A 230686-nucleotide genomic window follows, 5' to 3' on the forward strand; every position below is an offset into this window, starting at 1 on the left:
ACGTCCGGAGGAATTAAATGGGCACCTATTTTTGACAAAGAAGTCACAGCTTCAGTTGGAGCCGTAGCCATTCAACAATCTAACCCTAGCGTAATTTGGGTAGGAACCGGAGAAGGAAACCCTCGTAACAGTTTAAATGGTGGATATGGTATTTTTAAATCTTTAGACGGAGGAAAAACCTGGAAGTCTATGGGATTAGAAAAAACCAGGCATATCCACAGAATTATTGTAGACCCAACAAATCCTGACGTTGTTTACGTTGGAGCTATTGGTTCTCCTTGGGGAGAGCACAAAGAAAGAGGTGTATACAAAACAACAGATGGAGGAAAGACCTGGAAACAGATCTTATTTAACAATATCAAAACAGGAGCTGCAGATCTAGTTATGGATCCTTCTAACCCTAACAAATTAATTGCAGCAATGTGGGAACACAAACGTGACCCTTGGTTCTTTAAATCAGGAGGAAAAGGTAGTGGTTTATATATCACTCACGATGGTGGTGAGACCTGGAAGAGAATGACTGATAAAGAAGGATTTCCTAAAGGAGATCTAGGAAGAATTGGAGTTGCCATTTCCAGAAGCAATCCTAATGTAATCTACGCTCTGGTAGAATCTAAAAAGAATGCTTTATACAAAAGTGAAGACGGAGGTTTTAAATGGAGAAAGATCAATGATAAAGCCGGAATTGGAAATCGTCCTTTTTACTATTCTGAAATCTACGTAGATCCTCAAAATGAAAACAGGCTTTATACTATTTTCACCTATGTAAATGTATCTAACGACGGAGGTAGAAGCTTCAATCAATTGATGCCTGCCTATGGAGTTTCTAACGGGGTTCACCCAGATCATCACGCTTGGTGGATTCATCCGAAAGATGGTTCTTTTATGATCGATGGAAACGACGGTGGTTTAAACATTTCTAAAGATTACGGAAAAACTTGGCGTTTTATTGGCAATCTGCCAGTTGCTCAATTCTACCACATTAATGTAGATAATGAGTATCCTTATAATGTATACGGAGGAATGCAAGACAATGGTTCTTGGAGAGGCCCTGCTTATGTATGGAAATCTCAAGGAATCAGAAACTCATACTGGCAAGAGATCAGTTTTGGTGATGGTTTTGATGTTGTACCAGACAAAGACGATTCTCGTTATGGTTGGTCTATGAGTCAGCAAGGATTTGTAAGTAGATATGATTACTTAACAGGGAACAACTATACAGTACGTCCTACACATCCTGACCCAAAAGTACAGTTACGTTTTAACTGGAATTCGGCAATTAATATTGATCCGTTCGACAATAGCACTATTTATTTTGGAAGTCAGTTTGTACACAAATCAAAAGACAAAGGGCTTACTTGGGAAGTAATTTCTCCAGATTTAACAACGAACGATAAAGAAAAGCAAAAGCAATCTGAAAGTGGTGGTTTAACCATGGATGCTACAGGAGCTGAAAACCATACTACGATCTTAGTGATCGAGCCATCTCCGGTAGAAGAAAACATGATGTGGGTTGGAACTGATGATGGTCAGATTCACTACACTCAAAATGGCGGAGCTACTTGGAATAATGTAAGTAATAACCTTCCGGGGTTACCTGCTAACAGCTGGATCGCTCAGATCAAAGCTTCTAACAAGAACAAAGGAGAGGCTTTATTAATTGCTAACGATTACAGAAGATTTAATTATACCCCTTACGCATACAGAACCAAAGATTACGGAAAAACATGGACTCGTATTGTTGATGAAAATGATGTAAAAAGCTATACACTTAGTATTGTAGAAGATCCTATCAATCCTAATTTATTATTCTTAGGAACTGATGACGGATTATACGTTTCATTAGATGCCGGAAACAAGTGGACAAAATGGACTTCCGGTTTCCCAACAGTTTCTACAAAAGACTTAGTAATTCAGCCAAGAGAGCACGATCTAGTTATTGGTACTTTCGGAAGAGCTGCATGGGTATTGGATGATATCAGACCACTAAGAGCTATGGCTAATGGTAATGTACTAAGCAAAAAACTTCAATTGTTCGATCAAGCTACAGCTTACCAAGCGGCTTATCAACAACCTACCGGAAGTAGATTTGGAGGTGATGCAATGTACAATGGAGAAAACAAGCGTTTTGGTGCAGCTATCTCTTATTATATCAACAGGCCTTCTGCAAAGAAAAAAGAAGAGGCTCCGAAAGGAAAGAAGAAAAAACGTAGAGGTAAAAAGAAGAAGAAAGAAGAAGCCAAGCCTAAAAAAGAGGAAAAGCCTCAAGTTAAATACGATTCTATCAAATTAGAGATCTACGATGGAACTCGTTTGATCCGTACTTTAAAAAGAAGAGCTCCAAAAGAGAATGGTGTACATAAGCTATACTGGTTTATGGATGAAAAAGGTGTAGACAGACCTTCAAGAACCGTTAGAAGAAGAAGAGGCGGTGAACCAGGAGGAGTTGGTGTAAAGCCCGGCAATTACCGTTTAAAGATGACTTTTGGAGATCAGGTTTCTGAAAGCTCTATCAAAGTTATGTACGACCCTAGATTAAAGATGTCTACAAGTGCGATCAATGAGATCTACAACACGAGTAAAGACATGGAAAAAGATCAACAATTGATGGCTGATGTGATGAAGCAGTTGGCAGAAAGTAAAACCATTGCCAATGGTTATAAATCTAAACTAGCCAAAGAAGATAAAAAGAAGTACAAAGATCAAATAAAAGCATCAGGAGCTATCGTAAAAGAGATCGATAAACTGGTAGCTTTGTTCTTAGGAAAAGTTGACAGAAGACAAGGGATTACAAGAAATCCTGAAGTAACTGTAAACCAACGCTTCTTTAATGCCAGAAGATATGTTGGAAGTCGTTATGGTAACATTACAGGTACAGAACGTCAGTTGATCAAGCAGTACAAAGATGCAATGAACGATGCCATTAAAAAGGTAAATGCATTCTTTGACAAAGACTGGAAAGAATACAAAACAAAAGTTGAGAGCATTACCATCTCTCCTTTTAAAGAGACTAAAAAATTCTAAATAGAAAAGCGGAGCATTTGCTCCGCTTTTTTTATGGATTGATTTTCTTACATTAGCGAAAATCAAAAAATCATGGATCAACCATTTTTCACCAATGACGCTATTGTCTTCGGAATCTTAATGATCTCTTTAGGGTTCGTTTTCTTCACAGAGTCTAAAAAGTCAGGTTTTTGGCATAAATTTTACAAGATCGTCCCGGCACTTTTGATGTGTTACTTAATTCCTGCGATCTTTAATTCACTAGGAATCATTTCTGCCGAAAAATCTCAAACCTATTATATAGCCAGTAGATATTTACTGCCTGCTGCGCTGGTTCTGATGACATTAAGCATTGATCTAAAAGCCATATTTAACCTAGGTCCTAAAGCGCTTATTATGTTCTTTACAGGGACAATAGGAATTATTATAGGTGGACCTTTAGCCATACTTCTGCTTTCTATGTTCTTCCCTGAAATGTTTGGAGGAGCGGGACCAGATGCTATTTGGAGGGGTCTTTCTACACTGGCCGGTAGTTGGATTGGTGGAGGAGCCAACCAAGCAGCTATGTTAGAGATCTATGAATACAATCCTTCAAAATATGGAGGAATGGTATTGGTAGATATTGTGGTTGCCAATATTTGGATGGCGTTGATATTGATAGGAATTGGAAAGAAAAACAGAATCAACAATTGGTTAAAGTCTGATACAACTGCTATAGAACAATTAAAAGATAAAGTAAGTTCATTTGCAGACAAAGTAAAAAGAAACCCAACATTAACAGATTATATGATCATGTTAGCATTGGTTTTTGGAGCTGTAGGAATCGCACATTGGGGAGCAGAATCTATCTCTGAATTCTTAAAAAACAATGTTGAAGCTGTTGCCGATAAATCCTCTGCCCTATCTTCATTTGCCTCTAAGTTCTTTTGGATGATTACCATTGCAACCATCATAGGAATCGCTTTGTCTTATACCAAAGCAAAGAATTATGAAGGTGCCGGAGCCAGCAAGATTGGAAGTATTTTTATTTACGTTTTAGTGGCTACCATTGGTATGAAAATGGATTTAGGTTCGATTCTAGATGAACCAAAATTGATTTTGATTGGTCTTGTATGGATGGCCATTCATGCAGGTTTATTGATCTTAGTAGCAAAATTGATCAAAGCTCCTTATTTCTTCTTAGCCGTAGGAAGTCAGGCCAATGTTGGAGGTGCAGCTTCTGCGCCGGTAGTTGCCGCAGCTTTCCACCCATCACTAGCTACAGTAGGAGTTTTACTAGCTGTATTTGGGTATGTAGTAGGAACCTACGGAGCCATACTGTGTACTATTTTAATGGAAATAGCCTCAAAAGTTTGATAGAATTGCGCATATTTGCAGCCTAAAGTTTAAAGATGATGAAGAAAGTATTCGTTTTGTGTTTGTTAGTTGCCTTAGCAGCATGTTCTAAGGAAAAAAAACAAGGAAACATGATTGTACAAGGTCAGATCAAAGGTCTGAAAAAAGGAACCTTGTACTTGCAAAAAATGAAAGACACCTTATTGGTTTCTGTTGACTCTATTGCTTTGCTCGGGAAAGATCAGTTCCTATTATCAGACAATGTAGATTCTCCGGTAATGTACTACTTAACCTTCGACGGAAATACAACAGAGAAAAGAATCATGTTCTTTGGAGAACAAGGAACCATCACCATTAATGATAACCTTAAGAATTTTGGATTTTCTCCACTTATAGAAGGATCAAAGAATCAAAAAGTATATGAGGATTACAAAAAGATGACCACTAAGTTTCAAGGAAAACAATTGGATCTTTTTCAAGAAAACTTCAAAGCTCAAAAGGAAAACGACGTCAAAAAATCAGATTCTCTTAGAAAGCTTTCTGAAGAATATGTAAAGAAGAGATATTTGTTTTCTATCAACTTTGCCATGAATCATCCAGACGATGAAGCTTCTGCCTATATAGCTTTAACCGACTTGGTAGATGCTAACGTAAAATACTTAGATACAATTAACAACTCTTTGTCAGATAAGGTAAAAACTTCTCTTTACGGTAAAAAATTAGCTGAGTTTATTGAGAAGATCAAAAAAGAAGAGCCAGCAAATTAAACTGCTCTCCTTAATTGATCTTGCTTAAGGAAATGTTGAGCTAAATTCTTAGGAGGTGTAATAAATTTCCATGTATTGTAGTCAAACCAATGCAGCTCTGTTTCAAGAGTAGCACAAAGCTCCTGGTCTTTGCTATAAAAGTCTATATATACTTTGATCTTCTCTTCACTTTCCAACATTCTATCAAAATGCAAGTGAGCTGAAAAAGGCTCTGTAAACATCAAATGCTTGTGATTGATTAATTGATCATTGCTTTTTTGCCATCCAATTTTCAACGAGTTTAGTTTTAATCTCGGAAAACCTTTTTCAAATAAGTAAACTTCAATAAGTTTAGAAGAATATGACAGGTAGGCAAAGTTCTGCATTACCATAAAATCATTTACATCTTCTCCTTTTACTTTGTAGTTTCTTATAAACATATGCTGACAATTTTAATCTGTTTGGTTAAAACAGTATGCCGTTAAAGGGAAACGGCAATACTGTTTCATCTTCTTTTTTAAACAACCATTTCCAACCAAGAAAAATCAGTATAGATTCATCATGGAATCAAATGACACTGTAAAGAAAATCAGTTCATATAATAATTGAAAATAGAAGTAGTTAAGGCGGAAAAAATACGCTTGAAAGGGAAAAACTTTTGTAAAATATATGTTATTTCACTTTGAGTGTCCACTCAAATTCAAAGTTAGATACAGAGACTCCTTCGGTATTATAACCTACAGATTTCATGATAATCACTTGCCCTTCTCCGGTAGCAGCAGACTTTTCTATGGCTTCCTTTACAAGTCCTCCATCGTGACATTCGAAACGAACTCTCCCTGTTGCTTTTTTAGTAAAAACTCCTTTTTGCTGTAGCACCAACATAGAAACTTTTTTTCCTGATTCTGAAATAGCTTTGGTTACCAAGGCACCAGTAGACATTTCTGCAGCCATTCCTTGAGCGGCCCAAAACATGGATCTAAATGGGTTTTGGTTTATCCAACGATGTTTGATTTTTACAATACAAGATGTTTCAGTTATACTTTTTACTCTTACTCCTCCCCACCAAGCCAGCGGAAGTTTAAAGAACATAAAGGTGTTAATTTTTTTGGAAGTTATTTTCATTTTGCTACATCTTGAGATGTAAATATATGCTATTTGTTTTGCATTGGTATAGCCCTTTTTAAAAATATAAACTAAAGCTCCCCCCTGTTTTTAGGGATAAAAATTTCACCCATTCTGGGGATTGACAGCCTTTGTATTTCTCGGTAAATTGAGACCTCATTAACTTAAAAAATAACTTATTATGAAGAAAAAGGTTTCTACCCTCGGTACTGTATTGAGTAAAAATGAACAAAAAAACATCAATGGAGGAGACTTTCCTTTTAACGATTGTTGCTCATGTGTGTACGTTCCAGCCGGAAGTCCTTTCCCTATTTTTATTACACAATCTTGTTCAGATCCGTGTCCTGTAAATGGAGATCCAGAACAATGGGGCAATGGATGTTAAAAAAAATTAAAACGGACTTCGGTTCGTTTTTTTTTGCTCTACCCCTTATAAACACTAGCCAAATATAATCGGCAAATCGAAATGCACCGAAAGTCAAAACGAAATGTACCTCTAAAACACAGCTTTGTTTATAGGGCTTAAATTCATACATTTACATCTAATTGGGGCATGGCAGGGAAGCCGTCTAGTTGGAAATGCCTGAAAGCAGTAATGCAAAGTCGAGTACGAATGACGGACTATGTACGAGGTAATGGCGTAACGGAGAGTTCGAATCCTCCGCCCCAATTAATCCCAATTTAAACGCTGTTTAAAAGAGAATTAAATCATCTTTAGGGTTGCTTAGGTTATAATTGGCTGTAAATACTTCAATCTTCTTCTTATTGGGCTTAGAATTGTTATTAGCCACTGTTACGGTCTGTTCCATATTTTTGGTATTCCATCCATTTTGCTTCGTGTAGGACGTAAGTATATCACTCGGATAGCTCGATAGTAAGAACTTTCCCTCAACCTCAGATAATGTCTTCAAAAGCATTTCAAAGTCTTCTACAGTATATCCGTCATAATGACCACAGTCACTATTGAAGTATGGAGGATCTACGTAATGAAAGGCATCTTTGTAGTCTCTGGATCTTATGATCCTTAGAGCATCTGTACATTCAATTTGAACGTTCTGAATTCTCTCAGCATAGGATATTGTAAAATCATTTCTCTTATTTGTTACTTTTTTGGATGTAGTTCCTTTCTTACGGTCATAACCAAAAGATCCATCTAGCATACTACTAAAGCTTTGTGAAGCTAATACCCAAACAGCCCAAGCTCGTTGTATTCTTGTAAACATATGAGGGTTGTTATACACTACACTTGCATCTCGATGTAAAGATCTACTGTGCAAACTTATTCGTATCATTTTCTCAAGCTCTACGAACTCATTTTGAACGCATTCGTAAAAATTAATCATTTCTCGATTTACATCATTGATCACTTCTACATTACTAGGTTTTTTTGCCCAGAAAATGGCACCACCACCTACAAACGTCTCTGTATAGAGTTCATGAGTAGGAATCAACGGCAGAATAGTGGAGACTAAGTTTTGTTTTCCGCCGTAGTAACTAATCGGTGTTTTCATTTATATTTGTATTTCTCACGTAAAATAGGTGCACACACACCAAACATTGATTAGGACATTTACTGCCCTCGTCGTGGTGTGTGTGCACCTTAGTTGTTAGGCTGAGACGTGAGAAATTGCAGCCTGCAAAGTCGGGGGCTTTTATAACCCTTTAAACATTATAAAAGCAAGTGCATAGTAAGGAGGTCTATTTTCATGTGCTTCCCCATTTCCTTTATTATTTGTTGTAAAATCATGATTGTGATCACCAGCATCATCCATATTTAGTGTGTGCGTATGACTGCCAGCCGCAGTTCCTTGCTGTCTAGCTCTGTCATTTCCTTGGATAGAAAAATGAGTAGATGTACCAGGAAGATTACTTTCGGCTGGAACTGAGTGACTGTGACTACCAGCTGCATAAGTTGTTCCGGTATGTTTGTGAATACCTCCATTTTGGGTAGTACCATCATGATTATGAGGTGGGAGTTGTGCAATGGTGATCGCTACTTCTTTAGATCCTCCCATGTCTCCAATATTGTATTCATCTCCAGAACCTACAATAAATCGATTTGTAAGATTTGGTGTCCCATTAGTTCCATCACATAATGCCCATCCTTGAGGAATATCAACTCCGCTCCACATAGAAATTAGCCCAATTGGCATAGAGATCTCTGTAAGCGGTGTAAAGCTCTTTAAATCGTTAAAAGAAAAGGATTCTAATCCATCAGTACCGCACTTTGCATATCGTTGAACATACGCTCTCTTATTGTCTAAATTACCGTCATTATCTGTATCTTCGTTGTAAGCAACATCCTGAACAGTTTCATAAATTCCTACTGTATCATCATAAGGTCCTGCCTGAAAAGGCAGATATTCTCCATTGTAAACGATTGCTCCCTGTGTAACTAATGCATCAACTTTTTGAACACCCGTTAAAATGAAAGTATTACCTCCAAGCTTAGTCAGAGCACTAATAGCATTTGCATGAGCATTCTGAAGAAAATCAAATGTTGATGTAGTAACTGGAAAACCGCCACTGTAAAACTCTATTCTATCCATTGTATATTGTATGTTTTAGATGCTAATTTGTATTCGTTTGTAAGTGCTTTGATGTCATTTTCCAAACCTTCTAAAGCAATTGCTCCAATTGGTTTTAATTCCGATGGGATTCTTAAAACAAAATCAGAGCTTCCACTGATCAGATCCTCATCGGTATAGATAAACTCAGACCCTAAATAAACAGGTCGCTGTTCTTGATCTGTATAGACATATAAAGCCTGTAGAAAGATTCCATTTCGAATTCTAATTCTTCTTTGCTGAGCATCAAATGTATCGTTTAAAGCTGCTTGTAGGTAGCAAACCTGAGAGTTGTGACTAAGCTTATAGTTTACTCTAGATCGGTATTTTAGAAAACTTTCATAAACCTCTTTGATAGGATTGCATAATGTGTCGAGCCATTCAATATGAATTACACCTCTTAAAAAAGTGGGTAATAGCCAAGTGATAAGAATCCTAAAATCTATTATATAAATCTTATTAAAGTTCACGAGCGATATAGTTTATTGTTGTATTAGCTTCGTCCAATCGCATATATCCAGCTCGAGCAATGTATGTCTCTTCAATATCTGTATAATCAAAACCACCAAATTTGTATGCTGCTGATTTAATTTTAGGGATCTCAACTCCTTCAACACTTTGTAAATGATCTGTAAGTTTTGTTAAAACCAATTCACCATTGAATTCAAGATTATACAGAAATTCGTTAATAGCTTTGGTTACTGGAGTGTTATCAGTTCCATCTTTTCTAGCCCCATCTTGCCATAAAATCAAAGGATTATAATAAACATCTAACTCTAATCTCAAATCATCATGTGGAAGGGAGATGTATTCTATATAGGTTCCAGCATCAGCTACTAAAAACATATAATTTTCAAAAGCTTGCAATTCCGATTGCTCTAGGGGAACAAATTGATCACCAGATTGCTTTGCCAGCTTCAACTCTAAATATCCTTTACCATTGACTATTTTTCGAATTACAGCCACATGCTTGATAATCTTACTTGCTTCAATTTCTGAGATATCTAACCCTTCGTTATCGTACTTATCAGTTTCTGGAATTAGGTCATAGCCATACTGAAACTCTAAAGCTTTCTTTTTGTACCACAAAAAGTTGTGGATTTCATTTTGAGCAATTAACTGATCTACTTCTAACTTATAGATGTCCATTAGTTTTTCCAAGCTCCAAATTGCAAAGGAGATTATAAATACCCAAAGTCTCCAAATTGCTACTTTGGACGAGCTGGTAAGATTGTTCAATGAGCTTTTCTCTACTGTGGTTAATACCTCCAAAGATGAAAGTTCAGAAGTCTGATCCTTCTTATCAAGGATGCTTTGTTGTATATCGTTGAGTGATCGTGCCATTGTTAATATAATTCTATTGCAAATTTTCCTTTGTAAGTACCTTTGATTTTATGTCTTATAATATTGAGAAAGGTAAGTCGAGTAAACAACCATCTGTAGATAAAATGCTTTCTGTTATAGTTCAGTAATCTCATGATTCTAAACATGAGTGAATCCGCTTTATAACTCACAATTCCTTTTGAATTTAAGTAGTCATGAATAAAAGCAGCTACTTCAAAGATTGTCTCTTTACTTCTTTCTGGTACAAATGTGGCTCCATCATAGCTGAATTCGTTAGCTTTAAAAGAAGTAATTGCTTTATCTAAAAGGTCATAGAGCCAATCAGGAGCATCATTATTCAATAACTCATCTCTTAATGATGTTAACCCTTTGTTTAACTCTTGTTTTGAAAAGCCTGTAAAATACTTATCCTTTTTCATCATTTTATATAGTATTTTAAGTAACCAATCACATTGTTGTTAGTTTCCGTAGGTAAATTCAAAAGATCAACTATACTTTTGGGAACTCCTTGATTTGTCCCAAATATTGAGATCACTTTTTGATCATCAGTCGATGGCGCATTGTCTAATTTATCATGCAAGAAGCTTGCATCACCTGTATTGATCCAAGTAGATAAATCTGCTTCTAACCAATTAAACAATAATGTGAATATTGGATGTATCATAGGATTAGCAGCTGTTTCAGCTTCTTTTAAAAGATATTGCTTCACTCTATTTCTTCTGCTAATTTGTAGATCATAGAGCTTATCAGAACTTAATTTTAATGTTTCTTGCTTTATTAGATGATCTCCTATTGTCTTATACCAAAACGTCTTTGTCTTATAGTCAACTAAAGCACCATCATGATCAACAACATCTTCGTAAAATTGCCTGATAACCAAATGAAGTTTTCCAGACTTATCTTCATATAGATAATCTTGGTGAGTTTTTGCACCGGTAACATTGTCATAGAACTTTATGGCAGACTTCATTCCTATAAAAAATCTATAGTCTAAAGACATTATCTCATCATCTGTCTTACCTGATAACCATGGGTTTTTTTCTATAAATACAAACATTTTTAAACAATTTTTAATTCAATTTCTGTCATTTTACCATTGGTATAAGTATAAAAGTATGGGTACCAAGACCCGTTCACATTTATAATTGGAGTAGTGTAAACGAGCTCGAGACCTCTATAGAATTCAACGATACAAGTAGATGCTCCTTGCATGATTCTTTTTGCTGTAATAAGTTGATCAGCAATATCTGTATGAATAGGAGTTGTATTTCCATGCCTTATATAGTAAGTCCCTGCATCTACACCAGCCCTAATAAAAAGAGCTGCATTACTATTTACCGTGAAGTCATTCGGATCTGTTTTAAAACCAAAATACATGTTGGGATCAATAACATTTGAATTGATTCTAAACTTAAATTCAAAATCACTAGCTGTTGGAATCTCTCCAAAACGACCTACATATTTACTTCCAGTTACCTGAGCTTCCCACCCCCCTATAGTGTAAATCAACTGGCTATGGGTGTTTAGCCATTCTGACCCCACTACACCTGGTATCAAAACTTCTCCTTGTGTTACAGCAAAGTCAGAGATCAAACGAGTTCTTTTTCCATTATCAATATCGATCTCAATATCATTTTCTTCTGTAACAGTAGATTGTAATTCTACAAGCATTCTATTTGCGCTTTCATAGATGTAATTCAAAACAGTAATGTTTTTGTTAGGATGTAAGGTAGTTCCGTTTTTAATATTCGAACCATCTATCTGAAACCATTTCTGAGTGTTAGGAGCAATAGACTTTGGGTTGATAGTAGCAAATTCTACAGCAGGAAAAGTAGAGATGACTTCCATCCATTTATCTTGTGAGATTTCAGTTTCAACATCAGTAGTAATGAATTCACCATTAGTAAAATCGCCAATAAACTTCCAAATAGACCCATTCCAAACACGAATTATCATATCCATCTCTGTCTTCAAAACTTCATTTTGAACCCACTCAGATAAATGATTGTTCCATTTGATTCTCTCAGCATTTGAAACTCTCGCAGATGTGTTTAAGGAAAGATCTGCTTTCTCTTGATCAGTATAATCATTTGAAGATAATCCTTTACCATCGACTTTATCAACTTTTAAGGTGATATCCTGCTGGATTTGATTCAATAGATCCTGAAGACCATCAATAAAACTAATTGGTTTTGATACTGGGGGAACATAATTCTCAAGTCCTGCTAATTTATCTTTTTCTACCTGAGAGTAATTTGTATCAGAAAGCCCTTTACCTGCTTCTTTATCTACTTTGTTTGTCAAAGCATTATTAATCGATGTAAGTTGAGCCAGTAATCCATCAATGTATTCAATGGGTTTTGTTGCATCCTCAATGAATTTATCAATAGTTAGATTGCTACCATCACTAAATGTAAAAGTCACATCCCCATTAGGATGTATAGTTTTGTCAGTTACTAAGAACCCATCATCTTTATGATGAAAACTATCCCATGTATCTTCAAATTGCTGTTGAGTAGGTACATCTCCCGTCTCAAAATATGATTTTACTATGTATAAAGCTTTTTTCATTTTATCCGACTTTAAATACGTTTGTTATTCCCTCAATTTCCATAGACCCTATGCCAGCACCCTCTGAAATACGTTCAGTTACAACAGCACCAGTAGCAGGTTTAATTATTCTTTGTTTGTAGTAAGCTGTGATATCCGAGTTCGCATGTTCACTTTGAGCAGCTTCTAATGAAGATCCCACCTCTAACTGATCTGTGATGCTCAGGTCGTTTAATAACGCATGATCAAACACAGCTTCAATGGATCCGGATTCCTGTGTAGATATATCCAAAAGATTTTGACTATGTATTGTTATAATACTCATTGATGATTCTTTTTGTACTGATCAAATTCATTCTTTAACCTATTGTATCTTCCTTGCCACTTTTTCTCTACAGCTGCAATTTTCTTCTTCCAACTTTCATCGATCTCGAGCTGCTTTGCTTTCAAAGCTTTGATCTCTCTATCTTGCTCCTCTAATTTCGCTTCAGTGTCAGCAATCATTTCCCTATAGACTCCTTGAATTTGAGCAGTGAGATCTACATTCTGTTTTTTCTTGCTTACTTTTTCCTTCCCAAACCATCCGAGTAAAAGTGCTACAACACCTGTCAGAAGCTCTCCTAAATGTTCTAATAGCAATTCCTCCATATTACTGTTTTTTGAAATTCATATTGATACGGCTTTTCACAGCATTATAATTTTTGTTATCCCTTTTTAAATGAATCCGAACTCTTTCCACAAAATCCGATTCACTTTCCACTCCATGTTCCAATTGGATCAGGTTAGGACCAAGGATAGGATCACTCTTTAGATCTCCTTGATTGAGTCTTAGGATAATTCCTGTTTCCTGAGTAAGACTCTCTCCAACAAAAAAATCTCCACCGCTGATCATTAAATCATCGGTTTCATCTAGCATTATGTCTTTATGATCACTCATTCTATATTAGTTTTCCATCTGTAAGCGGTCCTCCAGATGAAGGACAAGTACCGACAACATTTCCTGCTTTGACGTAATTATGAATAACATCTGCCAATGCTTGGCATACAGTATTTACATTGCTAATATTTTGCGGGTTACTAAATACTGTTATAAGATCACTCTCTAGCTGGTCTTTATCTAGTCCTTCCATCTTTATCCAATTAAAATGTTATTTAAACGGTCTTTAATTTGCGTTTCAACCTGATTTTTTATTCCTTCAATTACTGGGATGTTCGGTGTCGTTCCAATCGATACAACAACCTTATTTAGCTCATCACACAGTTTACCAAACTGAGACATGAAATCACCCAAGACATTTCTCAAGCTCTCGTCGGATTGCTTAAAAATGAATCCTTCTTCCTGGATAGTCATCGTGCTTTCCCCACTAATCCATATTGCTTCTTCAAATTGGGTAGCATCGATCAAAAAAGTAGATCCTTCTTCTCCAGAAATAATCCCAATAAGGCAGATGCTATCAATTTTCGGTTTGCGGTAAAAACTGCCTTGTCCAAGTTGTACATTGTAAAAAGGAAGTTCATCAGCAATCCCCTCAACATCCATGAGCTTTTCTTCCCAATCAACCTTGAGTACTTTACACCAATGTGTCTGTACCTTAACTTGACTAGCGATCGCCTTATTTAAGAGTATTCCAAATTCTTGTATGTTGCTTCCGTTTTTCATCGTTAACTTACCTTACGGTCTAATTTGATCATTTGACGATATCCTGATCTATCAAAACTTTTGTTGACCCCTTCGACATAGTACATTCCAACACGATCTAAATAGAGAGTACTATCCAGCTCTACTTTTTCACCATGTCTTACTGATGGAGTTCCGAAGGCTACAAAATTCCCTTCCAAACCATCAGACTTTACTCTATTGTAATCTTCACGTGCTTTCTCTTTGAGTTTGTCAAGCTCAGCGTAACTAGGACCTACATAATTAAGCTTGTAAACATCACCTCCTTGCTCACCTATTTTGAATTCCGATTTTTTTCCTCTAACAAAAGATCTCACGATAAACTGTACCTTGACATCTTCAGCTCTTCGGTACTGGAGATTATTGCTCACTGCATTTCTCTCTAGATTGAAATAATGAGATTCTACATTTGAATCATCAGAGTAGATCTTACCACTTACCAAAGTGGATCCTTTAAAATAGCTGTATATATTCTTGTCCTGTTTTAGTTTTTCCAGGACTTGACTTGCCGTTGTTTCAGAAAACCGAACAGATCCTAAAAGCTCACCCTCATTCGCATCAATCTGATAACCTGGTAAAATATCCTTCAGCAGCTCTTTTAAGGTCACGTTGGCTTTGCTGTAGTTTACAGGAACTTGTTTGAGTCTCCACATTTCATCCTCGCATTTTATTTTGATAGGAATGTCGGCTGATACATGTGTGATATATCCCTCGAATTCGGTTTTAAGCCCTTGATTCTTATTATCACTGGAATCATAATACCCAAGCTCGATCGTTACCCTATCTCCACGTCTAAAGACATCTCTTATCTTATCTTTATCAAATACTCGTTTCAAAACTCTTCGGGGCAATGTAATGGTGGCACTATCAGTAAGAAGCTTCCAGCTACTTTCAATACGAACACTCTCAACAAAACGCAAGACGATATCATCTCTGGTCTGATTACCAAAGAATGTGATTCTGCAAGTCATTATATAAGTGCTCATTAGGCTAATAGTTCAATTATTTTATCACTGATTGCATTAATGGTAAAAGGAATAACTCCTGGTTTTCCTTGGACCTGTGGTACTTCGATACTCTTGATAACAATACTTCCAATGTCCTTCTTTGAGAAAAGCTCTCCGCTAATCTGAATACTACCAATCAAGTTTTCCCAAGTCAGGATCTCGGTAATTTGATCAAGAGCTGAACTGCCAGGTTCATCTAAACACAGACCTTTAATTCTGATTTTCCAATCACCAAATCCAAAGATCTCTTTTACCGTTCCATCATCTCCTAATACTGGAGTTTCTGTGATGTTCTTTTCTCTTCTAAAATCTACCAATGTTGCTGCCGGCAAATAGAAATCAGACATGACTACTTCGGTGATCTGTCCATTAGGTAAGTATTCTTGATAAGTACCTCCCTTGAATAAAACTGGAAATAGAATTGGAGTTCCAAGCCAACTCATCCTTTCTGCCTTTTGCTTTGGTTGTACTGTTACTCCTGTAAAGGCAATATTTTTTTTCTGATCACTACTAACTGAATCAGTTGTATAGACTGGATCTGTCTTACCAAAGGCAACACGGAATAATTCTTGTAAGTTGTAATTCGTTTTTGACATTATCCAGCAGCTATAAGACCATCTCGAAGACGATCATTTATTAATCCTACCACTTGATCAGCGATATCCTGTAAATTTGTATTTGATGAAACGTTGAAATAGTTTTTGACTTCCAAGTTTTGTGTGATGGTTTTGTTCCCTTTTCCTGATCCTCCAGAGATCTCTAACTTCTTACCAGACCCTGAAAATCCATTACCTTTAGATCCACCTGAAAGGTTTGCTAAGTTCAACCCTAACCCTGAACCATCATCCTTGATTAAATTATTCAGGTCACCCGTTTCTTCTTTCTTCTTTTTATTCTTGCGATCAGCAACTTCCTGCTGACCCTTTTCCATACCTTCTTTGTAAGCTTCGGTTGCTTCTCCAAAAAAACCTTTTAGCCATTTCCAAGCTTTCTTAATAGCTCCGACAATGGCATCAATAATTCCAAATACTTTTTTATAAATCCGATCAAAGACACCAGCGAAGAAATTGTAAATCCCTCCAAAGACCTTTTTAAATAATCCTGCAATTACACCGAATGCCTTTTTTAGATATTTCCAAACAGATCCTATCACCGTAGTAATCACTTTCCAGATTCCAGTAAATACTTTCTTGATGATATTCCAGGCTCCGACAAAGACTGTTTTCCAAAACTTGTATAGGAAAGAGAAGTAGGTTTTGATTAGATTCCAAATTCCCATAACAATAGGTCTTATGAACTCCCAAATTTTACTAAAGACCAATTTGACAACATTCCATGTTCCATAGATATGACCTCTAAACCAACCGAAATTCTTCCACATATATTGAAACAGAGCTATCAATGCTCCTATGATGGCTAAGATCCAGCCAATTACAGGGATAGATTTAATTGCCAAGCTTACCGATTTAATTGCAGCTGTAAGTCCAAAGGTGGGACCTGTAGCCGCAGCGCTGGCAGTCCCCACAGCAGATGCTGATGCCGCCATAACTACAGAAGAAGCAGCTCCAACTCCATTGGTTGCTGCTAACGCCTGAGTAGCAGCTCTTCCTTTGATTAGTCCACGAATCCATTTTAGATTGAATACGCTTGAAAAGCCTTCAGTTACCGCTTTCCAATTAGCAAAGGTTTGAGCTCCTGTTCCAGCAGCTGTTATAAAAGGTAGTACATTTTGAGTCGCATTAAAAAAAGAGATACCAATATCATTCAGCTGAGCTTTCCATCTTGACATGCGTTCAGAATAAGTTGCCATTTTGACTTCTGCTTGCTCATAAGCTGTGTTGGTTCCTGTGATTTTTTGTTGTAGCTCATCCTGAGCATCAACACTTCGAAGAAGAATATTTGCTGCTGCTGCATTTTCAACTCCGAATACCTGGGCAAGGACAGTTGAATCTGCTTGTGCTTTGCCAAGCTCACGAAGTCGAGCTGTAAACGGTAATGTCGTGTCAGAAACGATATCCATATTCACTCCGTAGCTCTTTAATTTCGCTACAGCTTTTTCTGGAATGATATCCTCTCCAGACATTTTCCCCAGGACATTACGAAGAGCGGTTCCTGCTTCTGCTCCGACTTTCCCCCCTTTGGCTAATTCTTGAATTGCGGCATTGGTTTCAACAAAACTCACATTGGACTTTGAAGCTTCAACCCCTGCGACTTTAATCGCTGCGCTGATATCTGGTACTTCAGCAGCCCCTTCTTTTGCTCCAGCAGCCATGACATTCATCATTTCATTCATCGTTTGTTGCGCTTTGATAGGATCTGAAAGATCTACACGGTATTGTAATAAAGAAGTGGTAAGTGCATCCACAGCTCCTGCTGCATCACCATCCATAGTTTTGGATAGTATTCTCACGTTCTTTTCCATTCCATCCAGAGCTTCTTGGCTACTAGCGATGTCTGGTCCTAATCTTGAAAGGATTGTTTTGTAGGTATTCAAAGAGTCTGAAGCTGATCCTCCATAAATCTTTGCAGATGCCCGGGCTTTCTCTCCTAATTGATCAAGAGCTTCACCAGTTACTCCTGTGATCGCTTCTACATCGGCTAAGTTATCTTGAAAGTCAATACCAGGTTGGGCAATACTTGTAAGCTGATTATTGAGTTCTTGAACACTTTGACTGACCGCATAGTAGTCAATAGCACTCGCTTTCTTAGAAGATTCTTGTAGCTGATCAACCCCTTCTCTAGCTGCTCTGACATCTTTTTGAATGTCCTTCAGCGGAGCAGATGCCTTGTTGATCATCTCTAATATCCATCTTGTGGTTGCATTTGCTGACATCCCTGGAATTATTTATTTAATACTTCAAAAACTTCTTTTACAACTTCTTTTAATGCGGATTTTAAGACCACTTCAAGGTTTTTCAATTCCACCGCTTTTACATAGGAATACTCGTTGAATAACTTTGCCCAAGTGTCATCATCTAATAAAGTTGGGTCAGTACCATAATGCGATCGAATGATAGCATTTATTTTACTGACCCATTGATGATCGTTGTCTTTGTCTTCAGGATCGATCCTAAAGCGGTCTAATGCTTTTTTACTGTTATATTTTTCTTATTCAGAAGTAGAGAAATCTCTTTTATAACAATTAGATAAACATCACCATCTAGATCAATAGCTTCCATATCTCCTCCGAGTACACAATTCTTGAGAAATATATTATTAGCAGCTGCTATATTTTTTTCCCCTTCCTTAGCCACTGCTTCCATGACACTTCTTGATGGTTTTCTAAGAACAAACCCATAACTAATGCCATCAACTTCAAAGGTGATATCTTTGATTCGATGCTTGCCAAATTTAGCTTCCCATTCCTTTCTTTGCTCCTTGGTAATATCTTTGTATGTTTGAGTATTTGCCATTGATCTTAGATTATGTTCCATTCAATATGAGATACCAATAAATCGTATTTGTAAGAAATTGATACGTCATTGTTCTTTACTTCAACTCCATTTCCCATGAATTCACAGTTTCGGATTCGATCCTTTTTAATTGTTCCGTCTGGCATCAAGTACTCAATGGTAATATCAAACATGGTAATGTCCTGAATACGTCTACCTTGAGGAATCGCAGCCAGCAAACCATCTCTTTCCTCTTTATAAAGAGTAATCGAAGCCTTAGCCTCATAGTTTCCTCCTCCTCGTCCTACAGGATATTTACCAGCACCAGGAACGTTTTCTTTTTTCTCCTCATCGGTATAAGAAAGCTCAGTGATGCCTTCAACATCTCTTCCTAAAAGATTGACAGTGATATTGTTCCATCCTGTCATAGTCCCGAACTTATTTATAATTCTTGCTTGTGTCTGTGCCATTGTTATTGTATTTGTTTGGTGTAACCTAAATCAACTTCGAACTCATGGACGATATCATCCTTGACAACTTGTACTTTCACCTTCAGAGCAGTTTCTTGATCAACGTATTGCTTAGGATCAATATAGATATCAAATCCACTGATCTCATCATCGATAATCATCTGCTCCATGGAGCTATTTAAAAGACCTTCCCATCTGCTGATGCTGGTGCTTTTGATAAATCCTGTCTGTGGATCCTTCTTAACTACTCCTTTCACTTCAGGAATCAAAGCCTGCCTTACAACTCTAGCTGCTTTGTTCCAAGTACGATTGTTTTCAATAAATCCATAGTCACTCGATTTCTCGATAGCTGTTGGAGAATTACTGAGGAATATTCCTCCATAACCTTCAAAGGAAGAAGCATAGATATATGCTTTGTTTGTCAAAGTCTTTAAATCTGTTCTCGATAAAGACTGTGCTAAGTTTCCATCAGATAGGTTGGCATCTAGCCAAATATCTAATACGCTATCGGTAAGCGAATAATCTGGAGCGCCACGTTTGATAAATGGCTTGTTCTTAATGTTGACAGATCCAATGTTCTCGTTGACACTTCTCACTGAGATCATTCCTAATACAGATCCTACAGCTGCATAATTGTTGTATGCTGCATCGATCGACGCAATGTTAGGATCCTGGGCGATCACCACTGATACTTGAGGAGCATTCTTTTCTCTGAGATCTGCAATAGTATTTGCAGCGATATTGACTCCACTTCCTTTTCCTTCTAAAAGAGCAAAGTCTACGTATCGGTTTTCTGATAAAAGTACATTAACAAGTCCTGTTTGAACAGCCTCCACTTTGGTTGCCATATCATTCAGAGTGTCATTGAAACCTACAAAACCAAAACCTTTGATGTCTTGATTTGCTCTGATCGTTGGAAGGATATCCGCTAAAATATCACTTACACTAACTCCCGTAGCAGTAGGAATTAAATAAACAGTTGCATCTGGAGACAGTCTAAAGATCTCCGAGATGTGATGATACACCAACACCGTATTATTAGCATCGTATGCTGCATCGATTCCAAGGGTCTCAGCATCCGAGATCTGAAGAAGTTCAGTTGCTTCATTCAGATTTACCCCCAATCCAACCACAGGCATGGCAGCGACAAGTGCCACTACATTATCTGTGGATGGATTTCTTCTTCCTAAGCCGCCGTCAAGCTTGTTAACGCCGACACCTTTTAACTGTGCCATGGATTACTGGTTTAATTCGTTGATTCTTTCTTCAATGGCAGCTTTCACTGTTTTACGGTCATCTCCATCTTGTTCCGATTTCAACCAAGCTTCCAGTGTTTTTGGATCCTCAATGCTCTCAACAGCTTTGATCACATCTTTTGCATTCCCTTCAGGAAGATCTTGACTGGCCGTTCCAGGATTGTCGATTTTAACAACAGATAGATTTTTTCCTTTGGCATACAATTGCGCTCGGTTTTCCATCAAGAAAAACTGACCATTTGAAGTAGCATACAATGCATCAGCCTTCGGATATTGTTTAAATTTTTCTTTTGCTAGCTCTTCTAATTGAGTTTTGCTGTATGTTTTCATCTTTGAATTGTTTTACGTTTTTAATTCTTTCTTGATTTTCCGTACTCTCGGAGTGTGAAATATCCACCAATAGCTGTGACACCCATTGTCATCAATATCGGTATATAGGCTTCCCCTAGGTTTTTACCCGCTATTGAACTAATGATCACAACATCGATAAGAAGTGTGAAATTGGCTACAACCAAGGGTCTGATGTTCTTTGATAACCAGCTGTCACTTTTCGCATCTGCTTCCCAACGTTTGGTGATCTCTTGCTCAAGCTTAACGTCTTTTTGCATTTCAGCTAAGAGCATTTCCTTGTCTTCTTGGCTGAGCTCTTTATCTCCGGAAATAGCCTGTACGATATCTGAAACAGTTCCGCCTGTGACTGCATCTAAAAGTGGAGCTCCAACGCTTTTACCTGTCTTTACAATACCTCTCAATAGATTACCAAAGAAGGTTCCTTTTCCTCCGTTCTTGCGGAGATTTGGGTTACTTCGTTTTGACATAATGGTTGATATTCGATTTAATTAATAGGTCCAAATTACATTTGGGGTCTTGGCGGGATCATTGTCGAGATGAATAAAACTCCCGCTAATACCGATTCGATTGAATCCCACACTAAGTGCGGATTGAACAATCTTGTATCTGTCTTTTGAATTGTTACATTCAACATCAACAGCATAGCCTCTCAAGTGACTAGAATTTTCTGTACCACCCACTTTTTGATTGTGTGATGCTGTTCGGTGTCCTGAAGTAATGATAAAAGGGATTCCTGCAACTTCTCTACACTGATCAAGTAAATCCAATGTAGATGCCTGCATATTCTTTCCGCTTCCAGGTTGATCCGGGCTATCAAATTCATATAATTTAAAGTACTTCATCATTGAAAAGATAATCCCCCGTAAGGGTGCGGTTTGCCTTGTTATGAGGCAATACCGCCATTGTTATTCATTATGCTTGAGGGGGCGTTTTTCCATCTACAACTGCGGCAGACCCTTCAACCCCGTAGGCTACAATAACATGATAGAATTGGTATCCAATTACATGTGCTCTTCCTTCAGGGTTCATACTAGCCGGTAATGCAATACGAACTACAGTTCCATTTGCTTTTCCTGTTGCTTTTTTGTGGAATACCACAGAAGATTTTCTCCCAACATCTACAGATTGATATGGCAATTTCTCTAAGTTGTCATCATACTCAGGAGTCGTTGAATCAACATAGATCTTGAAACCATAAAGCATTGGAGCTGGGGTTCCTTCTTTATGATTCGCCATTTTGTTCTCAAACTTGCTGTCTTCATCATAAAGATCAGTTTCGTGCTCATCACAAAGAACCAAGATTCGACCTTTTTTAGAAATCCCAGCTTTATTCATTTTCTCCTGAAGCGTTCTAAGATCTTTCTTTACAAGTTTCAATGTCCCATCTCCACGATCTGGTCCAGTTGTTTCAATGATAAACAAATTGTTAGCCTCGTCTTTTTCAGTTGGAGGGATTCCATATAGACCGTATTCCATCGTCTCATCTTCCAAGGTCTCTCTATGTTGCATTTGTACATCAGAAACCTTCTCATAAGGAAGTGCATACAACTCATCCAAAGAAACTTCGGTATTCTCGGTGTCAAACTTGTTCAATCCCAAAATGATGTGACTATCATCACGCTTGTTTTTGACAATCGGATATTGAGTGTTGTTAATCAAAACTTTTGGAGCTTCTCCACGTTTTGGGATCTTGATAACATCGTTATTGACCCATTTTTGTTTGGATGGAATTTCAGCCACCCATGTGTGCTCATGTCTCAGTTGCTTCAATAATTCTCTCTCTCCTCTTTGATTTAAAAGAGGCAATGAAACATGCGTTACTTCAGCAGTAATGTGACTGCCAATAATTCCTATACTTCTCATACTAATTTGAGGTTTTAAAATAATCGTTCTCTAGTACTTCCAATCTTTCATCTCCTTCAGCCAACATTTTGTTGTAACCTTTGGGATCCTTTTCGATCCAATCTTCCAATGTCCACTTTTCTTTGTTGGCATCAACATTGTTGTTTTTTGGATCCAACTCATCCGTCAATTTTGGAATCGATTTCATTGCTTCCAATACAGATTTAGTACTATCGTAATCAGCCTCAGCTAACTTCTGATATTGTTCTTTTTGATCAGCCTTGATCTTTTTGTCCTTGATCGCAGCTTCAACAAGTTCTGTAGCCGCTGTTTTCTGCTCAGAAGCTTTCTTCTCTTTGGCTGCTTTTTCAGAATCACGATGCTTTAATGCATCCACTTTGATTTTTTTTGCTGCCTCCATGATATCTGCATCAGTTGCATTAGCTTCAAGCCCATAAAGAGCTATCAATTCTTCTCTATCCATTTGATTTGAGTTTTGTGAATTATTCTTATTTATTTTTTTCTTTTTTGGAATTGTAGGAGCCCCACAAGCTTTTATCGCAAGGATATCCTCTTCAGTGAAGGCTTCGATTTCTCCAGCAACAGCATCAACAAACCCTTCCTTTTTAAGTTCAGTAGCATTCATCCAATAATCACCATCTGCCCAAAGTGCTTTGATGTCATCTTCGCTCTTACCTGTCTTTTTCGAATAGGTTTTTACATAGTCATCAGTGATGTTTTCAAGAAGCTTTAATTCGGATTTAACTTCCTTGATATTTCCTCTAAGTGAAGTCATAGGCATGTGGATCATACCTTGAGTATTTGTCTTAATTGTTGTGTGGAATTTTGACGTTAGGTAGGTGAAAGCAGATGCCATAAGTGCACCAACTTCAATCTTTACATCATCGAACTGATCTAAAAGATTCGCAATCTCAGAAGTAGCAAAAACAGACCCTCCAGGACTGCTCCCATAAACGACGGCTTTTTTTATCCCGTCAGAAAGTGCATTATCGATTTCTCTTCGCAGAATGCTATCGTAATCTGCCGACCATGACCATATACGTCCAATAATCTTAAAGTAAGCCACTCCTTTGTTATTTGTAGCCTCAATACGCCCAACTTCTTCCTTTTTCTTTGGGTCAATAAACGATATAATCTTATTCCAGTTCAATTGCGTGAGTCTTAAATTCTATGCTGCAAATTTGAACTCACCTCATGATTTTAAAAAATCGAGATTCTAAATTGGTAAGGTTTTCGGTACGATTCGTACCGTGATTACTGTCTAATTTAGAATACGCTTTTTTGTTGCAGGCTCCATTCTCTGAAATTTGCCCCATGACTACAGAACAAACAAGAGCTTACAATTGGTATGTCAAAGATCATAAGACCGCTAAGTGGATTGCATCAGAATTAAAGCGTACTGAGAAGACTATCGGGAACTGGATCAAAAAGTTTGGTTGGAAAACTCAACGGGATGCTAGAGTGAACTCAACCAATGCTCAAAAAGAACGAATCAATGAGATCCTTGGAGAGTACGCTGATCAAACCTTGCATTGTATCAAGCAACGAAAAGACATCAAAAAGAAACTTGATAAAGCCATCGAATCCAAAAATGAGAAGCTAATTAAAAAGTATCGAGATCAAATAGGAGGGTTAAATACCGAAATGAGAAGTATTGATGATGGTGCTAGCAAATGGCGTAAGCAACTCACTGAGTTGGATAAAGATAACAAGGTTTCTCTAGCCACTTATCTGGAAGTCATGGATGACCTTTTTGAAAACCTTCGTGAGTTTGATGAGAAACTCTACAGAGATACTATTGACTTTCAAAGCAAGCATTTACAAACGGTCAGCTTAAAATTTGGATAGGTGAAAAAGGAAGATAAAAAAGCACTCGAGAGGTATCAGAAAAAACTAGAACTGATACAACAAGGAGGTCAAGTCAATGCATTTGAAACTGATCATCAAAGGCAAGCTGCTATCGAAAAAGCAAAGAAGGATGTAAGGTTCTGTGTTAAAAGATATTTTCCTCATTACGCAACCTCAGAGTGTGCAGATTTTCAGATTGCCTTTGCTATTATGGTTTTAAAGGATAGCAATTTCACTGGATTTGCCAAATGGGGACGTGGACTTGCAAAATCCGTTTGGTGCAATATTATCATTCCTTTTTGGCTGTGGTTAAATGGAATAGACATGTATTTCGTATTGGTAGGAGTTTCAGAGAAAAAGGCTATTCAATTGCTTTCTGATCTCAAAGCTGAGTTTGAAGTCAATCCTCAAATCATCGCCGACTTTGGAGAACAGAAAAAACCAGGTTCATGGAATGATGAGCTATGGGTGACAAATGGAGGGTTTATCGGTCAAGCTCTGGGGTTCGGTCAAAGTTGTAGAGGATTGCGTGTTGGACCAAAACGTCCAAGCATGTATTCCTGTGACGATCTTGAGACCAAAAAAACGATCAAAAATGAAAAACGCCAGGACGAAATGGTGGAATATGTAGAAGAAGAACTCTTGGCATCCATGGACGGCGAAAACGAACGTCTATTATTTCCAAATAACTGGTTTGCTCCTGTTATGTTCTTAAAGAAGCTTGCTGCAAAACATCCTGATTGGGTGGTCCACGAGGTTAAAGCTTATGACCCGATTACCTACGAGCCTAGATGGAAAGAAAAATATACCAAAGCATACTATCGACGTAAGGAGAAGAAAATGGGAGTCACATCTGCCAAATCAGAGTACAACCATGAAGCCAAACTCAAAGGCGGAAAGATCTTCAAATCAGAATACGTCCAATGGGTAAAACTTCCTCGTATCGATCACTTCAAAGCAATCATTTGTCATTGGGATGTTGCCTATGCTGGAAGAGTTGGAAATCACATCAATGATGGATCTGATTACAATGCAGTTCGAATTTGGGGAGTGTACAAAGAAGAGTTTTATCTGATTCATTGCTTTGTACAGCAAACCAAAATGCTTCCTGCTGTCAAGTACATGATTGAATTCAAAAAAAGTTTGCCCAAAAATGTTGATGTTGATTTTAGAGTAGAATCTCAATTCTGGAATGATGAAGTTAGGCGAACGGTTGAAGATGCAAAAAGAGAATTAAACGCACCTGAATTTAACCTCACAGAAAGCCACAACAAGCGCAACAAATTTAGAAAGATCATTGATGAACTGGAAGCCAGGTACCAGAATGGTCGAATCAAATACAATATCAAATTAAAGCACCACAAAGACACTCAGATTGGGATGCAGCAGCTCTTCGGTATTCATCACGGATACACCACCAAAGATGATGCTCCTGATGCTGATGCTGAAGCAATCCATGAGGGAGCGAAATACATCTACAGCGCACCTGAAGGACAAGACAGCTGGAACAGTGGTAAAATGAAATCTGTAAACCAATGGTAAGATGATATACTTAACAGAAGATGATTTAAAAACGGATAGTCGAAACCGATTTATCCAGGAGAGTACAGGTGATTTCGACAAGGCACTCGAAAATGCTGAAAAAAGAGCCATCGGAAAGGTCAAACCATACCTGAGAGATCTCTATGATGTAGAAGCCATTTTTGATGAAACCGCGCCGATCAAAGATGAAGCTCTGGTAGATATCCTGGTAACACTTACCCTGGCAAAAATCCACAGTAGAAATTCTGCTCGTAAATTCAATATCAGTAAAGATGATATGGAACAGGTGCAAAAGGAACTCGATAAGATTGCAGCTGGCAAAATTACACTGGACCTTCCAAAGCCAACAGATGATGATGGACAGGTAGAAAGCACTTCTATTTGGGGAAATTTAACAAACGACGATTTTTACATTTAAGACGGAACTATGGGATTAAAAGATTCAATCATATACAAATATTTCGAGAAGCAATTTTTAAGCAATGCTGATCAAATGACGATCAACATCGAAGCGGCATCAAGAAAACAAGGCAGTAGTCTTACTGATCAGATGACCATGACTGCCACTACACTTCAAAAGCAAACGCTTAAGGAATGGAAAGCTGCAATTTTGTTAGCTACTGATCCAGAAGATCCGAACCGGTTAAATCTAAAAGAGTTGTATCAGTCCTTGAAGCTCGACAATCATTTGATGGCAACAATTGGAAACCGTATCGATGCCGTAAGAGGATCTGCTTTCAAGCTCGTAGATAAAAGTGGAAAAGAGAATCCTGAAATGACGGATATTCTAAAGAAGCTTTGGTTTATTGAAGAAGAGGGATTCATCCATATTGCATTGATGTCAAAGTACACAGGAACCAAGGTAATCGAGCTGTTTGATCTCAAAGAAAACGGACACTTAAAGCAAGTGACTGAGGTTGATATGGCACACGTGATTCCTCAAAAAGGAATGATCGTCAAAGAAGTGGGTGATGCCAAAGGTTGGAACTATAAAGAAGGAGCTTTCAAAGATTACTATCTTCAGGTAGGTAAAGATAATATGCTCGGGTTATTTGCTATGCTTGCTCCAATCGTACTTGCTAAAAAACTAGGGATAGGCTCCTGGTTAGATTATATTGAAAAATACGGAATTCCACCTATCTTCGTTTTTACCGATCGATTTGACAAAAAGCGCATGACCGAACTATACAACTCCATGCTCAACTTCAAATCAAATCACTTTGTGATTGCACAGGGAAATGAAAAGATTGAGCATGGCACCAATGCCAATGCAGGGAACTCAGCAGTGTTTAAAGATTTAACCAAACTAGCCAATGACGAGATATCAAAACGTATCAATGGTGCTACTGGATCCACAGATGAAAAAGCTCACGTTGGTGCCGCCAATGTTCATGAGAACATACTCAACACCAAAATCAAACTGGATAAGTTCTTCATTGAGATATTGGTCAACGAGGAGTTAATTCCGAGGCTTGTAAAATTGAGCCCTGTTTACAGTGGTCTTGATAACTACAAATTTGAGTGGGATGATGCAGAAACTCTAACACTTCAAGAACTTATTGATGCTGTGGTTTCTTTCAGTTCGTTCTATGAGATCGACGTGGAGTATTTGTCTGAGAAGACGGGAATTCCAATTACAGGATTAAAAAGCATGATGCCTCAGACTAACAACCCAGAGCCTCAAAAAAAAAAGTCTAGTTTGAACCTTGGTCCTTCAGCTGAGCGTTTTGATCAGTTGTATCCACAGAGCATTTTAGAGCTTGACATACAGGCGATCGATCTTTCTAAATACACCAAGCTAGTTGGGACGATCGCAAAAGGTCTTCATGATGGAACCTTCAAACCTGAATCATTAAGCGAGGATCTGATCAATCAGATCTACTCGGATATAGTCGCAGGAGCTCGTGATGGTTGGGGAAATGGGTTCACCAAATTTGGTAAAGATCCTAAAAAGGACAGAACGGTTCTTGCCATGCAAAAGAACATCTTTCGATTCTCGGGAGCAAAGACCTATGCACAGTTATTAGAGTTCAATGACCTTCAGTTCCACCATGGAAACCAAAGATCATTTAAAGACTTTAAAGAACAGGTTCAAAAAGCCAACAAACGTTACAACGAGAACTATCTTCAGGCAGAACATCAAACAGCACGTCAATCAGGAAATCAAGCTCGAAACTGGCAGTCTTATGAAAAGGATAAAGATCTATTCCCGAACTTGGAATATCGTACAGCTGGAGATGAAAGAGTGCGAGAGGATCACTCAGTATTTGATGGGATCGTAAAACCCGTAGATGATCCATTCTGGGATTCGTTCTATCCGCCGAACGGATGGAGATGTCGATGCTATGTGGTTCAAACAACCAATAGTCCAACAAGTAAACCAACACCAAAAAACCAAATCAAGCCTGAATTCAAAATCAATGTTGGTAAAACAGGAAGCGTCTACAGTGAAAAGCATCCTTTCTTTGTTATCTCACGTGCTGCACCAAAGAAAGTGCAAAGTGCTTTTGAACTCTCAAAATTACACGCTCCATATACTAAGATCTATACTGGAAATGGTGGAGCTGATGTGAAGATCAGTCCTTTTGCAGATCCTAAAGATCTCCCGGGCAATTTTGCAGCTGCCAAAAAGCTATCCGATAGTGGAATCTCGGTGAAGATCCGACCACACATCATAGAGAAAGGTTACAAGAATCCTGAGTTTGAAATTGACAAGAAGCTCGCCGATCGCAAAACTCAAAAAGGAAAGAATATCAGTTCTAATCTGAGGTCTGCAAAGAGCCAAGGAGTCAAGGTAATTGTATTTGATATTCACCAGGACTATCCATTTAGTGTAAACCGCTTTAAATCGCAATTAAAAGGGCTTTTAAAGCATTATAAGAAAGATACGTTCGATACGGTCATCCTGATCAGTGGTAAGGCGGTAGAGCGAATAAAAATCAGTGATCTATTGAAATAAAAAAAGCAGCTTAACCTAGCTGCAAAAGGTAGCGTATTAGACAAAGCTGCAACGCACTCCAAAAGTAAAACAAAATGTCGAACAAGCAAAATCCAATTCCAGACTTTGAAAAACTAGGGCGAAAAGTAGTCAGTGATGCCGTTCGCTATTCATCGGTTCATGCGCTGAACTTCTTCAAGGATAGTTTTCAAAAGCAAGGATGGACCGATACTTCATATCAGGCATGGGACAAACGGAAAAATGATACCAGGACAGGAGGAGCTCTTCTTGTTCAAACTGGAAACCTAAGAGACAGTCTCCAGATCCTAAGCAGAAGTAAACTCACTTTGGTTTTTGGTACCAACGCTCCGTACTCTCAGGTTCACAACGAAGGAGGAACTCTTACCATTCCCATCACACCCAAGAGCAGGAAATTCTTTTGGTTTATGTTCAAATCCACAGGACAATCATATTGGAAATGGATGGCGCTGACAAAAAAAGACCGCATGATCATAAAGATGCCCAAAAGACAATACATAGGACATTCAGAAACTCTGATGAGAGAATTGAACACTTGGTGGGTGAGTCACATTGAAAGAGAATTTAAAAAGCATATAAACAACATTTAAAATCGATTTAAAATGCAATTTTGGACAGAACTATACAAAGAACTTGCTACGAAAATAACTGAGAATCTTAATCAGATCGAATGGGTGGACCTTTGGCACAACCAAATAAACTTCTTGGAAGAAGAACATCCGTTTCCGACTCCAGCTGTCTTTTTGAGTTTTAGATCTAGAGATCTTCAGGATACAGGAAATAAAGTACAGCAGGTAACTCTTCAGGTGGATTGCTTTCTCTATTATGAAACACTCCTGGACACTCATGCTGGAGCATACAATCAAGATGGAGCTTTGAACTTTATTGAATCCTTAGATCATTTGTATGCGCTTTTCCATGGATCTTCTGGTAATAACTATAGCAGCATGAGAAGACTTGCCTTTAATCCCGTTGATACTGGAAATGCAGGGAACTTGTACCAGCTATCATTCGAATGTGTTCTGGTTGATTATTCTGCGATGAAGGAGTTTGTGGATGGACAGGTGAAAGGTGTGGAGATCGATACAACAACAATAGAGAGGGAAATTGATGATAATCCTATTTTTAGGATACCTTAAGACTAATTTAGAGGGATGAATTCAATACCTCCACCAATTGAATAATTCCTAATGATTTCACCAACTTCTTCTCCATCAAATAGTAGAATACTTTTGTTGCTGTAATTATAAATTTTGAATCTATCCAAGTCCTTTTTCTCATCAAAAGGTTTACCTAGGCACATTGAAGCTATTTTAACGAAAAAGGCATTCTCTTCAGATATGATTTTATTATTTATAAAATTCATTCTCGCATATATGTCATCAAAGTTGAAGTTGAGATCTTCTTTTGATATGGGCTGGAGTGTGTAGTCAGATAAATTCATTTTATACTCTATGGTAAATGATGTTGTCGATTGTGGAAGTTGATTTATAAAACATCTGAGCGAGTTTGGCGGTAATCCAATCGGGGTGATACTTTTGCACGCCAAACTCAGTTTGATTACTCAATTTGGCGTGCTGGTTTCTGATGTCAGTGTATAATTTTATAGTGGTCTCTTTCGCAGGCATATCACAAAATTATATGATTACCTTTTATTTTCAAAATTGGATTTATCCGCAAATAATTTGAATATTGTTTCCTTGATTATCAGTACCTTCAATCTTATTGACTGTTAACCCGAACTTTGAAACTACTTGTTGAAATTTATTTATCTCTTGGTTCACTTCCTCGGACCACTCATGGAATTCATTTTGATTTTTCATAGCCAATTGATCAGTTTGATTATGTAACCAGGAAAAAGTATCCCGCAAATGCCGATCCAAGCCAAAATAACCATAATAAGCTGCATACCTCGTGGCACTGCATCATGTCGTTTAAATAGAAACAATGTTTCTAAGTAGATTTTAAAATTTTTCATTGACGTGAGATTTGATTCAAAATTTATAATAGTGTGAGTTTATTCCTTACGGGTACCCTTTTTTTCTAGTTATATCAATAGATAATCACTCTTGAATTGTTTCTATGATTGTAAATTTTTTCAATATTCAAGATGTAATTTTTGTAATTGGTTTGCTTATCCATCATCATAGGGTTCTTGCTAATCTTCGTTCTTAGAACATCGAAATCACATAAACCTTTCTTTACAATTCTCTGAAGGGCATTTAGAAGATTGCGATCCGTTGAAAATACATAACGCCCAAATAATGAATTATTAAGTTTGAAGAGTTCTTTGGTTTCCTCCAAGTGATTAACCTTAAACTCACCAGCTTTGAATAAATCATTGACATTTCTCACGGAACTTGAATTTCCCATCAAAAATGACATTGTAGTTGTCAAAGGAATACGAAACTCTTCCAGCACTTTATTAAGTATTTTATAATCCTGGATACCCACTCTAATGTAACATCTCAGAAAATCTTTCTGTGTCCATTTCTCCTGACGTGAATTCAGGCGTGCTATTTGCTGAAGACTCAAATTTTGTCCTTCAACATAGTGAATAGGATGATCACATCTCTTTGATACTTCAAATCGATGTTGACCATCAACAATCATAAGCCGATCATTTTCCTTGTAAACTATGATCGGGCATAATGGTAAAAGATTCAATCCATTATCAATATCGTCTATGATCCTTTGAATTTTCTTTTCATTCAGGTTTCTGTTACCTGTTATCGTAGCAAATTTTGAGTAGTCTGTTGTAGATTCTATTTGTATCATCTTGTTGGTTTTTTAATAAATTACATAAAGTATTAAGGCTATCGAAGCTCCGATAGCTAGAATAATAGCTGCACATCCAAACATCTGTTGAGCATCATTACCCCTATTAGATTGTCCACAATCACAATACTCACCAGTATCGTATTTCGGACATGTAGGACATTTATCGGGTATCATAATATTTACAATTAGTTTTTAATTTGATTTCTATCTACAAACTGCATCGGAACTTTTCTTGTCAAGTAATCCATAAAGGATAAAGGCAAGTATGAGATGAAGTCCGTTTTTTTGTTTCCGTGTGCTTTTGGATTGTATTTTCCTATAAAAACTGCTTTAGAGTTTATCGGCAAACCCAAACCACTACTTAATCTTAGAAGCAAAAATTTATGCTCCTGTGCTGCTTTTCTAATTTTACCAACTGTCAACATACTTACTATTATTCTATAACTTCTATTGAAGCCGTTTTGTTAAACTCCCATTTCTTGCCGTTAGACTTTAATTCTAATTTATCGACAGCATCTGCAATATTTTCTGCTATAACAAATACAGGTGTTAAACCTATTCTTGCATAATATCCGTACTTCATAGATTACTCTTAGTTTATCATTTGTTCGCTTTGTAAAATGCTAATGCAAAGTGTTCGTCCGTCATGCTCCGGCGAGCTTGTTGTGGACGGAATCCATCGGGTAAAGCGTAACCTTCTGGAAGTTGTGGTAAATCGCGGTTGTTGATCGTGCACTTTGCTTTTTCCTCTGGGGTCAACTCACGAACTTTCTTTTTAGGAAAGTTGTAGTAGCCCCATAAATCAGTTCTCTTCGTGTAATTTGCTCCGTAGTCACATGGATGGAATGTTAAAGGTGGTTTCCCTAGAAGTTGTCTTAGGTAGCCAACTGGATTTTCCAAAGCCCAAAATTTAAGTCCTCCATGAATACGACAATGCTCGATGATCTCAAGACCTCTTTTAACAAGTCTCATTCCTCCAGATAAGTTCCTTGGGGTTTTCGCTGTTGTCCGGGCCAGACTAAAATGTGTGCAAGTAGGAGCGAATAATATTCCGTAGACTCTGTCTATCCAATTCCAGTAATCATCCCACGTAAATAGATCGTATTCTGGATGAGTAATGATGCGAACATCATAACCAGCATCCTTGTATGGTTTCGACCATGCTCCGGTTCCACCACATAGATCTAAAATGATTTTATTTGAATTGTCTCTGGTCAAAATCTACAGGTTTACTGATTTATAATTGTCCGAATCTTTTACTGTACGTTCTAAGATTCTCAATGCTTGGTTATATTCATAACATTGGATTAGGACTTTAATATTTGGTGAATCAATAGATTCAAATTCGTATGTCTTAATTGGTGGCATATCTTAAATTTTACTATTTTTAAGCTACTGGAAAATCCCAGTCAGTTATTACATTAATAATTTCATCATCGTGATCGAAGTATTGACAATCTGTCAAACTATATCCATTTGCTTCGTAGCAAGCACATCCATGAGGATTAGTACATCTTGTTGATTTTTTCATTACCTAAAATTTTATTTACGACGGGTTACCCATATCCCGTTTATTGCTCTTGGACTGTGAGGCGTACGTAATAGCTTTTTAAAGCCCAAAAATGAATTCGCCCTTTCACCCGTCGTGATGATTAATCCTAATTTTCTTTGTTCATAAAAACCTAAAATTTGGTTTTATATATTTTGATAAACTTTCTCAAATTTTGTTGTCAATTTGACCTATAATACTTCTCAATTCAGATGTTTCAAATTCTCCTAGATCAATTCCTACAATCGATAGGTTAAAATGGTCCTTTTTCGTGGGTTCTAAATTCACGTGTGGTACAACGTGATAATCTTGTTCGTTCATATTTCCGTTATTTATACTTCTTATTTGTTTGACCTCGCTTAGAGGCTATCTTGGCAATTGACGGTTTAGATACTGTAGATCTGTAATGCTTCAACATTCTCTCTCCTAGTTGTTGATCAAAACCAGAAGGTTGACGATTCATCTCGATTGCGGCTTTAACTCTTTCATCCCAATACTTCTTAATCTCTCGCATAATCTTCGCAGGAGTCAACTTGAAAATGTCACTCTCCTTAATTCGTATGCAGATCACTACGAGATCTTCTAGCTTCAAACTTCTATACTCATACTTGGAGAGGATCTCCGTTGCAATTACTTCAGCATTGGTCTGAGACAATTGACTATCAAAATACATCGAGGTCGCTCTAAAGAGATTTGTGATGCATTTGGTAGCTTTGTCTTCATCATCCTTAGAAATAGCTCCAATACTTCTTGACTTTGAGCTTAAAGCACTTTTCATCGATAGATTACCATAGTGCTTTACAACCTGTCGATTATCATATTCTGATGCTGCCATTAGATCCAGCAGAACTGGAACCGTTGTTGGTGATGATTTCTCTGACGATGACATTCAATCTTGAGTTTATATATTTCAAGTCCTTATTTTCCTTATGAAACTCTTTGAGGGTTTCATATTTGCTCAAAATCAGAATCCAGTTATCTAAAGCTACTTGCTCGTTTCCAGCATTGATACGTTTCAGATAAGCGATGATCTGCTTTAAAGCTTTTCCATCTACTCCAGTAAACTTTGGAGGTAATCCAATTTCTTCTTCATAGTGTTTGAACCACTCATCACTGAATTTTGTAAAGAGTGATTTCTGTTTTTTGATCTCTTGGTAAGTGACTCTTTCATTCCAGGTATTCTGAAAAGATTTAATATCACTTTCCTTTGGAGGAATGATATGACCAAGCTGTTTGATCTGTTGATCTGTAATGGATCCTGTCAATCTTTCTGCTCTGAAGAACTTTCCTCTTCGATAGCTGAGCTTCAAGGTCACTCCATTCAAAAGAATTTGAACTTTATAGTGATTAGTCATTGTAGAATTTTATTGCAAATGAGAAGTTGAAAAAGCAGACTTGAAAATCTCCTTTACACTCGGTGATGCAAAAAATAAAATGCTCTTTATTCTCCGCAATCCTCCAGTAATTTCTCAGAGTTATTACTATAGCTTCTTTGATCACTACTTTAATCTTCCCTTTAGATTTATTTACTTTGATCATTTGGTAATACTATTTTACATTCGTATTTAATTCCGTTGGGATATACAATCGTATAACTTTGTCCCATTCCTCGATACAAAGCTTCTTTCAATCTCATTTCCTTGTAAGAAATCTTACGGAATACTTCATTCTCAGACCATATTTCAAACATTATCTCCTTGACTTTTTCAGTTCGTGTTTCAATACTCCTTCAAGTGCCACAATCGTTTTGCTTGTTTCCTGTGGAGTTTGCTTGACAAGAGGCTTCTTAACTGGAGATTTCTCACTTTGTAGCCATTCCCCGAATCGATTCATGTCTGCAACTGTTCTATTAAACCTATGACTATAGTAAGTCCATCCTGAATGTTGTAAAAGGCTCAGAATGTATCTGTGAGAGTCTTTGGCAACTTTGAATGCTGCCCATTCATTCACCTCTGGATAACCACCGAGATCTACAATCAGATCATTGGCTTGTTCGAAGGTTAGATCTTTCGTGCTAACCTTCGATTGATCTCGAGTGTATTGAATGATCACAGACTCCTTAGCTTCCTTGTCTTTTTTGATCTCAGGAGATAAGAGAGTATGAATCTTCTTGATCTGATTAGTGGTAACGTTCATAAGCTTTTGATATATAAGTTAAGTGATCTGCTCTCCGAAGAAGTGAGTTCCTCTTCAGAAATCCAATTACCATTCATGTCCTGGTTTATTACCTTTCCATTAACGTCAATCTGCCTGTCATTGATGCTCTTTATTACTACCATTACTTTAGATACTTGAAAAGTTTAAATCAATGTTTTCATACTTTCCATCTCGACCTTTCAACCATACTCGGAAGTACGTTTTGCTATCAGGTCTTCTAATACTTTGCTCTAAAAGTTCAATAGCTTGTTTGAAAATTGGAGCATCGATCTTTGACTTATATCTGATCAATTGCATCACTTTCTTTACATCGAGTTTACCTCTGGATGTTTCAAATGCTGTTAGAATCAGATCCTTTACAAACTCGTTTTTACTCTCAACCGAAATAGACAAGAAGTCATCCAATTTTTGCTTAGCGGCTTTAATTCCCATATCATCAAATTCAATTCGTTCGTTTACACTCACTTCGACTTTTATGGTCCTATTGAAATTGTACCAGGTAAAATTGCCTTTATGGTTTATATCTACATTCTTATCTGCCATGAATGCATCGAATGCCTGAGTACAGTAATCATTTACAAGCTCTTTAAAAGCCTTTAAATCTTTATTTAACTTCTGAGCTTTCTTCAGTAGGGATCCACTTAATCGTTCATGAAGACGCTCTACTTTATTGATTCGATTCAAAGGAACTCCAGTTCCTTTTTCGTCATACCAAGTTTTGTCTTTCGACGTTTGAGTAATTTTCATTGTACTGGTTTTAATTATTATTGATTTGTTGAAATACTTTCCAATCTTTAGTGATGGGATCCTGTACTTCTATTTCTCTAGCAGCATTGTATCGATACTCAGGTTTTTGCCATTTATAATAGCTGATCATTCCAATGATGCTTTTTATCTTTTCTTTTAGTCTGGAACTCAATGAGATCTGTTGATAGATATGTTGATGAATTTCGATTCGATCCCATACACTCAAACCAGCATTGTTAAACTTGTCATATGCCAAGACATCAATCAAAGTCTGTTTATCCATTAATCGTCATTTTATCAAGTCCATATTCATCCATATGTACTAGTTTACCTAGCCAATAATTTCGTTGTGCCTCTTTGAGTTTTCTATTGCGATGAACTTCATCAGCATAAGCGAGCCAAGCAATACATTCTTGGGCTTTTACTTCAGCTTCTTGTTTTGTGATAATTTTCATTATTTAGCGGGTTTAAGTTCTTTCTCAATTTCTTTCATTAGATCCAGCATGCTATCGGTAGGATAAATCAGATTTGTACCTATCGAATGGGTCTTGTTGTAATCATGTAAAACCTGAAGCTTCTCTAAGCGAGATAAGTTCGTTTCATTTAATTCATGTCCATTTTTGTATATGCAGGGTTCTGTTCTTCGTTCCCATTGCATAGACCACCAATTCCAAAAAATCTTAGATTGAGACATAATATCTACAGCCTTCTTGTTATGATGCCAGAAATTCTCAATCCACTCAATTCCTGCATCATACAATGTTTGATCGTAGTTAACGATCTCATTTTGTTGCATGAAGGATCTCACCGATATATTATCTCTATTGTCCATGATACAATACTGCTTTTTCCTGATCAATCTTTAAATTCCCTCCTGGTACTCGACCTGATACTATCACCATTAATCCTTGTACTCTCATTATTACTTTTGCTAGCTTGCTAGCCATTTTTGCGGCGGCTGTATAAGGCTTGTTTCTTTCTTCATGTGCCACACAGATGAACAAAATATTTTCAAAATCTTGCATGAGTCTTTTCATTCCACTTGCCTTTAATTCTTCATTGTAGATCGTTAAATTATCAAGCACAACGATCTTAGGTGCTTTCCTTTTTTTGAGTCTTATGTATAGATCTTCAATTGGTTCATATTCTATGAAATGAATATTGTTGTTCTTAGGATCTATCTTGGCACGTCTACAGGATTCTACAAATTCTTTATCAGTACCTTCCTCAGCACTGATATATAAAACCTTTGAGAAAGTGCTTAAATAAGATGCTATGAGCAATGCTGCCCATGTTTTCCCATTCTTCTCCTTTCCATATAGCAGCCATATTCCTGATGTACTTGGTTTACCAAAAATCTGCTCCCAAATCCCTTTGAAGTCAAAGCTTGTAAACTTCTTATCAAATAGGTTCTTTGGTGTTAATGCTCTCTGCATACACTATTCGTTTTGAGTAGTGGTAATGGTTTTCTCTTTTTTGATTTCAAAGAACACCCGCCTGAGACTTCCAAAGGTTTTGGCATACATCTCAAGTGGTGTATATTTCGATTCGTTTGCTTTTAATATCCTTGCGATCTCATGGAGCAGAAACTTCTTTCTTTCTTGTTCTCCAATAGGAGTTATACGTTGATATTTGCTTCCTAATCTGCTGAAGATCTCAGCATACCCTACTTTCTTGTTTGCTTTATTTCGATCGAGCTTAGCCGATAATCCGTCAGCCCCCATCATATACCAAGCGGTTCTATATTCAGTAGCATTCCATAAGCTTTTCACTTCTAAAAATGCAGGATAGTTTAAGTCTCCAAACTCATCACATACTACAATTGGCGTAGTCATAGAGTTCATATATTGAATCAGATCATTTCTTAGTATTCTTAAAGGTATCTGATGATCAATTCCCCATTCTTTAGCCATAGCTCGTAAAAATTGAGTCCTAGATTTATGAAGAGAACAATCAATAAGAATGGCGTTTCGATGCTCTTTCACATAGTCTCGAGCTGTGAAGGTCTTACCGATGTCAGCTATATCACAGAAAATTCCAGAAATACTCATTCTCTGACAAGACTCAAGCTGCTTGTAGATATATTTATATACTGCTGTATTACGTGCTGCTTTCCATACAAATTCATCAGCTGTTGCAGGAACATTGTACTTAGAGGCAATCAACATCCACTTTTTATCACTTAGAACTCCTTCAGTTTCTCCTGCTAATACCCTAGAGTATTGTGCGGGATCTATTCCAATTGAAACAGCGTGAGCTTTGTTCGTTGTGAACTTGAAAGCATTCTCATTAATGCTCTGTACAATTCTTAATTTGTATTCTTTAGTAACTTCGTTCATATTATAGATCGTTTGTAGGGTCTAAATTTTGATAATACTCATCTTCATAATCCACTTCACTCATTGGTAACTCTGCTGGTTCTTCTAAATCAGGAATTTCAAAACTTTCAAAACCTTCAATTGAGAAGCTATCACTAATTGTTTCTGGTCTGTTGTCAATCAGAGTGACAGTATCAATCGAATTCTTTTGAATCTGCATGTAAGAGGTTACGGTTGCTTTGTATCTTGCCATAATCACAGAAGCATCTTTATGATGCTGCTTGGCTTCAATCGGAGCCTTAGCACTTACTGGTTTAGGTATAATTTGACAAACATATCTGCCGTCAACATAGACATAAGCCTTTAGAATTCCTTTAGAATTGTCATCTAACCAGCAAACTTCAAAGCTTTTCCCTTCCACCTTATTTAAAAGAGTGATCAGTTTCTCTCCAGTATATATCGTATCATTGTCACCAAGTAGCCACTTTCGGTTTTGAAGTCTTACAATTCCAGCATTACAACTGGTCTCAGTAGAATATCCTAAGTGTTTGATGATGGCTTTGTAATTGGTTGGTGTGAGATCTGGGTTTTGGTGCTTTTTGAAGTAGTCAAAACGACTCAAGGTTTTATCTTGACTGTTTGCCATGTTGTTCCACTTGATAATGTTTCTAAAGCATTGCTCTACTAATCTATCGTAAGGAACAATTTTGTTCTGAGCATATTGAGGCTGGTTTGATTCTGATAATGCAAAAGGTCTTGCGATCCATCCTTCCTGTTTTTTTTCTACCTGATACCTAAGAGGTTTGAAGTACCCTTCAATTCTTTTAGATCTTGCACTATTAGCATGGATATGAACATTGTTGAACATAACTCCTTCCTTCAAAATTGTTTCTTTAAAGCTGCTATTCAAAGAACTCTCACATTCTAGTGCATCAGGAATATGCATACCCCACTGATGGTAATTTCTGACCATCTGACGATAGAAGTTCAGGATCAGTTCCTCTTTGGTCTTACCATATGCCCAAGCTGTGATACATTCGCTAGCAAGATCTATTCCTAAATACCACCACATACGTTTCCCTTTATCGTACCAGAATGGCGGCTGTCTATCATCTATTGAGATCATAGATCCTGCAAACTTTGGTTGTTCCAACGTGTCATAAGGAACAAATTGCTGTAAGATCTGTTGACGATTGCTACTTCTTTTAGAAAAGGTACCAATCTTACTTTTGTAACTTCGAAGAAAGTTTTTTATAGCACCTTTTTTTACCATTTTATATTCTTTTGGATTATAGAGCTCGCCTGTTTTTTTATTGATAATATCTATATGTCCGTTTATAAATGCAGCATACTCTCTTGCAATTTCAGTAGCAGTTGGTTTATACGGTCTACCAGCGAACATATTGTTTAGAAGGGCAGCTGTTTTATCATTGATAATGAGCGCATTCAGTTTACTTTTTCCTTCAGCATCTCGAATCAGGGTTTTGAAAGCATGATCGGAAGAGATCTCAAATGCATCTTTAAAGCTCTTTAATTGTTGTTTAAATCGCCTGTAATTAGTATTTAAAGTGTGTTTTGTTTGTTCTTTCTCTTGAAGGGTAGTATTGAAGCTGATCGAATCTGAGTGAAGTGTTTGTGTGATTCCTCTAAGACTTCCTCCTTTAGAGATGCGTTCCTGTGATCGAGCAGTTTCTAAATTCATGATTGCCAACAGTACATTGGCATTGATAATCAGCTTCTCAATCGTCGCAGGAACCAAATAAGATCCGTCTGGGTATTGAAATCCATTATAATATTCTACAGCTTCTGGATCTACTTTATAGTACTTCTCTAAAATATGATCTGATTTACGAAGGTCTTTGATTTGGTCCTGAACCCTCTTTGGAAGGCTATCATATTTTATCAATAATTTTCTTCCATTACCTCCTAACGAAGCTCTTTTTATCCCATAGGGTTTTTCTTTGTAACGACGAAGTTCTGTTTTTAAAGAGTTATAACAACTCCAAAATTTAGGAATTAACTCGTCTTTTGATACTACCAATATGTCTCCAAGAAATTCAGGCATCTTAATTAATTTTTTATAATTCCTCTGCCTTATTTTTAACTGCTTCTTCAGCAGCTTTGGTAAGTACTTTGTATTCCTTTTTTATTGTGTCTGGCATCAATCCTTCACGATCACCTCTAATGCATTTTCTTATGTAATCAAGAGAGTATCCGAACCTTTTTTTGAGAATTATAAGGGCGTCCTCATTGAAATTGATTCTATTTTTTGTAGGTTTGCTCATCGTACTATTTGTCTTTTCGTTGAGACAAACATACGAAATTAACACGAAAAATTTCGTATTTGAATTTATTTTTTTCGTGTTTTAACTATTTTTTTCATATGAAGGAAGATCTGAAATCAGATGAAATAAGATTTATACGTAAGAGTTTAGGCATGTCGCAGACTGACTTTGCCAAAGCTTTAAATGTGACTATGCGTACTGTGCAAAATTGGGAATCGTCAGAAAAACCTGTAAACCACATTAAGTCTAAATTAATACGAAGTTTATACGAAAAAGATGGAGAGAGAGAAAAAACAGAAGACCAAGAAAAGTATATATTATTTAGGGGGGAAAAAATTCTGGTTTCAGAATGGGCTACTGTTACAGCAAAAAATGATCACATATTGGAAGGTAATGATATTTATGACCTGTTATGGGAAAATAAAACTTTAAAAGCTTTGCTAAATATAGAAAAAGGTAAGTTAAAAAAATATGCCCCTAGTATAATAGAGGCATTAAAAAAGTATGTTCATAACGCCTAATTTAGATCCAACAATTTGTTGACAATTTGAATTGCTAAATTTCTGTTTTTCTTTTTCAATCTTTCCATCTCTTCCCTAGCAATATCTAAGCTAGATTTCTCATGATTAATATCATGTCCATCAGGTATTAGACCTTTCTCCTGAAGAGATTTCCTTAACTTGAATAAATCTATTTTTTGATCATCACTCACTAATCATCAATTTTTTTCAATGTTTTAATAAAATCTTCGTCATAATCTTCTGAATCTTCCTTGACAGTAGTAACATTCCTCATAGCTTCATCATGTATTTCAGCATATAGAGCTTTAGACGCTGGCTTTTTATAATGTTCATTTCTAACTCGTAATATATGTCCTATAGCTATTTTAAGTTTTTCTTTATCTCTTATTGTGTCTTCTAGTAACCTGGCTTTTTCAGAGATATATACAATAATCAAAACAGCAAGTAATGCTATTGAAAACATTAAGCCGTTATATTCCACTAAAGTATATTCTTTCGTTTTTGGAAAAAAAGCCATAACGATATAAAACATCGAAACGGTCATTACTCCATAACTTAGAAAAACTCTGAATTTTTTATCATGCTTTTCTCTTTTTGAATAATAGAGGAATAAAAGACCTAAGCTTAAACCAGTTAATGGATATCCAATTGCCCAAAGAAAACTGTTTAAATAGGTATATCCTCCAAAACCTTTCTGACCAATTTTTGCATGAAGATAAAGAAACGGTGCATACATTATGAAAAATGTAAGCACCGTTTTAAAGATACTATGTTTTGATTTAAAAAATGATATCAATGAGGATGTCAAAGAAGCTAATCCCCTCTTCATCATCTGGAATACCATTGCAGTTACGGTCGTTCGGTGGAGCGATGCAATCTTCTTGGGTTTGTTCTGTTTTCTCATTTGACTCAATTGTGTTTGAATAAGATTTAGAATATCCTACAGATACTAACATTAAAAATACTGATACAATTGCGATTCTTTTTTTCATAATGGTAAATTTTAAATTAATAATTAACCTAAAGTTACCAAGAAGACGAATCCTTAACTTTTACATGATCAGTATATTATACTTTTTTTATTAACATTAAATTTTTAATCCATAGGTAAAAGCCTATAGAAATATTGCTGAAATGTTGGGAACGGAAAAAGGCAATTTTCTATGTAAGTTCAAAAATCTGATAAAAAAATCAGACAAACTGATATACAAACAAATTCAAATGTAGAAAAAATATATCACTTTCTAGTTCCCTTTATTTGGTGAAATTTCAATTTAACCAATTTTGGTGATGTTTATTAACCTAGGCTTATCATATATTACAAAAACAGGTATTTCTACCTAGCTAAAAATCCAGCAAAAACAATTGATAATAAATCTGAGATGAACTTAATGATATAAATCATAACGGTTTTACGGTTTTCCTCACCGAACAAAATATACACAAAAGTGTACCGAAAAGGACCACAAAACATTACGCACACACATTTTTCAAATTCAACAAACTCATAAATAGGCGGTAAGCCCAGTATTTTCAATCTGTTTCAAGTTATTTAGAATTATCCTAACATGTATTAAAGGGGGGTGAATCGCCCAAAAAACGGCATTTAAGTGCTTTTTTTTGACCTTAAATGGGGTTGAAACCTACTTAAAAATACACGGTAGTGAACCCCCAACTGAACCTCCAACTGAACCCCCAACTCAAAAAAAGATAAAAAATGAAGAACTAGACAACATTTAAAACTACTTTAAATTCTGTTTAAAATCGTTTCTTTTAGGTCCAATTATTATGTGATCAATGGTAATATACATGGGGCTGAGTGCTATTTTTGCACGCTTTAGATTAGAAATGGTAGATAATGAAGGTAGAAATGGCAGTGTAATGGTAGTCAAATGGTAAAAGTGTACAATCCGTTTTGACCTCTACAAAGTAGCATAAGTTCGCTGAGCCTTTTATTCATGGGCTTTTGAGCCATTTTTATGAAAAATCTTTTTTGGCTCTTTTTGTTTTGCCCCTTATACAAATTCACTTTTTCTCACAAAACCCAAATGTTAATGAATTGTTAATTTTTAGTACTATGTTTTGCATAATACCATTTTTTAAACATATATTTGCAATGTAAAGTATTATACAATTCATTAATCATGAAACAAAATAACGAGAATACCAATGCTTTTTTGATACATATTTCTGCTTTTGCAGGTTTCTTATTTCCATTTGGGAGTATCATTACTCCTTTAATTGTTTGGCAAACCTTAAAAGACAGAAGTCAGTTTTTAGATGAACAAGGAAAAGAGGCTGTGAACTTTAATATCAGTTATAGTTTATACATGTTCATAGCAAGTATTATTGCTGTACCGTTTTTCTTACGCTCTATTTTTAACAATGTGAGACATGGATACGGAAACAACTGGCATTACGAATGGGATTTTGATCTAGGCTTTGGAAGCCTTTTTGGACTCATCGGTTTTGGATCACTAGTTGGAATCATAGGACTTATCAAATTAGTATTGATCATATTGGCTGCTGTAAAGGCAAATAAAGGTGAGGATTACAGATATCCTTTTACCATAAAATTTATTAAATAACGAACCACAATAATGTAACCGAAAGGTTCCATGTGATTATCTAAAATAAAGAACAACACATGAAAATAGAAAACACAAAAGCACAAATGCGCAAGGGAGTGCTGGAGTATTGCATCCTCTCCATATTACAGCATGGAGATGCCTATACTTCTGAGATTCTTTCTACGCTAAAGAGTGCGGAGATGATTGTGGTAGAAGGAACCATATATCCATTATTAACACGTTTGAAAAATGCAGGCTTGTTATCTTACAGATGGGAAGAATCTACCTCAGGTCCCCCAAGAAAATATTACGTATTAACAGAAAATGGAGGCATGTTTTTAAAAGAATTAGACAAAACATGGAGTAATTTAATTAATGCTGTAAACCAAGTAACAAGCAAAAAATCACCGAAAAATGAATAAAACTATCAACATAAATTTAGGAGGATACTTTTTCCACATCGATGAAAATGCCTATCAAAAATTAAAGAGGTATTTAGATGCGATCGCTAAATCTTTAAGTGACGATCCGCAGGGGAAAAATGAAATTATTTCTGATATAGAAACTCGTATTAGCGAGCTTTTATCAGAGAAAATTACCGATGCTCGCCAAGTTGTTAATGAACAAGACATTAGCGACATCATAAAAATTATGGGTGAGCCGGAAGATTATGCAGGTAGTGAAGAAGGCTATACAGATTCTAGCTACAAATACACGAAAAGACAGTCTTCTAACTCAAAGAAATTATTCAGAGACGGTGATGATAAGTTCTTAGGGGGTGTTGCTGCTGGAATTGCTCATTATTTTGATGTAGACGTGATCTGGATCAGATTGGCTTTCATCATATTATTATTCAGTGGATTTAGTGTTCTATTATATATCATTTTATGGATCTTACTTCCTGAAGCTAAGACCACCGCTGAAAAATTACAGATGGAAGGTGAGCCGGTGAATATAGATAACATTGAAAAAAAAATTCGTGAAGAATTGGGAACCATGACCGAGAAGATCAAAGATGGAGCCAACGAAGTCACAAAAAAAGTAAATGAAGGTGTAAAAAAAAATGGAAACAAGGCCAAAACGGGTTTTCAAGATTTTTTGGACACGCTAGGTAAGATCATCATGGCATTCTTTAATGTCATTGGAAAATTTATCGGAGTCATAATCATTATTGTATCCGCTTCCGTACTGATCTCATTTGTTCTTGCTATTTTTTCTATAGGTAGTTTTGAAGTTCTCGGCTTTGGAGATGAATTCTTAGATGTTCCTCCATTCATGCACGATTCTATATTACCTCACTGGTTGTTAGCAATTTGCTCGCTAGTTCTTGTTGGATTCCCATTCTTGATCTTATTTGTTTTAGGATTACGAATCTTATCAAGCAACGTAAGAAAGTTCAGCAAAACAACATCATTAACCTTATTAGGTATTTGGATCGTAGCTTTATTGATGGTCATTTTTACAGGAATCGAGTTTGGTACTTCTCAAGCCTATAACGGAAACAAAATAGACACCAAAGACCTGTACTTAGAAAACACAGACACATTGAAGTTAAAAATGGTAAACAACGACGATTTGTACTACCAATCTAGATTGAGAAGAAGTACAAGAAGAATTGAAGTGTACCAAGGAGATAAAAAGAGAACTTATTCTAACTATGTAAAAGTTGATGTAGAAAAAAGTAATACTGATCAAATCTCTGTAAAAGTGAGAAAAGTATCAGAAGGACGAAACAGAAACGTTGCTAAGAAGAATGCAGAAGAATTAGAATACAAATATGATTTGGATGGAAATACCTTATCTCTAGATGCTTATTTCCTATCAAACTCAAGGTACAAGTTCAAAGATGAAGTTATCTATGTAACAGTATACATTCCTGAAAACAGTACCGTATACTTTGATGAAACGATGCAGAGCTTTTTACACGGTATTTATGATGTAGACAATATGTACGATAGCGAAATGATAGAGCATTATTTCTTAATGACAGAGGAAGGATTGGATTGTTCAGATTGTGAAGAAGAGATTGAAGAAGAGCCTGAAACAGAAAATGAAAACTAAAAAAGTAACAGTTCATCTTAAAAATCAAACAATTGGGTAACCTTAATTAAAAAAACAGCGTCTATATATAGACATTTGAATAACAAAACTAAAAACCATGAAAACAGTAAAAAAACTAACCGTTCTTCTCTTCATTTCTGTAGTCTTTGCATCATGTGGAGTAGATATGTTCAACAGAATTGACGGAAACAGAAATGTAATTTCTGAAAAAAGAAAAATCAACGACGACTTTACAAGAGTTAAAGTAAGTAGCGGAATTGACTTGTATATCAAACAAGGAAACAAAGTATCTTTAACTGTTGAGGCTGATGAAAACTTACATGATTACATCATGACAGAAGTTCAGGGAGATATGCTAAAAATCTATGTAGATGGTAATATCTGGAGAGCCAAAGCTCGTAAAGTGTACTTAACTGTAACTAATATTGAAGAGTTAAGAGCTACTAGTGGTAGTGATGTATACTCTCAAGGTGTTATCAAAGCCAGAGACTTAGATGTTAGTACCAGTAGTGGTGCAGATATGAGAATTGAAGTAGATGCTGATAATGTAACAAGTAGTTCTACAAGTGGTTCTGATCTAAGAATTAGTGGAACATCCAATACACACAGTACAAGCGCTACTAGCGGAAGTTCAGTTCACGCCTACGGATTAGAAAGTAAAGATGTTACTGCAAGAGTAAGCAGTGGAGCAGACATTAGTGTTTATGCTTCAGAATCTATCGAAGCTAGAGCAAGTAGCGGTGGAGACATCAGATACAAAGGAAATCCTGAGAAAGTAAACAAGAAATCATCATCTGGAGGAGGAATTCGTTCCAGATCATAATAATCAACTAACATCAATCAACCAAACCCAGCAACTAACCAACTTTAGCTATGAATTATTTTGCGGAATTTTTTAGAGATAGTATCGTGATAAAGATCATAATAGCCATTGCTACATTTCTTTTCTCGATCATGAGTAATGCGCAAGTGAATAAAGATTCGGAATTATTCAAGACATTACAGAAAAATGACAGTATTATTTTTGAATCTTCTTTCAATAATTGTAACATTTCAGATTTAGATCTACTAATAAGTGAAGATCTCGAGTTTTACCACGATACAGGTGGGGTTACAAATGGGAAAGAAGCGTTTGTAAAAACCGTAAAACAGAATATTTGCAGTAACCCAAAGAGCAAGCCTCTTAGAAAGTTAGTAAAAGGATCTCTCCAAGTATTTCCTTTATACAGCAACGGAAAACTATATGGTGCAATCCAGAAAGGAGACCATGAGTTTTATCTAAGAGAAGAGGGAAAAACGATACCAACAGTGGTAGCTAAGTTTACACATCTGTGGGTGCTGAAAAAGAATAAATGGACGTTGAAGAGAGTATTAAGCTACGATCATCAACCGATACAAAATTAGTAATCTATTAGACACGCTAACTCTAATTAACTTACTAATACTTGGTTTTATTAGTTTACTTGGTAAGAGTTCGTTTCGCAAGAAACGGCTCTTACTTTTTTTACAGAGTTAAGTCATGGTCTTTTTGTATCTTTGAGAGTATGAAAAAGCTATTCATTCTCATTTGTTTTACCCTCTCAATCTCTTGTTACTCTCAATTACCAAAAGGGTTTTCATACCTTTCTGATATAGATACAACGATTCAGTCTGAATTGCGTTACATCACAAACAATAATTTCATTGGAAAGCCAATTGATGGCTACGAAAAGAATACGGTAATTATTAGTACTCCGGCAGCAAAAGCATTGCATAAAGTTCAAGCTAAACTGTTAAAGTTTGGGTTTAGTTTAAAAGTATATGATGCGTACAGACCTCAACGTTCTGTTGATCATTTTGTACGATGGGCAAAGGTGTTGAATGACACGTTAATGAAACAGCATTACTATCCGGATGTAGCCAAAAAAGACCTCTTTAAACTAGATTATATTGCTTCAAGATCCGGGCATACAAGAGGTAGCACAGTAGATCTAACTATTGTAGATATAAAAACAGGAAAAGAGCTAGACATGGGAAGTTCTTATGACTTTTTTGGAACTCCTTCTCACCCATTCTACCCAAAACTAACACAGCAACAAAGATCTAACAGAATGCTTTTACGAAATTTAATGTTAGAAGCAGGCTTTAAACCTTATGCTAAAGAATGGTGGCACTTTACGTTGAAAGATGAACCCTACCCGGAAACCTATTTTGACTTTCCTATCAAGTAGTACTTAGTTTCCAATAACCATTTTCTTATCTGCACTAAAATCGTTCACTTCGATCTTGTATACATACACACCCGATTCTAATTTACTAGTATCAAAGTTTACGGTGTAAATACCAAAATCTTTTTGCTCATCAACCAAAACCGTTACAAGCTGACCCAGGAGGTTGTATACAGAAATCTTAACCTTACCTGCCTTTTTTAAACCATATTGAATTACTGTTGTTCCCAAACTAGGGTTTGGTGAGTTTTGCTCTAAAGAATAAACATCTTCAGTATTGGAGCTTGCTCCTATCAATGAGGTCATCCTAAAGAAACTTACGTCACCAGAATTACTCAACCCATTTGTGTCTGCATAAGGAGAACCAATAATTATATTTTCATCATCCGTAGTTACATGAGTTCCGAATTGATCGTAAGCATTCACAAAATTAGCTGATAGCTCAAAACTTTGCGAGCTTGAGTTTCCTTGCCCAAAAAAGGTTTCGTACATAAACACCTGACCGGCATTTAAATTAGAATCTGTATTGGCTCTGCTAGAACCTACAAATAGATTTCCGCTAGAATTACAAGAGATAGAAACCCCAAAATGATCATTATGATTGCTCTTCTCTTCGATTAACTCCATGCTCTTATTCCAACCTGAAGAATCTTCTGTATAGAAGTATACAGATCCCGTTTGTTTGTTATTACGATTTGTTCCCGGAGCTCCGATGAACAAGATTCCCGGAAAACCTGATGCAATTCCGCTGTTGTTTAATCTAGGTCCGGATGTTAAACTAAACCCGAAAAGATCACTGGAAGCTCCTTGCTCATCATAAAGCTTTACATTTTCTGACCAAGTATTATTTGACTTTTGAAAAATATAAACTGCTCCCGATCTTTCAGCTGTTCCATCTGCATTATAGGCGCCAATGGCTACATGACTTTCATCTAATATATGAACCTGATGTCCAAAATAATCGTTGGTTTTTCCTTGAGTTGCTACTATTTTCTGTTGCTCTTGCCATCCGCTATCGGTTCTTTGAAACACGTAAGCTGCTCCTGATTTTGCTTCATTTCCATCAGCATTATAAGATCCTACAAGAATCATATCATTATACAGATCTACAGCATGTCCAAATCGTTTTCCAATCCCCGCATCTGATGCTTTGAGTTTGGCTGTTTGAATCCAACTTGCTTGCAAGTAATCATACTTATATACATAAACTGCTCCTGAGAACAATCCGGATTGATGATCTCCTGCTGCTGAAATTACTGCCGTATTTCCTTCAATTGCCAAGCTAGAACCAAAACTTCCTAATTCACTAATATCTGAAGGCAACACTTCTTGAAAGATCTTCCATTGTCCATCTGTTAATTGAAAAAATGTAACTCCTCCCAAACTCTTTTTTCCACTTACATCTTTTTGAGGTGATGCTACGATAGCCCAACCTCCTGAGACAGCTGAAGAAAATCCTGTTAAACCATTTGCTGAGGGTGAAATGGATTCGTGAGTAATTAAGTCTTGCGAAAATACTGTATGTACTCCTAGAGTTATACAGAAAAGAACAGTGATTATTTTTTGTAATGCTTTCATCTTAATACGTTTCAATTTCAAAGTTTAACTGTAGAGGGGTTCCGTCAAAAACAATGGTTTTCGATGAAAAGTTATCTGTTTCTCCTGTAAAACGGTAGCCTGCCGGTAATACTATTCTCACCGGATATGTTCCAGGTTCTATATCTCTAAATACAAATTCTCCGTTCTCATTAACCAAACTAAAGGGTTCTATTCCTCCGGTAGAAGCTGTATCAAAATTTCCGTCATTATCCAGATCTAAAAAGACTCGAAGTCCTTCTGCCAGTAGGTCATTTAGCGGATCATTTACGGTTACTGTTCCTGAAAAATCATACTCATGATCATACATCGAGCTAATGACAGATCGAAATGGTGGATTTACGCCATCTTCTATAACTGCATAGAAATATAGCTCGCTTGTATTTCCTTCAAAATACTTAGGTGTGTATTCCAATGTTTCTGTTCCGTACCCAAACTCATCATAATTAGCAGCTCTTGCGTGATTGATCAATCTACCTTCTTCGTATGAGTTGACATTGTTCACATAAAAAGACACATAAGTAGAGTCTGGAAGAGCTGTCCAGTAATCAATTGTCAAATCAAACTTATTGTTGGAGTTCTTCGCTACTAAAATATTCGATTCCGGAATCTGCCATTTGGGTTTGAACTGAATGGTATCGATCTCAGTCTCTGCTCCAGGAAAAGAAACAACCAATTGGTATCTACCATCTACTATATTTGAGTGTATGATCTCTTCTTCGCTAAATGCTGAAGGTGTTTTAAAAAGGAAGGTAGTTACTGTATCCCTTGCAATGGTAGTCATGTTCTCTTCATAGATCATGGTAGGTGTTTCATCTATAGCATTTTCTTCTGAGATTACTGCTTTTGTTAATTCATACGTGCCTTCCGGCCCTATTACCGTTACCAAAGCATTGTCTACCTCTCCAACCCAATCAATATCAATTAACATTGAATTAGGCGCTGGTTGTGGCACATCAAATTCAAATACTTTACTACTTCCTTGTAAAGATCTACCTTCATCATGGTGAATGGTTTTTTCGATGCTACTAATACTGCCGCTCCCTATAGAACTAACATGCCTAGAACCAAAGGTATATTTTGCTCCTTCATGATACGTATGCCAAAAGGTTTTGATACGTACCCAAGCTGCTCCAAAACTCCCGTTAAGATCTCCTTTTTTATATCTAACAGCGCCATCTACACTTCCATAATGTTTTCCTCCAATAAAAGGTACCCAGTGAGGCACAATAAACTCTACATCCAGTAAACCGTCAAAGTTTCCATGACTTCCAAAGTACACAGAAAGATCAGCTTCAATTAACGGGTCTCCCGGATACTTTGCTTTTACTCTTGCCTTGATGTAGTGATGAAAATATGCTGTTAGGTCTATACTTCCTTCTCCTAACAAACCATGCCAAGTATTGGTTCCTGATCTATAAGCTCCTACATTAACATCTCCGTTGATCTTGAACTCTTTACTGGAGATAGTAACTCCATCTGTCATTTCTAAAAAAGTCGCAGATTTATGATCTAAGGTAAAGCCTCCACCGTAGATGGTTCCTATTGTCCCTCCAACTTCCAGTTCTGAAGGTCTCGTTAAGTTTTTAACATCACCTTCCAAATAGGTTAACTGCACACCTTCAAATATTTCAATCGCATCTTCAATCTGATCTGCACGATATGCTAATGAAATTTCATCAAGTTCTGCTTTTCCGTGTACATCCCTGAACTTCATTTTAGAATCTATCTCCCATCCTTCCGGAAAAACAACTTTCACATCGGATTCAACAATTCCATCGTTGTTAAATTCTAACTTTACTTGCTTTAGGTCTATTGCTCCTAGATTGGCATGTTCTATATCTATAGTAAAATCTTCTAGTTTAAATTTCGGTTCGCTTCCATTGGTATCAATAAACAAACCTCCTTGGCCGTCATGTCCTAGAGTAACAGCCAATGAAAAAACTTCTTTGACCTCCAATTCTCCTTTGATCACAAAGTATCCGTTCTCACAACAACTTACATCCAAGTCTTTCGCTATGATCTCTAGATTCCCTATTTTAAAATCTGCATTTAAGTCTACATTGAAATAATGCCAATGCCCTTCTTTAAAAACAAATCCAGGGTCATTAAACGTTCCGAAATCTGCTGAAATAGACTGACCGTCTACATGCACAGATGCTGATCCATAAACATGATAATATCCACTACTTGAATCCCAATCCGCTCCTAGACTATCAACTCTAATATCTAATCCGCTCATTTTAAAATCACCTGTGATTGCAATATTTACTTGCTTGATCTTTGAGTTTTCATATAGAAAACCAGGGTGAGAAGAATTACCCAAATTAGCCTCAACATCATTATCAAAATTTCCAACCGATAATTTTAGATCACCATACATTTCAAATTTGTTCTCTGCTTTTTTATAGATAAATGTCAGGTTGGTAGGTTTTAGCTCCAGTTCTTTCAACCTAAAATCTGCGGTTACTCCAAAATCTATAGATTGAACTTCGTTATTCTCATATTTTAATCCAGGTGTTCCACTATCTCCTAAATTTACATCCATTGTTTCTCCATCAAAAGAAATGGACAAGTTTCCATACATTTCAAACAGATCATCACTTTTGTTATACGCAAAGCTTAGATCATCAGGAGAAAATGTAATGTCTTTAAAATCAAAATCAGCTGTTACACTCATATCAATAGAATCAACAACTCCATTGGTAATGATCAATCCCGGATTATCGGAATCTCCTAAAGAAAGGTCTATGGTATTTCCTTCAATCTTACTTTTAATGGTTCCATACATCTCAAATTGATCGTTGGGTTTGTCATAGTCGAATCCAAAATCCTGAGGATTAAACTCAATTCCTTTCATCGTAAAATCAGTCGTAACTCCCATATTTATAGACTCTACAACATTGTTTTTGTACTTAAACCCCGGTGAAGAAGCATCTCCGAAAGTGGCATCTAACGATTCATTATCAAAAGCTACAGATAAAGAGCCGTACATCTCATAGAGTGACTCGCTTTTGTTGTAGATAAATGTTAGATCGTTAGGAGAAAATGTAATACTCTTAAAATCAAAACCTGCAGTTACATCCATATCAATAGAGTCAACAACTCCATTGGTAATAATCAATCCCGGATCATTAGCATCTCCCAAAGACAGGTCTATATTGTTTCCTTCTATCTTACTTTTAATGGTTCCGTACATTTCAAATTGATCGTTGGATTTGTCATAATCAAATCCAAAACTTTGAGGGTTGAACTCGATTCCCTTCATGGTAAAATCTGTCGTAACATTAAAATTCATCTGCTCCACTACTCCATTCTCATACAATACTCCCGGCGAACTATCGGTTCCAAAATCAGCATGGATAGTTTCGTTATCAAATGCAGTAATTAATGTTCCATACATTTTAAATTCATTGTTTGATGTATGAGAAAAAGTTAGATCTAAAGGGGTAATGGTTATGTTTTTAAAAGTAAAATTACCACTAACTGACATTGTAAATAATTGAATAACCCCATTGCTGATAATCAGCCCGGGACTGCTATTAATTCCCAACAAAAGGTTGATATCATTTCCTTCAAACTTCCCTTTTAGTGTTCCAAACATTTTAAATTGATTGTTTGGATTATCCCATTGGAATCCAAAACTTTCAGGACTGATCTCTAAACCTTTCAAAGTAAAATCGGCAGTCACATCAAAGTTGATCTGTTCTATAAGATTACTTTTATATATAAGCCCCGGATTACTACTATTTCCCAAACCTGCATCCAAAGATTCTCCGTCAAAAGAGACAGTAGCGTTTCCATACATTTCAAATTGACTATCGGAACTGTTATATAAAAAAGTCAATCCATCGGATTGAATAGTAATATCTTTTGTGTCAAAACTTCCTTCAACAGACATTTCAAAAGTGGTAATCGCCCCACTAGTTATGATCAGTCCCGGAGTATCACTATCACCAAACGACAGTGTAATACTCTCTCCTTCCAGTGTACCTTCTACTCCTCCATACATTTCATAGTAACTATTTGCTCCATCCCACTGAAACTCCAAACTTTGAGACGTTAATGTTAATCCGTTCAAATTAAAATTTCCGGAAACGTCAAAGGACAACGTTTGCAATACCTGATTTTCAATTGTAAAGGAAATGGTTGCATCGATGGTATTTCCGTCGAACTGACTTTCTACCATCCCAGTAATTTCAAATGATTTGGTTGCGGCCGTATAATCTAATGTCACACTTTGAGGTGAGATCGTCATACCAAAAGCATGAAAATCGTCAGTGATATTTATTGTATAATCTGTTCCAGATTCGTTAAAACTGATTCCTGTAATTCCGTTTATGGTAAAGTTTTGTGAAGAAGCTTTTACGGAGAATAGCAATAAAAAAATCGCTACTACTTTTAAAGGTAGTGACTTCATGATATTGAGGGTTTAGTTGATCAAAAGGTATCAAATAACATATTCTTATTCAGAATATTGAATTTATATTGCAATGATAATTCACTACTAATTTCTTAAAAAATTTTAATGGTAACAAAAAGTGACAAAACAGTATATTCCTGATTTAAAGTAAGTTTTAACAGTTTTACAACGACTTACTGGCATATCGGCATTATATTTGTTGAAAGAAGTTATAGAATTTAACTCATTTTGAAAAGATTATCATACATACTGTTTTTAACATTGTTTGTTTCATCTCTTGGGGCCATGGCTCAGGTTGATGACAAAAGTGGTACAGAGAAAAAAGGAAAAAAGAAAGCTATTCTAGCCATTCCTGCTAAAGAAGTTAAGAAACCTAAAACCTTAAAAAATGGTACTGCAGACGGTTTCAAAAAAGCTTATGATAAAGAGCAGAAGAAATTGGCAAAAAAGAAAAAAGACGATGATCTTAAAAATAAAGGGATCTTAACATCTGCCAAGATCGCAGAAGAGCGTTTTTTAAAGTCTTGGAATAAGATCAACGCACCTTACCCTGTAATCGATCAAGATTTAGGTAGTTTTAGAACTCAATCCAAATCTGTAAAAGTAGTTTGTAGAGACTTTCAATATCCGGATGGAGATCGAGTTACTATTATGATCAATGATATTCCTGTTGTTAAGAACCTTACGCTTAAAAGAGCATTCCAAGGATTTGACATTCCTTTGGAAGTGGGAATCAATAAAATCTCCTTTATTGCATTAAATCAAGGTACTTCCGGTCCTAACACAGCAGCCTTTAAGGTTTATGACGAAAACGGAAACGTAATTTCTTCTAACGAATGGAATTTGGCAACCGGCGCCAAAGCCGTAATTCTTATAGCCAAAGACAAATAATCGGGTCTACGAAAACGTTATCTTTAATTTCATAAATACAGCTTTTTTTATTCTATTGAAAAGGTTTACTTTTGTATTTGCTATCCCAATATTTGGGTGAAATTTTTAAGTAAAAAACAAACAACAGGAAGAATGAAAAAAATCACTAAGCAGACTTACCTAAATTGGTATAAAGACATGCTTTTTTGGAGAAAATTCGAAGATAAATTAGCCTCAGTCTATATTCAACAAAAGGTAAGAGGTTTCTTGCACTTATACAACGGTCAAGAAGCAGTTTTAGCAGGTTCTTTGCATGCAATGGATCTTACAAAAGATAAAATGATCACCGCTTATAGAAATCATGTACAGCCTATTGGGATGGGTGAAGATCCAAAAAGAGTGATGGCTGAGTTATATGGGAAAGCAACCGGAACTTCTCATGGAATGGGTGGTTCTATGCATATCTTTTCTAAAGAACACCGTTTTTATGGAGGTCACGGAATCGTTGGTGGTCAAATTCCATTAGGAGCTGGACTTGCTTTTGCTGATAAATACAAAGGAAACGATGCTGTAACCTTAACGTTCTTTGGAGACGGTGCTGCAAGACAAGGTTCTTTGCATGAAACTTTTAACATGGCAATGAATTGGAAACTTCCGGTAGTATTTATTGTAGAAGACAACGGATATGCCATGGGAACATCAGTAGAAAGAACTGCAAATCACACAGATATTTGGAAGTTAGGTTTAGGGTACGAAATGCCTTGTGGACCTGTTGACGGAATGAATCCTATCAAAGTTGCTGAAGCTGTTGATGAAGCTATTCAAAGAGCAAGACGTGGTGAAGGACCAACATTCTTACAAGTTAAAACGTACCGTTATAGAGGACACTCTATGAGTGATGCTCAACACTACAGAACTAAAGAAGAAGTAGAAGAGTATAAAAAGATAGATCCGATCACTCAAGTATTAAATGTGATCAAAGAAAAGAAATATGCTACTGACAAAGAGATCGAAGCAATGAATCAAGAAGTGAAAGATCTTGTAAAAGAATGTGAGAAGTTTGCTGAAGAATCTCCATATCCAGAGATCAACTTACTTCACGATGTAGTATACGAACAAGAAGATTACCCTTTTATCAAATAAATTATGGCAATAGTAGTAAACATGCCGAGATTAAGTGACACCATGGAAGAAGGTGTTGTGGCAAAGTGGTTAAAACAAGTAGGAGATAAAGTTGAGGAAGGTGATATTTTAGCCGAGATTGAAACTGATAAAGCTACCATGGAATTCGAATCTTTTAATGAAGGAATTCTATTACATATTGGTGTACAAGAAGGAGAAACTTCTCCTGTAGATTCTCTTTTAGCTATTATTGGTGAAGAAGGTGAAGATATTTCCGGATTGTTAAACAGTACTCCTCCTGCAGTTGAAGAAACAAAAACTGAAGAGGCTCCTAAAGAGGAAGCTAAAGCTGAAAGTAGTTCTGCAGTTGTTATTCCTGATGGAGTGCAAGTTGTTTCGATGCCACGATTGAGTGACACCATGGAAGAAGGAACTGTTGCTTCTTGGTTAAAGAAAGTAGGAGACAAAGTAGAAGAAGGTGATATTTTAGCTGAAATCGAAACAGATAAAGCTACAATGGAGTTTGAGTCTTTCTATGAAGGAACTTTATTACATGTAGGAACAGGAGAAGGAGAAACTGCTCCTGTAGATAGCTTGCTAGCTATTATTGGACCAGAAGGAACTGATGTTGCCGGATTGGTTGAAGCTCACAGCTCTGGTAGTTTATCTGCTACTGCAAAAGAGGAAACTCCTAAGCAAGATACTGCTCCTGAAGTTCTACCTCAGGTTGCAGAAGAAAACAAAACAAGTTCAAGCAATGATGGTGGATCTGGAAGTGGAGTAGGCGGAAGAATTTTTGCTTCTCCTCTTGCTAAAAAGATTGCTAAGGATAAAGGAATCAATTTAGCTGATATCAAAGGTTCCGGAGATAATGGTAGAATTGTAAAGAAAGATGTAGAAAACTATACTCCTGCTGCTAAAGTAGCAACTCCTGCAGCTGCTGCACCAGCAACGAGTGCTCCTGCCGCAGTAACTAACTTTGCTATTGCCGGAGAGGAAAATACTAGTGAAATGAAAAATTCTCAAATGCGTAAAGCTATTGCAAAAGCCCTTGGGAATTCTAAATTCTCTGCACCTCACTTCTACTTAAATATTGAAGTAGATATGGAAAATGCAATTGCTTCTCGTAAAATGATCAATGCTATTCCTGATACCAAAGTATCTTTTAATGATATGGTTGTAAAAGCTTGCGCCATGGCATTAAAGAAACACCCGCAGGTAAATACAACCTGGTCTGACAACGCTACATTATACCACAGTCATATCCATGTAGGTGTTGCTGTTGCCGTAGACGAAGGATTGGTTGTTCCTGTAGTAAAACACACAGATGCGTTGAGCTTAACTCAAATAGGAGCAGCTGTGAAAGACTTAGCCGGAAAAGCAAGAAACAAAAAGATTGCTCCTGCAGAAATGCAAGGTAGTACCTTTACTGTATCTAATTTAGGAATGTTTGGAATAGAAAGTTTTACTTCTATTATCAATCAACCAAATTCAGCGATCCTTTCAGTTGGAGCGATCGTAGAGAAGCCTGTTGTAAAAGACGGACAAATTGTTGTAGGAAATACAATGAAGGTTACTTTAGCATGTGACCATAGAACTGTAGATGGTGCTGTAGGTGCACAGTTCTTACAAACTCTAAAGACATATTTAGAGAATCCGGTAACTATGTTAGCATAAGAGTTATCAATAGATCATAAATAAAAAAACCTCTAGAAAATTCTAGAGGTTTTTTTATGGTTTGTTATAAAGCTGTTATTACATTTTTTTCGACTTCATTGCAACATTCATCTTAATCCCCATACCACTGGCAGACATGTTCATTACAAAATTCATGTCAACAACCATACCTGAACTTCTGTCGATCTTTGTTTTTCCTCCTATAGAGACATCAGCTTCAGTTCCAGAAACTCCTTCGATCTCTCCGGTAATATCTGCAAAAACATTTTCTTTGGTAATCTTAGTAACTGTATACTTTACCTTCATGTTTGTGCCGTTCATATTTTGAGAATAATTCCATGAAGAACCAACTTTTACAGGTGTTGTAGGATACTCCATATTCGTAAACTGATTTTGGTTCATCAAAGACATAGCTCCTTTTACATCCGGCACCATCTTTTGCTCTACTACCTTTCCTGTTCTATCTATTGTTTGATAGATAATTGCTTTTAACGCTGGTTCGATCTCAGCCTTCATCTTTTTTTCCTCATCATTCAGATCTTCGTCTTTAGCATCAGAATCAAACTCGATGTTTTGCCCTTGAGCTCCCATCAGCATTTTCATTCTTTTGATCTGGTAGGTGTTCTTCAAGTTGTTTCCGTCTTTACCAATCGATTTCATGACCATACTTAGGTCAATATCCATACTCATGATAGGTGCCATGTCTTGCTTTAAATTCATTTCGATCAAATACTGATCTCCTTTTTTAAAGTTATATTGCAATAACACCGACTCTTGTGCTGCTATAGAAACAGAAGCAACCAATAAGAATACTGTTACAATTTTCTTTATTGTATTTATCATCATTTTTGTCTTTACTATTAGATTTTAGTAGACGTTACTGTAGTTTTAATAGTGATCTTAGATCCCTGAACTTCCGTAGCAATCAATACATCTACTTTATTAGGATTACCGGTAGCAATATCTACCTCTAACGTTCCTTTGATCTCAGATCCAGGTAACGCAGATGCAGATCCTGTAATGTCTGCAAATAATGTAGTCCCTGTGATCTTTGTTACTTTGTAGCTCATTTTAATATTCCCAGAAGTAGCATCTTTCGTTTCTGTTTCCCAAGTAGAACCTACTTTTACAGGTGTTTTAGGATACTCAGATTGTTGCCCGAAGTTATCCATTCCTGGCACTTGAGGTTCAACTTTAGCACTGATCAATTTCCCATATCTATCTGTAACTTGTGTAATTACAGCTTTTAACATCGGGTCAAACTGTTGCTTCATAATTTGTTGCTCGCTACTGTTTTCATCTACATTATCAGAATCAAAGCTCATTCTTGTAGCTCCTTGTAAAACATCTACAGCCATTCTTTTGATTCTAGCTTCAGTGGTAATATTATCAGAAGTGACATTAATAATACTCATGTGCATATCAGCTTCCATATTCATACCTCCCATGATACCAAGGCTTTGATCCATTGCAACTTTTAATAAGTATTTATCTCCTTTCTTGTAGTTCAACTTTAAAGTTACTTCTTGAGATACTGCCGCTAGGGACGAAAACACAAAAAGTACTAATAACATTTTTTTCATCATCTAAATTTTTAATTAAAGGCTAAAGATAAAGATATACTCACAGTATTGTCTCTTTTACCTTCAAAAGTTTTGTTTTTCTGTAATGATGTCAAATCATCTCGACAAAACAGAAAACTATATTTCAAACACAATGAAACCCTTAAAAACTATTTCCTTTCTCTTTTTCACAAGCTTACTCATATTGAGTTGTGTGGAAAATGACTTTATCAACGATCTGATCGATGAACGAATTTCTATCAATAACCCTATAGACGAAATTCAAATAAACGATACATATCAATTGAACGCCACTTTTTTTAATAATGTTGGACAAGAAGAACAGGTAACTCTTAACTGGTCTAGTAGTAATGCTGCTGTAGCTACTATAGATAATCAAGGATTGCTTTCGGCTATTTCTGAAGGAACAGCAAACATTGGTGTCTCGGTTACGCTGGAAGATGGCAGTACAATTTCAGAAACAAAAGAAATTACTGTTACCACAGAAGCTGTAGACAATGGTGGTCCTGTAAGTAAATCCGGAATGATTATTTCTACCAGTTCTTATACGTTGACAGGAGATTTTACTATTTCTGAAATAGAGAATTCTCAAAATCTGGATCTACAGATTGAAGGAAACTACCAAGCATCTACCAGTTTACCAGGTTTATACTTATACCTGTCAAACAACCCAAATTCTATTAGCGGTGCTTTAGAAGTTGGCGCAGTACAAGTATTTAACGGAGCACATTCCTATACCATACCGGAAACTGCAATTAACGATTATAAATACCTTTTGTATTGGTGTAAACCATTCTCGGTAAAAGTTGGACATGGAGAAATTAATGACTAAGATGAAAAGAATTATATTACTAATAGCTGTTAGCTTGATAGCTCAAACAAGCTTCGGACAATGGTCAAAAGGAAAAGGGAAAGGATTTTACAAACTTTCTGCGTGGTACTTAAAAACAGATCAGCACTATACTGATACGGGAGATATCGATCCTAATGTAACAAGATCACAATTCAATGTAAACTTCTACACAGAATACGGAATCTCAAATAAGCTAGATCTTGTTGCTTACGTACCTTTTTTTGCTAGAGCAACACAAAACAATGTGTTTTCAGGAACTACCAATGCACTAATTCAGGAAGGAGAAGCTGTTTCTTCTATTGGAGATATTGATTTAGGAGTAAATTACAATTTCTTCAGAAAAGGAAAATGGTCGGCTTCTGCTAAACTCCTCTTAGGTTTACCTACAGGAGAAGATGCCGGTGGAAGTGATGGAAGTTATCAAACAGGTGACGGGGAGTTCAATCAATATCTGTCAGGTTTGATCGGGTATTCTACCACTCTTAAGAACACACCTCTTTATGCTAAAGCTTATTTAGGGTTTAACAATAGGACTCAAAATTTTTCAGACGAACTTCGTCTTGGGTTAGAATCCGGAATCAATATATTCAACAACAAAGTTTGGGTTATTGGTAGAATTGATATTGTAGAGTCTTTACAGAACGGAAGTTTAAATGCTCAAAATAATACACAAGGAAGCATTTTTGCCAATAATGTAGAATTTATTGGTGTTGGTTTAGAAGCTAGCTATTACATCACAAAAAAATTGGGTGTTTCGCTTACTTATGGCGGAGCGGTATCAGGAAGAATTATCGCGGCCAATCCATCCATTAGTGGTGGGATCTTTTTAGATATCAAATAAAAAGTAATTGAATAAAATTAAAAGCCGTTCCAAAGGAACGGCTTTTTTTATAGGTCAAATCTGTAATTCATTTTAAAAGAAACTCCCCAGTTTTTCCTACTGATGTATTGATTAAAGTTATCTGTTACCACCAAATAGATATACGATAGCGGTTTGTATTCCCATTGCAATCTACTGTTGATATTAAAATTATCTCGCTGTGTGTTATGTTGTACATAAGTAGTCCAATTCAAACGAGTATTAAAAAACACCTCTCCGGTAAATCGAGTTAAGTGAAAAGTTTCTTTTCCTAACTCTTTTAAATCAATATCATTTAGATCGTACGACACTTCTATGTTGGCAAAAGGCAAAAGTTGATAATTCAAATAGGCTCCGGCAACCATTCTATCTCCGCCATAATAACTCCCTTTTTGCACATTGAATCGATATCGAAACTTTTGATTGTTTGCCGAATTATACCCAAGTTTCAATATCCCAAAACGATAGATCTCCGGTACTAAAGAATTTCCGTTTCCTAAAGGATCAAAACCATATTTTAAGTCTACTATATCATATTCAACCACATAATAAACTGCTGAGAGATCTTTGAAAAAGATAGCCGAATTTAGAAAGTGTGATGATTGTATGAGTTCTCCTTGCTCGTCAAAATAATGATCATTTACATAATTAAAATACCGAACCCAGTTGATCGTTTTTGACTTATCGTAGAACTTACGATATTCAATTCTTCCGGAAGTTTGCGTATATCCTTCTCGAATAACTTGATCGTTAATTGCGTCATAATTGTACAATCGTGGCGTAAATCCTGTTTCTGCAATATAATTTCTTTGCACTTGTTTTATTGAAGCATCCCAAGATAACCCCCGAGTAGTATACCAAATTCCTGCATGGTAAAAATGATTCTTGTTTGAAATTCCATCGTTGAAACTCTTTCCCAAGTTTATCAAACCTGTCCACTTGTTATTTTTTGATTTGTAATTCAAGTTTACTCCCGTAACTCGATTGTAATTATCTACAAAACGAAGTTTTTCTGTTTCTTGTTTGTTGATCAAAAATCCGGTTACTGCAAACCTTTCTGACAATTGCTGCTCTGCTACCAATGCCGAAAAGTTTTGAGCTTGTATGCTTCCCTCCTCACCTGTTTGCACATTCATGATTCCAATTCTTGTTTTGGGTGATATGTTTCCGGATAATTTCATACCGAATTGCACATCACTATTGGCTCCTATTCTTCTCGAGTAAAACGGGTTTACATCAAAGGTTCCCAGATTAGAAAACAAATCTGCATTCTCTAAAAAGAAGTTTCTTCTCTCTGGAAAAAATATCGAAAAGCGAGTTAGGTTTGTTACTTGCTGATCAACATCAATCTGTGAAAAATCAGGATTCATCGTGGCATCCAGCTTAAGAGATGATGTCAGGTTATACTGAACGTCTAAACTGGGTTTAAAGTTTGTATCGCTATGATCAGCTTCAACATCTTTCTGGTGATTTACAGTTAGAGACGGCGTAATAGCATATCGGGATGCCGATCTCTCAGGTAAATTTTGGATGTTGAATTTCCGTGTAAACCTTAAATCAAAAGTTGGAAAATTTCGCTTTACATTTTCTAAGATGGTCCATGAGTTGTTTTTGATATCTCGTGTATAGAATTGCACTCCAAATACTGTATTCTCTTTTCTGAAATTCAGTGTCTTTAGAGGAATTGCTATTTCATAGATGTTTTTTGTTCCTTCAACTCGTGCTCTGGCTTTCCATATAGTACTCCAACTAAAGTTTAATCCGTAGCCTGTACTCAATCGTTCAACCAAGGCATCTACTTGAGTTCCGTAAGCATTTACAGCAAATAGGTTTCCATTTTGTTCTTGGTTTTGTGTATCCAATACCATGATAAAAGCATCGCTTATTCCTATAGAAACATCTCTTTTTAAAGAGCTTACCTGCCTTCTTTCCGTAGTGTCATGATAAACAGCCCCTACAAACAAATACTCTCCGTTGTGATAGATCTTTACAACGGTTTGATTTTTGGCCAATCCTTCATCAGTAGGCATATGATTAAAGAAACCGGTAACTTCTTCTAATTGATTCCATACCGATTCATCCAATTTTCCGTCTACAGAGATTTCAGTATTTAAAAACCGAATCTCAGATTTCTGCGCTAGTAAACTGCTTGCAAAAAGGAAAAGTAAAGGACAAAAGGCTCTTTTTAGAATTTTATTCATTGTCAATCCTAGTTGCTGTTTTACTAATGATCTTCCAACCTTCACCTGTCTTCTTCAATAGGAATAGATCGATGAAAATCCACTTTCGTTTTGGAATAGAGATCTCTACTCTTGCTGTGGCAATATCTTTTGTTACTTCTACAGATAAAATTTTTCCATGACGTCCGTTGAACTCTCCTTCTTTTGAGTTTTTAAAAAAACCAACATAATCTTCCGGTGTCAATCGCTTAAATCCATCTCTGGTAGTTAAGTAAAGTGTCGCATTTTTAGAGAAAGCGCTTCTTAGCAATTTGAGCTTATTATAAGAGCTTCCGTCAATGTAATTTTGAAGTGTTTTTTTTACTTGTTCATCACTTGAAGCTTGAGAGAAACTCACATAAGAGCAACATAGAAATACGATGATCAATAGATTTTTCATTTTAAAAAGTTTTAAGTTTCAGCAAACCTCTTAAAATGCTTCCATGAAAAGATGAAGGGTTATAATCTAGGCGTCCTAATTTATAATTATGGACTACTTGTACTGCTTTTGATATTCTGAAGGTGTTTTTCCAACCACCTTTTTAAAGGTTGCATAGAAGCTTGATTTTGAAGAAAATCCAGCCTCAAAACCTATCGCTTCTAAGGTTATTTTTTGTTCTTCCTGTAGTAATCGCTTTGCTTCCGCTATTCGATAGTCATTTACAAACGTAGTGAAGTTTTTTCCTAGATTATCGTTTAATAATTGAGATAATTTATGCCCAGAAACGTGAATTCGTTTCGCTATTTTTTGAAGTTTTATATCGGTGTCTTTATACAAACACTCTTCTTCCATTAGTCGTATTAATGTATTTAAAAGCTCTTTTGCTTCTTGATCATCAATTCGTTTTGTTGCATATTTTTCCGGTATATCTTGAAAAATAGTTTCTCTGTTTTTTCGGAAAATAAAAAAGATCAATAAGCCATAGAAGACAAAAGAAAAGGTAATGGTTCCTATAAGATACATATAAAAATATCCTATGATATACGCTGAAAAAATCAAGATGTTTGCCAATAAAACAGCTATTAACCAATACTCAGATGTTGTACAAGAGTTCTCTTTTCGAAAACACTTTTTAATACTTCCTCTGATCAAAAAAGCGGATGCTAACAAATACACTCCCCACACGCTATAAATAAACCAGACAAAGAATGAATTCCAAAACAAAGGGTCTCTTTGATACGGTTTTAAGAGTCCTACAGTGACAATAACTACAACTAAAGAAACAAAATGTAATACCCACGATTTAGGAATGGTCTTTCTGTTTTCTATCGAAGATTTTAAATAGTAGAACAAAGAAACTCCAATTAAAAAGCAAGCAGACAATCCTATTTGAATGATTAGTAAATCTCTTTCTTCTCTATTGGTAAAAATTACATAGACAGATTTTCCTATTCTTAAACTCAAAAACAGAGTTAACAACCCAAATAAAAAGTTCTGTACACGTTTTTGTTTGTTCAATAACAAGAAGTACAAACTCACCAAAATCCCATTAAATACACCCAGTGCGCATACAAAGAACAGAATTGGGTTTTCAAATTTCATTGAGTTGATTTTTAGTGAACTCGAAAATAATAAAAACGCTCGCTTTATGCGAGCGTTTTGAAATATTTAGGCTTTTTTTAAACTTCTTAGAAATAACCATAATTCCGTTTGACAGAAAGATCTACTCTTTTTCGATCCTTCAACCGAATCTTTTCAAGGTGAATTTTTAGTTGATCTTCTAATGATTCTGTTTCATCTATATATTGCTTTCCTCTTGTATAGATTGCTTTTGATTGAATTTCTTCTTCTTTTTTAAATGCTGCAAAATGAAGTGTCCATTTAGGCTTTGCATAACTATACATCGCTGATTTTACTTTAAAAAAGTAGGTTTCATGGGCTTTACCTTTTATGGTAATATCTCTGCTTCCTATAAACAATATAGAATCTTTGTCTTTAAGTCCTTCATTCTTTAAAATAATAGCCTCGTATATTTTCTCTTTCGTTAAAAACTCTTTCGGTAAAACATCCAATCTACCTATTTCTTTTAATCTGGTAAAGAGATGGTAGCGTCCTTTGATATCTTTTGCCAAATCATAAAGCAGTTTTTTAGGCACATCCTGATTTGATCTAATCAATTCAGCTATATACGTTGTTTTTACTTCAGTGTTTTCCAGTAAGCCAATTTTAGAAAATAACTCTTTGCTATTTTTATCTTGCGCAAAAGGCATTAAAATCTTTATATAAGATTCTAACAAGTTTCCAGTATTTCGATTATAATTTGTAGTTCCTGCAAGTCTATCTTTTCTCTTATTGATCGTATAACTTAATTGTCTTTTTAATTCAATTCTGGCTTCTGTAAGTATCTGACTTTTGTATTTACGATATTCTTTAGGTTTGATCAATTCTTTTTCTACAAGCCCTGCAAGCAGATGATATATAGGCTCTTTATAGTCATCAACAGTTGTATAGTTGAGAAGTTCAGGAAATAATTCTTTGGTAAGAGCTAAGCTATCCCTTAGCTCCAAGAACATCAGTTTGATACTCGATTTTTTGTTCGTAATTGGGATATCTGTTCTTAGCAATTTTAAAAGCTTCTTTAACGACTTTTTGTTCTTCTCTTTTGCCAAAGATTTAAAAATAGCTATTTGACTGTAAGGGTTGTTAAATGATTCTTTATACAAGTCTTCGGTAAATTCTTCTACCTTCTTTGATTTCAATTCTGTTAACTGACCGATCAAATAATCTTTGATCAATTGTTGATTGGAATTCAGAGATTTATCCTGAACCAAGGCAATTAACTGGTTTATATGTTCTTTCTTAAACTTTATCTCAGAATAACTATCAAAAGCAATACTGTCTCCATTTTTAAGAGCTTTTACAAATACTGCTACTTTGTCTTGAAAAAGGTCATCTGTACTGCCTGTTTCTTTTTGGGGTTGAAACGTATTGAAAAACTCTCTTACAAATTCACTGTCTTCGTGGCGTACATCAACTAGAGTTTTAAGAGTATAGAGTTTTCTGTCTACCAGAATTTTCTTCACTTTAATAGCTCTGTCTGAAAGAGTGTCTCTCATTAAATAGGTTATGCTCTCATTTCCGAAGGCATCTTTTCCAGCTGTTTTATTGGTTATTTTAAACTTCTCTTTCCATCTATAGTAATCTCCCCCATTTTCAACTATTTGTTTCAAATGAAATTTTGTCAAATCGACTCTAGCAAACCTGTCAATCTCATAATTCCATAAAGAGTCTATGTTCTTAAAAGATTTCCAATCATGAAACTTCTTTAACTTGACTTCTATATGCTCATTGGTTTTTGCATAATAGTTTGTTGTTTTTACATAGGGTTCATATTTCTTTTTGCTATTACGAATTCCATTATGTTCATAGCTAGGCTTTACTCTTGTTTTTACCGAATAATGTAAACTGGTATCTTTCTTTACTTCCAGATCATCTTTATTTTGCTTCAATGTTGTTAGTTTAAAAGAATCGAAAAAAGCAGTAGGTTCTGTAGAATCTTTACTGATCTTTCCCATCAGATAATAGTAGCCTCCTTTGATAATCGTTTTTAGGTGTGTGTATTTTTCTTTGTCTGTTTTGGTAGATTTTGAAATATAAACCCTCGATTTTCCTTCTCCTTCATATCTTCCTTTATCTAAGGTCAGTTCCATATTTTTATAAAAACGATCATGAATTCTTTTCAATTCAAAATCGTCTTCTTCAATATATTTCAAATCATTCAAAACAACCTCTTTCAGAAAATAATAGTTGCCTTGCGCATCCATACTTTGCACAAAACGATTTCCCATTTCTTTAGAGTTGTTAAACGTATAAAACTTAGGCATTGTAACCTCAAATCCTTTATGCTTTGGAGCTACTGTTATAAGTTCGCCGGAAAGATCTTTAAGTTCAATCGAGTCGAAAAAAAGTTTACTGTTTTTCAAGACGTACTTTCGTTTTCCTGCCATTTTAAAAACAACAACTTCCAACGGTGTTAAGAATATTTGGTATCTCTGATAATCTCCTACTTTAGTTTGATTGACAATATCTAGACCTTTATAGCCATTTTTCTCGATCTCTTTCTTACTAACAATATTACCGGGAATATTCTCGAAAAGGATTTTATCCATATCGGTAAGTGATCGAATTTCACCTCCAAAAGAAGTCATTGTATTAATTCTTGCAATTGTATAATAGGCTCCGTTTTGAATATTTGGACTCAGGCAAATAGTAAATCCTTTGTACCCTAATTCATATAGCTTACTTGGAGAGTTCACAGAAAAGAATTTATCGCTACCCACTCTTCTTTTGTACGTAACCTTTGCTTCTTTTTCTTCAATTTCTTCTTTGATCTTTTTTCCTTTCGAAGTAATCTTTGACCCCAAAGGAGTTACTGTATACCCTCTGTCTCTTAGTTTTTGAATCACTCCTTTTTCTCCTGCCAAATGTGCAGCTCCAATAGCAGAAAAAACACTTCCATGCTTCACTAGAGAGTCAATACTTTTCACCATATCCTCATTTCGGATATAGAGCATATTTTCTAGATATTTATCATTGTATAAAGCCGCATTAATTGAGTCTAACAATGCTATATTTCTGTCTCTGTATAAATCTGACATCAGGTTAGCAACTCCTTTTTCCTTCATCATCTTCTGCAACCATACATCAGGTGATTCTTTAACAAAATTTCCTTTCGTTGCTTCTTTTACCAAATTTGAGGAACGTTCTATATCTTCTAACCCAACTACTTTTTTATTGTATTTACTACCACTTTGAAAAATAAACATATCTAAATATGTTTCTTCCTGAAAGTCTAGCATCATTGGACTGGTTCTGTATAGAATACCGTTAAGTACATAATGTTCGTTCGATAAAAAGCCTGAAATCTCACTTATGTTAGGCGGATCGAATTGAAATTGTTCGTTGTAGAAGTTTTTCCCTGAAGAATTTGTATGATTGTAATTCCCCATAAGCTCGCCGGATTCGAATGAATATTCCAGCCAATTTTCTGGATTCGATTCCAATGCCACATAGTCTGATTTTAGCAAGGATTCGAAAAACACGTCATCTAAATGGAATGCAATACGTTCACTTACATGCATTGTTCCATACAAGTAAGAGTCTTTTTTAAGGTCGTTGCCGGAAATTTTCCATAGCAAACTATTCTGTGCCTCAGTTACATGAGTACACAAAAACGATAGAAATAATAATGTAAATAGCTTTTTCATAATATTTTTTTAGAGGAACAGTCTAAAATAATCAATTTTCAATACTTATCAAAGTAACAATACGCTACTGGGAGAAATTACACTAAAAAACAAACCGTTTGATGAGTAAACAAAAAAGCCGCTCCAACAGGAGCGGCTTTTTCTATTTTATTTTTCCTTTTAGAAGTCTTGATTTACATCCCAAGCTTCTAATGTTTCTTTTAGCGTTTTAATAAACATTCCTCCAAGAGCACCATTTACTACTCTGTGATCGTAAGAATGTGAAACAAACATCTTCTGACGGATTCCAATAAAGTCTCCTTCAGGAGTTTCAATCACAGCAGGAACTTTTCTAATAGCTCCCAAAGCTAAGATCGCTACCTGAGGTTGGTTGATAATTGGAGTTCCCATTACAGAACCAAAACTTCCTACGTTAGTTACGGTATATGTTCCTCCTTGGATCTCATCTGGCTTTAATTGATTTGCTCTCGCTCTGTTTGCTAGATCATTTACTTGTTTGGTCATTCCAACTAAGTTTAACTGATCTGCATTCTTGATTACTGGAACAATCAAGTTTCCATCAGGCAATGCTGCTGCCATTCCTAAGTTGATGTTCTTCTTTTTGATAATAGAATCTCCTTGTACAGAAATATTGATTAGTGGAAATTTCTTGATTGTCGAAGCAACTGCTTGCATTAGTATAGGAGTAAAGGTTAGTTTCTCTCCTTCTCTCTTAAAGAATGCGTCTTTTACTTTACTTCTCCACTTTACAATATTGGTTACATCAATTTCAATAAATGATTGTACATGAGCAGATGTTTGTACTGAGTCTACCATGTGTTTTGAAACCAATTTCCCCATACGGCTCATCTCAATAATTTCATCTTCACCATTCACAGAAATCGGAGTTGCTTTTGCAACTTCTTTTTTCTCTGTTTTTGCCGGAGCGGCTTTTGGAGCCGGAGCAGCTTTCGGTGCTGCACTTCTATTCTCTACATATTCTAAGATATCATTCTTAGTTACTCTACCGTCTTTTCCTGAACCTGCAATGCTTTCCAACTCTTGCATGCTCACTCCTTCTGTTTGAGCAATGTTTCTTACCAATGGCGAGAAGAACTTTCCTGAATCAGATGTTTTTGCAATAGGTTGAGAAGTTGTCTCAATAGCAGCTTCTACTGTTTTTTCAACCTCTGCAACTTCTTTTGGTGCTTCTTCTGTTTTTGGTGCCGGTGTACTTGCTACAACTTCACCTCCTTCAGTTTCTATAATGGCTATAGTTTGCCCTACTTCTACAACAGCGTCTTTTTCAAATAAAATTTCTACTAAGGTTCCTTCAACTTCACTAGGTACTTCTGAGTCTACTTTATCAGTAGCGATCTCTACGATTGCTTCATCCATTTCAATAGTATCCCCAACTTCTTTTAACCAAGTTGTGATCGTTGCTTCTGCAACACTCTCTCCCATTTTAGGTAACTTAACTTCAAATTTTGCCATTGTAGATTTCTTTTTGAGATTGCGAAAGTACGAAAAATGAGTGACTTTTCCTCGATTTTTCTAATTGAATAATTCTTTTGAAAATAATTTTTTATTAAGAAATTCTTAAAAAGAAGCTAATAAATTGATATTTACTTGTAAATAAATCAGTTTTACGGATTTTTGTTGAGAATTTCACAATTTAAGAAATCCAGTCTTTTGGAGTTTTTAAAACAGCGATTAACTTTTCTTCTTTACTCCCTTTTTCCGGGTGGTGATCATATTTCCATTGAACAGTTGGTGGTAAACTCATCAAAATACTTTCAATTCGCCCATTGGTTTTTAAACCAAACAAGGTTCCTCTGTCGTGCACCAAATTGAATTCTACATAGCGTCCTCTTCGCACTTCTTGCCAATCTTTATGAGCTTGTTCGTACGTCAATTCCCTCCTTCTTTGCACAATAGGCACATAACTTTCTAAAAAGCTGTTTCCTACTTCCGTTACAAAATCATAACGGTCTTGCATGCTAAACTCATCCGTTTCTTTTAAGTAATCGAAAAACAAGCCTCCAACTCCACGAGCCTCATTTCTGTGAGCATTCCAAAAATACTCATCACAGGTCTTTTTAAATTTTGGATAAAAATCTGCGTGATGTTTATCACATGCGTTCTTACATACTGTGTGGAAATGAATAGCATCTTCATCAAACAAGTAATAAGGAGTCAGATCTTGCCCGCCTCCAAACCATTGAGTAACAATATTCCCTTCTCCGTCATACATTTCAAAGTAACGCCAGTTGGCATGTACTGTAGGAATCATTGGGTTTTTAGGATGCAATACCAAACTTAACCCACATGCAAAGAAATCTCCTGCTTTTACTCCAAATTGTTTCCTTAAAGGCTCCGGTAATTCTCCATGTACTGCCGAAATGTTTACCCCTCCTTTTTCAAAAATATTTCCATTTTCGATAACTCGGGTTCTACCTCCACCTCCTTCCGGACGTTTCCATAGGTCTTCCTGAAATGTTGCTTTCCCGTCTATCTCTTCTAATTTAGAAGTTATACGGTCTTGTAAATCTTGTATGTATTGATAAAATTGATCTTTCATTTAATCTTGTTGAATTCTTTTGACAGTTATTTCAGTTGCAGCAGTAACAGAAAGAGGAAGTACTAAAATTACTCCAACTACAGGGATTAATAAAAACAGCATAAATATAACTCCATTTCCTGTAGCCAAGCCTCTGTTTCTTTTTACAAATTTGACACTGTCTGTATAATTAAAATGCCTTTCCAGCGTGTAATCCATATTTCCAAAGCCGGCAAAATAGGCTTGCATCAAAAACAATAAAATAGTAGAAAAAATCCCAATCACAGGAATCAACCCTATCAATAGAATAGGAAGCGTTAGTATTAATTCTCTTATCAAGTTTCTCAAACTTATTCGAATCCCTCGTATCAATAATTCAAAGGAGGAAGATTCTGTAGCTTGTGCTTCTTTCCCTATTATATGCTCTTCTATTTTTTTAGAAACGGGTCCCATAAAAGGTGCAGACAAGGCTAAAACAATATGTTTAAATAATAGAAATCCTAGAACTACAATGATTAGTCCTCCAAAAACTGTACTTATGGTAGTAAACGTTTCCTTTCCAAACTCCCAAGACCAAAAGCTAGCAATATAGCCCCCAATATTGTCAGAAAAGGCATAGGATAATCCTCCGATAACAATTGCAGTTATAACACTAATTATCATAGGGACTACGAAAAATCTCCACAGTTTTAATTTTGATATCAACTGGAAGGCTCCAAAATATGCTTGAACTCCTTTGGTGATTCCTTGAATCATTATTGTATTTTTTTTTTGCTAAAGATATAAACTAACTTATTAGCTCTTCTACGATGAGCCAAATACTTTAGTTCTATAGTGCCAATAAAATTTTATATAAATTAGCCTTCAAATTTAGAGGAAAAACTCTAAATATTGTTTTTATTTTTCGTCAATTACCAAGCGCTGTCAGAAAGAATTTATGCTTTTGTCCCTTAAAAAATTCTTCTTTTTTCTGGTTATCTCTTTAAGCATTGTATCTGTCTATGCTCAAAAACCAGTATCTATCCATTTATCGGAAGAAGAAGGTCTGCCTGATATTGAGTTTTATGATATTCTTGAAGACAATGAAGGGTTTATATGGCTGGCAGCAGATAAAGGATTGTATAGATATGACGGGACTTCTTATCGAAATTACACTACAGATCACAAAAGAGGGCTCTCTGTTTTTAATTTAAAACTAGACAAACAAGGTAGAGTTTGGTGCAACAACATCTCAGGTCAGTTCTTTTATGTAGAAAAAGATTCTCTCAAACTGTTTATAGATCTAAAAGACAAGGTAAATCATCTCTTACCAAGATTCATTATTCGCAATGAGGAAGTAGAAGTTGCTACAGATATTGGTATTTACTCCATCAATAAGAAGACAAGAAAGATCACAGAACGAAAAAGACCTGATTTTGACAATCAAAAAACACCGGTATATGATTTGTTTGATCATAACTCATCGTTGTTTTACGCCACCACCAAGGTTTATAAAGTAGATGCTAGTGATACAAAATTACTGATTGCAAACCCTGATAGAAATTCAAGTCGTTTTTTTTCAATTCAAAACCAACTGTTTGTTTATGTTCAAAACAGAAATGTAGGGCAACGAAAGTTTAACAATAAGTTTTTGTGGTACAATGGCGATATGGTTCAGGAAATTTCATTTCCAAAGGAATTGATAGAACAGCGGATCACAAGAATTTCAACGATCAATAATCAGCTTCTAGTTTGTACAGACAATGGAGTCTTTGTTTTTAACTATAAAGATCAACAGTTTCTTTTTCAAAAGAAATTATTAGATGGTGTCTTTGTTACAAATGTTATACGAGATCGAGATGCTAATTATTGGTTTTCTACCATTAATAATGGTTTATACATTGTTCCAAATCTTGAGATCTCTAAATACCAATTTCCGGATGCTTTAAGCGATATAACTTCTATGGTATTGGTTTATGATCACCTTATCTACGGAACCAAAACCGGGAAAGTTGTTGTCAAGAATTTGAAATCAAAGCACTATTTTTCTTTTCCTCTCCTGAGCGATCTTGAAATTAACAATATTGTTTTCTCTCAACAGAGCAACAGCATTTTGATCAGCCAAGCATTTGATTCTTACATATGGAATCTATCCAACGCAACGATCTCTACGAAAAGAGGTTTTTCTTCAGCCAAAGACATTGCTCTCGCAAAAGAGCATAGCTTGGTGTTTTCCGGATCTAAACAATCTTATATTCTCAATGATTTTATCCCTTCACTAAAAACACTGAAAGCGCAGATAAAGAAACCTGTTTTTATTCCTTCGGTTTCTACCTCCAATGATTATTCTATGACTCTGTTAAGAAGTAAACGCTCTTATTCGAACATCTTTACTTCAAAAGGGTATGTATACGTAAGTTATGTAGATGGTGTATTCTTGTCGAAAGAAGATCATAATTCCTCTAAAGAGATCTTGTTTAACAAACGTTCTATTTTTGGTATTGACTTTCAAGAGACTTCTGATGGAATTGTATGGATCTCTACTTTCAAGAGCGGGGTTTTAGGGATTGTTGATGATCATGTGGTTTACAACTACAATACAACAAACGGTCTTCTTTCCAATCAAACATCTTTTTTAAAAGCTGATGGAAACAATCTTTGGGTATCTACAGAAAAAGGCCTTCAATTTATTGACCGTGGTAATGATTCTATTAAGAACTTAAATCTTCTGAGCGAACTTTCTTTAACAAAGATATCTTCTATTATCGCCACAAAAGACAAAGTATATATTGGAGGAAGTAAAGGTATTGTAGAGCTTGATAAGCAAACAGCTTTTAAAAAAGTAACTGCACCAAGGTTATATCTTACTTCTATTTTTATCAATAATGAAGATGTAGACTTAAGCGATAAATATCAATTGGATTACAATGATAATATTGAATTCAATTTTAACAGCAACGGATTCATGTCTAATAATACGATCACGTATTTGTATCGTTTGAAAGGATTAGACAAGCAGTGGAAAACTGCTGAAACAAATAAAATACGCTTCCCTTCTACTCCTCGTAAATCCTTTACTTTGGAGATTAAGGCAGTCAACAAAAAGAACCTAGCTGAGAGCAATCTCATTCCAATCAAGATCAAAGTAACGGCTCCTTTTTGGTTGCAATGGTGGTTTTATCTCATCTTAATATCCTTGATTAGCTTGTTCTATTTCTACCGATTGAAAAGATTGCGCATCAAACAGAAAGAAGCTATTGAAAAAGAGGTAATGAACAAGCAATTGATCCAATATCAATTGGAAAATTTGCGATCTCAAATGAATCCTCATTTTATTTTCAATGCGTTAAACTCTATTCAGGATTATATTCTAACGGATGAGCAGTACAATGCAAGCATGTATCTTTCTGATTTTTCCAAACTCATCAGAAAATACCTAGAGCAAAGTAGAAGGCTGGAAATTACATTGGAAGAAGAAATGGAAACCTTGCAATTGTATTTGGAATTAGAAAAGGCTCGATTTAACAATGCTTTGGATTATCAGGTAACTCTTCTCAAGTCTATGAATACAAGATCTATTCTTGTTCCTACATTATTTATTCAGCCTTATGTAGAGAATGCCATTAAACATGGTCTTTTGCATAAGAAAGGTGACAAACAACTTATCGTTTCTTTCAATGCAAACGAAGATCGAAGTGAGCTTACTTGTACTATTGAAGACAATGGCATAGGACGAAAAGCTTCAGAAGAGATTAATAAAAGAAAAGAAAAATACCATCAGTCATTTTCTACAGATGCTACAGAAAGTAGAATTGATTTATTAAACAAAGGACAGGAACAAAAAATAAAAAGTAGTATTTTAGATTTATACGACTCGTCTAACAATCCTACAGGAACAAAAGTTATTTTAAAAATCCCCATACTAAAATAAAATGAAGGCACTTATTATTGATGACGAAGAAAGAGCAAGGAATTTACTATCTACAGTAATTACAAATCGGTGTGAGCATATCACAGATCTCAAAACAGCTTCTGATCTAGAGGAAGGAATTGAGGTGATTAAAGAGTTCCAACCTCATATTGTCTTTCTAGATATCGAAATGCCTAATTATTCCGGATTGCAAATTTTAGACTTTTTTAAACCTGAGGAAGTTAATTTTCAAATCATTTTCACTACTGCTTACGATCAATATGCCATTCAGGCTTTCAAACTTTCGGCAGTAGATTATTTATTGAAACCCATCAATGTTCAAGAACTTTTATTAGCCATCAACAAAGCTGCTCAGCTTATCCAGCAAAAGAGTATGGCTACTGACATTAAGGATCTTAAGCAGACTTTTCAAAAGCTTTCACTAAACACCATTATTTTAGAAATTCCTAAAGGTGTATTGTTTACTCCTTTTGAAGAGATCAAGTATTTTGAAGCTGATGGAATGTACACAAAAGTATATTTGACAGAGGATCGTGTAGAGCTTATTTGCAAGCCTATCAAATTCTTTTCTAATCAACTTGAAGAGAACCAACTTTTCTTCAAACCTCATCGATCTTATCTGATCAATATAAAGCACGTAAGACAATTAACTCGACAAGATGGTGTTTTCTTAACCATGAGTGATCAAAAGAATATTCCTATCTCTAAAGACAAGAAAGACGAGTTTATAGAGCTTGCCAACAGGTCTTTTAACATTTGATACAAAATCAAGTGTTTTTCTAAAATGCTTTAGAAAAAAATTCAATATTTTAATAAGTAAACTCCCGTATTTCATAAACATCTGCCTTCCACGGGGCATTTATTGGGCACTTTTGTTAGCAACAATAACATGTAAAACTTATAAAAGTAAACAAATCTGGGGGCAGGTACTTTTATACAACTTCTTTCATTAGTTAGATGAACATGGGGACTTTTCACAAAGGCTTTCTTGCCTGAGAAAGCCTTGTGAACACAGTATGATCAAATAGCTGTTTCCAAATTTTACTTTTCGAAGAGACTCATTCACATCTAACACTGTAAATTATGACAAAGAAGTTACTTTTCATCAGCTTAATGCTTACAGCAATGACCAGTATAGCTCAGGTAGGTATAGGAACTACAAATCCTAACACTTCTGCTCAACTGGATATTGTATCGACAGACAAAGGAGTTTTAATTCCTAGGGTAGCCTTACAAAGTACGACAGACGGTTCAACCATTGCCAATGGTAATGTTGTTAGTCTATTAGTCTTTAACACACAAACAGCAAACGATGTTGTGCCGGGCTTTTATTATTGGCACAATCTCAAATGGAATCAAATTCTAAATATCGATGACATTGCTTCTTTAGATTTTTCCAATGATGCTTTTAACAATAACACTACGACCAATGCGGTAGAATTGAACACAAAATCTGATGGAGTTAGCGACAGAGATCCTAATACTCAATTCACAATCCTTGATGCAGGAAATGTAGGAATTGGTACAGCTTCACCTAATATGTCCTCCATATTAGACCTTAACTCTCCCAACAAAGGTATCTTGATACCAAGGGTAGCCTTACAAAGTACGGCAGACAATTTGACCATTTCCAACGGGAATGCACTAAGTTTAATTGTTTTCAACACCACAAACAACACCAATATTACTCCCGGCTTTTATTATTGGGATGGTTTAAAATGGAATCAGTTTGCCAATACAGATATTATTGAGCAGTTACGAATAGATATTCAAACTGTAGAAGACAATGTAGATCTGAGAAAAGTTGGAAGTACTACTCATATGACAAAAGATGCCGGAGTTGGGGGAACAGGTACCTCTGAAGGAAGCGGGTCTCGAAATATATTTATTGGTGCAGAAACAGGGTTTAGCAATACTACCGGAAATGGAAACATCTTTGTAGGAGACAGAGCCGGTAGAGCCAATACTTCCGGAGCCAGCAACCACTTTATAGGGCGTGAAGCCGGGTTGAACAATACAACAGGATACGGAAACTACTTCTTAGGAAGAGGAGCCGGAATTTCTAATACCACAGGGAATACCAACATGTTCTTCGGATTGTTAGCCGGAGGAAACAATACAGAAGGAGGTAGAAACATTTTTATAGGGTCAAGTACAGGGTTAAATAATGGTCCAAATAGTCAGGATAATCTTTTCATAGGAATTGAAGCGGGTAGAGAGAATCAGGGAAGCAATAACTTGTTTTTAGGAACCAATACCGGAAGATTAAACGACACAGGAAATTTAAATGTTTCTGTCGGAAATCAATCAGGATATTCCAATACCGCAGGTAGTGGAAACACAAATTTAGGTTATCAATCTGCGCGAAGAGTTGCAACAGGGGCATACAATACTAATTTAGGTTTTAGAGCTGGATTTGGGGGTGTTGATGCCTCTGGAAGCAACAATGTAAATATTGGAGCAAATACGGGCCTAGAATTAACTACTGGTAGAGATAATGCATTCTTAGGGTCTCTAGCTGGACGAGTTACAACTACAGGATATAGAAATACATTTTTAGGGTATACTGCAGGTTCTTCAAATACAACAGGATATAATAACACACTAGTAGGAGCTAATGCGGCTAGTGGTTTAACAGAAGGGAATGATAATACTTACGTCGGTTATTATGCTGGACCAAGAAGTGAAAGTATAGGAAGTTCAAATACAATATTTGGAGCTCATGCTGGAGGAAAATTATCTACAGGAAGTAATAATACTTTTTTAGGTCACCAATCAGGAATAGAAGTTACTACTGGAGGATTTAATGTAGCAATTGGTAAAGAATCTGATCGATATCTAACAACTGGAGCAGGTAATATTTCTTTAGGATATAGAGCAGGAGGATCTACTACAGGAAATAGAAATATAGTAATTGGATATCGTTCTAATATAGATCCAATAGCGAGTAATCGTTTAAACATAGGAAACTTAATTTATGGTACTGGAGTTAATACAGGAACCGAAACTATGGTAAGTAATGGAAGTATTGGTATTGGTACTGCCAACCCTAAGGCAAACGCTATTTTAGATATGTCTGATGTAAATAACCAAGGAGTTTTAATGCCAAAAGTAGCCTTAACAGGAACTACTGATATGACTACTGTAGATATTACCACTATTGGCACAGAAGATTCTAAGAACCTATTGGTTTACAATACCGCTACAGTGGCCGATGTTACTGAAGGGTATTACTTTTGGAATGGTGATGCAACCAATGGTCAGTGGCAAAAGTTAGCAACAAGATCAGAAGTTGAAAACAATACTGTATTTACTTCAAATTCTACAGCTACATTAATTTCGAATGCTTTTCACAGACCTCTAGCTCCACTCAACTACAGCCAAGCTAGTTTCATGATAGGATCTAGTAGCTTGAACAATCTTCCTAACTCAGATGATGATCGAAAAATGTATTTCAATAGAAATCGAGCTGCTTTTAGAGCCGGTCATGTTGAGTCTACACAATGGGATGAAGCCAACGTTGGAATATACTCGGCTGCTTTTGGAAGTAATACAACTGCCAGCGGCCCCGCTTCATTCGCTGCTGGAACTTCTTCAATTGCCACTAGTTTTGGATCAATCGCAATTGGTAATGGTGCTAGGTCTTCCAATTTTGGATCAATCGCTTTGGGTACTAGTGCTATTTCTAGTGGATTTAATAGTTTTGCCGTAGGTAGCACCTCTAATGCAAGTAACACTCATGCTGTTGCAATAGGAGTAAATACTCAAGCTGTGGGAGCTCAATCATTTGCTTTAGGTTCTTCTGCTACCGCTGAGTCTTTTGGACAATTCTCTTTAGGAATGTACCCTACTGTTACCACCGGGGATATTGCCAACTATGTAGCTACCGATCGTTTATTTGTGGTAGGTAACGGAGAGCATGCAGGTTTGAGAAGCGATGCTTTGAGCATCTTAAAGAATGGAAATACAACCATAAACGGGTCATTAGCTTTAAATAGTACTGATGGAGGATTTTTAATGCCTCGTGTTGCCTTAACAGGAACTTCAGACACCACTACCATTGCTACAGGAAATGTAGAAGGGTTGTTGGTATACAATACAGCAAATTCAGGCGGGGTTACTCCAGGGTTTTATTCTTGGAATGGAACTGCTTGGGAAGCTTTGGGAGGAGGAAGTGCTTCCGCAGCGATTACTACAACAGGAAGTATTACCAGCAATGCTACCGGAAATATTACAACAGATGATTTTGTTTTTGGATCTAGCAGCTTACACAACCAAGTCGGGACAGATGATGATAGACGCTTTTTCTTTGACAAAAGCAAAGGGGCTTTTAGAGCAGGATACGCTTTTGCAAATCAATGGGATGATGCTAACGTAGGAGTCGCCTCCATGGCCTTAGGACATAGTTCTATAGCCTCCGGATTGAATTCCATTGCTATAGGAAGTACTTCAATTGTTTCCGGTTCAAGTGCTGTTTCTTTAGGTAGTAGTAGTACAGTATCTAATCAGTATGGCATATCAGTCGGGACCAGCAATACAGTTTCATCTCCTTTTGGACATTCATTTGGTTCTCACAATACTGTTAGCGGTCAAGAAGCTACTGCTGTAGGTACTCGCGTAAATGTTAGCGGACTTTTTAGCACCGGAATGGGATTCAATATAACTTCTGAATCATACGGACAGGTAACTTTGGGGTATCACAATACAAATGTTGTAGGAGATGCAATCAACGCTGTAGCTACCGATAGATTGTTGGTGGTTGGAAACGGAACTACTTCAGTAAAAAGTGATGCGTTAACCTTATTTAAAGATGGAAACATGACCATTGCCGGAGGTTTAACTACAGCTACAAAATTATATCCTGATTATGTTTTTGAAAACTATGTAAATGGTAGCTCTAAAATGAACAAGACCTACACTTTCAAGTCTATAGAAGAAGTAGAATCGTTTATCAAAGCCAACAAGCATTTACCGGGTGTTACAGGAATCAAAAACTTGAAGAAAACAAAAGACGGATATCAGGTTAATCTTACAGAGTTATCTACTCAAACTTTAGAAAAAGTAGAGGAATTATATCTGCACACGATAGAACAACACAAGAAGATCAACAAACTTGAAGACGAGAACAAACTCCTAAAAGAGAGGTTGCAGAAAATTGAAGCTTTACTAGGCATCAAGAACTAATTATTTCTTCTAATTCAATTCAGGAATCATGAAAAAAATAATATTCATTGCAATCGTCTTGCTGTCATTTGGAGTTGAGAAAACCTTTTCTCAAACTACAAACACAGGAGTGTTCACTATTCTTCCCAATACGGAAGTAACCGTTACAAAAGAGTTTCAAAACAACGCAGGTGCTTATTTGGTAAACAACGGAGCGCTGTATTTAAATCATCATTTTACCAACAATGGTACCTGCACTTTTGATTCACAAATAAATGATGGAACTACTTATTTTGTAGGAACTTCAATGCAAGAAGTAGCAGGAAAAGAGGCTAGTCATTTCCTAAACATTGTCTTTGACAATACCGCTTCCGATATTACATATCAGCTAAAAAACAGTGTTTATGTATATGGTCAGGTTGATTTCTCGATGGGAATCATTTATAATGATCTTTTTGATGGACAATTCATCTTTCAAGAAGATGCAGATTTTATCAACGCATCCAACAGTAGCTATGTAAACGGTACTGTGCAAAAAAATGGAGATACCGAATTTCGTTTTCCCATAGGAAAAGACGGTCTTTTACGAAGTGCCTCCATCTCTGCTCCTGCCGATATTCAGGATGAAATTCAAGCTACTTACTTTTTAGAGAATAGCAACGCAACACATCCTCACGATCTAAAAGCCGGAATCATCGATTATGTAGAGCCTAATGAGTATTGGTCTATTAGTCAACAGAACGGAAGTTCACATGTAGCAATTACACTAACATGGGATGAGAATACAACCTCTTCTCATTTGTTAAACGCTCCTAAGACTTCTTTGCACGTACTTCGATGGGATGGCACTCAAGGTTTTTGGGTTGACGAAGGAGGTTTTGTAGACGAAGGCAATAGATCTGTTACAACAGTTGCAGAAGTTTCCGGATACGGAGTCTTCACATTAGGAACCATTAAAGAAGAGCATTACTTGGAAGGCGGACTGGTTGTTTACAACGGTGTTAGTCCAAATGGAGATGGGAAAAACGATTTCTTCTTTATTGATGGGATTGTCAACTTTCCTACAAACTCTGTAAAGATCTTCAATCGCTGGGGAGTAAAAGTTTTTGAAACCCAAGGATATAACGAATCTGATAATGTTTTTAACGGAACTTCTGAAGGAAGACTAACCGTTAACTCCAATGAAAAACTCCCTACAGGAACTTACTTCTATGTTTTGAACTATGAAGTGAATAATAAAACAGTGAAAAAATCTGGGTACTTGTATTTAAATAACGATTAACACTCAATCTAAAAGCATGAACAACGTTATCAAAAAACTTTTTCTAGGATTACTATTGTTGATCTCTGTTCCCCTGTTTGCTCAGCAAGATTCACAGTACACTCATTATATGTACAATACCATTGCCGTAAACCCTGCCTATGCAGGGAGTAGAAATGTTCTAAGTGTTGTTTTAATGCACAGAACTCAATGGCAAGGTATTCAGGGGGCTCCAAAGACCCAATTGCTTTCAATTAATAGCCCTCTTAATTACAATGTGGGTATAGGAGCCTCTGTTTTAAGAGATGAAATAGGTCCGGCAACCGAAACACAATTTGCGGTTGATTATTCTTACACTTTAACATTAAATAATAAGGACACAAAACTTGCTTTTGGTCTAAAAGGAGGGCTTAACTCGCTAACTGTAGATTTTACCAAACTGTTGATCTACGATCCTACTGATGTTTCTTTTCAAGAGAACATTTCCGGTAGGCTCTCTCCTATTGTTGGAGTTGGAACATACTTGTATAATGAACGATGGTATTTAGGAATTTCTGTTCCTAATTTGTTAAAGACAAAACATTACAACCACACTTCTATTTCTACTGCTAAGGAGAGCGCTCATTTGAACATCATTGGAGGTTATGTTTTTAACCTTAGTGAAAATGTACAGTACAAACCCGCATTTTTAGTAAAGGCTGTAAAGGGCTCTCCTGTAGCTTTGGATTTTTCTTCTTCTTTTTTGATTGGAGAAAAGTTAATTCTGGGAGCTTCTTATAGGTTAGATGCTGCCGTTAGTGCTATGGTAGGTATTCAGGCTTCTCGAAAATTTATGTTTGGATACGCTTACGATTACGATACTACAGACATTGGCAATTACAACTCAGGGTCTCATGAATTCTTGTTACGATTTGAACTTTTTACGAAAGTAAAAGGCAAAGTATCTCCAAGATTCTTCTAATTAAACCATTTTTCACATGAAAAAATCACTAATTAAAATAGTACCGATCATACTCTTTACACTGGGAAGTTTTACCATGACTTCTCAAAACAAGAGAATGCAAAAAGCGGATGAAAAATACAATCAATTTGCCTATGCCGATGCTTCTGAGTTATATCTTTCATTAGTAGAAAAAGGAGTTACTTCCGGTGACATTTATTTAAAACTTGGGAATAGTTTATACTTTAATGCAAAGTACAAGGAAGCTTCCAAATGGTATGCGAAGTTCTACGCGCAAAAAAAAGGACACAATGATTTGCTGTTCTTGTTACGTTATGCTCAATCTTTACAAGCCATAGGCAACAAAACTGAAGGACAAAAAATCTACGCTGATTTTGCAAAGCTTGCCAAAGCTTCAAACTCTTCGGCAAAAACTGTAGAAGATCACATTACCATGATAGAATTGAATTCTAATCGATACCACATGAATTCTTTAACCATCAATTCGTCCTACATAGATTTTGGTTCTTTTTATCGAAATGATACTTTGTACTTTTCATCTTCCAGAAATAGAAGAGCCATTAATAACAGGATTGACGCTTGGAACAATGATCGATTCTTAGACCTCTATAGCAGTTACTACAACGCAACAGAGGATGATTTTACGACTCCTGAAAGAATGAAAGGAGATCTCAATTCTAAATTTCACGAATCATCAGCAATCATTACCAAGGATGGAAGCACCATGTATTTCACCAGATCCAGTAACCAAGCTACCGATGATTCTAAGACACATTTGAAAATCTACAGAGCTTTTAAGATCAATGGTCGTTGGAGTAATTTCGAAGATCTATCAATCAATCAAAATGATTTTTCCAATGCACATCCGGCCTTATCTCCTGATGAGAAAACATTGTTCTTCGTTTCTAATATGCCAGGGTCTCTAGGCGAAACAGATATTTATTCTGTAGAGATTTATGACAATGGTTCTTTAGGAAAACCTAAGAATATGGGAGCTCTTATCAACACAAGCGGAAGGGAGTCATTTCCTTTTGTAAGTGCAGAAAATGAATTGTATTTCTCTTCGGATGGTCATTTTGGGCTAGGTGGTTATGATGTTTTTTATATTGATCTAGAAGCCGATACTAACTTAGTATTGAATGTTGGTACACCTATCAATAGTCCGCAAGACGATTTTGCCTTTTCTGTTTTGAAACCTAAGCAAAAAGGATTTATGAGTTCGAACAGAACCGGTATTGACAATATATATAAGATCAAAGAATTAAAATCGATCAAAGATAATCTCTATATAGAAATTTCAGGAATCGTTAGAGACAAAGACTCCGACTCCCCTATTTCGAATTCTAGTATTACGATTACTGACGAGAGAGGGAAGGTAGTAGCTAATACATTTTCGGATGATCAGGGGAGTTTTCAAACTACGATCAATCAATTTATGAGTCATCATATCAAAGCAAGCAAAAATGAATATCTCAGTGATTCTTTATTGATCCCTATTAGAAAGGAACACACGATCGTACAACTTCGCTTGAAAAAAGAGGAAATTGAAAAGATCCTTCCAATTACATTCAATACTACGATCTATTACGATTTTAACAAAACCAATATTCGTTCGAAAGAAACAGTAACCTTAGATGAGGTTATAACTATTTTGAATGACAATCCTACGGTACGTATTAGAATTTCTTCGCATTCTGATAGTAGAGGAAGTGCCAAATACAATCAGCTACTCTCTGAAAAGAGAACTGAACAAGTTATCCAGTACTTTGTAAAAAGAGGAATTGATGCTTCTAGAATTGTTGGAGAAAGTTTTGGAGAGTCTCAACCTATAAACGATTGTCGTGACGGAAAAAAATGTTCAAAATCACAACATCAGTTAAACAGGCGAACAGAAATATCTGTGCTTAACAACTAAATAAAAAAGCTCATTGTTTAAACAATGAGCTTTTTTATTTCTGTTTATACCATATCCTTTTTACAGTAGGATGCTTTTTCAAAATCTCTGATATTCATTGAGATGATAGGAACATCCGGAAATAGTTCTTTGAGCTTTGCTACGATCTTTCTGGATAGATCTGCTTTTTGTTCATCGGTTCTTCCTTGCATAATGTTTCCAAACACATGAATAAAATCTTCTTCCCCTTCCATTACCAACGAATGCTTCAACGGATAAGGGTTCAATCTAACTTTGATATCACTTCGTACAAAAAGTCCAGTAGAAAAAGCTGTTTCTAACACTTCTTGCATGATCTCTTTAGGCTCTTTTTGCTCTAAAATAGGTTCTGTACAGTCTAAAATAAAATGAGGCATCTCTTAGTTTTTATAACGTTCATAAAGCTCCATATCTAGAGGATCTCTTCCCGGAGGAGTATATTCTTTAGCTAAGGTCTTTATCCATGTAAATTTACATCTTTTTGCAACGTTTACACTGGAGAAATTGGTTTTATGCGCTATAATTTGGAGTGTTTTTAACCCTAAGTCTTTAAAAGCATATTCAGACAATCCATCAACGACTTTAGACGTAATTCCTTTCCCTTCGTAATTGTAATCTATACAGTAGGCAAACTCTCCTTGTTGTATTTCCCAATCCAATTCTTTGATATAGACCAATCCAATAATTTTTTTTGACCCTTCCGGCTTTATTGTATATAAAAACTCTTCTCTATTCTCATACTCTTTGCTCTTTGTTTCCGCAAATGCTTTGGAGAGATCGGGAGTTAGATTTGCTTCTTTGGTCTTAGGAAAATACAAGTCTAATCTATGCTCATTTGCAGCGATAAAATCGCACAAACCCCATCCGTCTTTAGGATGGATTTTATAAACATTTATTTTTTCATTTTCCTTGCTCAGAACCTGAAATACCGGTTCTATAGGCCTGTTTTCTTTCGTTTCCATTCAGTCCTCAAGATACACCAATTGATCTATATAAGAATCAAACTCGGCGGGTTCTTGAACTTTTGCTGCTCTAGGCAATTGTTCCTTCATGAAAGCAATAATCTCTGATGTATTTTTCTTTGACAACTGATCAAAAAGGTCTCTTCCAATACGATTGTTATGCAAATCCATCAACTTAGCCATTTCTTCATTGGGAGAAAAATCCTCATGCCAATCTGTGATACGTTGCGTCCACTGCAAAACGGCTTCTTGATTTTTAGAAAATCGGCTACTCACTTTTGCGATCAAAATATTCCACAGAGCATGCCTAAAAGCATTTGCTTTGTTATGCTGCCCGTGGATATATGGAAATTCTCGTTGTGAGATTCTATAGGTAGAAAATGTAGCAATGATGGTAGAAGTCATAAATAAAGGATGTTTAAGAAACCAGGCAGCTAAACTCTTAACTTGCCTGAATTCTAATCCTCGAATGACTTTCCAAAAAGACATTTACACTTTGTATTCTTTTACTGCATCGATAAATGCTTTCGCATTTTCTACAGGAATATTTGGTAAGATTCCGTGCCCTAAGTTTACAATGTATCTGTCTTTTCCAAATTCATTGATCATTTGGTGCACCATCTTTTTAATTTCTTCAGGTGGCGATAACAATCTAGACGGATCAAAGTTTCCTTGTAATGTAATCTGACCTCCTGACAAGTAACGAGCGTTTCTAGCCGTACATGTCCAATCTACTCCTAATGCAGATGCTCCAGATTTTGCCATTTCGTGTAAGGCAAACCAGCATCCTTTACCAAAAGCAATAACAGGTACTTCGTCTTTTAAAGCATCAATAATTTGCTGAATATATTTCCAAGAGAATTCTTGGTAATCTGTAGGAGATAACATTCCTCCCCAAGAATCAAATACCTGAACAGCATTTACTCCTGCAGCAACTTTGGCTTTTAAATAAGCAATGGTTGTATCTGTGATCTTTTGCAATAACTGATGTGCAGCAACAGGGTTGGTAAAGCAAAAACCTTTGGCTTTATCGAAATTCTTAGATCCTTGTCCTTGTACCACATAACACAAGATAGTCCATGGCGATCCGGCAAAACCGATCAAAGGCACCTCATCATTCAACTTTTCTTTTGTTGCTTTGATAGCGTCCATTACATATCCCAATTCTTCATGAACATCAGGAATAATTACATTGTCTACTCCTTTTTGATCGCGAACAGGGTTTGGTAAATAAGGCCCAAAATTAGGTTTCATTTCAACCTCTATGTTCATCGCTTGTGGAATGACCAAGATATCTGAGAACAAAATGGCTGCATCCATTCCAAATCTACGAATAGGTTGTACTGTAATTTCAGATGCTAATTCCGGAGTACGACAACGTGTGAAAAAATCGTACTTCTCACGAATCTCCATAAACTCCGGCAAATAACGCCCTGCTTGACGCATCATCCATACTGGAGGTCTGTCTACTGTTTCTCCTTTTAAGGCTCTTAAAAATAAATCGTTTTTAATCATATCTTTTGGGGTCATTGCGATGAACTTTGTGGCGTGGCAATCTTTTACAACAGATTCCTTCACTTTGTTCGGAATGACAATTTTATTTAATTCTGTGCTACTTTATTCATTGCTTTATCCACAGCTTTTCTGATCACCTCTATATCTTCTTCTGTAATTGCTGAACTCAAGAACCAAGCTTCAAATTGTGAAGGTGGCAAGAATACTCCGTTTTTGATCATCTCCCAGAAGAATACAGCAAATTTCTTGGTATCTGATGTTTGCGCTTCTTCAAAGTTAGTAACTTGTGTAGAAGTAAAGAATGGGTTTAACATCGAACCAAATCTATTTACGGTAATCTCTACTCCGTGCTTCTTAGCTGCTTCCAACAAAATGGTTTCTATCTGTTGTCCTACTTCATTGAATTGCTCGTAAGGATTTTGGTTCTTTAATTCTGTTAAGGTAGAGATTCCTCCTGCCATGGCTATTGGATTTCCACTTAAAGTTCCTGCTTGGTACATTCCTCCTAAAGGCGCTACCATTTCCATGATCTCATTTCTTGCTCCATAAGCTCCTACCGGAAAACCTCCTCCAATTACCTTTCCTAAACAGGTAATATCTGCTTCTACTCCTAACAATTCTTGAGCTCCTCCAAATTTTGAACGGAAACCTGTCATTACCTCATCAGCAATTAACAAAGCTCCTTTGGAATGTAAATATTCTTTTAACTCTTTTAGGAAATCATTCTGCGGAATTACAACTCCCATGTTTCCTCCTACCGGCTCAATAATAACTCCGGCAATATCATCATCATTTTCAAAATGCTTCTTTACACTCTCTAAATCGTTGTAAGTAGCAATCAATGTGTTTTTAACAGCTCCTTCCGGTACTCCTTTACTTCCCGGTAGGCTCAATGTTGCCAAACCTGAACCTGCAGCTACCAACAAAGCATCTTGGTGCCCGTGGTAACAACCTGAAAACTTAATGATCTTATTTTTTCCTGTAAATGCACGTGCCAAACGAATTCCGCTTAACACAGCTTCTGTTCCAGAATTTACAAAACGGACTTTATCCATTCCCGGAAATGCATTGCAAACAATTTTTGCAAGCTTGATCTCATTCTCTGTAGAGGCACCAAACGAATATCCGTTCTTTAAAGCCTTGTTTACCGCTCTTTGTACTTTTTTATGACGATGTCCTATGATCATAGGTCCGTATGAAAGTACCAAGTCAACATACTTGTTTCCATCTACATCAACAATTCTAGAACCTTTGGCTTTTTTGATGAACAACGGATTTCCTCCTACAGAGGCAAATGCACGTACGGGAGAGTTTACAGCTCCTACCAAATTTTCTAGTCCTTTGTTGTATAGTTTTTGAGATTTTTTGAAGTCCATAATATTATTTATGTCATTACGAATGAAATGAAGCAATCTTATTTTCAGATTCCTTCGCTAAGCTCGGAATGATCGTTATTTTTTATTTAATAGTTTCGCTGCCTCCTTGGCAAAATACGTAATGATGATATCTGCGCCTGCTCTTTTCATTGATAGTAAACTTTCCATCATCACTCTATCTCCATCAATCCACCCTTTTTCCGCAGCTGCTTTTACCATTGCATATTCTCCACTTACATTATAGCACGCAATAGGTCTATCGAAATTATTTTTTAGATCTCGAATAATATCTAAGTAAGATAATGCCGGCTTTACCATTAAGATATCTGCCCCTTCTTGATCGTCAAATGTTGCTTCTCTCAATCCTTCATCACGATTAGCAGGGTCCATTTGGTATGTTCTTCTGTCTCCAAATGTTGGTGCTGAATCTGCTGCATCTCTAAACGGCCCGTAAAATGCTGAAGCATATTTTACAGAATATCCCATAATAGGTAAGTTCACAAATCCATGATTGTCCAATGCTTCTCTAATCACCTGAATGGTACCGTCCATCATTCCTGAAGGGGCTACCATATCTACACCTGCTTTTGCATGTGACACAACTTGCTTGGCAATATTCATTAAAGTAGCATCATTATCTACATCATGATCATGAATAATTCCACAGTGACCGTGCGAAGTGTATTCACAAAAACATACGTCTGTGATTACATATAAGCTAGGATAGTTCTTTTTAATAAATCGAACTGCCTGCTGCATGATTCCGTTGTCATTCCATGTTTCGGTTCCTTCATCATCTTTTTCAGAAGGGATTCCAAATAACAAAACAGCCGGAATATCTAAAGCTACTACTTCATCCAGTTCTTTAGAAATGGTATCTAATGAATAGCGTTTGATTCCAGGCATAGAAGGGATTTCGGATTCGATATTTTCTCCTTCTTCTATAAATAAAGGATAGATAAAATCGTCTACAGACAATTTGGTTTCTCTCACCAAACGTCTGATTCCTTCTGTTTTTCTAAGTCTTCTTGTTCTATTGTACATAATGAAGATTTACCAGTTCTATAACGCTTTCTACTGTAGGCACTTTTGCAACTTCAACTTTCTCAAAATGCTTTTCTGCTTCTTTTGCTGTTGATGTTCCAATACAAAAAGCCACTTTATCCGTGCTGTTCTTCTGAATATAGCTTTCTACAGTAGATGGGCTGTAAAATAATACGCCTTCTACTTTTTCATCTACATCTGCCGGACTATACATTGTTTTGTATGCTTCTATCTCATGTACTTTGATCTCATTTTCAGACAACACTTTTGGAAGTGTATCCAATCGAAGGTCGCTACAGAAATAGGTAACTTCTTGTCCTTTTATATTTTCTGATAGGTATTCTGCTAACTTCTCAGCATTTTTCTCAGAATGTTTTACATCACCAATCTTTTGATTGATCAACTTTTTGGTTCTGCGACCTACGCAGTAAATATTTTTGAAGTTTAATTCTTCTTTGGTAAAATTATTCAGAATAGCTTCTACTCCATTCTTACTGGTAATGATCACATTCTCGATCTCATTTTTTACCAATTTTGGAGCAATTCTATTGAATCGTATCTTAATAAAGTCTGAGCTTTCTGAGGCAATATCGTTGTGAAATAACTTCGTTTGTGCTTCCGACAGTTTCTTTGTAGAAAAGACTGAGACTCTTTTTTCAACTCCCATATCTTCTGCAATCAGCAGCTTTCCTCCTCTGTCTATAATATAATTTGCACAGTCTTTTGCCAAATATCTATGTCTACCTATAGGTACTTTCTTTTGTACTTGAATCTTTTTCTTTCCGTCTCTGGATAACAAAACTCCTTTGAAATTGATTTCTGAATTTACTTCATCCATCATAGCGTAGGCACCTATCGGTGCTGTACATCCTCCTTCTAACAAATTTAAAAACTCACGTTCTATTCCTGTACAGATCTCAGTATCTCTATCATTTAATTGAGCACAGGCTACTTTTACATAATCGTCTTCATCTAATGCTGCAATCATAATAGCTCCTTGAGCCGGAGCCGGAATCATCCAAGAAAGGTTTACTGCTCCTTTTGGACGTAATCCGATACGTTCTAATCCTGCTGCTGCAAAAACAGCTCCGTTCCAATCGTTATCAGATAACTTTTGTAATCGGGTATTTACATTCCCGCGCAAGTCAACAACTGTGTGGGTTGGATAGCGATCTAACCATTGTGCTTTTCTACGCAAGCTTCCGGTTGCAATAACAGCTTCTTTTTGCGCAAAGAACTCTTCGTTGTCTTTTAACACTAAGATGTCGTTATGGTTTGCTCGTTTTAATACAGCTGCTTGTATAATTCCTTCCGGTAAAACAGTAGGCACATCTTTCATAGAGTGTACTGCTATATCAATATCATTATTAAGCAATGCTATATCCAGATTACGTGTAAACACTCCTGTAATTCCCAATTCGTAAATGGGTTTATTAAGTATAATATCTCCAGTGGATTTTACAGGTACAATTTCTGTTTCGTATTCCAATTCGTTCAACATTCGTTGAACTTTCTTTGCCTGCCATAGTGCCAATTGACTATCGCGCGTACCTATTCGAATAACTTTTTGCATAAAAGTAGGTTAGACTTTTCCGAAGACTTTAGACATCACCTGAATACTTTCATTTACAGATGTCTCTTCTTCTTTTAAGTGTTTTACAAACTGAGTTGTAATTTTTTGTATAAATCTATTGGTCAGCATTTCTGCTTGATCCTCGTCGAAGTTTTTGATTTTCTTTTTGTGGAAGTTGATCTCGTCTTTTTGAATGGCTTCTAAAGATTCTTTTAAGGCATTAATAGCCGGCACTAATCTTCTGTGATCTAACCACTCGTTAAACTCTTCCTTGTGAGTTTCTATGATCTTTTCTGCAAACGGAACTTCCTTCTTTCGTAAGGCTAAGGTTTCGTCTGTAATCTTAGATAACTCATCTACATTCACCAATGTTACCGCATCAAATTTAGCTACCTCTTCATCTACATTTTCCGGCATAGACAAATCCAACACCAACAACTCTTTATCTTTTGCTACGTGCTTTGTTGTTACTGTAGGTTTATCTGCTCCCGTAGACACGATCAATACATCAGCATTCGCAATCTCTTCTGATAAGTTCTCGATCTTTGCTTGTCTGATTGACGGATGCTCTTTTACAAAAGCAGCAGCCTTTTCTTCTGTTCTGTTGATCAAACAAACTGAAGTGTTCTTTGTGTATTCGGCTAGATTCTTACAGGTGTGTTTCCCCATTTTACCTAAACCAAAAACCAAAATATTTTTTTGATTGTAGTTTGATACATTTTTGATCATGTACTGAACAGCTGCATAGGAAACGGAAGTAGTTCCGGAACTCAATTGGGTTTGGTTCTTTACCCTTTTACTAGCTTGTAATACTAAATTGATCAATCTTTCCAAGTACGCATTGGTGGTACCAAAAGCTTTGGCTTGTTTAAAAGCAATTTTTAACTGTCCTACGATCTCGTAGTCTCCTAGAATCTGACTTTCTAATCCGGTACCAATTCGAAACAACTGGTTGATTGCTTCTTTCCCTTTATACACATTCGATATTCTCGCAAACTCTTCAACATTTCCTTCTGAATAATCGCATAACAATTTGATCAATTGATATGGATGTTCTGCAAATCCTGTAATCTCTGTTCTGTTGCATGTAGATAATACAAACAAGTCGAATCCCATCGCTTTTGCATCTTCCAGCAATTTGATTTGGCTTTCTTTTGACAAGCTATATTTTCCACGAGTCTGAGCGTCAGCCTTTTTGTAGCTAACTCCGATATTGTATAAGTTTGTTTTTTGGTTCTCCAAAGATGTCATATTCTTAAAGGCTCGTCAAAAGTAAAAAGTTTGAACATAAAAAAATGTCGCTGAAAGTACTTTTTATATCGTTCTATGTTTTTTAGATGCTTTTTGTTTTAAAAACTTGTACAATGTCTTATTTTTGCAGTAAAACCAACAGTTTCGAATGAAGTTATATAGAATCATTCTAAATAAAAAGGATTTTAATTAAATTTTGATATATGTCAAAAAATGTCGCTGGAAGTACTTTTAACGAAATCAACTTAGATAACGGATTTCATCTTTTGGAGTTTCACAATCAAAGTGATAGCGTACAAAAATTTGAACGTGATATTGATAGCACTTTTATTCAATTACACTTCTGTATAAAAGGAAATTCTAAGTTTCTGTTTAACAGTGGTGGATATACTTTTGACGTGCTTGATAAACGTTCTATCATTTTATACAATCCACAGAGAAAATTACCTATCAACCTGGAGATCTATCCCAAAACAACTTTAATTTCTTTATTGATATCGATAGAAAAATTTCATTCATTGTTTTCTAAGGAAGCAAGCTATATTCCTTTTTTAAGTGACGAGAATAAAAACCGAAAGTATTACGATGATGTAGAAATTAAGCCAACGGTTTTGATCGTTCTTCAACAAATGATCAATTCTAGTGTTAACAGCTCAATTCGCGATCTGTATATCAAAGGAAAGATTTACGAGTTGTTAAGCTTGCATTTTCAACAAGACGAATCTAACCTTGCAGAATACTGTCCGTTTTTAGTTGATGAGCAAAACGTTCAAAAGATCCGTAAGGCAAAAGATATAATTATTGCTAACATGGCAGAACCGCCTAGCTTGCAAGAATTAGCCAATGAGATTGGTCTTAACATCAAGAAATTAAAAGAAGGATTTAAACAAATATACGGCGATACTGTCTACAGCTTCTTGTTTGATTATAAGATGGAACATGCGAGAAGATTGCTGGAAAGCAACCAGCATAATGTGAATGAAGTGGGGTTAAAAGTAGGTTACAGCACAGCCAGTCATTTTATAGCAGCCTTCAAAAAGAAGTTTGGGACTACCCCAAAGAAATATGTAATGTCTTTAAACAATTAACAATGATACAGTAACCAATGATCTAATGATCATATAGGTGATACAACTGTTAATATGATATTTTAAAATTAAATCTTTGAAACAACTTAGCCATTACGACATTCAAAATCAGCAGAAAAAATTTCCGATCACAATTGTTTGTGATGCCATACGAACTCCTGAAAATATTGGGATGTGCTTTCGCATTGCTGAAAGCTTTGGCGTCTCAAAGATCTATTTACATGAGAATTCGCCATCTATCGAAAACAGAATCGTTAAAAAAACAGCACGCAATACCATTGATCAAATCGACCATGAGGTGTATGCTGATTTCGAATCTTTGATGGAGCAATTGAAAGCTGAAGGAAATACAGTTGTTGGAATAGAGATCACTGATAAGAGTATCGATATTCAAAATTTTGATTTTAAAAAACACAAAAAAATCGTTTTACTTTTGGGAAGCGAGCGCAATGGAATACAAAATGTTCAGGCATTGGATGCTACCGTAGCCATTCCGATGTACGGAAGAAATTCATCTATGAACGTTGTACATAGTATGACAATTGCTTTGTACGAAACCACCAACCAACTAACAGATATATGAAAGGAGTTTTATTAGTAAACTTAGGATCTCCGGATAGCACAGAGACCAAAGATGTAAAAAGATATTTAGGCGAGTTTTTAATGGACGAAAGGGTTATAGATACGCCTTATCTGTTACGTTTGTTTTTAGTTCGCGGAATCATTTTAAATACACGCCCAAAGAAATCGGCTGCTGCTTATAAAAAGATTTGGTGGGATGAAGGCTCTCCTTTGATTGTTCTTTCTGAAAGGTTACAGAAAAAAGTACAGGCTAAGACTGAGTTTCCCGTTGCTTTGGCTATGCGTTATGGAAATCCGTCCATTAAAGCTGGACTAAAAGAGTTACACGACAAGGGGGTTACCGATGTTTTGATGATTCCTTTGTATCCTCAGTTTGCCATGGCTACAACAGAAACTATTTTGGTATTGGCAGATAAGCTTCAAAAAAAGTTCTTCCCTAAGATGAGACTTACGCATATTCCTGCTTTCTATAATAAGCAAGAGTACATCAAAGTTTTGGGGGATAGTATAAAGGAGTATCTTTCTGATAAGGATTGGGATAAGATTTTGTTCTCATACCATGGAGTTCCTGAACGTCATATTCGCAAATCAGATATAACTCAAGAGCACTGTAAGATTGATGGCAGTTGTTGTAATACTCCGTCTCCCGCTCATGAGTTTTGTTATAGGCATCAGTGTTACGAGACAACCAAACAGGTAGTAAAGTATTTAGATTTGAAAGAGGGTCAGTATTTTACTTCGTTTCAGTCTCGTTTGGGTAGAGATCCTTGGTTGCAGCCTTATACGGATCAAACAATCGAAGATTTTGCTCATGATGGAGTAAAAAAATTAGCAGTAGTTACTCCTGCTTTTGTTTCTGATTGCTTAGAAACTCTAGAAGAAATTGGTATGGAAGGGAGAGATGAGTTTGTAGAAGCTGGTGGAACTGATTTTTATGCTGTACCTTGCATTAATGACAATGACGATTGGGTAGATGTTTTAGCCCAATGGATTAATGAGTAGATTGGAGAAGCTTAAAAATATATTTACGCTACGAAAATAAATTTATGGTATTATACTAACATCTAACACTTGATAAAATATGGATTTTCAATACATCAAAGCTCTACACATTATCTTCGTGATCACTTGGTTTGCGGGATTGTTTTATATCGTTCGATTGTTTATCTACCATATTGAAGCAGAACAAAAGGAAGAACCTGCCAAAGGAATTTTACAGACTCAATATAAGTTAATGAGCAAACGTCTTTGGTATATTATTACCTGGCCTTCGGCAATTTTGGCTAGTATCTTTGCTTTTTGGATGTTGATAAGGGAACCTTCGTATTTGTCTATGGGTTGGATGCATGTAAAACTATCTTTTGTTATTGCTTTGTATTTCTATCATTATGCTTGTCATGTTATCTTTAAACAGCTACAGAATGATGTGATCAAATACACTTCGTTTAAACTTCGAATTTGGAATGAAGTGGCTACAATTTTATTATTTGCTATTGTTTTTATCGTTGTTTTAAAAAGCGCCATGAGTTGGATTTGGGGAGTTGTAGGGATTGTTTTATTTGGTGTCTTACTTATGCTTTCTATCAAGCTTTACAAAAGAATTCGAGAAAAGAAAAACTGGGAAAAATTTGAAGATGAATTCTTAGAAGACAAAGAATCTACTCCTAAAAAAAGCGATGAATAGATCAAATTCTGAAAGGAATTACATTATCTTTTTACTATGAAAAAGATCTTCTTAAGCCTTGTGCTTTGCTTATCCCTATTTTCCTGCTCCTCAAATGATGATGATAATCCTGACCTTATTGTGGGTACTTGGAATCTATTTTCTTTGAATGGAACTACAGCCTCTGATTGCGAAAAACGATCTTTTGTGACTTTCCTTGCTAATAATACTGCCGCAGGAGAAAATTACAATACTGATGTAAACAACAATTGTGTAAGAATAGGTGTAGATGAAACAGTACAATGGGTGAATAGCGGGAACAATACCTATACGATTGGCTCAAATTCTAATCCTCTCATATGGAATGTGGTTTTTAGCGACAACAACAATACCTTTACGATCACAAATCAAGGTGTTGTGTATAAAAGGCAATAGGCTTATTGTTTCAGCGATTGCTCAAACGGAATTCGATTTAGAATACTTCTTCCAAGTGTAACTTCATCGGCATACTCCAGCTCATCTCCTACAGAGATTCCACGTGCAATAGTAGATGTTACAACTTCATACCCTTCAATCTGTTTGTAGATATAGAAGTTGGTGGTATCACCTTCCATAGTTGAGCTTAGCGCAAAGATCAATTCTTTGACTTCACCACTTTTTACTTTCTCTACCAAACTTTCAATTTCTAAATCCTGAGGCCCTACACCTTCTATAGGAGAAATCTTACCTCCCAAAACGTGATACAAACCTTTGAATTGAGCCGTATTTTCGATGGCCATTACATCTCGAATATCTTCTACCACACAAACGATCTCAGCATTTCGATTAGGATTGTTACAAATATCACACAATACTGTATCGGAAATATTGTGGCACTTCTGACAAGATTTTACTTCATTTCTTAACTGAGTCAGAGCCTCGGCTAAATACCCTGTGTTCTCAGCCGGTTGCTTTAATAAGTGTAATACCAAACGAAGTGCTGTTCGCTTTCCAATTCCCGGTAAACGCGATACTTCATTTACCGCATTTTCTAAAAGTTTAGAAGAAAAATCCATCAGGGCAAATGTACAATTTTGAATTGTCACTTCGAGTGATTTTCTGAATTTCAAATGAAGAAAATTGTATATTCGTAATTCATCATCCGTAATTAAATTCGATGCAACCCATTCACATTCTATTACTCATTGTCGCTTACTTTAGTGTTTTGATATTTATCTCTTATCTCACAGGAAAAAAAGCGGACAACAAGACCTTTTTTAAAGCCAATAATTCTTCGCCTTGGTATTTAGTTGCTTTCGGAATGATAGGAGCTTCCCTATCGGGAGTAACTTTTATTTCGGTTCCCGGTTGGGTAGAGGCGCAAAGCATGAGTTATATGCAAATGGTGCTGGGATATGTATTGGGGTACGCCATTATAGGATTGGTCTTACTCCCACTCTATTATAGATTGAATTTAACTTCTATCTATACATATTTAGAGGATCGTTTTGGGCGATACACCTACAAAACAGGTGCTTCCTTTTTCTTATTGTCAAGAACCATTGGAGCTGCTTTTCGTTTGTTTTTAGTGGCCAACGTATTGCAATTATTGTTGTTTGATGAGATGGGTGTTCCTTTTTGGGTAACGGTAACCATTACCATTTTACTTATTTGGCTGTATACCTTTAAAGGAGGAATCAAAACCATTGTATGGACAGATACTTTACAGACTTTATTTATGTTGATTGCCGTTGGAGTTTGTATTTATACGATTACTGATGAAATGCAAATCTCAAACCTCTTCAGTTATGTAGCCGACAGCGAATTATCTAAAACCTTCTTTTTTAACGATTACAAAGCCGGGAATTATTTCTGGAAACAGTTTTTCTCAGGAGCTTTTATTGCTGTTGTGATGACCGGATTGGATCAGGATATGATGCAAAAGAATTTGACTTGTAGAAATCTAAAGGATGCGCAAAAGAATATGTTTTGGTTTACCATTGTTCTGGTAATCGTCAACTTCTTCTTCTTAGCTTTAGGAGTATTGCTGACAGATTATGCACAGAGAAACGGAATTGATGCACACAAAGACAATCTATTTCCGATCATTGCAACCAAAGGAACTTTGGGAATAGCAACAGCTATTTTCTTCCTACTAGGATTGATTGCCGCTGCATACTCAAGTGCCGACTCTGCACTTACTTCTTTAACGACCTCTTTTAGTATTGACATTTTGGAAGTGGAAAAGAAAAAAGACAAAGCTGAGCAAGAAAGAATTCGAAAGAAGATTCACATACTTTTCTCTTTTATTTTGATCGCTACCATTTTAATTTTTAGGTATTGGATCAAAGATTCTAGTGTGATCGCTGATATTTTTAAAGCTGCCGGATATACCTATGGCCCTCTGCTAGGATTGTATGCTTTTGGTTTGTTTACCAAGCTTAATGTAAAAGACAAAGCCGTTCCTTTTATTTGTATTGTTGCGCCAATTCTAACTTTTTTAACCAATCATCTTACCATAGAATCTTTTGGTTTTGATTTTGGGTTCTTTGTGTTGGTTGTGAATGGATTCTATACCTTTATAGGGTTAACTATATTTAAAAAATCTAGCTATGAAAACACTGCTAAAACTTCTGGTTAAAGAACTAGGGTTTCTTTTTAATGATTATCCTTTAGAATCCGGAATAGTCTTAATCCTTATTGCTGCTGTCATATTCTATTTGGTGAAAGGCAAAGTTTTTTACATCAAAGACAGAATTCCTATTCTATATTACTTCATAAACCTAAGGACCATTTCTTACGTTATTGCTGTTGCAGGAGTAAGTCAAGTTTTAAGAGGATTAACTATTTATGATTCTATCATCAAGGACTTCTTAGGTGGAATGGAAGTGTTAGAAAAAGAATATCCTATTGTACTTGGAGGGATCATTGCCGGAATAGGCGCATATTTTATCTATGACAAAATTAGAATTGCAGACACTGAAATTGAAGGATACGAGAGTAATATTAACAAGTATAAATTCTGGGCTTTCACAATCGTCTTGATCTTTATTGGCGTTTCATTGATTCTCAGAAGCATTTGATTTATTTTTTTTTCAAAAAAATGCAATAAAACACAACTGTCTCGTCTTTATACTTGAAGACCTCTAACGAATGGAATTTACATGGCTTCAGAGACAGAAAACGATAAACAGCTAAAAACATTCTTTAATGATGAGTATCATAACCTCAAGGCTTATGTACACTCTAAAATTGAAGATAGTACCGATAGGGATGCTGAAGACATCATTCAAGATGTTGCGTTAAAAATTCTTTCTCGAAACCAACGATCACCTGTCAATAACATTGCCGGTTTCTTCTATCATTCTATAAAAAATAGAATCATCGATCTGATGCGAAAGAAACAACGATATACGCATGCAGAAGACAGTTTTGAGAATCAGTTTACCAATTTCGTAGAGCTCTTTTACAGCAATTCAGACAATGCTTATTCTGAAGAAATGAAGAGTAAACTAAAAGAGGCCATCTTTAGTTTAAAACCTCCTCATAGAGACATTATTCTAGCCGTAGATATAGAAGGCTATAGTTACAGAGAAATATCTGAAGAAACCGGAATTCCTGAAGGCACTTTGCTTTCGAGAAGGCATCGTGCTATCTCACAATTGCATAAAAAATTAGAATCATTAAAAGACAATATCAATTAAAATATATACCATGAAAAATTATTTTAAACACAAACTAAGAAGTAAGAATCCTGCTGTGATTGTAGGAACTATACTGTTTATCATTATCATAGTTTCCTTGTTATTTGTACTGTTCGGATACGTAATCATGTACCTGTGGAATTGGCTAATGCCTGCTATCTTCGGATTAACAACCATTACTTTTTGGCAAGCTATCGGGATTTGTTTACTGTCTAAAATTCTCTTCGGTGGATTTGCCGGTGGAGATAAAGGCAGCAGTAAAGAAGATAGGTGCAAGACAAAGAAATCCGGTAAAAAATCATCTTCAGATTTTTCTAAGTGGAAGCATTACGAATCATTTTGGCAAGAAGAAGGAGAAAAAGCGTACGAAGAATACATCCTCCGACAAAATCAACCGTCTACTGATCAAGAATCACCTACAGAAAATGACAACTTATGAAACTATTGATCTTACGAACCAATATCAAAACACAATCTCATGTTGATCATGTAAAAGTGCTCCTAAACAATCTTCCGGCAGTTAACAGATGGTCTGTAGATACCGAAGACATCGACAATGTATTACGAATAGAAGCCAAGGATCAGGCAAATGAACTCGAATTGATGCACTTGATTCGCACTCAAGGGTATATTTGTGAAGATTTACCCGACTGTTTACCTACAGAGAGAATAACACTTGTTTAGGAATCAATTTCATTGAAAAAGGTTGTATTTTTACATCACTAAACAAGAGCGATGTCTAAAGACCTAAGCAACTACAGAAAGTCCTATGAAAAGCAAGAGCTTATAGAGACTAACTGCCCGGAGAACCCAATGGAATTGTTTCAAAAATGGTTCTTACAAGCAGATGCATCTGATACTGTTGAAGAAACCAATGCCGTTACTGTTAGCACCATTGGAAAAGATAGTTTCCCTAAGAGCAGAGTGGTATTGCTAAAAAAGTACACTTGGGAAGGTTTTATCTTTTACACCAACTACGATTCTGAAAAAGGAAAAGCGATACAGGAAAACAATCATGTATGCTTGTCTTTCTTTTGGCCTGCTTTAGAACAGCAAATTATCATCAAAGGGAAAGCCGAAAAGATTGCTGAGAACTTATCGGATGGTTATTTTGAATCCCGTCCGGATGGAAGTAAACTGGGAGCCTGGGCTTCTAAGCAAAGTGAAGTGGTTGAATCTAGAGATGCCTTAGACAAAAGCCTAAAAACTTATCAACAACAATTTGAGGGAAAAGAGATTCCGAGACCTGATCATTGGGGCGGATTTATTGTAAAGCCCGTCTCTATTGAGTTTTGGCAAGGAAGGCCTAACAGAATGCACGATAGAATTCGTTATACATTGTTAGAAGATTTTTCTTGGAAGCTAGAAAGATTAGCACCGTAATTTTTATATTTACCTCAGTATATAAAGTCCTAAAAGGTGAAGACAATTTACATTGTTAGACATGCTAAATCTTCATGGAAATATGAAGGAGTAGAAGACATTGACAGACCTTTAAAAGAACGTGGTATTAATGATGCCCATCTGATGTCTAAATACTTAGCACAGAAAATAGACAGACCTGATGTTTTTATTTCAAGTGTCGCTAACAGAGCTTTGCATACAGGTGTGATCTTCTGTAGAAATTTCAACTATCCTTTTTCCAATCTTCAAATTAAGAAAGAACTGTACAGCTTTAGCGATGGATATTTGGTAAAAACAGTAAAAGCACTGGATGATAGTTTTAGTTCTGCTATTATTTTTAGCCACGATCACGGTATCAATACATTTGTCAACAAATTCGGAAGCAAGCCTATAGCCCATGTTACTACTTGTGGCGTTATTGGTATTCGCTTTGACGAAAAACATTGGAAAAACATTAAAAAAGGGAGTACTATTTTGGTTGAATTCCCAAAGAACCTCAAATAATATCTATTGATTTCTATTAAAAAATATGCAGCAATCGATATTGGCTCTAATGCCATTCGTTTGTTGGTTTCAAATGTTGTAGAAAAGAACGATAAAGAAGACCCTCAATTTAAAAAATCGGCTTTGGTACGTGTTCCCATTCGTTTGGGTGCTGATTCTTTCGTAGAAGGAAAAGTAAGCGACGATAATATTGCCAGAATGCTGGATGCCATGGAGGCTTTTAAATTGCTCATGAATGTTCATGGTGTAGAAAAATACAAAGCTTGTGCTACTTCTGCAATGCGGGAAGCTTCAAACGGACAAGAAGTTGCGAAAAAGGTCAAAGAGAAAACAGGAATTCAGATAGATATTATTGATGGAAAAGAGGAAGCTGCCATGATCTCCTCTACAGATCTAAACGAACTGATCTCTAGCGAAAAAACATATTTGTATGTTGATGTTGGAGGTGGGAGCACAGAGTTTACTGTATTCTCTGAAGGTGAAATTATTACTTCCAAATCTTTTAAGATCGGAACAGTTCGTCTTCTAAATAACACCAAACAAGAAAACAAAGCTGCCTTTAAAAAAGTAGAAGCCTGGGTTAAAGAAAATACAAAACAATACCGAAAGGTTTCTTTGATCGGATCGGGAGGAAACATCAACAAACTCTTCAAAATGTCCGGAAGAAGTGAAGGTGCTCCTATTTCCTATATCTACCTAAATGCTCAATATCAATTTCTAAAGAAAATGAGTTATGGTGATAGAATTACCGAATTGGGCTTAAATCCGGATCGAGCTGATGTAATTATTCCGGCAACCAAGATTTATTTATCTGCTATGAAATGGAGTGGTGCTAGAAAGATTCATGTTCCAAAGATTGGATTGTCAGATGGTATTATTAAGAGTTTGTACTACAATACTGTTGAATCTGGGAGTTAAAACCTTCTTGATTTCTTAAAAATTTTGACGTAATCTCGATATAATGCAAGCCGTGTATTCTGCCTGATAAACGCATATAATCTTTTTCTGTAGTCAATAAGATCTTCTTTTCCGAAGAAATTCGCTCAAATGCAGCTTGAATCTTCTTAATTTCATGTGAATCAAAATTGTGGTGATCCGGAAATTTCAAATGCTGTATGTTGCATTGTTTTTCTTCTAAGAAATCTAATAATGGAGTTGGGTTTGCAATTCCTGTAATAAGCAACACCTCGTAATTCTTTAGCTCGTCAAGTGCTATTTCTCTAACTCCTTTGGTGTTTTCTTCATAACCTATATAACTAAAAAACACGTGCTGATTAGATTGTGCTCTTAGTTTCTTTTCTATCTTCTCTTGCTCTGATTGAGAAATATTAGGTGGACATTTAGTAACCACTATTACATCAGCTCTCTTTGCTCCTCTCCTACTTTCTCTCAAGTTTCCGGCAGGCAAAATAAAATCGTTAGAATAAAGGTCTCCGTATTTAGTTAATAGTACATAAAACCCCGCTTTTACTTTTCTATGTTGAAAAGCATCATCTAACAAAATGATATCCGGTTGTACTTTCTTTTGTAATTGCTGAATTCCATTTACACGATTCGCATCTACAGCCACAGATATTTTCGGAAACTTTTTAAAGAATTGTAATGGCTCATCACCTACATCTTCTGCATTATGCTCTTCATCGATCAATACAAATCCGTTGGTCTTTCTTTTATAACCTCTACTTAGTACAGCTACTTTTTTATTTTCCTGTAACAAACGAATCAAATATTCTACTTGTGGTGTTTTTCCTGTTCCGCCTACACTTAAGTTTCCTACTGCGATTACAGGAATATCGAATTGTTCGGATTTGAAAATTCCTTTGTCGTAAAATAAATTACGTATGCTTGTTACCACATCATATAAAATGGCAAATGGAAATAATAAAATACGAATCGATCTCATTGGCTACGAAAGTACATCAAAAATAGTAACTTTGATTTCAAATTTTGATTTATGACCATTAGAGACGTCACAAAAGCTATTGAAGAAATTGCTCCTCTGAACTACGCCGAAGATTTTGACAATGTAGGATTGTTAGTAGGCAACTACCAAACAACCGTAAAAGGAGTTTTGGTAACATTAGATACCTTAGAAGAAACTGTAGAAGAAGCTATTGCCAATAATTGCAACTTGATCGTAAGCTTTCATCCCATTATTTTTAGTGGATTGAAAAAATTAAATGGAAACAATTATGTAGAAAGAGCTGTTTTAAAAGCGATTAAAAATGATATTGCGATCTATGCTACTCATACTGCCTTAGACAATAGTAATGTTGGTGTTAGTGCCAGAATGTGTGAGGTTTTGGGGTTACAGAATTTCAAGGTTTTAGTTCCTAAAAAAGGAATCATTAAAAAACTAACAACTTATGTTCCTTCATCTGAGGCCAAAGCACTCAGAGAAAAGCTTTTTGAAGCCGGAGCCGGAAATATTGGAAACTATGATGAGTGTAGTTTTAATTTTGACGGAGTGGGGACTTATAAAGGTAATGAAGCATCCAACCCTACTTTGGGAGAGAAAGGTAGTCAACATCAAGAAAAAGAAACCTGTGTACAGGTAATTTTTGAATCTAAAAATGAAGCTGCTGTTATCTCTGCCTTGTTGGAAAATCACTCATACGAAGAAGTTGCTTACGAAATTATTGCCACAGAAAATATTCATCAGGATATAGGAATGGGAATGATTGGTGAATTTTCGGAAGCTATGGAAGAAAATAAGTTTCTAAATCATGTAAAAACAACCTTTAAAACAGGGTGTGTTAGGCATTCTGCCAAGCTAGAAAAACCTGTTAAGAGAGTGGCTGTTTTAGGCGGATCGGGTAGTTTTGCAATATCTAATGCGTTAAGAAACAAAGCAGATGCCTATATCAGTGCAGATTTTAAGTACCATGATTTTTTTAAAGCTGAAGAGAAAATCTTGTTAGCAGATGTGGGACATTATGAGAGTGAGCAGTTTACAAAAAACCTTTTGGTTGAGCATCTTACGAAAAAATTCACTAGTTTTGCAGTCATTTTATCAGAAAAAAGTACAAATCCAATTTATTATCTATAAACAATGGCAAAGAAGAAAGAAGTTACTGTTGAAGAAAAGTTAAGAGCACTTTATGATTTACAGTTAATTGATTCCAGAATCGATGAAATTAGAAGTGTAAGAGGAGAGTTACCTCTAGAAGTAGAAGATTTAGAAGATGAAGTAGCTGGATTAAACACAAGACTTTCTAACTTGTCTGAAGATGTTGCCAATTTAGAAACTGATATCAATAACAAAAAGTTAGCGATTGAAGAATCTAAGTCTTTAATGAAGAAATATGACGAGCAACAAAAGAAGGTAAGAAACAATAGAGAATTCGATTCTTTATCTAAAGAGATCGAATACCAAGAATTAGAAATTCAATTAGCTGAAAAGCGCATCAAAGAGTTCAAAGTAAAGATTGAGCAAAAGAAAGAAGTAATTGAAGGTACTAAGGGGAAATTAGACCAACAGCAACAACACTTAGATCACAAAAAATCTGAGTTAGATGCTATCTTAAAAGAAACTGAAAAAGAAGAAAAACTATTGATTGAAAAATCAAAAGAGTTCGCAGATTCTATAGACAATCACTTATTAACTGCTTATACCAGAATTAGAAATAAAGTGAAAAACGGATTGGCTGTTGTTTCTATTGAAAGAGGAGCCTCAGGAGGTTCATTCTTTACCATTCCACCACAAGTACAATTAGAAATTGCTACTCGTAAAAAGATTACAATTGACGAGCACAGTGGTAGAATCTTAGTAGATGCAGCTTTAGCGGCAGAAGAGAAAGAAAAGATCGACGGATTATTTGCTTAATCTGTTTCTTTAGATAAAACAAAAAAGCTCAGGATATCCTGAGCTTTTTTGTTTTTATGAATTTATAGATATTTAGTAATCTAAGGTTCTTAAATAGCTTAGCTTTTTCTTCCATACATCTAAGCCTTGCTTAAATTCGTTAATGCTATTACGTACATTTTTAACAAGCGGATTGTCATCAGTAGCATTGGAAATAAAACTCAAATTGTTTTCCAATTGTTGAATTTCTCTTACGCTCTCGTCTATCTTCTTACGAATAAACAATTGTTCTGAATCTAGTTTTCTAATATCATTATTGGCTAAATAACCATCAATAATATTTCTAAACTTTAGCATAGCGATCTCTTCTTTTCCTATAGACAATCCATTCAACATCTTATCTACTGCTTTGTTGAACTTAGCATCTATATTTCTGGCACTCTTAGGCAATCTTCCTAAACCAGACCATTCATTCATTAGCTCACCAATTGCTTCTTTTGTTGTATAATTCTCTTCCTTTAAATCATCTAAGAAAGCAACTTTTGCATCTACAACAGCTTGTTGATCTGCACTTAATGCATTCTTCTGACTGTGGTAACGATCAAAATAATGGTTGCAAGCTGCTTTGAACTTTTTCCAGATATCATCTGAGAATTTTCTAGGCACATGACCTATCTTTTTCCAATCAGATTGAATCTTTTTAAATGTATTCGTAGCAGTATCCCAATCTTCGCTGTCTTTTAACGATTCTGCTAATTCAATTAGCTCTAGTTTCTTCTTTAGATTGTCCTGCTGTACATTCTTTTCTCTCTTATAGAAAGCATTTTTAGCCTGATTGAATTGCTTGGTAGCAGCTTTGAATTTTTGCCAAACAACTTCACTTTTTGAATAAGGTAATTTCCCAGCATCAAAATATTTCTGACGCATAGCTTCTATGGCTTTGATGCTGTTTTGCCAATCGCTATGCGTTGAGTTTTTAGAAAAATCGTAATTATTAATCTCGTCAACTACTGCAAGCTTCTTATCTATAATTACATTGTACTGAGATTTCATTTCTCTGAAATACTCATGCCTTCTGTCGTGTATCTTCTTAGTAGCTTCGCTAAATTTTTGCCAAACCTCATCTCTCATATCTTTGGCAACAGGACCAATATCTTCTTTCCACAACTTATGAAGCTTCTGTAGCTCTTTAAAAGCAATGTTGATGTCTGGTTCTTCTGAAAGTTCTTCGGCTCTTTTAATGAGCTTTAATTTCTCTTCTAGATTATTCTTAAAGTCTAAATCTCTAAGATCATTACTCAAATGAAGTAAATCGTAAAAACGCTCTACATGATGATGGTATGTTCTCCATGTATCGTTGTATTTATTCTTAGGAACAGCACCAATCGATCTCCATATATTCTGTAACTCTCTAAAAGATTTGTACATGGTTTTCGTATCAGCTTCACTAATAAGCCTCTTCAAGTCTTCAATAACTTGTATTCTTTTTTCAAGGTTTTCTTTTAGCTGTTTTTCTAAGTTTGAGTAGTACGAATCTCTTTGCTTTTTATAATCGGAAAGTAACTTGTTATAACGTGTTTTAACCGGACTGGAAAATTGAAAGTCGATAGAATTTCCTCCTTCTGCTAAGAAAGCTTCTTTTTTTTCTGCTAATAGTTTCCCAAATTTAAGATTGAAAGCACTTTTTATAGATTCGGCGTGCGCCTTTATTTGCTGCACCGGATATCCTTTGATGAGTTTTTCCAACTCATCAGCTAATTCTTCCAGTTCCAGTTTATCATAATCTTTCGTTGGAATTGAAGTTTTTTCATCATCTTTTTCTGCCTCTTCTGCTACTTTATCTTCAACTTCTTCTACGGCTTTAACGATCTCTTCGTTGCTTTCTACAACTGTTTTTTCTACTTCGTTAGCTTCAGATTTCGTATCAGAAACTTCTTGTTCTTTAGATTCAGAAGTGCTTTCATTTGATGTTTCATTCACTTCTCCTTCAACTTTTTCTTCTTTGGGGTCTAACATATCTACAATGTTTAAGGTTCCTATTATCAGTCTATAAAGATAACGATGTATTACAAAACCACAAAAAAGATCATCTTAAGATTCTTAAAATCTTACTTGTTCCAAATCTTCCAAGATTCTTCTGCTTGCAGTTCCAGCATTTCTAATCCGTTTTTGATCTGAGCCCCCCTCTCTTTTCCCGACTTTAAAAATGCAGTAACATCGGGGTTGTAAATGAGATCATATAATAAGTGCTGATCGGTAATAAATTGGTATGGAATATCTGGTTTCCTTTCTACCTTAGGGTAGGTTCCTAAAGGTGTACAATTAATAATAACCGTATGTTCTTTGATGATTTGTTCTGTAAGAGCTTTGTAAGCAATCTCTTTTTTTCTTTTTGGATGCCTGGAAACTTTCAAATAGCTTATTCCTAATTGTTTTAGTGCATAAGCAACGGCTTTTGAGGCTCCGCCGGTTCCTAAGATCAATGCTTTTGTATGATGCTCTTTTAACAAAGGCTCAAGAGACCTTTGAAATCCAATTACATCAGTATTGTATCCTTTTAGATTTCCTTTTTTGGTAATTCTGATGGTGTTAACAGCACCAATCTTTTTTGCAACCTTGTGTACTTTATCTAGATGTAAGAACACATCCTGCTTGTATGGAATTGTTACATTCAATCCTCTAAGACAAAACTTGAACTCATGAATGATCTTTGGAAAGTCTTCTATTCTTTCTATATCAAAATTTACATATTGATGATCGGAAAGGTTTAGCTCTTTAAATTTTTCAGCAAAATATCCTTTAGAGAACGAGTAAGAAATGTTCTTCCCAACCAATCCAAAAAGTTGCTTCTCACGATTTTCTTGTCCTTCCATAATAATCTATTCCCACAATTAATAAAATTCCTACTACTGCATAAAAGATTGCATACCAGTTTGTATCTACACTTAAATCCGGAAGAAAGCGCCTGTAATTCTCAATGACCTTATTACCATTTTGATCTAGTAAAAACTCGCCATTGATTTGCCTGTACATTTTCTCTTTCCACGGCCAAACGATTCCCAACGAACCGGTAATAAATCCAATAATTACTGCTGTTACTATCTGATGCCATCTTTTTAATACATATCCTAACACATGAGAAATAGATACCAAACCAAATGCAGATCCTGCTGTAAAAACCCCAATGATCTTTAAATATCGTATTCGCTCCGGGTCATCTACAAAATCAAAGTTCCAAGACAAAACTATATCTGTGATCACTCCAAAAAGAACATTCACCGAATCTACCAAGAGCAGTACATAATTTCCTAGAAGAATTAAAATAAAAGAACCTGACAGTCCCGGAAGTGTCATTCCGGAAACACCTATAATTCCGCAGATAAAAACAAACCACAAATTATCGTTCTCTCCTGCCGGAGTTAAAAAACTGATTCCTATTCCAATGCTAGCTCCAATAATAAGTGAAAGTGTATTCTTTACATTCCATTCGCCAAAATCTTTTCCTATATACCAAATAGAACCGATGATCATACCAAAGAACCAACTCCAAACATATAGCTCGTAATGTTTTAAGAAATAATCAAGTACCAGAGAAACACTAAAATAACTGAAGATGCTTCCTGCTAGAACCAAGCCTAAAAATTGTGCATTGATGTATCTGAAAAAGCTCTTAAAACGTCCGTTGATAAATAGTTTAAATGCAATGCCATTGATCTTTTGAAAGGAATAGATCAATTCTTCATAAAAACCTAATACAAAAGATACTGTTCCTCCTGAGACTCCCGGAACCTTATTTGCAGCTCCCATGGCAAGTCCCTTTAAAAAAAGGAAGGTCTTTTCTATAAGAGATCTGTCTCTGTGCATTAATTCTTTTCTCTTGCTAATCGTTCTAAAAGGAATATTAAAGCAAAACCGGCTACAGCTAATACAACTGCCATCATAATTTGCGGATCTCCTTCATAAGATCCTGGTAAGATGCTTTTTTCAAGTAATGGTTTTACCTCCCCGTGCCTATCTGTGTAAGTAGTTACTGTTTCTTTCCATGGCCATATTTTATTGATAGAACCTATCATGATTCCCATCAAAGCAGCTAACATGATGTTTTTATATTTAGAGAACAGCCATTTTAATACCCTAGAAAAAGACAATAACCCTACGATTACTCCTACTGCTACAACTGCAATCACTACCAAATCTCTATCGGTTACCGCCGTCATTACAGTAGCATAAGCTCCCATCAACAGTAATATATAAGAGCCTGAAATACCCGGCAAGATCATGGCGCAAGAAGCTATAGCTCCTGCAAAAAACAAGAATAAAAGATTGGCTTCTTGACTTGACACAGAAGGTATAACTGTAATTGCATAACCAAAAGCAATTCCTAAAATACTATACAGTATGGTTACTCCATTCCAATTCGTAATCTGTTTGGCAATGTAAATGATACTAGCCAAAACCAATCCGAAAAAGAATGACCACAAAAGAACAGGCTCATTTTCTAAAAGCCACTTGATGGCTTTTGCCAATGAGACAATACTAATAGCAATTCCAATAAAAAGAGCCAAGAGAAAGTTTCCGTTTACTTTGTTCCAAACGGCTTTGATTCCTTCTTTTCTTAAAACCCCTATAAGACCTAAGTTAAAACTACTTATTGAGGTTAATAATTCTTCATAAATTCCAGAAATAAAAGCAATCGTTCCTCCGGATACTCCCGGAACTACATCTGCGGCTCCCATAGACATTCCTTTTAAGGAGATAATAATATAATCTTTGATAGATCGACTCATGGTTTGTTTGTTATGTAGATTACGAAGATAGGGTAAAATCACATACTATAGAAAAAGAAAAAAAGCCGAAAAATCGGCTTTTTTCAAATTAATCAACCCCCTAATCCTATTCAGTTGCTTTTTTATAATCGGCAAGTAATTTTTGTACTTGTGGAAGATCATAAACGGTAGGGAACAACTCTTGAACAATGCTATGATAATCGTAATCGATCTTCATTCCATTAATCAAGTGGGTAATTCCATAATGCTCTTTGTTCAGGACAAAGAATAATCCTGACAATCTGTATTCTATTTCTGCAAAATTCTTATAGTATTTTTGCGCGCGAAACAGAACGTTTAGAGCATCATTAAAATCACCTATAAACAGTAGCACATCAGCCAATGCTACGTATATTTCAATAGATTCGTCTTTTAACTGAAGACAAGATTCAAATCCTTTTATTGCTTCTTCGTAAAAACTCAGTTTGATATTGATGTCTGAATATTTTCTCCAATACAAGGCATTGCTCTCATCAATCTTTAATGCCTTTGTGATATAATACAATGCTTTTTGATAATCTCCCTGAGAATAAAAAGCATTAGTCAACAGTATCCAACCTTTGTCTAACAAAGGGTCTTCATGAACTGCTTTTTTATAATAACTAATTGCCGTTTCCGACTCTCCCAACTCATGATAACACTCTCCTACTCTTACGTAAGCATAAGCCGTAGGATCGTCTAACTCAAGTGTGATCATGTAATTGTTTATCGCATCTTCGTACTGCCCAAGCTGTTCGTATGTTTTTGCTTTTTCTAAATAGGCACCCAAAAACGATTCGTCAATCAAAACAGCATAATCAAAACAGGTTAAGGCTTCCTTAAACATGTTTAAAACAAAATACTGCCTTCCTAATTGATGCCAAGCTACTTCGCTATAAGGATTCTTATTAATGTATGCATTTAAAAAGTCTATTGCTTGTTCGTGGTCTTTCTCCATATCAAAACAATAAACCACATTGTATAGAGCTGAGTAATCTTCATAATCTACATCAATACATTTGGCAAAGCTCAATCGTGCATTTTCAAAATCGTCTAAATACAAGTATTCCATACCCATCAACGACCAGATATCTACTTTATCATCAGAATGCAAAAGGGCTATTTTTAGATTCTGAATAGCTTCTTTATGTCTTCCTTCTTTTGATAAAATAGTAGCCTTTTGAATATATACCTCTTCATTATTGGGAGCTAACTGCTCTATTTTCTTGACCAACACAGAAGCTTTTTCGAGATTGTTATCGAAAATCAAGATTTCTACTTCTAATAATTTGAGGTCTATAGAGGTAGGATGTTGTTCTAATCCTAATTGCACAGCTTTTTTTGCAAGAGAATGTTTACCGGTGTCGAGATAGTGAACTATTATTTCTTCAAATTCTACTAGGTCGAAAAAATAAACGCTATTGGTTTTTAGCATCGATTCAAACTTTGACAATGACATACGCATTAATGATTTGAATTACTTCTTTAAAATTAATATTCATCTTGAGCATCTTTAAAAGAGGCTGCTTTTGTTTTCAACAATTTAATTAACAATTCAAAAGTCATGCTAAAGTTGATTTGCCCTAGATAAATTTTGCTCGTCTCTTTTTTTGCACTAGCTTTGCCGTACTTTAGCAATTAGCTGAACGACACGTTTCTCATGAGCAAAAAAGTCTTACTAAACTCTAAAGAAATTGAAATCATCCTTCATCGATTAGCTTGTCAGTTAATTGAGAATCACAACGATTTTTCTGAAACAGCTCTTATTGGCTTACAGCCAAGAGGATCTTATTTGGCAAAACGACTCGCTAGCATTCTGGAAAAAGATTATAAAATCAAAGACCTAAAATTGGGACTTTTAGACATTACTTTTTACAGAGATGATTTTAGAAGAAGAGATGAACCTTTAGAAGCAACTGATACTCAAATCGATTTTTTGATTGAAAATAAAAAGGTTGTCCTTATTGATGATGTATTGTTTTCGGGAAGAAGTGTACGATCTGCTTTAACCGCTATACAATCTTACGGAAGACCTGAGAATGTAGAGTTGCTGGTATTGATTGACAGGCGATTTAGCCGACATCTGCCAATACAACCTAATTATAAAGGAAGACAAGTAGATGCTATTAATGAAGAACGTGTGATCGTTAACTGGAAAGAACTCCATAAGAAAGACACAGTATATATAGATAACAAATAATTATGAAGCAGTTAAGTGTAGACCATTTGTTGGGAATTAAATATCTAACCAAAAATGATATCGACCTTATTTTTGAAACTGCTAATCATTTTAAAGAAGTTATCAATAGACCTATTAAAAAGGTTCCTTCTTTAAGAGATATTACGATAGCCAATCTTTTCTTTGAGAACAGTACGCGAACAAAACTATCTTTTGAATTAGCTGAAAAGAGGTTATCTGCTGATGTAATAAACTTTTCTGCCGGGCAATCTTCCGTAAAAAAAGGAGAAACTCTTATAGACACTGTCAACAACATTCTTTCTATGAAGGTAGATATTGTTGTGATGAGACACTCTAATGTAGGAGCCGGAGTATTTCTTTCGAAACATGTAGATGCTAAGATTATTAATGCCGGTGATGGAACTCATGAACATCCAACTCAAGCTTTACTAGATTCTTACTCTATAAAAGAAGCTCTTGGATCTGTAAAAGGAAAAAAAATAGTCATTGTAGGAGACATTTTACACTCCAGAGTGGCACTTTCCAATATTTTCGCGCTACAGCTACAAGGTGCTCAAGTAAAAGTTTGCGGACCTACAACTCTTATTCCTAAGTATATTACAAGTTTAGGAGTTGAAGTAGAAACCAACATCAAAAAAGCTTTGGAATGGTGTGATGTTGCAAATGTTCTAAGAGTACAACATGAGCGAATGGACATCAAGTATTTCCCTTCTACAAGAGAGTATACACAGCTCTTCGGAATCAATAAAGAAATCCTAGACAACTTAGGAAAGAAGATAGTGATCATGCACCCCGGACCAATTAACAGAGGGGTTGAAATTACAAGTGATGTTGCAGATGCAGATCAGTCTATAATCTTAAATCAGGTAGAGAACGGAGTAGCTGTAAGAATGGCTGTTATCTACTTGTTAGCACAACAGATCAAACGATAACATTATGGAAATTCAACAAAAAGACAAGTATACCCTTGTTCGAATTGATGCATCTACTCAGGATCAGTTTGAACAAAAATGGGAGGGTTTAAAAACCAATCATTTGGTTGTTGAAGTTTCTGAAAATCTTAACATTGACAATTCAAAAATCTCTTTATTTTTGAATATTGCTTCTGATTTGAAGGTAAATGGCATGTCATTTGTAGTGATTAAATCAGGAATCGATATTGATGATTTTCCCGAAAATCTTAATATTGTACCTACATTGCAAGAAGCTGAAGATGTGTTGGAGATGGAAGCAATAGAACGTGATTTAGGTTTTTAACTAAGCAAACTGTATGATAAAAAAAGTACTTTTTACACTTTTTCTTTTTACTGCAACGTTGGCATTTTCTCAAAAATCGCTAACGAAATTGTCTGCTGCACCTAATCCGTTCGTTAACGAAACTAAAATTATTGTTGTCTCTAATTCAGATCAAACAATTACTCTTAGTATTAAAAATGTTTTAGGAAAAACAGTATATACCAAGAGAGTTAAAGTAAAAAAAGGAAGAAATTCTATTCCTTTCTCTAGAAACAATCTCAGATCTGGAATGTACATTTACGCAATTCAAAACAGTAGAGAGCTTGTTTCTAAACGTTTTGTAATTAAATGAGTTTAGAACTTACAATCTTAGGATGCCATTCTGCAACACCTAGAGTTAACGCCCACCCCACCGCTCAATATCTAGAAATTAACTCACGTCATTTTTTAATCGACTGTGGAGAAGGCACGCAACGTCAAATGAGAAAATACAAAGTTGGCTTCTCTAAGATCAATCATATTTTCATTTCACACTTGCATGGTGATCATTTTTTCGGACTAATTGGGTTGATTTCAACTTTTGGTATTTTGAGTCGAGAAAAGCCTCTTCATATATATGGGCCTAAAGGAATCAAAGAACTTATTGACATTCAGCTTACTTACTCAAAGTCTCATATCAACTTTGAATTGGTCTTTCACGAGCTTACCTCTAAAAAGAGTGAACTTATTTTTGAAGACAATAAAGTAGAAGTTCGAACCATTCCTTTAAATCACAGAGTATATACCAACGGTTTTTTGTTCAAAGAAAAACCAAAGCCTAGAAATTTGAATATCGATGTTATCAAACAATATAGTGAGATCGATATTTGTGATTACAACAACTTAAAAGCAGGTAGAGATTTTGTACTATCAAACGGAGATACCATCAAAAATGAAGTACTAACAAAGGAACCTTCCAAACCTTTGAGTTACGCCTATTGCAGTGATACTTCTTACAAACCTGAGATCAAAGATGTAATCGAAAATTCTGATCTACTGTATCATGAGTCTACTTTTTTATCAGACAGAGAAGATCTTGCAAAAAAAACAAAGCATTCTACAGCCAAACAAGCAGCTAAGATTGCCAAAGCTTCTGATGTAAAAAAACTCATCTTGGGTCATTATTCCAGTAGGTATAATGATGTTAGTCTCTTTAAAAAAGAGGCCGAAGAAGTTTTTGAAGAGGTTATTTTGGCAGATGCCGGTAAAAAAATTAGTATTTGTTCATAGACAACAATACCAACGTACAGGCAATTTCCGATTCTATCCCATTTTCTCTTAATAAAGAAACAAATTCCATGTTTTCTGTTCCCGGATTAAAGATAACTCTTCTTGGTTTGAGTCCAATTATATACTCGTAATACTCTTGTTGTCTTTTCGGATTTAGGTATAATGTAACCGTATCAACATCACTATAATCCTGTCTATCAGTATCAATAGTAACATCAACTACCTTCCCTTCCCTTAAACCAAAAGCTACAACCGGTATACTTCTAGCTCTTAATCTATGAATGGCAATATTAGAATAGCGACTTTCATTTAATGAAGCTCCGAGAACAAGTGTTTTTTTGGGCATATGTTAAGAATACGTTAAACAGTGTTAAACTGGGTAACAAAGATAGAGTAATAATAGTCTACTAGACATCTAAACAAGAACTCAAAAATTAACCAAATGAAAAAACTAATGCTTTTATGTATGTTAACTGTCACATTTAATTCCTTTGCACAGTTAGCAAAAAGCAAACTACCAAAACCTGGCGTTGTCACTGGAAAAGTTGTGGATGATGCTACAAAAGAACCTCTTCCTTATGTAAACATTGTAGTAAGAGATGCAGCTAAGAAGGTTTTAACAGGGGGAATTACAGACGAAAAAGGGAAATTCAGGATCAAAGACATTCCAGAAGGGAATAGCATTGTGGAAGTTCAGTTCATTGGATATAAAACTTTTTCACGTTCAGTTTCTATTTCATCTAAGGAACGAAACGTAAACTTAGGTACTATTGCTTTAAAAGAAGATTCGGCACAACTAGATGAAGTAGTTGTAAGAGCAGAAACTTCTACAGTAGTACAAAAGGTAGACAGAAAAGTTATCAATGTAGGAAAAGATCTTACTTCTGCAGGAACAACGGCTTCTGAGTTATTAAACAATGTACAATCTGTTAGTGTTGATAGCCAAACAGGGCAATTAAGCCTACGTGGTAACTCTAACGTACGTGTATTAGTAGACGGAAGACCTACAAACATTCCTACAGCTCAGTTATTAAAACAAATTCCTTCAAACTCTATTAAGAGTATTGAATTGATTACCAACCCATCTGCTAAATACAATCCAGAAGGAATGAGTGGTATTATCAATATTGTTTTAAACAAGAACGCAAACATTGGTTTCAACGCTTCTGTAGATGGTGGAGTTACTGCGGGTCATTATGTACGTTACAACACTTCTGCAAACATGAACTACAAAACAGGAGATGTAAACTTCTTTGCTAACTACGGACACAACAGTGGAGATAATTACAACTTTGGTTTCGTAGAAAGACCTGGAGTTAACTTGCAAGAGTTTGTATTTACCAATGGTAACCAAGCTAACCTTTTAAAGATTGGAGCAGATATTTATTTAAATGATAAGAATACTTTATCTGTATACACTACTCAAAACTGGTCTGACAATACTGCAAACGGTTCAGCTATTATTACTGCAGGTGGAGTTGTAGTTAACAACTCGCCAAACAGACAGGCTTCTGACAGTAAAAATGCTGCTTATAACTTAAATTATAAAACAGATTTTGACAAGAAAGGTCATAGTTTAGAGTTTGAATTGACATACTCTAAGAACGATGCTCCTCAAGATTTGTTCAACCAAGATTTATTAGATCCTAACAATGGTGAATTGAATTATTTCAATGACATTGATAACGAGAGAACAAATACATTATTCAATATTGACTATACGAAGCCAATCTCTGACAAATCTAAATTAGAATTAGGAGTTGAGTACCGTGCAGACAAAACTGAAAACACAAACATTACAAATCAGGTAGGATTCACAAATTCTTCTTTTGATTATGACAGAAACATCTACTCTGGATATGTAAACTACAATCATTCTTTTGGTAAAGTAACTATGCAGTTAGGTGCAAGATTAGAGAACTATGAGATCGAAGGTATTTTTAGAAGAGAAACTGTTGGTAACGAAACTGTAACGGATAAGATCTTCACAGTATATCCTTCTGCGTTCTTTACGTACTCTCCTTCTCAAAAGAATCAATTTCAGTTAAGCTACAGCCGTAGAGTTGACAGACCTGGAATTCAGCAAGTAAATCCAATTAGAGAGTGGAGTACTCCGTTAATTACTTCAGTTGGAAATCCTGACTTAGTACCACAGTTTACAAACTCTTTTGAGCTTAATTTTACAAGAAGAATTAAAGGTGGATCTTTATCTTTTGGAACATTCTACAGAAAAGTTAATGATGTGATTTCTAGAGTTACTTATGGAGATCCTTCAGATCCAAGTGACGTAAGACAGATCTTATCATTTGCTAACTTTGATGATACAGACGCATACGGATTAGAGTTTTCTGCAAACTTTAGAATCACCAAATGGTGGAGAGCAAATTCAAGTATTGATTTTTATTCTCAAAAGCAATTTGGAACAAACGATCTAAGCAATCCTAATGCACCAAGAATTGAAGTAACTAACGAAGCTTTCAATGCAAGAATAAGCAATAGTATTACAGCTACAAAAAAGTTAAGGTTACAAGTTTTCGCAATGTACAGAGGTGCAAACCAAGATATCCAATGGGAAGTAGACCCAATGTGGATGGTAAACGCAGGAGCAACTTACTCTGTATTCAAAGGAAAAGGAACTCTTTCTTTACGATTCAATGATATCTTCAGAGGTATGAAGTTCCAATTCAACTCGGAAAGACCGTTTGTACAAAATGGTAGATTCCAATGGGAAAGCAGAACTACGTTCTTAGGATTTAACTACAGATTTGGTGGTGGTAAAAACAGAGCTAAATCTCGTAGAAGAAGAGACAGTAACGAGAAACAAGGAGGAGGCGGATTCTTCTAGGAAACAGCATTTTAAATTATTTGAATAGGAAAAGCCGTACAGATGTACGGCTTTTCTGGTTCTTAAGGTTATCATAAAAAGATGTTAAAGCCCAATTCTTATAGTAAAAAAAATTACAGATAGCTGTAAGTTTGTTACAATAACAAAGACAAAGAGAACATCTCCCTCCTTAAGATTAAAATTTTGAAATTTTACATTAACCCTATATAAAGCATGGGGGTAGCGGAATTCCTTTGAACGTTGCCTTCATTTATTTGAGTATGAAAGCCGCTTCCCGCGGCTTTCTTTTTTGTTAATATATCTGTGTATTATTTCCTTTATTTTACGAAGGTTTTTAAGGTTTTTTTATTAGATTTGAACAGTTCTAAAAATCCAAAATAAACTAACTGAGATGAAAAGATCCCTCGTTACGCTACTATTAGTTGCTATGACTACTAGTATTTCGGCGCAATTCCTATCCAGCAAACCTGATAATTATGCAGTAACCGCAGAAAATTATATTGACTTTATTCCAATCGCTCCAATCCAAATCAAAGCAGATGTTGTGAGCGCTACTTCAAATAATGAAATCAAAGCACAATCAACTTTGCAAATGTCTATGGATAAACAATCTGTATTGAATTTTATTCCGAATGAGTCTATGGAGACTACCATTCAACGATTCAATGCCGATGGTACTGTATCTTATCTATACTCAGGAAGATCTGTAAAGAAAGGAACGTATAGGTTGATTGTAGATTATAACAAATACATTATTCAAAGTGTTGAAGGATCTGGAAACGACAGTTGTGTTGGATATGCAAAAATTGGTGTAGGTCTTCGTATCGTAGCCAATGTAAATGCATTAAAAAACAACATCGACATTAGCAGCTTGGTAGCTTTAGGTTCTGCTGCTGCAAAAGGAGAAGTTTCAGGAAGTGTTGGATATGAAGTTGTAGGAATCGAATCTAAAGAGATTACAGCTGTAATTCCTATCAACTCAGAGATTACTTCTTCTATCAACCAAGTTTTCTTACAAGCTATTGGAGTTGTAAAAGGAAAGATCTATGACAGTGCTACAAGATTATATCCTCAAGTAATTGCTATCAAGCATACAGGATGTGACCTTAAAACGATTACTAAGAACTTAATTGGACAGTACGGAGCTTCTAACTAATCTGTTCATTACATAAAACATAAAAAAGCCGAAGTTTTCACTTCGGCTTTTTTATTATACTCTTTTATCTTTTCTACTTTCTTCTCTCTCTTTTGTTTACCATCGTATCACAACGCTCCCCCAAGTAAATCCACTTCCAAAAGCTGCTAAGACAACCAAATCTCCATCATTGATCTTTCCTTTTTCCCAAGCTTCTGTTAAAGCTATGATTACAGATGCAGCAGTAGTATTTCCATATTTCATGATATTGTTATACACCTTATCATCGCTTAATTGGAACTTCTTTTGAATAAATTGAGCAATTCTCAAGTTTGCCTGATGAGGAATTAACATATCTATGTCTTCTTTTTGCAAACCATTGGCTTGTAATCCTTCTACTATAGCCTCTGAGAAACGCACCACAGCATGTTTAAAAACAAACTGCCCGTTCATATATGGATAATAAGATACATCATCAGGATTGTTCTCTGCTAAGATTTCCGGCACCCATCTCCCTGTAGAAGGTCCATCCAACATCAACTCTCTTGCATGCTTTCCTTCAGAATGTAAGTGTGATGATAAAATTCCTTTTCCTTCTTCTTCACTTCTTGACACAACAGCAGCTCCTGCCCCATCTCCAAAAATGACAGTTACATTTCTACCACGAGTAGAACGTTCCAATCCACCAGAATGGTTCTCAGAACCTATTACCAGAATGTTTTTATACATTCCTGTTTTCACAAATTGATCTGCTATAGAAAGTGAGTAAATAAAACCGGAACATTGATTTCTTACATCCAGTGCTCCTACTGTTGGCATATCCAACATGTCTTGCACTCTTACTCCTCCACCAGGAAAATACATATCCGGGCTAAGGGTTGCAAATATGATAAAGTCGATATCGTCTTTAGTTAAACCTGCTCTTTCTATAGCTATTTTAGAGGCTTTTACAGCCATGGTAGAAGTGGTTTCTCCTGTAGCAGGATCTATCCATCTTCTTTCTTGAATACCTGTTCTTTCTTGAATCCATTCATCACTCGTCTCCATCCACTGCTTTAGATCATTATTAGTGACCACATTATCGGGCACAAAATAACCTAATCCTGTAATTTTAGAATTATACATAATTAATTTGCTCTTTATTTTGGTTATAAACAATCTAATATAAGTAAAGTTATTAATTATTTATACTTTTATTTCAATTCAATAAAATTCAAAACAAACATCAAAAGTCAAAACAATGAATAGAAAAGATTTTTTAAATCTGTCGGCCAAAGCCGCTCTCTTTTTAGGGATATCATCTTTTAGCTCCTGTGAGGACGAACAAAAAGAACAAACTCAAAACTTTTCAAACAAAACAGCAAAAGGAAGTGTTTTTGGCCTTACTGCTCCCAAAATTGATAAAGTACGTGTAGGTATTATTGGTGCCGGTAATAGAGGAGCCGTTCTTATTCAAATGTTTGACTGGCTGGTTAAGAATAATCATGCAGAAATCGTAGCCATTTCTGATCTACAACCTAAGAAAGTAGAAAAGTTAAATGAACACCTCAAAAAAGTACAACCCAAAGGAGCTCAACTCTATTCAGGAAATGAAAATGAATGGAAAAAAGTAGCTGAACGTGACGATATAGATCTATTGATCATTGCAACTCCTTGGGAATTACATACGCCAATGTGTCTCTATGGAATGGAAAACGGAAAACATGTTGCCTGTGAAGTGCCTATTGCTTACACCTTAGAAGATTGTTGGAAGTTGATAGAAACAGCTGAAAGAACTCAGAAGCATTGTATGATGATGGAGAACTGCTGTTTTAACGGGGAAGAATTATGGGTGCTGAATATGATCAACCAAGGTGTATTTGGAGATTTAACGCATGCTGAAGGAGCTTATATTCACGATCTACGTAAACACTTATTGGATGAGACATATTACGAAGATCAATGGCGTATTAAACACCACCTGAACAAAGACGGAAACTTTTATACTACACACGGTTTAGGTCCGGTAAGTCAGTATATGGACATTGGACGTGGAGATACTTATGATCACGTAGTATCTATGAGCTCAAGAGAAAAAAGCTTGAGTGATGCTGCCAAAAAACACAATAGTCCGTTTACCAATATTAAATGTGGCGATATGAATACTACTTTGATCAAGACAAAGCTAGGAAAGAGTATCATGTTACAGTTTGATGTTCATACCGGAAGACCTTACAACCGATTAAATACCGTTGTTGGAACCAAAGCAGTGCATGAAGGATACCCTTCTCGCTTATACATCAATGAAGAAGAGTTAGCTTGGTGGGGACACAAATGGCTAGATGCTCAACAATACAAAGATTACAGAGAAAAATATGATCACCCTTTGTGGAACAAATTAAAAACACAGATCTCAGATAACGCTGTAGGACATGGCGGGATGGATTTTGTTATGATCTATCGTTTGATCAGGTGCCTAAACAAAGGATTACCTTTAGATATTAATGTTTACGATAGTGTTTTATGGAGTGCTATTACCCCACTTTCCGAATTATCAGTAGCGCAGAATAGTGCTTCTATAAAAGTACCTGATTTTACCGGAGGAACTTGGAAAACAAAACGACCTACAGAAATGCTCAGAGATATTTAAAGATCAATGAATGAAAATGATAATGTAGTAATGAGATAATTCTTTTTCTTTAGTTTCATCATTACTACATTAATTCATTTATTGAGTTGAGGCTCTAAGACACAAGACTCCGGGATCAAAGAAGGTTATTGGCATCTTTAAGTTTTTAAATTAAAACATTGCTACAGTAATTCATTATCTCATTAGCAGATTGACATCTGTCATCTTGTCACAATCTTTGTTTTGGTATTTTTTTTGACTATTGATGTAGAAGAAAATTGAATATCAAAATAAGACAAATTATGAGCAAAGGAAATATTAATGTATCGGTAGAAAATATCTTTCCATTAATCAAAAAGTTTCTGTATTCAGATCATGAGATCTTTTTACGTGAGCTAATCTCTAATGCTACAGATGCTACTACAAAGTTGAAGCACCTGATCTCTATTGGAGAAGCTAAAGTAGAATATGGGAACCCACAAATTGAAATAAAGATCAATAAAGACACCAATACCTTACACATTATTGATCAAGGGTTGGGAATGACGGCAGAGGAAGTAGAGAAATACATCAATCAAATTGCCTTTTCCGGAGCTGAAGAATTTCTAGAAAAATACAAAGACGACAAGAACGAAACCGGTGTAATTGGACACTTTGGGCTTGGTTTCTACTCTGCCTTTATGGTTGCTGATAAAGTAGAGATCATTACCAAATCTTTTAAAGACGAAAAAGCAGCTCACTGGACTTGTGATGGTTCTCCTGAGTATACCTTAGTAGAACACGATAAATCTGACAGAGGTACTGAAATCGTTTTGCACATTGCTGAAGATTCTAAAGAGTTCTTAGAAGATCATAAGATCACAGGTTTATTAACCAAATACAACCGTTTCAATCAAATCCCGATCAAATTCGGAACAAAAGAAGAAAGCTTACCTCTTCCTGAAGATGCTGCAGAAGATGCAACTCCAGAAAAAGTAACTGTTGACAATATCATTAACAATACAAATCCTGCATGGACTAAGAAACCTTCAGATCTAGAAGATGAAGATTACAAAAACTTCTACAGAGAATTGTATCCAATGCAATTTGAGGAATCTTTATTCCACATTCACTTAAATGTAGACTATCCTTTTAATTTAACCGGAATTTTATACTTCCCTAAGTTGAGTCAGAACTTAGACATGCAAAAGGATAAAATTCAATTGTACCAAAATCAGGTTTTTGTAACGGATAATGTTGAAGGAATTGTTCCTGATTTCTTACAAATGCTTAAAGGTGTGATTGATTCACCGGATATTCCGTTGAATGTTTCCAGATCATACTTACAAGCTGATGGAGCTGTTAAGAAGATCTCCGGATATATTACCAAGAAAGTTGCAGACAAGCTAAGCTCTTTATTTAAAAACAACAGAGAAGATTTTGAAGCGAAATGGAACGATATCAAAGTAATTATCGAGTATGGTATGCTATCTGAAGAAAAATTCTTTGACAAGGCTAAGAAATTTGCTTTGTATCCTTCTGTAGAAGACAAATTCTACACATTTGAAGAATTAAAAGAAAAGACTAAAGATGCGCAAACAGATAAAGATGGAAATCATATCATCTTATACGCTGCAAACAAAGATGCACAACACAGCTATATCCAAGACGCAAAAGCAAAAGGATATGAAGTATTGTTATTAGACTCTCCTATTGTTTCTCATTTGATGCAAAAATTAGAAACTACAGAAGAAAAAGTGAAGTTTACTCGTGTAGATGCTGATCATATCGATAACTTGATCAAAAAGGACGATACGGTAATCTCTAAATTATCTGATGAGGAAAAAGAGCAATTAAAGCCAATGATTGAAGAGAATGTACCAAAAGAAACATATACTGTTCAATTAGAAGCTATGGATTCTGATGCTTCTCCTTTCTTGATCACTGTTCCTGAATTTATGCGTAGAATGAAAGAAATGAGCGCTACAGGTGGTGGTGGAATGATGGGTATGGGTAATTTACCTGAGATGTACAATCTTGTTGTAAACACCAATCACCCATTGGTAAGTGAGATATTGAATACTAAGACAGAGAAAAAACGTAACCGTTTGATCAAACAATCTTTTGATTTAGCAAAGCTATCTCAAAATCTATTGCACGGTGAAGAGTTGACCAACTTTATCAAACGTAGCTACGACCTTATTAAATAGTACAGTCGTGTCCGAATCGTGACACAATTTATATATTTCGAAACCTTCTTGTTTTTACAAGGAGGTTTTTTTGTGTCATAAAATCACGAAGTCTGTAACTAATCTAATAGAAAGTCGTCGAATAAGCATTAAACGCTACAATCAACAAAACCAACACTATGAAACTCAAAACACCATCAAAAACCCTAATCTATTTTTCTTTTTTCTTTTTACTTATCAATAACATCATTGCACAGAACTTAAAATCTGATGTTGATGCTTTAATTACAGAAGCTTACCCAAAAGATGCTCCGGGAGTATCTATTTTGATTGCTAAAAACGGAAAAACGATCTACACTAATACCAGCGGATTGGCAAATTTGGAACTGAATGTTCCGTTAAATTCCAATAGTGTATTTGAAATTGGATCTATCACAAAACAGTTTACTGCTATTTCAATTTTAATGCTGCAAGAGCAAGGAAAGTTAAATGTGACTGACAATATCACCAAGTACATTCCTGATTACCCTACAAACGGAAAAACAATCACAATTCATCATTTATTAAATCATACCTCAGGAATTAAAAGTTATACCTCTATGCCAAGCTTTAGAGCTTTAGCTAGAAAAGATATGACTCCTACCGAACTGATTGATGTATTTAAAAATGAGCCTATGGATTTTGATCCGGGAGAGCAGTACAGATACAACAACTCTGGATACATTCTCTTAGGACATATTATAGAAGTAGTTAGTAAAACCAGCTATGCAGAGTTTATCGAAAAAAATATTTTTAAACCTGTAGGAATGACCTCGTCTTATTACGGAAGCATGAGTAAAATTATTCCAAATAGAGCTAGTGGATATTCGAAACGAGGAGATAATTATGTAAATGCAGATTATTTGAGCTTAACGCTACCCTATGCTGCCGGATCCATCATGTCTACGGTAGGCGATTTGTTAAAATGGCAGAATGCATTAAGTGCAAACCAATTGGTAAAACGCTCTACTTTAGAAAAAGCAATTAACGGGTCTTCACTTAACAATGGTAAAAAAATTAGCTACGGATATGGTTTTATTGCGGGAGATTTAAATGGTTCTCCAACTATTGAACATTCTGGTGGAATTTTCGGTTACAGCACCAATGGAATTTACTTTCCAAAAGAAGATATCTATGTAATTGGGTTGGTAAACTGCGACTGCTCTAGTGCAGTACAAATTGTAAATAAAGTAGCAGCTACTGCGATTGGAAAACCTTTTTTCAACAAAAAAGACGCTGTCACACTTAATGAAACTCAATTAAAAAAATGGGTTGGGGCGTATCAATATGAAGAGAATATCATTCGTCATATAACTGTAAGTAACGGAAAAATATATAGCCAACGTGAAGGAAGTGATAAATTAGAAATTTTTCCAACGTCGGAAAATACATTTGTGTTTGACGGAAGCACAACTTCATACAGCTTTGCAATGCAAGGAAATAAGAAAGAGGCAACCATGATTGTTAATGGTGAAAAACGCTTAGGTAAAGAAATCGACAAAGCTGCTCCTGCAGAAAAGAAAGAAATTACATTGCCTGCTGAAGAGCTACAGCAATATGTTGGAACTTATGAACTGGCTCCAACTTTTTCAATTCAAATTAGCGTAAGAGAAGGAAATATCTTTGGTGTTGCCACCAATCAACCAGAAGTGCAGCTATTCCCTTACTCAAAAAATGCTTTCTTCTTAAAAGTGGTTAAAGCAGAGATCATCTTCAACAAAGATGAAGAAGGGAAAGTAATTAGCCTAACGTTACATCAAAACGGACAACAGATTCCCGGAAAAAAAGTTAAGTAATTATAAATACCAAGTCTTAAGAAAACCTCTTTGTGAAAGCAAGGAGGTTTTTTAGTACCTTTAGAAACAGCTAACTAAATGAAAACATGTTGTTTTCTCACTCAAAAAACAGACTTGAAGCTTTAAGTGATGGTGTGTTCGCTTTTGCAGCCACTTTAATGGTTGTAGAAGTAGGTACATCTACCGAATTTATATCTTTCAAAGATGAAATTCCCAATTTTATTTCCTTTGGTGCCAGTTTTTTTATCATGATGGCTCTATGGAAGTTACATTACAATTTTTTTAGACGAACAAAATACGTAGACAACTGGATCATCACATTCAATATGGTCTTATTATTTACAGTTCTGTTCTATATTTTCCCTGTAAAATCCCTTTTAGATTCTCTACTGAAAAGAGCAAAGATGAGTGTGGAAGAATTCTCGCAACTCTTTCAGGTATATAGTATTGGATTTGCATTGATCTTTGTTTGTTTTGCTTTGATGTACTACAGAGCTTATAAAAAAGACAAAAAGGTAAAAAATTCGATGTGGTTGTATTTCTATACAAGGCATTTTTCTATTTTCGTACTCGTTGGACTAACCTCTGCTATTTTAGCAAAGTTCCATATAGGATTACAATACGGATTTCCGGGATTCTTTTATGGTATTTTAGGCCCTTTATGTTATTGGCATTCTATCAAATTTCAAAAGAAATATTCACTAGATTAAATATATATTCAGCAAATGAAAAAGTTTCTCTCCCTCGCATTAACTTTCGTAAGCATTTCTATTTTAGCACAAAGCAATACAGAAGTCTATCTATTCAATATTGAGAAAACAGACAAAGGGTACCAACTAACAAATAAAAAGAACTTATCTCAAAACAAAGGGTACGACAGTCAGCCTCATTTCTACGATGATAATACCATCTTATTTTCTTCTTCTAGAGGGGGGCAAACAGACATTGTAATGTATGATATCAAAACCGGTAAAAAAGTTTTTATCAATTCTACTCCTAAAGGCGGCGAATATTCTCCGCAGCGTATTCCAAACTCCAAGAATGTTTCTGCTGTACGTTTGGATGATTCCGGTTTGCAACGTTTTTACGAATACGACATTGAAACTGGAAAACCTAAAGAATTGATACGAAGCTTAAAAGTAGCTTATCCTTTCTGGTATAATGATAAAATTGTGGTTTCATCTGTGATAGGGAAAGGCGGATTAGACTTAGTAATCAGCGATTTAAAGTACAAAACAAACTTTACCATTCAAAAAAATATTGGGCGTTCAATCCATAGAATTCCAAACACTTCTAAAGTTAGCTATGTAAGTAAAAAAGGAGAGGTTTGGGAGATTCGCTCTTTAGACGTTGCTAATATGCGCACGGCCAAGGTTACTGATTTGGATGGAAAATATGAGGACATTTGTTGGTTGCCTGACGGAAGTATTTTGCAAGCAAAAAAGAATCAGATTCTTAGGTTCGATCCTAAAAAAGATAAGAACTGGCAAGTATTTTACACCATTGATGATAGTGAGATCCAAAACATTTCTAGAATCTTAGTAAATTCAGACGGGTCTATGATTTCTATAGTAGGAGAAGAATCGCCTCGCTTTGTTGTTCAAAAACAATTAGAAGCATACAACAAGAGAGATATTGATGCTTTTGTAAATGTATTTGACGAAAATGTAAAAGTGTACAGTTATCCTAACAAGTTGCAATATCAAGGAAGAAAGGAAATGAGAAAAAAATATGCGGCTTTCTTTAAGAATACAAAAGACCTAAACTGTAAAATAGTTAAACGAATCGAAAACGGAAATTATGTGATCGATGAAGAGTTGGTTACAGCTAACGGAAGAAAAAGAGATGCTGTTGCCATTTACGAAGTAAGAAACGGAAAAATTGTTGCAGTTACTTTCTTATAAAAGCCCTGATTCTCTCTTATTAAAATATCCTTTGATGTAAAAGATCTGAGCAAAGATCATTAGAGTAAAAAAGAAGATTGCATACAATGCTACAGAAGATATTGTAAACCCTTCTAACGTAGGCATCTTTATTGAATCTAGAAATGACAAGTCTAGAGGAACTTTATCCATAAGACTTCCTTCTTGCTCTTGGAAAGGAATAAAAAAGATAGCAGCTATCAATGCAGCAATACCTATCCATATTTTCTTGGATATTAGCGGTACATATTGTGTGGATTGCGAAGTTTCTTCTTCCAAAACACTCATCAAGTTACTAGTAAAATCTTTAGAAGGAGATTCTAAAGGCATCTCTTGAATTTGTTTTTTCAAGAAAGCATCGATCTGTGTATTTTTATTTTCTTCCATAATGACTAATAATTTCAGGTTCTAACTTTTCTTGTACAATGGCCAATAATTTTTTTCTGGTTCTATGTAACTTCACCTTTAAATTAGCTTCTGATAACGAAGTTACTTCAATTAATTCTTTTAAACTCAATTCTTTGTAATAAAACAACCACATAATGGTTCGTTCATCTTCCGGCAACTCTTCCAAACAAGCATTCATCAACTCTGCTCTTTCTTTTCTCTCTATCATTTGCATGGTACTTTCTGTGGCTTGAATTCTGTTTTCTACAACTTCATCAATAGTTCCTGTATCATACCTCCTAGCCTTTTTCTTTACCAAATCCATACAATTATTATAAACGATCTTATACAGCCAAGTAGAAAACTTCGAGTCTCCTTTAAACTTATCTAAAGAACGAAATGCCTTAATAAAACTATCTTGAGAAACTTCTTCTGCTTCTTCTCTACTCTTCACCACCTTATACGCTAAAGTAAACACCATATCCTTATATCTTTCTACTAAAAAAGAGAAAGAATTCGTGTCTCCGTCGAGAACCTTATTGATATAGTGTTGGTCGTTGTTGATAGTCATTATATGTAATGACTGTTTTTGGTTTCTTTAGGTTACAGAATTTACGAAAAAAATATTTTGTACTTTTTTGTAACCTTTTGTTTCGCATTTCTGTCATACTCAACAAATAGGAAAAATTAACATGTAAAAACACGTATATGGAATCAGAAGCTATATTTGTATTACTGATCATTTTTGGATCAATCTTCGGAATCTTTTATTTATTCTTCTCTACGAGAAATAAAGAAAGACTCGCTTTAATAGAGAAAGGTGCAGATGCATCTATCTTCGGAAGAAAAAAAGAAGCAAACCCTGCACCCTTTTGGAAAGTGCTTATTTTAAACTTGTCCGTTCTGTCTATGGGAGTAGGTATTGGTGTTATTTCTGCCATGCTTATAGAATCTCTATTAGGCATTTATGAAGACGCATTGTATGCTGGACTTATTTTCTTAATGGCAGGAGCCGGTTTATTTGTTGGGTTTACACTCACAAAGAAGTTAGATCAAGAATAACAGCCAACCAAACTTTAAAAAAACCAGCGAATCGCTGGTTTTTTTGTTTTTTATAAACTCATTATCTTTAAGCTTTCCCGAAAAAAATGAGTAAAGATCATAATAACTCTGCCTTTAAGCAACTGCTAGACAAGCTCCAACAAGAGAGCTGGCAATTAGAACTTTTAATCTCTGGTTTTGCCATCTTCGGATTGGCAGCCGCCATAGACCCTATACAAGTCAAACTAGAAACTGCAAATTACGATAGCAATATCTATTTTGTTCTTTTTTGGTTTGCAGCAAAAGTATGTTGTTGGATTTTGATCTCTAATTTGATGGTTCATGTTATCTTGAGAGGATTATGGATTGGCGCATTGGGGCTAAGATATGTTTCCGGCGATATAGATTATGACGAGCTAAAATACGCACCGAAATTCACTAAATTTCTCAGTAAGAAAATAGGGTCTTTTGATCGGTATATCGCTACTTTAGAGAATTACTGTAGTATTTTATTTGCTATTTCCTTTCTGCTCATTTTCTATTTTATTGCAAGCTTAGCCTTTATCGTTGCAATTTTATTAACGGTATTTGTCTTTCTCGACAATGAACTAGGCGGAACGCTTAATGTTGTAGCTTCGATTACAGGAGCTATTATCATACTATTTATCTTATTTGGGGCTTTATTAACATTCATCGATTTTATCACTCAGGGCTTTTTAAAGAAGAAAAAGTGGCTAGCACGATTCTATTTTCCGCTATATAAGATATTTAGTTATGTTACTCTTTCGTTCTTATACAGGCCATTGGTCTATAATTTTCTAGACAATCGTTTTGGTAGAAGAATCAGTTTGATCTTGGTTCCGGGATATATGATCATTCTATTCTTTTCAACCTATTATTATAGAGAATCCAATTACCTATCTATAGATAGGTCTTCCTCAAAAAACTATGCCAACCCCAATAACTATGAAGATCTTTTAGAAGAAAATAAAACGTTTATTAAGATTGCTACCATACAATCAAAAATTATTACAGACCCCTATGTAAAAGTGTTTATGATCTTTAATGAAAACGTTGAAAAGCGTCTGTTTGCGTTTAATGAAGGTCTAAAACCTTATAAAGATATTAGAGGGTATCAATCTGAGATTACCATCACCGGAAATAATTTCACTCGAAAGGATATTCAAAAAAGAGACAGTCTTAGAAGAGAGTATTACAAAACCTATAATGAAGTACATTCTGTCTATATCGACGATAAAAAATATGATGTCGAATTTTTAGCTACCACCAACAAAAACAAAAAACTAGGTTTTGAAACCTATGTGAATATCAAAAATTTAACAGAGGGAAAACATCTGTTAAAAATTACGAGAAAAACCATTAGAAAAAAGGATACCGTTAATTTTATACTGGTACAAATTCCGTTTTGGAACTTTAAAACAAACTAACATGAAACAATATATACTTCTTATAGCCTTTCTTTCATTTGGAATAGCTCAAGCACAAACCGATACTCGAATCTATGATATCATCAATAATGTAAGTGCCGAAAGAATAAAAAATGATATTACCAAACTTGCAAATTTTGGAACTCGACACACTTTGAGTGATACCGTTTCTAATACTAGAGGTATTGGTGCTGCCAGAAGATGGATCAAATCTGAGTTTGACAAGATCTCTAAAGAGTGTAATAGCTGCTTAGATGTTTTCTATCAAAAAGACCTTGTTAAAAAAGATGGAAGACGAATTGTAAGAGACGTTATGGTTGTAAATGTTGTAGCCATTCAAAAAGGAACAAAAAACCCTAACAACTTCATTATTATGAGTGGAGACATCGATTCTCGTGTTTCCAATGCTAATGACTTTACTTCTGATTCACCGGGAGCAAACGACAATGCCTCAGGAATGGCAGGAGCTATTGAAGCTGCCAGAGTTCTATCTAAATACAAGTTTGAGAACAGTATTATCTATGTAGGACTTTCCGGAGAAGAACAAGGATTGTATGGAGGTCGTGGTTTGGCGGCTTATGCCAAAGAAAAAGGTTGGAACATTATTGGGATCATGAACAATGATATGATCGGAAATATCAAAGGTGTAGATGGAGTGATTGACAATCGTACCTTCAGAATTTTCTCAGAACCGGTTCCTTCAACAGAATCTGAAAGACAAAGAAGATCCAGACGTTTTTACGGAGGTGAAGTAGATGGAATTTCCAGACAATTGGCTCGATATATTCATAAAACTACAAAAACCTATATGCCGGAAATGAATCCTAAAATGATCTATCGTTTAGATCGTTTTGGACGCGGTGGACATCACAGACCATTTAACGATGTTGGATTTGCAGGAATTCGTATCATGGAAGCTCACGAAAATTATACGCAACAGCATCAAGACATACGAACTGAAAATGGAATTGAGTACGGTGACAAGATCAAGTTTGTAAACTTCGATTATGCCAAAAAGTTAACTGCCGTTAATGCAATTAACTTAGCAAGTATTGCTTGGGCACCACCATCACCTAAGAATGTTCAAATTGGTGGAATTGTTCAAGCATCTGCCAAGCTGAAATGGGACAAAGTAAAAGGAGCAAAAGGATATAAGATCTACTGGAGAGATACCACCTCTCCTACTTGGGATAACTATCAATATGTTGAAGATGTAACTGAGTTTACGTTGAAAGGAATTGTTATTGATAATTTCTTCTTTGGAGTATCTGCAGTAGGCTCTAATGGGCATGAAAGTATTGTTACCTTTCCTTCTGGAATCATTAGAAACCGATAATGAAGTTTTTAGTTAAAGTTCTTTGCATATGCTTTGTTCTTACAGGCTGCAAAGAGAAAACCCAGAACGAAGTGTTGGTTCTGGGAACCATTCATGGTGGACATTATACACAAGAAGAGTTTGATCTTGATGTACTTACTAAACTCATCAAGGAAATAGATCCTGATGTCATTCTTACCGAAATTCCTCCGGATCGTTTTCAAGAGGCTGTAGAAGGTTTTAAAAGAGATGATAGCATTTCTGAACCTCGTGTAATTCGGTTTCCCGAATACAAAGATGTGATTTTCCCTCTAAGCAAAACCATGAATTTTGAGATCATTCCTACTGCCGGATGGACACTTCCTATGGCACAAGAACGTCAACGCAAATTAAGAGCTATCAGTAGAGATTCTTCGCGAACAAAAGACTGGCAGGAATACTTGAATGCTAACAGGAGGTCTGATTCTATTATGAGAGCCACGGGGAATAGAAACGATCCATATTTTATTCATACCAACACCTATGACAGCATTTACAATATCAGACTGCAAGTCTACAATCGTCTGTTCAATGTAGAACTAGGATTGGGAGGATGGGACAATATCAACATTGCCCATTATTGGAATATTGAAAAGGCTTTACAGAAATATAAGAACCAAGGAAAACGAATCTTAATTACTTATGGTGCCGGTCACAAAGGATGGTTTTTAAAAGAACTTCGCTTGAGAGATGACATCAAACTTTTGGAGATGAAACCTTTTTTAGACAAGATTCAAGTTTCCGAATAGTCAAAAAAACATATCAAAACATTCACACATCCTTTATCAAAATTGGTAAAGGATGTTTAGTTAAACACTATCAATTTTATATTTAACACACATGATATCAGGATTTAACATTTCTTAAATAATTACTTTGTTTAACTTTTTATTATATTTGTTAAACAAAATAATTAAATCATGAAACCTTTCTACATCAAATTTATCTTATTCACCTCTTTGATTCTTATCTCCTATCAACCCTCACAACAAGAGTTTACAGGAAAAGCCTATTACTTTGCTAAATCTAAAATGCAGTTAGGAAGCTGGGGAGCTAGATTAAGCCAAGCTCAAAAGAATCAGATTCAAAATCGCCTAAAGAACAGACTGGAAAAAACATTTGTTTTGAGTTTCAACAAGCAAGAATCAATGTTTAAGGAAGAAGATAAGCTAGATGCTATTTCCGGCGCTACAGATTCTTGGGGAGGAACATTTTCTAGAGGCGATCAATACAAAAACATCAAGAGTGCTTCTTTGATTCAGAATCAGGAGTTCTACGGAAAGAAATTCTTAGTAAAAGACAAACTATACAGAATCAATTGGGAAATGGGTACAGAGTCTAAAAAAATTGGACAGTATACATGTTATAAAGCCACAGCTCAAGTTCCCGTATTTGAATTAAGCTGGTACAATTTTTCTTGGAGTGATATTAGAACTCCAAAAGACACAGACAAAACAGAAGAGAAAAAAGAAAATACGATTGCCGTAGAAGCTTGGTATACACTTGATATACCTGTGGCTCACGGACCGGGAGAATATTGGGGATTACCGGGTTTAATTTTAGAAGTTAGTGCCGGAAATACCACTATGCTGTGCTCCAAGATTGTTTTGAATCCTGAAAAAGAAGTTTCTATAGTTGCTCCTAAAAAAGGGAAAGAAATTACAAAGAAAGACTATCAGGCTACGATCAGAAAGAAAATGGTAGAAATGAGAAACAATCGTATGGGGAGAAGAAGGAGTCGTTAGACGCAAACATACTCACGGTTTTTTATATTTTTATACGAGTTATAAGAATGTATTTTGGACAAGCCGGAAATTTACTTTAAAAATGATATTGAATGGAGAGATTGGTTATCTCAAAACTACAACTCTTCAGAAGGGGTCTATGTTATTCTCTATAAAATAGACACAGGAATTCAAAGCATGCGTTGGGAAGAAGCAGTAAAAGTAGCATTGTGCTATGGCTGGATCGACTCTACTGTAAAAAGTTTGGGAAATGGAAAGCGAAGACAATACTTCTGCCCTAGGAAGTCTAAAAGTGTTTGGAGCAAACTAAACAAGACATATATCGAGCAATTAGAGAAAGAAGGTTTGATGCACGAAAGTGGTCTGTCTAAGATCGAAGCAGCCAAAAAAGACGGTTCTTGGTCTGCCTTAGATGATGTAGAGAATTTAGTAGTTCCCGAAGACTTGCAAGCTGCTTTTGATCAAAATAAAACAGCATTCCAAAACTATCAAAACTTTGCTCCCAGTTATAGAAAAGGGTATTTGTATTGGCTCAATCAGGCCAAAAGAGAAGCTACTCGATTGAAAAGAATTCAAGAGATCATTCAACTTTGCGAAGCCAATAAGAAACAAAAAGGAGCTTGGTAGTTAATTACTTGCTATCTGTTTTAACAGCTCTTTTCTCACAAGGCTATATCGTTTCCAGGGTAAAAAGTGATTTTCCTTTTGCAAAACAATCGTATCTAATACATGCGGATTGAACTGCTTTACGGAGAAGTTTACATTTTCAAACGGAACAACAATATCCTTGGTTCCATGGATATGCAATGTTGGCACCTTTACTTGTCTCCACACATCCTTCAACTTTTCAAGTTCTGCAACATGACTGAATTTTTCATCGCCGGCTACGCCCATAGCTCCCGGCACCATCCATTTGGTCAGACGCCATTTTGCTACATAAGCAAACCAAAAAACTTTTCGTTTTCAGGATCTAATGCCGGAGCCAGCATGATCACGCTCTTAACCTTGGGTGATAGGATACTTGAATACGCGGCAATAGGACCTCCGTAAGAATGTCCTAACACAATTACTTTCTGCTCTGGTAAACTGTCTATGATCTCTGCAACAACTTCACTTTGTCTTTTGATAGAGATTTCCGGTTTACCAAAATTAGAAAAGCCATAGCCCGGCCTATCTATACTATATAAATTAGCTCCTTTAAGTAATAAGGAATCCTGTAAGTAGGTATAATAATTATCTGAAGAACCCGGTGCACCATGCACAAAAAACACGGCTAGATCTTTTTGACTGTCATATTCAGAACTTACAACTCGTACAGGATAGTTGACACTTTTCAGATCGTATCTCTTGATATGAAAGCCAGTATTTTTCTTTTCAAAGACCATCTGTGTTTTTCGATCTGAAGTACGCATACGAAAGCACGATTGAAAAAGTAATGCGACGATGCAGCATAAAATAAGTCTTAGTATAAAGGCGTTTTTCATAAAGTGCCTAATAATTTAGTATCTTGAAAGCACTAATAAAATTACTGGATTTCTAAGAATCTATGTAACTTTTAAGAAATTTTTGAGTTATTCTATATAGACCAACTTTATAAAATTCTTAACAAACCCTTAATCAACTATAATTTAACTTGCTGTATTATAACACATTAATCAACTTCAAATAGTAAAAACCATGAATTCAAGAAACCTTCGCATTCTTTGGTCTTTCATCTTAATGTTTGCCATTGTAGGTGTACATGATGTAGATGCACAAAGAAAAAAACGTAAAAAGAAAAAAGGAAAAACAGAGCAGGTAGCTCCAAAACCCAAGCCAAAACCAAAAAAGAAAACAATTGCTAGTCTCACTAAGAGTAGTAAGAAAATAGAAGGTTTGTTTACCATCTATCAAGACACAGTTACAGGAGCTTTAAAAATGCTTGTAAAAAAAGATCAGTTAGATAAAGATTATATTTATTTCTCTCAGATTGCTGATGGAGTTACAGAGGCGGGTCACTTTAGAGGTTCTTATCAAAACTCTGCCATTTTTCAAATAAGAAAATATTTCAACAAGATCGATTTTGTTGCTCCGAACACAAACTTCTACTTCGACAAAAACAATGCGATCTCTAAGGCTTCTGAAGCCAATACTAGTGAAGGAATTGTTGCTTCCGGTAAAATCTTAATGGCTGATGATAAAAAAGGCGAATACTTAATTGATGCCAATGGGCTATTCTTATCAGAAACCTTTACTAGAATTAAAGGGCCTAGATTTCCTGGAACTTCACCATTTGCATTTAGCTTAGGTCGTTTTGACAAGAACAAATCAAAAGTAAATGAGATCAAGAACTATCCAAAAAACACAAACGTTAAAACAGAATATGTATACAGCAATCCTGGTGTGTTAAACGGTGGTTCTAATGCTATTGCTGACGGTAGAAATGTTTCTATCAAAGTATTCCATACCTTAATGCACATGCCTGAGGATGGTTATGAAACAAGAATGGACGATCCTAAAGTAGGATATTTCTTAACTCAAACAAACGACATGACCAGCACAGGAACTGTGAATTATAGAGATATGATACACAGATGGAGATTGGTAAAGAAAGACCCTAATGCTGCTATCTCTGAGCCTGTAACTCCAATTACATGGTGGATAGAAAACACTACTCCAATGGAATGGAGAGAAACTATCAAAGAAGGAGTATTGGCTTGGAACGAAGCATTTGAAAAAGCAGGATTTAGAAATGCTATGGTTGTAAAAGTACAACCGGATGATGCAGACTGGGATGCCGGTGATGTGCGCTACAATGTATTGCGTTGGACCTCTTCTCCAAATCCTCCTTTTGGTGGATACGGACCTAGTTTTGTAAACCCTAAAACAGGTGAGATCTTAGGAGCCGATATCATGTTAGAATATGTTCATTTTACAAACAGAGTATTCTACGATAGACTTTTAAATGATGCCGCTGCGAACATGAAGATCGGATTGGAAACCGACGAAGAATTAGAGATTCAAAAGTTCAAATCTAAAAACGAGCATATGTTCTGTTCTATGGGACATGTAATGCATGAAAACATGATGTTAGGAAATACTGTTTTACAGGCTACCGGAGCATCTGATCTAGATATGGAAACTCTAAAAAGAGAAGGAATGAAGTCTTTGATCATGCATGAAGTAGGACATACTTTAGGTTTGAATCATAATATGAAAGCTAGTCAGTTGTTCTCTCCTGCTCAATTGGCTGATGCAAACTTTATCAAAGGAAAAGCACTTACAGGTTCTGTAATGGACTATGCCGGAATCAATATTACAAATGACAGATCTAAACAAGGGCAATACTACGATATGGCTGTAGGTCCTTATGATGTTTGGGCTATTCAGTTTGGATATACTCCATTCAAAGGAAAAGCAGAAAGAAATGCTTTGTTAGCCAGATCTACTGAGCCTGAACTTATCTTTGGTAATGATGCTGATGATATGCGTTCTCCTGGAAAAGCAATTGATCCTAGAGTAATGATTGGAGATCTTTCTAATGATCAAATCACATACTCTGTTAACCGATTTGAATTGGTAAACACAATGCTAAAAAATCTTAAAGGTCAGTTTGCCAAAAAAGGAGAAACTTACGAAGATTTAAGAAGAGCTTACTATACGTTAATGGGGCAATCTGCTACAGCTGCTGGTGTTGTTTCTAGAATCATTGGAGGTGTATATGTAGATAGATCTACTTACGGTCAAGAAGGAGGAACACAACCTTATACTCCGGTAAGTTTAGAAGATCAAAAAAGAGCCTTTAACACACTTAAAAAGTATGTTTTTGCTCCTAATGCCTTTAGCGCACCAAAAGACTTGTACAACTATTTAGCAAGGCAAAGAAGAGGATATAACTTCTTTGGAGGTCCTGAAGATCCAAAAATTCACGCACAAGTATTAGGATATCAAACAGGTGTATTGGCTCATATCATGCATCCAAATACACTTCAAAGATTGAATGATTCAGAATTGTACGGAAACAAATACAAACTGTCTTCTTTTATGACCGATCTTAACAACGCAATGTTTAAGCCTGATGTATATGGAAGCATCAACTCTTTCCGTCAGAACTTACAAGTTGCTTATGTAAAGAGATTGATTAGTATGGTAACCGGAAGAACTGCCGGTAGATTTATTCCGGCTGCTCAATCGATGGCAGCTTACAATTTAAAGAACATTAGAACTTGGGTGAGTAACGGAACAGGAAATGTTTCTACTAAAGCTCATAAAGCTCATTTAAAAACAATGATCGACAATGCAATGAAAGAGATCAAATAATCTCTTTAACCATCATATTTATATAGAAAACCGCAATGTAAGATTGCGGTTTTTTGTATTTTTAAGCTATGGGAAAAGTCTTGATATCCGGCGGTAGTGGGTTGATTGGAAAGCGATTGAGTTTTCTTTTAAGATCAAAAGGTTATGAGGTGAGAATTTTGAGCAGAACGCACAAAAATGAAAGTGAATATCCTACCTATGTATGGAATATAGAAAAAGGAACAATTGATCAAGCTGCCTTTGACCAAGTTGATCATATTATTCATTTATCCGGTTCTGGAATTGCTGATAAGCGATGGACTGAAAAAAGAAAACAAGACATTATTAATAGTAGAGTTGCATCTACCCAACTCTTATTGCAAAATGTAAAAGACCTTCAAATCCCTTTAAAGACTTTTATTTCTTCGTCTGCTATTGGTTATTACGGTGCTGTAACCAGCGAAACTATTTTTGATGAAACCAGCAACCCTGCTGATGATTTCTTAGGCAAAGTATGTGAACTTTGGGAGCAATCAGTTTTTCAATTTACCAAAGAGAATATTCGTACTGTTGCGATCAGAACAGGAATTGTCTTAAGCAAAACTGGAGGCGCTTTAGCAAAAATGAAAACTCCGGTAATTAGTCCTTTAGGTTCCGGAAAACAATACATGCCTTGGATTCATATTGATGATCTCTGCAATATCTATATCAAAGCAATTGAGGATGAAAAGATGTCTGGTGTATACAACGGAGTTGCTCCTGAACATCAAACAAACACTTCATTTTCAAAAATATTGGCAAAAACTGTCAAACGTCCTTTCTTACCTATAGGAGTACCAGCTTTTCTTTTGAAAATGATCTTTGGAGAAATGGCTGCAATACTTTTAGAAGGAAGTAGAGTTTCATCACAAAAAATACAAGATACCGGGTTCTCTTTTCAATTCCCAGACTTATCTTCTGCTCTTTCTGACACTTAATTAGGCAACAATTTCAATATTCAACACTAAGTATTGTAATAATGCGGCACTTGCGTTTTAATTTTGAATGTATCTTTGTAGTAGAAATTCTTTTATAGTGAAAGCTTTACTACGTTTTACATTTACAATTCTATTTTTTGTTACTATCGGTACTCTTAGTAGTTATGGTCAAAACAAGTTTGAAAGAGAGTACCGAATTAAAGAAAAAGATGTTCCTGCTAAAGCAGTTGATTTTATTTCTCTTCTAAAATTCGACTCCAATATCAAATGGTATGCTGAAGAAAGCTCTCAAGGAAAATCTATTGAAGCCAAAACAAAGTTTAAAAGCGTAAAGTATAGCATTGAGTTTGACACCAATGGGAATTTACAAGATGTAGAAATAGAAATCTCTACGGAGGACATATCAAAAGACACATATTCAAAGATTCAAAATACCTTCTCTTCAGATTTCTCCAAGTTCAAGATCATCAAGATTCAAAAACAGCTTAGTGGATCAGAGAAAAAGGTTCTTGATCATCTTCTTAAAGAGACAAACAATGTGATCACCATCAAGTATGAAATTGTTGTCAAAGGAAAATCTAACAAAGGGAAGAACTTGTATGAATACACTTTTACCAATTCCGGTGCACTAGAAAAGCGAGAAAAAATCATTTTTAAGAACTCAGATCATTTAGAGTACTAGCCTATGAGAAAAGCATTGATCACTTTTTCTTTTCTCATTTTGAGCTCGCTCCTTTACGCTCAAAGCTCCTATCGATTGGGCGCTATTCCCAGAATCAACATCAATCAAAAACTAGAGAACAACTGGAAAATCAATTACAAAGTTGAATCAAGAGCTATTATTTCTGAAGGACTCCTATCAGGATCAAGCAATCCTAATTTCAGATATAGTTTAACAGATGTTTCTTCGCTAGTATCTAAAAAAGTAGGATTGAACAATTCTGTTGCTGTTGGTTATTTAGCGCGATTTAGAGAAGGTGCCATTGATCATCGTTTTATGCAACAATTCACCATCGTATCTCGATATAATGCCTTTAGATTGGCTCACCGTTTTGCTACCGATCAAACCTTTAGAAAAGATTTAAGCGATGTTTTCAGACTCAGGTATAGAATTGGTATAGAGATTCCTTTGGATGGTTATGCTGTAGATAAAAGGGAGTTTTATATCAAGATCAACAATGAGTATTTAAATTCTTTTTCAGCTTCCAATCATGATCTAGAAATTCGCTTAGTTCCGCTATTAGGATATGTATTTGAAGACGCTAACAAAATAGAGTTTGGATTGGACTACCGTACCGATCGTTTTTTAGACAATGCGACTCGTAATAATCTCTGGATTACCATCAATTGGTTTTTGAGCATCTAAGTTTCATAAATATCTTCCAACAAAAAAGGCTGCCAATGGCAACCTTTTGTATTGTATATGTTTCTTTTCTTATTTGAAAACAGAAGAGATATTGATATCTACTTCAGACCACAATTTGCTTACTCCATCCAATCCTTTGTGAAGATCTTTACAAACAGAGTTTAACGAGTCGATCGATTGCTTCGCATTCCAGTTCAAAACATCCATCTTAGTAGTCATAGCAAACTCTTTTCCTGTGATGGTATACTTAAAAGGAAGCTTTTCTGTGATTCCATTCATGGTGATATCTGCATATCCTATAGAATCGTTTTCAATAACCAACTTACCCGATAATAATTTGGCTCCTTCCATAATCCCGAAGAAATACTTAGATATTTTATAATCTCTACTGGAATCAGAGGTAAAAATACTGCTGATAGGAATAGAGAACTCTGTATTATTAATAGCCTCTTTGATTGTATTTCCTTCTCCTCCGGATGTAATATTCACTTTTTTGAACTTTCCTTTTACTCCTGTTTTTTCAGTAAATTTATAGGCAGTCCAATCAATCGTATTCTTTGCATCTTTTAAAACAAAAGCAGCATTAGAAACCTTCTCTTCTTTCTTTTCTTCCTTCTTTTCAGATTTACATGAAGTCATCTGAAAACTAATAAAAAGGACCAAAATTAGGGTGCTTATTTTTTTCATGATTCTTGATTAAAATTAGTAGTTAATATCTTTTTAGCTAGGCTAACGTATTCTCTTTTTGCATCTTCTTGAGACATTCCGTTCAACTGCATCCACGCATTGAATTTAAAAGCATCTCTAACATCTGGATCTCCTTGATAGGTATAAACGTCTCCTGAGACCCCTTGCTTATAATAAGCATATAATTTGAGCATAATATCCGGAGCAAGGTTTTCTTCTAACTTAGAAAGTAAGTCAAAAGCTTTTTGAAATTCTTTGTCCAGATTTGTATCCATCTATTTCTCTGCTATAACCTGTTCGCCTCCTTTTACCTTATCTCCAATCTTTACCTTTACATTGGTACCTAAAGGAAGGTATACATCTACTCTACTTCCAAACTTGATAAATCCTGCATCAGTTCCTTGTACTACTTCGTCTCCTTCTTCTGCATAGTTTACAATTCTTTTTGCCAAAGCTCCCGCAATCTGTCTGTACAAAACTTCACCAAAATGAGCATTTTCTACAACCACTGTTGTTCTTTCGTTTTCTGTAGATGCTTTTGGGTGCCATGCAACCAAATACTTTCCGGGATGGTATTTGCTATACTTAACCACTCCGTTTAATGCATATCGGGTAACATGAACATTGATAGGTGACATGAAAATAGAAACCTGTAATCTTTTATCTTTAAAATACTCAGGTTCTTCTACTTCTTCAATAACAACTACTTTTCCATCCACAGGTGCTATAACTTGGTTGTCGTTTATTTGCGTAGTTCTTTTTGGATTTCTGAAAAACTGAAGAATTAAGATCAAAAAGATCAAAAATAAAACCTGAACTGCTTTTTGTAACCAAAACAATTCGATAAAACGTTCAGAAAGCAAAACTCCGGCAATTACAAAAACAAAAGTTATAGTAATGATCTTGTAGCCTTCTCGATGAAAGTGTAGCATTTTTTAAATAATATAATAGATATACAAATATACGAACGGAGCAACAAACAACAAGCTATCTAGTCGATCTAAAAGTCCACCATGACCCGGCATGATCTTACCGCTGTCTTTTTTCTTAGCTTGCCTTTTGAACTTAGACTCTATCAAGTCTCCGATAGTTCCTAAAATTGAAGTTATTGACGCTAGAACAATCCATTGACTCATGGATAATGTTTCAAAGTTGTAAGATACTGCAACTGCTGTTGCTATGGTAAATATAAATCCTCCAATAAATCCTTCAATCGTCTTTTTGGGCGATACTTTTTCAAAGAGTTTCGTTCTTCCAAAGTTCTTTCCTATCAAGTAGGCAAAACTATCATTGGCCCAGATGAAAAAGAGTAATGAGAGGATGATCTCATATTCATATCCTCCATTTCTCATGGGTATTAGAAGTAAGAATCCTAAGGAGAATATCAAATATCGAACACTCACATCAAACTTCTGAATAGTTTTTGACGGATACCCTCTCTTGCTCGTAAAAAGATAAACCATCAATTGAAGTGATGAAGCCAACGTTAAAACAAGTAGTATTTGATGTAAAGTTGTATTCTCCGGTAAAAATAGTACGTAAGCTATAAACCCTAAAAGTAATACATAGGTAAATAGCCCTTTATATCGAATCAACTTTTGAAATTCTCTTAAACAGAAGAATGCAAACAACGAAATTAAAAGAACATAACTTTCTTTAGAATATAAGATTGCACTAATAAAAAGGATCGCGTAGATCAACCCAGAAAAACTCCGCTTAAAAAAGCTACTCATACTAAAAATCTTCTAACAGCAGCAAATATAAGTTTTTAGAGTTGCTATTGCCGTAGTTTAAAAAATTATCATCATCCTTTTTCAATGTGTAATTTTTGACTGCACTTATGTTAGTGGGTATATGTTCTTTGCAATTTGATTTGATTCCTGTTAGTCCTTGCCCTGTATTTCTAACCAATTGACTTGTTCTTGCAAAAACAATAAAATCATCTGTTAACGATGCAATTTTATGTGTACTTAACTGATTTGAAGAGAAAAGAATATCTCCATTATCAGAAATCAAATGTTCACAGGTAGTAAAAAAAGGTGTGTCTTTTTGAAAATCAGTGCTTACTTTTACTTTAAAGCCTTTCAAATATTCTTTGACGCTACTCTCAGTACAAGTTACCTTATCCCAAGCATTCTCTGTAAAAATTTGGCCTAGATTGCTAGCTACCTCTTTTTCTGAAACACAATACAAGAACTTGCCACCTTTTTCTATGAAATGATGTACAAAAGCATCATCCAAAGACAAATGCACCTCTTGTTTCTTGGCTTCTTTATCTTTGGATGTATCTCTATTAAATAATTTTTTAAAAAAACTCATTTAAAAAATTAACTGTTGTTTTCTTCTGTTGTTTCTTCTTGTCCTGCTTTTTCTTCTTCTTTTTTATCAAAAGGTCTCTCACCGAAAATCTTTACTAGATCATCTTTAAAGATCACTTCTTTCTCTAATAATAGATTTGCTAAGGTAGTTAACTTTTCTCTGTTTTCTTCTAAAATTGAGATGGCTCTTTGATATTGTTCCTCTATCATGCTAGAGATCTCTTTATCAATAGTCTTTGCCGTCTCTTCGCTATATGGTTTTACAAATGCATCTTGTCCAGATGAATCATAGTAAGTAATATTACCCACTTTTTCGTTCAATCCGTATACAGTAACCATAGCTCTTGCTTGTTTTGTTACTTTCTCAAGGTCACTCAACGCTCCTGTAGAAATCTTGTTAAAAATGATCTTTTCGGCAGCTCTTCCTCCTAATGTAGCACACATTTCATCAAGCATTTGCTCTGTTTGCACGATCATTCTTTCTGCCGGTAAATACCACGCTGCTCCTAAACTTTGTCCTCTAGGTACAATTGTAACTTTTACCAACGGAGCTGCATGTTCTAACATCCAACTAACTGTAGCATGACCTGCTTCATGAAATGCAATAGTTTCTTTTTCTTTAGGAGTAATTACTTTGTTCTTCTTCTCTAATCCTCCTACAATTCTGTCTACTGCATCTAAAAAGTCTTGATGATGAATAGACTTCTTATTATTTCTGGCAGCAATTAAAGCTGCTTCGTTACACATATTGGCAATATCTGCTCCTGAGAATCCCGGAGTCTGTTGCGCTAAGAACTCAAGGTTTACATCTTTAGCCAATTTTAATGGTTTGATGTGTACCTCAAAGATAGCTTTACGCTCATTTAAATCCGGTAGGTCTACATAGATCTGACGATCAAAACGACCTGCTCTCATCAAAGCTTTATCTAATACATCTGCACGGTTTGTTGCAGCCAATACAATAACGTTGGTATCGGTTCCAAAACCATCCATTTCTGTCAATAACTGGTTCAATGTATTTTCACGCTCATCGTTTCCTCCTGTCATACTGTTCTTACCACGTGCTCTACCAATGGCATCGATCTCATCAATAAAGATGATTGATGGCGATTTTTGCTGTGCTTGTTTGAACAAGTCTCTAACTCTAGAAGCTCCTACTCCTACAAACATCTCTACGAAATCCGATCCGGATAAAGAGAAGAACGGAACTCCTGCTTCACCTGCTACCGCTTTTGCTAGTAATGTTTTTCCTGTTCCTGGAGGTCCTACTAATAAGGCTCCTTTTGGAATCTTTCCTCCTAATGAGGTATATTTTTCCGGGCTCTTTAAGAAATCTACGATCTCTTGTACTTCTTCTTTAGCTCCTTCTAACCCGGCAACATCCACAAAGCTTGTTTTCACCTTTGTATCGTTGTCAAATAGTTTTGCTTTAGATTTTCCAATATTGAAGATCTGACCTCCTGCTCCACCACCACCACTGGCTCCAGACATTCTTCTCATAAAGAAGATCCAAATAGCGATCAAAAGGATGAAAGGAAGGAAACTGATTACTGAGTCAAGTAAACTTCCTCTAGTATCAGAATCTGTATCAAAATCTAAGCTATCTTTTGCTTTGTATGCATTCAGTTTGTTTTCAAAGTTCTGCAAATCACCAAAGTTGTATTCAAACATCGGAGATCCTTTTCTAAAAAAAGGAGACTTTGTTTGTTGCTTATATTCTTCTTTGGTTAAAGCTTCTCTTTTTATGTAGACTTCTGCAATGTTCTTATTAATAATCATGATTCTCTCTACGTCGTTAGACTCAAGAATCTTGTAGAACTTATTGGTAGAAATCTTTTTAGTAGTTAATGCACTGTCGTTTAAAAAACTAATGGCTATAAAGGCAATGAAAATTGCCCCGTATACCCAATACATGTTAAACTTAAACTTGGGTGCATTTGGTTTATTATTACTGTTCTTATCACTCATCTCTTACTTCTATCAAAAAATTAAATTAAACGGGGCTTATTTGAGTAATTTTTGCGTCACCCCAAAGGCTTTCTATATCATAAAACTCCCTTACATGTTTTTGGAAAATGTGAACAACAACGTTAACATAATCCATTAAAATCCATTCTGAATTATTCTGTCCTTCTATGTGCCACGGTTTATCTTTTAATTCCTTACTGACAACTTTTTGAACAGATCCTGATATAGCATTAACTTGCGTGTTTGAATTCCCAGAGCAAATGACAAAGTAATCACATACTGTGTTATCTATGTCTCGTAAGTCCAATAATTGGACATTTTCTCCCTTTACATCATCAATTCCCTTAATTATGACAGCGATTAAATCATCTGTACTTACTGGTTTTTGCGCCATTAAAAATTTTTAAGTTTAAAAACAAAGTTATTACTTTATTTGCAATAATATTGCGTATTGTTAAACTAGTTTACACATTCTTTAACAGTTGAAAATAATCAAACTTAATGCCATCGGTTCTACCAATTCTTTTTTAAAAGATTTGGCACATAATTCTATGCTTGAAGACTATACAGTTGCAGTTACAAACCAACAAACTTCCGGCAGAGGACAAATGAATAACTCATGGCACTCAGAACCCTTTAAAAACCTGACTTTCAGTATATTTACACGATTTAAAAATCTTCATATCAATCAGCAACCCTACCTCAATTTTGCGGTTTCTAATGCTATTTTTGAAGTGCTTCAATCTCTGTCAGTTCCTCAATTGAGTATTAAGTGGCCAAACGACATAATGTCAGGTAATCAAAAACTTTGCGGAATTCTGGTTGAAACTACTTTCACAAATCAGAAGATCAAAAACAGTGTCATAGGAATTGGGTTAAATGTCAATCAGGAAAAATTTCCTAGTCATATGACGCATGCCAGTTCTTTAAAGAACATTTTAAAGAAAGAATTCGATTTGGACGAAATCATGCATCAGCTTGTTGAAAAAATACAGTTGTACGTTTCTAAAATTGAATCTCAGGATTTAGAGTCTATCCATAAGAGTTACCTCAAACATTTATACAAAAAGGATATTCCAACTGCCTTTAAAGACGAAAGAACAAAACTTTTCTTTATGGGAATGATCAAAGGTGTGGATACAAACGGAAACCTTCTAGTACAACTAGAAGATGATTCTATCAAAGAATTTCAGATCAAAGAAGTTTCTTTGGCTAAAGCTTAGCTATATTCTCTGTAAGCGTATTGATAAAAGCAGTTAATGGCTTTTTAACCATCATAGCCATCATTGGGTTGAAATCTCCATCAAACTTCAATTGCACATCACTAGTGCTATCAGAAACAGCATCAATATGAGCTGTTAAACTAAATGACAATTTACTGCTTGCTGCTCCTAAGCTTACTTTAGAAAACTCAATTCTTTCTCCCAAAACCAAACGGATCTCAGGCATTCCTTTTAAGGCAAAGACAAACGATTCTCCGTCTACTTCAAACTTCTGAGTGTTTTCCGGCATCAATTGCTCGAAATTGTCCAATACAGTAAAAAACTGAAATGCTTCTTCAGCAGATTTGTTGATGGTTACTTTTGCTCCTTCTATGTTCATAATACTAATTATTCCAATTTCCCGGATCTTCTCTCCACTTCTTTAGAGTTTCCAATTCTTGATCCGAAATATATTTACTATCTACAGCTTGTTCTAACAAATGGGTATAGTTGCTCAATGTTGTTAAAGCTACATTTCCTTTTTCAAAATTTTCACTGGCAACATCAAACTCATACGAGAAAATAGCAACCATTCCTTTTACAACTGCGCCTTCATCTTTTAAGGCTTGTACAGCATTTAAACTACTTTTTCCAGTACTGATCAAATCTTCTATAACCACTACATTTTGTCCGCTATCCAAATGCCCTTCAATCTGGTTTTTACGACCGTGTTTTTTAGGCTCCGGTCTTACATATACAAACGGAACTCCTAGTTCTTGAGCTACCAAAACACCAATAGCAATAGCCCCGGTTGCAACTCCTGCAATCACATCTGGCTTCCCATATTGTTGCTCTACGATCTTTGCTATTTCTTCCTTCAAGAATACACGTACTGAAGGGTATGATAAAGTAACTCTATTATCGCAATAAATAGGCGATTTCCAACCGGAAGCCCATGTAAATGGGTTACTCGGACTTAATTTTATTGCCTTAATTTGAAGTAATAATTCAGCTGTTTTTTTTGCCGTATCTTTGTGTAAAATCATACGCACAAATGTATAAAGTTTTTATGAATGATAAGCCTATTATTCTCACAGATTCTCCACAAAGAGAGATAGGTTTTGAAGTGTATGATTTTGAAACAGTTGTCTTAGATGAGATTCTACACAGGCTAAAAAAGGACAAAATTGATGGAATAATCTTGTTTTGCGAGAATTTACAAAGTTGCTGGAGAGTGTTTGCTTCTCACTTTAAAGTAGTAAGAGCTGCCGGTGGTTTGGTTGTAAATCCTGCAAAAGAGTTTTTGTTTATTTATCGCGGTAACAAATGGGATTTGCCTAAAGGTAGGATTGAAAAAAATGAAAGTGTAGAAAGTACTGCTATCAGAGAAGTTGAAGAAGAATGTGGTATTGAGGGACTTCACTTAGATCGATTTCTACTAACAACTTATCACCTCTTTTTTCAAAATAATCAGAACAAATTAAAAGTCACCGATTGGTTTTTGATGCACAGCAATTATAAAGGTCAGCTTGTTCCTCAAATTGAAGAAGGTATTACCATTGCAGAGTTCAAAGATCAAAAAGCCACGCAACAAGCTTTGAAAAACACCTATGCAAATATTCATTTGGTGTTTGATGCTTATGCTGATTAAGATATAATATTAACCTTCAAGTAGTTTGATTTATTCTGCTATCTTTGCCGCTTCTTAAAATTCACCTAGCATGAATGCATTTATCAGAAAGAGAGTTCAAAACGTACGAAATGATGTGTTATCAGGAATTACTGTTGCCTTGGCATTGGTGCCAGAAGCTGTTGCCTTTGCCTTTGTTGCTGGAGTAGATCCTTTGGTAGGTTTGTATGCTGCTTTTATGATTGGTTTGATTACTTCTATTTTTGGAGGAAGGCCGGGAATGATTTCAGGAGCAACCGGAGCCTTAGCAGTTGTTATGGTAAACCTTGTAAGTGAAGGAAATGCCATGGGAGCTGAAGGTGAAAATTTAGGATTGTACTACCTTTTTCTTACAGTAATCTTAATGGGAATCATTCAAATGCTAGCAGGTGTGTTTAAGCTAGGAAAATTTGTACGTTTGATCCCACACCCAGTAATGATGGGGTTTGTAAACGGATTAGCTATTGTAATCTTTTTAGCTCAATTAAAAATGTTCCCTTCTTTAGTTTCTGAAGAAACATCTTTTTTCAGTAATACAAGTCAATGGTTTTCTGAGTTATTCTCAAATGGAGAGTTTTGGTTAATGCTTTTATTAGTAGGAATAACTATGTTAATCATGTGGGGATTGCCTAAGATCAAAGCTGCTAAGAAACTACCTGAAGCTTTGATTGGAATTTTAGTTGTATCAGCCATTGTAATCTTCTCTAATTTAGATGTAGCTACGGTAGGATCTTTTATTCGTGATGGAGGTGGTGAAGGGTTAAAAGGAAGTTTCCCTGTACCGGTTTTAGAAACGTTTTCTAAAATCCCTTTAAATGCAGAAACTTTTTGGTTCATTTTCCCTTATGCAGGAATCCTTGCTGCCATTGGATTGATCGAATCTTTAATGACCCTGAACTTAATTGACGACCTTACTGAAACTCGTGGTAACTCAAATCGCGAATGTATGGCACAAGGTGGTGCTAATATTATTACAGGATTGTTTGGTGGTATGGGTGGTTGTGCTATGATCGGTCAATCTATCATCAACATCAAAGGTGGTGGTAGAGGGCGTTTGTCTGGTATTACAGCTGCTGTGTTCTTATTAATGTTTATCTTATTTGCATCTTCATATATAGAGCAAGTGCCTATTGCTGCGTTGGTAGGAGTAATGTTTATGGTAGTTATTGGAACTTTTGCTTGGTCTAGTTTCCGAATTATCAATAAAATTCCGGTTGCCGATGTTGTGGTATTGATCTTGGTGTCTTCTTTAACTGTAATCTTTGACTTGGCTATTGCTGTAATTGCCGGAGTTATTGTAAGCGCTTTGGTTTTCTCTTGGGAGAATGCAAAACGTATTCGTGCGAGAAAACGATTAAAAGACAACGGAACCAAAGTATACGAAATTTGGGGACCATTGTTCTTTGGAAGTATTTCTGCATTTAATGACAAGTTTGATGTAAAGAACGATCCTGATCATGTAGAGATCGACTTTGTAGAGTCTCGTATATCGGATCACTCGGCTTTGGAAGCAATTTTTAACTTGGTAGAGAAATACGAAAAGGCAGGAAAAAAGATCACTTTAAAACACTTGAGTTCTGATTGTAAGGCATTGCTATATAAAGCGAGTCCAAAGTTTCATCAGGTAATTGAGGAGAGTATTGATGACCCTCGTTATCACTTAGCTGCCAATCCAGAAAAGTTTCCAAAATCTCTTTCTGAGTATAAATTCTAGCTTAGCATTTTTTTACTCAATAGCTCAACTCTTTCTTTGGAAAGAGGCAACTCCTCATTTACTTAATTAATAATCAACACACTACATTACTTTTGTTTATTTAAAATAGTGATTCTTTAAACAGAATTGCATTTTGTTCAAATATTCAAACCCATTCATCGAAAAAAATAAATATAAATCATATTATTAACTGTTTTTTTATACTTTCATCAGGTTTTTAACATAAAATTAATAATTTAATGAAAATTCAACTAACTAAAATTAACAGAAAAAGCTTGGTAAAGTATGTAGCTATTGCTGCTTTTGCCGGAGTTTTTATCGGTTGTCAGACTGAATCTGATGACACCCCAGACCCTCTAAATTTTGATGACACCCCAACTTTTACTCAATCAAGAAGTACTCCTATTGTTGGGCAATACATTGTTACCCTTAAAAAAGGGACTTTCACTTCGGTGTCAGGGAAAGGAAAAGCAAATTACCAAAGAGCAAAAGCTTCTTTTAAGCGTGAAGCTCTAAACCTGTTCAAAGAAACTAACATAACGGAAGAAAACATAAAAGAGACTTTCGGATTTGCTTTGGAAGGGTTCTCAGCAAAATTGAGTGAGGAGCAATTGAAAGCTTTAAGAAACGATCCAAATGTTATAAGTGTAGAACAAGACTACTATGTTGTGCAAAACTTCCCAGTTATCAAAGCCAAACCACCTGGAGCTGGAAATGGTAATGGTGGTGGTGGAGGTAACGATCCTCAACAAACACCATATGGTATTACAAGAGTTAGCGCCGGACAAACATATACAGGATCAAAAACTGCGTGGATTATTGATTCTGGAATTGATTTAGATCATCCAGATTTAAATGTTGACGCTGCAAGAAGTGTATCATACGATACAAGAGATTCTAATCCAAATGATGATCATGGTCATGGTACTCACGTAGCCGGAACTGTTGCTGCTATTGACAATAGCGAAGGAGTTGTTGGTGTTGCTGCAGGAACAACAGTTGTTGCTGTTCGTGTTGTAAACCGTAGAGGTGGTGGATCTGCTTCTTGGTGTGTATCTGGTGTAGATTATGTAGCTGCAAATGCCTCTCCTGGCGATGTTGCTAACATGAGCCTTGGTTATCCTGCAAATACTGCTATTGATAATGCTGTATTAAATGCTGCTAGTTTAGGTATTGACTTTGCTTTAGCTGCTGGTAATGATGGTGCTCATGCCGGAACAGGACCTAGTCCATCTCCAGCAAGAGTAAACGGGCCTAACATTTATACTGTTTCTGCTATGAACAGCAGTGATAATTTTGCATCTTTCTCTAACTACGGAAACCCTCCTGTAGACTATTGTGCTCCTGGAGTTTCTGTTCTTTCTTGTTGGAAAGGTGGAGGTTACAACACTATTAGTGGAACTTCTATGGCCTCTCCTCATGTTGCAGGATTATTGATTTGGGGTAACATTTCTACAAGCGGAACTGTAAATGGTGATCCAGACGGAAACCCAGACCCAATTGCTTCTAGATAAGAATATATACTTTTATAATATGGAAAACTCCGAGTTAATTAACTCGGAGTTTTTTTTTATACTAATCCATGATCAGATAGTGGTAAGCTCCTTACACGCTTTCCGCTAGCATTAAAAATAGCATTACAAATGGCTGCTGATACCGGTGGAACTCCGGGCTCCCCTACTCCTGTAGGTTCATGGTCATTGTCTATCAATTGTACATGAATCTTTGGAACGTGTTTCATTCGTGTCATTTGATAATCATGGAAATTACTTTGCTGTACTGCTCCGTCTTTGGTTGAGATCTTTCCAAACAAAGCAATAGACATTCCAAAAATGGCAGAGCCTTGCATCTGATTGATGACAGCATCTCTATTCACATACAACCCACAATCTAATACGGTATAGACATTCTCTACTTTTACTTTATCATTCTTTACCGAAACCTCAACTGCTGTAGCAACATAGCTATAAAAGCTATAATGTATAGCAACTCCAATTCCGTGACCTTTTGGTAAAGGCTGCCCAAAATTGGATAGCTTTTTTACCTCTTTTAATACATTTTTCATACGAGCAGAATCATACGGATGTGGTGATCTTCCTTCTATCTTTCGATCTTTTCCGATTAAGTTCAATCGAAAATCAATTGGGTCTTTTCCTGATGCTACTGCCAATTCATCTACAAAAGAATTAATTCCGAATCCGCTAATGATATTATACACAGAACGCAACCATCCGATTCGCAAATGTGCCTCTGCTTTGGTGTTTTCTATGCGAACATTCTTAATGTCATAAGGATTGTTGGTAAATCCTTGCCCGAGTTCAAATCCGGCTGCATAATCTGACATCGGTTTAAAACTGGATAAAATAGATGGGAAGGCTGTACGATGCAACCATCCTGTTACGTTTCCTTCAGCATCCAAAGAACCTTTCAAATGTTGTGCGCTGATGGCATGATAAAAACTATGCTGAATATCGTCTTCTCTAGACCAAACTACTTGCACAGGAGTCCCTGTTTTTTGTGATAATGCAACAGCTTCTACCACAAAGTCAGATTTGGATTTACGTCCAAATCCACCTCCTAGCAATGTTACATTTATGGTAATATCTTCTAAAGCAAAACCAAAAAAAGCAGCTATTTCTGCTCTGGCTGTTTGCGGTGCTTGTACGGGTGCCCACACTTCACATTTTCCATCGTGTACCCAAGCCAACGCATTGGGTACCTCCATAGGCGCGTGCACCAAATGAGGAATTGTATACGTAGCTTCAACTTTCTTATAAGCTTTATCAAATGCCTGATCTACATTTCCTAACAAAGGAGGAACTACTTTACCGGGTTTACTTACTCTATCTACGATCTTCTGATTGAATTTTTCTGAATCATAAGATCCGTTAGGTCCCTCGTCCCACTCTATACTCAAATTGTTCTTTCCTTGAAAGGCTGACCATGTATTGTTGGCAATAACGGCTACACCTCCCAACATCCCGTAGAACTGCTGTCCCATTGCCGGCTTGATTCTGTCTAACTGAATTACATCCTCTACTCCATATACTTCTAAAGCATCCGATTTATCAAAACTCTTTACCGTACCAAAGGTGACCGGACAACGAGCGATTGCAGCAAATTTCATGTTAGGCAATCGTGCATCAATTCCGTATTGGGATGTTCCATCGATAAAACTATCAATATCAGCTCCACGTAAAACACGATTCTTTCCAATGTATTTAAAGTCTTTTTTATCTTTTAAAGTGATATTCTTTTCTAAAGGGACTGCAATGCTTTTTGCTTCATCTACCAAATCTCCAAAGAAAATCTTCTCTCCTGAAGTTTTATTGATCACATAATGATCTTCTGCATAACAATTAGCAACTTCAATATCCCATTTTTTAGCAGCTGCCTGCTCTAAAATATTTCGAGCCATGGCTCCCATTTTTCGCATGGGATTTAGCAGTGTACGAATGCTTCTTGATCCATCTGTATTCTGATCGCCGAACTTAGCATCGCCTGTTGCTTGTTTTACGTTAACATACTTCCAATCTGCCTCCATCTCGTCTGCTATAGCTGATGCCATAGAGGTTCTGATACCTTGCCCCATCTCAGAACGGGTAACTACTATTGTAAGCTTTCCGTCTTTTTGTAATTGCACAAATAGGTTTGGAACAAAGGAAATTCCGTCTTCCAAATTATTTACAATGGGCGTCTTATCAGAAAAGCTGCATCCAAGAATCAACCCTCCTGAAGCCAATCCAAAAACTTTTACGAAATCACGTCGATTTAAATTTACTGTCTTCATATAGCTTCTTTTTTACGTTTGGCTGCCATATGAATTGCTTCTTTGATACGAACGTAGGTTCCGCATCTACAGATATTTCCATTCATAGCTTCATCTATATCATCATCTGTAGGTGTTTCTTTTGCATCTAGCAAAGCGGCTGCAGAGATCAATTGCCCTGATTGACAATATCCACATTGGGGTACACTCAACTCTTTCCAAGCTTGTCCTAGATATGTAAGACTTGTAGAGCTTCCTTCTATGGTAAAAACTTGCCTTCCTTTGGCTAAACTTACGGGTGTACTACAAGAGCGCACTACCGTTCCGTCTATCATAATGGAACAAGCTCCGCATTGAGCTACACCACAGCCGAACTTGGTTCCTGTAAGTCCAACAATATCTCTTAGAACCCACAATAAGGGCATGTCATCCGGTACGTCTACCTGATATTCTTTTCCGTTAATTGAAAGTGTTTGCATGTACTTTGGATTGAAAGTACAATTTAAGGAAAATTTGAATGGGTTTAAAGTTCCTTATTCTTTAAATAGATTGACTGAAACTGTGGCTAGCTCTGAGTTTGGAAATTTACGGAATGTCTCTTCTTCAGATCGCAATCCGATGTCCTTTAATACATCCATAAATTCATCAACTTCTAAAATGTATTGATCAGAAAAACCATGTGTTACGTCGTAAGCAGTTGCTGCGATTCTTCCTATGTTTTCTGCCACCAACTCCGGTTTTACTGTGTGGAGTTCTATCAATAACAAGCCAAACTTTTTGATATAGGGTTTCCACTTAGAAAAATGTTGCTTCAGTGATTCTGAAACTTGATTATTATTCAACCTTCTTCCTTCAAAAGCATAGGCCCCGGTTGATGTACTTTCTCTAAAAGAATTGCTTTTTTGGGGTTCTTCCCAAATTCTATTATGATCCAAAAACGTGCGAACATTCAGCAAATCTTCCAATTGGATATTGTATTTCTCTTTTAAATCGCGTGCTAGAAGATCGGGATTGCCAATATCTCCCCATATGATCTTTGCCCAAATATCTGCTTGGATTAAATTTTTTCGAGACACATTTAATGCTGCTCTATTATAATCTACTCCAATAATGATCAAGGGATGTTCATCTAACACCTTTCCTCGCAGGGTTTGATTTTCTATCACAGAAAAAATATGTGCTAAAAATGCTCCATTTCCACAACCCATATCTAAGAATCCTTTGGGTTGCTCATCAATTGGTTTGTTAAATATTGAGATCAAGATTTCATCTACCACTCTAAAGTAAGCGGCATGAGCACCTCCACTGCCCCAAACGTTCATCTCTCTATCTACATGTTTTTCATCGGTTCCTTGTACATTTTTAAGAATCTTCGGATTTCCAAACAACAGATCGGAGGTTTTTCTTAACATAGGAATGTAAGAAACCGTTACTCCATAGGCACTGGCTCTTTTGGCAAAGAACAGTCCTTTATCTGTAAACTCATAAGCTCCGTTGATTTTTTGGAACCAACCTAATGAGGCGAGTATATCCAACAAACGTCCAAACATCTCCGGATCTTTATGGAACTCTTCCGGTTTAAATCGAGTTTGCATAAAATACTTATGAAACATTCCCGACATTCCCAAATGAACCAATGTAGGTCCAACGATGATTCCTTCAATGTGTTTTAAAATCTGTTCTTGAATTTCCTTGGCCTTTTCGTCTGAGGAGATCTCTACGTTAAAATTGTTCTGGTATTTCTTAAAGAGACTTTCCAACTTCAAAAAAGGCTCCACTTGAAAAATTCGATTGCTAAACTTTCCAGACAAGGTCATCAAGTCTACTACATCTTTGTATAAATGAAAGTGAGAAAATGCAGTTTCAGAGTTCTCATTTACTTCAAAAACTACTTGATCTTTTCCGTTAGTTATTTCTTGAGTTAGCCATCCTTGTGAACACAAGGCTCTTAAAGCAACATTCAAATAGCCATCATTGGCATTGAACTCTTTTGTTAGTTCTGAAAGCGTCGCTTTTTTCTTGGAAAGCAGATAGTTGGTGACACCTTTTTGAAAAAGAGCATAACTAACAGGGGCAGTAACGATTCCGTCTAAATGGCGGAACAATTGATTCCTCAGTATGTTTTGCTCTTTTTTAGATAACACTTATTTACGATTAATTGCTCACTCTAAATATAGGCAATAATCTGTGTGCTTTTTCGTAATGTGGACTTTTCTTATAGATAAAATTCAATTGAGCGCGAGGGTTTTTAGCAAATCTTTCATCTGATTTTAATTTATCCTCAAACTCTTTTTTTACCTCTGGATTGTCTTTTAAAAACTGTTCTGCTATATCTTCAAACACATAAGAAGAATATCCTTCTTTTTGTTGTAAAACAGTGTCAAAGAAATTCCAGTTAAAGAACGAATCTGTTGCTTCCGGCTCTAAGGTTTCTATGATATATCTTACTCCGTCTTGCTGAGTTGGAATGTACAAGTCTCCTTTAGAAAAGGTTACCGAAACTGTATCGATCTTTACAGAGGTATTGTAGTGCAAATAATGTCCTTCGTATGCATTTCTGGTTTTGAAGTCATCAATATGATAGGTTTCAACAGTTATTGTAGTGTCTTTTTTAAATCGTGTAAATTCTATTTTGTTGTTTTCTAGTCTGTCGATCACACGGTTCCACCCGCTCTTTAAAACATAGGCTTTCGGGATGGTTACTTCCTTTTTAGCCTTGTATTGATTGTAATAATCTACTGCTTCTATATAGGGTTGGTTACGATCGTAAAACAAACGTTTTCCTGTTGTTACCTTACTATCGATCATTTCTCCTTTATATCCTCTGAATTGCAATAAAGAAGGTTCTTTTTTTCTGTTGATCTCATAAGTGATCGGATAGGTTTCTTTTGCCAAAATACTCTTTACCGCATTTTTGCGAAGTCCTTTGATATCTGTTGAACGTTCTTCTGTAAAATCTAGCATAGATAGCATTAACTCATAGGTTTGTTCTACTCTAATTTTGTAAGGTTTTAGCATATGAGTCTCTACCATCATTCCTAGTGTATTGAACAATGTGGTATATCCGGTTGAATATCTTGGTGAATCAAAGAATTGAGACCAGCCTTTATCAGGCGTACTTCCCCAAACATTAACATAAGGAGTGATTGGAATCTTCTTAACGATCAAAGAGGTTTCTAACGCAGGGCGCATTTGTGTTTCTATAAACTTTCCTAAAGCTCCTCCTAATTTATTGTGTTGTGTAAATAGGTGTGTGATTGCATATTGATAATCGGCTCCGTTGCTTACATGGTTATCAATAAAAACGTCAGGATTTACTGTATGGAAAATTTCAGCGAATGCTGCTGCATTTTTTGTGTCTTGCTTTATAAAGTCTCGATTCAAATCATAGTTTTGAGTATTTCCTCTAAAACCATATTCTTTTGGACCGTTTTGATTGGCTCTCGTGTGTGAGTTTCTATTTAATGCTCCTCCGATATTGTAAACTGGAATAACATTGATCAAGGTGTTTTTATACAATTGTTTTAAAGAGTCGTTTTGTACAATGTCTCTTAACAGCATCATAGAAGCATCAATTCCATCTGATTCTCCGGGATGAATTCCGTTATTAACCAACACTCTGTTTTTTGGAGAGTCTTTGATCTCATTTAATCTTGTTTTGCCATCAGCATTAAAAACAACCAAATGCAAAGGGTTTCCTGAGTCTGTTTCTCCTATCTCAAAGAGTGAGATTTCTGAGTAGGCACTGGCCAAATCTTTATAATAAGTTATAACATCTTTGTATTCTGGCGTTTCGGTTCCGTTGGATGTTTCAAATAGGGTTGTAAAGTCTTTATCATTAGCACTCTCTTGCTTACATGCTACAAAACATATTGCAAGAAATAATAAGGTTAGTTTTTTCATTTTTTTTAGAAATCGATTTTAGAGGATACTGATTTTGGCACCAAAGTAGAAGCATCTCCTCCATTTCTCAGAACGTCTCTAACAATAGAAGAGCTGATATATGATGTTTCGGCACTGGTTAATAGGAATACTGTTTCTATTCCTGAAAGTTTTCTATTGGTTTGCGCAATGGCTTTTTCGAATTCAAAATCGGCAGGGTTTCTCAATCCTCTTAGGATAAAGTCTGCACTAATCTGTTTGCAATAATCTACTGTAAGTCCCTTGTAGGTTTCTACAGAAACTTTATCATCTGCAAAAAACTCATTTTGAATAAATTTCATTCGCTGTTCTACGGTAAACATATAATTCTTTTTTGCATTGACTCCAATGGCGATGATGATTTCATCAAATAGTGGAATTGCTCTTTTAATAATGTCTACGTGTCCTAATGTAATAGGGTCAAATGAACCCGGAAAAACTGCTTTTCTCATCCTTATTTTATTTGAAACAAGACTCTTTTTGAAATATGACACATGATTAATTATGCAACTTGTCTATAAAATTAGAGATCTTCTTTTGTATTATACTGATTTTCTCCTCTAAAGTATAAAATTCTTTCTCTGAAATATAGTTTAAATTATTACAAACAATCATTTGAGTTTCCCACTCAAAGGCAGAACCCAAGCTCATTTCCAAAAATTGTATAAAATGCTTATTACTTCTTTTACTTGATCCTTCAGCAATATTTGAAGCAATGGATATAGCACTTCTATTTAACTGACTTCTTAAGCCAAATTTTTCAAAATCCGGGAATTTAGATGTTATAGCATAGGTATCATTAATCAAATCCATACTACTTTCCCATATTTGAAGTTTTTTAAAATTGTGTCTTTTCATAGCTCTTTTAATTTTACTTCTAAATGAATCCAGAAACTAAGCTTCGTCTCAAATATCCTGCTTCATGCTTCTATTTATTTCTGTATTGAGTTTTCTATCACACTTCCAAATAAATCTGTCAGAGAAATTCCGGCTTCTCTAGCTTGTTGTGGCAGCAGGCTTTCTTTTGTTAAGCCTGGCACCGTATTCATTTCCAGAAAATATGGCTCACCATCAACAATGATATATTCTGATCTTGTGAAACCACTCATGTTTAATATTCTATATACTTTTTCTGCTACTTCTTCAACTCTTTTCTTCTCTTGCTCCGGTATTCTTGCCGGAGTAATTTCTTGAGAGGCTCCTTCATATTTTGCTTCATAGTCAAAGAAATCATTATCGGAAACAATTTCTGTCATTGGTAGCACTTTTACTTCTCCTTTGTATTCTATTACTCCAACCGATACTTCTGTTCCGTCTAAAAATGATTCAATCAGAATTTCTGTGTCTTCTTCGTAGGCTTTCTCAATAGCCGGAATCAATTCAGCTTCTGTATATACTTTAGAGATTCCAAAACTAGATCCTGCATTGTTTGGTTTTACAAAACAAGGAAGTCCTATTTTCTCTATAATTTTTTCTGTACTTATTTTATCTCCTTGATTCATGTAATAAGAAGTGGCGGCTTTAATTCCGTATTCTTTTACTACACTCAAGGTATCTCTCTTATTAAAGGTAAGTGCCATTTGATAAAAAGGAGCTGAAGTATGTTTTACGCCTATTAGATCAAAATAGGCTAAAATAACTCCGTTCTCTCCGGGGTCTCCATGAATGGCATTAAACACACAATCAAAAGTGATATGTTCTCCTTCTACTTCTGCTGAAAAATCATCTTTACGTATAGCGTATTCTTTTCCGTTGTAAAGAAGCACCCATTTATCTTTTAAAATGTGAACTTTATACGGGTTATACACAGATGTATCTAGGGATTCAAAAACTACATTGCCGCTTTTTAAAGAAATTTCTACTTCGGAAGAATAGCCTCCCATAATGACTGCAATGTTTTTTTTCATAATTCTTTTATGGTTTATACACAAACTTAGGTAAAATTTCGTTCATAGATAAAAGAATTGCCAATTCGATAAATTCTAATTTTACATTACATTTGTCACATAATAAAAAAGAATAGATGAGTTTCTTTCGTTTTATCAAAAGCAAATCCTTTTTCATTCAGGTTGCCATTGCCTTAGTAGGATTATTGCTCTTCGTTTTTGTTTTACAATGGTGGTTAGGTTTCACAACCAATCACGATCAGAAGATCCAGGTTCCGGATTTAAACAGAATGTCTTTAACGGATGTTGAGTCTAAGTTAAAGGAATTGAACTTAGATTTTATTGTTATAGATTCTGCTAGTTACAATCCTAGTTATCCAAAGCGTTCTGTAATTGAACAGTCTCCTGAAGCTGGTGATTTTGTTAAGGAGAGAAGAAAGATCTATTTAACTCTTAACCCTTCTAAGTATAGAGATATTACCATTCCTGATCTGAATGGACGCTCTAAAAGGCAAGCAATGACACAATTGCAGTCTATTGGTTTTGAGATTGGTGAGTTTTCCTATATTAAAGATATTGGGAAAGATGTTGTGCGTGGTTTAAAGTATAAGGGACGTACATTAAAGCCTGGTGAGAAACTTCCTAAAAACTCTGTTATAGACATGGTTTTGGGTGATGGTAAGGGAAGGTAGTGATTGGTGAAAACTAGTAAATATATTTACAGTTCTTTTTATGCAAGAAGATTATACTCCAGAATTAGATAACGAAGAATTATACGAGCATTATAGGTTTACTGCCAGTGATGGACAGGTTCCTTTGCGTGTAGATAAGTTTTTAATGAATTTTATTGAGAATGCAACTCGTAATAAGATTCAACAGGCTGCAAAAGCGGGTAATATTCTTGTGAATGATAAGCCTGTAAAATCGAATCATAAAGTAAAACCCAAAGATGTTGTTCGCGTAGTTTTGGCACATCCTCCTCATGAGAATTTATTGGTTGCAGAGGATATTCCTTTGGATATTGTGCATGAAGATGATGATGTTATTGTTGTAAACAAACCTCCTGGTATGGTGGTGCATCCCGGACATGGTAATTATTCGGGAACTTTAGTAAATGGATTGATCCATCATATAGAGAACTTGCCTAAAAATAGTAATGAACGCCCCGGATTGGTACACAGAATTGATAAGGATACAAGCGGATTGTTGGTGGTTGCCAAGACAGAGTTTGCTATGGCACATTTATCGAAACAATTCTTTGACAGAACTACAGAGCGTTTGTATTATGCTTTAGTTTGGGGAAATATTGAAGAGGATGCAGGAACTATTGAGGGGCATATTGGGCGTAGTTTCAAAAATCGCTTACAAATGGATGTGTTTCCTGATGGTGAGTATGGGAAACCTGCTATTACGCATTTTAAAGTAATTGAGCGACTGACCTATGTTACTTTGGTTCAATGTAAATTGGAAACGGGAAGAACGCATCAGATCAGAGCGCACTTTAAGCATATTGGTCATACGCTTTTTAATGACGAACGTTATGGTGGTGATCAAATTTTAAAAGGAACTACGTTTACCAAATACAAGCAGTTTGTAGAGAATTGTTTTAAGGTTTTACCTCGTCAAGCGCTACATGCCAAAACTTTAGGGTTTACTCATCCTACTACTGGTGAGTTTTTGCAATTTGACTCTCCTATTCCTGAAGATATAAAAGCTTGCTTGGAAAAATGGAAAACCTATACAATCAATTCAAAAGATTAATAGTATTCGTATGTATAGGTAAATGTTTCTAGTAAGTCTCCATTTATTTTAGTTACTTTTTTTAGCAACCCTCTAGTATTATAGTAGAACTCGTAGTCAACTGTTTTTTCTTCGGTAAAGAACTTCTGTTTTTTAGTTAAGAGTATTTTTTCTTTTTCATAGGTATAGATATCTGATCGGTAAAGCCCTTGTGCTCTAGAATAAAAGTCAGATAACAGAAGCCTATTTGATTCGTTGTATTTTTTCTTAAAAACTAAAAAGTCATCGACATGATGTGAAGTAACATTTCTCCATTTGTCATATACTCTTTTGGCTCTTCTTTTGGAAGTTTTAATTTTCCTTTGACCGTTTTCTGAATACTGGATATTATCTACATATTCCTCTCCATCTTTTGTAAAGTAAACAACCTCTTGGTATAGATCTCCTTGATGATAGCTGAGTATTTTATGTACTTGCTCATTTTCTTTCTTGAAATAAATACTTTTTGAGCTTTCTTTTCCAGAAGCATCATAAGAAGTATAAATCTCAATTCTTTCATCTTTTAGGATTGTTTTTTTATTCCATAAGGTGCCATCTTCAATTCTGTACAGAAATGTACTATAATCATCGTACTTTATGATAGAGCCATTCTTTAATTTATCATTAAAAAAATGAGCTGTCTTAACAGTTCTCCCTATAGAATCATGCTCAAATATAGATTTGGAAACATTGCCTTTGTTAAAATCTATTTTTTTTATTCCGTTTCCTTTTCGATCAAAGTATAGATCTGATTCTAATTTTGAATCTTTAAAGCATTGAATTCTTTTGATTTTCTTTTGAAGGGCTATTTTTTCATAAGCTTCAATTCCATTTCTAATTTTCGAAGGAGCATTTAAGGATAATGACAACAGTTTTCTAGACTCATTTTTTACAAACTGTCCATGTGAATAATTAGAAATAAATAACAGCAATACTAGTATGATGATCTTTCTCATTGCAATAAAAAACTAGGTTCTCGAAATATAGAAAAATCATCTGTCTTATGGAAATGTGCCTAGCTTACATCATTGTTCAAAATCAGGTTACGCACCCACTCGTTAGGAATCATATCAATCGTAATATTGATACGGTCTTGTTGACTGTTATTGATTACTTTATGAGGGTCTGTCAAGCGCATATACCAACATTCTCCCGGTTTCATCGGCACGATCTCATTGTTTAAATAGAAATCTGCTCCGGGATCTTTGATGATCGGAATAGTCAATCGAATGACAGATCTCTCTACCTGCAATCCTAAAGTAACATCTCTGTGCTCTTTCACAGTATTCCCTTTTTCCAATCGTAAAGCTCTTACCAAAGTAACGGTTGTATGCTCTTGAAACATTTCTATAACACTCTTGAGGTAAGGCGAATTTTCCAGCTCTTTGGTGTTTAACCAATCACACCAAGAACCATCTGCATAGTCAGTAGCCGGTGGTGGAAATGGTAACGAAGGATCTACTAAGTGTGCCGGCGATCGCAATGGCAAAACATTGTAATAGATAAATGTATTTAAGCCCATTGCTTCTACCTCTGCCTTCATTTTATCTACATCAAAGGTCAAAGGTAATTTGATACTATCATTCTTTGTATCGACAGGTTGTAAGACTTGTGTACTCATTGTATATTCCCTTAAAAATTGAAGGAATTAAGTTAGTATCTGTCGTATCAGTTTGAAACCTTAGAGGTACTTGATTTCAAAAACAGGTATTTATACCTATTTTGTGAGATCCCATAAATACCCAATGGTAAAGGTAAAGAAGTTGGTAGCGTCTAAACTTGGTTCATTATCTATCTTACCTGGCAAATTCAGATTCCAGCCCAATTCAAAATCCCAACTACTAGATGTGTATGAGATGGGGATATTGATCTGTGTATTTAGCAAATCGAATTCTTCTGTAGTTACAATTCTGGGTGGGTTTCCATTTCTTGGAGGAATGATAAAAGTAATTGCTTGTTCTGCAACTAAAAAATTCACCTGAGGTCGGAATTTAATTGCATACCCCGTGCCTCTTGTTAGAGTAAAATTTCCATAGGCTCGTGCTGAGATCTGAAAGGATTGTTCTGATCCAAATAGATAAGACACACCTCCTAAAATTCCAAAGGTTCTATTTCTATTCCTAACACCAATAGAAGCATCTATCGAATTGTTGAACTCATCAAAACCATCACTAAAAAAGTATCTGGAATACCCAATATTATAGTGTCCGATTTTCTTTTTCCCTATGGCATTTCCATAGCCGGCCGTTAAGCCAATAAAATCCCAGTTGGGATTTAGTTTTTCATAATATGCAGATGTAACCGAGGCATTAAAGCCTGAAGAGCTATAATAGGAAACTTGTGGAATGACATTGAGTTGATCGGTTCCGGAATCTCTACCAGCAAAAAAAGTATTGGTATTGTAGGTTACAGTAGCATAGATAAAATCATATTCGTTGATCGAATTCAAAAGATCATCTACCATTTGAGCATCGTTAAAGAATAATTCGTCCAGTAAGCTATCTAATTCTTGATCTTCTATTTTTTCTTGACCGTATGAAACAAAAGAAGTTGCTATTGTAAACAACAGCAACTTAAACACATTCAATTCTAACTTGAACTTGCGATAATTCATACGCTTAATCTGGGGTTCGTGTTTAATTATCGCGGTTTCTTTTTCTATCTCTTCTGGATCTTTCTATCCGATCTTTTAAGATTTTTCTTTGATTGTCTGTCAATGATTTTCTAAATCTTTCTCGTGTGTTTCTCAATCTTTCTTCCTGCCTTCTTACCAATGTTTTTTGTTGTTTGGTAAATGATTTCATTAAAAGGCTTCTTTTCTCTACATTGTTCAGCTTCTTGTCGGCCAAAATCCTTAATTGTTCTTTGGTCAACGACTTTTTTAATGCTTCACGATTGCTCTTAATTAGCTCTTTTTCTTTCTGCAACAACTCTCTTTGCTCTGTTGTCAGTTCTTTCATAATCAATTCATAGTCTTTTTGAGCGAATGCTGTTTGGACATTCATTAGCCCAAAAGCTAGAAAGAAAATCAGCGTAAGAATTTTAGATACTTTCATGACATTCAGTTTTAAAACCGCACATTAAAAATAGTGCTTTTTTCGAATATTCTCTCTGTGCGGTTTACCATTCAATTCACAATGACTTTTTATATTTTCAATCAACAATTATCTTTTGCCGTTTGTAACTCGTCTTCGTTATTAATCGTTTGTGTAGTTCCATCTTCATAGATGATCTCTACAGGGAAAACCAACTCAGGTCTTTCGTGTACTCCGGGATTGTTATGATACCAATCTCTGATTAATGTTCTGTCGTCTTCAGAGTTTAATGTAATTACAGAACCATCTGGCATTGTTACACTAAACGGGTACACTAGATCAAAACAACGTGTGGTTTTACATCCTTCTCTGGCTGCGATCAATTCATCTTGATTATTGATCGTTGCAATGGTTCCGTCTTGGTATTCTATCTCAATCGGATATACTAAACTTGGTTTTTCATCTTCGCCCGGGTTTGCCTGATACCACTCTCTGATCAAAGATTTGTCCTCTTTGCTTTCCAATGTTATAGTAGATCCGTCAGGCATTGTTACCGAAAACGGGAACACTATATGAAAACAACTTCTTCTACGTCCGTGTCTTGGTCTGTGGCGATCTTCCAACAGCCTTCCGGTTGTGTTAAAATATGCTCGGTTAAATTCAGATGCCCAAGATCCTTCTGTAGTGATCAATCTAACTTCAAAACCTAAACCTTCTGCTGAAGCAACTTCATAGATCACATCATTTGAGAATTCTGATGCCAATTCGCTCTGAGCTGTTGATGGCAAATCCTCTACATTTATTAAAGTACGACTGGTAGAATTTTCAATAGCTGAAATCAAATCTGTGTCGTCTTCTATCACATCTTCTGTTGAGTTACTCTCACACGAAGTAAAAAGAACAGTGGTCATTAAAAGTGCAGTGATCATTAAAAATAAGATACTCCCTTTTAAAACTTTGGTTTCTAAATTAGATGTTTTCATAATTGATTTTTTTGAATTATTAATCGTTTCTGTTTACTTAGAACCCTGAAGTTTTAAATAGTTTGGAATCGATCATAAAATAATGTTATCAATCAAGCTTTCATTCGTGTAATTATCTAACAATGAATCTTCTACAAACAAAGAGTTCATGAAAATATTTTCTAATTTTTGTTCAGATTTTTCAGCGCCTTCCATCACTTCACTAACCAAAATACCTTCTACAAAGTCGTTCATACTTTCCTCTTCAACAAAAAGAGATTCGATCAAAATATCATCGGAAGCAATTTCTGTATCATTTACAGGAGTATCTCCTCTAAACTGGAACCAAATAGTTAAAGCAACTAACAAAGTAATAGAAGCTGCTACCTGGAATGATCTTCTTAGATAAAAGACAGGTGTTTCTTTTACATCTGCTCCTACCATATCAAGAATAGTTGATTTAGAAGTTTTGAAATATCCCTCCGGAACTTCCATTCCTAAATACTCTTTATGATGCTCAGAAGCTTTTGCTTTTGTGTCTTTTAAAAATGAGTTTGTATGTTTCTCTTTATCCATCATTTGTATATTAGACCCTAATAGTTTGGATTAGTTTGTTTCTATTAAAATTTTTTCTTCTATTACTTTCACAGCCGCATAATAACTGGATTTCAGCGTATTCTCACTGACTTCTAAAACCTCAGAAATCTCTCGAAAACTGAGGTCATCAAAATATTTCATCTGAAAAACCCTACGTTGCTTTTCTGTTAGTTCTTCTATGATCTTCAATAATTTGGCATGCAACTCATCACCATCAAAGTATTCAGATTGTTTTAATGCTTCTATTTGATATGCAGACACATCTTCCAACGATTGAAAACTTCGTTTTTTCTCTTTTTCTAAAAATCGTAATGATTCGTTATATGCGATTCGGAAAATCCAAGTTAACAGAGAACTCTTTCCTTCAAACTTTTCTATGTTTCTATACACTCTAATGAATGTATTTTGCAAAACATCATTGGCATTCTCATGTGTTAATACCATTTTTCGGATATGCCAATAGATCCTCTCTTGATACAAATCAAGGAGTTCTGAAAAAGCACGATCTTTTTTTCTCGAGCTTTGAAGTCTCTTTACTAGCCTGGCTTCGCTATGCAACGGTTTGGTATTTGGTTCTAAGGTATACAAAATTTTAGACTCAAATACTTTGAAATAGTTTGTTAAGAATCAGAATTTTCGTGCTCTTTGTGACAGCTTTCTGTAAAATAGTCTTGAAGATTGAATTTTCTATCCTCAAATTTTTCCGGTAAGATTTTGAAGTGTTGAATCCTGTCTACTCGAAAGGCTCTGTAATCGCTTCTTAAATGACACCAAGCGATCAATATCCATTTATTCTGAATAGAATACATGGCGCAAGGTTCTATTTTCCGAGTAGATGGTGGCGAGTTGTCTACCTTTCGGTAATTGATTTCTACGTAATTAAAATTGGTAATGGCCAATTGAATTTCGGAAAGTGCATTACGGTTAATGGGCTCGAAGTCGTTCCAAAATTGATCTAAAACGATGATCTTATCACTTAAGAGTTCACTTTTCTCTTGTATGGAAGATCTGAATACCGATTTAATTTTAATGAGTGCTTCATTAAAATCATTTGCAAAAGATTCGTCTTTGGTCTGATTTACCAAATGCTGAGCAGTAATGAGTGCATTGGCTTGTTTTTCTGTAAACTGAACAGGTGCCACAAAATAACCATCCATTAAACTGTAGCCTTTTCCTTCAACAGAAATAATAGGAATTCCGGCTTCTTCTAATTTTCTAATGTCTCTGTAAATGGTACGAACACTTACATTGTATCTTTCTGCAAGTTCTGTAGAAGTGAGAAGTCGTTTTGACTTTAATAATGTTAATATTGATATGAGTCGAGATAGTTGCGACATACAACAAATATAGCGAACCCAAGTTTGGGTTCGCCATGATTATGAGAACTAATTAAATGAGTGTAAAGCCACTCTGTTCCCTTCCGTATCTGTAAACTGGGCGATGAATCCGTTTTCACCAATCTCCATTTTCGGCATTAAAACGGCTCCGCCTGCTTTTTCTACTTTAGATAGCACATTGTTTAGATCATCACCTCCATTCAAATACACGGTAGCTCCGTCCATAGAAGGGTTACAACCTTCCATTTCCATAAGACCTCCACCTACGCCTCCGTTCTTTTCGTCATGAGGAAACATTCCGTATTTCATATTCTTTTCCGGCATGTGATAATCGACGATCTCTACTCCTAAGATCTCGCTGTAGAATTTTTTTGCTCTTTCATAATCGTTTACTGAAATTTCAAACCAGTTGATTGCATTTTTCATTTTGTAACATTTTTTAAATTAAACCTACCACAAAATTACTGGGGTCTTTGACAGAATGTGTCAGGGGTAAAATTTAAAATAAAAAAAACAGGTGTTTTTACGTTCAAACACTCACTTCCAATCATCTAATTTTATGAAAATCAAAAATTTAGATCGAAAAATATTTTTAAAATGAAAATGCCAATATATTCTCAAGAGATAACTTTACCTACAGCTAGTGAAACTGTAAATACAGTTCAAATAGTTGTTCGATACTATGGTCCTTATCAGAATAGTTATGCTCAACTTCCTTCTCCAAAATTGACAGTAGATGGAGCTCCCCTAAAACTTCTTTTAGTGTTTCCTAGTAATACTTCCCAATTCACTCACTATTCAGAAGGTTCAAAAGAAGGTGGATATGATCAATTCTCTCAGTATTATGCTCAAGATGTACATTTAAGTGATCAAGAAAAAAGAATAGTCATTCAAGGTCCTTTTGAGCAAATTGCCTATTTAAGTATTACGCTCTACTACTATCTTTATGATGATATTACGGGAGAACAATACACTTATCTTGATAATGGTTTACCAACTGATTCCGAAAACCTAAATCCTTATCAAGTTGGAAACCCCAGTGTATTTGCTTTTGACAGCTCTACAAAAAATGCAGATGCTAAAACTTCAACTTTTGAGAAACAAAAATCTTCTTCTTCATATACCGAAGATGATGGAATTGATATAAACAATAAAATTCAACTTTACAGACCTGATCAAGTTAGTTCAAGTACTAAAACTTTAGAAGATGTTGCTGATGATGGCTGCAGTAAAGATTATTTAACCACTGAAATAACTGAATCCGGCTTACCTCCATATCATATGTATGATTTTTTAATTCTAAGATTAAAAGTTCCGTCAACATTTATTCATAACGACACTCCTGATAAAGTCTTTCAAGATTATCAATGTCGTTATATTTCAATAAATTCAAATATCCAGAAATACGATACTGATTCTTTGGATTTTTGGACAATTAATCCGATTCACTTGGAAAAGTATTTAGATCATAATAGACGAACTTATGTATTCTTTGCTCCGAATGATTATGTTAGAGAATTAGTGAAAGGACAAGGATTAGCCCCTAAAACTCCACCGGTGGTTACATGGAATGGCATAACCGGTTATGTTTTAGGGTATCCAAGTTATGGAGTTATTATACGCTATAGAGCTCCTAATGACAATTGGGAAGGGAATCCTGTAAAGTGCCCATGTTACAGCTCTCCTGAAACTAACGAACCAGTGAAATATTGGATGATGAGTCCTTATACTCCCGAACTCTTTGGAGATACATTAGAGAATTTTAAAAAGAAATTACATATTTCTTAAAGCGAGTAGCCCTAAGATAGGACCCATCGCCAAAATCATATAAATATATATTGAGTTGTAAGCTAGCAATAAAGTCAACAATTGTATACTCACAATTGTAATAGCAAACCCAATACTGTTAACTAACGTTAGTGCAGTTCCTTTTATTTCCGGGTTTGCATTTTTAGCCACCAAAGTTGAAAACATAGGCGAATCTGCTATGACCATCATTCCCCAGAAAAGAAGAAAAACAATAAAAAACAGATTTGAATTGACTGTAAAAACAAAAGGGAGAGCTAAACAGCAAACTCCAGAAAGCAAGAGAGAAATAGTTGCTACCTTTTTCTCTCCAATTTTTTGAGAAAGGATCCCTCCAAACGAACAGGATATAAACCCAACAGCTATAATCAAAAAAGAAAGTAATGATATATTGAAATCTTCCTGATGATGAAAATTAAAGTAGCTGCTTAAGATAATAGGAGTAAATGTCCAAAAGGCATATAGTTCCCACATATGCCCGAAATATCCAAAGGCAGCTGAACGTAAACTTCGATTTTGGAACACCTTTGAAAATACTTTGATATCAAATTTCTGACTTGGTTTTCTATAAGGACCGTTAGGAACAAATAGATATACGATTACTCCTCCCGTTATAGCTAAAATTGAGGTTGATATTGATACATATTTCCATGGAATTTCTGATGTCACATCTTTCAACAAGTGAGGCAAGGCAGTTCCTAACACTAAGGCTCCGACTAAAAAACCTAAAGATTTCCCTAAACCTTTATCATAATAATCTGCAGCTATTTTCATCCCTACAGGGTAAATTCCTGCAAGAAAAAAACCTGTTAAAAAACGAAAGATTAATAAAGTGCTTAACGTATTTCCTTCCCAAATGACACCGAGATTAACCAAAGCTCCCAAAAAAGCACTCGCTAAAAATACTTTAGATGGAGAAAAACGATCAACAATGGTAAAAAAAGCAAATAGTAACGTTCCGAAAATAAACCCAAACTGCACACTAGATGTCAAATGACCCAAAGCATTTTCGTTTAGTTGAAAATCTGATACCAGATTGTCCATAACACCATTTCCTGCAAACCATAATGAGGTACAGAAAAACTGCGAGATAATAATTACCGGTAAAACTTTTTTAGAAATACTCATTTAAAAAACAACTCTAATGTCTATTATCAGATGAAACGAAGTTAACAAGAAAAACAGTGTTATAACTTTTTCATATAGTGAAATCAATTTTTCGTGTTTTAAAAATTTGAAAGTTCCTTTTTCGATGCCTATTTTTACTTTGTAAATTTTAGACCTTATGAAAATCATCATTTCACCAGCCAAATCTTTAGATTTTGAAAACAAAGCAACCACAAGCTTGCATTCTCAACCTTGCTTTTTGGAGCAGTCGGAAAAGTTAAACAAGAAGTTACGTACGATCTCCAGAAAAAAATTAGGTGAACTGATGAGTATTTCTCCTGCTTTAGCCAGTTTAAATTATGATAGAAATCAGGAATGGCAACCTCCATTTACTTTAGATAATGCCAAGCAAGCAGTATATGCTTTTACCGGTGAAGTGTATCGCGGATTGGATGTAACAACATTGGATGAAGACAAGCTTCCGTTGTTGCAAGAACGTCTTCGCATTTTGTCTGGGTTGTATGGATTACTTAAACCATTAGATCTGATTCAACCGTATCGTTTAGAAATGGGAACACGCCTTAAAGTAGGAAGAAGAGACAATCTGTATAAGTTTTGGGATCATTCTCTTGCCGGAGCATTGAATGAAGAAATGGAAGACGATGAATTATTGATCAACCTAGCAAGTGCAGAATACTTTAAAGCACTTCCTAAGAAAGCCCTAAAAGTTCCAATGATTACTCCTGTTTTTAAAGAATTGAAAAACGGACAATACAAAACCATTATGACCTTTGCGAAAAAAGCTCGTGGTTTGATGGTACGCTATATCTTAGACAATAATGTAAACACTTTAGAAGAATTGAAAGGATTCAACACAGAAGGTTACGGGTTTAGCGAAGCTATGTCTACAGATACTGAGTTGGTGTTTATCAGATAGTAGATGAATGTAAAATATATATTTGTCACTCTGATATTGTTCAGTATAGAGGTACTAATTGCTCTTTTTATAAACGATTCATTTATAAGGCCTTTTTTAGGAGATGTTTTAGTTGTTATTCTTATTTTTTCTTTTTGTAGAATTTTTTACTCTGGCAATAGGCTTACATTAACAATAGGCGTTCTTATTTTTTCTTTTCTGGTTGAATTTTCTCAATATTTTAAATTAATTGAAGTACTACGTTTAGAAAATTTTAAGTTGGCAAAAATAATTCTAGGAGCAACTTTTGATTTTATGGACTTGATAGCTTATACATTAGGAGCCTTTATTTCTTACTTCTTAGATAAAAGAATAAATCAGTAATAAGTTTTAATTCTCCTGATTGTTTCTCAACCAACTCTCAGCTTCTTGGGTATACCAATTTTTAGAGAAATTCTTTGCATTTACAATCTGCTCAAAGTGATATTTTGCCTTTTTATTATTTCCTTTTCTATCGTAGAAAGTCCCCATATAGGTATGTAAATATGGATTTTGAGAATCTTGTTCTAACAACTTCTCTCCTATTTTTAAGATTTGATCGTCAAATTGATTGAATTCGCCTAAACCTCTGTAAAAAGCTACGTCTTTTAAAAATGTAAGGTTATGCAACAGATTAATGTTTGCATATTCTAAATAGCCCGGATATTCTGCAAATACCTTTTCCAACAATTGAGCACTTGCTTGTATTTTCTTTACATCATATCTAGCCATAAAAGATTCCGATAAGGCTTGCGCCAATACTTTCTTTCTGTAAAAATCTGTATCAGGCTCTTGTTTAAAGTTTAATGAATCTGCCGTTTCTAACAGGTTCATATCTCTAAACTCAAACACATAATTTTTTAAAAAGCTAAGGGCAAAAAGCGAAGTAGAAACATCTCCGTAGATCAAACGAGCAGGATCACTCATTAAATTATTATTAGCCAGCAAGATTAATGTGATATTTTGAGAAGGAACTTTTAACAGCAAACTAGAATAACAATCATACTGTCCATAGACCCAAACTACTTTTATCCCATTGATATTTTGATTGAAAATTCCGTATCCATAAGGGTTTTGATCATTCTCTGAGCTAAACATCTCTTTCTTTGAAGTCTCAGAAATCAATGTATTTTGATCTAATGCTTGGTTGAAAATTCTTAGGTCTTTTAGATTGGAAACTACCCCTGCTGATGTAGAATATCCATAATCAATGAATCCTTTTTGAACACCATCATCCAACAGATAGGGTTTTGCTATTTTTGAAGTCACCTGTGTTGAATCTTTCAATAGAAAAGTATTCTTCAGTTTTAAGGGATGAAAGATTGTCTCTTCCATATAATTCTGAAAAGATTTTCCGGAAGCCTCTTCAATGATCTTTGTCAATGCTCCAAAACGAGAACTGTAATAAAAATGTTTTCCAACCTCTCCTTGTGAGGTATGCGATAAAATATGTTTTACTAAAATGTGATCATCTAATTGAGAATCCGGGAAATACTTCTTTACCGGGGTTTTTAATGAAAGCTTCCCTTCTTCAACGAGTTTCATGATCAATACTCCTGAAAAGACTTTCGTTAATGATGCTATTGAAAACTGATGAGTAGAATCTAATGGTATTTTTTTCTCTTTATTGGAAACGCCTAAATAGTTCTCGTAGATTACTTTTCCATCTTTTTCTATCGAAGCTGCCAATCCCGGTATCTGAAAATAGGTCTTTAATTCAGTAAGCTCTTTGCTAAACTTTTGAGTTATATCAATTTTCTTCTCAATGGGTTGTGAACAGGCCGAAAATAGAACGAGTAAGGTGGTTAGTATGGAAAGCTGTTTCATGTCAAGTTGTAGTTGATTCTATTAACAAAGACATACCAAGAAACAAAATCGTTACTCTTTCCCGCAGATTTGCCTAACAATCTGCCAAACCTACTGTAACAGCCAAACCTCCTTCAGACGTTTCTTTGTAGTTCTTGTTCATGTCTTTAGCGGTTTCCCACATGGTATCTATCACCGAATCTAAAGGCACTAACGAATCTTCCGGGTTGGTTTCTAAAGCCAATTCTGCTGCATTAATAGCTTTGATAGCTCCCATCGAATTTCGCTCTATACAAGGTACTTGTACTAAACCTCCAATAGGATCGCAAGTCAATCCTAAATGGTGTTCCATAGCTATCTCAGCTGCAACCAAAACTTGCCCCGGGCTTCCGCCTAACAATTCTGTTAGGGCTCCCGCAGCCATTGCTGAAGATACTCCTATCTCTGCCTGACAGCCTCCCATAGCTGCCGAAATGGTGGCGTTCTTTTTAAAGATACTTCCTATTTCTCCTGCTACTAATAAGAATTTCTTGATATGTTCAAAGCTTGCTTTGTGATCTTCAATCACTAAATAATACATCAATACAGCAGGAATTACTCCGGCACTTCCGTTAGTTGGCGCTGTAACTACTCTTCCCAAAGAAGCATTTACTTCATTTACAGAAAGCGCAAAACAGCTTACCCATTTTAAGATCTCACGAAATTTTACTTCTGTAGTTCTTATTGCTGAGATCCACTCTTGCTCATTCGAATACGCTGCTCCTTTTATTAAACGTTTATGCGTATCAAAAGCTCTTCTTTTCACATTCAACCCTCCAGGCAATTTCCCTTCTGTATGACATCCAATGTACATACATTCCAGCATGGTTTTCCATACTCTTTTCAGGTCTGAGTTGATCTCTTCTTCTGATCGCAATATCAATTCGTTTTGCCAAACAATTTCTGAGATTGGCATTTGATGGGTCTCACAATAGCCCTCTAATTGCTTTGCTCTTTCTATAGGAAACGGAAAGTTCTTCTTTTCTAAAGATTCTTTTTTTAGTTGTTGATTCTCCTGAACTACAAAACCTCCTCCAATAGAGTAATACGTTTCTGTAATTACTTCTTTTCCTTCAAAAAAACCTCGAAATGTAATTCCGTTGGCATGAAAAGGCAAAAACTCTCTATTGAAAATTAGATCGTTCTTATGAAAGGAAACTTCTTTTGATTTATTAAGATTGATGGATTGTGTTTGTTCTATCTTTTGAATGATATCGTCAATCAAACTTACATCTATCAATTCGGGATCTTCTCCACTCAACCCTAGCAAAACTGCTATATCTGTAGCATGGCCTTTTCCGGTAAGTGACAACGAACCATAAAGATCTATCTTTACTTGATCTATCTGATCAAATAAATCATTCAATTGTATTTTTTGAATGAATGATTGAGCTGCTCTCCAAGGTCCCAAAGTATGTGAACTTGAAGGTCCAACTCCAATTTTTAGCATATCAAAAACGCTAATAAATTGTGACATCTCTTTTAGATTTTAGATTCTTGACCTAGTTCTTTTACCAATAAGTAATAAAAGATAGCGCGGTATTTAACTCTATTTGTCTTTCCCATTTTGTCTGCTACAACCGAAATTGCATTGTCTAGACTTTCTCCATCTTCCAATCCTAATTTCTTTATCAGAAAATTTTGTTTTACAGTTTCTAATTCACCTGGATCAGATGTAGATACTGAAGCTGCATCACGTTTAAAAATAGAAGGTCCTAAACCTCTTGTGATTTTATCAAATAGTACATCATCATAGGACATTCCCATATTGTCCATCACTCCTTTGTAAAAACTGATCTTTTCATCAAATTTACTCATAGCGCTGTCTTTAGTTGTTTGTTTGCTTGTGCGGGTCAAATATAGCTAAGAAAATGATATGATCTCTATTTATGAATAAACAAAGGGAAATTCGTTAGGTTGACGATTCTTGATCTATTAATGTGGTTGAAGTTTATGTGCTTATAAGTTGATTGGTTTATATGTTGTAAATATATTTGCGTTGCGAAAATATATTTGCGTGTTTTTGTTAGTGATTTAGATTTTAGTACTTAAACGGTTAGATTTTTAGATAATTGAAATGTTACATTGAGCTGTCGTTACAAGCTTTGCTAAGCAACCTTTCTTCTCACACCATCTTACTCTTTACTCTTTACTCTTTACTCTTTACTCTTTACTACTTACTTCTTACTCCTTTTGTCTCAATTTCTGTCAATCTGTCACAAGAAAATAAAATATGTGGTAAAAGTCTGACAATGTTTAATTAAAAATCCAATGGCATACAAATTGTCATTAAGTAGTCAGAAAAATTTGAACAACGATTTTAAAATATAAATAATTAGTATGAGTAAGATTATTGGAATTGATTTAGGAACAACCAACTCATGTGTTTCTGTTATGGAAGGAAATGAGCCTGTAGTAATTCCTAACGCAGAAGGGAAAAGAACCACTCCTTCTATTGTAGCTTTTGTTGAAGGCGGAGAGCGTAAAGTAGGTGATCCTGCTAAGCGTCAAGCTGTAACTAATCCAACAAAAACTATTTATTCTATCAAACGTTTTATGGGAAATAAGTTCTCTGAGTCTAGTAAAGAAGCAGAAAGAGTTCCTTACAACGTAGTAAAAGGAGATAATGATACACCTCGTGTAGATATTGATGGTCGTTTATATACGCCACAAGAGATTTCTGCAATGGTGCTTCAAAAAATGAAAAAAACTGCTGAAGACTATTTAGGTCAATCAGTTTCTGAAGCTGTAGTAACTGTACCTGCATATTTTAACGATGCACAAAGACAAGCTACCAAAGAAGCTGGAGAGATTGCCGGATTAAAAGTAAGCAGAATTATCAATGAGCCTACAGCTGCTGCTTTGGCTTATGGTTTAGATAAATCAAACGACGACAAGAAAATTGTAGTATTCGACTTTGGTGGTGGTACGCATGACGTTTCTATCTTAGAATTAGGGGATGGTGTATTTGAAGTATTGGCTACTGATGGAGATACGCACTTAGGAGGAGATGATGTAGATCAAAAGATCATCAACTGGTTAGCTGATGAGTTTAAAGCTGAAGAGAACATGGATCTTAAGCAAGACCCAATGGCTTTACAACGCTTAAAAGAAGCTGCAGAAAAAGCTAAGATCGAGTTGTCTAGTACAACTTCTACAGAGATCAACTTACCTTATATTACTGCTACTGCAAGCGGACCAAAACACTTGGTAAGAAGCTTAAGCAGAGCAAAATTTGAGCAGTTAATTGACGATCTAGTAAAAAGAACTATCGAGCCTTGTAGAACCGCTTTAAAGAGTGCAGATCTTTCTACTTCTGATATTGATGAGATTATTTTAGTAGGAGGTTCTACAAGAATTCCTGCTATCCAAGAAGCTGTACAGAAGTTCTTTGGAAAAGCTCCAAGTAAAGGTGTAAACCCTGATGAAGTAGTTTCTTTAGGAGCTGCTATTCAAGGAGGTGTATTAACAGGAGATGTAAAGGATGTTCTTTTATTGGATGTTACTCCATTATCATTAGGTATTGAAACAATGGGGAACGTATTTACAAAGTTGATCGATGCAAATACAACCATTCCAACAAAGAAATCTCAAGTATTCTCTACAGCAGTAGATAATCAACCATCTGTTGAGATCCACGTATTACAAGGAGAAAGAGCGATGGCTGCAGATAACAAAACAATCGGACGTTTTCACTTAGATGGTATTCCACCAGCAGGTAGAGGAATTCCTCAGATCGAAGTAACTTTTGATATCGATGCAAACGGAATCATTAAAGTATCTGCTTTAGATAAAGGAACAAACAAGACTCAAGAGATTAGAATTGAAGCTTCTTCAGGATTATCTGATGAAGAGATCGAAAAGATGAAAGCTGAAGCTGAAGCAAATGCTGATGCTGATAAGGCTGCGAAAGAAACTGCAGATAAGATTAACGGAGCTGATTCTATGATCTTCCAAACGGAAAAGCAATTGAAAGAGTTTGGAGATAAATTATCTGCAGATAAGAAAGAGCCTATCGAGGCTGCTTTAGAAGAGTTGAAGAAAGCACACGAATCTAAAGACATTGCACAAATTGATGCTGCAATGGAAAAGATTAACGAAGCTTGGAAAGTTGCTTCTGAAGAAATGTATAAAGCACAACAAGAAGCGCAAGCAGGAGGTGCTCAACAAGGTCAACCAGAAGCAGGAAATGCAAATGAGGGAGACAATGTTGAAGACGTAGACTTCGAAGAAGTCAAGTAGTTCATCTTGAGCGAAGTCGAAAGGTAGACTTCGAAGAAGTTAAATAGTAAATAAAGTTTAGCACATAGTGTAAAATAAAAGCTCCGAGAATTCTCGGAGCTTTTTGTTTTTCGTAAATTTGTAGTACCACTTTCATACAACATGAACATACCACAAACCAGTTTTCCTCGAGTCGTTATCATTGGAGGAGGATTTGCAGGGCTAGCAGTCGCAAAAGGACTACAAAAACAGGAGCTCCAAGTTGTTTTATTAGACAAACACAATTACCACACATTTCAACCTTTATTATATCAAGTAGCCACAGGAGGCTTAGAACCAGATAGTATTGCTTTTCCTCTGAGGAAGACAATTAACAATCTGGAAAACTATTTTTTCAGGCTCACAGAGGTTACCAATATCAATTCTGAAACGAATACTGTTGAAACTACTATTGGGAATTTGGAATATGATTATCTGGTGATAGCTACCGGATCTAAAACCAACTTCTTTGGCAACAAGAATATTGAGGAAAATGTAATGGAAATGAAGTCTGTTCCTCAGTCTTTAAATATCAGAAGTTTGATCATTGAGAATTTCGAAGAAGCTTTGTTAACTTCTGATCTGGAAGAGAGAAAAGCTCTGATGAATTTTGTAATTGTTGGTGGTGGACCCACCGGAGTTGAATTGGCAGGTGCTTTGGCAGAAATGAAAAAAGGAATCTTACCTAAAGATTACCCTGATTTAGACATACGTCAAATGCAGATCAATTTAATTCAAGGGTCTGATCGTTTGCTGGATGCCATGAGCAAAAAAGCTTCACAAAAATCTGAGGACTTCTTAATCAAACTAGGAGTAAATATTTGGAAAAATGTATACGTTCAAGATTACGACGGACTTAATGTGACTACTAATACAGAAGAGTCCTTTAAAGCTTCTACTGTTATTTGGGCGGCAGGAGTTATTGGCGGTACTATTGACGGGTTGAATCAAGATATTGTTCAAAGAGGCAGACGTTTTAAAGTAGATGAGTTTAACAAGGTTGTTGGGTACGACAATGTGTATGCCATTGGAGATGTTGCTTCTATGCAATCTGAAGAATATCCGCATGGTCATCCTATGATGGCACAGCCTGCTATTCAGCAAGGGAAGTTATTGGCTAAAAATATCCTCGCTCAGCTAAAAGGCAAAAAGCAGAAAAGCTTTTCTTATCACGATAAAGGTTCTATGGCTACAATTGGTAGAAACAAAGCTGTAGTAGATCTTCCTAAATGGAAATTTCAAGGAGTTTTTGCTTGGTTTGTCTGGATGTTTGTTCACCTATTCTCATTGATCGGTTTTAGAAACAAAGTGATCGTTTTTATGAACTGGGTATACAATTATATTCGATTTGACAGAGAAACCCGATTGATCATTCGTCCTTTTAAGAATAAGAACAAGTATTCTTTTAGAAAAGAAGATGCTTAAAAAATCATCGTACATCAAGTGTAGTCAATGCGGAGTATTTACTTCAAACGCTGATTATTGCGAAAACTGCGGAGAGCTTATTTCTTATGTGAAAAAAGTTGAATTAAAGGAAGAAAAACAAAAGCAACAACGAATTGAGAAGGCGCGGTGGGAAATGCAAAACCCAAATTGGGTTGAGCGCTTAAAAAAGCACCCTTTTATACCCTATCGTATTGTGGGACTGTTATTATATTCAGCTTTTGTCATAGTCAGTGCAATTGGAGCCGCTGTAGCTTGGTTTCTTGCAATGGTGGCAGCCGGTTAGTTATGAAAAAAGCGCTCAATATATATTTTGGCTTTTCTTTATTTCTTGGCGCGAGTATTTATATTGCTCAGCAATTTTCTACTCCCCTACCTAAAATCATTAATCACTATGTAAATGATTTTTTGATTATTCCCATTATTCTTATTCCGTGTTTATTTCTTCTCAGAAAGATTAAAAATGACAAGAATTATCAAATCCCTTTTTGGATAATTGTGTATCTATGTATTGGGTTTGCTATATTTTTTGAGTTCTATCTTCCAACATATCACAATCGTTATACATCAGATATCATCGATGTTATTTTGTATTTTGTCAGCGGATTTATTTTTCATTACTTACAAAAAAGACACTCATGAATTCTTCTAACATAGCCAAGGAAAATGTTGCTAGAATTAATAAGGCTATTGTTTTTATAGAAAACAACTTGCAGCAAAAGTTGTTATTAGAAGATATTGCACAAACAGCTCATTTTTCGCCATTTCATTTTCATCGTTTGTTTTCGGTAGTTATGGGAGAAACTCCTAGTGATTTCATCAACAGAAAGCGAATTGAAAAAGCAGCCGGTTTGTTAATGCGACGAAAACACATTTCTGTAACAGAAATTTCTGATTATTTAGGTTTTTCCAGTTTGCCTGTTTTTTCCAGAGCTTTTAAAAAGTTCTACGGAATGAGTCCACAAGATTTCAAAGATGCCAGTCCGGAAGCATTCAGCAAGATTTGCAAAACGGAAAGCAAGAATGGTCAAACCCAAATTACTTTTGAGCAATACATTAGCAGCATTCAAAAATCATTAAACTGGATACACATGAATGCTACTACGGAAGTAAAAGTTTTAGACAAAATGAATCTGGCCTACATAAGTCATGTAGGCAATATGAATCATATTGGAAACACATTTAATCAATTGATGCGCTGGGCAGCTCCCAAAGGCTTAATGGCGCAAGAGAATTTAAAGATGCTAACCATCTATCATGACAGTCCAAAGATCACAGATCCCAATCATTTAAGAATGAGTGCCTGTATTCTTTTGAATTATCCTGTAAAAGTTGATGGCGAAGTTAGTTTGCGAACAATCGAAACTACCAAATGTGTAGTGTCTCGTTTGGAAATTGGACCTGCTGAGTTTCAACAAGCTTGGGAATCTAATTTTGTTTGGATGGTAGAGCATGGTTATGAGAGAATAGACATCGATCCTTTTGAGATCTATCACTCCAACCCCAATGAACATCCTGAAGGGAAATGCATTGTAGATCTTTGTATTCCTGTACAGTAAAGCATAAAAAAACCTGTAGCAATGCTACAGGTTTTCACTCATCAATCAACCTTCTTAATTTCCGGCGCTTCTGTTCTGATTCTGAGACAAATCGTTATCTCTATCTAGATCAGCTGCAAATCCGGCATAAGATATAGGGCGTACTCCTGAGGCATCAATAGGCATTAATACAACCCAGTCGTACCATCTGTTATTCCCTCCGGAAGCTCTTTGTGGCAAAATATAACCGTCACTGTTCAGGTTTATTCCGCTGTTATTTAGATTGAACGTAATATTTCTACCATTTACAGCATCTAAATCTGCTAAATCTCCGGCAGTAAGGGGCAAATATTGTGCTCCGTTCGTATCTAAGATTCCGACAAAAACAGGTCTTTCTGTAGCATCAAAACCTCCTTGTGCGTTTAAATTTGCTCCGGCCACGGTTAAGAATACCGCAAAACTGGTTGCTGTAATACTACCTCCGCCTCTTACGATAGGTTGCCCTACATTTTGGAAGTCGTTAAAGTGTAACCAGTAACGAGTTCTCCCTTGGTCGTTGTTTGTGATTAGTCTCACATAACCATTAGTTGCTGTTACTGAGTTTGGATCTAAATCTGTAGCTGTTCTGTCTTGAATTTCAAAGCCATTCCAGATTTGTTTTCTTGGTAATAAACTTTGTGCATCTAAATCGGCTACAATTCCAGGACTACTAAAATCCGTTGTTCCTGCTGGGTATAGTACAATCCAGTCAAACATACGTCCTGAAGCTGCTGGCCCCGGAGGTGTTGTTAAAGGAACATAAGCTCTTTCGGCTCCTTTTGTAATCATAAAAGCTCCACCACCATCTAATCGTGTTGCCAATACCGGGCGTTCATCGGCATTTGCAAAACCGTTTTGAGTATCTAAAGGTGCTCCTGCTACAGTTGTGTATACATAATATTCTGTTCCATCTGGATCTGATGTATTAAAGTTAGAAAACTCATAGAAATAGTACCCATTATCATCTTGAACCAATCTTACTGATCCAATTCCAATATCCCCCGGATTCGTATTGGTACGTCTGTCTTCAATATCAAAACTGTTCCATACTTGAGTTGGAACTCCCACCGGAGTATCTTCTTGTGGAGGAAGTCCTATTCCATCCACTCCATCAATTCCATCTGCACCATTAAGTCCGTCTAAACCGTCTTCGCCATCACATGACACCATTAGTAAGGCGCCAACTATAAACATTAAAAAAATACCTGTTTTTCTCATTTTTAAATTCATTTTTATTATTTGACATGGCAAAGTAACGGTGAGAAAAAAGTTGGCAACGATGAAAGGTTGGTAAGCAGGAAGATCTATTCAATGAAAATGAAATTTACAGCCTAGGCTGCATTTTATAAAGAAAAGAGAGAAGTTTTCTTAGAAAGTTCTATTTTCAATTTTACCGTAATAGAATTCCTTTTCGAGTAGTTTTTTTCCCGATAAGTTTTTTTAATGCTCAGCTACTGTAAGGTTTTTAGAAAAAAAAGGACTTTCAAAATTTTCTTCTTCTTTGTAAATCGAATTTCTACCAATTCTACAATTCGTCATTTCTTTTTTACAGTTCGGTGATTCTTTTTAGAGCAGCTTTTTTCATTATCACACTTTTGTACCATCAAAAACAACCAATAATGAAAACGTTTATATTCTTAGCAAGTTTATTTTTTAGTGTGCAACTTATCGCACAAACTACCGTATCAGGAAAAGTTACTGATACAAAAGGAGAGCCTATTTTTGGAGCCAATGTATATCTTGACGGAACTTATGATGGGGCTTCTACAAACGAGAAAGGAGAATTCTCTTTTACTTCTACAGAAAAAGGAAGTCAAACCCTCGTTGTTTCTTTTGTTTCTTTTGAAGAGTTTACACTAACAGGTGATATTTCTACTTTCAAAAAACTGGCGATCAAACTAAGAGAGGACGTAAACACATTGGATGCAGTAATTATTAATGCCGGAACATTTGAGGCCGGAGATAATGCCAAAGTAACTGCATTAAAGCCTTTAGATGTTGTAACTACTGCCAGTGCCTTAGGAGATTTTGTAGGAGCTTTACAGACCTTGCCGGGAACTTCTACGGTTGCTGAAGATGGACGTTTGTTTGTTCGTGGTGGAGATGCTGAGGAAACACAGATCTTTATTGATGGAATTCGAGTGTTTACTCCTTTTACACCCTCTGCAAATAACATTCCTACACGAGGAAGATTCTCTCCGTTTTTATTCAAAGGAATTTCATTTTCTACGGGAGGATATTCTGCCGAATATGGGCAAGCTTTATCAAGCGTATTGTTATTAAACACAATTGACGAACCGATTCAAGAAAAAACAGATATTGCTACTATGACGGTAGGTGTAGGTGTGGGGAATACACAAAAATGGGAAAAAGGTTCGTTTAGTATTAACACATCTTATATCAATTTAGCTCCTTATTTAGAAGCTTTTCCAGATAGAAATACATGGAATAAACCTATTCAATCTGCTAACGGAGAAATGGTATATCGTTATAAAATGCCAAATGACGGATTGTTAAAATTATACGGTGCTTTTAGTTATACTGATTTTGATCTAGTACAGCAAGACATCAACTTTGCAAATGGGTTTCGCTTTGGATTGGAGAACAGAAACTTATACTTTAACGGGTCTTATAGAGGCTTTTTGGAAAATGGATGGATACTTTCTACAGGGTTTTCATTTGCCAATGATAATACAAACATCAAATTGGAAGACGATCTAGTAAAAGACAATGAGAACTCTGCTCATGTAAAATTGAAATTGAGAAAGCGATTTAGCAATCGATTCAAATTGAATTTTGGGGCAGAATATTTTATCACAGACTTTAACGAGACATTCTCAAGTAATACTGTTGGAAATTTTAATTATGGATTCCAAAATAACATTTCAGGATTGTTTACTGAAGCTGATATCTTCTTTTCAAAAAAGTTAGCTTCTAAAGTAGGTGTACGTATGGAACATTCTGAATTGCTAAACCAAACTACAGTGTCTCCAAGAGCGTCTATTGCTTATAAATCGGGAGAGTTTGCTCAGTTCTCGTTGGCATATGGTCAATTCTACCAAAATCCAAAAAGTGAGTATTTAAAGTTCAGTGATAATTTTGTAGCAGAGAATACTTCACATTTGATCGCAAACTTTCAATACGTAAAGCAAAAGCAGATCTTTAGAATAGAGGCATATTACAAGGATTATAAAGACTTGGTAACATTTGATACTGATCTAGTAAACCCAATGAGCAATTTTTCCAATAACGGTTCCGGGTTTGCAAAAGGGGTTGATATTTTCTGGAGAGACAACCAATCTATTAAAAACACAGATTACTGGATCTCATATTCATTTTTAGATACAGAAAGAACCTATAGAAATTACCCAACAGCAGCCAGACCTAACTTTGCTTCTCAGCACAATCTATCGGTTGTGAGCAAACACTGGATCGAAAATTGGAAAAGTCAGTTAGGGTTTAGTTATAGCTTTGCTACGGGTAGAAACTATACAGATCCTAACCAACCCGGGTTTTTAAACAGAGAGACCAAGAGTTATAATTCTATCAGTTTAAACTGGGCATATTTAATAGATCAACAAAAGATTCTGTATTTTTCTGTAAACAATGTTCTGGGAACCAAAAATGTATTTGGCTATAATTATGCAAATCAGCCTGATGTAAATGGTATGTTTGCAAGAGAAGCCATCGTACCTAATGCAGATCAATTCTTTTTTGTTGGATTCTTCTGGACGATTAGTGATGATAAAAAGTCGAATCAATTGGATAATCTGTAAATGTTTACACTGAGTAGGTTCGAAGTGACATTTCGGTAAAGAAAAACAACAATTCAGTAGATTTGATGTTTAGAAAAAAGAAAAACATTAGATATTTGAATCGTAATACAACAACAATGAAAACTCTCTTTTTTATCTGGGCATTTGTAACCGCTAGCATTTTTACCATAAATGCTCAAGAAAAAGAGGCTGTAACATTAACGATTGATGTTACGGTAACCAAACATCACAAAGGAGCTATCTTTCTAGCTTTATATGATAAAGAAGAGTCTTATATGCACAAGTCCTACAAAAGTGGACAAGGTGAAGTAAAAGACGGGAAAGTATCCTTTGTTTTTAAAGGTGTTGAAAAAGGAGATTATGCTTTTTCTTTATTTCACGATCTGAATAGTAACAAAAAACTGGACACAAACTTTTTTGGTATTCCTAAAGAGCCTTATGGTTTTTCAAATGAGAAAAAGGGGCGTTTTGGACCTCCAAAATTTAAAGATGTAAAATTTCATCTGGATGAAAGCACAACCATTAATGTAAGCATCAGGTAACATTTCTTAAAAGAGTATCGTCTGAATTTAATCGTCGTGTTTTATCATTCAACAAAAATAAAACGGCTTCATTAACCAGCCAACAATTCAAACTAACTTATTTAAAATCAAAGAATTATGAAGAAATTATTTTTATTCATCGGGGTATTGTTTGCCTTAAATGCAACGGCACAAAGTCAATATGAAAAAGGTATGACTAAGGCTTTAGGTCTTTGGCAACAAGGAAAAAACAATGAAGCATCTAACTTATTTGAACGAATTGCCAAGGCAGAAAAAGAGAACTGGCTGCCTTATTACTATGCAGGTTTTGTAAAAACATTGGCTTCTTTCAGAATTAAAGATGAAGCAAAATTGAGTGCTAACTTAGAAAAAGCAGCTTCACTTTTAGAAAAAGCAGCTGCGGTTTCTCCTAACAATCCTGAAATTATGATTGCGCAAGCTTTGGTAAACACAGCTTACATTGCTTTTGACGGTCAGAAATACGGAATGACCTTATCAGGAAAGAACGCACAAATTTATGCTAAGGCATTACAAATAGCACCAAACAATCCTAGAGTTGTTTTGAGTAAAGCTGAATGGGATATAGGAGGTGCAAAATTTTTCGGACAGTCTACAGAGCCTTTCTGCAAGGATATAAAGAGAGCTATTAAGTTATTTAAGGAAGAGAAAAGAACGGTAAAGTTCTATCCGTATGGAGATCCTAAACGTCCGGAACAAGTTTTACAACAAAACTGCGGTAAGTAATTTTACAATGCCTGCATTATTTATAAAAAGAGTATTTGCTTTTTGCATCGATTACATGGTTATTTTAGTCTATGTGGTGGGTTTGTATCTAGCAAGTACTCTTTTACATTCTTTGAATGTAGATCTTAGTTTCGAGTCGCCATTTCATCAGCAATTATTAGGTTTCTTTACACTTACTTTACCTGTTTTTCTGTATTTCTTTCTAAATGAAAAGTATAGAAGTTCTACTGTAGGGAAAAGATTAATGGATCTCGTTATTCAAAAGAATGTTCTAGAGAAGAAATCCAATATATTCTTACGAAACCTCCTCAAATTTCTTCCTTGGGAAATTGCTCATACAGGAGTTTATTTCCTTTTTTATTTTGACAAGCACAATCAGGAAATTCCTATCTGGTTATGGTTTGTACTTATTGTACCTCAAATAGTTATACTAATCTACCTTCTGTCTATCTTATTTAGTAAAGGAAAGAGCAGTTTATATGATTTGATAGCGAATACAAAAATTAGCTTAAGATCTTCTTGATCAGATCTTGTTTTCCTTCTTCGTCATCTCCAAACAACCATTGCAACACATTGTTGTTCCAGATATCATCATATTCATTAGAAGTGATAATCTCTCTTTCTACCGCTAAATCAAGTATTTTTCCAGGGTAGGATGATTGTGATTCACTTTCCATTTCTCCTAAAGGATAAGGGTCATCTAATCCCATTAATACTTGTTTTGCTCCTTGGTTCTTAATTAATAATTCTAAAGATCCTGTATCGTGTACCAAAGTATCAAAGAAGATATTCTTATGCCCTACAGCTTTTCTTGGGTGTTCTTTTCCTTCAAACAAGTCCGGACGACCATCAAATCCTTGAATTCTTCTTCCTAAGTTCATCTGTGCTAACTGACCTCCGTGAGCAAAACACACACGCATATTTGGATATTTCTCGTAGTATCCGTTAAGTGTTAAAAAGTGATATGCATCTGCACATTGTGCTAACATCCAAATTAAGTGAAAACGCCAAGAGGTGTTTTGAAGCTTGATGAATTTTTCTCCATCATAAGGATGAATCTCTACAGCCAAGTTGTATTTGTCTGCCAGTTCAAAGATCTTCTCATTCTCCTCATCAAAAATACATCTCCAGGTTCCGATAGTATCCATATAGTGTGTAGGCAAACACAACAAACGCATTCCTAATTCTTCTACACAACGTTCTATTTCCCAACAGGCGCCTCTTACAAATCCGGGATGTACCACAAATCCACAGGTAAACTTTGAAGGGTGGTCGTTCTGTATTCTGGCATTAAAATCGTTTTGAAAACGCAAAGCTTGTTTCATTTCTTCAACTCTCAAACCATTACCATATAATTGAGAAAGGTTTAAGACCACCGCATGGTCTATGTTGAATTTTTCCATCCAAGCTAGTTTCTCATTTAAAAAGAAACTTGAATCTGTTACAGGACGACTCCAATCTTTTTGTAGCATGTACTTACGATCTTTGTCTACCCAAAAGATTCCTTTATCTTTCATGTACTGCGGAATCTCTTCCGGGTAAGGTAGTAAATGTGAGTGTCCGTTTATTCTTAATTTACGTTTCATTGTTTTGTTTTTGATTGCAAACACATCATGGTTCCTTGTAAAGTAGCAAAGAGTGTTTCTTCTTTTTCATCAGTGATTTTTGCTTCACAAAAGATGAGTGTTCTGCCTGACTTGATAACTTTTCCTGTAGCTATGATACGATCTGCTTTTGCAGCTCTCATTAAATTGGTTTTGATCTCAACACTTAACACATCTGATCCTTCCGGCATGGTTGTAAAAGCAGCATAGCCACAAGCTACATCTGCAATACTGGTAATTACTCCGGCATGAAAAAAACCGTGTTGTTGGGTTAAACTCTCTTTAAGGTCACAGGAAATTTTGACCATTCCTTTTTCTATAGCAATGATTTTTGCTCCTAAGGTTTTCATAAAACCTTGCTGTTCGAAACTTCTTTTGGCTTCTTCGATCATGTACCCGGAGCTTCCATCACAGTTCCACATTGAGCACAAGTACATTTTTCTTTATCTGAATAATACTTATCGAAGATAATGGGCATATCAGTTTCAATATTATTTAATGCAAACTCTTCTCTGTAGAGAGGAGCAGCACATTTTTCGCAATACCATTCTAAAGCATCCATTACTCCTTCCGGTCTTGGGTATTCTATAACCAACCCAACTGTATTCTCTTTTCGTTGTGGTGAGTGTGGTACTTTTGCTGGCAATAAGTAGATATCGCCTTCTTTGATCTCTACATCTATTTGTTCTCCTTTATCATCAATGATCTTTAGCACCATATCTCCTTCTACTTGATAAAAGAATTCAGGAGTTTCATTGTAGTGATAGTCTTTACGACTGTTAGGCCCTCCAACGACCATTACAATATATTCTCCTCCGTCCCAAACACATTTGTTTCCAACGGGAGGTTTTAGCAAATGACGATGTTCATCAATCCACTTCTGAAAATTTAAAGGTTGTACTAGCATGCTCATCTTTTTAGACTTTTAGATTTTTTGAAAAAAGAATCAAGACTCTTTAAAGATACCTAAAAATGTCTTGACTCTTAGAGTCACGTTTCTTTATTCTTTTTACAACGACTTTGTTCTACCTCCGTCTACAGGCAAATTAATTCCGTTGATATATCCTGCCAGTTCACTTGCCAAGAAGGTAACTACTGCTGCTGTTTCTTCAGGTTTTGCAAATCGTTTGGCCGGTGCTGCATTTTTCATTGCTTCTGCCACTTCTTCTGCATTTTTTCCTGTTTTGTTAGCTTTATTTTGAATGATCTCATTCAAACGCTCTGTCTCTGTTGCTCCCGGTAAAACATTGTTTACTGTAATACCAAATTGCCCCAATTCATTGGCCATTGTTTTTGACCAGTTGGCAACGGCTCCTCTTATAGTATTGGAAACTCCTAAACCATCTAACGGTTGTTTTACCGAAGTAGAAATGATATTGATAATACGACCATACCCGGCATTTTTCATTCCGGGCACTAAGGCTTGTACCAATACATGGTTACATTTTAAATGCATAGTAAACGCACGTTCAAATTCATCTAAACTAGCATTGAATACAGGCCCTCCAGCCGGGCCTCCTGTATTGTTGATGAGAATATGAAAGCTAATATTTATGGCTTCCATTTTCCTTTTTAGATCTTCCGGATCTGTGAAATCTGCCACTAAATAATAATGATGCTGATTGTTATTAGGCAATTCAGCCAGCACAGCTTTTAACTTCTCTTCATTTCTTGCTACCAAAGTTACATTGGCTCCTTCTGCTGCCAAGCTAATCGCTGTTGCTCTCCCTATTCCTTGTGTGCTTCCACACACCAATGCGTTTTTATTTTGTAATCCTAAATTCATTACTTTTTTAATTTAAAGCTCTTCATAATATCACTTCCTTGCTTCACGAATTTTTCATATTGATCTGCTACTGCTGTATAAGTTAGCACATACGCTTTTCCATTTTCAATCATATAGAACTGCATGAACTGCATTGCCATATCATTTGTAACGGCTTTTGCTACGATCATATGATATTCTGAAGATTCATTTTTGACTCTTTTATCTTCCAGAATCTCACTCTTTTCAATCATTGTCAATATCTGTTTCTTTGACAGTTCAGCATATTGGTCTAAGGTCACAGGATTTCCTTGTAGATTTCGAGTGATCAAGTTTACATTCTCTCTAAACGTATCTTTTTCATCAGTAGACGGAGAAAGGATTCCAAAGATCGAATTTCCAATTCCCGAGGTGTTTAATTCCCAATTCGCAGGATACTCTACAGAGAATTCTTCTGTTTCATGTGTCTTGGTCTGGCCGTAAATATTTACGGTTAAAAATAACAACAGACCTAGTACAGATAGTTTTTTCATAGTTCTTTTATTCATAAATTAATTTTGCTCTTTTGCTTAGTTTTTCCATTAGTTTTTCAGGGCTTTTCACCTCATTGAATCCAAACTTCTCATATAGTGTATGTGCATCTTTTGTTGCCAACATCCACTTGTCTACCTTTTCTAATGAAGGGTAATTCAATATTTTATCGATCAACACCTGAGCGTATCCCTGACCTTGTTCTTCTTCTACCACAAAAACATCCAGCAGGTATGCAAAGAAGATCATATCGGTCATCACCCGTGCATAGGCTATTTGTTTTCCTTTTTTAAACAGCCCAAAGTTGATTGTATTGTTAAAAGCGATCTTTTGTTCTTCATAGGTTCTTAAAGTTCCCCAATAAGAATTCTTGATGAATTGAAAGATCAACTCAAAATCCATATCCTCATTGTTTGAAGAAAAATAAATATCGTTTTCTAGCTTAATCATATTTGATACAAATATTCTTAGGTTCGGTAAAGAATCGAAGTGCCTCAAAGCCTCCTTCTCTTCCTACTCCTGAGTTTTTAACTCCTCCAAACGGAGTTCTTAAATCTCGAAGCAACCATGTGTTTACCCACACGATTCCAGCTTGAATCTGTTTTGACATTCTCATTGTTCTGTTCAAGTTGCTTGTCCATAAAGTAGCAGATAATCCGTAAGAAACATCATTTGCCATTGCCAACACTTCTTCTTCAGTTACAAAAGGCATGATGGTTACTATAGGTCCAAAAATCTCTTCCTGATTTAGTTGACACGAGTTGTCTTTAACTTCTATCACTGTGGGTTGCAAATAATATCCGTTTTCAGAACCTTCTACTGTTACTTCTTTGCCTCCACATAAAACTGTTCCTCCGTAGGCTTCTGCATTTTCTATGTAGGACCGTACTTTTTCCAAATGAGGTTTAGAAACCAATGCTCCAACATTGGTATCTGCATCGAACGGATTCCCAACTTTTAGTTTTGAAACAGCTGCTATAAAATCGGTTTTGAATTGCTCATAGATTGATTGTTCTACAAAAATTCGACTTCCACACAAACAGATCTGTCCTTGATTGGCAAATGAAGAACGTACTGTGGTTCGTAGCATATTCTCATAATCACAATCTGCAAAAATGATATTAGGGTTTTTTCCTCCTAATTCCAATGATAGTTTTTTAAACATTGGTGCTGCCACACTAGCAATATGGGCTCCTGTTTTTGTTCCCCCTGTAAACGAGATTGCTTTGATATTTGGATGTTCTACAATGGCTTGTCCGGTTGTAGTTCCTAATCCGTGAACAATATTTAAAACTCCTTTAGGCAAACCTGCTTCATTGCATATTTCTCCCAATAAGTAAGCTGTCATTGGTGTTACTTCACTGGGTTTGGCCACTACACAGTTTCCTGCTGCCAGTGCCGGAGCAATTTTCCATGAGAACAAGTACAGTGGTAAATTCCAAGGAGATATACATCCTACAACACCAATAGGTTGTCTCAATGTAAAATTCATAGCATCCAATCCAACGCTTTCATGTGCTTCTGCTGCAAATTGCGTAATTGCATTGGCAAAGAATTGAAAATTGCTAGAGGCTCTTGGTATATCAACTGCTTTGGCCAGTTTTAATGGCTTCCCATTATCACGAGATTCTACTACGGCCAAGTCTTCTAACTTTTCTGAGATTAGCTGTGCAATTTTGGAGAGTATTTTTGATCGTTCGTCCAATGTTGTGTTAGACCAAGTAGGAAATGCCTCTTTTGCAGCTTTGTATGCTTTTTCTACATCTTCTTTTTCAGAATTAGGAATTTGCCCATATACTTCTCCTTTAGATGGATCGTAATTATCAATCCACCTGTCAGCAATCGGTGCTAAAAATTCTCCGTTGATGTAGTTTAAGATTTTCATGACTGTTTTTTATAAGCAATTACTTTGATTTCTACTACCAAATCCGGGTGAGGCAATTGGTGTACAGCTACGGTTGTTCTAGCGGGTCCTGTTTGCTTATCGAAAAATTCTGCATAGGCCTTATTATACCCTGCAAAGTCGTTCATGTTCACCAAAAATGTTGAAACTTCTACAACATCTTTCAAACCGGCTCCTACGGTTTGTAGGTTTCGTTCTATATTTTGTAAAACTGCTCTTGTTTGCTCTTCAATATTTAAGCGTTTGGTTCCCATTTCATCAATAATCTCAACTCCGGCAATAGAGTTATCTGGTCTTCGAGAACTGGTTCCTGAAACGAAAATAAAATCGCCCGCTACTTTTACATGCGGGTAGGCTCCTCTTGGTGTTACTTTTTCTGACATATATCTAACGTGCTAATTCTAATAATTTGTGTACTGTTCTAAAGTTACGTGTTGTAGCAATAACTTTTAATTTATTCTCAAAGAGATTATTACTCAATTTGGACTTCCCATACCCTCCTAAACAGTTTAAATATACCATATTCTTGTAGATGGTGAATTCATCATCTTTCGTTCCATTCACCTCAATAGCTGTATTCTCAGGCTCTTGATCCATGAATGTAAAGTATATTGCTTTTTCTCCTTCACTATAAGGGTTGTCTTGAATGATATGCTTCCAGTCTTCTAAAGAATAGGTTAATGCCGGAACTTCGTATCCAAAGTGTTTTTGAATTGCTTCAGAAATCTTTTTTGATATTATTGTCTTGTCTTCTTCTGAGTTTAGGATAATATTTCCGCTTTGAATGTACGTTCGTACATTTTCATACCCAATCCCTTCAAGCAAATCTCTTAATTCTTGCATGGGTATTTTATTCTTTCCGGAAACATTGATTCCTCTCAATAAAACAATGTACGTTTTCATACTAATCTAAAGCTCTTTCTGTAGTTTCTTTTACTTTTATTAAGATCTCTTTTAAGTTTGCTTCTGTTGTATCAAGTGGAGTTGATATTTCTCCTTTCTCTATCATATTTAACAACACTTTGTCTTGAACTCTTCCTTGAGTCATGGCTTTGTGATATCCAATATTTTCATTGAATGTCACCAACGAATATTTGGATGAATATTCCGTTGGAAATTGCTCCTCCAATGTCATTTCTATTACGCGCTTTTCTTTAAAGATCGGGTTAGCCACATGATCTCTCATTTCGTAATAATTATCAATTGCCAGATCTGCTATAGCATCGGCATCTTGCTTTCTATTCTTTTGAAATTCTGAGAAGGTTGTTTCCCAATCTCCTTCATGTTTTTCTAAAACTTCATCTAGTACTACTACATCTTCAAAAGAAGCATTCATTCCTTGCCCGTAAAAAGGTACAATGGCATGAGCTGCATCTCCCATTAATAGTGTATTTCCCTTATAAGCCCAAGGCAAACATTTTACGGTTCCTAATTTTCCTGTTGGATTGCTCTCAAACTCGTGTAAAATATCTGGGATCAATTCTAAGGCATCTGAAAATTGCTCTTTGAAAAATGCCGAGATCTTTTCTTCTGATGTGAGATTCTCAAAATTGTATTCTCCTTCAGAAAAACTCAAAAACAATGTTACGGTAAAACTCCCATCCATATTAGGAAGGGCTATCAACATATATTTTCCTCTTGGCCAAATATGTAAGTGGTTTTTACTGATCAGGTGGTTTCCGTTTTCATCAGCAGGGATCTCCAATTCTTTGTATCCATGTGTTAGAAACTCTTGTGAAACCGTAAATTCTGGATTTGATGTTTCATAACTCTTACGCAAAGCAGATCCGGCTCCGTCTGTTCCAAAAATCACATCTGCTTCTACAACAAATTGTTCTTTTGTTTGATACGACTCAAACGTTGCTTTTTTATGTTCTATATCAACTTCCAAACAACGAGCATTAAAGTGAATATTTACATTCTCATGTTGCTCTGCTTCGGTTAATAGAATTCCGTTGAGGTCTCCTCTGGAAATAGAGTTGATATATTCTCCTTCTCTTCCTGAATAATTGGATTCGAATGTATTTCCTTGGGTATCGTGCATCAAACGACCTTTCATAGGAATGCAAATTTCCTTAGCTTTTCCTTCAACTCCTGCCAACCTCAAAGCTTTCAACCCTCTATCAGACAAAGCTAAGTTGATAGAACGTCCTGCTGAAATATCTGTAACTCTCAGATCAGGTCGACTTTCATAGACCTCAACTTTATATCCTCTTTGTGCCAAGCGCAAGGCTAACAACGAGCCACACAATCCGGCACCAATGATTAATATGTTTTCTTTTTTGTTCATATCTACAGCAAACTTTTTAAAATCTCTACCATTCTATATACATCTTCAAAACTATTGTATAAAGGAACCGGAGCGCAACGTATAACATCGGGCTCACGCCAATCTGTAATCACATTGTTCTCTGTTAGTTTTTGATGCAAACTCTTATCTGCATCTTTTACTTGTACTGATAGTTGACATCCTCTTTGTTGAGGATCACTAGGTGTAATAACCTTGATCTTATCGGAACCAATCTGATTGATTAGGTATTCAAAATATCCGGTGAGTTTAATCGATTTTTCTCTCAAAGCATCCATACCAACTTTCGCAAAAATATCTAAAGAGGCTTTGATTGCAGCCATTGATAAAATAGGCGGATTACTCAATTGCCACCCTTCTGCTCCAGGCATCACATCAAAAGGTTGTCGCATATTGAATCGTGTTTCCTTATTATGATTCCACCAACCTGCAAAACGTGGCAAGTCTTTTTTATAAGCGTGTTTTTCATGCACAAACAATCCTGAAAGACTTCCCGGTCCTGAGTTTAAATATTTATAGGTACACCAAGCAGCAAAGTCGACTCCGCTTTCATGCAGGTTTGGTTGAATGTTTCCGGCTCCGTGCGCCAAATCTACTCCTACCATACAATCTTTTGCATGACCTAACTCAGCAATTCGCTTGATATCAAAATACTGCCCTGTATAATAATTTACACCACCAATCAGCAATAAGGCAATTTCATCTCCTTGTTCTTCTATAATGGTTTCCAGATCTTCTATATGCAATAATTCTTCTCCTTCACGAGGTTTCCATTCGATCAATCCTTCTTCTACATCAAAACCGTGAAACTTTAATTGCGATTGTACGGCATAACGATCGGAAGGAAAGGCATCACTTTCGATAACGATCTTGTATTTGGTTTTGGTAGGTTGATAAAAGGAAACCATCAACAAATGCAAATTGGTTGTGAGTGTATTCATTACCACTACCTCTAAAGGTTTTGCTCCTACGATTTCTGCCATCGTTTCCGTAAGAAATTCATGGTACGGCATCCACGGATTCTTAGCTTCAAAATGACCTTCTACTCCGTATTTGGCCCAATCGTCTAATTCTTGCTGAATGTATTCTTGTGTTGTTTTGGGTTGTAACCCTAAAGAGTTTCCAGTAAAATATAACCACTCTTTCCCGCTTTCATCTTTAGGAATATGGAACTCCCGGCGTATATGTGCTAATGGATCTTCTTGGTCTAATTGCTTTGCGTAGTCTAAAGTATTCTTTTGCATACTCTTTAAAATCGTTTCATTATGTGAAACGGTGTTTTATAAATTTACAACTTTTTGTTACTTTAGCAAAACATCTCTTCTAAAATATTCATGGAAAAAGACGTAAAAAACTTAAATCAATCCATCATCAAAGCTTTTACGCTACTAGATGCTTTTACTCCCGACAAGAAAGAATGGGGCGTAAGAGAATTGGCCAACAAAACGGGATACAACAAAAGCACTACCTATCGCTTGCTGAGTACTCTTGTTTCTTTACATATTGTGTATCAAAACAAAAATGACAAGTACAGTTTAGGTAGTAAACTTTTCGAATTAGGGAATCGAGTATCCTTGTATGAGTCACTGGCATCTATTAGTAACGAGCCTATTAAAAATATTGCTTTGAATATTGAGGAGACAGTACTTCTTGGAGTTCTAAAAGAATCTCAAGTACTCTATATTAACAAAGCTGACAGTTTAAATGGATTGAAGATTAGCACTTCTATAGGTTCTTATCAACCTACACATGCTACGGCTACCGGTAAGTTATTAATGGCACATGCTTCTATGAGTGAATTGCAATCGTATTTAAAGAACAATCGTTTTCAATCGTTTACCAAAAACACAATCACAGAAAGCAAGGCACTCCTTAACGAGCTTCAAACGATCAAAAAACAAGGGTACTCTTTGGATTTAGAAGAGTTTGAGCTGGGTTTAATTTGCATTGCAATTCCTGTCTTCAACAAAAAAGGAGAAGTAATCGCTGGAGTTAGCGCTTCCGGACCTTCAAGTCGATTTAAAATGGAAAATGTAGAAAAATACATTTCCATCTTACAAAAAGGTGTTTCCAGAATTGAGCAATCTCTATAGATTAGTACAATACTCTAAATTTGATCGTACCTTCTACTTTCTTTAAAGCTTTGATCACTTTTTTGTTATACTCCTTGTTAACATCTGTAATCACATATCCTACTTTAGAATCTGTAGATAAGTACTGACCCGTTATATTCAATTCAAACTCAGCCAATACCTTGTTGATCTCAGCCATAACTCCCGGAACATTCTTGTGAATATGTAGAAAACGATGGGCTTGTACTTGTCTAGGTAAACGAATATTTGGGAAATTAACTGCATCTACCGTATTTCCTGAGTTGATATAAGCCATGATCTTACCGGGCACAAAGTCTGCAATATCTCGTTGTGCTTCTTCTGTACTTCCTCCTACATGTGGCGTTAAGATCACATTGTTTAGCCCTTGCAGTTCTGTATAATATTCACCATTTGCTCTTGGTTCTTTCGGGTATACATCTACTGCTGCTCCAGCCAACTTACCTGACAACAAAGCGTCTCTTAGTGCTTCGATATCCAATACAAATCCACGAGATAGATTAACAATGTAAGCTCCCTCTTTCATCAACTCTAATTCTTCTTTCCCAATAAAGTTTTTGTTTGCAGGGTTATCATCAATATGAAGCGTAAGCACATCTACTCTTGACAAAAGATCTTCTAATTGATCTATTCTGGTTGCGTTACCTAAAGCTAATCGATCTTCTACATCATAATAGTAGACATCCATTCCTAAAGCTTCTGCCAAAACAGATAATTGCTTTCCTATATTTCCGTACCCTACAATTCCTAGTTTTTTTCCTCTAATTTCTCTAGAACCATGAGCTGTCTTATTCCATTCTCCGCTGTGCAACTCCATGCTACGCTGAAAAACACTACGCATCAACATAATAATTTCTCCAATAGCCAATTCAACTACAGATCTGGTATTGCTATACGGAGCATTAAACACAACGATTCCGTTCTCCTTACAAGCTTCAAGATCTATTTGTTTGGTTCCGATACAAAAAGCACCAACCACCATTAACTTCTTGGTAGAATCTAGCACCTTTTTTGTCACTTGAGTTTTAGATCTGATTCCCAATACGTGAACTCCTTTTAACTTTTCGATCAGCTCATCTTCTGACAAACTTTTTGAAACTGTTTCTACAGTGAACCCATCTCCTGTTAACTTTTGAAATGCATCCGGATGGATATTCTCCAACAAAAGAATTTTAATCCTGTTCTTAGGATACGAAATATTTCTAGGTAGTTTGTTCACAAATAAAAACTCATCTAAATTGGGTGCTATATGATCTGCATTCTCAATGGTTTTTTCTCTCTCTACATTTTCGGTATAGGCAAAGAACTTATCGGCTACTCCAGCTTCTTTGGTTACATAATCACTATACCCATCTCCAATTACCTGTACTTCACCATTTAGGTTCATATCTTTTAAACATTGGATCTTTCCATTATGTGCAGACAATACATTTTCGGAATCAAAACCAATAATCACATCGTTCTCATCGAATACAAATGTGTTTGCATACACTCTCTCTGACGGAATGTTATATTCTTTTACAATATCATCTATGAATTCTTTGAATCCACATGAGATCACGTAAATATCTTCTGAAAATTTTTCAAAAAACTCTTTATTTCTCTCAATAGAAGGAGATACTTTCTCCTTTAATTGAGAAATCAAAATGGACAAATCAGACCTCTTCGCATTTAATAATTTTATTCTTCTTTCTAAGGATTCTGTAAAGGAGATCTTACCATCTATTCCCAGATTGGTAATTTCAATAATTTCATTGATGATCTCTTCTTTTTTAGGATTGTTCACCAATGTAATTTCAGCTAGTACGTCTAACGCTTCTACTCTGGTTAAGGTACTATCAAAATCAAATACGAAGTTTCTTTTAGTCTGTATCATGGTTCTTTTTTGTACGTCATAAACATACAAAATGCCCTCAGAAAAAAAAGAAATTATCGTTACAATTTACTAAAACGATTTCAACAGATTTCACACAGTAAAAACAGAAGCTATAAAGCTAGTAATAAGAGGGTAACCCACCACACAATAGGAAGAGCTTCTACCCAGAATGAGCTATAGTATTTGGATTGGTTTTCTTTGGTTCTCATCAGTAAAAAAAGTAGTATTAAGCAAATTCCTAGAAACACATTTCTTAATTGCACTGAATCTGTGATTTCAAATTCTAATGCTAAGACAACAAGTAATAACCCCAATCCAATTCTTTTGGTTTGTGGAATTCCCACTTTTTGCGGCAGTGTTTTTACGTCTTTTAGATCTAACTGCATATCTCTGATCTCAAATGGCAGAATCAATACTATAATAAAGAGTAACCTTTGTACAAATAAGAATATGAGGTTTGTATCAATCTCGCTTCCTGTAGCCATTAATGGAATTACCGCAGTTACTCCAGACCACACTCCTGCAACTATAAAAATTTTCAAGTAACTGATTCCTCTTAGATTCTTTTGAAAGCCCCCTAAAAAAGGAACAATGTATAAGATAGTCAACAAGCTAAAAGGAGCAAAAAGCCAGAGTGTTTCCAGATCTAATTTCCATCCATAGTAGCACAAAAAACAAAAACAGATGAAAGAAAATATCTGAATAAGTCGCATGTTCTTTGTCAAACTCATATGATAGAATTTGGCAACTCCTGCATATTTAATGAAGTTATATCCTGTGATGGTTCCGAAGAAAATGAAGTAATCGAGATCTTGATTGTATGGTAAATCAAAATACAGCTCAGTAATTCTTGTGAGAGCATATACAGATAATGCAACATGAACACTGGCATTGATGTAAAAATCAAGAATATATTTAAGGTACTTCATTAGACAAAAATAAGGATTCTTTTCCATGAAAATTTAACACATAATATATCATCAGTTTTAAATAAAAACTCACGCATTTTACAATCAATTTTTCCTTATTTTTGATACGCAAAATAAACAACGCAACATGAACACAAATTCGTTTCAAAGAAGACACATTGGGCCTAGTAAAATAGAGCAAAACGAAATGCTTGAAGCTATTTCTGTTGATAGCTTAGATCAGTTGATTTATGAAACTATTCCAGACGATATTCGTTTGAATGGATCTTTAGAGCTTGATGCTCCAATGAGTGAATATGAATACTTGAATCATATTCAAGAACTTTCTAAGAAAAATAAAGTTTTTAAAAGTTATATCGGGTTAGGATATCACGAAGGAATTTTACCTAGTGTTATCAAAAGAAATATTTTAGAAAATCCGGGATGGTATACTGCCTACACTCCTTACCAAGCAGAAATTGCACAAGGAAGATTGGAAGCTTTGTTAAACTTCCAAACAATGGTATGTGACCTAACAGGTATGGAGTTAGCTAATGCTTCTTTGCTAGATGAATCTACAGCTGCTGCTGAAGCTATGGCTTTATTGTTTGACGTGAGAGAACGTGCTCAAAAGAAAGCAGGAGTAAATAAATTCTTTGTTTCTGAAGAGATTTTACCTCAAACATTATCTGTTTTAAAAACAAGAGCCATTCCTATTGGAGTTGAATTGGTTGTTGGAAATCATCAAGAGTTTGATTTTTCTGAAGAGTTTTACGGAGCTATCGTACAATATCCTGGGAAACACGGACAGGTATATGATTATACTGAGTTTGTTGCAAAAGCCAACGAAAACAACATCAAAGTAGCTGTTGCTGCTGATATTTTATCTCTTGTAAAGTTAAAAGCTCCTGCTGAGTTTGGTGCTGATGTGGTTGTAGGAACAACACAACGTTTTGGAATTCCTTTAGGATACGGAGGCCCTCACGCTGGTTATTTTGCCACGAAAGAAAAATACAAAAGAAGTATTCCGGGAAGAATTATCGGAGTAACCAAAGATAGAGATGGTGGTCGTGCTTTACGTATGGCATTACAAACACGTGAACAACATATCAAACGTGAAAAAGCAACTTCTAATATCTGTACTGCTCAAGTACTATTGGCTGTAATGGCCGGAATGTATGCTGTTTATCACGGAAAAGACGGAATTCAATTTATCGCAGATAGTGTTCACAGCAGTACAACTACTCTAGCTAAAGTTTTGACTGATTTAGGTTTTGAGCAAACCAACTCTCATTATTTTGATACGATCACTATCAAAGCAGAGACAAAAACACTAAGACCTGTTGCTGAAGCCAATGAGATCAATTTCAATTATATTGATGATAATACACTTTCAATTTCACTAAACGAAACTGTTGGATTGAAAGAGATCAATGCTATTGTAAAAACATTTGCAACAGCTTTTAATATTGAATTTACAGAGATCAGTGATTTTTCTGATGCTGATGTTATTCCAGGTTTAGCAAAAAGAAACACTTCTTTCTTAGATAATGAAGTTTTCAATTCGTATCAGTCAGAAACTGATATGATGAGATATATCAAAAAATTAGAGCGTAAAGATCTTGCATTGAATCATTCTATGATCTCATTAGGTTCTTGTACTATGAAGTTGAATGCAGCTTCTGAAATGTTACCTCTAAGTAATCCTAATTGGGGGAACATTCACCCATTTGTTCCTTTAGATCAGGCACAAGGGTATCAAGAAGTTCTTACAAAATTAGAACACCAATTAAATATCATTACTGGGTTTGCAGGTACATCCTTACAACCAAACTCGGGTGCTCAAGGTGAGTTTGCCGGTTTAATGACAATTAGAGCATACCATCAAAGCAACGATGATCACCACAGAAACATCTGTTTGATCCCTGCTTCTGCACATGGTACCAATCCTGCTTCTGCGGTAATGGCCGGAATGAAAGTAGTGGTAACCAAAACTGATGAGAAAGGAAATATAGATGTTGAAGATTTAAGAGCCAAAGCTGAAATGCACAAAGACAATTTGGCTGCTTTAATGGTAACTTATCCTTCTACACACGGTGTTTACGAAAAAGCGATCAAAGAAGTTACTCAGATCATCCACGATAACGGTGGTCAAGTTTATATGGATGGTGCAAATATGAATGCTCAAGTTGGATTGACAAATCCGGCTACTATTGGTGCAGATGTTTGTCACTTAAACCTACATAAAACATTTGCTATTCCACACGGTGGTGGTGGTCCTGGAGTTGGTCCTATTTGTGTAGCTCCACAATTGGTTCCTTTCTTACCAGGAAATCCGGTAGTAACTACAGGAGGTGAAAATGCAATTACAGCTATTTCTGCTGCTCCTTGGGGAAGTGCATTGGCTTGCTTGATCTCTTATGGATACATTACTATGTTAGGTTCTGAAGGGTTAACCAATTCTACTAAGTTTGCCATTTTAAATGCTAACTATATCAAAGAGCGTTTGAACGGTCATTACAAAACTTTGTATACCGGAGAAATGGGAAGAGCCGCACATGAGATGATCATTGATTGTAGAGATTTTAAAGAAAACGGAATTGAGGTGGTAGACATTGCAAAACGTTTGATGGATTACGGATTCCACGCTCCTACTGTTTCTTTCCCTGTGGCAGGAACTGTAATGATAGAGCCAACAGAATCTGAAAGTAAAGGTGAATTGGATCGTTTTTGTGAAGCTATGATCTCTATTCGTAAAGAGATTGCTTTTGCTACAAAAGAAGATCCTAACAATGTTTTAAAGAACGCGCCGCATACTATGGCTATGATTACAGCTGATGAGTGGGATTTACCTTACTCTAGACAGGAAGCTGCTTTCCCATTAGAGTATGTTTCAGACAATAAGTTTTGGCCTAGTGTTCGTCGTGTAGATGAAGCTTTTGGAGACAGAAACTTGATCTGTTCTTGTAATCCTATTGAAGATTATATGGAAGTTTAATTCAATTTTGAATTATAATAATAAAGTATGAACCGCTCTAAATAAGGGCGGTTTTTTATTTTACACACTCCAACACCTCAAACTTATCATTACTCTTTAGTTGAGTAACAGCTCTAAATTCTTTTTGCAAATGTGTTTTGTAGTTCAAATGTTTGTTTGATACCAATACAAACCTTCCTCTTTCCTTTAAGCATCGACGTACATCTTTGAATAATTGAATAGAGATCTCGATATTATTTTCAAACTCAAAATGAAAAGGAGGGTTAGACAACACCAAATCAAAACTATTTGATTCTAATTCTGAGAGTTCATTGTCACATAAGAATGTTGCTCTATCTTTTACATTTAACTTTGATGAAGCTACAGCCAAGAATGAATCATCTATCAAAGTAACTTGAGCTTTTGAGTTCAATTGCAAAGCTTCTAAAGCAATAACTCCGTTACCGGATGCCAAATCCAAAATAGCAACTTCCGAATCGCGTATATAGAGATCCTCTAAAAGATATTGAGTACCGATATCTATTTTTCCTGATGAAAAAACACCAAAATATTGCTTCAATTCTTGCTCTTTCCACTGTATCGTATTCATCAACTTGGTATACTCTATTTCTCTTTTAGGTTTTGACAGTACCAATAGCCTCGCTTTTTTCCATGCTTTTGTTTGCGTGAGGTCTTCAAAATATTTCGATGCTATTGTAAGCATCGAAGCGTTAAAGTATTTTGTCATGAATCCGCAAACTACTTCTGTTGTGTCTGTTGATGCTTGATGAATTTGCTGCAAGAACAGCTCAAACAATTCCAAAGATTTTGGCACTTTCAACAATGCCATTTCAACTTGCTTCAAATCATCTAGAGGCGTCTTGAATATTTGATCATTCATAGAGTAATTATTCAGCTTCAAATTTTGCGCAATGGCTTTTTGCTGACTGGCATAATTCCAGATCGTAATCACTTCTTTGTCATGCAAAGCGCAATTCCATACTCCAAATCGATCATTAAATATGTGGACTTTTTCAATCTTCTTTTCAGCAATGTAATCCAACCCTAACAGCTCAGCGTTGCTAAAAGGTTGCAAAGACCTATTGGAGGTTTTAGGATACCTCTCTAGAGTAATCTCAGTATCATTAAAAACAAAAGAGCTTTTCATTAAAGAATGGTTTTACTTTGCTATTACAAAAAACATCAATTTTCTTCAAATAAAAAAGCCTCGACAACGTCGAGGCTTCTAAATATCTTCTTGCAAAAAACTTGCCTAACGGCAGTCAGGTTACTTCTTGAATTTTGCGTATTTGTTTTTGAACTTATCAATACGTCCAGCAGTATCTACTAACTTAGACTTACCAGTATAGAAAGGGTGAGATGTTCTAGAGATCTCTAACTTTACTAAAGGATACTCAACTCCGTCAACATCTAAAGTTTCTTTCGTGTTTGCAGTTGAACGTGTTAAAAACACATCTCCGTTAGACATATCTTTGAATGCTACCATTCTATAATTTTCTGGGTGTATACCTTTTTTCATTTTTCTGTCTTTTAACTACTTATACTCTAAAAATTTTAAGAACAAAGTTGGTAAAGCTTCTTTCTTAACAGCAAAATGCTTGAGTCTAGCACATTGCGGGTGCAAATTTAACCCTTTTTTTCAATTTACAAACAAATAAATTGTTTTATTTGTAGAAAATAATTCCATATGAAATCAATTCGTCATTTTTTACTTTTATTACTGACAATCACCGTTTTAAGTTCTTGCGAGACTTCTTACAAGTTTACTATTGAAATGCCTAAAAAAGCGGTACTTAACGATAAAGTGACTATCAGTCTCAAAGAGAAAAATAACCAAGCTTTTGAAAAAGTACTTTTTTTCGTGAATGGAAAAGAAGTAGAAACTCAAAGCAATTCTTTTACACTTGATACCAAGAATTATGGCGTTGGAAAACAGTTAGTATCTGCTATGGTGTATTATGGAGATGGGAAAAGCAAGCGAATTAACAACTCTGTAGAAGTGTTTTCAAACGTGCCTTATAAGGCTTACACGTACAAGCTTATAAATACATATCCTCATGATGGGACTGCATTTACTCAAGGGTTAGAGTTTCACAATGGTCATTTGTATGAAAGTACAGGTCAGAGAAAAAAATCAACTATCAGAAAGGTAGACCTAAAATCTGGTGAAGTTTTGCAAAAAACCAATATTGATGATCGTTATTTTGGAGAAGGTATCACCATTTTAAATGACAAGATTTATTTCCTAACATGGCAGGCTCATAAAGGTTTTATTTATGACTTAGAAACCTTAGAACAACAAAAGGAGTTCCCATACGGAAGAAGTAAACAAGGTTGGGGCCTTACCAATAACGGAACTGAGTTGATCAAGTCTGACGGTACAAGCACAATCTGGTTTTTAGATGCAGAAACTCAAAAGGAGAAGAGATCCATTCAAGCTTATAATCACAATCAAAAAATTCCGAAACTAAACGAATTGGAATACATCAATGGTAAGATTTATGCCAACTATTGGCAAAAGCCTTTGATTGCCATTATCAACCCTGAAAATGGTGTTGTTGAAGGAATCGCTAACTTATCTGGATTGGTTAATGAAATGCGCAAAACGCAAACGCTTAAAGAGGATGATGTTTTAAACGGAATTGCTTACGATAAAGAAAATAACCGCTTGTTTGTAACCGGTAAAAACTGGAAAAAACTCTTCGAAATAGAATTGATAGAACAACAATAATCAAATCGTTTAAAAGTTATACTTTTATACAAATTGAGCGAATGAGAAACCTGATCTTTCTTTTTTTTATTGTTCTGGCAATTTCTGTTACTTCTTGTCGAAAAGACTTTAGTACAATTCCTAGTTTTGGTCAATTAGAATTTTCTAGAGATACCGTGTATTTAGATACGGTATTTACCAATATTGGTTCTGCTACGTACAACCTCAAAGTATACAACAGAAGCAATAAAGATATTACCATTCCTACTATTGGATTGGAAAGAGGAAATAGTTCTAACTACCGCTTAAATGTAGATGGAATTCCGGGTAAAACATTTGACAACATAGATATCTTAGCAAGAGACAGTATTTTCATTTTTGTAGAAACTACTGTAGATGTAACTTCTGTTCCTGATCCTTTATACACAGATCGAATTTTATTTGACAACGGAACAAATCAGCAAGACGTAGATCTAGTTACTTTGGTACAAGACGCTACTTTTATTTTTCCGGGGCGTGATCCGATTTCTATGGAAATAGACCAACTTACTTTAGACGGAGAACCCACAGCTATTCAAGGGCGATTTTTGGAAGATTCAGAATTAATCTTTACCAATGCAAGGCCTTATGTTGTTTATGGTTATGCTGCTGTTCCTGCAAATAAGACATTGGTTATAGATGCCGGAGCTCGGATCCATTTTCATGACAATTCCGGATTGATCATTGATAGAGATGCTTCATTAAAAGTAAATGGAACCTTGAACGAAAAGGTTGTTTTTGAAGGAGATCGTTTGGAGCATGTTTTTAGCAATGTTCCCGGACAGTGGGGAACCATTTGGATGCGTGAAGGCAGTAAAGAGAATGAGATTCATCATGCAGAGATTAAAAATGCCATCATTGGTGTTCTTGTTGATGCTACCACCTCTTCTACTCCTACACTTACATTAAAAAACACACAGGTATACAATCATTCTAATTTTGGAATTTTAGGAAGAGGCACTAGTATTTTAGGAGAAAATGTTGTAGTGGGAAGTGCCGGCGAAGCTTCTTTTGCAGGTACCGTTGGAGGGTCTTATGATTTTACTCACAGTACTTTTGCCAATTATTGGAATAACGGAATTCGTGCACTACCTGCCGTGCTGGTAAATAACTTCTTTACGTTTACTAATGACCAAGGGCAAGAGGTTATTGAGCCTCGTGATCTTACACAAGCAAACTTCATCAACTGTATTATTGATGGAAATAACAATGTAGAGTTTATTCCTGATCGTGTAGATGGCGCTACATTTAACTTCAATGTGTCCAATAGTATGATCAAGTTCAATGATATTAACGGAAGTTTTACCGGGGTTGCGGAATTGGATTTTACCGACACTAATCTGTATCAGAATATTACTTTAAATGGTTTTGCTGATTTTAGAAATACTTCTGCAAACGACTTTATTATAGGACAAGCAAGTGATGCTATCGGTTTGGGTGATCCTACAGCTGCAGCTCAAGTTCCTATGGATATATTAGGAGTTATCAGAACTTTGAATCCTGACTTGGGAGCCTATCAGCATATTAGTTTTTAAGCAATTCTTGCAACTGGTTTCTGAAACTTTCTTTTTCGTCTACAAAGATCGCAATCGATTTGGCTTTTCGTTTTAACCCATAGATTCCTGAAAACCGGATTTCTTCTTTCATGTGAAGAATTACATTGTATTCTCCTAAAGTTCCTAAAGGAGAAAAAGGCACCACACTTTTATCTTCAGGAAGATCTTTGGATGAAATTTCAAGATGGTCAATCTTGTTTAGCGGAATACTAGCATCTGTGAAAAATCCGTAACGTAAAATTAGAGTGTCTTCTTCTGCATCTATCACATAAGGTCTCATTGCTACCGACTTAGCCAAAGCAAAAATTTGCAACGCTGTATATGCACTTAAGATAGATATAATCCAACCTACAATCAGGTTCCATTTTACTAAAAATGCATGCAGCCATACGGTTTCAATGACAATCAATAATGTAAAACCTGCCAAAATAGAAACCAGAGCATTCTTTTTGTGATAACTAAATTCATTTTCAGAAAGTTTAGGCGACCTCCACTTTATAAAACCATAGTAGATCATCGATATTTCGGTGACTAAAATAGTTGCTATCTTCTTTGGAAATACTTCTGAAGTTGCTAGTTTTAAATTGGTGTAAAAATCATTTGATGACTTCTTATAGTTCTTAGAAAGCTGAGTAACTTTATAGATCAAAAAGCTAAAAATCCCCAATTCGAGTACAGGAATCAAGTAGGTTTTAACTGTATCTAATAAAGAACTGTGTTCTTTCGGTAAAAAAATGCTGAGTGTTATAACCCCCAAAACAAAAACTGTGATCACCGTAAACTTGGGAATGTTTCTTTTTCGAATGATCAAGAAATGGATCAAAGGAATTATAATCAAAAAATCAAGTGTTATCGCTGACGATAAGGTCTCAGGGTTTTCTAAAAAAAAGCTTGACTTTAATAATAAAATCAAGCTGGCTCCTATAATAAATGGTATTGTTAGTGGAACATATTTGGTGAAGTTGAGTGCAGTATTTCTCATGCTCTTATAGTTAATTTACCATCACCTATATGTCTCTCATTAAACATATTTGTTACATTTATTTGCGACTTATTTTTTATAAACTTTTCCGTCTTTCATCACAAAAGTCACATTTTCCATGGTAGAGATCTTATCGGTTGGATCGTCATCAACAGCAATAATATCAGCAAAGAATCCTTTTTTGATCTTTCCTATTTCATTTGCCATATCTAAGATCTTAGCATTGGTAATGGTAGCTGATTGAATTGCTTCCATAGCAGGCATTCCTGCTTCTACCATAAACCCAAATTCTTTACCGCTCTTTCCGTGAGCAAAAACTCCGGCATCAGTACCAAAAGCAATCCCTACTCCTTTTTTGTATGCCTTAGCAAAAGTTCCTTGAATTTGCGGACCAACAGCCAATGCCTTAGGCACAACGATGGCCGGGAAATATCCTTTTACTTTTGCTTTTTCTACAACTTCTTTTCCTGCCGTGATCGTAGGTACCAAATAAGCATCGTGCTTTTTCATTAATTCCATCGTACTATCACTCATATAAGTTCCGTGTTCAATAGTTTTTACTCCTCCAACAACTGCTCTTCTCATTCCTTCATCACCGTGTGCATGTGCTGCAACGTGCATTCCGTAGTCTTTAGCTGTATCACAAATTGCTTTGATCTCTTCGATAGTAAACTGTGGATTGTCTCCACTTTTTGCTACACTTAACACTCCACCGGTTGCCGTGATCTTAATACAATCTGCTCCGTTCTTATAACGTTGTCTTACTGCTTTTTTAGCATCTTCAACACTATTCACAACTCCTTCTTTAGGTCCCGGATCTCCAATTAGCTTTCTGCTTCCTCCATTTGTAGGATCGGCATGACCTCCTGTGGTTGCCAGCGATTTTCCTGCTGTGAATACTCTAGGTCCGGCTACTTTTCCTGAACTGATCGCTTTCTTCAATGAAATATTCACTCCGGTTCCTCCTAAATCTCTCACTGTGGTAAAACCTGACAACAGTGTTTTCTTTGCATATACTGTAGAATTATAAGCAATGTCTGCTTCATTTAGAATATACTTCTGCAAACGTGTTTTTGGATTATGCTCACTTTCTATATGAACGTGCATATCAATCAGTCCCGGCATGACTACCTTATCTTTTAAGTCGATGTACGTAGCATTTTTATCTCGTACTTTGATATATCCATCGTATACATTCTGAATTTTGTTTCCGCTTACCTCAATAGTTTTTTTCTTAAGGATTTTACCCGATTCCGTATCGATCAGTTTACCACAATAGATGTACGTGTTTTGAGCAATAAGTAAAGAAGTAGAAAAAATAAATGCGAAGAGTAAGAATGCTTTTTTCATTGTTTTGATTTTAATGCTTAAATGTATGAAAAAATGACTAGATTGCTCACCACTAACAGTTGTGAGCATTTATGAAAAAAGTAATCATTACAGGTACCAGTAGAGGAATTGGCTATGAAATGGCCAAACAGTTTGCACATAATGATTTTCAGGTTCTTGCCTTATCAAGAAACCAAAAACCTTTAGAGGATCTTGCTCTAAAAAATATAACGGCAATTTCCGTAGATGTTTGCAATGATAATGATCTGCAAAAGGTAACATCCTTTGTTGAGGAAGAATGGAAAGAGGTTGATATTATTATTCATAATGCCGGTTTCTTAATTCATAAGCCTTTTACGGAATTGACCAAAGATGATTTTCAACGAGTTTATGATGTTAATGTGTTTGGTGTGGCTTCTTTGACACAACTGATGATTCCTTTTCTAAAAAAGGGAAGTCATGTTGTTACCATTAGTAGTATGGGTGGTATTCAAGGAAGTTTAAAGTTTCCAGGATTGGCTGCTTACAGTTCTGCTAAAGGGGCTGTAATAACCTTATCTGAGTTACTTGCTGAAGAGTATAAAGAACAAGGAATTGCTTTTAATGTTTTAGCCATAGGTGCTGTACAAACCGAAATGTTAGAAGAAGCTTTCCCCGGGTATCAAGCTCCCTTATCAGCAGCAGAAATGGCAAATTATATTTTTAACTTTGCTACGACCGGAAATCAGTACTACAACGGAAAAGTCTTACAGGTTTCCAGTTCAACTCCATAAAGAGCTTTTACTATCGATAGAATAGCAACCTACATTCCAAAAGATGCAATTGAAGGTGTTGCCGATTTGATTGAACAACATCACCTGAATATTAAGATTGTCAACCAACGACAAACGAAGCATGGGGATTTTAGAAGATTGCCAAACGGGCAATTTCAAATCACGATCAACAACAATCTAAATCCACATCAATTCTTATTGACTTTGGTGCATGAAATTGCACATCATGTTACTTTTCAAAAATACGGACGGGTACAACCACATGGAAAAGAATGGAAACGAACCTTTCAGCATTTAATGCTTCCTTTTTTGCATCCGGATATTTACCCTACTGAAATCCTAACGCCTTTGGCTCATTATTTAAAAAATCCTAAAGCAAGTACCGATAGCGATGTAAAATTATCGTTAGCTTTAAAAGGAAATAAAGCAGAAACCGGAAAGAGTTTTATCTTTGAAGTCCCTTTGGATAGCATTTTTCTTTTTAAAAAGAAACGCTACAGAAGAGGGTCAAAGAGAAAGACAAGATATGAATGCTTGGAGTTAAGCTCGGGAAGAATCTATCTTTTTAATCAAAATACAGAAGTTACTATCTATGAAAAACAATAATTATTATGCGGTAATCATGGCCGGAGGAGTAGGATCCAGATTTTGGCCAGTAAGTACTCAAGAGTTCCCAAAACAGTTTCATGATATGTTGGGAAAAGGTCAATCTTTAATTCAACGTACTTTTGACAGAATAAACGACTTGGTTCCTTCAGAGAATATTATGATTGCAACCAATCAAAGATATGAAGGCTTGGTGCTTGATCAGCTTCCTAAGACTTCAAAAGAGCAATTACTGCTAGAGCCAGCCATGCGTAATACAGCACCTTGTATTTTATACGCTGCTCTTAAGATATATGATCAAAATCCTGATGCTGTTATTTTGGTTGCTCCTTCTGACCATTGGATCGATAATGAGCAGGAATTTTCCAGAAACATTCAAACTTCATTCGAGGCTTGTGCTGATCGAGATATTTTAATGACTTTGGGTATTCAGCCTAATTCTCCAAATACCGGTTATGGGTATATTCAATTTGAAACATCTGAAGATGAGATCAAAAAAGTAAAGAATTTTACAGAAAAGCCTAATCTGGAAACTGCTGAAAAGTTTTTGGCTAGCGGTGATTATTTATGGAATGCGGGTATTTTCGTTTGGTCGGCAAAGAGCATTGTAAAAGCTTTTGAGACATCACTTCCTGAAATGTTGCAATTGTTTAACAATACTGATGTCTACAATACGGAAAAGGAAATTTCCTTTATTGATGAGAATTATCCTCTGGCAGAAAATATTTCTATCGACTTCGGAATTATGGAAAAGGCACACAATGTTCATGTGCTTCCTGTTGATTTTGGCTGGAACGATCTAGGAACATGGGGATCTCTTTACAACAAATTAGAAAAAGACACTGATAAAAATGCTACTGTAGGCTCTGAGACCATTTTTAGAGATTCTCACGGCAATATGATACGTACTCAATCTGGAAAGCGAGTTGTAATACAAGGGTTAAATGACTATATTGTCGTTGAAAAAGAAGATGTATTGTTGATCTGTCCTAAAAAAGATGAACAAGACATCAAGCAAATCGTCGCAGATGTGAAAAAGAATTTTGGCGAAGATTTTGTGTAAAAAGATCAGCCCATGGAAGAAAATCAATCGAATCCCAGCCAGGAGAAACAAAAAAACGTAAAAAAAGATTTTAGGAGTTTTAGCGCCAGTATTAAAGAGTTCTTCTTAGATCTGTTGGATATTCGTGAGGGAACGGATAAAAAAGAAACCATTCAAAAGATACAGGATGGTATTCCTGTTAAGAATCATACTGCATGGATCTTAGTGTTCTCAATTATTATTGCTTCTATTGGGTTAAATGTGAGTTCTACTGCCGTTGTAATTGGTGCCATGCTAGTTTCTCCCTTAATGGGTCCTATTTTAGGAATTGGACTTTCTATTGGGATCAATGATATTGATACAATGAAGAGATCATTGATCAACTTAGGAGTGATGATCGGCTTAAGTGTAGTAACTTCATTTTTATTCTTTAGCATTCCTTTATTTCAAGAAGAAACTCCTGAGCTTTTGGCAAGAACCAAACCGGATGTTCGTGATGTATTAATTGCCACTGCCGGTGGATTTGCATTGATTATTGCTTTAAGTAGACACAGAGAGATTACCAATGCCATTGCAGGTATTGCAATTGCTACGGCCTTAATGCCTCCTTTGTGTACGGCTGGTTATGGCTTAGCTGTAGGAAACATCTCCTACTTTGGTGGGGCTATGTTCTTATTTATTATCAATGCTGTATTTATTGCCTTGGCTACGTTTGTTATTGTAAAGTTCTTACGTTTTCCAATGGTGAAGTATATCAACTCTGCCAGAAGAAAAAGAATTGCGCAATTGGCTTCTATTTTAGCATTGATCATCTTTTCTTTTAGTATTTACCAATTTTACCAATTATTTCAAGAAAACAGATATACTCAAAGCTGTGAAAAGTATATTGCTGACCTAACAGAAAAGACCGGAGCAGGGATTATCGATAAGAGTATCGATTATAAAGAGCGCCAGATCAACCTTGTTGTCTTAGGTAAAAACCTAACTCCACAGGAAAAGACAGAATGGAGAGATAAATTACCTGAGTATAGTTTAGATGGTGTTCAACTGAATATTACGCAAGACGAAGAAAATCTTGAGCTTTTAGACAAGGTAAAATCTATTGAAGACTTGTATGTAAAGAATCAAAAATTGATTGCTTCTAAAGAAGAAAGTCTTCAAGAAAAAGATATTAAAATTCAAGAGTTGAGTAAGGCGCTTGAAAAATTAACCAATGAACAGATTCCTTTTTTACAAGTGAGTCAGGAAGCTAAGATTAATTATGACGGTTTAAAAACTATCAGTTTCTCAAAAGTTTTGGTGACCAATTTTGAATCTGTAGACACCATTCCTATGGCTTCTATTGCATGGTATGATTCTATTCCTGAAGATCAAAGAGTACAGGCAAAATTAGCCGCTTGGTTAAAAACTAGATTGAGCTTGGATACTTTGGTTGTGAAGGAAGAATAATCTCTTCTTATAAGCCTTCAAAAGATAGTTGACTATTAACAACAACCTGATCGTAGGCAACCGCTACTATTAGCCCTATTAACAAATAAAGTATTGATAAAAAACATTGGCCTCTATTAGAGTTTTTCTGAAATAATTTAACGAATACTCCAAGAAGGAAAATAGAGTTGATCAAGTAACATAAAGACGTAATAATTACGCCAATCATCACAAAAAAATAAGATTTCATTATCCAAAAATGGAGCAATAAACCTCCTAAGGTCACTATAGAAAAGGCTCCTATCATTCTACTAATAATGATAATTCCAGCTTCTTCTTTTTTACTGATCAGTAATATCTTGTCTAACATGTGAAGTTCTTTTAGTCAAGCAATTTTTAACTCAACTAAAAGTATAAAAAAAACTCCAGATTTTCATCTGGAGTTTTTGAAGTTGTGACCGGGCTGGGGCTCGAACCCAGGACCCTCTCCTTAAAAGGGAGATGCTCTACCAACTGAGCTACCCGGTCATTGCTTTCTTAGCGGGTGCAAATATAAAAGCAATATTTTAATTTTCAAACTAATTTTTTACTTAGTTTCATTTAAATATGCCTTTCTAACTTTTTTAAATAATTCAGAGCTGTAAACAAATTTTACAACCGCTTCATTATCAGTTTTAAAGATCTCCTGACTGGTCCCTTCCCATGCTTTTACTCCATTTTTCAAAAAAACAATTTTTTGTCCTATTTGCATTACAGAGTTCATGTCATGAGTGTTTATGACGGTTGTAATTTTATATTCTTGGGTGATCTCTTGGATCAGTTCATCAATCAAAATAGCTGTATTAGGGTCTAATCCTGAGTTAGGCTCATCACAAAACAAATATTTAGGATTCATTACAATAGCTCTTGCTATGGCTACCCTTTTTTGCATTCCTCCGGAAAGTTCTGCCGGGAATTTATGATTAGAATTCTCTAAATTCACTCTCTTAAGCACAAAATTTACTCTCTCCAGCATTTCTTCTTCTACTTGCTTTGTAAACATCTTTAGTGGGAACATTACATTTTCCTCTACTGTTTGAGAATCAAACAAAGCACTTCCTTGAAATACCATCCCGATCTCCTGACGCCATTGCCTCTTCTCTTCTGTCGTAAATTGTGTATTGATTCTTCCATCAAAAGAAATGGTTCCTTTTTCAGGGGTGTGTAACCCAATCAAGGATTTTAAGAATACGGTTTTTCCTGATCCACTTTGTCCAATGATCAAACTAGTTTTTCCCGGTTCAAAAGAAGTTGAAATTCCTTTGAGTACCTGAACATCTCCAAACCCTTTATGTAAGTCTTTTACTTCTATCATTTAGGTCAACAACATTTGGGTTAAGAAATAGTTTGCAATTACGATTAAGATAATAGTCCAAACAACCGATTGTGTACTTGCTTTTCCTACAGCAATAGATCCTCCTTTTACATAATAACCGTGGTAGGAAGGAACTGTAGCAATTAAAAAGGCAAATACCAATGTCTTGATAATGGCATAGGTAATTAAGAAAGGATCAAATTCTAATTGAACTCCTTGCAAATAATCTATATATGAGAAAATACCGGAAGTAACTCCTGCTACCCAACCTCCTAAAATTCCTAAGAACATTGCTAAAACAATCAAGAATGGGTAGAAAAATACAGTGGCTATTATTTTTGGCAATACCAAATGGTTTAATGAGTTAATTCCCATTACTTCTAAAGCATCTATTTGCTCAGTTACTCTCATTGTTCCTATACTAGAAGTAATATAAGACCCTACTTTTCCTGCTAAAATAATAGAACAAAATGTGGGTGCAAACTCTAAGATTACAGATCTTTTTGTTGCAAATCCAATTAAATATTTTGGAATAAAAGGGTTTTCAATATTTAGAGCAGTTTGCAAAGCAATAACTCCTCCAATGAAAAATGAGATGAACATGATGATTCCTAGCGACTTTAATCCTAACTCATCTAATTCTCTTACAATGGCTTCTCTAAAAACCCTCCCTCTTTGTGGCCTTTTGAAAACCTGTCCCAACATCATGAAATACTTACCAATATGTCCTAGGTAACCCATTCAGCTTTTTTTATTAGTGCTAAAGTATTAAAATATCACGAACCTTTGACAATAATCTGTTTAGCGGATTGTTAAAAATCTTAATTGTTCTTTTGCTTTCCGAAACCGTAGATGTTTTGTCTTAAAAAGTCTTTAGGGAATTTATCATCATCCTCAAATCCTAGCAAAATCGTTCCGCTATCCTCAGGGATGTAATTGGTTTTAAATATATAATCCCAAAGGCTTAGACTTATTCCAAAGTTGACTCCAAACCTTCCTTTTGGCAAGGTATAAGCATGATGGTATAAATGCATTACCGGATTGTTAAAAACATACTTAAGTACTCCCCAAGTAATCTTGATATTTGCATGATTGAAATGCCCAATTGCAATGCTCAAGAAATGCACAATAAATGCTTGTTCCGGTTCAAAACCTCCAAGTACCATAACTCCGAGTGTTTTTAAGGGCTTGTATAGTATATTCTCCATCCAATGGTAACGCAAATGAGCGGCAAATCCCATTTCTTTAACGCTGTGATGCACTTTGTGAAAATTCCATAAAAAGGAATACTTGTGAAGTAACACATGGGTAAACCACTGTACAAAGTCTAGCAGGATAAAGAAAATAACTAGTTGCAACCAATTGGGTAACGAGCTCATATCTATCAAACTTAAACTGGTATTGGTAATTCCGGCTCCGGAAAAGAGGAGTTCTAATACTTTGTAAAATCCACTAATAACAATTGAAAAAACAAAGAAATTAAAGAACATATAAAAGGCATCTAACCAAAAGTCCTTTCTAAAAACAGATTGCTCTTTTCTCCATGGAAAAGCAATTTCCAACAACCAAACGACTATTGAAATTGCGATGAGTCCCCAAAAATAGTTTGTATACCAAGGAACTTCGAAGATGATTGACTTCCATGTCCAATCTACAGTTCCTAGAAATGCGTTTTTAAACGAATCTAAATAATCTTGCATAGTTATTCAAAGATAGTTGTTATGCTATCCTTTTCAAAAGGTAAGTCGTTAAAATAACTCCATTCTATCCACGAACCGTCATAATTTTGAACATGTTTCATTCCCAATAACTGAGTTAGCACAAAAGTTGTGTGTGCCGATCGTGTTCCGCTCTGACAATAGGTGATTATCGTATCTTCTTTATACTTTAAAACTTCCTTATACGCTTCTTTCAACTCCTCAATAGTTTTCATCTTTCTATCTCCGTGATAATTTACTGCTACAGCCCAGTCTATTCTGATTGATTCTGGAATACGACCTCCTTTGTAAGCTCCTTTCTTTTGACGTTTTCCTGAAAACTCATCTGTTGTTCGTGTATCTAAGATCAACTTTTTACCGATAGAGTTTAGCACTCCTTCTTTATCTATATACATTCGATAATCCGGATCTTTTTCAAACTTAAAATTGGTTTTATGAATAGGGAGAGTATTGGAGGTAGCCTCATAATTCTCTTTCCAGCGTGAGTAGGAGCCATTTAACAACTGAACTTTGTCGTAATTGTAAAGTTGCAACAGCCACCAAAGTCTGGCTGCATCACACAAACCCATATCGTCATAAATAATGATCCAATCTCCATTTTTAATTCCCAAATCACTAAAAAGCAGCTCTACCTCTTCTTTACTAGCTTTCATACCACTGTATGGGAAATTTTTACTTCTGATGTGGGAGCGCCAAACATTCAATGCTCCCGGAATATGATCTTTCTGGTAATGCTGTGGCTTGCGAAAGTCTATAACTTTCACATCTTCAAACGATAAAACTTTTTGTAATTCATCAAACTCTATGAGAGAATTTTTATGTTGACTCAGGATCAAATCTGCTTCGCTCTTTTTTTCGCATGAAGTCACGAAAAAAGAAAGACATAAAATAATAAGCAATTGACCCTTCATTCTTCTATTCTAACTCATACCATTCAATATCTGCAAGTATACTTCTCCTTCCCTTTTCTTCAATAGGGTAATTTGTAACCAAATAATCAACAATGATTTTTTGATTGTCTCCCAGATCCCACAAATTCTGTGTTTTCTGCATCCAACGTATGGTAGCATCCCAACGTTCTTTGTTCATTCTATTTTGTGTGACCAGTTTTGCCGAATGGCAATTTGTACAGTTGTTAATGACTACATCCAATCCCGGAGCATCTATTAATCCGGTACGAAGATGGATTCCATTTTCAATCTTATCTTCATCAACCTCAACAGCCGCTATTTCTTGATTTCTTTCAAAAACAGAAAACGTAGGATCTATGATAAGGAACACTAGCAACAAAGAAGCAATTGAAAGCAGGAACAAGGCTGTTCTTAGCAAACGCTCTGCTCTTTCAATTCCGTTCTGATTGGGTGTTGTTTTGTTCATTATTGTACTTTAATAGCAATTCTATGACATGCATTGTTCAAATAGCCTTTCGGATTCCATCCGGGTAATAACATCGGCTGAGAAACTCCGTTTACATCTGTAGCTCTAGCCCATACTTCATAATATCCTTCTTTTGGAAAGTTTACTGATGCTGAAAAATGTTGCCAAGCCAAACGATTGACAGGCTTTTCAAGTTTGCATGTTTTCCATGTTGCTCCAAAGTCTATGGAGTATTCCATTCTGGTAACTTCTAATTCACCTGCCCAAGCATGTCCATTAATTTGTAGTGATTTTCCCTTTTTGATAATAGCTCCTGTTTTAGGGCTTGTGATCAAAGATTTAACAGGCATGGATTCTATGATACACATATCTTCATCTTTTACCTTCTCTCCCGGAGCTACCGGACTACAAGGAACTCTATAAGCTTTACCGGTCATTTTAGTTCCATCGTGCACTTTATTTCTAATACTGATCCTCTGTATCCATTTTCCTGAAGCGGAAGCCGGCCACCCTCCTGCTATTAACCTCAAGGGATAACCATGAACCAAAGGAATATCTTTTCCATTCATCTGAAAAGCAATCAATGTTTCATCTTGCATTGCTTTGCTCATAGGAACTCCTCTTGAAATAGGTTCTTTGTTCATATCTCCACTCAAATGAATGTCGGCTGAATGATAACCAATGTAAACAGCATTGCTTTTTACTCCTGCATCTTCTAAAACATCTCTTAAGCGAACACCTGTCCAACGAGCACAATGTACAGCACCAACTGTCCACTGATTTCCTTTTGCCGGAGGATCAAACTCGCTTCGTCCGTTTCCTCCACATTCTAAGGTAAGTTGGTAGGTATGATGTTTGAATTTTGTTTTTAGCTCTTCTAAAGTATAGCTCTTTTTCTGCTTTACAGATTCACCATTAATTTCTAATGTCCAAGTTTTTGCATCAACATCCAACGGAACAAGTCCGTTGTTTCGAATGAACATCTTGCTATTAGGAGTTACTTTATCATTCAGCAAGTGTGCTTGTGCTTCAATGTTCCATGGTTTGTTGTTTAACACTACCATTTCTTCATTTAATTTAAACATTTTAAAAGGATCCGGGTCTTGTAAAGCCAAAGGTTCATATCCCTTTGGAAGGGCATATACGATTTCAGTTCCTATTGCTGCTGCTATTGCAGTTAATGATGCTTTTTGGATAAATTCTCTCCTCTTCAAGACAAGTAGGTTTAGAAGTTGTTTACTTGTTAAATATAGAAATATCGTTGAGAATCAGAAAAGTATTCGAAAAGATATTATTTGAACATCGAGTTTTCTTGATGCCGCTTCATTGCATTTCTTGAAAGTATCAAGCCGATAAGTAGCGATACAAATGCTCCAATGGCTATACCGGGAACGAATTGTATGAATAAGAAAAAGTCATAAGCCCCGTGGAATAATGTGGCTACCAACAAACCTGTCATATTTAAGGCAAATCGATTCTTAGAGAATTTTGCTTTCCCCATAAAATATCCCATTAAAATAGCAAAAGTAGCGTGTGCAGGAACGGCTGTAAAAGCCCTAAAAATGCCTGTCTCGAGACCATAAGCATAGACATATAAAACATTTTCTAATGTTGCAAATCCCATAGAAACCATCACTGCATAAACAATTCCATCAAAAGGCTCATTGAACGCTTTGTTCTTTTGGGCAAAATTTCTGACAATGATGTATTTGGAAAATTCTTCTACCAAAGCCACTACAAAAAATGCTTTGATAAACATATCCATGATACTTTTCTCACTTAAAGGAGGAAGTATTTGTCCCAACAAATATCCTATAGCAAATGTGAGAGCTATGCTTACAGTTGCTCCTAAGAAGAAGTTCTTTACCAACAACTTCCATGGTTCTTTTTCAAACTTGTCTTTGAAATAGATATAAGCAATAATAATCATGGATGGCGCAACAGCCAACAAGAATAAATTCATGAACTAAATATACAGATATGAATTAAATTAGTTCTGTTTTGACAAAAAAACTTCTGCCATCATACAGCGAGCACTCCCGCCACCACAAGCTTCAATAGTATCTAATGAGCTTGAAATAATAGGACAATGCTTTTCTATGGTCTTGATCTGATGTTCTGTTAAAGAATTATAAGCCGCTTGACTCATTACCAAATAACGCTGATCATTGTTTCCTCTCACTTGAAGCATATTTCCTGCAAAGTTATTGACCTGTTTTTCTGTAATGGCAATAACTTCTTTTTTGTCACTCTTTAAGTGTTTGAGAACATTTTTACGTTCTTTCTTATCATCTATGCTGTCTAAGCAGATCACTGCAAATGTTTCTCCCAGACACATCATTACATTGGTATGGTAGATTGCTTTCCTTTCTCCGTCTACTGTTTGATTAGATTCAAAAATAACAGGCGTGTATTCAAAGTCTTCACAGAACTCTACAAACAATTCTTCATCAGCTCTTGGTGAGAGTGCACAGTATGCTTTTCTATGTTTTCTATCGAGAATAATACTTCCGGTTCCTTCTAAAAAAATGTCTTCTTCTTCTGCCGACGTATAATCCATCACATCATCAATTAGAAAACCTGCTTTTTCAATTGCCTCTAGTACATCTTCTCTTCTTTCCAGTCTGCGGTTTTCTGCAAACATCGGATATAAACCTACAGTTCCGTTTTCATGAAAAGAGATCCAATTGTTGGGAAAGATAGAATCCGGAGTGTCAAAATCTTCGGTATCAGATACCACGATTACATTAATTCCAAAAGATCTTAATTTGTCTACATAGGTATCAAATTCTTTTTGTGCATTGGCATTAACAGCAGAAGGAAGTGTGTTCTCTAATACTTTCTGATAATAGTTATTGACAGCCGTTTGCTCGTTCATCCTGAAGTTTACAGGACGAATCATTAAAATCGTATTGGTTGTTTGTTGCATTCTTTTAGTCTCTAAAAAAACAAAGCTACAGAATTAATCCTGTAGCTTTTTATGATTTATTTGAAAACAGAAATTTAAGGTAGCTTTTCTATTTCTTTGGTTATTTCTTCCAGCACTTCAAAAGCTGTTTCTGCCATCTTATTTCCTTTAAAATCCAATAGCGGGTTTACCTCTACAAACTCAACGCAAACCACTTTCTTGCTCTGAATGATCTTATTTATAATTTGAATGATCTCATATTGATCGAAACCTTTGGGAACTGGCGTTCCAGTTCCGTAAGAGATCATATCGCAATCCATAGAATCTACATCAAAAGAAATATAGATTACATCACAGTCAGACAATCGCTCTAAAGCTTCATTTACACAAACTTCTAAACCACGGTAACGAACTTCTGCTACCATGTAATTCTTGATATCCAATTTTTCTATTTGCTTGTCTTCCGGCTCTTCTGTGTCTCTAACTCCAAAATACACGATATCTTCTGCCAACACCTTGGTTCCGGGAACTTCTATATTCTTCATGCGTTCCCATAGGTCTGCTGTTTCTCTACTTACCTCGTTGATCTGAGCTTCTAAGTTGTCTTCAGATAAAGCTGCTGCCAAAGGCATCCCATGAATATTTCCTGAAGGGGAAGTATAAGGGGAATGAATATCGGCATGAGCATCGATCCATACAACACCTACTCGTTGGTTAGGAAATGCTCCTTTTACTCCACTAATAGTTCCTAAGGCTGAAGAGTGATCTCCCGATAAAACAATTGGGAAATTCTTCTGACGAAGGTTTACTTTTACGTGATTGCTTAATCTAGTACATTGATTCAGTACACTACTAATTCTTTTTGCAAAGGAGTTGTTAACCTTGTTGTAGATTGACTCATTTTCTGTAAGTACATCCTCAAATTCGTATTTAGAAAAATACTCGCTGGTTTTGTTGATAGCTGCAATTTCCATGGCATCAACTCCCATATCAGAACCACGAGTTCCGGCTCCAATATCTGATCTATTCTTTATAATTTTTATAGCCATAAAGTCTGATTATAAAAACAAAAAGCTTCATGATTCTATGAAGCTTTTGTATAGTTTATAACTATCTGTCAGAGATATTTTTAAAATCTCTTAAGTTCTCTCCTGTATAAATTTGGCGAGGTCTTCCAATAGGCTCTTTGTTTAAGCGCATTTCTCTCCATTGAGCAATCCAACCCGGTAAACGTCCTAATGCAAACATTACGGTAAACATTTCGATTGGAATACCCATAGCTCTGTAGATAATTCCTGAATAGAAATCTACATTTGGATATAATTTTCTATCTACAAAGTATTGATCTTCCAAAGCTTCTTTTTCTAATCCCTTAGCAATATCTAAAATTGGATCTTCAACTCCTAAATCTCCTAATACTTCATCAGCAGCCTTCTTAATGATTCTAGCTCTTGGATCAAAGTTCTTGTATACTCTGTGTCCGAATCCCATTAAGCGGAAAGGATCGCTTTTATCTTTAGCTTTCGCCATGTACTTCTTTGTGTCTCCACCATCTTCTTTGATCGCTTCTAACATTTCCAATACGGCTTGGTTAGCACCTCCATGTAATGGTCCCCATAAAGCAGAAATACCTGCAGAAAGAGAAGCAAATAATCCGGCGTGTGAAGAACCTACAATTCTTACTGTAGATGTAGAACAGTTTTGTTCGTGATCTGCGTGAAGAATTAATAATTTGTCCAAAGCATCTTTTACAATAGGATTGATCTCATAATCTTCATGAGGTTTTTCAAACATCATTTGTAATACGTTCTCTACATACCCTAACTTCTTAGAACCATAGTTTAATGGAAATCCTTTCTTCTTGCGCATGGTCCAAGCTACCAATACCGGGAATTTACCCATGATCTTTACGATAGCGTTGTACATTTCTTCTTCTGAATCTACATTTACCGAAGAAGGATTAAATGCTGTTAAAGCAGATGTTAACGAAGATAACACTCCCATTGGGTGTGCATTCTTAGGAAATGCTTCTAAGATCTTCTTTACTTCTTCATCTACAATTGCATTTTCCTTAATGTCTTCATGGAATTTAGCCAATTGCTCTTCTGTAGGAAGGTTTCCAAAGATTAATGCGTAAGCTACTTCTAAAAAGTCTGCTTTTTCAGCTAAATCTTCAATAGCATAGCCTCTGTAACGTAAAATCCCCTTTTCTCCGTCTAAAAAAGTAATCCCACTCGTACACGCTCCGGTGTTCTTATATCCCGGGTCAATTGTGATTACTCCGTTAGTTGCTCCTCTCAACGTTTTTACATCGATAGCCACTTCATTTTCCGTTCCTCTATACAAAGGAAACTCATATGAATTGTCACCGATCTGTAGCTTTGCTATATCTGACATATTTCTGTATAATTTTTAATTTTTCTGAAGTCTTACAAAGATAGCTATTTTAAAGGATTTTTAAAAAATCGCACCATAGTTTTTCAGAATAGAAAAATAACTTTCTTTGATTAGTGAAGTCGTAAAAAAACCTCGCAATTTACATTACGAGGTTTGTTATTTTTTGAAGCGCTTTTTGCTTAGATTTTAAAGGCTCTTTCTTGCGGAAAAAAGGCAGTATCTCCTAACTCTTCTTCGATGCGAAGTAATTGGTTGTACTTAGCCATACGATCTGAACGAGAAGCTGATCCTGTTTTGATCTGCCCCGTATTCAAAGCAACCGCTAAATCTGCAATGGTATTGTCTTCTGTTTCTCCTGATCTGTGACTCATTACAGAAGTATATCCTGCATTCTTAGCCATATTAACAGCTGCGATTGTTTCTGTTAAGGTTCCGATCTGATTTACTTTGATCAAGATTGAGTTTGCAATTCCGTTTTCTATTCCTCTTGAGAGTCTTTCTACGTTAGTTACAAATAAGTCGTCTCCAACTAACTGTACTCTATCTCCAACTTTTTCAGTTAAGTATTTCCACCCATCCCAGTCATTCTCATCCATTCCGTCTTCAATAGAAATAATTGGATATTTGTCTACCAACTCAGCTAAGTAATCTGCTTGTTCTTGACTTGTTCTTACTTGTCCTTTTTCTCCTTCAAACTTGGTGTAATCGTATTTCCCATCAACATAAAATTCTGCTGATGCACAGTCTAAGGCAATCATGATCTCATCTCCAAATGAGTATCCTGCATTCTTAACTGCTAATGCAATAGTATCTAATGCATCTTCTGTTCCTTCTAATGTAGGTGCAAATCCTCCTTCATCACCAACTGCTGTAGATAGATTTCTATCGTGCAATACTTTTTTTAAGTGATGGAAAATCTCAGATCCCATTTGCATCGCTTGTGTAAAGCTTTCTGCTTTTACCGGCATTACCATGAACTCTTGAAATGCAATAGGTGCATCTGAGTGAGAACCTCCATTGATAATATTCATCATTGGAACTGGTAATGTATTTGCAGAAACTCCTCCTACGTATCTGTATAAAGGCAATCCTAATTCGTTAGCTGCAGCTTTTGCAGCAGCAAGAGATACTCCTAAAATTGCATTAGCTCCTAACTTTGATTTGTTGTGAGTACCATCAAGATCGATCATTAGTTGATCAATTAGGTTTTGTTCAAATACTGAAGTTCCTAAGAGCTCCTGAGCGATTAATGTGTTTACATTTTTAACAGCTTCTAAAACTCCTTTACCCATGTAAGACTTTCCTCCGTCTCTAAGCTCTACAGCTTCGTGTTCTCCTGTTGAGGCTCCAGAAGGCACAGCTGCTCTACCCAAAATTCCATTTTCGGTTATTACATCTACTTCTACTGTTGGATTTCCTCTCGAGTCAAAAATCTGACGTGCATGAACGTTTACAATGATACTCATATCACAAAAATTTAAGTTTAATTACAGTTTGTTTTTAAGACAGCTAAAGTACGTATAATGATGCAGTTTTATGAAGATAAAATTTAATTTATGCGAAAACGATTTCTGCTATAAAAAAAGAAAACCCACTCCAGATGGAGTGGGAAAAATTGCTATGAAAAAGAAAGTGATGTTAAACATCACTTCTACAAAAGTAATCTTTAATTTGAATCTGACAATCTTTTATCGTTAAAAGGTCAAAATTCATCGACGAACTGCAAAATTTGTGTTTTTTAAGCTTCTAATTTAGCTTACAACAGCTTTTGCGTTCTTTACATTTTCTATAAACTGATCAAACAAGTACTCTGCATCGTGTGGTCCAGGACTTGCTTCAGGGTGATATTGTACAGAAAAACAGTTTTTGTTCTTCATACGAATTCCCGCTACGGTTTGATCGTTCAAATGTACGTGTGTAATCTCTACATCTGGATGTGATTCTGTATCTTCTCTATTGATGGCAAAACCATGGTTTTGAGAAGTGATCTCTCCTTTACCGGTCAACAAATTCTTCACCGGGTGGTTTATTCCTCTGTGACCATTGTGCATTTTATAGGTAGAGATTCCATTTGCCAAGGCTATAACTTGATGTCCTAAACAAATTCCGAAAAGAGGTAAGTCTCTTTTTATAATTTCTTTGGCTACTTCTTGTGCTTCGTGTAAAGGTTCTGGATCTCCTGGCCCGTTTGAGATAAAATATCCATCAGGATTCCAAGCGTGTAAATCTTCGAAACTAGCGTTGTATGGGTATACTTTGATGTACGCTCCTCTTTTAGCTAAGTTTCTTAAAATATTCTTCTTGATTCCGATATCTAAGGCTGCAATTTTAAATTCAGCATTTTCATCTCCAACAAAATATGGCTCTTTGGTAGAAACTTTAGAAGCCAATTCTAAACCTTCCATACTTGGTACTTCTGCCAATTGTACTTTTAATGCATCAATATTATCTACTTCAGTAGAAATGATTGCGTTCATAGCACCATTGTCTCGAATGTAAGAAACCAATGCTCTGGTATCTACATCAGAGATTGCTACTAGGTTATGTTTTTCAAACCAGTCTTTTAGGTTTCCATCAGAATCTACTCTAGAATGTTCGAAACTAAAATTTCTTACGACAAGACCCGAAATTTTAATTCCATCGGATTCAACTTCTCTGTCATTTACCCCATAGTTTCCTATGTGAGCATTTGCCGTAACCATGATTTGACCATAATAAGACGGATCTGTAAAGATCTCTTGATACCCTGTCATTCCGGTATTGAAACAAATTTCTCCGGTTGCAGTTCCTTCAATCCCAATAGACTTTCCATAGAAAATGGTTCCGTCTGCTAATAAAACTAATGCTTTTTTTCTTTGTTGGTATTTCATCTCTCTCTTGATAAGGTTTCTAGTTTTAGAAACAAAGTTTTGCAAAAATAACGATTCGTAAACTTCTGTGTTTGTTTGCTTTTAAAAGTTTTTAACTATTGTTGGTTAATATTGTTGAATATTCTCTTCAAGTCTTTCTCTTTTTTAAATGATAGCTTTTCTTTCTTTGCTATCTTCTTAGCCTTATTTTCTTGGTCTTTTGTAAGCTTCTTTAAAATGCTTTTCTTCTTTAATTTAACCTCTTTAGGGGCTTCGTCCTTTGTAAGCAGGAAATAGATTTCTTTGATCTGGTATCTATCCGGAGATATTTTTTCTTTGGACATCGGGTCTATAGATCCGGGAATGATATCCAATTGATATTTCTTGATAAATGATACATCTCCTTCAGAGATCATTGCATAAAATACCCCGTTTACTTTTTTAAAGGTGTATCCTAAAAATTCGATCTTAGAGATTAATCCGTCTTCAACAGCATATAAAGTTCCGTCTTTTGACAAGACGAATTTACCGGTTCTTACATCAAACGTAGCTTTGTCGTAAGCTCCTGCTTTTCCATCAACAGTTTGAATAACGATGGGTTTGAGTTTGTTTTGCGTCAAAAAAGTAGAACCTATGATCTTGCTTTTACTTGTGTTAACACTAACATTGTTTCCATTAATGTATCCATTATCGGATAAGACGTTCTCTATAGGTAAGTTTTGTCCTAATGCGTTTGCATAGAAGAAGAAAAGGAGTAAAAAGGTTACAAAAGTTTTCATATAAATTTATTTGAGTATATGAGTAAATATAAAAAAAAGGGATAAACGTTTTGTTTATCCCTTTTTATATGTTTGAATGTAACCATTCTATTCTTCAGATTTTTCTTCTGTTGGTGTCTCAACTGTTTCAGTTGCTTGCTCAGCAGCAGCCTCAGTTTTCTTTCTTCTACTTCTACGAGTAGATTTTTTAGCTTTCTGACCTTTTGGACTGTATAGCTCGTTGTAATCTACCAATTCAATCATCGCCATTGGAGCGTTATCTCCTAAACGATTTCCTAATTTGATGATACGAACGTATCCTCCTGGTCTGTCACCAACTTTTACAGAGATCTCTTTGAATAATTCTGTAACAGCATATTTGTTTCTTAGATAGCTAAATACAACTCTTCTGTTGTGTGTAGTATCTTCTTTTGATTTTGTAATCAAAGGCTCTACAAACTTACGCAATGCTTTTGCTTTTGCTTCAGTTGTATTAATACGCTTGTGCTCGATTAAAGAACAAGCCATATTTGCTAACATCGCTTTTCTGTGCGCTGTTTTTCTTCCTAAATGATTAAACTTTTTTCCGTGTCTCATGACCGATGTTTTTTAGCTCCCATCTTGCTTCTATCCTTTTAAGGAGAGCAAAATATGGAAGGGTTAATCTAATTAATCTCTATCTAATTTATATTTGCTTAAGTCCATTCCGAAATTCAATCCTTTTACGTTTACTAGTTCTTCTAGCTCAGTTAAAGATTTCTTACCGAAGTTTCTGAACTTCATTAAGTCACTTTTATTGAATGATACTAAGTCTCCTAAAGTATCCACTTCTGCTGCTTTTAAACAGTTAAGTGCTCTTACAGAAAGATCCATATCAATCAATCTTGTTTTTAACAATTGACGCATGTGTAATGATTCTTCATCATACGTTTCAGTTTGAGCGATCTCATCAGCCTCTAAAGTAATTCTCTCATCAGAGAATAACATGAAGTGGTGAATTAAGATTTTAGCTGCTTCTGTTAACGCATCTTTTGGATTGATAGAACCATCAGTATCGATATCGAAAACCAACTTCTCGTAGTCAGTCTTTTGCTCTACACGGAAGTTTTCGATTGCATACTTTACATTCTTAATTGGTGTATAAATAGAATCTGTAAAGATAGTTCCGATTGGAGCTCCTGCTTTTTTGTTCTCTTCAGCTGGAACGAAACCTCTACCTTTTTCAATAGTTAACTCCATATTTAATTTTACAGAGCTATCCATGTTACAGATTACTAATTCTGGATTTAATACTTGGAATCCTGAAATGAACTTCTGTAAATCACCAGCAGTTAATTGCTCCTGACCAGAAATTGCAATAGATACAGTTTCTCTGTCAGATTCTTCGATCTGCTTCTTAAAACGAACTTGTTTTAAGTTTAAGATGATTTCAGTTACGTCTTCTACGATTCCTTTGATCGTAGAAAATTCGTGTTCTACTCCATCAATTCTCAAGGAAGTAATCGCGAAACCTTCTAAAGAAGAAAGTAATACTCTTCTTAAAGCATTTCCTACTGTTAAACCAAATCCTGGTTCTAAAGGTCTAAACTCAAATCTTCCAGAAAAATCTGTAGATTCGATCATGATTACTTTGTCGGGCTTTTGAAAATTTAAAATTGCCATATTTTATGTTCTTCGTTTTAATTGTTATTTGGTTGCGCGGTTTATAAGTGTGAAGAAATACGAATAAACCCTTTGGCCAAATCCCAATGTGATTAATTTATTACTTAGAGTACAATTCTACGATTAATTGCTCTTTGATGTTTTCTGGAATCTGTAATCTTGCTGGTACTTTTACAAAAGTTCCTTCTTTCTTATCAGAGTTCCAAGTCAACCATTCGTAAACTGAACTGTTAGACGCTAATGAATTTTCAATAGCTTGTAATGATTTTGATTTTTCTCTTACGGCAACAACATCACCTTCTCTTAATGAGTATGAAGGAATGTTTACGATCTCTCCATTCACTGTGATGTGTCTGTGAGAAACTAATTGACGTGCACCTCTTCTAGAGTTTGCAATACCTAAACGGTATACAACGTTATCTAAACGAGACTCACATAATTGTAATAATACCTCACCGGTAATTCCTTTAGAACGAGAAGCTTTTTTAAATAAGTTACTGAACTGACGCTCTAAAATACCGTAAGTGTATTTTGCTTTTTGCTTTTCCATTAATTGGACAGCGTATTCAGATTTCTTACCTCTTCTCTTTCCGTTACCGTGTTGTCCCGGAGGGTAGTTTCTTTTTTCGAAGTTCTTGTCTTCTCCAAAAATTGCCTCGCCAAATTTACGAGCAATCTTAGTTTTTGGTCCTGTATATCTTGCCATTTCTTGTTTGTTATGATAGGGATTATGAATTCAGGCTTATATCCTTCGATAATCTGATTCCTATCGATTAAAATTTAATTATACACGTCTTCTTTTAGGTGGACGACAACCGTTGTGTGGGATTGGAGTTACGTCGATGATCTCTGTAACTTCAATTCCGTTATTGTGAATAGATCTGATAGCAGATTCTCTACCATTTCCAGGTCCTTTCACATATACTTTTACTTTACGTAAACCTGCTTCGTGAGCAACTTTTGCACAGTCTTCTGCTGCTAATTGAGCTGCATAAGGAGTGTTCTTTTTAGAACCTCTAAAGCCCATTTTTCCTGCTGATGACCATGAGATTACATCACCTTTCTTATTTGTTAAAGAAATAATGATGTTATTGAAAGAAGCTGTTACATGTGCTTCTCCAATAGACTCAACGATAACTTTACGTTTTTTTGAACTTGATTTTGCCATAATAATTTGGTTTTAGCAATAGCTGACTAGTAAATTGTGTTGAAAAACACGGCACACTAGAAGCATAAAGCTATTTGTAACTTATTTTTTCTTGTTAGCTACTGTTTTTCTCTTACCTTTTCTTGTTCTAGAATTGTTCTTAGTTCTTTGACCTCTTAAAGGAAGACCAATTCTATGACGAATTCCTCTCTGACATCCAATATCCATCAAACGTTTGATGTTTAATTGAACTTCAGAACGTAATTCACCTTCGATAGTGTAAGTTCCTACTTGCTCTCTAATTGCAGCGATTTGAGCGTCAGTCCAATCTTTAACTTTGATGCTCTCGTCTACTTTTGCATTAGCTAAAACTTCTTTAGCTCTACTTTTTCCTATACCAAAGATGTAAGTTAAAGCAATAACTCCTCTTTTGTTCTTTGGAATATCTATACCTGCTATTCTTGCCATTACCCTTGTCTTTGTTTAAATCTAGGATTCTGTTTGTTAATTACATATAATCTACCTTTTCTGCGTACAATTTTGCAGTCGGCACTTCTTTTCTTAATTGATGCTCTTACTTTCATCAGTTCTAATTTTTAATATCTGTAAGTAATTCTAGCTTTTGTTAAATCGTAAGGACTCATTTCTAACTTTACCTTATCTCCTGGTAATAATTTGATATAGTGCATACGCATCTTACCTGAAATATGAGCCGTTACAATATGTCCATTTTCTAATTCTACACGAAACATCGCATTTGATAATGCTTCTGTAATTGTTCCGTCTTGTTGAATTGCTGGTTGTTTCGCCATGATTACTTTGATGATGATTTTCTATTACTAGTTCCCGTTTTCATTAAACTATCGTAGTGACGGTTTAACAAATACGAATTGACTTGTTGAATGGTATCGATTGCAACTCCTACCATAATAATTAATGACGTACCTCCGTAGAACAATGCCCAGCTTTGTTGTACTCCAAACTGAACAACGATTGCAGGAAGTATTGACAATCCCGCCAAGAATAAAGATCCTGGAAATGTAATTCTAGATAGTACAGAATCTAAACGATCTGCTGTATCTTTTCCTGGTCTGATTCCTGGAATAAATCCACCACTTCTTTTTAAATCCTCTGCCATTTTATTGGTAGGAATAGTAATAGCGGTGTAGAAAAAGCTGAATATGATAATTAACACAGCGAACAGTACATTGTACCAAAGTCCGTTGATGTCTTGTAATTCAGCTAATGCTGGATACTTTCTTCCAATATACGCCGGTAAGAACATAATTGCTTGTGCAAAGATGATCGGCATCACACCGGCAGCATTTAATTTTAATGGAATATATTCTCTTGATCCAGCTACATTTTGAATGTTTCCTGCTACAGTTCTCCTTGCGTATTGAACGGCAATTTTTCGAACCGCAGTAACCAGATATACACTCAATAAAATCACTACAAACCAAACAATAATTTCAATAAGGATCATCATGATTCCTCCTGCTCCTGCATTGGTTGTTTTAGCAACAAATTCTTGCAAGAAAGCTGCTGGGAAATTAGCAATGATACCAACGGTAATTAATAATGAGATTCCATTACCAACTCCTTTGTCGGTGATACGCTCACCCAACCACATTGCAAAAATTGTTCCTGCAGTTAACAAGATCATTGATGAAATCCAGAATGTAGCACCTCCTACTAGGAATGCTTCTTCTGGTAAACCAAACTGAGTCTTAATTGCTGTGATATAAGTAGGTCCTTGTACCATTGTAATTAAGATCGTTAACCATCTTGTGATTTGTGTAATCTTCTTTCTACCACTCTCTCCATCTTTTTGTAGTTTTTGTAAATATGGAACCGCAATTCCCATTAACTGAACTACAATCGATGCAGAAATGTAAGGCATAATTCCTAGTGCCATAATTGATGCTCTAGAAAATGCTCCTCCCGTAAATGCGTTTAATAATCCCAAAAGACCTCCAGAGGTACCTTCTTTTAATGCTGCTAATTGTAATGGATCTATACCAGGTAATGGTACACCTGCCATGAAACGATATACAGCAATTAAACCAAGGGTTAGAAGAATTTTATTCTTTAATTCTTCAATTTTCCAGATATCTTTTAACGTATTTATAAAGTTCATCATTTATAGGGATCTTATAAGGTAACGGCTTCACCTCCAGCAGCTTCAATCGCTGCTTTCGCTGTAGCAGTAAATTTATGTACAGTTATGTTTAATTTTGCTTTTAACTCACCGCGACCTAAAATTTTCACTAGGTCATTCTTCCCTGCCAATCTATTTGCTATTAAAACGTCTAAATCAACTGTATCTTTAATCTTTCCGTTATCTACTAAAGTTTGTAATCTATCTAAGTTGATTCCAACGTACTCTTTACGATTTACGTTTTTGAAACCAAACTTAGGCACTCTTCTTTGAAGTGGCATTTGCCCTCCTTCAAATCCAACCTTTCTTGAATAACCTGAACGAGATTTAGCACCTTTGTGACCTCTGGTAGCGGTACCACCTTTACCAGAACCTTCACCTCTTGCGATTCTTTTACCTGCTTTTACAGATCCTTCTGCTGGTTTTAAGTTATGTAAACTCATTTCTAATATCTTGTATTAAATTTCTTCTACAGAAATTAAATGTTTAACCTTATTTACCATACCAAGAATCTGCGGAGTAGCTTCGTGCTCCACTACTTGGTTCATCTTACGTAAACCTAATGCCTCTAAAGTTCTTTTCTGATTTTGAAGGCGTCCGATTTTACTCTTTACTTGTGTAACTCTAATTTTTGCCATCGTCTTAGATTTATCCGTTAAATACTTTCTCTAAAGAAATTCCTCTTTGCTTAGCAATAGTAGCAGCACTTCTCAATTGTAATAAAGCATCGAAAGTTGCTTTTACTACATTGTGAGGGTTTGAGGATCCTTGAGATTTAGATAATACATCGTGAATTCCTACAGACTCTAATACCGCACGTACAGCTCCACCGGCAATTACCCCGGTACCATTTGATGCAGGCTTGATAAATACTCTAGCTCCACCAAATTTTCCTTTTTGTTCGTGAGGTAATGTTCCGTTTAAGATTGGAATTCTTACCAAGTTCTTCTTTGCATCTTCTACTGCTTTTGCAATTGCAGAAGAAACATCTTTTGACTTTCCTAATCCGTGACCAACTACTCCGTTACCATCTCCAACAACAACAATAGCAGAGAAACCAAATGCTCTACCTCCTTTAGTTACTTTGGTAACACGTTGTACACCTACAAGTCTATCAACAAGCTCTAATCCGCTTGGTTTAACTCTTTCTACGTTTTTATATTTGTGATACATAATAGACTTCTTAAAATTTTAAACCAGCTTCTCTAGCAGCATCTGCTAAAGTTTTAACTCTACCGTGGTATAAGTAACCGTTTCTATCGAAAGCAACAGTTTCTACTCCAGCACTCGCTCCTTTTTCAGCGATTGCTTTTCCAACAGCAGCAGCAGCTTCTTGTTTTGTACTTGCTTTAATATCTCTTGATGAAACAGCAGCAATTGTTACTCCGTTTACATCGTCTACTAATTGAGCATAAATTTCTTTGTTACTTCTAAACACAGATAATCTTGGTTTAGTAGCTGTTCCAGAAATGATTTTTCTGATTCTATGCT

The 230686-nt window shown here is 35.7% G+C and carries 239 protein-coding genes and 1 tRNA gene (2 of these 240 running past the window's edge); 90 read left to right on the plus strand and 150 right to left on the minus strand.

Translation table 11 applies throughout. The annotated features are described in order from the left end of the window. From ACFSRZ_RS01660 to ACFSRZ_RS01670, 3 genes are all read left to right on the plus strand, one after another. A protein-coding gene (locus ACFSRZ_RS01660; protein ID WP_379664779.1) for a VPS10 domain-containing protein crosses the window boundary here: on the plus strand, nt 1-3024 show its 3' portion. Its footprint begins 204 nt before the window's first position; the window shows 3024 of its 3228 coding nt (coding positions 205-3228); its start codon lies beyond the left edge, outside the window; it ends in the stop codon at nt 3022-3024. A 72-nt stretch (nt 3025-3096) separates the two neighbouring features. After that, nucleotides 3097-4359 (plus strand): DUF819 family protein, encoded by a 1263-nt coding sequence (locus ACFSRZ_RS01665; protein ID WP_379664780.1) that lies wholly within the window; start codon nt 3097-3099, stop codon nt 4357-4359. A gap of 38 nt (nt 4360-4397) precedes the next feature. Then, the gene (locus ACFSRZ_RS01670; RefSeq protein ID WP_379664781.1) at nt 4398-5105 is read left to right on the plus strand and encodes a DUF4369 domain-containing protein; all 708 of its coding nucleotides are present in this window, start codon (nt 4398-4400) and stop codon (nt 5103-5105) included. Here the strand turns inward: ACFSRZ_RS01670 and ACFSRZ_RS01675 are convergent. Both ACFSRZ_RS01675 and ACFSRZ_RS01680 read right to left on the minus strand, forming a co-directional pair. Continuing rightward, nucleotides 5102-5524 carry a thioesterase family protein gene (locus tag ACFSRZ_RS01675; RefSeq protein ID WP_379664782.1) on the minus strand — a complete coding sequence of 141 codons (423 nt, stop codon included), beginning with the start codon at nt 5522-5524 and terminating at the stop codon, nt 5102-5104. The two genes, ACFSRZ_RS01670 and ACFSRZ_RS01675, sit on opposite strands and share 4 nt — an antisense overlap. A gap of 232 nt (nt 5525-5756) precedes the next feature. Then, on the minus strand, nt 5757-6209 hold the full coding sequence (locus ACFSRZ_RS01680) for a DUF4442 domain-containing protein (protein WP_379664783.1): 453 nt from the start codon (nt 6207-6209) through the stop codon (nt 5757-5759). Nucleotides 6210-6390: 181 nt separating this feature from the next. Here ACFSRZ_RS01680 and ACFSRZ_RS01685 point away from each other — a divergent pair, with 181 nt between their 5' ends. Continuing rightward, entirely contained in the window at nt 6391-6594 is a 204-nt protein-coding gene (locus tag ACFSRZ_RS01685; RefSeq protein WP_379664784.1) for a hypothetical protein, read from the plus strand. A 307-nt stretch (nt 6595-6901) separates the two neighbouring features. On the opposite strand, the gene ACFSRZ_RS01690 is transcribed toward ACFSRZ_RS01685, so the two are convergent. From ACFSRZ_RS01690 to ACFSRZ_RS01800, 23 genes are all read right to left on the minus strand, one after another. Beyond that, nucleotides 6902-7720, minus strand: coding sequence for a DNA adenine methylase (locus ACFSRZ_RS01690; RefSeq protein WP_379664785.1), 819 nt, complete (start codon nt 7718-7720; stop codon nt 6902-6904). Between the two features lie 141 nt (nt 7721-7861). Continuing rightward, the gene (locus tag ACFSRZ_RS01695) at nt 7862-8758 is read right to left on the minus strand and encodes a hypothetical protein (protein WP_379664786.1); all 897 of its coding nucleotides are present in this window, start codon (nt 8756-8758) and stop codon (nt 7862-7864) included. Further along, nucleotides 8746-9246, minus strand: a complete 501-nt coding sequence (locus tag ACFSRZ_RS01700; protein WP_379664787.1) for a hypothetical protein — start codon at nt 9244-9246, stop codon at nt 8746-8748. The genes ACFSRZ_RS01695 and ACFSRZ_RS01700 overlap by 13 nt, the downstream gene beginning before the upstream one ends. Continuing rightward, on the minus strand, nt 9236-10120 hold the full coding sequence (locus tag ACFSRZ_RS01705) for a hypothetical protein (RefSeq protein ID WP_379664788.1): 885 nt from the start codon (nt 10118-10120) through the stop codon (nt 9236-9238). The genes ACFSRZ_RS01700 and ACFSRZ_RS01705 overlap by 11 nt, the downstream gene beginning before the upstream one ends. A gap of 2 nt (nt 10121-10122) precedes the next feature. After that, nucleotides 10123-10542, minus strand: coding sequence for a hypothetical protein (locus tag ACFSRZ_RS01710; protein ID WP_379664789.1), 420 nt, complete (start codon nt 10540-10542; stop codon nt 10123-10125). Beyond that, on the minus strand, nt 10539-11090 hold the full coding sequence (locus ACFSRZ_RS01715) for a hypothetical protein (protein WP_379664790.1): 552 nt from the start codon (nt 11088-11090) through the stop codon (nt 10539-10541). The genes ACFSRZ_RS01710 and ACFSRZ_RS01715 overlap by 4 nt, the downstream gene beginning before the upstream one ends. A gap of 89 nt (nt 11091-11179) precedes the next feature. Beyond that, the gene (locus ACFSRZ_RS01720; RefSeq protein ID WP_379664791.1) at nt 11180-12691 is read right to left on the minus strand and encodes a hypothetical protein; all 1512 of its coding nucleotides are present in this window, start codon (nt 12689-12691) and stop codon (nt 11180-11182) included. Nucleotide 12692: 1 nt separating this feature from the next. Next, nucleotides 12693-12995, minus strand: coding sequence for a hypothetical protein (locus ACFSRZ_RS01725; RefSeq protein WP_379664792.1), 303 nt, complete (start codon nt 12993-12995; stop codon nt 12693-12695). Then, the gene (locus ACFSRZ_RS01730; RefSeq protein WP_379664793.1) at nt 12992-13318 is read right to left on the minus strand and encodes a hypothetical protein; all 327 of its coding nucleotides are present in this window, start codon (nt 13316-13318) and stop codon (nt 12992-12994) included. The genes ACFSRZ_RS01725 and ACFSRZ_RS01730 overlap by 4 nt, the downstream gene beginning before the upstream one ends. Before the next feature lies 1 nt (nt 13319). After that, nucleotides 13320-13607 (minus strand): hypothetical protein, encoded by a 288-nt coding sequence (locus ACFSRZ_RS01735; protein ID WP_379664794.1) that lies wholly within the window; start codon nt 13605-13607, stop codon nt 13320-13322. A gap of 1 nt (nt 13608) precedes the next feature. After that, a complete protein-coding gene (locus tag ACFSRZ_RS01740; protein ID WP_379664795.1) occupies nt 13609-13800 on the minus strand; it encodes a hypothetical protein in 192 nt (63 codons plus the stop codon). 2 nt (nt 13801-13802) lie between these two features. After that, on the minus strand, nt 13803-14330 hold the full coding sequence (locus tag ACFSRZ_RS01745; protein ID WP_379664796.1) for a hypothetical protein: 528 nt from the start codon (nt 14328-14330) through the stop codon (nt 13803-13805). A 2-nt stretch (nt 14331-14332) separates the two neighbouring features. Next, nucleotides 14333-15334 carry a hypothetical protein gene (locus ACFSRZ_RS01750; RefSeq protein ID WP_379664797.1) on the minus strand — a complete coding sequence of 334 codons (1002 nt, stop codon included), beginning with the start codon at nt 15332-15334 and terminating at the stop codon, nt 14333-14335. Further along, nucleotides 15334-15951 carry a DUF6046 domain-containing protein gene (locus ACFSRZ_RS01755; protein ID WP_379664798.1) on the minus strand — a complete coding sequence of 206 codons (618 nt, stop codon included), beginning with the start codon at nt 15949-15951 and terminating at the stop codon, nt 15334-15336. The genes ACFSRZ_RS01750 and ACFSRZ_RS01755 overlap by 1 nt, the downstream gene beginning before the upstream one ends. Continuing rightward, the gene (locus tag ACFSRZ_RS01760) at nt 15951-18188 is read right to left on the minus strand and encodes a phage tail tape measure protein (RefSeq protein WP_379664799.1); all 2238 of its coding nucleotides are present in this window, start codon (nt 18186-18188) and stop codon (nt 15951-15953) included. Before ACFSRZ_RS01760 ends, ACFSRZ_RS01755 begins: the two co-directional genes overlap by 1 nt. 247 nt (nt 18189-18435) lie before the next feature. Then, entirely contained in the window at nt 18436-18768 is a 333-nt protein-coding gene (locus tag ACFSRZ_RS01765; RefSeq protein ID WP_379664800.1) for a hypothetical protein, read from the minus strand. Between the two features lie 5 nt (nt 18769-18773). Next, nucleotides 18774-19217 (minus strand): hypothetical protein, encoded by a 444-nt coding sequence (locus ACFSRZ_RS01770; RefSeq protein ID WP_379664801.1) that lies wholly within the window; start codon nt 19215-19217, stop codon nt 18774-18776. 2 nt (nt 19218-19219) lie between these two features. After that, nucleotides 19220-20452, minus strand: a complete 1233-nt coding sequence (locus ACFSRZ_RS01775; protein ID WP_379664802.1) for a DUF2586 family protein — start codon at nt 20450-20452, stop codon at nt 19220-19222. A 3-nt stretch (nt 20453-20455) separates the two neighbouring features. After that, nucleotides 20456-20803, minus strand: coding sequence for a hypothetical protein (locus tag ACFSRZ_RS01780; RefSeq protein WP_379664803.1), 348 nt, complete (start codon nt 20801-20803; stop codon nt 20456-20458). A 20-nt stretch (nt 20804-20823) separates the two neighbouring features. Next, on the minus strand, nt 20824-21291 hold the full coding sequence (locus ACFSRZ_RS01785) for a hypothetical protein (RefSeq protein WP_379664804.1): 468 nt from the start codon (nt 21289-21291) through the stop codon (nt 20824-20826). A 21-nt stretch (nt 21292-21312) separates the two neighbouring features. Further along, entirely contained in the window at nt 21313-21666 is a 354-nt protein-coding gene (locus tag ACFSRZ_RS01790) for a D-Ala-D-Ala carboxypeptidase family metallohydrolase (protein WP_379664805.1), read from the minus strand. Nucleotides 21667-21736: 70 nt separating this feature from the next. Next, nucleotides 21737-22687 (minus strand): hypothetical protein, encoded by a 951-nt coding sequence (locus tag ACFSRZ_RS01795; RefSeq protein ID WP_379664806.1) that lies wholly within the window; start codon nt 22685-22687, stop codon nt 21737-21739. 1 nt (nt 22688) lies between these two features. Beyond that, nucleotides 22689-23837 (minus strand): ATP-dependent Clp protease proteolytic subunit, encoded by a 1149-nt coding sequence (locus ACFSRZ_RS01800; RefSeq protein ID WP_379664807.1) that lies wholly within the window; start codon nt 23835-23837, stop codon nt 22689-22691. 164 nt (nt 23838-24001) lie between these two features. Here ACFSRZ_RS01800 and ACFSRZ_RS01805 point away from each other — a divergent pair, with 164 nt between their 5' ends. The 6 genes from ACFSRZ_RS01805 (at nt 24002) to ACFSRZ_RS01830 (ending at nt 30193) form a co-directional block, all read left to right on the plus strand. Next, on the plus strand, nt 24002-24535 hold the full coding sequence (locus ACFSRZ_RS01805) for a hypothetical protein (RefSeq protein ID WP_379664808.1): 534 nt from the start codon (nt 24002-24004) through the stop codon (nt 24533-24535). Next, complete coding sequence (locus ACFSRZ_RS01810) at nt 24536-26077, plus strand: hypothetical protein (protein ID WP_379664809.1); 1542 nt, start codon at nt 24536-24538, stop codon at nt 26075-26077. 1 nt (nt 26078) lies between these two features. Further along, nucleotides 26079-26495, plus strand: coding sequence for a hypothetical protein (locus ACFSRZ_RS01815; RefSeq protein WP_379664810.1), 417 nt, complete (start codon nt 26079-26081; stop codon nt 26493-26495). 9 nt (nt 26496-26504) lie between these two features. After that, nucleotides 26505-29036, plus strand: coding sequence for a phage portal protein family protein (locus ACFSRZ_RS01820; RefSeq protein ID WP_379664811.1), 2532 nt, complete (start codon nt 26505-26507; stop codon nt 29034-29036). A 74-nt stretch (nt 29037-29110) separates the two neighbouring features. Then, nucleotides 29111-29644, plus strand: a complete 534-nt coding sequence (locus tag ACFSRZ_RS01825) for a phage virion morphogenesis protein (RefSeq protein ID WP_379664812.1) — start codon at nt 29111-29113, stop codon at nt 29642-29644. A gap of 12 nt (nt 29645-29656) precedes the next feature. Continuing rightward, nucleotides 29657-30193, plus strand: a complete 537-nt coding sequence (locus ACFSRZ_RS01830; protein WP_379664813.1) for a hypothetical protein — start codon at nt 29657-29659, stop codon at nt 30191-30193. 2 nt (nt 30194-30195) lie between these two features. On the opposite strand, the gene ACFSRZ_RS01835 is transcribed toward ACFSRZ_RS01830, so the two are convergent. From ACFSRZ_RS01835 to ACFSRZ_RS01915, 17 genes are all read right to left on the minus strand, one after another. Next, complete coding sequence (locus tag ACFSRZ_RS01835) at nt 30196-30498, minus strand: hypothetical protein (protein WP_379664814.1); 303 nt, start codon at nt 30496-30498, stop codon at nt 30196-30198. A gap of 608 nt (nt 30499-31106) precedes the next feature. Then, entirely contained in the window at nt 31107-31832 is a 726-nt protein-coding gene (locus ACFSRZ_RS01840; RefSeq protein ID WP_379664815.1) for a ParB/Srx family N-terminal domain-containing protein, read from the minus strand. A gap of 436 nt (nt 31833-32268) precedes the next feature. Beyond that, nucleotides 32269-32418: a hypothetical protein gene (locus ACFSRZ_RS01845; protein ID WP_379664816.1), complete on the minus strand. Its 150-nt coding sequence runs from the start codon at nt 32416-32418 to the stop codon at nt 32269-32271. A 17-nt stretch (nt 32419-32435) separates the two neighbouring features. Next, complete coding sequence (locus ACFSRZ_RS01850; RefSeq protein WP_379664817.1) at nt 32436-33053, minus strand: hypothetical protein; 618 nt, start codon at nt 33051-33053, stop codon at nt 32436-32438. Nucleotides 33054-33552: 499 nt separating this feature from the next. After that, nucleotides 33553-33705, minus strand: a complete 153-nt coding sequence (locus ACFSRZ_RS01855; protein ID WP_379664818.1) for a hypothetical protein — start codon at nt 33703-33705, stop codon at nt 33553-33555. Nucleotides 33706-33712: 7 nt separating this feature from the next. Continuing rightward, nucleotides 33713-34273 (minus strand): hypothetical protein, encoded by a 561-nt coding sequence (locus ACFSRZ_RS01860; protein ID WP_379664819.1) that lies wholly within the window; start codon nt 34271-34273, stop codon nt 33713-33715. After that, nucleotides 34200-34739: a hypothetical protein gene (locus ACFSRZ_RS01865; RefSeq protein ID WP_379664820.1), complete on the minus strand. Its 540-nt coding sequence runs from the start codon at nt 34737-34739 to the stop codon at nt 34200-34202. Before ACFSRZ_RS01865 ends, ACFSRZ_RS01860 begins: the two co-directional genes overlap by 74 nt. A 167-nt stretch (nt 34740-34906) precedes the next feature. Continuing rightward, nucleotides 34907-35074: a hypothetical protein gene (locus ACFSRZ_RS01870; protein WP_379664821.1), complete on the minus strand. Its 168-nt coding sequence runs from the start codon at nt 35072-35074 to the stop codon at nt 34907-34909. Beyond that, the gene (locus ACFSRZ_RS01875) at nt 35074-35520 is read right to left on the minus strand and encodes a hypothetical protein (protein ID WP_379664822.1); all 447 of its coding nucleotides are present in this window, start codon (nt 35518-35520) and stop codon (nt 35074-35076) included. Before ACFSRZ_RS01875 ends, ACFSRZ_RS01870 begins: the two co-directional genes overlap by 1 nt. 147 nt (nt 35521-35667) lie before the next feature. Further along, nucleotides 35668-36288, minus strand: coding sequence for a DUF3164 family protein (locus ACFSRZ_RS01880; protein WP_379664823.1), 621 nt, complete (start codon nt 36286-36288; stop codon nt 35668-35670). Nucleotides 36289-36298: 10 nt separating this feature from the next. Further along, entirely contained in the window at nt 36299-36571 is a 273-nt protein-coding gene (locus ACFSRZ_RS01885) for a hypothetical protein (protein WP_379664824.1), read from the minus strand. Further along, the gene (locus tag ACFSRZ_RS01890) at nt 36564-36743 is read right to left on the minus strand and encodes a hypothetical protein (protein ID WP_379664825.1); all 180 of its coding nucleotides are present in this window, start codon (nt 36741-36743) and stop codon (nt 36564-36566) included. The genes ACFSRZ_RS01885 and ACFSRZ_RS01890 overlap by 8 nt, the downstream gene beginning before the upstream one ends. Continuing rightward, the gene (locus ACFSRZ_RS01895; RefSeq protein WP_379664826.1) at nt 36743-37120 is read right to left on the minus strand and encodes a hypothetical protein; all 378 of its coding nucleotides are present in this window, start codon (nt 37118-37120) and stop codon (nt 36743-36745) included. The genes ACFSRZ_RS01890 and ACFSRZ_RS01895 overlap by 1 nt, the downstream gene beginning before the upstream one ends. Beyond that, nucleotides 37110-37724, minus strand: coding sequence for a hypothetical protein (locus ACFSRZ_RS01900; RefSeq protein WP_379664827.1), 615 nt, complete (start codon nt 37722-37724; stop codon nt 37110-37112). The genes ACFSRZ_RS01895 and ACFSRZ_RS01900 overlap by 11 nt, the downstream gene beginning before the upstream one ends. 3 nt (nt 37725-37727) lie before the next feature. Continuing rightward, entirely contained in the window at nt 37728-38627 is a 900-nt protein-coding gene (locus ACFSRZ_RS01905; RefSeq protein ID WP_379664828.1) for an ATP-binding protein, read from the minus strand. Between the two features lies 1 nt (nt 38628). Then, complete coding sequence (locus tag ACFSRZ_RS01910) at nt 38629-40671, minus strand: hypothetical protein (RefSeq protein WP_379664829.1); 2043 nt, start codon at nt 40669-40671, stop codon at nt 38629-38631. 13 nt (nt 40672-40684) lie between these two features. Continuing rightward, complete coding sequence (locus tag ACFSRZ_RS01915) at nt 40685-40891, minus strand: hypothetical protein (protein ID WP_379664830.1); 207 nt, start codon at nt 40889-40891, stop codon at nt 40685-40687. A 98-nt stretch (nt 40892-40989) separates the two neighbouring features. Between ACFSRZ_RS01915 and ACFSRZ_RS01920 the strand changes: the two genes are divergently transcribed. Beyond that, entirely contained in the window at nt 40990-41412 is a 423-nt protein-coding gene (locus tag ACFSRZ_RS01920) for a helix-turn-helix domain-containing protein (RefSeq protein ID WP_379664831.1), read from the plus strand. A 190-nt stretch (nt 41413-41602) separates the two neighbouring features. Here ACFSRZ_RS01920 and ACFSRZ_RS01925 read toward each other — a convergent pair whose 3' ends face one another. Both ACFSRZ_RS01925 and ACFSRZ_RS01930 read right to left on the minus strand, forming a co-directional pair. Further along, nucleotides 41603-42148 carry a hypothetical protein gene (locus tag ACFSRZ_RS01925; RefSeq protein ID WP_379664832.1) on the minus strand — a complete coding sequence of 182 codons (546 nt, stop codon included), beginning with the start codon at nt 42146-42148 and terminating at the stop codon, nt 41603-41605. Nucleotides 42149-42191: 43 nt separating this feature from the next. Continuing rightward, entirely contained in the window at nt 42192-42404 is a 213-nt protein-coding gene (locus ACFSRZ_RS01930; protein WP_379664833.1) for a hypothetical protein, read from the minus strand. A 1152-nt stretch (nt 42405-43556) separates the two neighbouring features. On the opposite strand from ACFSRZ_RS01930, the gene ACFSRZ_RS01935 reads away from it, so the two are divergent. The 6 genes from ACFSRZ_RS01935 to ACFSRZ_RS01960 all read left to right on the plus strand — a co-directional run bounded on the left by ACFSRZ_RS01935 (nt 43557) and on the right by ACFSRZ_RS01960 (nt 48253). After that, a complete protein-coding gene (locus ACFSRZ_RS01935; RefSeq protein ID WP_379664834.1) occupies nt 43557-44000 on the plus strand; it encodes a DUF4870 domain-containing protein in 444 nt (147 codons plus the stop codon). Nucleotides 44001-44059: 59 nt separating this feature from the next. Then, a complete protein-coding gene (locus ACFSRZ_RS01940; protein ID WP_379664835.1) occupies nt 44060-44404 on the plus strand; it encodes a PadR family transcriptional regulator in 345 nt (114 codons plus the stop codon). Further along, a complete protein-coding gene (locus tag ACFSRZ_RS01945) occupies nt 44397-46043 on the plus strand; it encodes a PspC domain-containing protein (RefSeq protein WP_379664836.1) in 1647 nt (548 codons plus the stop codon). Before ACFSRZ_RS01940 ends, ACFSRZ_RS01945 begins: the two co-directional genes overlap by 8 nt. A gap of 97 nt (nt 46044-46140) precedes the next feature. Then, on the plus strand, nt 46141-46866 hold the full coding sequence (locus tag ACFSRZ_RS01950) for a head GIN domain-containing protein (protein WP_379664837.1): 726 nt from the start codon (nt 46141-46143) through the stop codon (nt 46864-46866). A 50-nt stretch (nt 46867-46916) separates the two neighbouring features. Then, nucleotides 46917-47447, plus strand: a complete 531-nt coding sequence (locus tag ACFSRZ_RS01955) for a nuclear transport factor 2 family protein (protein ID WP_379664838.1) — start codon at nt 46917-46919, stop codon at nt 47445-47447. Between the two features lie 140 nt (nt 47448-47587). Continuing rightward, nucleotides 47588-48253 carry a M15 family metallopeptidase gene (locus ACFSRZ_RS01960; protein WP_379664839.1) on the plus strand — a complete coding sequence of 222 codons (666 nt, stop codon included), beginning with the start codon at nt 47588-47590 and terminating at the stop codon, nt 48251-48253. 3 nt (nt 48254-48256) lie between these two features. Here ACFSRZ_RS01960 and ACFSRZ_RS01965 read toward each other — a convergent pair whose 3' ends face one another. Both ACFSRZ_RS01965 and ACFSRZ_RS01970 read right to left on the minus strand, forming a co-directional pair. After that, nucleotides 48257-49828, minus strand: coding sequence for a T9SS type A sorting domain-containing protein (locus ACFSRZ_RS01965; RefSeq protein ID WP_379664840.1), 1572 nt, complete (start codon nt 49826-49828; stop codon nt 48257-48259). Between the two features lies 1 nt (nt 49829). Continuing rightward, the gene (locus ACFSRZ_RS01970; RefSeq protein ID WP_379664841.1) at nt 49830-54266 is read right to left on the minus strand and encodes a hypothetical protein; all 4437 of its coding nucleotides are present in this window, start codon (nt 54264-54266) and stop codon (nt 49830-49832) included. A 231-nt stretch (nt 54267-54497) separates the two neighbouring features. Here ACFSRZ_RS01970 and ACFSRZ_RS01975 point away from each other — a divergent pair, with 231 nt between their 5' ends. The 3 genes from ACFSRZ_RS01975 to ACFSRZ_RS01985 all read left to right on the plus strand — a co-directional run bounded on the left by ACFSRZ_RS01975 (nt 54498) and on the right by ACFSRZ_RS01985 (nt 57938). Continuing rightward, nucleotides 54498-55160: a hypothetical protein gene (locus ACFSRZ_RS01975; RefSeq protein WP_379664842.1), complete on the plus strand. Its 663-nt coding sequence runs from the start codon at nt 54498-54500 to the stop codon at nt 55158-55160. 132 nt (nt 55161-55292) lie between these two features. Continuing rightward, a complete protein-coding gene (pdhA, locus tag ACFSRZ_RS01980) occupies nt 55293-56282 on the plus strand; it encodes a pyruvate dehydrogenase (acetyl-transferring) E1 component subunit alpha (protein ID WP_379664843.1) in 990 nt (329 codons plus the stop codon). Between the two features lie 3 nt (nt 56283-56285). Further along, on the plus strand, nt 56286-57938 hold the full coding sequence (locus tag ACFSRZ_RS01985) for a pyruvate dehydrogenase complex dihydrolipoamide acetyltransferase (protein ID WP_379664844.1): 1653 nt from the start codon (nt 56286-56288) through the stop codon (nt 57936-57938). Between the two features lie 78 nt (nt 57939-58016). Here ACFSRZ_RS01985 and ACFSRZ_RS01990 read toward each other — a convergent pair whose 3' ends face one another. Together ACFSRZ_RS01990 and ACFSRZ_RS01995 are read right to left on the minus strand one after the other, a co-directional pair. Further along, on the minus strand, nt 58017-58781 hold the full coding sequence (locus tag ACFSRZ_RS01990; RefSeq protein WP_379664845.1) for a hypothetical protein: 765 nt from the start codon (nt 58779-58781) through the stop codon (nt 58017-58019). Nucleotides 58782-58798: 17 nt separating this feature from the next. Then, nucleotides 58799-59521 carry a hypothetical protein gene (locus ACFSRZ_RS01995; protein WP_379664846.1) on the minus strand — a complete coding sequence of 241 codons (723 nt, stop codon included), beginning with the start codon at nt 59519-59521 and terminating at the stop codon, nt 58799-58801. 133 nt (nt 59522-59654) lie between these two features. Here ACFSRZ_RS01995 and ACFSRZ_RS02000 point away from each other — a divergent pair, with 133 nt between their 5' ends. Both ACFSRZ_RS02000 and ACFSRZ_RS02005 read left to right on the plus strand, forming a co-directional pair. Then, nucleotides 59655-60353: an Ig-like domain-containing protein gene (locus tag ACFSRZ_RS02000; RefSeq protein ID WP_379664847.1), complete on the plus strand. Its 699-nt coding sequence runs from the start codon at nt 59655-59657 to the stop codon at nt 60351-60353. Between the two features lies 1 nt (nt 60354). Continuing rightward, nucleotides 60355-61215, plus strand: a complete 861-nt coding sequence (locus ACFSRZ_RS02005) for a hypothetical protein (protein ID WP_379664848.1) — start codon at nt 60355-60357, stop codon at nt 61213-61215. A 47-nt stretch (nt 61216-61262) separates the two neighbouring features. Here ACFSRZ_RS02005 and ACFSRZ_RS02010 read toward each other — a convergent pair whose 3' ends face one another. The 7 genes from ACFSRZ_RS02010 to ACFSRZ_RS02040 all read right to left on the minus strand — a co-directional run bounded on the left by ACFSRZ_RS02010 (nt 61263) and on the right by ACFSRZ_RS02040 (nt 71955). After that, nucleotides 61263-63434, minus strand: a complete 2172-nt coding sequence (locus ACFSRZ_RS02010) for a DUF5916 domain-containing protein (RefSeq protein WP_379664849.1) — start codon at nt 63432-63434, stop codon at nt 61263-61265. Beyond that, nucleotides 63427-63852, minus strand: a complete 426-nt coding sequence (locus tag ACFSRZ_RS02015; RefSeq protein ID WP_379664850.1) for a nuclear transport factor 2 family protein — start codon at nt 63850-63852, stop codon at nt 63427-63429. The genes ACFSRZ_RS02010 and ACFSRZ_RS02015 overlap by 8 nt, the downstream gene beginning before the upstream one ends. 93 nt (nt 63853-63945) lie before the next feature. Then, nucleotides 63946-64995 (minus strand): AraC family transcriptional regulator, encoded by a 1050-nt coding sequence (locus ACFSRZ_RS02020; RefSeq protein WP_379664851.1) that lies wholly within the window; start codon nt 64993-64995, stop codon nt 63946-63948. 86 nt (nt 64996-65081) lie between these two features. Further along, nucleotides 65082-68660, minus strand: a complete 3579-nt coding sequence (locus ACFSRZ_RS02025) for a TraB/GumN family protein (RefSeq protein ID WP_379664852.1) — start codon at nt 68658-68660, stop codon at nt 65082-65084. Nucleotides 68661-68819: 159 nt separating this feature from the next. Further along, nucleotides 68820-70133, minus strand: a complete 1314-nt coding sequence (locus ACFSRZ_RS02030; RefSeq protein ID WP_379664853.1) for a dihydrolipoamide acetyltransferase family protein — start codon at nt 70131-70133, stop codon at nt 68820-68822. A 181-nt stretch (nt 70134-70314) separates the two neighbouring features. Further along, the gene (hemF, locus tag ACFSRZ_RS02035; RefSeq protein WP_379664854.1) at nt 70315-71220 is read right to left on the minus strand and encodes an oxygen-dependent coproporphyrinogen oxidase; all 906 of its coding nucleotides are present in this window, start codon (nt 71218-71220) and stop codon (nt 70315-70317) included. Then, nucleotides 71221-71955, minus strand: a complete 735-nt coding sequence (locus tag ACFSRZ_RS02040; protein ID WP_379664855.1) for an EI24 domain-containing protein — start codon at nt 71953-71955, stop codon at nt 71221-71223. It abuts the gene before it with no gap. Nucleotides 71956-72136: 181 nt separating this feature from the next. Here ACFSRZ_RS02040 and ACFSRZ_RS02045 point away from each other — a divergent pair, with 181 nt between their 5' ends. The 6 genes from ACFSRZ_RS02045 to ACFSRZ_RS02070 all read left to right on the plus strand — a co-directional run bounded on the left by ACFSRZ_RS02045 (nt 72137) and on the right by ACFSRZ_RS02070 (nt 84409). After that, nucleotides 72137-75109, plus strand: a complete 2973-nt coding sequence (locus tag ACFSRZ_RS02045; RefSeq protein WP_379664856.1) for a sensor histidine kinase — start codon at nt 72137-72139, stop codon at nt 75107-75109. A 1-nt stretch (nt 75110) separates the two neighbouring features. Further along, on the plus strand, nt 75111-75869 hold the full coding sequence (locus ACFSRZ_RS02050; protein WP_379664857.1) for a LytR/AlgR family response regulator transcription factor: 759 nt from the start codon (nt 75111-75113) through the stop codon (nt 75867-75869). A gap of 323 nt (nt 75870-76192) precedes the next feature. Continuing rightward, nucleotides 76193-80293 carry a beta strand repeat-containing protein gene (locus ACFSRZ_RS02055; protein WP_379664858.1) on the plus strand — a complete coding sequence of 1367 codons (4101 nt, stop codon included), beginning with the start codon at nt 76193-76195 and terminating at the stop codon, nt 80291-80293. 28 nt (nt 80294-80321) lie between these two features. Beyond that, entirely contained in the window at nt 80322-81554 is a 1233-nt protein-coding gene (locus tag ACFSRZ_RS02060) for a gliding motility-associated C-terminal domain-containing protein (protein WP_379664859.1), read from the plus strand. Between the two features lie 16 nt (nt 81555-81570). Beyond that, complete coding sequence (locus ACFSRZ_RS02065) at nt 81571-82494, plus strand: PorP/SprF family type IX secretion system membrane protein (protein WP_379664860.1); 924 nt, start codon at nt 81571-81573, stop codon at nt 82492-82494. Between the two features lie 16 nt (nt 82495-82510). Next, entirely contained in the window at nt 82511-84409 is a 1899-nt protein-coding gene (locus ACFSRZ_RS02070) for an OmpA family protein (RefSeq protein ID WP_379664861.1), read from the plus strand. A 44-nt stretch (nt 84410-84453) separates the two neighbouring features. Here the strand turns inward: ACFSRZ_RS02070 and ACFSRZ_RS02075 are convergent, their stop codons facing one another. The 8 genes from ACFSRZ_RS02075 to hemA all read right to left on the minus strand — a co-directional run bounded on the left by ACFSRZ_RS02075 (nt 84454) and on the right by hemA (nt 92148). Further along, complete coding sequence (locus ACFSRZ_RS02075) at nt 84454-84804, minus strand: 5-carboxymethyl-2-hydroxymuconate Delta-isomerase (protein ID WP_379664862.1); 351 nt, start codon at nt 84802-84804, stop codon at nt 84454-84456. Nucleotides 84805-84807: 3 nt separating this feature from the next. Beyond that, complete coding sequence (locus ACFSRZ_RS02080; protein ID WP_379664863.1) at nt 84808-85389, minus strand: GNAT family N-acetyltransferase; 582 nt, start codon at nt 85387-85389, stop codon at nt 84808-84810. Continuing rightward, nucleotides 85390-85878, minus strand: coding sequence for a DUF6973 domain-containing protein (locus ACFSRZ_RS02085; protein ID WP_379664864.1), 489 nt, complete (start codon nt 85876-85878; stop codon nt 85390-85392). Beyond that, nucleotides 85879-86904, minus strand: a complete 1026-nt coding sequence (gene hemE, locus ACFSRZ_RS02090) for a uroporphyrinogen decarboxylase (protein ID WP_379665498.1) — start codon at nt 86902-86904, stop codon at nt 85879-85881. Between the two features lie 86 nt (nt 86905-86990). Further along, complete coding sequence (gene hemL, locus ACFSRZ_RS02095) at nt 86991-88280, minus strand: glutamate-1-semialdehyde 2,1-aminomutase (protein ID WP_379664865.1); 1290 nt, start codon at nt 88278-88280, stop codon at nt 86991-86993. A 75-nt stretch (nt 88281-88355) separates the two neighbouring features. After that, nucleotides 88356-89324 carry a porphobilinogen synthase gene (hemB, locus tag ACFSRZ_RS02100; RefSeq protein WP_379664866.1) on the minus strand — a complete coding sequence of 323 codons (969 nt, stop codon included), beginning with the start codon at nt 89322-89324 and terminating at the stop codon, nt 88356-88358. Beyond that, nucleotides 89314-90897, minus strand: a complete 1584-nt coding sequence (gene hemC, locus ACFSRZ_RS02105; protein WP_379664867.1) for a hydroxymethylbilane synthase — start codon at nt 90895-90897, stop codon at nt 89314-89316. Before hemC ends, hemB begins: the two co-directional genes overlap by 11 nt. 9 nt (nt 90898-90906) lie before the next feature. Next, the gene (gene hemA, locus ACFSRZ_RS02110) at nt 90907-92148 is read right to left on the minus strand and encodes a glutamyl-tRNA reductase (protein WP_379664868.1); all 1242 of its coding nucleotides are present in this window, start codon (nt 92146-92148) and stop codon (nt 90907-90909) included. 203 nt (nt 92149-92351) lie between these two features. Here hemA and ACFSRZ_RS02115 point away from each other — a divergent pair, with 203 nt between their 5' ends. From ACFSRZ_RS02115 to ACFSRZ_RS02135, 5 genes are all read left to right on the plus strand, one after another. Beyond that, nucleotides 92352-93236, plus strand: coding sequence for a helix-turn-helix transcriptional regulator (locus ACFSRZ_RS02115; protein ID WP_379664869.1), 885 nt, complete (start codon nt 92352-92354; stop codon nt 93234-93236). Nucleotides 93237-93312: 76 nt separating this feature from the next. Next, a complete protein-coding gene (locus ACFSRZ_RS02120) occupies nt 93313-93819 on the plus strand; it encodes a TrmH family RNA methyltransferase (RefSeq protein ID WP_379664870.1) in 507 nt (168 codons plus the stop codon). Next, nucleotides 93816-94820 (plus strand): ferrochelatase, encoded by a 1005-nt coding sequence (gene hemH, locus ACFSRZ_RS02125; protein ID WP_379664871.1) that lies wholly within the window; start codon nt 93816-93818, stop codon nt 94818-94820. The genes ACFSRZ_RS02120 and hemH overlap by 4 nt, the downstream gene beginning before the upstream one ends. A 79-nt stretch (nt 94821-94899) precedes the next feature. Then, the gene (locus ACFSRZ_RS02130) at nt 94900-95502 is read left to right on the plus strand and encodes a CopD family protein (RefSeq protein WP_379664872.1); all 603 of its coding nucleotides are present in this window, start codon (nt 94900-94902) and stop codon (nt 95500-95502) included. 36 nt (nt 95503-95538) lie between these two features. Next, nucleotides 95539-95916: a lipocalin family protein gene (locus ACFSRZ_RS02135; protein WP_379664873.1), complete on the plus strand. Its 378-nt coding sequence runs from the start codon at nt 95539-95541 to the stop codon at nt 95914-95916. Between the two features lie 2 nt (nt 95917-95918). Here ACFSRZ_RS02135 and recR read toward each other — a convergent pair whose 3' ends face one another. Then, complete coding sequence (recR, locus tag ACFSRZ_RS02140; RefSeq protein WP_379665499.1) at nt 95919-96536, minus strand: recombination mediator RecR; 618 nt, start codon at nt 96534-96536, stop codon at nt 95919-95921. 101 nt (nt 96537-96637) lie between these two features. On the opposite strand from recR, the gene ACFSRZ_RS02145 reads away from it, so the two are divergent. The 8 genes from ACFSRZ_RS02145 to ACFSRZ_RS02180 all read left to right on the plus strand — a co-directional run bounded on the left by ACFSRZ_RS02145 (nt 96638) and on the right by ACFSRZ_RS02180 (nt 101990). Continuing rightward, entirely contained in the window at nt 96638-98101 is a 1464-nt protein-coding gene (locus ACFSRZ_RS02145) for a sodium:solute symporter (protein WP_379664874.1), read from the plus strand. Continuing rightward, nucleotides 98073-98543, plus strand: a complete 471-nt coding sequence (locus ACFSRZ_RS02150; protein WP_379664875.1) for a hypothetical protein — start codon at nt 98073-98075, stop codon at nt 98541-98543. The genes ACFSRZ_RS02145 and ACFSRZ_RS02150 overlap by 29 nt, the downstream gene beginning before the upstream one ends. 81 nt (nt 98544-98624) lie before the next feature. Then, the gene (locus ACFSRZ_RS02155) at nt 98625-99164 is read left to right on the plus strand and encodes an RNA polymerase sigma factor (RefSeq protein ID WP_379664876.1); all 540 of its coding nucleotides are present in this window, start codon (nt 98625-98627) and stop codon (nt 99162-99164) included. A gap of 10 nt (nt 99165-99174) precedes the next feature. Continuing rightward, entirely contained in the window at nt 99175-99603 is a 429-nt protein-coding gene (locus ACFSRZ_RS02160) for a hypothetical protein (RefSeq protein ID WP_379664877.1), read from the plus strand. Further along, a complete protein-coding gene (locus tag ACFSRZ_RS02165; protein WP_379664878.1) occupies nt 99600-99848 on the plus strand; it encodes a hypothetical protein in 249 nt (82 codons plus the stop codon). Before ACFSRZ_RS02160 ends, ACFSRZ_RS02165 begins: the two co-directional genes overlap by 4 nt. A gap of 51 nt (nt 99849-99899) precedes the next feature. Continuing rightward, nucleotides 99900-100547, plus strand: coding sequence for a pyridoxamine 5'-phosphate oxidase (pdxH, locus tag ACFSRZ_RS02170; protein ID WP_379664879.1), 648 nt, complete (start codon nt 99900-99902; stop codon nt 100545-100547). Between the two features lie 36 nt (nt 100548-100583). Beyond that, complete coding sequence (locus ACFSRZ_RS02175; protein ID WP_379664880.1) at nt 100584-101072, plus strand: SixA phosphatase family protein; 489 nt, start codon at nt 100584-100586, stop codon at nt 101070-101072. A gap of 6 nt (nt 101073-101078) precedes the next feature. Further along, a complete protein-coding gene (locus tag ACFSRZ_RS02180) occupies nt 101079-101990 on the plus strand; it encodes a Ppx/GppA phosphatase family protein (protein WP_379664881.1) in 912 nt (303 codons plus the stop codon). Here the strand turns inward: ACFSRZ_RS02180 and lpxK are convergent. Beyond that, on the minus strand, nt 101950-102975 hold the full coding sequence (gene lpxK / locus ACFSRZ_RS02185; RefSeq protein WP_379664882.1) for a tetraacyldisaccharide 4'-kinase: 1026 nt from the start codon (nt 102973-102975) through the stop codon (nt 101950-101952). The genes ACFSRZ_RS02180 and lpxK overlap by 41 nt on opposite strands. 51 nt (nt 102976-103026) lie before the next feature. On the opposite strand from lpxK, the gene ACFSRZ_RS02190 reads away from it, so the two are divergent. Beyond that, complete coding sequence (locus ACFSRZ_RS02190) at nt 103027-104121, plus strand: Nif3-like dinuclear metal center hexameric protein (protein ID WP_379664883.1); 1095 nt, start codon at nt 103027-103029, stop codon at nt 104119-104121. A gap of 3 nt (nt 104122-104124) precedes the next feature. Further along, nucleotides 104125-104898 carry a zinc ribbon domain-containing protein gene (locus tag ACFSRZ_RS02195; protein ID WP_379664884.1) on the plus strand — a complete coding sequence of 258 codons (774 nt, stop codon included), beginning with the start codon at nt 104125-104127 and terminating at the stop codon, nt 104896-104898. Between the two features lie 72 nt (nt 104899-104970). Here the strand turns inward: ACFSRZ_RS02195 and ACFSRZ_RS02200 are convergent, their stop codons facing one another. The 5 genes from ACFSRZ_RS02200 to ACFSRZ_RS02220 all read right to left on the minus strand — a co-directional run bounded on the left by ACFSRZ_RS02200 (nt 104971) and on the right by ACFSRZ_RS02220 (nt 111141). After that, nucleotides 104971-106893 carry a DUF349 domain-containing protein gene (locus ACFSRZ_RS02200; protein WP_379664885.1) on the minus strand — a complete coding sequence of 641 codons (1923 nt, stop codon included), beginning with the start codon at nt 106891-106893 and terminating at the stop codon, nt 104971-104973. A 92-nt stretch (nt 106894-106985) separates the two neighbouring features. Then, nucleotides 106986-107750, minus strand: a complete 765-nt coding sequence (locus ACFSRZ_RS02205; RefSeq protein WP_379664886.1) for a shikimate dehydrogenase family protein — start codon at nt 107748-107750, stop codon at nt 106986-106988. Continuing rightward, nucleotides 107728-108741, minus strand: a complete 1014-nt coding sequence (locus ACFSRZ_RS02210; RefSeq protein WP_379664887.1) for a DUF368 domain-containing protein — start codon at nt 108739-108741, stop codon at nt 107728-107730. Before ACFSRZ_RS02210 ends, ACFSRZ_RS02205 begins: the two co-directional genes overlap by 23 nt. Further along, on the minus strand, nt 108741-109664 hold the full coding sequence (locus tag ACFSRZ_RS02215; RefSeq protein WP_379664888.1) for a DUF368 domain-containing protein: 924 nt from the start codon (nt 109662-109664) through the stop codon (nt 108741-108743). The genes ACFSRZ_RS02210 and ACFSRZ_RS02215 overlap by 1 nt, the downstream gene beginning before the upstream one ends. 106 nt (nt 109665-109770) lie before the next feature. Further along, nucleotides 109771-111141: a tetratricopeptide repeat protein gene (locus ACFSRZ_RS02220; RefSeq protein ID WP_379664889.1), complete on the minus strand. Its 1371-nt coding sequence runs from the start codon at nt 111139-111141 to the stop codon at nt 109771-109773. 201 nt (nt 111142-111342) lie between these two features. Between ACFSRZ_RS02220 and pyrR the strand changes: the two genes are divergently transcribed. From pyrR to ACFSRZ_RS02245, 5 genes are read left to right on the plus strand one after another with little or no spacing between them, the layout of a single operon-like run. Beyond that, nucleotides 111343-111882, plus strand: a complete 540-nt coding sequence (gene pyrR / locus ACFSRZ_RS02225; RefSeq protein WP_379664890.1) for a bifunctional pyr operon transcriptional regulator/uracil phosphoribosyltransferase PyrR — start codon at nt 111343-111345, stop codon at nt 111880-111882. 2 nt (nt 111883-111884) lie between these two features. Continuing rightward, nucleotides 111885-112814, plus strand: coding sequence for an aspartate carbamoyltransferase catalytic subunit (locus tag ACFSRZ_RS02230; protein ID WP_379664891.1), 930 nt, complete (start codon nt 111885-111887; stop codon nt 112812-112814). Between the two features lie 4 nt (nt 112815-112818). After that, entirely contained in the window at nt 112819-113139 is a 321-nt protein-coding gene (locus ACFSRZ_RS02235) for a hypothetical protein (protein WP_379664892.1), read from the plus strand. 13 nt (nt 113140-113152) lie between these two features. Next, nucleotides 113153-113470: a T9SS type A sorting domain-containing protein gene (locus ACFSRZ_RS02240; RefSeq protein ID WP_379664893.1), complete on the plus strand. Its 318-nt coding sequence runs from the start codon at nt 113153-113155 to the stop codon at nt 113468-113470. Further along, nucleotides 113467-114387 carry a ribonuclease Z gene (locus ACFSRZ_RS02245; protein WP_379664894.1) on the plus strand — a complete coding sequence of 307 codons (921 nt, stop codon included), beginning with the start codon at nt 113467-113469 and terminating at the stop codon, nt 114385-114387. Before ACFSRZ_RS02240 ends, ACFSRZ_RS02245 begins: the two co-directional genes overlap by 4 nt. Here ACFSRZ_RS02245 and ACFSRZ_RS02250 read toward each other — a convergent pair. Further along, nucleotides 114371-114733: a CoA-binding protein gene (locus ACFSRZ_RS02250; RefSeq protein ID WP_379664895.1), complete on the minus strand. Its 363-nt coding sequence runs from the start codon at nt 114731-114733 to the stop codon at nt 114371-114373. The two genes, ACFSRZ_RS02245 and ACFSRZ_RS02250, sit on opposite strands and share 17 nt — an antisense overlap. 96 nt (nt 114734-114829) lie before the next feature. On the opposite strand from ACFSRZ_RS02250, the gene ACFSRZ_RS02255 reads away from it, so the two are divergent. Together ACFSRZ_RS02255 and ACFSRZ_RS02260 are read left to right on the plus strand one after the other, a co-directional pair. Further along, the gene (locus tag ACFSRZ_RS02255; protein ID WP_379664896.1) at nt 114830-117232 is read left to right on the plus strand and encodes a TonB-dependent receptor domain-containing protein; all 2403 of its coding nucleotides are present in this window, start codon (nt 114830-114832) and stop codon (nt 117230-117232) included. Nucleotides 117233-117623: 391 nt separating this feature from the next. Then, nucleotides 117624-118388: a hypothetical protein gene (locus ACFSRZ_RS02260; protein WP_379664897.1), complete on the plus strand. Its 765-nt coding sequence runs from the start codon at nt 117624-117626 to the stop codon at nt 118386-118388. 96 nt (nt 118389-118484) lie between these two features. On the opposite strand, the gene ACFSRZ_RS02265 is transcribed toward ACFSRZ_RS02260, so the two are convergent. Beyond that, a complete protein-coding gene (locus ACFSRZ_RS02265) occupies nt 118485-119492 on the minus strand; it encodes a 3-oxoacyl-ACP synthase III family protein (RefSeq protein WP_379664898.1) in 1008 nt (335 codons plus the stop codon). A 115-nt stretch (nt 119493-119607) separates the two neighbouring features. Between ACFSRZ_RS02265 and ACFSRZ_RS02270 the strand changes: the two genes are divergently transcribed. The 5 genes from ACFSRZ_RS02270 (at nt 119608) to ACFSRZ_RS02290 (ending at nt 126882) form a co-directional block, all read left to right on the plus strand. After that, nucleotides 119608-120996 carry a Gfo/Idh/MocA family protein gene (locus ACFSRZ_RS02270; protein ID WP_379664899.1) on the plus strand — a complete coding sequence of 463 codons (1389 nt, stop codon included), beginning with the start codon at nt 119608-119610 and terminating at the stop codon, nt 120994-120996. Nucleotides 120997-121277: 281 nt separating this feature from the next. Next, nucleotides 121278-123164: a molecular chaperone HtpG gene (gene htpG, locus ACFSRZ_RS02275; protein WP_379664900.1), complete on the plus strand. Its 1887-nt coding sequence runs from the start codon at nt 121278-121280 to the stop codon at nt 123162-123164. A 158-nt stretch (nt 123165-123322) separates the two neighbouring features. Continuing rightward, nucleotides 123323-124978, plus strand: coding sequence for a serine hydrolase (locus ACFSRZ_RS02280; protein ID WP_379664901.1), 1656 nt, complete (start codon nt 123323-123325; stop codon nt 124976-124978). A gap of 86 nt (nt 124979-125064) precedes the next feature. Beyond that, entirely contained in the window at nt 125065-125688 is a 624-nt protein-coding gene (locus tag ACFSRZ_RS02285) for a TMEM175 family protein (RefSeq protein WP_379664902.1), read from the plus strand. Nucleotides 125689-125703: 15 nt separating this feature from the next. Beyond that, nucleotides 125704-126882, plus strand: a complete 1179-nt coding sequence (locus tag ACFSRZ_RS02290; protein WP_379664903.1) for a nuclear transport factor 2 family protein — start codon at nt 125704-125706, stop codon at nt 126880-126882. Here the strand turns inward: ACFSRZ_RS02290 and ACFSRZ_RS02295 are convergent. Continuing rightward, on the minus strand, nt 126877-127287 hold the full coding sequence (locus ACFSRZ_RS02295) for a hypothetical protein (protein ID WP_379664904.1): 411 nt from the start codon (nt 127285-127287) through the stop codon (nt 126877-126879). The genes ACFSRZ_RS02290 and ACFSRZ_RS02295 overlap by 6 nt on opposite strands. Further along, on the minus strand, nt 127274-127858 hold the full coding sequence (locus ACFSRZ_RS02300; protein WP_379664905.1) for an RNA polymerase sigma factor: 585 nt from the start codon (nt 127856-127858) through the stop codon (nt 127274-127276). The genes ACFSRZ_RS02295 and ACFSRZ_RS02300 overlap by 14 nt, the downstream gene beginning before the upstream one ends. 137 nt (nt 127859-127995) lie before the next feature. Between ACFSRZ_RS02300 and ACFSRZ_RS02305 the strand changes: the two genes are divergently transcribed. The 6 genes from ACFSRZ_RS02305 (at nt 127996) to ACFSRZ_RS02330 (ending at nt 133502) form a co-directional block, all read left to right on the plus strand. Then, nucleotides 127996-128349 carry a DUF6249 domain-containing protein gene (locus ACFSRZ_RS02305; RefSeq protein ID WP_379664906.1) on the plus strand — a complete coding sequence of 118 codons (354 nt, stop codon included), beginning with the start codon at nt 127996-127998 and terminating at the stop codon, nt 128347-128349. A gap of 86 nt (nt 128350-128435) precedes the next feature. After that, nucleotides 128436-129776, plus strand: a complete 1341-nt coding sequence (locus tag ACFSRZ_RS02310) for a hypothetical protein (RefSeq protein ID WP_379664907.1) — start codon at nt 128436-128438, stop codon at nt 129774-129776. A gap of 1 nt (nt 129777) precedes the next feature. Further along, nucleotides 129778-131112, plus strand: a complete 1335-nt coding sequence (locus ACFSRZ_RS02315) for a M28 family peptidase (protein WP_379664908.1) — start codon at nt 129778-129780, stop codon at nt 131110-131112. Then, the gene (locus ACFSRZ_RS02320; RefSeq protein WP_379664909.1) at nt 131112-131879 is read left to right on the plus strand and encodes a hypothetical protein; all 768 of its coding nucleotides are present in this window, start codon (nt 131112-131114) and stop codon (nt 131877-131879) included. Before ACFSRZ_RS02315 ends, ACFSRZ_RS02320 begins: the two co-directional genes overlap by 1 nt. A gap of 171 nt (nt 131880-132050) precedes the next feature. Beyond that, complete coding sequence (locus ACFSRZ_RS02325) at nt 132051-132875, plus strand: GLPGLI family protein (RefSeq protein WP_379664910.1); 825 nt, start codon at nt 132051-132053, stop codon at nt 132873-132875. Nucleotides 132876-132929: 54 nt separating this feature from the next. After that, entirely contained in the window at nt 132930-133502 is a 573-nt protein-coding gene (locus ACFSRZ_RS02330) for a YdeI/OmpD-associated family protein (RefSeq protein WP_379664911.1), read from the plus strand. On the opposite strand, the gene ACFSRZ_RS02335 is transcribed toward ACFSRZ_RS02330, so the two are convergent. Both ACFSRZ_RS02335 and ACFSRZ_RS02340 read right to left on the minus strand, forming a co-directional pair. Beyond that, nucleotides 133503-133784, minus strand: a complete 282-nt coding sequence (locus tag ACFSRZ_RS02335; RefSeq protein ID WP_379664912.1) for a hypothetical protein — start codon at nt 133782-133784, stop codon at nt 133503-133505. It abuts the gene before it with no gap. Between the two features lie 23 nt (nt 133785-133807). Next, complete coding sequence (locus ACFSRZ_RS02340; protein ID WP_379664913.1) at nt 133808-134287, minus strand: alpha/beta fold hydrolase; 480 nt, start codon at nt 134285-134287, stop codon at nt 133808-133810. A 265-nt stretch (nt 134288-134552) separates the two neighbouring features. Here ACFSRZ_RS02340 and ACFSRZ_RS02345 point away from each other — a divergent pair, with 265 nt between their 5' ends. The 4 genes from ACFSRZ_RS02345 (at nt 134553) to ACFSRZ_RS02360 (ending at nt 139496) form a co-directional block, all read left to right on the plus strand. Then, a complete protein-coding gene (locus ACFSRZ_RS02345; protein ID WP_379664914.1) occupies nt 134553-137174 on the plus strand; it encodes a zinc-dependent metalloprotease in 2622 nt (873 codons plus the stop codon). Nucleotides 137175-137242: 68 nt separating this feature from the next. Continuing rightward, nucleotides 137243-138130, plus strand: a complete 888-nt coding sequence (locus ACFSRZ_RS02350; protein ID WP_379664915.1) for a TIGR01777 family oxidoreductase — start codon at nt 137243-137245, stop codon at nt 138128-138130. A gap of 97 nt (nt 138131-138227) precedes the next feature. Next, complete coding sequence (locus tag ACFSRZ_RS02355; RefSeq protein ID WP_379664916.1) at nt 138228-138812, plus strand: hypothetical protein; 585 nt, start codon at nt 138228-138230, stop codon at nt 138810-138812. A 3-nt stretch (nt 138813-138815) separates the two neighbouring features. Continuing rightward, complete coding sequence (locus ACFSRZ_RS02360) at nt 138816-139496, plus strand: DUF2490 domain-containing protein (RefSeq protein WP_379664917.1); 681 nt, start codon at nt 138816-138818, stop codon at nt 139494-139496. Between the two features lie 69 nt (nt 139497-139565). Here ACFSRZ_RS02360 and ACFSRZ_RS02365 read toward each other — a convergent pair whose 3' ends face one another. From ACFSRZ_RS02365 to rsfS, 7 genes are read right to left on the minus strand one after another with little or no spacing between them, the layout of a single operon-like run. Further along, the gene (locus tag ACFSRZ_RS02365) at nt 139566-140183 is read right to left on the minus strand and encodes a YceI family protein (RefSeq protein WP_379664918.1); all 618 of its coding nucleotides are present in this window, start codon (nt 140181-140183) and stop codon (nt 139566-139568) included. Further along, a complete protein-coding gene (locus ACFSRZ_RS02370; protein WP_379664919.1) occupies nt 140180-140458 on the minus strand; it encodes an acyl-CoA-binding protein in 279 nt (92 codons plus the stop codon). Before ACFSRZ_RS02370 ends, ACFSRZ_RS02365 begins: the two co-directional genes overlap by 4 nt. After that, complete coding sequence (locus ACFSRZ_RS02375) at nt 140459-141115, minus strand: phosphatidylserine decarboxylase family protein (RefSeq protein WP_379664920.1); 657 nt, start codon at nt 141113-141115, stop codon at nt 140459-140461. Between the two features lie 3 nt (nt 141116-141118). Further along, nucleotides 141119-141916, minus strand: a complete 798-nt coding sequence (locus ACFSRZ_RS02380; protein WP_379664921.1) for a phosphatidate cytidylyltransferase — start codon at nt 141914-141916, stop codon at nt 141119-141121. Nucleotide 141917: 1 nt separating this feature from the next. After that, the gene (locus ACFSRZ_RS02385; protein WP_379664922.1) at nt 141918-142502 is read right to left on the minus strand and encodes a hypothetical protein; all 585 of its coding nucleotides are present in this window, start codon (nt 142500-142502) and stop codon (nt 141918-141920) included. A gap of 8 nt (nt 142503-142510) precedes the next feature. Then, nucleotides 142511-144469, minus strand: a complete 1959-nt coding sequence (gene ftsH, locus ACFSRZ_RS02390) for an ATP-dependent zinc metalloprotease FtsH (RefSeq protein ID WP_379664923.1) — start codon at nt 144467-144469, stop codon at nt 142511-142513. Nucleotides 144470-144494: 25 nt separating this feature from the next. Then, nucleotides 144495-144863 (minus strand): ribosome silencing factor, encoded by a 369-nt coding sequence (gene rsfS, locus ACFSRZ_RS02395; protein WP_379664924.1) that lies wholly within the window; start codon nt 144861-144863, stop codon nt 144495-144497. 88 nt (nt 144864-144951) lie between these two features. Between rsfS and ACFSRZ_RS02400 the strand changes: the two genes are divergently transcribed. Continuing rightward, entirely contained in the window at nt 144952-145692 is a 741-nt protein-coding gene (locus tag ACFSRZ_RS02400; protein WP_379664925.1) for a biotin--[acetyl-CoA-carboxylase] ligase, read from the plus strand. Here ACFSRZ_RS02400 and ACFSRZ_RS02405 read toward each other — a convergent pair. Next, nucleotides 145682-146071, minus strand: coding sequence for an SRPBCC family protein (locus tag ACFSRZ_RS02405; RefSeq protein ID WP_379664926.1), 390 nt, complete (start codon nt 146069-146071; stop codon nt 145682-145684). The two genes, ACFSRZ_RS02400 and ACFSRZ_RS02405, sit on opposite strands and share 11 nt — an antisense overlap. Before the next feature lie 4 nt (nt 146072-146075). Then, a complete protein-coding gene (gene pyrE, locus ACFSRZ_RS02410) occupies nt 146076-146717 on the minus strand; it encodes an orotate phosphoribosyltransferase (protein WP_379664927.1) in 642 nt (213 codons plus the stop codon). Nucleotides 146718-146725: 8 nt separating this feature from the next. Between pyrE and ACFSRZ_RS02415 the strand changes: the two genes are divergently transcribed. The 3 genes from ACFSRZ_RS02415 (at nt 146726) to ACFSRZ_RS02425 (ending at nt 150568) form a co-directional block, all read left to right on the plus strand. Beyond that, nucleotides 146726-147322 (plus strand): NUDIX hydrolase, encoded by a 597-nt coding sequence (locus ACFSRZ_RS02415; protein WP_379664928.1) that lies wholly within the window; start codon nt 146726-146728, stop codon nt 147320-147322. Between the two features lie 70 nt (nt 147323-147392). After that, a complete protein-coding gene (locus tag ACFSRZ_RS02420) occupies nt 147393-149054 on the plus strand; it encodes a SulP family inorganic anion transporter (RefSeq protein ID WP_379664929.1) in 1662 nt (553 codons plus the stop codon). A 239-nt stretch (nt 149055-149293) separates the two neighbouring features. Next, nucleotides 149294-150568, plus strand: coding sequence for a S8 family serine peptidase (locus tag ACFSRZ_RS02425; protein WP_379664930.1), 1275 nt, complete (start codon nt 149294-149296; stop codon nt 150566-150568). A 56-nt stretch (nt 150569-150624) separates the two neighbouring features. Here ACFSRZ_RS02425 and ACFSRZ_RS02430 read toward each other — a convergent pair whose 3' ends face one another. From ACFSRZ_RS02430 to ACFSRZ_RS02460, 7 genes are all read right to left on the minus strand, one after another. Then, nucleotides 150625-152844: a xanthine dehydrogenase family protein molybdopterin-binding subunit gene (locus ACFSRZ_RS02430; RefSeq protein WP_379664931.1), complete on the minus strand. Its 2220-nt coding sequence runs from the start codon at nt 152842-152844 to the stop codon at nt 150625-150627. Further along, entirely contained in the window at nt 152841-153302 is a 462-nt protein-coding gene (locus ACFSRZ_RS02435) for a (2Fe-2S)-binding protein (protein WP_379664932.1), read from the minus strand. Before ACFSRZ_RS02435 ends, ACFSRZ_RS02430 begins: the two co-directional genes overlap by 4 nt. Before the next feature lie 54 nt (nt 153303-153356). Beyond that, entirely contained in the window at nt 153357-154967 is a 1611-nt protein-coding gene (locus tag ACFSRZ_RS02440; protein ID WP_379664933.1) for a class I SAM-dependent methyltransferase, read from the minus strand. Between the two features lie 10 nt (nt 154968-154977). Next, nucleotides 154978-156726: a M14 family metallopeptidase gene (locus ACFSRZ_RS02445; protein ID WP_379664934.1), complete on the minus strand. Its 1749-nt coding sequence runs from the start codon at nt 156724-156726 to the stop codon at nt 154978-154980. Between the two features lie 5 nt (nt 156727-156731). Continuing rightward, the gene (coaD, locus tag ACFSRZ_RS02450) at nt 156732-157196 is read right to left on the minus strand and encodes a pantetheine-phosphate adenylyltransferase (protein ID WP_379664935.1); all 465 of its coding nucleotides are present in this window, start codon (nt 157194-157196) and stop codon (nt 156732-156734) included. 46 nt (nt 157197-157242) lie between these two features. Then, nucleotides 157243-157602 carry a four helix bundle protein gene (locus ACFSRZ_RS02455; RefSeq protein ID WP_379664936.1) on the minus strand — a complete coding sequence of 120 codons (360 nt, stop codon included), beginning with the start codon at nt 157600-157602 and terminating at the stop codon, nt 157243-157245. A gap of 74 nt (nt 157603-157676) precedes the next feature. Beyond that, nucleotides 157677-158651 (minus strand): D-alanine--D-alanine ligase, encoded by a 975-nt coding sequence (locus tag ACFSRZ_RS02460; protein WP_379664937.1) that lies wholly within the window; start codon nt 158649-158651, stop codon nt 157677-157679. A 116-nt stretch (nt 158652-158767) separates the two neighbouring features. Here ACFSRZ_RS02460 and ACFSRZ_RS02465 point away from each other — a divergent pair, with 116 nt between their 5' ends. Together ACFSRZ_RS02465 and ACFSRZ_RS02470 are read left to right on the plus strand one after the other, a co-directional pair. Further along, entirely contained in the window at nt 158768-159322 is a 555-nt protein-coding gene (locus ACFSRZ_RS02465) for a PASTA domain-containing protein (RefSeq protein WP_379664938.1), read from the plus strand. Between the two features lie 40 nt (nt 159323-159362). Next, nucleotides 159363-160391, plus strand: coding sequence for an RluA family pseudouridine synthase (locus tag ACFSRZ_RS02470; RefSeq protein WP_379664939.1), 1029 nt, complete (start codon nt 159363-159365; stop codon nt 160389-160391). On the opposite strand, the gene ACFSRZ_RS02475 is transcribed toward ACFSRZ_RS02470, so the two are convergent. The 9 genes from ACFSRZ_RS02475 to ACFSRZ_RS02515 all read right to left on the minus strand — a co-directional run bounded on the left by ACFSRZ_RS02475 (nt 160388) and on the right by ACFSRZ_RS02515 (nt 166766). Next, nucleotides 160388-161365, minus strand: a complete 978-nt coding sequence (locus tag ACFSRZ_RS02475) for a hypothetical protein (RefSeq protein ID WP_379664940.1) — start codon at nt 161363-161365, stop codon at nt 160388-160390. The two genes, ACFSRZ_RS02470 and ACFSRZ_RS02475, sit on opposite strands and share 4 nt — an antisense overlap. Before the next feature lie 59 nt (nt 161366-161424). After that, nucleotides 161425-162030 carry an aspartyl/asparaginyl beta-hydroxylase domain-containing protein gene (locus ACFSRZ_RS02480; RefSeq protein ID WP_379664941.1) on the minus strand — a complete coding sequence of 202 codons (606 nt, stop codon included), beginning with the start codon at nt 162028-162030 and terminating at the stop codon, nt 161425-161427. A gap of 96 nt (nt 162031-162126) precedes the next feature. After that, on the minus strand, nt 162127-163023 hold the full coding sequence (locus tag ACFSRZ_RS02485; protein WP_379664942.1) for a hypothetical protein: 897 nt from the start codon (nt 163021-163023) through the stop codon (nt 162127-162129). A 22-nt stretch (nt 163024-163045) separates the two neighbouring features. Further along, nucleotides 163046-163465 carry a hypothetical protein gene (locus ACFSRZ_RS02490; RefSeq protein ID WP_379664943.1) on the minus strand — a complete coding sequence of 140 codons (420 nt, stop codon included), beginning with the start codon at nt 163463-163465 and terminating at the stop codon, nt 163046-163048. Nucleotides 163466-163566: 101 nt separating this feature from the next. After that, entirely contained in the window at nt 163567-164427 is an 861-nt protein-coding gene (locus tag ACFSRZ_RS02495; RefSeq protein ID WP_379664944.1) for a hypothetical protein, read from the minus strand. Between the two features lie 72 nt (nt 164428-164499). Then, nucleotides 164500-164982 (minus strand): hypothetical protein, encoded by a 483-nt coding sequence (locus ACFSRZ_RS02500; protein WP_379664945.1) that lies wholly within the window; start codon nt 164980-164982, stop codon nt 164500-164502. Nucleotides 164983-165012: 30 nt separating this feature from the next. Then, nucleotides 165013-165591 carry an RNA polymerase sigma factor gene (locus ACFSRZ_RS02505; RefSeq protein ID WP_379664946.1) on the minus strand — a complete coding sequence of 193 codons (579 nt, stop codon included), beginning with the start codon at nt 165589-165591 and terminating at the stop codon, nt 165013-165015. Nucleotides 165592-165623: 32 nt separating this feature from the next. Next, a complete protein-coding gene (locus ACFSRZ_RS02510; protein ID WP_379664947.1) occupies nt 165624-166340 on the minus strand; it encodes a helix-turn-helix transcriptional regulator in 717 nt (238 codons plus the stop codon). A gap of 48 nt (nt 166341-166388) precedes the next feature. Next, a complete protein-coding gene (locus tag ACFSRZ_RS02515; RefSeq protein WP_379664948.1) occupies nt 166389-166766 on the minus strand; it encodes a VOC family protein in 378 nt (125 codons plus the stop codon). Between the two features lie 171 nt (nt 166767-166937). On the opposite strand from ACFSRZ_RS02515, the gene ACFSRZ_RS02520 reads away from it, so the two are divergent. After that, complete coding sequence (locus ACFSRZ_RS02520; protein ID WP_379664949.1) at nt 166938-168128, plus strand: hypothetical protein; 1191 nt, start codon at nt 166938-166940, stop codon at nt 168126-168128. Here the strand turns inward: ACFSRZ_RS02520 and ACFSRZ_RS02525 are convergent. Beyond that, on the minus strand, nt 168114-169274 hold the full coding sequence (locus ACFSRZ_RS02525; RefSeq protein WP_379664950.1) for an MFS transporter: 1161 nt from the start codon (nt 169272-169274) through the stop codon (nt 168114-168116). The genes ACFSRZ_RS02520 and ACFSRZ_RS02525 overlap by 15 nt on opposite strands. A gap of 157 nt (nt 169275-169431) precedes the next feature. Between ACFSRZ_RS02525 and yaaA the strand changes: the two genes are divergently transcribed. Both yaaA and ACFSRZ_RS02535 read left to right on the plus strand, forming a co-directional pair. Then, nucleotides 169432-170190: a peroxide stress protein YaaA gene (gene yaaA, locus ACFSRZ_RS02530; protein WP_379664951.1), complete on the plus strand. Its 759-nt coding sequence runs from the start codon at nt 169432-169434 to the stop codon at nt 170188-170190. Nucleotides 170191-170193: 3 nt separating this feature from the next. Next, nucleotides 170194-170553, plus strand: coding sequence for a ribosomal maturation YjgA family protein (locus ACFSRZ_RS02535; RefSeq protein WP_379664952.1), 360 nt, complete (start codon nt 170194-170196; stop codon nt 170551-170553). A gap of 6 nt (nt 170554-170559) precedes the next feature. On the opposite strand, the gene ACFSRZ_RS02540 is transcribed toward ACFSRZ_RS02535, so the two are convergent. The 3 genes from ACFSRZ_RS02540 to ACFSRZ_RS02550 form a co-directional block, all read right to left on the minus strand. Then, complete coding sequence (locus tag ACFSRZ_RS02540; RefSeq protein ID WP_379664953.1) at nt 170560-172035, minus strand: serine hydrolase; 1476 nt, start codon at nt 172033-172035, stop codon at nt 170560-170562. Between the two features lie 73 nt (nt 172036-172108). Then, on the minus strand, nt 172109-173530 hold the full coding sequence (locus ACFSRZ_RS02545; RefSeq protein WP_379664954.1) for an L-serine ammonia-lyase: 1422 nt from the start codon (nt 173528-173530) through the stop codon (nt 172109-172111). 5 nt (nt 173531-173535) lie between these two features. Then, nucleotides 173536-173871, minus strand: coding sequence for a DUF2853 family protein (locus tag ACFSRZ_RS02550; protein ID WP_379664955.1), 336 nt, complete (start codon nt 173869-173871; stop codon nt 173536-173538). Between the two features lie 522 nt (nt 173872-174393). On the opposite strand from ACFSRZ_RS02550, the gene dnaK reads away from it, so the two are divergent. From dnaK to ACFSRZ_RS02570, 4 genes are all read left to right on the plus strand, one after another. Next, nucleotides 174394-176295: a molecular chaperone DnaK gene (dnaK, locus tag ACFSRZ_RS02555; RefSeq protein WP_379664956.1), complete on the plus strand. Its 1902-nt coding sequence runs from the start codon at nt 174394-174396 to the stop codon at nt 176293-176295. Between the two features lie 141 nt (nt 176296-176436). After that, complete coding sequence (locus ACFSRZ_RS02560; RefSeq protein WP_379664957.1) at nt 176437-177738, plus strand: NAD(P)/FAD-dependent oxidoreductase; 1302 nt, start codon at nt 176437-176439, stop codon at nt 177736-177738. Then, entirely contained in the window at nt 177731-178042 is a 312-nt protein-coding gene (locus ACFSRZ_RS02565) for a hypothetical protein (protein ID WP_379664958.1), read from the plus strand. Before ACFSRZ_RS02560 ends, ACFSRZ_RS02565 begins: the two co-directional genes overlap by 8 nt. A 352-nt stretch (nt 178043-178394) precedes the next feature. After that, nucleotides 178395-179315 (plus strand): AraC family transcriptional regulator, encoded by a 921-nt coding sequence (locus tag ACFSRZ_RS02570; RefSeq protein ID WP_379664959.1) that lies wholly within the window; start codon nt 178395-178397, stop codon nt 179313-179315. 54 nt (nt 179316-179369) lie between these two features. Here ACFSRZ_RS02570 and ACFSRZ_RS02575 read toward each other — a convergent pair whose 3' ends face one another. Next, on the minus strand, nt 179370-180563 hold the full coding sequence (locus ACFSRZ_RS02575) for a hypothetical protein (protein WP_379664960.1): 1194 nt from the start codon (nt 180561-180563) through the stop codon (nt 179370-179372). Between the two features lie 389 nt (nt 180564-180952). Here ACFSRZ_RS02575 and ACFSRZ_RS02580 point away from each other — a divergent pair, with 389 nt between their 5' ends. From ACFSRZ_RS02580 to ACFSRZ_RS02595, 4 genes are all read left to right on the plus strand, one after another. Further along, a complete protein-coding gene (locus ACFSRZ_RS02580; RefSeq protein ID WP_379664961.1) occupies nt 180953-183109 on the plus strand; it encodes a TonB-dependent receptor in 2157 nt (718 codons plus the stop codon). Between the two features lie 116 nt (nt 183110-183225). Next, the gene (locus ACFSRZ_RS02585; protein WP_379664962.1) at nt 183226-183651 is read left to right on the plus strand and encodes a DUF2141 domain-containing protein; all 426 of its coding nucleotides are present in this window, start codon (nt 183226-183228) and stop codon (nt 183649-183651) included. Nucleotides 183652-183768: 117 nt separating this feature from the next. Next, nucleotides 183769-184395 carry a hypothetical protein gene (locus ACFSRZ_RS02590; protein ID WP_379664963.1) on the plus strand — a complete coding sequence of 209 codons (627 nt, stop codon included), beginning with the start codon at nt 183769-183771 and terminating at the stop codon, nt 184393-184395. A 7-nt stretch (nt 184396-184402) separates the two neighbouring features. Beyond that, complete coding sequence (locus ACFSRZ_RS02595) at nt 184403-184918, plus strand: RDD family protein (RefSeq protein ID WP_379664964.1); 516 nt, start codon at nt 184403-184405, stop codon at nt 184916-184918. Here the strand turns inward: ACFSRZ_RS02595 and ACFSRZ_RS02600 are convergent. From ACFSRZ_RS02600 to kynU, 11 genes are all read right to left on the minus strand, one after another. Beyond that, complete coding sequence (locus tag ACFSRZ_RS02600; RefSeq protein ID WP_379664965.1) at nt 184899-185981, minus strand: amidohydrolase family protein; 1083 nt, start codon at nt 185979-185981, stop codon at nt 184899-184901. The genes ACFSRZ_RS02595 and ACFSRZ_RS02600 overlap by 20 nt on opposite strands. Next, the gene (locus ACFSRZ_RS02605) at nt 185978-186391 is read right to left on the minus strand and encodes a PaaI family thioesterase (protein ID WP_379664966.1); all 414 of its coding nucleotides are present in this window, start codon (nt 186389-186391) and stop codon (nt 185978-185980) included. Before ACFSRZ_RS02605 ends, ACFSRZ_RS02600 begins: the two co-directional genes overlap by 4 nt. After that, nucleotides 186388-186912 (minus strand): 3-hydroxyanthranilate 3,4-dioxygenase, encoded by a 525-nt coding sequence (locus ACFSRZ_RS02610; RefSeq protein ID WP_379664967.1) that lies wholly within the window; start codon nt 186910-186912, stop codon nt 186388-186390. Before ACFSRZ_RS02610 ends, ACFSRZ_RS02605 begins: the two co-directional genes overlap by 4 nt. Before the next feature lie 96 nt (nt 186913-187008). Then, nucleotides 187009-187785: an SDR family oxidoreductase gene (locus ACFSRZ_RS02615; protein WP_379664968.1), complete on the minus strand. Its 777-nt coding sequence runs from the start codon at nt 187783-187785 to the stop codon at nt 187009-187011. Further along, nucleotides 187785-188312: a PsbP-related protein gene (locus tag ACFSRZ_RS02620; RefSeq protein ID WP_379664969.1), complete on the minus strand. Its 528-nt coding sequence runs from the start codon at nt 188310-188312 to the stop codon at nt 187785-187787. The genes ACFSRZ_RS02615 and ACFSRZ_RS02620 overlap by 1 nt, the downstream gene beginning before the upstream one ends. Further along, a complete protein-coding gene (locus ACFSRZ_RS02625) occupies nt 188305-188745 on the minus strand; it encodes a GNAT family N-acetyltransferase (RefSeq protein ID WP_379664970.1) in 441 nt (146 codons plus the stop codon). Before ACFSRZ_RS02625 ends, ACFSRZ_RS02620 begins: the two co-directional genes overlap by 8 nt. Next, nucleotides 188738-190180: an aldehyde dehydrogenase gene (locus ACFSRZ_RS02630; RefSeq protein ID WP_379664971.1), complete on the minus strand. Its 1443-nt coding sequence runs from the start codon at nt 190178-190180 to the stop codon at nt 188738-188740. Before ACFSRZ_RS02630 ends, ACFSRZ_RS02625 begins: the two co-directional genes overlap by 8 nt. After that, on the minus strand, nt 190177-190581 hold the full coding sequence (locus ACFSRZ_RS02635; protein WP_379664972.1) for a RidA family protein: 405 nt from the start codon (nt 190579-190581) through the stop codon (nt 190177-190179). The genes ACFSRZ_RS02630 and ACFSRZ_RS02635 overlap by 4 nt, the downstream gene beginning before the upstream one ends. Nucleotides 190582-190585: 4 nt before the next feature. After that, nucleotides 190586-191101, minus strand: a complete 516-nt coding sequence (locus ACFSRZ_RS02640) for a DUF1697 domain-containing protein (protein WP_379664973.1) — start codon at nt 191099-191101, stop codon at nt 190586-190588. Nucleotide 191102: 1 nt separating this feature from the next. Continuing rightward, complete coding sequence (locus ACFSRZ_RS02645) at nt 191103-192488, minus strand: FAD-dependent oxidoreductase (RefSeq protein WP_379664974.1); 1386 nt, start codon at nt 192486-192488, stop codon at nt 191103-191105. A 2-nt stretch (nt 192489-192490) separates the two neighbouring features. Continuing rightward, the gene (kynU, locus tag ACFSRZ_RS02650) at nt 192491-193750 is read right to left on the minus strand and encodes a kynureninase (RefSeq protein ID WP_379664975.1); all 1260 of its coding nucleotides are present in this window, start codon (nt 193748-193750) and stop codon (nt 192491-192493) included. A gap of 90 nt (nt 193751-193840) precedes the next feature. Between kynU and ACFSRZ_RS02655 the strand changes: the two genes are divergently transcribed. Beyond that, nucleotides 193841-194599, plus strand: a complete 759-nt coding sequence (locus ACFSRZ_RS02655; RefSeq protein WP_379664976.1) for an IclR family transcriptional regulator — start codon at nt 193841-193843, stop codon at nt 194597-194599. Between the two features lies 1 nt (nt 194600). Here the strand turns inward: ACFSRZ_RS02655 and serA are convergent, their stop codons facing one another. Both serA and ACFSRZ_RS02665 read right to left on the minus strand, forming a co-directional pair. Then, entirely contained in the window at nt 194601-196493 is a 1893-nt protein-coding gene (gene serA, locus ACFSRZ_RS02660; RefSeq protein WP_379664977.1) for a phosphoglycerate dehydrogenase, read from the minus strand. Nucleotides 196494-196603: 110 nt separating this feature from the next. Then, on the minus strand, nt 196604-197422 hold the full coding sequence (locus tag ACFSRZ_RS02665) for a hypothetical protein (protein ID WP_379664978.1): 819 nt from the start codon (nt 197420-197422) through the stop codon (nt 196604-196606). A gap of 127 nt (nt 197423-197549) precedes the next feature. Here ACFSRZ_RS02665 and gcvP point away from each other — a divergent pair, with 127 nt between their 5' ends. Then, nucleotides 197550-200399, plus strand: a complete 2850-nt coding sequence (gene gcvP, locus ACFSRZ_RS02670; protein ID WP_379664979.1) for an aminomethyl-transferring glycine dehydrogenase — start codon at nt 197550-197552, stop codon at nt 200397-200399. A gap of 55 nt (nt 200400-200454) precedes the next feature. Here gcvP and ACFSRZ_RS02675 read toward each other — a convergent pair whose 3' ends face one another. Together ACFSRZ_RS02675 and ACFSRZ_RS02680 are read right to left on the minus strand one after the other, a co-directional pair. After that, the gene (locus ACFSRZ_RS02675) at nt 200455-201546 is read right to left on the minus strand and encodes a methyltransferase (RefSeq protein WP_379664980.1); all 1092 of its coding nucleotides are present in this window, start codon (nt 201544-201546) and stop codon (nt 200455-200457) included. Nucleotides 201547-201666: 120 nt separating this feature from the next. Continuing rightward, nucleotides 201667-201918, minus strand: a complete 252-nt coding sequence (locus tag ACFSRZ_RS02680) for a type B 50S ribosomal protein L31 (protein ID WP_095070479.1) — start codon at nt 201916-201918, stop codon at nt 201667-201669. 168 nt (nt 201919-202086) lie between these two features. On the opposite strand from ACFSRZ_RS02680, the gene ACFSRZ_RS02685 reads away from it, so the two are divergent. Both ACFSRZ_RS02685 and ACFSRZ_RS02690 read left to right on the plus strand, forming a co-directional pair. Continuing rightward, nucleotides 202087-203130, plus strand: a complete 1044-nt coding sequence (locus ACFSRZ_RS02685; protein ID WP_379664981.1) for a glutaminyl-peptide cyclotransferase — start codon at nt 202087-202089, stop codon at nt 203128-203130. 41 nt (nt 203131-203171) lie between these two features. After that, nucleotides 203172-204683, plus strand: a complete 1512-nt coding sequence (locus ACFSRZ_RS02690; RefSeq protein ID WP_379664982.1) for a hypothetical protein — start codon at nt 203172-203174, stop codon at nt 204681-204683. Here the strand turns inward: ACFSRZ_RS02690 and ACFSRZ_RS02695 are convergent. Both ACFSRZ_RS02695 and ACFSRZ_RS02700 read right to left on the minus strand, forming a co-directional pair. Continuing rightward, nucleotides 204673-205686 carry a hypothetical protein gene (locus ACFSRZ_RS02695; protein ID WP_379664983.1) on the minus strand — a complete coding sequence of 338 codons (1014 nt, stop codon included), beginning with the start codon at nt 205684-205686 and terminating at the stop codon, nt 204673-204675. The genes ACFSRZ_RS02690 and ACFSRZ_RS02695 overlap by 11 nt on opposite strands. A gap of 69 nt (nt 205687-205755) precedes the next feature. Further along, nucleotides 205756-207036 (minus strand): metal-dependent hydrolase family protein, encoded by a 1281-nt coding sequence (locus tag ACFSRZ_RS02700; protein WP_379664984.1) that lies wholly within the window; start codon nt 207034-207036, stop codon nt 205756-205758. A gap of 71 nt (nt 207037-207107) precedes the next feature. On the opposite strand from ACFSRZ_RS02700, the gene ACFSRZ_RS02705 reads away from it, so the two are divergent. From ACFSRZ_RS02705 to ACFSRZ_RS02720, 4 genes are all read left to right on the plus strand, one after another. Continuing rightward, complete coding sequence (locus ACFSRZ_RS02705) at nt 207108-207788, plus strand: SDR family NAD(P)-dependent oxidoreductase (protein WP_379664985.1); 681 nt, start codon at nt 207108-207110, stop codon at nt 207786-207788. A gap of 66 nt (nt 207789-207854) precedes the next feature. After that, nucleotides 207855-208394, plus strand: a complete 540-nt coding sequence (locus tag ACFSRZ_RS02710; protein ID WP_379664986.1) for a SprT-like domain-containing protein — start codon at nt 207855-207857, stop codon at nt 208392-208394. Beyond that, nucleotides 208381-209457, plus strand: coding sequence for a mannose-1-phosphate guanylyltransferase (locus tag ACFSRZ_RS02715; RefSeq protein ID WP_379664987.1), 1077 nt, complete (start codon nt 208381-208383; stop codon nt 209455-209457). Before ACFSRZ_RS02710 ends, ACFSRZ_RS02715 begins: the two co-directional genes overlap by 14 nt. 12 nt (nt 209458-209469) lie before the next feature. Further along, the gene (locus tag ACFSRZ_RS02720) at nt 209470-210885 is read left to right on the plus strand and encodes a DUF389 domain-containing protein (protein WP_379664988.1); all 1416 of its coding nucleotides are present in this window, start codon (nt 209470-209472) and stop codon (nt 210883-210885) included. A gap of 7 nt (nt 210886-210892) precedes the next feature. Here the strand turns inward: ACFSRZ_RS02720 and ACFSRZ_RS02725 are convergent, their stop codons facing one another. The 27 genes from ACFSRZ_RS02725 to rplR all read right to left on the minus strand — a co-directional run. Then, nucleotides 210893-211234 carry a hypothetical protein gene (locus ACFSRZ_RS02725; RefSeq protein ID WP_379664989.1) on the minus strand — a complete coding sequence of 114 codons (342 nt, stop codon included), beginning with the start codon at nt 211232-211234 and terminating at the stop codon, nt 210893-210895. 85 nt (nt 211235-211319) lie between these two features. Continuing rightward, nucleotides 211320-211392: transfer RNA gene (locus ACFSRZ_RS02730), tRNA-Lys, on the minus strand. 58 nt (nt 211393-211450) lie between these two features. Next, a complete protein-coding gene (locus tag ACFSRZ_RS02735) occupies nt 211451-212218 on the minus strand; it encodes an ABC transporter ATP-binding protein (protein WP_379664990.1) in 768 nt (255 codons plus the stop codon). After that, the gene (locus ACFSRZ_RS02740) at nt 212219-212959 is read right to left on the minus strand and encodes an MlaE family ABC transporter permease (protein ID WP_379664991.1); all 741 of its coding nucleotides are present in this window, start codon (nt 212957-212959) and stop codon (nt 212219-212221) included. Between the two features lie 80 nt (nt 212960-213039). After that, entirely contained in the window at nt 213040-213918 is an 879-nt protein-coding gene (locus ACFSRZ_RS02745) for a sterol desaturase family protein (protein WP_379664992.1), read from the minus strand. A 2-nt stretch (nt 213919-213920) separates the two neighbouring features. Then, nucleotides 213921-214772 (minus strand): sulfurtransferase, encoded by an 852-nt coding sequence (locus ACFSRZ_RS02750; RefSeq protein WP_379664993.1) that lies wholly within the window; start codon nt 214770-214772, stop codon nt 213921-213923. A 79-nt stretch (nt 214773-214851) separates the two neighbouring features. Next, entirely contained in the window at nt 214852-215313 is a 462-nt protein-coding gene (locus tag ACFSRZ_RS02755) for a monoheme cytochrome C (RefSeq protein ID WP_379664994.1), read from the minus strand. Beyond that, nucleotides 215313-216527, minus strand: a complete 1215-nt coding sequence (locus ACFSRZ_RS02760) for a sulfite oxidase (protein WP_379664995.1) — start codon at nt 216525-216527, stop codon at nt 215313-215315. Before ACFSRZ_RS02760 ends, ACFSRZ_RS02755 begins: the two co-directional genes overlap by 1 nt. A gap of 77 nt (nt 216528-216604) precedes the next feature. Next, on the minus strand, nt 216605-217276 hold the full coding sequence (locus ACFSRZ_RS02765; RefSeq protein WP_379664996.1) for a PrsW family intramembrane metalloprotease: 672 nt from the start codon (nt 217274-217276) through the stop codon (nt 216605-216607). Between the two features lie 27 nt (nt 217277-217303). Next, on the minus strand, nt 217304-218242 hold the full coding sequence (gene ctlX / locus ACFSRZ_RS02770; RefSeq protein WP_379664997.1) for a citrulline utilization hydrolase CtlX: 939 nt from the start codon (nt 218240-218242) through the stop codon (nt 217304-217306). Nucleotides 218243-218316: 74 nt separating this feature from the next. After that, on the minus strand, nt 218317-219270 hold the full coding sequence (gene rocF / locus ACFSRZ_RS02775) for an arginase (RefSeq protein ID WP_379664998.1): 954 nt from the start codon (nt 219268-219270) through the stop codon (nt 218317-218319). A 61-nt stretch (nt 219271-219331) separates the two neighbouring features. Further along, nucleotides 219332-220618, minus strand: coding sequence for a citrate synthase (locus ACFSRZ_RS02780; RefSeq protein WP_379664999.1), 1287 nt, complete (start codon nt 220616-220618; stop codon nt 219332-219334). A gap of 179 nt (nt 220619-220797) precedes the next feature. After that, on the minus strand, nt 220798-222084 hold the full coding sequence (gene eno / locus ACFSRZ_RS02785) for a phosphopyruvate hydratase (protein WP_379665000.1): 1287 nt from the start codon (nt 222082-222084) through the stop codon (nt 220798-220800). Between the two features lie 285 nt (nt 222085-222369). Beyond that, nucleotides 222370-223488: a glutamine-hydrolyzing carbamoyl-phosphate synthase small subunit gene (gene carA / locus ACFSRZ_RS02790; protein ID WP_379665001.1), complete on the minus strand. Its 1119-nt coding sequence runs from the start codon at nt 223486-223488 to the stop codon at nt 222370-222372. A 95-nt stretch (nt 223489-223583) separates the two neighbouring features. Then, complete coding sequence (locus tag ACFSRZ_RS02795; RefSeq protein ID WP_379665002.1) at nt 223584-224246, minus strand: hypothetical protein; 663 nt, start codon at nt 224244-224246, stop codon at nt 223584-223586. Between the two features lie 87 nt (nt 224247-224333). Further along, entirely contained in the window at nt 224334-224822 is a 489-nt protein-coding gene (rplQ, locus tag ACFSRZ_RS02800) for a 50S ribosomal protein L17 (RefSeq protein ID WP_379665003.1), read from the minus strand. A gap of 72 nt (nt 224823-224894) precedes the next feature. After that, nucleotides 224895-225887, minus strand: coding sequence for a DNA-directed RNA polymerase subunit alpha (locus tag ACFSRZ_RS02805; RefSeq protein WP_379665004.1), 993 nt, complete (start codon nt 225885-225887; stop codon nt 224895-224897). A gap of 100 nt (nt 225888-225987) precedes the next feature. Further along, nucleotides 225988-226593 (minus strand): 30S ribosomal protein S4, encoded by a 606-nt coding sequence (rpsD, locus tag ACFSRZ_RS02810; protein ID WP_379665005.1) that lies wholly within the window; start codon nt 226591-226593, stop codon nt 225988-225990. A gap of 78 nt (nt 226594-226671) precedes the next feature. Then, nucleotides 226672-227055, minus strand: a complete 384-nt coding sequence (gene rpsK, locus ACFSRZ_RS02815) for a 30S ribosomal protein S11 (RefSeq protein ID WP_379665006.1) — start codon at nt 227053-227055, stop codon at nt 226672-226674. Nucleotides 227056-227136: 81 nt separating this feature from the next. Continuing rightward, nucleotides 227137-227502, minus strand: coding sequence for a 30S ribosomal protein S13 (gene rpsM / locus ACFSRZ_RS02820; RefSeq protein ID WP_379665007.1), 366 nt, complete (start codon nt 227500-227502; stop codon nt 227137-227139). Continuing rightward, entirely contained in the window at nt 227502-227618 is a 117-nt protein-coding gene (gene ykgO / locus ACFSRZ_RS02825; protein WP_072554239.1) for a type B 50S ribosomal protein L36, read from the minus strand. Before ykgO ends, rpsM begins: the two co-directional genes overlap by 1 nt. 12 nt (nt 227619-227630) lie before the next feature. Continuing rightward, complete coding sequence (gene infA, locus ACFSRZ_RS02830) at nt 227631-227846, minus strand: translation initiation factor IF-1 (RefSeq protein WP_068206835.1); 216 nt, start codon at nt 227844-227846, stop codon at nt 227631-227633. Between the two features lie 2 nt (nt 227847-227848). Next, nucleotides 227849-229174, minus strand: coding sequence for a preprotein translocase subunit SecY (gene secY / locus ACFSRZ_RS02835; RefSeq protein WP_379665500.1), 1326 nt, complete (start codon nt 229172-229174; stop codon nt 227849-227851). A 14-nt stretch (nt 229175-229188) separates the two neighbouring features. Beyond that, nucleotides 229189-229638, minus strand: a complete 450-nt coding sequence (gene rplO, locus ACFSRZ_RS02840) for a 50S ribosomal protein L15 (protein ID WP_379665008.1) — start codon at nt 229636-229638, stop codon at nt 229189-229191. Between the two features lie 15 nt (nt 229639-229653). Beyond that, nucleotides 229654-229833, minus strand: a complete 180-nt coding sequence (gene rpmD / locus ACFSRZ_RS02845) for a 50S ribosomal protein L30 (RefSeq protein ID WP_379665009.1) — start codon at nt 229831-229833, stop codon at nt 229654-229656. 10 nt (nt 229834-229843) lie between these two features. Continuing rightward, nucleotides 229844-230368 carry a 30S ribosomal protein S5 gene (rpsE, locus tag ACFSRZ_RS02850; protein WP_379665010.1) on the minus strand — a complete coding sequence of 175 codons (525 nt, stop codon included), beginning with the start codon at nt 230366-230368 and terminating at the stop codon, nt 229844-229846. A gap of 10 nt (nt 230369-230378) precedes the next feature. Beyond that, nucleotides 230379-230686: the 3' portion of a 50S ribosomal protein L18 gene (gene rplR, locus ACFSRZ_RS02855; protein ID WP_379665011.1), read on the minus strand. The gene runs 37 nt beyond the window's last position; only the last 308 of its 345 coding nucleotides appear in the window; its start codon lies off the right edge, out of view — the gene reads right to left on this strand; the stop codon is at nt 230379-230381.

The sequence above is a fragment of the Pseudotenacibaculum haliotis genome, assembly GCF_042684245.1.
Lineage (GTDB): Bacteria > Bacteroidota > Bacteroidia > Flavobacteriales > Flavobacteriaceae > Polaribacter > Polaribacter haliotis_A.

Coding starts and splice junctions, on each gene's coding strand:
- ACFSRZ_RS01665 (WP_379664780.1), top strand. CDS start 3,097: ATGGATCAACCATTTTTCACCAATGACGCTATTGTCTTCGGAATCTTA.
- ACFSRZ_RS01670 (WP_379664781.1), top strand. CDS start 4,398: ATGAAGAAAGTATTCGTTTTGTGTTTGTTAGTTGCCTTAGCAGCATGT.
- ACFSRZ_RS01675 (WP_379664782.1), bottom strand. CDS start 5,524: ATGTTTATAAGAAACTACAAAGTAAAAGGAGAAGATGTAAATGATTTT.
- ACFSRZ_RS01680 (WP_379664783.1), bottom strand. CDS start 6,209: ATGAAAATAACTTCCAAAAAAATTAACACCTTTATGTTCTTTAAACTT.
- ACFSRZ_RS01685 (WP_379664784.1), top strand. CDS start 6,391: ATGAAGAAAAAGGTTTCTACCCTCGGTACTGTATTGAGTAAAAATGAA.
- ACFSRZ_RS01690 (WP_379664785.1), bottom strand. CDS start 7,720: ATGAAAACACCGATTAGTTACTACGGCGGAAAACAAAACTTAGTCTCC.
- ACFSRZ_RS01695 (WP_379664786.1), bottom strand. CDS start 8,758: ATGGATAGAATAGAGTTTTACAGTGGCGGTTTTCCAGTTACTACATCA.
- ACFSRZ_RS01705 (WP_379664788.1), bottom strand. CDS start 10,120: ATGGCACGATCACTCAACGATATACAACAAAGCATCCTTGATAAGAAG.
- ACFSRZ_RS01710 (WP_379664789.1), bottom strand. CDS start 10,542: ATGATGAAAAAGGATAAGTATTTTACAGGCTTTTCAAAACAAGAGTTA.
- ACFSRZ_RS01715 (WP_379664790.1), bottom strand. CDS start 11,090: ATGAAGTCTGCCATAAAGTTCTATGACAATGTTACCGGTGCAAAAACT.
- ACFSRZ_RS01720 (WP_379664791.1), bottom strand. CDS start 12,691: ATGAAAAAAGCTTTATACATAGTAAAATCATATTTTGAGACGGGAGAT.
- ACFSRZ_RS01725 (WP_379664792.1), bottom strand. CDS start 12,995: ATGAGTATTATAACAATACATAGTCAAAATCTTTTGGATATATCTACA.
- ACFSRZ_RS01730 (WP_379664793.1), bottom strand. CDS start 13,318: ATGGAGGAATTGCTATTAGAACATTTAGGAGAGCTTCTGACAGGTGTT.
- ACFSRZ_RS01735 (WP_379664794.1), bottom strand. CDS start 13,607: ATGAGTGATCATAAAGACATAATGCTAGATGAAACCGATGATTTAATG.
- ACFSRZ_RS01740 (WP_379664795.1), bottom strand. CDS start 13,800: ATGGAAGGACTAGATAAAGACCAGCTAGAGAGTGATCTTATAACAGTA.
- ACFSRZ_RS01745 (WP_379664796.1), bottom strand. CDS start 14,330: ATGAAAAACGGAAGCAACATACAAGAATTTGGAATACTCTTAAATAAG.
- ACFSRZ_RS01750 (WP_379664797.1), bottom strand. CDS start 15,334: ATGAGCACTTATATAATGACTTGCAGAATCACATTCTTTGGTAATCAG.
- ACFSRZ_RS01755 (WP_379664798.1), bottom strand. CDS start 15,951: ATGTCAAAAACGAATTACAACTTACAAGAATTATTCCGTGTTGCCTTT.
- ACFSRZ_RS01760 (WP_379664799.1), bottom strand. CDS start 18,188: ATGTCAGCAAATGCAACCACAAGATGGATATTAGAGATGATCAACAAG.
- ACFSRZ_RS01765 (WP_379664800.1), bottom strand. CDS start 18,768: ATGGCAAATACTCAAACATACAAAGATATTACCAAGGAGCAAAGAAAG.
- ACFSRZ_RS01770 (WP_379664801.1), bottom strand. CDS start 19,217: ATGGCACAGACACAAGCAAGAATTATAAATAAGTTCGGGACTATGACA.
- ACFSRZ_RS01775 (WP_379664802.1), bottom strand. CDS start 20,452: ATGGCACAGTTAAAAGGTGTCGGCGTTAACAAGCTTGACGGCGGCTTA.
- ACFSRZ_RS01780 (WP_379664803.1), bottom strand. CDS start 20,803: ATGAAAACATACAGCAAAACTCAATTAGAAGAGCTAGCAAAAGAAAAA.
- ACFSRZ_RS01785 (WP_379664804.1), bottom strand. CDS start 21,291: ATGTCAAAACGAAGTAACCCAAATCTCCGCAAGAACGGAGGAAAAGGA.
- ACFSRZ_RS01790 (WP_379664805.1), bottom strand. CDS start 21,666: ATGAAGTACTTTAAATTATATGAATTTGATAGCCCGGATCAACCTGGA.
- ACFSRZ_RS01795 (WP_379664806.1), bottom strand. CDS start 22,687: ATGAGAAGTATAGGAATTATTGGCAGTCACATTACTGCTGAAGTAACG.
- ACFSRZ_RS01805 (WP_379664808.1), top strand. CDS start 24,002: ATGACTACAGAACAAACAAGAGCTTACAATTGGTATGTCAAAGATCAT.
- ACFSRZ_RS01815 (WP_379664810.1), top strand. CDS start 26,079: ATGATATACTTAACAGAAGATGATTTAAAAACGGATAGTCGAAACCGA.
- ACFSRZ_RS01820 (WP_379664811.1), top strand. CDS start 26,505: ATGGGATTAAAAGATTCAATCATATACAAATATTTCGAGAAGCAATTT.
- ACFSRZ_RS01825 (WP_379664812.1), top strand. CDS start 29,111: ATGTCGAACAAGCAAAATCCAATTCCAGACTTTGAAAAACTAGGGCGA.
- ACFSRZ_RS01830 (WP_379664813.1), top strand. CDS start 29,657: ATGCAATTTTGGACAGAACTATACAAAGAACTTGCTACGAAAATAACT.
- ACFSRZ_RS01835 (WP_379664814.1), bottom strand. CDS start 30,498: ATGAATTTATCTGACTACACACTCCAGCCCATATCAAAAGAAGATCTC.
- ACFSRZ_RS01840 (WP_379664815.1), bottom strand. CDS start 31,832: ATGATACAAATAGAATCTACAACAGACTACTCAAAATTTGCTACGATA.
- ACFSRZ_RS01845 (WP_379664816.1), bottom strand. CDS start 32,418: ATGAAGTACGGATATTATGCAAGAATAGGTTTAACACCTGTATTTGTT.
- ACFSRZ_RS01855 (WP_379664818.1), bottom strand. CDS start 33,705: ATGAACGAACAAGATTATCACGTTGTACCACACGTGAATTTAGAACCC.
- ACFSRZ_RS01860 (WP_379664819.1), bottom strand. CDS start 34,273: ATGTCATCGTCAGAGAAATCATCACCAACAACGGTTCCAGTTCTGCTG.
- ACFSRZ_RS01865 (WP_379664820.1), bottom strand. CDS start 34,739: ATGACTAATCACTATAAAGTTCAAATTCTTTTGAATGGAGTGACCTTG.
- ACFSRZ_RS01870 (WP_379664821.1), bottom strand. CDS start 35,074: ATGTTTGAAATATGGTCTGAGAATGAAGTATTCCGTAAGATTTCTTAC.
- ACFSRZ_RS01875 (WP_379664822.1), bottom strand. CDS start 35,520: ATGAACGTTACCACTAATCAGATCAAGAAGATTCATACTCTCTTATCT.
- ACFSRZ_RS01880 (WP_379664823.1), bottom strand. CDS start 36,288: ATGAAAATTACTCAAACGTCGAAAGACAAAACTTGGTATGACGAAAAA.
- ACFSRZ_RS01885 (WP_379664824.1), bottom strand. CDS start 36,571: ATGGATAAACAGACTTTGATTGATGTCTTGGCATATGACAAGTTTAAC.
- ACFSRZ_RS01890 (WP_379664825.1), bottom strand. CDS start 36,743: ATGAAAATTATCACAAAACAAGAAGCTGAAGTAAAAGCCCAAGAATGT.
- ACFSRZ_RS01895 (WP_379664826.1), bottom strand. CDS start 37,120: ATGGACAATAGAGATAATATATCGGTGAGATCCTTCATGCAACAAAAT.
- ACFSRZ_RS01900 (WP_379664827.1), bottom strand. CDS start 37,724: ATGCAGAGAGCATTAACACCAAAGAACCTATTTGATAAGAAGTTTACA.
- ACFSRZ_RS01905 (WP_379664828.1), bottom strand. CDS start 38,627: ATGAACGAAGTTACTAAAGAATACAAATTAAGAATTGTACAGAGCATT.
- ACFSRZ_RS01910 (WP_379664829.1), bottom strand. CDS start 40,671: ATGCCTGAATTTCTTGGAGACATATTGGTAGTATCAAAAGACGAGTTA.
- ACFSRZ_RS01915 (WP_379664830.1), bottom strand. CDS start 40,891: ATGAGCAAACCTACAAAAAATAGAATCAATTTCAATGAGGACGCCCTT.
- ACFSRZ_RS01920 (WP_379664831.1), top strand. CDS start 40,990: ATGAAGGAAGATCTGAAATCAGATGAAATAAGATTTATACGTAAGAGT.
- ACFSRZ_RS01925 (WP_379664832.1), bottom strand. CDS start 42,148: ATGTATGCACCGTTTCTTTATCTTCATGCAAAAATTGGTCAGAAAGGT.
- ACFSRZ_RS01930 (WP_379664833.1), bottom strand. CDS start 42,404: ATGAAAAAAAGAATCGCAATTGTATCAGTATTTTTAATGTTAGTATCT.
- ACFSRZ_RS01935 (WP_379664834.1), top strand. CDS start 43,557: ATGAAACAAAATAACGAGAATACCAATGCTTTTTTGATACATATTTCT.
- ACFSRZ_RS01940 (WP_379664835.1), top strand. CDS start 44,060: ATGAAAATAGAAAACACAAAAGCACAAATGCGCAAGGGAGTGCTGGAG.
- ACFSRZ_RS01945 (WP_379664836.1), top strand. CDS start 44,397: ATGAATAAAACTATCAACATAAATTTAGGAGGATACTTTTTCCACATC.
- ACFSRZ_RS01950 (WP_379664837.1), top strand. CDS start 46,141: ATGAAAACAGTAAAAAAACTAACCGTTCTTCTCTTCATTTCTGTAGTC.
- ACFSRZ_RS01955 (WP_379664838.1), top strand. CDS start 46,917: ATGAATTATTTTGCGGAATTTTTTAGAGATAGTATCGTGATAAAGATC.
- ACFSRZ_RS01960 (WP_379664839.1), top strand. CDS start 47,588: ATGAAAAAGCTATTCATTCTCATTTGTTTTACCCTCTCAATCTCTTGT.
- ACFSRZ_RS01965 (WP_379664840.1), bottom strand. CDS start 49,828: ATGAAAGCATTACAAAAAATAATCACTGTTCTTTTCTGTATAACTCTA.
- ACFSRZ_RS01970 (WP_379664841.1), bottom strand. CDS start 54,266: ATGAAGTCACTACCTTTAAAAGTAGTAGCGATTTTTTTATTGCTATTC.
- pdhA (WP_379664843.1), top strand. CDS start 55,293: ATGAAAAAAATCACTAAGCAGACTTACCTAAATTGGTATAAAGACATG.
- ACFSRZ_RS01985 (WP_379664844.1), top strand. CDS start 56,286: ATGGCAATAGTAGTAAACATGCCGAGATTAAGTGACACCATGGAAGAA.
- ACFSRZ_RS01990 (WP_379664845.1), bottom strand. CDS start 58,781: ATGATAAATACAATAAAGAAAATTGTAACAGTATTCTTATTGGTTGCT.
- ACFSRZ_RS01995 (WP_379664846.1), bottom strand. CDS start 59,521: ATGAAAAAAATGTTATTAGTACTTTTTGTGTTTTCGTCCCTAGCGGCA.
- ACFSRZ_RS02000 (WP_379664847.1), top strand. CDS start 59,655: ATGAAACCCTTAAAAACTATTTCCTTTCTCTTTTTCACAAGCTTACTC.
- ACFSRZ_RS02005 (WP_379664848.1), top strand. CDS start 60,355: ATGAAAAGAATTATATTACTAATAGCTGTTAGCTTGATAGCTCAAACA.
- ACFSRZ_RS02010 (WP_379664849.1), bottom strand. CDS start 63,434: ATGAATAAAATTCTAAAAAGAGCCTTTTGTCCTTTACTTTTCCTTTTT.
- ACFSRZ_RS02015 (WP_379664850.1), bottom strand. CDS start 63,852: ATGAAAAATCTATTGATCATCGTATTTCTATGTTGCTCTTATGTGAGT.
- ACFSRZ_RS02020 (WP_379664851.1), bottom strand. CDS start 64,995: ATGAAATTTGAAAACCCAATTCTGTTCTTTGTATGCGCACTGGGTGTA.
- ACFSRZ_RS02025 (WP_379664852.1), bottom strand. CDS start 68,660: ATGAAAAAGCTATTTACATTATTATTTCTATCGTTTTTGTGTACTCAT.
- ACFSRZ_RS02030 (WP_379664853.1), bottom strand. CDS start 70,133: ATGGCAAAATTTGAAGTTAAGTTACCTAAAATGGGAGAGAGTGTTGCA.
- hemF (WP_379664854.1), bottom strand. CDS start 71,220: ATGAAAGATCAATTTTATCAATACATACAAGATTTACAAGACCGTATA.
- ACFSRZ_RS02040 (WP_379664855.1), bottom strand. CDS start 71,955: ATGATTCAAGGAATCACCAAAGGAGTTCAAGCATATTTTGGAGCCTTC.
- ACFSRZ_RS02045 (WP_379664856.1), top strand. CDS start 72,137: ATGCTTTTGTCCCTTAAAAAATTCTTCTTTTTTCTGGTTATCTCTTTA.
- ACFSRZ_RS02050 (WP_379664857.1), top strand. CDS start 75,111: ATGAAGGCACTTATTATTGATGACGAAGAAAGAGCAAGGAATTTACTA.
- ACFSRZ_RS02055 (WP_379664858.1), top strand. CDS start 76,193: ATGACAAAGAAGTTACTTTTCATCAGCTTAATGCTTACAGCAATGACC.
- ACFSRZ_RS02060 (WP_379664859.1), top strand. CDS start 80,322: ATGAAAAAAATAATATTCATTGCAATCGTCTTGCTGTCATTTGGAGTT.
- ACFSRZ_RS02065 (WP_379664860.1), top strand. CDS start 81,571: ATGAACAACGTTATCAAAAAACTTTTTCTAGGATTACTATTGTTGATC.
- ACFSRZ_RS02070 (WP_379664861.1), top strand. CDS start 82,511: ATGAAAAAATCACTAATTAAAATAGTACCGATCATACTCTTTACACTG.
- ACFSRZ_RS02075 (WP_379664862.1), bottom strand. CDS start 84,804: ATGCCTCATTTTATTTTAGACTGTACAGAACCTATTTTAGAGCAAAAA.
- ACFSRZ_RS02080 (WP_379664863.1), bottom strand. CDS start 85,389: ATGGAAACGAAAGAAAACAGGCCTATAGAACCGGTATTTCAGGTTCTG.
- ACFSRZ_RS02085 (WP_379664864.1), bottom strand. CDS start 85,878: ATGTCTTTTTGGAAAGTCATTCGAGGATTAGAATTCAGGCAAGTTAAG.
- hemE (WP_379665498.1), bottom strand. CDS start 86,904: ATGATTAAAAACGATTTATTTTTAAGAGCCTTAAAAGGAGAAACAGTA.
- hemL (WP_379664865.1), bottom strand. CDS start 88,280: ATGGACTTCAAAAAATCTCAAAAACTATACAACAAAGGACTAGAAAAT.
- hemB (WP_379664866.1), bottom strand. CDS start 89,324: ATGTACAATAGAACAAGAAGACTTAGAAAAACAGAAGGAATCAGACGT.
- hemC (WP_379664867.1), bottom strand. CDS start 90,897: ATGCAAAAAGTTATTCGAATAGGTACGCGCGATAGTCAATTGGCACTA.
- hemA (WP_379664868.1), bottom strand. CDS start 92,148: ATGACATCTTTGGAGAACCAAAAAACAAACTTATACAATATCGGAGTT.
- ACFSRZ_RS02115 (WP_379664869.1), top strand. CDS start 92,352: ATGTCAAAAAATGTCGCTGGAAGTACTTTTAACGAAATCAACTTAGAT.
- hemH (WP_379664871.1), top strand. CDS start 93,816: ATGAAAGGAGTTTTATTAGTAAACTTAGGATCTCCGGATAGCACAGAG.
- ACFSRZ_RS02130 (WP_379664872.1), top strand. CDS start 94,900: ATGGATTTTCAATACATCAAAGCTCTACACATTATCTTCGTGATCACT.
- ACFSRZ_RS02135 (WP_379664873.1), top strand. CDS start 95,539: ATGAAAAAGATCTTCTTAAGCCTTGTGCTTTGCTTATCCCTATTTTCC.
- recR (WP_379665499.1), bottom strand. CDS start 96,536: ATGGATTTTTCTTCTAAACTTTTAGAAAATGCGGTAAATGAAGTATCG.
- ACFSRZ_RS02145 (WP_379664874.1), top strand. CDS start 96,638: ATGCAACCCATTCACATTCTATTACTCATTGTCGCTTACTTTAGTGTT.
- ACFSRZ_RS02150 (WP_379664875.1), top strand. CDS start 98,073: ATGAAAACACTGCTAAAACTTCTGGTTAAAGAACTAGGGTTTCTTTTT.
- ACFSRZ_RS02155 (WP_379664876.1), top strand. CDS start 98,625: ATGGCTTCAGAGACAGAAAACGATAAACAGCTAAAAACATTCTTTAAT.
- ACFSRZ_RS02160 (WP_379664877.1), top strand. CDS start 99,175: ATGAAAAATTATTTTAAACACAAACTAAGAAGTAAGAATCCTGCTGTG.
- ACFSRZ_RS02165 (WP_379664878.1), top strand. CDS start 99,600: ATGAAACTATTGATCTTACGAACCAATATCAAAACACAATCTCATGTT.
- pdxH (WP_379664879.1), top strand. CDS start 99,900: ATGTCTAAAGACCTAAGCAACTACAGAAAGTCCTATGAAAAGCAAGAG.
- lpxK (WP_379664882.1), bottom strand. CDS start 102,975: ATGAGATCGATTCGTATTTTATTATTTCCATTTGCCATTTTATATGAT.
- ACFSRZ_RS02190 (WP_379664883.1), top strand. CDS start 103,027: ATGACCATTAGAGACGTCACAAAAGCTATTGAAGAAATTGCTCCTCTG.
- ACFSRZ_RS02195 (WP_379664884.1), top strand. CDS start 104,125: ATGGCAAAGAAGAAAGAAGTTACTGTTGAAGAAAAGTTAAGAGCACTT.
- ACFSRZ_RS02200 (WP_379664885.1), bottom strand. CDS start 106,893: ATGTTAGACCCCAAAGAAGAAAAAGTTGAAGGAGAAGTGAATGAAACA.
- ACFSRZ_RS02205 (WP_379664886.1), bottom strand. CDS start 107,750: ATGGAAGGACAAGAAAATCGTGAGAAGCAACTTTTTGGATTGGTTGGG.
- ACFSRZ_RS02210 (WP_379664887.1), bottom strand. CDS start 108,741: ATGCACAGAGACAGATCTCTTATAGAAAAGACCTTCCTTTTTTTAAAG.
- ACFSRZ_RS02215 (WP_379664888.1), bottom strand. CDS start 109,664: ATGAGTCGATCTATCAAAGATTATATTATTATCTCCTTAAAAGGAATG.
- ACFSRZ_RS02220 (WP_379664889.1), bottom strand. CDS start 111,141: ATGTCATTGTCAAAGTTTGAATCGATGCTAAAAACCAATAGCGTTTAT.
- pyrR (WP_379664890.1), top strand. CDS start 111,343: ATGAGCAAAAAAGTCTTACTAAACTCTAAAGAAATTGAAATCATCCTT.
- ACFSRZ_RS02230 (WP_379664891.1), top strand. CDS start 111,885: ATGAAGCAGTTAAGTGTAGACCATTTGTTGGGAATTAAATATCTAACC.
- ACFSRZ_RS02235 (WP_379664892.1), top strand. CDS start 112,819: ATGGAAATTCAACAAAAAGACAAGTATACCCTTGTTCGAATTGATGCA.
- ACFSRZ_RS02240 (WP_379664893.1), top strand. CDS start 113,153: ATGATAAAAAAAGTACTTTTTACACTTTTTCTTTTTACTGCAACGTTG.
- ACFSRZ_RS02245 (WP_379664894.1), top strand. CDS start 113,467: ATGAGTTTAGAACTTACAATCTTAGGATGCCATTCTGCAACACCTAGA.
- ACFSRZ_RS02250 (WP_379664895.1), bottom strand. CDS start 114,733: ATGCCCAAAAAAACACTTGTTCTCGGAGCTTCATTAAATGAAAGTCGC.
- ACFSRZ_RS02255 (WP_379664896.1), top strand. CDS start 114,830: ATGAAAAAACTAATGCTTTTATGTATGTTAACTGTCACATTTAATTCC.
- ACFSRZ_RS02260 (WP_379664897.1), top strand. CDS start 117,624: ATGAAAAGATCCCTCGTTACGCTACTATTAGTTGCTATGACTACTAGT.
- ACFSRZ_RS02265 (WP_379664898.1), bottom strand. CDS start 119,492: ATGTATAATTCTAAAATTACAGGATTAGGTTATTTTGTGCCCGATAAT.
- ACFSRZ_RS02270 (WP_379664899.1), top strand. CDS start 119,608: ATGAATAGAAAAGATTTTTTAAATCTGTCGGCCAAAGCCGCTCTCTTT.
- htpG (WP_379664900.1), top strand. CDS start 121,278: ATGAGCAAAGGAAATATTAATGTATCGGTAGAAAATATCTTTCCATTA.
- ACFSRZ_RS02280 (WP_379664901.1), top strand. CDS start 123,323: ATGAAACTCAAAACACCATCAAAAACCCTAATCTATTTTTCTTTTTTC.
- ACFSRZ_RS02285 (WP_379664902.1), top strand. CDS start 125,065: ATGTTGTTTTCTCACTCAAAAAACAGACTTGAAGCTTTAAGTGATGGT.
- ACFSRZ_RS02290 (WP_379664903.1), top strand. CDS start 125,704: ATGAAAAAGTTTCTCTCCCTCGCATTAACTTTCGTAAGCATTTCTATT.
- ACFSRZ_RS02295 (WP_379664904.1), bottom strand. CDS start 127,287: ATGGAAGAAAATAAAAATACACAGATCGATGCTTTCTTGAAAAAACAA.
- ACFSRZ_RS02300 (WP_379664905.1), bottom strand. CDS start 127,858: ATGACTATCAACAACGACCAACACTATATCAATAAGGTTCTCGACGGA.
- ACFSRZ_RS02305 (WP_379664906.1), top strand. CDS start 127,996: ATGGAATCAGAAGCTATATTTGTATTACTGATCATTTTTGGATCAATC.
- ACFSRZ_RS02310 (WP_379664907.1), top strand. CDS start 128,436: ATGAGTAAAGATCATAATAACTCTGCCTTTAAGCAACTGCTAGACAAG.
- ACFSRZ_RS02315 (WP_379664908.1), top strand. CDS start 129,778: ATGAAACAATATATACTTCTTATAGCCTTTCTTTCATTTGGAATAGCT.
- ACFSRZ_RS02320 (WP_379664909.1), top strand. CDS start 131,112: ATGAAGTTTTTAGTTAAAGTTCTTTGCATATGCTTTGTTCTTACAGGC.
- ACFSRZ_RS02325 (WP_379664910.1), top strand. CDS start 132,051: ATGAAACCTTTCTACATCAAATTTATCTTATTCACCTCTTTGATTCTT.
- ACFSRZ_RS02335 (WP_379664912.1), bottom strand. CDS start 133,784: ATGGTGCCGGGAGCTATGGGCGTAGCCGGCGATGAAAAATTCAGTCAT.
- ACFSRZ_RS02340 (WP_379664913.1), bottom strand. CDS start 134,287: ATGCGTACTTCAGATCGAAAAACACAGATGGTCTTTGAAAAGAAAAAT.
- ACFSRZ_RS02345 (WP_379664914.1), top strand. CDS start 134,553: ATGAATTCAAGAAACCTTCGCATTCTTTGGTCTTTCATCTTAATGTTT.
- ACFSRZ_RS02350 (WP_379664915.1), top strand. CDS start 137,243: ATGGGAAAAGTCTTGATATCCGGCGGTAGTGGGTTGATTGGAAAGCGA.
- ACFSRZ_RS02360 (WP_379664917.1), top strand. CDS start 138,816: ATGAGAAAAGCATTGATCACTTTTTCTTTTCTCATTTTGAGCTCGCTC.
- ACFSRZ_RS02365 (WP_379664918.1), bottom strand. CDS start 140,183: ATGAAAAAAATAAGCACCCTAATTTTGGTCCTTTTTATTAGTTTTCAG.
- ACFSRZ_RS02370 (WP_379664919.1), bottom strand. CDS start 140,458: ATGGATACAAATCTGGACAAAGAATTTCAAAAAGCTTTTGACTTACTT.
- ACFSRZ_RS02375 (WP_379664920.1), bottom strand. CDS start 141,115: ATGCTACACTTTCATCGAGAAGGCTACAAGATCATTACTATAACTTTT.
- ACFSRZ_RS02380 (WP_379664921.1), bottom strand. CDS start 141,916: ATGAGTAGCTTTTTTAAGCGGAGTTTTTCTGGGTTGATCTACGCGATC.
- ACFSRZ_RS02385 (WP_379664922.1), bottom strand. CDS start 142,502: ATGAGTTTTTTTAAAAAATTATTTAATAGAGATACATCCAAAGATAAA.
- ftsH (WP_379664923.1), bottom strand. CDS start 144,469: ATGAGTGATAAGAACAGTAATAATAAACCAAATGCACCCAAGTTTAAG.
- rsfS (WP_379664924.1), bottom strand. CDS start 144,863: ATGGCGCAAAAACCAGTAAGTACAGATGATTTAATCGCTGTCATAATT.
- ACFSRZ_RS02405 (WP_379664926.1), bottom strand. CDS start 146,071: ATGAACATAGAAGGAGCAAAAGTAACCATCAACAAATCTGCTGAAGAA.
- pyrE (WP_379664927.1), bottom strand. CDS start 146,717: ATGATTTTACACAAAGATACGGCAAAAAAAACAGCTGAATTATTACTT.
- ACFSRZ_RS02415 (WP_379664928.1), top strand. CDS start 146,726: ATGTATAAAGTTTTTATGAATGATAAGCCTATTATTCTCACAGATTCT.
- ACFSRZ_RS02420 (WP_379664929.1), top strand. CDS start 147,393: ATGAATGCATTTATCAGAAAGAGAGTTCAAAACGTACGAAATGATGTG.
- ACFSRZ_RS02425 (WP_379664930.1), top strand. CDS start 149,294: ATGAAAATTCAACTAACTAAAATTAACAGAAAAAGCTTGGTAAAGTAT.
- ACFSRZ_RS02430 (WP_379664931.1), bottom strand. CDS start 152,844: ATGAAGACAGTAAATTTAAATCGACGTGATTTCGTAAAAGTTTTTGGA.
- ACFSRZ_RS02435 (WP_379664932.1), bottom strand. CDS start 153,302: ATGCAAACACTTTCAATTAACGGAAAAGAATATCAGGTAGACGTACCG.
- ACFSRZ_RS02445 (WP_379664934.1), bottom strand. CDS start 156,726: ATGAAAAAACTAACCTTATTATTTCTTGCAATATGTTTTGTAGCATGT.
- coaD (WP_379664935.1), bottom strand. CDS start 157,196: ATGAGAAAAGCAGTTTTTCCGGGTTCATTTGACCCTATTACATTAGGA.
- ACFSRZ_RS02455 (WP_379664936.1), bottom strand. CDS start 157,602: ATGAAAAGACACAATTTTAAAAAACTTCAAATATGGGAAAGTAGTATG.
- ACFSRZ_RS02460 (WP_379664937.1), bottom strand. CDS start 158,651: ATGAAAAAAAACATTGCAGTCATTATGGGAGGCTATTCTTCCGAAGTA.
- ACFSRZ_RS02465 (WP_379664938.1), top strand. CDS start 158,768: ATGAGTTTCTTTCGTTTTATCAAAAGCAAATCCTTTTTCATTCAGGTT.
- ACFSRZ_RS02470 (WP_379664939.1), top strand. CDS start 159,363: ATGCAAGAAGATTATACTCCAGAATTAGATAACGAAGAATTATACGAG.
- ACFSRZ_RS02475 (WP_379664940.1), bottom strand. CDS start 161,365: ATGAGAAAGATCATCATACTAGTATTGCTGTTATTTATTTCTAATTAT.
- ACFSRZ_RS02480 (WP_379664941.1), bottom strand. CDS start 162,030: ATGAGTACACAAGTCTTACAACCTGTCGATACAAAGAATGATAGTATC.
- ACFSRZ_RS02485 (WP_379664942.1), bottom strand. CDS start 163,023: ATGAATTATCGCAAGTTCAAGTTAGAATTGAATGTGTTTAAGTTGCTG.
- ACFSRZ_RS02490 (WP_379664943.1), bottom strand. CDS start 163,465: ATGAAAGTATCTAAAATTCTTACGCTGATTTTCTTTCTAGCTTTTGGG.
- ACFSRZ_RS02495 (WP_379664944.1), bottom strand. CDS start 164,427: ATGAAAACATCTAATTTAGAAACCAAAGTTTTAAAAGGGAGTATCTTA.
- ACFSRZ_RS02500 (WP_379664945.1), bottom strand. CDS start 164,982: ATGGATAAAGAGAAACATACAAACTCATTTTTAAAAGACACAAAAGCA.
- ACFSRZ_RS02510 (WP_379664947.1), bottom strand. CDS start 166,340: ATGTCGCAACTATCTCGACTCATATCAATATTAACATTATTAAAGTCA.
- ACFSRZ_RS02515 (WP_379664948.1), bottom strand. CDS start 166,766: ATGAAAAATGCAATCAACTGGTTTGAAATTTCAGTAAACGATTATGAA.
- ACFSRZ_RS02520 (WP_379664949.1), top strand. CDS start 166,938: ATGAAAATGCCAATATATTCTCAAGAGATAACTTTACCTACAGCTAGT.
- ACFSRZ_RS02525 (WP_379664950.1), bottom strand. CDS start 169,274: ATGAGTATTTCTAAAAAAGTTTTACCGGTAATTATTATCTCGCAGTTT.
- yaaA (WP_379664951.1), top strand. CDS start 169,432: ATGAAAATCATCATTTCACCAGCCAAATCTTTAGATTTTGAAAACAAA.
- ACFSRZ_RS02535 (WP_379664952.1), top strand. CDS start 170,194: ATGAATGTAAAATATATATTTGTCACTCTGATATTGTTCAGTATAGAG.
- ACFSRZ_RS02540 (WP_379664953.1), bottom strand. CDS start 172,035: ATGAAACAGCTTTCCATACTAACCACCTTACTCGTTCTATTTTCGGCC.
- ACFSRZ_RS02545 (WP_379664954.1), bottom strand. CDS start 173,530: ATGTCACAATTTATTAGCGTTTTTGATATGCTAAAAATTGGAGTTGGA.
- ACFSRZ_RS02550 (WP_379664955.1), bottom strand. CDS start 173,871: ATGAGTAAATTTGATGAAAAGATCAGTTTTTACAAAGGAGTGATGGAC.
- dnaK (WP_379664956.1), top strand. CDS start 174,394: ATGAGTAAGATTATTGGAATTGATTTAGGAACAACCAACTCATGTGTT.
- ACFSRZ_RS02560 (WP_379664957.1), top strand. CDS start 176,437: ATGAACATACCACAAACCAGTTTTCCTCGAGTCGTTATCATTGGAGGA.
- ACFSRZ_RS02565 (WP_379664958.1), top strand. CDS start 177,731: ATGCTTAAAAAATCATCGTACATCAAGTGTAGTCAATGCGGAGTATTT.
- ACFSRZ_RS02570 (WP_379664959.1), top strand. CDS start 178,395: ATGAATTCTTCTAACATAGCCAAGGAAAATGTTGCTAGAATTAATAAG.
- ACFSRZ_RS02575 (WP_379664960.1), bottom strand. CDS start 180,563: ATGAATTTAAAAATGAGAAAAACAGGTATTTTTTTAATGTTTATAGTT.
- ACFSRZ_RS02580 (WP_379664961.1), top strand. CDS start 180,953: ATGAAAACGTTTATATTCTTAGCAAGTTTATTTTTTAGTGTGCAACTT.
- ACFSRZ_RS02585 (WP_379664962.1), top strand. CDS start 183,226: ATGAAAACTCTCTTTTTTATCTGGGCATTTGTAACCGCTAGCATTTTT.
- ACFSRZ_RS02590 (WP_379664963.1), top strand. CDS start 183,769: ATGAAGAAATTATTTTTATTCATCGGGGTATTGTTTGCCTTAAATGCA.
- ACFSRZ_RS02595 (WP_379664964.1), top strand. CDS start 184,403: ATGCCTGCATTATTTATAAAAAGAGTATTTGCTTTTTGCATCGATTAC.
- ACFSRZ_RS02600 (WP_379664965.1), bottom strand. CDS start 185,981: ATGAAACGTAAATTAAGAATAAACGGACACTCACATTTACTACCTTAC.
- ACFSRZ_RS02605 (WP_379664966.1), bottom strand. CDS start 186,391: ATGATCGAAGAAGCCAAAAGAAGTTTCGAACAGCAAGGTTTTATGAAA.
- ACFSRZ_RS02610 (WP_379664967.1), bottom strand. CDS start 186,912: ATGAGCATGCTAGTACAACCTTTAAATTTTCAGAAGTGGATTGATGAA.
- ACFSRZ_RS02615 (WP_379664968.1), bottom strand. CDS start 187,785: ATGAATTTAGGATTACAAAATAAAAACGCATTGGTGTGTGGAAGCACA.
- ACFSRZ_RS02620 (WP_379664969.1), bottom strand. CDS start 188,312: ATGAATAAAAGAACTATGAAAAAACTATCTGTACTAGGTCTGTTGTTA.
- ACFSRZ_RS02625 (WP_379664970.1), bottom strand. CDS start 188,745: ATGATTAAGCTAGAAAACGATATTTATTTTTCTTCAAACAATGAGGAT.
- ACFSRZ_RS02630 (WP_379664971.1), bottom strand. CDS start 190,180: ATGAAAATCTTAAACTACATCAACGGAGAATTTTTAGCACCGATTGCT.
- ACFSRZ_RS02635 (WP_379664972.1), bottom strand. CDS start 190,581: ATGTCAGAAAAAGTAACACCAAGAGGAGCCTACCCGCATGTAAAAGTA.
- ACFSRZ_RS02640 (WP_379664973.1), bottom strand. CDS start 191,101: ATGAAAACGTACATTGTTTTATTGAGAGGAATCAATGTTTCCGGAAAG.
- ACFSRZ_RS02645 (WP_379664974.1), bottom strand. CDS start 192,488: ATGAACAAAAAAGAAAACATATTAATCATTGGTGCCGGATTGTGTGGC.
- kynU (WP_379664975.1), bottom strand. CDS start 193,750: ATGCAAAAGAATACTTTAGACTACGCAAAGCAATTAGACCAAGAAGAT.
- ACFSRZ_RS02655 (WP_379664976.1), top strand. CDS start 193,841: ATGGAAAAAGACGTAAAAAACTTAAATCAATCCATCATCAAAGCTTTT.
- serA (WP_379664977.1), bottom strand. CDS start 196,493: ATGATACAGACTAAAAGAAACTTCGTATTTGATTTTGATAGTACCTTA.
- ACFSRZ_RS02665 (WP_379664978.1), bottom strand. CDS start 197,422: ATGAAGTACCTTAAATATATTCTTGATTTTTACATCAATGCCAGTGTT.
- gcvP (WP_379664979.1), top strand. CDS start 197,550: ATGAACACAAATTCGTTTCAAAGAAGACACATTGGGCCTAGTAAAATA.
- ACFSRZ_RS02675 (WP_379664980.1), bottom strand. CDS start 201,546: ATGAAAAGCTCTTTTGTTTTTAATGATACTGAGATTACTCTAGAGAGG.
- ACFSRZ_RS02680 (WP_095070479.1), bottom strand. CDS start 201,918: ATGAAAAAAGGTATACACCCAGAAAATTATAGAATGGTAGCATTCAAA.
- ACFSRZ_RS02685 (WP_379664981.1), top strand. CDS start 202,087: ATGAAATCAATTCGTCATTTTTTACTTTTATTACTGACAATCACCGTT.
- ACFSRZ_RS02690 (WP_379664982.1), top strand. CDS start 203,172: ATGAGAAACCTGATCTTTCTTTTTTTTATTGTTCTGGCAATTTCTGTT.
- ACFSRZ_RS02695 (WP_379664983.1), bottom strand. CDS start 205,686: ATGAGAAATACTGCACTCAACTTCACCAAATATGTTCCACTAACAATA.
- ACFSRZ_RS02700 (WP_379664984.1), bottom strand. CDS start 207,036: ATGAAAAAAGCATTCTTACTCTTCGCATTTATTTTTTCTACTTCTTTA.
- ACFSRZ_RS02705 (WP_379664985.1), top strand. CDS start 207,108: ATGAAAAAAGTAATCATTACAGGTACCAGTAGAGGAATTGGCTATGAA.
- ACFSRZ_RS02715 (WP_379664987.1), top strand. CDS start 208,381: ATGAAAAACAATAATTATTATGCGGTAATCATGGCCGGAGGAGTAGGA.
- ACFSRZ_RS02720 (WP_379664988.1), top strand. CDS start 209,470: ATGGAAGAAAATCAATCGAATCCCAGCCAGGAGAAACAAAAAAACGTA.
- ACFSRZ_RS02725 (WP_379664989.1), bottom strand. CDS start 211,234: ATGTTAGACAAGATATTACTGATCAGTAAAAAAGAAGAAGCTGGAATT.
- ACFSRZ_RS02735 (WP_379664990.1), bottom strand. CDS start 212,218: ATGATAGAAGTAAAAGACTTACATAAAGGGTTTGGAGATGTTCAGGTA.
- ACFSRZ_RS02740 (WP_379664991.1), bottom strand. CDS start 212,959: ATGGGTTACCTAGGACATATTGGTAAGTATTTCATGATGTTGGGACAG.
- ACFSRZ_RS02745 (WP_379664992.1), bottom strand. CDS start 213,918: ATGCAAGATTATTTAGATTCGTTTAAAAACGCATTTCTAGGAACTGTA.
- ACFSRZ_RS02755 (WP_379664994.1), bottom strand. CDS start 215,313: ATGAACAAAACAACACCCAATCAGAACGGAATTGAAAGAGCAGAGCGT.
- ACFSRZ_RS02765 (WP_379664996.1), bottom strand. CDS start 217,276: ATGAATTTATTCTTGTTGGCTGTTGCGCCATCCATGATTATTATTGCT.
- ctlX (WP_379664997.1), bottom strand. CDS start 218,242: ATGCAACAAACAACCAATACGATTTTAATGATTCGTCCTGTAAACTTC.
- rocF (WP_379664998.1), bottom strand. CDS start 219,270: ATGGCTATAAAAATTATAAAGAATAGATCAGATATTGGAGCCGGAACT.
- ACFSRZ_RS02780 (WP_379664999.1), bottom strand. CDS start 220,618: ATGTCAGATATAGCAAAGCTACAGATCGGTGACAATTCATATGAGTTT.
- eno (WP_379665000.1), bottom strand. CDS start 222,084: ATGAGTATCATTGTAAACGTTCATGCACGTCAGATTTTTGACTCGAGA.
- carA (WP_379665001.1), bottom strand. CDS start 223,488: ATGAAATACCAACAAAGAAAAAAAGCATTAGTTTTATTAGCAGACGGA.
- ACFSRZ_RS02795 (WP_379665002.1), bottom strand. CDS start 224,246: ATGAAAACTTTTGTAACCTTTTTACTCCTTTTCTTCTTCTATGCAAAC.
- rplQ (WP_379665003.1), bottom strand. CDS start 224,822: ATGAGACACGGAAAAAAGTTTAATCATTTAGGAAGAAAAACAGCGCAC.
- ACFSRZ_RS02805 (WP_379665004.1), bottom strand. CDS start 225,887: ATGGCAATTTTAAATTTTCAAAAGCCCGACAAAGTAATCATGATCGAA.
- rpsD (WP_379665005.1), bottom strand. CDS start 226,593: ATGGCAAGATATACAGGACCAAAAACTAAGATTGCTCGTAAATTTGGC.
- rpsK (WP_379665006.1), bottom strand. CDS start 227,055: ATGGCAAAATCAAGTTCAAAAAAACGTAAAGTTATCGTTGAGTCTATT.
- rpsM (WP_379665007.1), bottom strand. CDS start 227,502: ATGGCAAGAATAGCAGGTATAGATATTCCAAAGAACAAAAGAGGAGTT.
- ykgO (WP_072554239.1), bottom strand. CDS start 227,618: ATGAAAGTAAGAGCATCAATTAAGAAAAGAAGTGCCGACTGCAAAATT.
- infA (WP_068206835.1), bottom strand. CDS start 227,846: ATGGCGAAACAACCAGCAATTCAACAAGACGGAACAATTACAGAAGCA.
- secY (WP_379665500.1), bottom strand. CDS start 229,174: ATGAACTTTATAAATACGTTAAAAGATATCTGGAAAATTGAAGAATTA.
- rplO (WP_379665008.1), bottom strand. CDS start 229,638: ATGAGTTTACATAACTTAAAACCAGCAGAAGGATCTGTAAAAGCAGGT.
- rpmD (WP_379665009.1), bottom strand. CDS start 229,833: ATGGCAAAAATTAGAGTTACACAAGTAAAGAGTAAAATCGGACGCCTT.
- rpsE (WP_379665010.1), bottom strand. CDS start 230,368: ATGTATCACAAATATAAAAACGTAGAAAGAGTTAAACCAAGCGGATTA.